The sequence below is a fragment of the Streptacidiphilus albus JL83 genome (assembly GCF_000744705.1).
GTDB classification, from domain to species: domain Bacteria; phylum Actinomycetota; class Actinomycetes; order Streptomycetales; family Streptomycetaceae; genus Streptacidiphilus; species Streptacidiphilus albus.
The window spans coordinates 3,667,993-3,898,678 of sequence record NZ_JQML01000001.1; the positions used below are offsets into that span (position 1 = coordinate 3,667,993).

A 230,686-nucleotide genomic window follows, 5' to 3' on the forward strand; every position below is an offset into this window, starting at 1 on the left:
GCGCATCGAACGCGACGGCACCGAACTCTGAGAGGGGGCACCGCAGTGAGATCAGCAACCGTGGACGCCGTGTCCACCGGCGTCATCAGCGTCGCCGTCATGGCCCATCCGAGGCGGCTCGCCCAGGCCAGGGCCCTGGCCGCGGCCTTCCCGCAGTGGCCCGGCACGGTGGCGGTCGACCCGTTCCCGGAGGGGCCGCCGACCACGCTGCGGGCCGCCCGTGCCGCCTGGGCCGCCATGCCCCCGGACGCCACCCACCACCTGGTGCTCCAGGACGACGTCCGGCCGTGCCGCGACTTCACCGCCCGGCTGGCGTCGGCCGTGTCCGCCCACCCGGACAGTCCGCTCGCCCTGTACGCCAACTGGAACTCGTGGAACGGCGCAGCCACGCGCGCCGCCGCGCTGGCGGGCGCCTCCTGGGCCGTCGCCGTCACCGGCGAGTGGGTACCGGCCCTGGCGCTGCTGCTCCCCCGCGCGGACGTGCGGGCGCTGCTGGCCGCGGTCCCCGAGGACAGCGCGGAGCTGACCCCGGACGACGTCGTCCTCGAACGCGAACTGGCTGCCCGCGGCCGGCGGGTGCTGATCTCCGTACCGCACCTGGTGGAACACGTCGGCGACGAGAGCCTGATCGGCAACGACAGCTACGGCCCCCGGCACTCGGCCTGCTTCGCCGACGACCTGGCGCCCGGCCGTGGTCCCGGCCCCGGCCCGGAGGCGACCGCGACCGGGCCCGCGCCGTACCGGGCGGACCCGCTGGTCCACGTCCTGCGCGGCCGGGGCCATGCGGTGCTCGCCCACCCGGACGGTCCGCGGCGCCTGTCCAGCCGCGGCTACCTGCGGGAGACCGGTCTGCTGGCGGACGCGGCGGCGGGCTGGGAGCACGCCCGGCGCGCTCCCGGCCTGCCCGGCGAGTCGCGCTGGCTGACCGAGGAACTCTGGTACGCGGCCTACCTGATGGGCGTGCACGCGGCCCCCTCGGTCCCGGCCGGATCCCAGCAGGCCGTGCGGGCCTGCCTGCGCAGCCTGGTGCTCGGCGGCTCCAACAGCCTCGGCCGGGAGTACCGGTGGGCGCTGGAACAGGTCGGCCCGCTGACGGAGCTGGCCGCGTCGGCGGTCGAGGCCGGTCGGACCCGACGGCGCCGGCACGGGCCCCCGGCGGCGATCGGCCGGGACCGGCTGGCCGCACTGCCGCCGGCCTCGGAGATCTGGCAGGGCGTCCCCACCGAGCTGGAGGAATCATGACCCGACGACTCGTCTTCTCCCCGCACGCCGACGACGCCGTGCTCTCCTGCCACGGCGCGCTGGGCCCCGGCACGGACGTCGTCACGGTCTTCGCCGGAGTGCCCGAGGACGCCGGTCTGCTGACCGACTGGGACCGGCGGCTCGGCGTCGGGAGCTCCCGGGAACTGGCGCTGGAGCGCCTCGACGAGGATGTCCGCTCCTTCGCCGGAACCGGGGTCGCGCTGGAGCAGTGGCCCTTCCTGGACGGCCAGTACCGCCCCGGAGTCGTGCCGCAGGAGCTGCTGCCGGCGATGCGGACCAGGATCCGCGCGGCCGCCGAGGTCTGGCTGCCGGCCGGGCTGCTGGTCCACCCCGACCACGTCCTGGTCCGCGACACCGGCCTCGCCGCGTGCGCGGAACTCGCCCGGGAGGGGGTGCGGCCGGGGCTGGTGCTCTACGCCGAATACCCCTACCAGCTCTTCCAGATGGGCAACGCCCGGCGCGCGGCCGGCACCCATGCGAGCTACGACTGGACCAACGCGGACCCGAGCGCCCTCACCGCCTGGTCCGAGGAGGTCTTCCCCCGGGCGGCCGCCCCGCAGCACGCACCGGTGGGGAGCCGACTGGGAGCGGAGGCGGTCGCCGCCAAGGAGGCGTCCGTCCGGGCGCACGCCACCCAGGTCGACGAGCTCGACCGGCAGGTGCACGGCCGGTTGCTGAAGCCGGACAACATCGGCCTGGAGTACTGGTGGCCGCTGCGGAGCGCCGAGGCGGCCGTCGCCGACCTGGACCAGGAGAGTCTGTGATGGCACCCGGGCCCGAGCTCTCCGGGGCCGCCCGCTGGCGGCTGCGGCTGGGCGTACCGGACCTGGCCGGGCACGGCCGCATCGTCTCGGCAACCCTGCTGGACTCCTTCGGCGTCGGGATGTTCGTCCCGCTCTCGTTCCTGTTCTTCGTGCTGACCACGCGTCTCGGCGTGGCCGAGATCGGCCTGGGCAGCAGTGTCGCCACGCTGCTGTCGCTCCCGGTCGCGCCGGTGGCCGGCAGCATCGTCGACCGCTGGGGTCCGCGGACCTCGCTGATCGCCAACAACCTGCTCGCCGCTGCGGGCTTCCTCTGCTACCTGCTGGTGGACTCGCTGCCCACGCTGGTGGGGAGCATGTTCCTGGTGCTCTGCGCCGAGCGCCTGTACTTCGCCTCCTGGCCGGCCCTGGTCGCCGACATCGCCGAGGGCGCCGAGCTGGACCGCTGGTACGCCTTCACCACCGCCGGGATGAATGCCAGCGTGGGCATCGGCGGAGCCGCCGGCGGACTGCTGCTGGGCAGCGGCTGGTCCGGCGCCGCCGTGTTCATCGTCGCGGTGAACGCAGCCACCAGCGTGGTCGCCGCCGTCCTGCTGCTCGCCCCGGCCTCGGCGAGGGCGGCGGGCGGACGTCGGCCGCCCGCCGCCGCCCCGCCGGACGGGACGCCGCCGGACGGGACGCAGGCCGCCCGGCCGGCCGGCTGGCGGACCCTGCTCCGGGACCGCGCGCTGCTGACCCTGATGGGCGCGCAGGCCGCGTTCGCCTTCGCCTGGCTGATACCGACGATCGTGCTGCCGGTCTACCTGGTCGAGGTGGACCACCTGCCGACCTGGCTGCCGTCGACGGCGCTCGCCGTCAACGCCGTGGTCATCGTCTCGACGCAGTCGGTGCTGACCGCACGGCTGGTCGCGTTCTCCCGGACCCGGGTGGTCTCCTGGGCCTCGCTGCTGATGCTCGGGTCCATCGCACTGCTGGGGCTGGGCGCGAGCGGGAGGGGCGCGGGCACCGTGGTCGCGGTCTTCGCGGCCGTGCTGTTCTTCACCGCCGGGCAGATGATGGCCGGCCCGGCCACCACCGCGATCTCCGCGACCGCGGCCCCGACCGAGGCGCGCGGCCGCTACCTGTCGCTCTTCAACCTCACCTGGGCGGTGTCGGCGACCCTCGGCCCGGTGCTGGTCGGCTCGCTGATCCAGCACCACGCCGCCGTCTTCTGGTCCCTCCTCGCGGCGCTGGTGGCCCTGGGCGGCTACGGCTACCGCCTGGCCGACCGCTGGGCCGCGGCGGCGACCCCGACCCCAGTCGCGGCTGCGGTCGAGGTCGAGGTCGAACTCACCGGGCGCTGAGCCGGGCGCCGAACCGGCCGCTCAGCCGCGCGCTCAGCGGGTGCGGCCGCGCGGCTTCAGCGGGACCGGGGGCAGGGCCGGGGCGAGCAGCCGGGCGCCGTCGTAGCCGTGGACCTCGCCGAAACGGTCCGCCGGGGCGTCGTTCCAGGCCGCGCGGGCCTCGGCGATCTCCTCGCCGCTGCGGGCGACGAAGTTCCACCACATGACGATCTTCTCCTCGAAGGGCTCGCCGCCGAGCAGCAGCAGGCTGCTGTCCGCGTCGGCGCGCAGCGGCAGCTCGGTCCGGCCGCAGCCGAGGTAGAGCAGCGCGCCGGGTTCGACCCGGACCCCGTCGACGTCGACCGATCCTGACATGGACAGCACCGCGTACTCGAAGTCGCGCTCCAGCGGCAGCCGGGCGGCGGCGCCCGCGGCGAGCGTCAGGTCGGCGCCGACCAGCGGCGAGTACACGGCGCCCGGCGAGCGGGCGCCGTCCAGCTCGCCCAGGATGACGGTGGCCCGGAGGCCGGGCGCGGCGACCTCGGGCAGCTGCGGGTGGTGCTCGAAGTGCGGCTCGGTGTGCCGGTGCCGGTCCGGGATCGCGACCCAGAGCTGCGCGCCGTGGAGCACCGGCCCGTGGCCGCGCGGCGACTCCTCGGAGTGCGCGATGGCGCGGCCCGCCGTCATGATCCCCAGCTCGCGCGGCCGGACGGTGGCCAGGCTGCCGACGCTGTCGCGGTGGGTCACCTCGCCGTCGTGCAGCCAGCTGACGGTCTGCAGCCCGGTGTGCGGGTGCGGGGCGACCTGCATCCCCGGCTCGTCCACGATGTCGTCCGGGCCGTAGTGGTCGACGAAGCACCAGGCCCCGACCATCCGCCGGCCCAGGTTCGGCAGCAGCCGCCGGACCACGGTGCTCTCGCCCAGCGGCACCTGCTTGCCCGTCAGCAGTTCGTGGACCGGCCGGGCCGACACGTCGTCACGTCCGCCGCAGACCCGCGCCTGCGGGGCGGTCTCAAGGTTGCTCATACCACCGCACCCTAGCTCCGGCGGCGGGCCAACCAGTACAGGCTCTCGACCTCGGGTGCGCCGATGACGAGAGCCGCCCCGGGCTGCTCCCGCAGTGCCTGCATGGCGTGCAGGACGTCGGCGAACGGCTGGACGCCGAGGGCGTCGGCCACCTGCTCCGCCTCCTCCTGCCCACCCTCGTCGAGCTGCCGGCGGATGTCCCGCAGCATGGACCGGCAGCGGACGAAGGCGGCGGCCCTACCGTCGACCAGCGCCTTCCGGCCGAGGCCGAAGACCTCGATGGTCGCCTGCCCCTTGGCGGTCCGTGCCCGGTACTCACCCGTGCGCAGCACCAGTTGGAGGTGGAGCACCGGGTCCTCCCGTGCGGGGTCGACCAGCAGGCAGTGGCCTGCCTCGTCGACCGGGAAGCGGTCCCGCTTGTGGTTGCTGTTGCAGTGCGTGCAGGCGAGCAGGTGGTTCACCCAGGCGAAGGCACCGAGCGGATTGCGGGCCAGCGGCTCGAAGTGGTCGATGGACGCCCCGTGGCTGTCGCCGCAGTACATGCACCGCTGCACGCCGGGAGCCATCCGGTCCAGGACCTCGCGCAGCTGCCGCCGTAAGGAGGACGAGTCCGACCAGGCTCGGCGGGCCCGGTCCAGGGTGGCCCCACGCCGGGCCAGCGTGTCGGTGCGCCGGGCGAGTTGTCGCTCCAGTCCGGGCTCCAGCGCGGGCCGGTCCAGCGGGATCACCGGTGAGGCGCCAGTCGGGCGGAGACCTCGATCACCCGCGCGCTGAGCGAGCTGTTGAGCCTGTTGCTCAACTCCTCGTACTCGGCGAGCTCCGACTCCGAGGCGTCGCCGCTCAGCACCCTGCCCTCCAGGTCGCCGACCCTCCGGCGGGCCTGCTCCGCCGCTGCGGAGTACGGGCTCTCCAGACCGAACAGGTCGGAGAGGATGGCGTCGTCGCCGCTGCCGTAGACGATCCGCTGGTACAGCTCCTGGTCCACCACGGCGGGCGGGGTGCTGTCGCCGGGCGCGCCGAGCCGGATCAGGCCGCCCGGGTCGGCGGCCTGGCAGATGTACGGGCTGTGGGTGGTGACCAGGAACTGGACGTCGGGGAAGTGCGCCTTCAGCCAGTAGCCGATCCGCTGCTGCCAGGTGACGTGGAGGTGGGCGTCCACCTCGTCGATCAGCACGATGCCGGGGGTCGCCACCAGCGGCCGTCCGCCCTCGGTCACCAGGTCGACGCCCGCGCCCGGCCCCTGGGTCGCCAGGGACCAGAGGACGTGGAGGACCAGGGCCACCGCCGAGCGGTAGCCGTCGCTCATCTCGTAGAGGGTGAACTCCTGCCCGTCCCTGGCGATCCGGAGTCCGTCGGCGTCGACCTTGCGCACCTCGTGCCCGTCCGGGAGCAGCCCGTCCTGGAGCAGCGCCAGTACGACGGTCAGCAGTGCACCCGCCGCCTCGTCGCCGGTGAGGCTGCGGTGGTGCATGTCGACCAGCCAGAACACGCCCTCACTGAGGCTCACCTCCTCGTCGAACAGGCTGGCGACCGCCGGCAGCCGGAATCCCGTGCCCCGCCCCACCTCCCGACCGAGTCGTCGGTAGGCGCCCACCGCGATCAGGCAGCCCAGATCGGTGTACTCCAGCACGTCGCTGTCGACCTCGTAGGAGAGCAGACCGTCCCCGCCGGTGATCCGGGTGCTGCGCAGGAGCCGACGGGGTCGGGACGGGGCCTCCCCCTCGCGCCCGCGCGTCCTCACCCAGGTACTGGTGACCTGTGCGGTCGCCGGTCCCGCCAGAAAGGCCGCGGATTCGTCGTCGGGAAGCGGGTCCTCGCTGTCGTCACCGTCCCTGAGCCAGAACAGCTCCTCCGGATTCTGCGCGCTCAGGGTGATCCTGATGAACGCGTCCTCCGTCACCGGCCACGCGGACAGGTCGTCCGGGTCGTGCAGTCCGAGCCCGACCACCACCGCTCGCAGCAGGCTGGTCTTGCCGGAGGCGTTGCGACCGGCGAGAACGGTCCAGCCGGCGTGGGAGCCGTCGGGGCGGACCAGGTCGAGGTCCACGCTGCGGCTGCCGGAGAAGCCCTTGACGCCGGAGATCTCAAGCCTGGAGATGTACACGGGGTGGCCCCTCCCTCAGCAGCGGACGGCTTCGACTCTATCCAACGATCCGCACCGGCAGCGGGCGCAGCGCCTCGCGCAGGGAGGCCGCCAGCCGGTGGTACTCGGGGGTGCGGGCGGAGCCGGGGCGGTGGGTGAGGCCGATCCGGCGGCCGGGGGCCGGGGCCGCGAAGCGGGTGGTGGCCAGCCGCTCGGAGCGGCCGGTCTCGACGTCCACCGCGGTGGCCGGGAGCAGCGTCACCCCGAGGCCGCCGGCCACCAGTTGGACCAGGGTGGACAGTCCGGCGGCGCGGGTCGCGCCGGGTTCGGCGCCGACCTCGCGGCAGAGGTCGAGCGCCTGGTCGCGGAGGCAGTGGCCCTCCTCCAGCAGCAGCACGTCGAGGTCGAGCAGGACGTCGCGGGGCACGTCGCGGCGCTGGGCCAGGGCGTGGTCGGGCGGGGTGACCAGGACGAAGTCCTCGTCGTAGAGCGGGATGTCGACCATGCCGGGGACGCTGGGGTGGGCGAGCAGCAGCAGGTCGAGCCGGCCGGAGCCGAGGCCGTCGAGCAGCTGCGGGGTGCGCTCCTCGTGGACGTGGAGGTCGAGCTCCGGGTAGTGGTCGCGGGCCAGGGTGAGCACGACCGGCAGCAGGTAGGGGGCGACGGTGGGGATCACGCCGAGGTGCAGCGGACCGGTGAAGGGCCGGCGGGAGGCCTCGACCTCGTCGCCGAGGGCGTGCAGCTCGGACAGCACCCCGCGCGCGTGGACGGCGACGCGCTCGCCCAGCGGGGTGATGATGACCTTCCGGGTGGTCCGCTCGACGAGCTGGGCGTCCAGATTCTCCTCCAGCGCGGCCACGGCCCCGGACAGGGCCGGCTGGCTCATGCCGATGGCGGCGGCGGCATCGCGGAAGTGCCGGTGCTCGACGACCGCGACGAACGCTCTGAGCTGGGAAATCGTGGGGGTGCGCAGCTTGCTGATAGGTGCCTCCGATCAATGGATCCAAGTGTAGCTATTTCACTGATCAGTATGCGATGTGTCACCGTGGGACGGTCCGCCGAGCCGGAGAACCCGCTGCAAGACGGACAAAAACCCTCACTCAGAGCCAAGGAGGAGCGAACGTGCTCACCATCGGTGACAAGTTCCCCGCGTACGACCTGAACGCCTGCGTCGACCTCGACGCGGACAAGGCCTTCGCCCGTGTCGACCACAAGTCCTACGAGGGCAAGTGGAAGATCGTCTTCTTCTGGCCGATGGACTTCACCTTCGTCTGTCCGACCGAGATCGCCGCCTTCGGCAAGCTCAACGAGGAGTTCGCGGACCGCGACGCGCAGGTCCTGGGCGTCTCCGGCGACTCCGAGTACGTGCACCACGCCTGGCGCAAGGACCACAAGGACCTCCGCGACCTGCCCTTCCCGATGCTCGCCGACGTCAAGCACGAGCTGATGCGGGACTGCGGCGTCGAGGGCGAGGACGGCACCGCCCAGCGCGCCGTCTTCATCGTGGACCCCAACAACGAGATCCAGTTCGTGATGGTGACCGCCGGTTCCGTCGGCCGCAACCCCAAGGAGGTCCTCCGGGTCCTCGACGCGCTGCAGACCGACGAGCTGTGCCCCTGCAACTGGACCAAGGGCGAGACCACGCTGGACCCGGTCGCCCTGCTCGCGGGCGAGTGACGCAATGGCTCTCGACGAACTGAAGGCCGCGCTCCCGGAGTACGCCAAGGACCTGAAGCTGAACCTGGGCTCGGTCATCGGCAACTCCGACCTGCCGGCCCAGCAGCTCTGGGGCACGGTGCTGGCCTGCGCGATAGCCTCGCGCAGCGAGCGGCTGCTGGCCGAGCTGGAGCCCCAGGCCAAGGCCGAACTGAGCGCGGAGGCCTACACCGCCGCCAAGTCCGCCGCCGCCATCATGGCGATGAACAACGTCTACTACCGCACCCTGCACCTGCTCTCCGACAAGGAGTACGGGACGCTGCGGGCCGGCCTGCGGATGAACGTCATCGGCAACCCGGGCGTGGACAAGGTCGACTACGAGCTCTGGTGCCTCGCGGTCTCGGCGATCAACGGCTGCGGCCAGTGCCTGGACTCGCACGAGCAGGTGCTGCGCAAGGCCGGCGTGGAGCGGGAGACCGTCCAGGCCGCGATCCGGATCGCCGCCGTGCTGCAGGCCGTGGGCGTGACGCTGGAGGCCGAGAGCCGGATCGGCTGACCCGCCGCCGCCTCGCCCCACCCGAAACACCCGCGCCCGGTACCACCGGAGGCCCCGCCCGCCGAGAGCTCAGCCCTCGGCGGGCGGGGCCTCCGCCGTACCCGGGGAGCCGGACGTCGTCTGCGCGGCGATCAGCGCGGCCCGCACGTTCTCGCCGGCCCGCTGCCTGGCCCTGAGGTAGCCGACGGTGGTGTTGGTCACCGCCACCAGCGGCACCGCCACGACCGCGCCGCCGATGCCGGCCACGATGGATCCGATGGTCACCGACAGCACCACCGCGATCGGGTGGACCCGGACCGCGCGGCCGAGGATCAGCGGCTGCAGCAGGTGGCCCTCGATCTGCTGCACCGCCAGCAGCACCACCAGCACCATCGCCGCCGTGAAGACGCTCTTGGTCACCAGCGCGATCAGCACCGCGATGGTCCCGGTGACCAGCGCGCCGACCAGCGGCACGAAGGCGCCGAGGAAGATCAGCACCGAGATCGGCGGCGCCAGCGGCACCCCGAGCAGGTAGATGCCGATGCCGATGGAGACCGAGTCGATGAAGGCCACCAGCACGGTGCCGCGCACGTAGGCGCTCAGCGTCGACCAGGCCCGGGGGCCGGCCCCGGCCATCGCCATCCGGGCGCCGGGCGGGAACAGCCGCAGGATCCAGCCCCAGATCCGCTCGCCGTCGTAGATCAGGAAGAAGGTGCAGAAGGCGGCCAGGAAGACCCCGGTGAGGATCTCGATCACCACGCCGACGGTGGAGAAGCCGAAGGAGGTGATCTGGTCGCTGTTGGTGCCGACCGCGTTCTGCAGCTGCTTGACGAACTCGTTGATCTGAGTGTCGGTCAGGTGCATCGGGCCGTGGGTGAGCCAGCCGTGGATCTGCGAGATGCCGGTCTGGACCTTGTCGGTCACCTCGCTGAGGTGGGTGTTGACCTGCCAGCCGACGAACCAGCCGACCAGGCCGATCCCGGCCAGGCCGCCGATGAACGTCAGCGCGGCGGCCAGCGCCCGGGGCAGCCCCAGGGCGGTGAGCCGGGACACCGTCGGCTGCAGCAGCGCGCTGATCAGCAGCGCGGCGATGAAGGCCAGCGCCACGATGTGAAGGGTCTGCACCACCAGGAAGAGGACGTAGAGGCCGACGCCAACGACCAGCAGCCGCCAGACCACCTCGGCGGCGACCTTCAGGCTCCAGGGCACGGCCTCGGTGGGGCTGGTCGGCAGGGCCGGATAGGACGGGCCGCCGTCGGCGGCGGCCGGGGCCGGCACGGGCAGCGGCGGCGGATCGTTGCGGTGCTCGGCGAGGTGGATCTCCTGCTCGGTCCGGCGCCGCCGTCGCTCCAGGCGCTCGGAGAGCTTCCGTGCGGCGGCCGCACCCCAGGCCACCATGCTCCCGCGCCCCTCGCTCGCGCGCTCCTCGCCGGACATCGCTACCCCGCCCCTTCGCCCCGCCGTGGATCTGCCTCCTGGAACGGTACCTGCTGGGAAGGAGCGGAACGGGACGGGTCACCCTCCGGGGCGCCGGAATATCGCCCGGATCGTCTGATTATCCGGTCTTTGTGACCGAAATGGGTTTAGCCCTCGCCGACCCGGGGGACGACACCGGGTGCGACCGCCCCGCACACAGCGGTCGTTCCGTGGGAGAAATAAGGAAGCCCCCGATCGGACAGGGATCGGGGGCTTCCACACGCTTCGGGGCTGCCGCTGCTGCGGTCGGGCCCTAGTAGGACCGGTTGACCTGCCAGTAGGCCCAGGCGCCGCACGGGCTGCCGTAGCGGTTGTCCATGTAGCTGACACCCCACCGTATCTGCGTGGCGGGGTTGGTCCGCCAGTCGGCGCCGGCCGAGGCCATCTTCGATCCGGGCAGTGCCTGGACCAGACCGTACGCCCCGGAGGAGGGGTTGGTCGCGGTGTAGTCCCAGCCGCTCTCGTGGGTGACGATGTTGCTGAAGCAGGAGAACTGGGTGGCGTTGCCTATGATCGACTCGGCCATGGCCTGGATCGAACCGGGCGCGTAGGTCTGCTGCAGGCTCGCCTCGGCGGCGGCGGCCTTCTGGGCGGCGGCCTGAGCCGCAGCGGCCTTGGCAGCCGCAGCCGCCTTCTCCGCGTCGGCCTTCGCCAGAGCGGTGTGGGCGGCGGCGAGACGCGCGGACTCGGCGGCTACCTTCTGCGCCGCGGCGGTGGCATCCGCCTGCTGCGCATCGGCCTGTCGCGCGATGTTGTCGCTGATCGTCTGCGCCTGGACACCCGAGGGGATGTCGGCAAGAAGAGTGCTGCCTGCGATGTCGGTGGTCTGAGCGGCCGGCTGCGTGCTGCCATGGGCAACACCGACCACGGCTCCGACGGCAGTGACGGCGGTGGCGGAGGCCACGGCCACACCCCGAACCGAGATCCGGTTCACACGGTTTCCTTCCAGCGTCGCCCGTGTGGTGACCGCACGGTCGAACCCTGCCCCTGACGCTGGCCTCCCCCTGCACTGGTCACGGGAGACGCGGGCCCGTACGCCCCGGTGGGAACGGGACGCTGGTCGATCTCGGGCGGCGTACGGCAGACAAGCCGTGTTCAGTTGTAGCAACTCGCACACACTGCCATCTCTCGATGACACGTCCACCCCTGGGGGTGCCCAATCACGCCGTACGCGGGGCCTGACAGAAACCACACCATGCCCGACCAAGACGCGTCGGCGCAATTCTCAGTTGCGTGGCGAAGCTCACATGCCGTACAGGCGCCAAAGATGTGCGATTGCCCTACTGAAACACCGCCAGAGTGGTTACGATCGGGCCAATTTGCCCGACTCCCACCGTCGCCGCTGCGACTTCTGAGGTGGTTTCAGCCGGATTGATCCGGACAAAAGCCTCCCGGCGCCGGGGACGACACTGCCGGTCCAGGCCGAACCAGGACCGGCAGTGCAGTGAACCCGGCGTCAGCCCGGAATGTCCTCCAGCATCTCGGTCACCAGGGCCGCGATCGCGGAACGCTCCGAGCGCGTCAGGGTGATGTGCGCGAACAGCGGATGCCCCTTCAGCTTCTCCACCACCGCGACCACCCCGTCGTAGCGCCCCACCCGCAGGTTGTCGCGCTGCGCCACGTCGTGGGTGAGCACGACCCGGGAGCCCTGGCCGATCCGGGACAGCACCGTCAGCAGGACGTTGCGTTCCAGCGACTGGGCCTCGTCCACGATCACGAAGGCGTCGTGCAGCGAGCGGCCGCGGATGTGGGTGAGCGGCAGGACCTCCAGCATCCCCCGGGCCAGGATCTCCTCGATCACGTCCGGGGTGGTCACCGACGAGAGGGTGTCGAAGACCGCCTGCGCCCAGGGCCCCATCTTGTCCGCCTCGGAGCCGGGCAGGTAGCCCAGCTCCTGGCCGCCGACCGCGTACAGCGGACGGAAGACCATCACCTTGCGGTGCTGCCGCCGCTCCAGCACGGACTCCAGGCCCGCACAGAGCGCCAGCGCGGACTTGCCGGTGCCGGCCCGGCCGCCCATCGAGATGATGCCGATGTCCGGGTCGAGCAGCAGATCCAGCGCGATCCGCTGCTCGGCGCTGCGCCCGCGGAGGCCGAAGACCTCCCGGTCGCCGCGGACCACCCGCACCCTGCCGTCCGGGGTCACCCGGCCCAGCGCCTTGCCGCGCTCGGAGGTCAGCACCAGGCCGGTGTGCACCGGCAGGTCCCGCGCCTCGGGGATGTCCACGCCGCCGGCCCCGTGCTCGGCCGCCGCCCCCCCGCCGAAGAGGGCGTCCACCTGCTCGCCGGAGACGGCGAGCTCCTGCATCCCGGTCCAGCCGGAGGTGATCGCGAGTTCGGCCCGGTACTCCTCGGCCAGCAGGCCGACCGAGCTGGCCTTCACCCTCATCGGCAGGTCCTTGGAGACGACGGTGACGTCGTACCCCTCGGCCTGGAGGTTGCGGGCCACCGCGAGGATGCGGCTGTCGCTGTCCCCGAGCCGGTAGCCGGCCGGGAGCACGGACGGGTCCGTGTGGTTCAGCTCGACCCTGATCGTGCCGCCCACCTCGCCCACCGGGATGGGGGCGTCGAGGCGGCCGTACCGCACCCGGTAGTCGTCGAGCAGGCGGAGCGCCTGCCGGGCGAAGTAGCCGAGTTCCGGATGGTGCCGCTTGGCTTCCAACTCGGTCACCACGACCACCGGGAGCACGACTTCGTGCTCCTCGAATCGGGTCATCGCGGCCGGGTCTGCCAGCAGCACGCTGGTGTCGAGGACGTACGTGCGCCGGTCGTGCAAACTCCGGCGGCTCTTGGAGCTGACCACAGGGCCTCCCGGGCGAATGACCTGCTGTCATCCGCGGCTCACCGATCCCTTGCGGCCCCGTTGGCCGAGGTCACGGTCTGCTCTGGGTATTCCCCTGCACCCCGGAACCCATGCCGGTCGAACCGAACTGACGCATCAGCGACACCAGGTGTTCAGCCGCCGAAGCGTCGCTGCCGGTTGGCGTAGTCGCGCAGCGCGCGGAGGAAGTCGACCTTGCGGAAGGCCGGCCAGTACGCCTCGCAGAAGTAGAACTCCGAGTGCGCGCTCTGCCAGAGCAGGAAGCCGGACAGCCGCTGCTCGCCGGAGGTCCGGATCACCAGGTCGGGGTCGGGCTGGCCACTGGTGTAGAGGTGTCGGGCGATGTGCTCGACGTCGATCATCTCGGCGAGCTCCTCCACCGAGGTGCCGAGGGCGGCCTGCTCCTGCAGCAGCTTGCGGACGGCTTCGGCGATCTCGTGCCGACCGCCGTAGCCGACGGCGACGTTGACGACTATGCCGGCCTTGTGCGCGGTCGCCTCGTCGGCCTCCTTGAGGACGGCGGCGGTGTGCGCGGGCAGCAGGTCGAGCGCCCCGACCGGGTGCACCCGCCAGCGGCCGTCGGCGACCAGGTCGCGGACCGCCTGCTCGATGATGCCGAGCAGCGGGACGACCTCCTCCTGCGGACGGCTGAGGTTGTCGGTGGAGAGCAGCCACAGGGTGACCACCTCGACGCCGACCTCCTCGCACCAGCCGAGGAAGTCTGGGATCTTGTCGGCGCCGGAGCGGTGGCCGTCGACGGTGGACATCCCGGCGGCCCGGGCCCAGCGGCGGTTGCCGTCGAGCATCACGCCGACGTGGCGGGGCACATTGGTACGGTCGAGGTGCGCTTCGACCCGGCGGCCGTAGAGGCCGTAGGTCAGCTGCCGGAGGACAGGTGTACGTCGGATAACCCTGCCGACATCCATGTGCGTGCGCCCCTCTGTTACTCCTCGCCCGGTGGGACACCCTACTCCGGCCTCATGAGGCGTACGGCCAAGGGATGGCCAGGCGTATTGTTCATCACACGTACAAATACATGGCCATCCACTGCCGTGCAGCGTGAGAGGTGTACCCCCGATGATCCCAGCTCCGTACCGGGCCGACGAGACCCGATACAACGGCTCGATGGCGTACCGGCGGACCGGTCGCAGTGGGCTGAAGCTGCCCGAGATCTCGCTCGGCCTGTGGCACAACTTCGGCGACGACAAGCCGCTGGAGACCCAGCGCGCCATCCTCCGCCGCGCCTTCGACCTGGGCGTCACCCACTTCGACCTGGCCAACAACTACGGACCGCCGTACGGCGCGGCCGAGGCCAACTTCGGCCGGCACCTGGCCGCCGACTTCCGTCCCTACCGGGACGAGCTGGTGATCTCCACCAAGGCCGGCTACGACATGTGGCCGGGCCCCTACGGCGAGTGGGGTTCGCGCAAGTACCTGACCGCGAGCCTGGACCAGTCGCTGCAGCGGATGGGCCTGGACTACGTCGACATCTTCTACTCGCACCGCTTCGACCCGGAGACCCCGCTGGAGGAGACGATGGGCGCGCTCGCGTCCGCCGTCCAGCAGGGCAAGGCGCTGTACGTCGGCATCTCCTCCTACAGTGCGGAGAACTCCCGGAAGGCCGCGGCGATCCTGCGCGAGCTGGGCGTCCCGCTGCTGATCCACCAGCCCTCCTACTCGATGCTGAACCGCTGGATCGAGGAGGACGGGCTGCTGGACGTACTGGAGCAGGAGGGCGCGGGCTGCATCGGCTTCGCACCGCTCGCCCAGGGCATGCTCACCGACCGCTACCTGCACGGCATCCCGGAGGGCTCGCGGGCCTCCCAGGGCAAGTCGCTGAACCCGGCGGAGCTCACCGAGCAGACCCTGTTCAAGCTGCGCGCGCTCAACGACATCGCGGCCGGGCGCGGCCAGACGCTGGCCCAGCTGGCGCTGACCTGGCTGCTGCGCGACCCGCGGATGACCTCGGCGCTGATCGGCGCCTCCTCGGTGGCGCAGCTGGAGGCCAATATCGCGGCCGTCCAGGGCGCCCCGCTGAGCGCGGAGGAACTGGTCGAGATCGACCGCTATGCGACGGACGCGGACATCAATATCTGGTCCACCTCCAGCGAGGCCTGAGAACTACTCCCCCAATACTCCGGTCTATACCTCTTACGGGCAGTTCAGTGGCGGATACACCGTCCTGAGCTGCCCGTTCTTTTGCACAACCCTGCCTTAACGGAGCCTTAAGTGGCTGCGCACACTCTTGACACCTTGATTGGTCTAGGCCAACTTGTGGGGCAAGCTTCATCCGCTGTCTTCCTCCCCTCCCCCCACATGAGGACAGATCCATGCCTTCTCCCCGCCGCACGACCGGTGTTGTCACCGCCTGTGCCACTGCCTTCGGCCTCGCCCTGACCGGGCTGGTCGCCTTCACCGGCGGCGCCGACGCCGCCACCACCAACCTGGTGGTCAACCCCAGTTTCGGCACCGGCACCCTCGCCAACTGGACCTGTGACGCCGGCACCGGCAGCGTCGTCAGCAGCCCCACCTACAACTCCAGCCCGTACGCCCTGGCCGCCGCCGCCACCAGCAGCGACGACGCCCAGTGTTCGCAGACCATCAGCGTCCAGCCCAACTCCTCGTACTCGCTGAGCTCCGAGGTCCAGGGCAGCTACGTCTACCTGGGCACCACCGGCGACGGCACCACCGACGTCTCCACCTGGTCCAGCAACAGCGCCTGGAACCAGCTGAGCACCTCCTTCACCACCGGCGCCTCCACCAAGAGCGTCACCATCTACCTGCACGGCTGGTACGGCCAGGGCACCTACTACGCGGACAACGTCACGCTCACCGGCCCGGCCGGCTCCAGCCCCAGCCCGTCCGCCTCGGTCTCCGCCAGCGCCTCGGCCTCCGCCTCCGCCTCCGCCTCCGCGTCCCCCAGCGCGTCGGCCTCGGCCTCGGCCAGCCCCAGCGCCTCCGCGAGTGCCTCCGCGAGTGCCTCCGCCTCGGCGTCGGCCAGCCCCTCGGCCTCGGCCAGCTCCACCCCGCCCAGCGGCGGCAACAAGCACTGGGTGACCGGCTACTGGCAGGACTTCGACAACGGCGCGACGGACCAGACCATCGCCGCCGTCAACCCGGCGTACAACATCATCGCCGTGGCCTTCGCCACCGCCGACTCGGCCGGCGACGGCGGGGTCACCTTCTCGCTCGACCCGACCCTGGTCAGCAAGCTCGGCGGCTACACCACCGCGCAGTTCGAGGCGGACATCGCCGCCAAGCACGCGGCCGGTGACAAGGTCGTGCTGTCGATCGGCGGCCAGGACGGCACCATCAGCATCGCCAGCTCCACCGCCGCGACCAACTTCGCCAACAGCGCCTACGCGCTGATGAAGCAGTACGGCTTCGACGGGGTCGACATCGACCTGGAGAACGGCCTCAACCCGACCTACATGACCCAGGCGCTGGACCAGCTGGCCGCCAAGGCGGGCTCCGGCTTCATCCTGACCATGGCCCCGCAGACCATCGACATGCTCAGCGCCGGCTCGGACTACCTGGCCACCGCGCTGGACGTGAAGTCCATCCTGACCATCGTCAACACCCAGTACTACAACTCGGGTTCGATGAACGGCTGTGACGGCGGCGTCTACTCCGAGGGCTCCGTCGACTTCATCACCTCGCTGGCCTGCACCGCGATCGAGGCCGGGCTGAGCCCGAGCCAGGTCGGCATCGGCGTCCCGGCCTCGGCCAGCGCCGCCGGCAGCGGCTACGTCGCCCCGAGCGTCGTCGAGAACGCCCTGAACTGCCTGGCCAAGGGCACCAACTGCGGCACCTTCAAGCCGACCACCCTGTGGCCGAGCATCGGTGGCGTGATGACCTGGTCGACCGCCTGGGACGCCAGCAACGGCAACCAGTTCGCGCTGAACGAGGGCGCCTTCGTCCACGCCATGCCGTAACACCCCTCCCCGCACGACCCGCCGCCCGCCGGGTGCCTTCCAGCACCCGGCGGGCGGCGGCGTTCCGGGCCCGGCTCAGGAACCGACGACCGCCAGCGCGTCGATCTCCACCAGCAGCCCGGCCGGCAGCCCGACGTAGATGGTGGTCCGGGCCGGGAAGTCGCCCTCCGGCAGGGCCTTGGCGAACCAGTCGTCGTAGGCCGCGTTCAGCTCGGCGAAGTGCGCGGTGTCGGTGAGGTAGACCCGGGTCATGATGACGTCGCCCCAGCCCGAACCGCCGGCCTCCAGCACCGCCTGGACGTTGCGCAGGGTCTGGTCGATCTGCTCGCGCAGGCCGGGGCCGACCGGGACGCCGGTCGCCGGGTCGAAGCCGACCTGCCCGGCGACCTGCAGCAGACCGCCCTTGGCGGAGCCCTGGGAGAAACTGGCGATCGGGGTCGGGGCCTGGTCGGTGCGGACGGTGGTCTTGCTCATGGGTCGACTCCTCGACGACGTGCCGGGACGATGTGCCGGGCTGTACGGACGAACTCCTGTGCGGCAGGATATGCAATCACTGTTGCACCACGCGCAATCCCGGGAGCGTCATGGACACCGCCGCCCTCCAGCAGCTCGGCAGCACCATCGTCGACTGGCACTTCAAGGGCCTGCCGGCGGCCCGGGAGGGACGCACCGTCGCCGAACTGACCGAGGCCCGGCTGAACCTCTTCGAGGACGGCTTCTCCACCCCGCTGCTGACTCTGGACGCCGACGCCGTCCGGCACAACCTCGCGCTGATGGCCCGCTGGACCGCCGAGCACGACCTGGCCTTCGCCCCGCACGGCAAGACCCCGCTGGCGCCCCAGCTCTACCGCCGCCAGCTCGACCTCGGCGCCTGGGGCATCACCGCCGCCGTCCCCTCCCACCTGCGGATGTACCGGGCCTTCGGGGTCGAGCGGGTGTTCTTCGCCAATGAGCTGGTCGACCCCGCCGCCCTGGCCTGGCTGGCCGCCGAGCTCGACGCCCACCCCGAGTTCCGCTTCGCCTGCTACGTCGACTCCGCGCGCGGGGTCGAGCTGATGGAGCAGGCCCTGACCGCGGCCGGCGGCCGGCGGCCGGTCGACGTGGTGGTCGAGCTCGGCGCGCAGGGCGCGCGCACCGGCGTGCGCGGCATCGAACAGGCCGTCGCCCTCGCCGGGGCGGTCCGGGCGAGCAGCAGGCTGCGGCTGGTCGGCGTGGCCGGCTACGAGGGCACGATCGCCCACCCCGAGGACGACCGCAGCGCGGTCGCCGGCTTCCTGGCCGACCTGGTCGCCCTGGCGCACCGGCTCGACGCCGACGGCGGCTTCGCCGACACCGACGAGATCATCGTCAGCGCCGGCGGGAGCGAGCACTTCGACCTGGTCGCCGCCGCGTTCACGGCCGACGCGCTGAAGCTCGGCAGCCCGGTGCTGCGGCTGCTGCGCAGCGGCGCCTACGTCACCCACGACCACCTCCACTACACCGAGATCACCCCGCTGCGGTCGGCCGACCCGGCCGAGCGGTTCCGGCCCGCGCTCCGGTTGTGGGCGCAGGTGGTCTCCCGGCCCGAGCCGGGCCTCGCCCTGCTCAACGCCGGCAAGCGCGACCTGCCCTACGACCTGGGGCTGCCGCTGCCGCTGCTGGTCCGCCCGGCCGACGGCGGCGCGCAGCGGGAGGCCGCCGGACTGACCGTCACCGCCCTCGCCGACCAGCACGCCTTCGTCCGGGTGGCCCCGGACGCCGAGCTCGCGGTCGGCGACCTGGTCGGGCTCGGCCTCTCCCACCCCTGCACCAGCTTCGAGAAGTGGCAGCTGATCCCGGAGGTCGAGGCCGACGGCACGGTCACCGACTACATCCGCACCTTCTTCTGATGGCGACCCCCTGATGGCGACCTTGCCCGACCTGGTCCTGCGCGGCGCGCTGGTCGTCGACGGCGGCGGCGGCGAGCCCTACCGGGCGGACGTCCGCACCTCAGCGGGCCGGATCGCCGCGATCCACCGCGAGGGCGACCCGGGCGTGCGCCCCGGCGCGGCCCGGGTGGTGGACGCCGACGGGCTGGCGCTCGCGCCGGGCTTCATCGACATGCACGCCCACTCCGACCTGGCGCTGCTCACCGACCCGGCGCACGAGGCCAAGGCCGCCCAGGGCGTCACCCTGGAGGTGCTCGGCCAGGACGGGCTCTCCTACGCCCCCGTCGACGACCGCACCCTGCCCGGGCTGCGCCGCCAGCTGGCGGGCTGGAACGGCGAACCCGAGGGGCTGGACTGGTCCTGGCGCACTGTCGGCGAGTACCTGGACCGACTGGACGCCGGTCCCGACGGCCACGACGGCATGGCCGTCAACGCCGCCTACCTGGTCCCGCACGGCACCCTCCGGGCGCTGGTGACCGGCTGGGAGGACCGTCCGGCCACCCCCGCCGAGCTGCTGCGGATGCGGGAGCTGCTGGCCCAGGGGCTGGCCGAGGGCGCGCTGGGGATGTCCGCCGGACTCACCTACTCCCCCGGCATGTACGCCGGGACCGAGGAGCTGGTGGAGCTGTGCCGGGTGGTGGCCGGGGCCGGGGGCTACTTCTGCCCGCACCACCGCTCCTACGGCGCCCGTGCGCTGGAGGCCTACGCCGAGATGGTCGAGGTGGCCCGGCGCTCCGGCTGCGCCCTGCACCTGGCCCACGCGACCATGAACTTCGCGGTGAACCGGGGCCGGGGCGGCGAGCTGACGGCGCTGCTGGACGCCGCCGCCGACGTCGACCTGAGCCTGGACAGCTACCCCTACCTGCCAGGCTCGACCACCCTGGCGGCGCTGCTGCCCGGCTGGGCGGCGGCCGGCGGCCCGCAGCAGACCCTGCGCCGACTGGCCGATCCGGCGGCACTGGCCACGATCCGGCAGGCGCTGGAGGTCCAGGGCTCGGACGGCTGCCACGGCGTGGTCGCCGACTGGACCACGGTGCAGATCAGCGGGGTGCGCACGGCCTCGCTGCGGTACGCCGTCGGTCTGACGGTGGCCCAGCTCGCCGAGCGCGACCGGCAGTCCGGCTTCGACGCCTTCGTCCGGCTGCTGACCGAGGACGCCCTGGGCACCACCATCCTCCAGCACGTCGGGCACGAGGAGAACGTCCGCACGATCATGCGCCACCCGGCGCACACCGGCGGCAGCGACGGGCTGCTCACCGGCGACCGGCCGCACCCCCGGGCTTACGGCACCTTTCCGCGCTACCTCGGCCACTACGTCCGGGAGGAGGGCGTGCTCGGGCTGGCCGAGTGCGTCGAGCACCTCAGCGCCCGGCCGGCCCGGCGGCTGCGGCTGCCGGACCGGGGTCTGGTCCGCCAGGGCTACCGGGCCGACCTGGTGCTCTTCGACCCGGCCGGCGTCGCCGCCGGGTCGACCTACGAGCAGCCCAGGACGCTCCCGCTGGGCATCCCCTACGTACTGGTGGGCGGCGTCCCGGTGATCGACGACCACCGCCGCACCGACGCCACCCCCGGACGGACGGTCCGGGGCGGCGCAGCGGCCCGGTAGCGGCGGCCGGGGATCAGGAATTCGGCGTGACGTCCAGGACGTGGGTGCCGCCCGGCAGCTTGGGCACGGTGATCGACAGGACGTCGGTGGCCGGGTCCCAGTGGCTGGTGTACGGGCCGTTGATGTTGATCTGCCCGCCGTCCGGGAAGTCCGAGGGCGGCAGGTAGAGGTCGGTCGAGCCGGTCACCCCGGGCAGGTCCGTCCACTGCACGTTCAGGTCGAGCGTCGACTTGTCGTAGCTGAAGGCCACCGGTTGCCCGGCGATGGCCCGCGGATAGGCGGTGGCGATGACGTCGTTCAGCGGCCCGGGCTTGCCGTCGGCGGTCCAGACCCCGCCGAGGTCGCCCGGGTCGTTCGACCAGTAGGCCTCGCCGATCATCAGCTGGTTCAGCAGTCCCTGGACGTAGTCGACGTAGAGGTGGGCGTAGCCGTCGTCGGCGTTGGCCGACCAGGAGCCCAGCAGGATCGGCGCGTCCAGCCGCTCGGCGGTGCGCTGGACCTGGATCGCCCAGGAGGCCAGCTCGCGCTGGGTCAGGAAGACATTGCTGTTGGAGTAGCTGCCGCCGCTGTCCAGCGGCTCCGGGTACAGCTGCGGGGCGTAGCCGATCATGGCCGGTCCGGTGCGCGGGTCGTTCAGCTTCGGCAGCGCGCTGGGCAGTCCCCGGTCGGTGGAGACCGCCTCGGGCTCGACGAACAGCCAGTGGCTGCTGTCGACGGTCCGGATCGCGTCGATGGCCTTCTGGTAGAAGGTCGCCAGCGGCCCCGTCTCGAACGCCGGGCCCTCGATCGAGCCGCCCCAGGGCTGGCTCATCAGGTCGTAGCCGATGACCGCCCGGTTCTTGGCGAAGTAGCCGGCCACCCTGGTCCAGGCCGCGATGTACTGCTGCTGGAGCTGCGGATCGTCCGAGCGGGTGCCCCAGAACTCGTCGTAGGCGTGGACCACCCCGGGCTGGACGTAGGTCAGCTCCCACGGACTCTGCACCTGGGCCGGGAGCCCTCCGCTGTCCGTCGCCCAGGCCGGCGCCCCGCTGCCGCCGAGGGCCGGGCCGTAGAGGTCCTGCTCCATGTCCAGCAGCACGTGGTAACCGGCCGCCTGGTACCAGGCGACGCGCTTGGCGACATTCGCGAGATAGGCCTCGTCGAAGACTCCGGGCTCGGGCTCGACCTGCTGCCACTGGATCAGATAGCGCACGAAGTCCGTGCCCAGTGTGCTGCTCTCATTCGCGACATCGGCCTGGGTCAGCTTGGGCATGCCGTCGGCCGAGGTCAGCGACGAGGCGGAGGTGTCCAACCCGTAGAGGATCAGTGCCCGGCCCTGTGCGTCGGTTATGAACCGCTCATGCCAGGGACCTTTCCCCGAAGGTGACGGTCCGACGGCCGCCAGCAGCGCTGCCGCACAGGCGATCACCACCAGTCCGACCAGCCAACGCCGTACCCGTTCCGCCATGCCACCCCGCCCAACGCGCCTACTGCACACAGTGCTTATTCGGCTGATAGTAGATCGTTCGGATCAAGCCGCCCACCCCGCCAATGTCCGGATTCTGTACCAGCGTCAGAACCGGTGCATAAACTCATGAGTCCGGTGTCCAGTCGCATCGATCGCCCATTAGAGTCCGCTCATGGCCATGATCGAGCAGCTTTCACCGCGCCTTCGCGCGGCCCTCACCCGCCGCGCCATACCCTACGCGGGCGGCGGAGCGACCCTGCTGGTGGTACTGCTGTTCGGATTCAGCCCACTCTGGCTCCATCTCACCACCACCTACGGATACCTGCTCATACCCGGCGCGATCGGGGTGCCGGCGCTGCTGCCGGGGCTGCGGCTGTCGCCGCTCGGCGGGGAGACCGGAACCATGCTGCTGTGCGAGGACTTCGCCGCGCTGCTGATGGTGCTGATCGTGGCCGCGGTCCTCGGGCGCCATGTCCGGACCTACCCCAACTCCGGCCGGGGGCACCGGCTGCTGGTCGGCTGGGGGGCGCTGGTCCTGGCCGGATCGGCCGCCGGCTTCTTCCGGGGCCTGGTCGTGGCCAGGATGGTGGCCGGCGGGCCGCTGAGCTACTTCGGCTACCCGGCGCTCGGCGCGTTCTGCGGCGCGGCCTGGTCGATGGCGCTCGGCTGGATCCCCGGCCTGGCCGCCCTCTTCGCCGTGGACGCCCGGCCGGCCCTGGCCCGGGCGGCGGACCGGACTCCGGCCCTGGTCGGCGCGGTGCACGGGCGGCTGCTGCAGCCGGCGCTGGTGGCGGTCCGGCGCCAGGTCCGGCGGGCGGTGGACGCGTTGGAGGAGCACCACCGCGAGGGCGACGCGGCCTGGCCCGGCCGTGCCGACAGCACCGCTCACACCGACAGCGCCTTCCACACCGACAGCGCCGTCCGCACCGACGGCATCGCACGCACCGACAGCCCCGTTCGCACTGGTGGCACCGCCCGCAGCACCCGCACCGCCCACCCCACCCGCCCCAGCAAGGGGCGGACGAAGGGCGACTGGCAGGACCGCGCCATCTGGGCCGCCGGGCTGGCCGCCGACTTCGGCCAGTCCCTGCTGAACCGCGTCCGGCCGTGGCTGGCGACGGCGGCGACGGCGGTCGCGGCGTTCACCCGCAAGGCCGCCTCCCGGGGAACCAAGGAGTGGACCCGTGCCGTCAAGGAGGGCAAGGGCCTGCGCGACCGCCTGCGGAAGCGCCGCTCGGGCGGCTCCGCCCAGCGGACGGCCCCGGTCGCACGTGACGCGCGTGGCGAAAAACACCAGGCGACTCGGATGACGACCCCGTAGAGTAACGGGGCATGCAGGTGACCCAGTCCAGCAAGCTCGCCAATGTCTGCTACGACATCCGCGGTCCGATCCTCGACGAAGCCATGCGGCTGGAGGAACAGGGCCACCGGATCCTCAAGTTGAACACCGGTAACCCGGCACCCTTCGGCTTCGAGGCACCGCCGGAGATCCTGCAGGACATCCTCCGCAACCTCGCCACCGCCCACGGCTACGGCGACTCCAAGGGTCTTCTCTCCGCCCGCCGCGCGGTGGTGATGCACTACGAGGAGCGCGGGCTGACGGAGCTCAGCGTGGACGACGTCTTCATCGGCAACGGCGTGTCCGAGCTGATCCAGATGGCGATGCAGGCGCTGCTGGACGACGGCGACGAGATCCTGGTCCCGGCCCCGGACTACCCGCTGTGGACCGCCTCGGTGAGCCTGGCCGGCGGCACCGCCGTGCACTACCGCTGCGACGAGCAGGCGGACTGGTTCCCCGACCTGGCCGACATCGAGGCCAAGGTCACCGACCGGACCCGCGGCATCGTGGTGATCAACCCCAACAACCCGACCGGGGCCGTCTACTCGGACGAGCTGCTCCAGGGGATCGCCGAGATCGCCCGCCGGCACAACCTGATCATCTACTCGGACGAGATCTACGACAAGATCCTCTACGACGACGCGACCCACACCTCCACCGCGCTGTTCGCCCCCGACCTGCTCTGCCTCACCTTCAACGGCCTGTCCAAGGCCTACCGGGTGGCCGGCTTCCGCTCCGGCTGGATGGTCATCTCCGGCCCCCGCGAGCATGCCCGCAGCTACCTGGAGGGCCTGGGCGTCCTCGCCAGCATGCGGCTGTGCGCCAATATGCCGGCCCAGCACGCCATCGCCGCCGCACTCGGCGGGCGTCAGTCGATCAAGGACCTGATCCTCCCCGGCGGACGCCTGGCCGAGCAGCGCGACGTCGCCTGGAAGCTGCTCAACGAGATCCCCGGCGTCTCCTGCGTGAAGCCGCGCGGCGCGCTCTACGCCTTCCCGAAGCTCGACCCCAAGGTCTACCGGATCAAGGACGACGCCCAGCTGGTGCTCGACCTGCTCAAGCAGGAGCACATCTACGTGGTCCAGGGCACCGGCTTCAACTGGCCCGATCCGGACCACTTCCGGCTGGTCACCCTGCCCCGCGCGGAGGACCTGACGGACGCGGTGACCCGCATCGGCACCTTCCTGGAGAGCTACTCGCAGCCGTAGCCGTCGTATTCGCCCCTGCCCGGGCAGGGAATTAGACAGAGTCCAAGTTAGGATGGAGTTCACAGTCCATCCCGGCTCTTGTCTCCCGGGTTCCTGCCAGTGCAGAGGGCGAGATGTACGAACAGCCCAAGATCGCAGTACCGGCGCAGCGTCGATCCAGTCCGCGCGTCCACAACAGCAGTGCGCACGACAGCAGCGTCCGCGAGGCCGCCGGCGCTCCACTGGCCGGCCACCTCGTGGCGCTGATGACAGCCACCGAGGCAGTGCGCGAGGCGACCGGGGAGCCGGCCGCCCGGGCCGAGCTCGACCGGGCCCTGGAGCAGCTCGCGCTGCGACTGGGCGAGCTGGAGCCGACCGGCGGCCCGGTCGTCCCCGCCGCGGGCGCGCCGGGCGGCCGGGCCACACCCGCGCCGTCCGCTCGGCCGGCTCGCTGGCCGGGGCGCACGAGCACGCCCACGCCCTCGCCGGGCGGGTGCTGCTGGTGGCGGCGGCCCGTCAGGACACCGCCACCGCCATGCTGGCGTGCCGCCGCATGGATGCCCATGCGGCGGCACGATCAGCGGCTGCCGGGCCGAGAACGCCCGGCACCTGAGGACTCAGCCGAGGCGCTCGACCAGGCTGCGGTACTCGTCCCACAGCTCCTTCGGCGCGTGCTCGCCGAACAGGTCCAGGTGGGCGGGGATCAGGGCGGCCTCCTGGCGCCAGATCTCCGGGTCCACGCTCAGCAGCAGCTCCAGGTCGGCGTCGCTGATGTCGAGCCCGTCCAGGTCCAGCGCCGCACGGGTGGGCAGCACGCCGATGGGCGTGGTGACGCCCTCGGCCCCGCCCTGCAGCCGCTCCACGATCCACTTCAGCACCCGGCTGTTCTCACCGAAGCCCGGCCAGACGAACTTGCCGTCGGCGTTCTTGCGGAACCAGTTGACGTAGTAGATCTTCGGCAGCTTGGCGGCGTCGGCCTGCTGGCCGAGCTTCACCCAGTGGGCGAAGTAGTCGCCCATGTTGTAGCCGCAGAACGGCAGCATCGCGAACGGGTCGCGGCGCAGCTCGCCCACGGTGCCCTCGGCCGCCGCGGTCTTCTCGCTGGCGACGTTGGCGCCGAGGAAGACGCCGTGCTGCCAGTCGAAGGACTCGGTGACCAGCGGGACCGCGCTGGCGCGGCGGCCGCCGAAGAGGATGGCCGAGATCGGCACCCCGGCCGGGTCCTCCCACTCGGGGGCGATGGTCGGGCACTGCGAGGCGGGCACGGTGAAGCGGGCGTTCGGGTGCGCCGCGGGCGTCCCGGACGCGGGCGTCCAGTCGTTGCCGCGCCAGTCGGTCAGGTGGGCCGGGGGCTCCTCGGTGAGGCCCTCCCACCAGACGTCGCCGTCGTCGGTCAGGGCCACGTTGGTGAAGACCGTGTTGCCCCACATCGACGCGATGGCGTTGGCGTTGGTGTCGGCGCCGGTGCCGGGGGCGACCCCGAAGAAGCCGAACTCCGGGTTGATGGCGTAGAGCCGGCCGTCCGCGCCGAAGCGCATCCAGGCGATGTCGTCGCCGATCGTCTCGACCTTCCAGCCCGGGATCGTGGGCTGGAGCATCGCCAGGTTGGTCTTGCCGCAGGCGCTGGGGAAGGCCGCGGTGACGTACACCGGCTCCGCCCGGCCGGCCCCGCCCTGCGGCGGGGTCAGCTTGAGGATCAGCATGTGCTCGGCGAGCCAGCCCTCGTCACGGGCCATGGTGGAGGCGATGCGCAGGGCGTAGCACTTCTTGCCGAGCAGCGCGTTGCCGCCGTAGCCGGAGCCGTAGGACCAGATCTCCCGGGTCTCCGGGAAGTGGGAGATGTACTTGGTGTCGTTGCACGGCCAGGGGACGTCCGCCTCGCCCTCGGCCAGCGGCGCGCCCAGGGTGTGCACGGCCTTGACGAAGTCGCCGTCCTCACCGAGGAAGTCCAGCACCGCCTGGCCCATTCGGGTCATGGTGCGCATGGAGACGGCCACGTACGCGGAGTCGGTGATCTCGACGCCGCACGCGGCGAGAGGCGACCCGACCGGGCCCATGCTGAACGGGACGACGTACATGGTGCGACCGCGCATCGAGCCGGCGAGGAGTCCGGCGCCTTCGCCGCCCGCGCCGCCGCCGACGAAGATCTCCCGCATCTCGGCGGGAGCCTTCCAGTGGTTGGTCGGTCCCGCGTCCTGCTCCCGCTCGGAGCAGATGAACGTACGGTCCTCGACGCGGGCGACATCGCTCGGGTCGGAGGCCGCGTAGTAGGAGTTGGGACGCTTCTCGGGGTTCAGCTTGCGGAACGTTCCCTTGTCGACCAGGAGTTCACACAGGCGCTGGTACTCGGCTTCCGAGCCGTCGCACCACTCGATCCGATCCGGCTGGGTGAGCTCTGCGATCTCCTGGACCCAGGTCAGCAGCCGCTTGTGCGGCGTGGGCGCAGGAGTGGTCAGGGCAGAGTTCTCGTACGGCACGATCGCTCCGTTTCACGCCGAATCGTCCTTGATCCGGCGGCGGGGTTGAGGGTCCTCGCAGCCTAACGCCGATATCTGTAAACCGACATACTGCCCCTCTGCATGTGGTAGTGACCCAGAGCACACATTCCGGTGACAGCGGCCTGACTTGTCCGGAAATACCTGGTCGGAGCAGGTTCGATTCAGGGGGGCGCACGTGACTATTCACACGCGGGACACACCATCTACTGACAGGTAACCTACGGTTCCGTAGGTACGATGGCGGCAACGACCGCCGAGGAGGCCGCCTTGCCCGTCCCCGACACCGGCTCCAGCGCGAGCAGCGCCGACGCCGCCAGTGCTGCTGCGGTCGGCTCCGCCACCGCCCTCCCGCCCGCCAAGCCCAAGCTGCGCGGCTGGCTGCATGCCGGCATGTTCCCGGCCTCCGTCGCCGCCGGGATCGTCCTCATCTGCCTGGCCAACTCGACCGAGGCGCGGATCGCCTGCGCGGTCTACTCGGCCTCGGCCTGGATGCTGTTCGGCATCAGCGCGGTCTACCACCGCTTCACCTGGGGTCCGCGCGGCGAGGCGATCCTGCGGCGGCTGGACCACAGCAACATCTTCCTGATCATCGCCGGCAGCTACACACCGTTCACCATCCTGCTGCTGCACGGCAGCGGACAGCGGCTGCTGCTGTGGCTGGTCTGGGCCGGCGCACTGGCCGGCATCGCCTTCCGGGTCTTCTGGGTCGGCGCGCCGCGCTGGCTCTACACCCCCTGCTACCTCGCCCTGGGCTGGGCGGCGGTGTTCTTCCTGCCGGACTTCCTGCGGACCGGCGGCGTCGCCGTGGTCGTGCTGCTGGTGGTCGGCGGCCTGCTCTACAGCGCCGGCGGCGTGATCTACGGCCTGAAGCGGCCGAACCCCTCGCCGCGCTGGTTCGGCTTCCACGAGGTCTTCCACCTGTGCACCCTGGCGGCGTTCATCGTCCAGTACGTCGGCGTCTCGATCATCGCGTACACCGCCATCGCCTGAGCCCGGCCCGCCGAGCCCGCCCTCCACGCGCGCCCCCTCCCGATTCCGGGAGGGGGCGCTTTTTGTTGTTGACAGTCACAGCCAAATGGTAGTTACTGTCATTAGACAGAAACTACCGAACCGGGGGGCATCATGAACTCGCCGAACGCACCCGCCGCAGCCACGGCCTCCACCGCGGCCGGCCAGGCCGTCGACCCCGCACCGCCGCCGTCCGCCCGCCGCTGGTGGGCGCTGGGGGCACTCGGGCTCAGCGTCCTGGTGCTCGGCTTCGACGGCACCATCCTGAATGTCGCGCTGCCCGACATGTCCGTCGAACTGCACGCCGGCACCAGCCAGTTGCAGTGGATAGTGGACGCCTACCTGGTCGTCTTCGCGGCCGCCATGCTCCCGGCCGGACTGCTCGGCGACCGCTTCGGCCGACGGCGGCTGCTCATCGCCGGACTGACCCTCTTCGGCGCGGCCTCGCTGGTCGGCACCCTCACCGACTCCGCCAACACCCTGATCGCCGTCCGCACGGTGATGGGCCTCGGCGGGGCGTTCATCATGCCGCTCGGGATGTCGATCATCCCCAGCCTCTTCCCGGCCGGCGAGCGAGCCAGGGCCGTCGCCGTGATGACCGCCGGGATGGCCGTCGGCATGCCGCTCGGACCGATACTGGGCGGCCTGCTGCTCAGCCACTTCTGGTGGGGCTCGATCTTCCTGATCAATGTCCCGCTGATCGTCATCAGCATCATCGCCTGCCTGGTCCTGGTCCCCGAGTCGCGCAATCCGGCCGTCCCCCGGGTGGACCTGCTCAGCGCCGTGCTCGGGGTCGGCGGCCTCGCCGCGCTCACCTTCGGCATCATCCAGGGGCCCACGGACGGCTGGGGCAGCCCGCTGGTCGTGGGCGTCCTGGTGGCCTCGGTGCTGCTGCTGGCCGGCCTGGTGCTGCGCGAACGCACCCAGTCGGACCCGATGCTGGACTTCCGACTGCTGCGCGACCCGGTCTACCGGTGGAACACCCTCGCCACCGTGCTGGTCTCGTTCGTGCTGATGGGCGCCCTGTTCGTGCTCCCGCAGTACCTCCAGTCGGTGCTGGGGAACAGCGCCCTGGGCACCGGGGTGCGGCTGATGCCGCTGATGGCCGGGCTGCTGGTGGCCGCCAGGCTGGCCGAGCGGCTGGTCGCCAGGATCGCCGTGCGCGGGGTGGTCAGCGCCGGACTGCTGCTGGTCTCCGTCGCCATGTTCCTGGGCAGCCGCACCACCGTCGGCGACGGCTACGGCTGGACCGCGCTGTGGCTGAGCGTGCTCGGCCTCGGCATGGGCTTCGCCATGGTCCCGGCGATGGGTGCGGCCATGGCCGTGCTGCCGGAGGACCGGGCCGGCGTGGGCTCCGGACTGCTGCAGACCCTCCGCCAGTGCGCCGGCGCCATCGGTGTCGCCCTGCTCGGCAGCATGCTGCTGGGGATCTACACCGGACGGCTCGACACCACCGGGCTGCCGTCCGCCGCCGCCCACACCGCACGGGGCTCGGTCTCCGCCGCCCAGGCCGTGTCCGTCCGGCTGCACGACGGCGCGCTGGCGGTCTCCGCCCACGGCGCCTTCGTCCACGGGATGAACGCCGTGCTGCTGGTCTGCGGCATCGCCGCCGCGCTGTCGGCGCTGCTGATAGCCCTCCGGATGCCCGGGGCCCTCGCGTCCGACACCGACCGTCCGTGACAATCAGTGCCATGACCTCCGCACCACTGCACGACTCCGCAGGCATCGAAGAACTGCTCGGCGCCTCCCTCGGACTGCGTGAACGCAAGAAGCTGAAGACCCGCCGCGCGATCCGCGCGGCGGCCTTCCGCCGTTTCGCCGAGCAGGGGTACGAGGCCACCACCATCGACCAGATCGCGGGCGACGCCGACATCTCCCCCAGCACGTTCTTCAGGTACTTCCCCACCAAGGAGGACCTGGTCATCCGCGACGACTACGACCCGCTGCTGGAGTCCGCGCTGCGCGCCCGCCCGGCGAACGAGTCGCTGGTGGAGTCGATCCGCCACGCCATGATGGAGCCGCTGCGCGAGATCATCGCCGTCGACCACGACGACATGCTGACGCGGATGCGGATACTGATCGACAACCCGGTCGTCAACGCCCGCAACCAGGCCGAGATGCACCGCACCCGGGACATGCTGCTGAACGTCTTCTGCGAGCGCAACGGGCGCTCTCCGGAGGACCTGGAGCTCCGGGTCCAGATCGCGGCCTTCCTGGCCGCCACTTTCGAGACCATCCTCTACTGGGCCCAGCGCGACGGCCAGGACGACATCGTCACCCTGCTCGAACAGGCCCTGGATGCGGTCGCCAAGGGCTTCAACCACTGACCTCGGCCGCCTGCCGTTCCGTCAGGGCTGGAGCAGCCCCACCAGGACCCGGCGGATGATCCGGTCGAACTGCGACTCCGCCGCAGCCACGTCCGAGCCGGTCCCGACGGCCTGAGTCTGGGTCCGGGCTTGTGCCCGTGCCTGGGCCTGGGACTGGGCCTGGGCCTGGGCTTGTGCCCGTGCCTGGGACTGGGCCTGGGCCTGGGCTTGTGCCCGTGCCTGGGACTGGGCCTGGGCCTGGGCTTGTGCCTGCGCCTGCGCCTGCGCGGCCATCGCCGCCGCCAGCTGCGGGTGCCCGCCCCCCAGCGCGACCTGGGCCAGGTACTCCGCCTGGGTCTGCTGCCACTGCGGCACGCTCCGCCCGACGGAGCGCTGCGCCACCTCCATCCGCGCCAACTGCTGGACCAAGCCGCCGAGCACGCCGATCGCCTCGAACTTGACCCGGTTGTCCAGGTCGAGACCGGCCAGCGCGGCCAGCGCCCGCTCCAGGTAGTCGACGGCCCGGGGGCCGATCGGCTGGTGCGAGGCGACCGCCTCCAGCAGCCACGGGTGCCGCAGGTAGACGCCGTGACTTTCCCGGGCCAGCACCAGCAGGTCGCCCAGCCAGTCCCCGCCCGCGTCCCCGTCCCCTTCTCCGCCCCCGCCGCCGCCCCCGAGTCCGACGTAGCTGATCTCGCCGTTGACCTCGTCGGCCATCAGCTCGATCAGTTCGTCCCGGGTCTGGACGTACCGGTAGAGCGAGGCCGGCCCTGTCCCCAGGGTCACCGCGACCGCGCGCATGGTGACCGCCGCCAGCCCCTCCGCATCGGCCAGTGCGACTGCGGCCGCCGCGATCCGGCTGCGGCTGTACTCGGGAGCCGGGCCGCGTCCGGCGCGTTGCGGGCGCAGCCAGATGCTGCCGCCGGCCGGCCCCGTCGAAGTGACCTCACCCATCCGGCCCACACCTCTCTCCGCTCTCCCCTTGAATCTGCGAACGCCGTATGCAGTATAGTCAACAGCAGCTACTGCGAACATGAATCGCAGTTAGGCCCGCCATGGGCCCGTGGGAGAGGAAGCGTGGTCGACATGCGCGACGTCCGGTCAGTCCCGCAACCCCGGCAGCGTTGCTGGGCCCCCACCCGCCATGCCCGGCACGACGACGTGGAGATCGCCTACGACCGGCTGGAGGGCTCGCGCGGCGAGCCCCTGCTACTGGTGATGGGCCTGGCCACGTCCAGGTTCTGGTGGCCCGACGGCCTGTGCGCGGCCTTCGCCGAGGCCGGCTTCGAGGTCGCCCGCTACGACCAGCGCGACGCCGGCCAGTCCACCCGGATGCCCGACACCAGTACCGGCAACCCCTTCAAGGCGCTGTTCGGAAAGCGCGGCGAGGCCTACACCTCCGAGGACATGACCGACGACGCGATCGCCGTCCTGGACGCCCTCGGCTGGCAGCGGGCCCACGTCTTCGGCCACTCCCTGGGCGGGCTGATCGCCCAGCGGCTCGCGCTGCGACACCCCGACCGGATCCTCAGCATCACCTCCTCGGGCGCGCTGCCCAGCGACGTCGCCGGGCTCCGGGTCCTGCGGCACCTGCGCTTCGGGCTGCTGGCCAAGCTCGCCCGGACCAAGTTCCCCCAGGGTAGGGAGGGCGACATCGCGGCCGGGATGGCCGTCCGGCGCGGCATCGCCTCCCCCGGCTACCCCTTCGACGAGGCGGCGGCCCTGGCCTGGATCGAGGCCGAGGCCGACACCGGCCCGCGCGACGCCAAGGCGCAGAGCCGACAGGTCGGCGCCCAGTGGCACGGCCCCGCGCTCGCGGAGCTGCGCCGGCCGACGCTCGTCCTGCACGGCGAGCAGGACCCGATCCTGCGGGTCAGCGCCGGGCGCGCCACCGCCCGGAGCGTCCCCGGCGCCCGGCTGGTCACCTTCCCCGGCGTCGGCCACGACCTCCCCGAGCCACTGTGGCCGAGGATCGCCCGCGAGGTCCGGGACAACGCGACCGCCGGCGAGCTCAGCTGAGCTCAGGTCAGCAGAGCCCGGATCGGCTCAGCCTCGCCGTCAGCTCAACCGCGCCGTCAGCTCAGCCTCGCCGTCAGCTCAACCTCGCCGACAACTCAGCCGGATCCGTGACCGGCGCGTCGCAGCTGAAGTGGCGGCAGACATAGGCCGCCGGCCGCCCGCCGACCAGCGGACGGTCGGCCAGCAGCGGCACGGAGCCGTCCGGGCCCACGCCTCCGGGCTCGCCCACCGCGACCACCGCGCCCGGCGCGGTGGCGTGCAGCGCGGCCCGGCGCAGCGCGGCGGTCGCCGGGTCGCCGTCGGGACCGACGATCGCGATCTCGCGCGGACCGTCCACCCAGGCCTCGGCCACGGCCAGGCCCCAGCCGATGAAGCGCGGTACCCGCCCACCCAGCGCGGTGACGACGCCCAACGCCCGCTCCGCCGCCGTGCGGTGCCGGGCCGACCCGGTCAGCGCGGCATAGCCGAGCAGTGCACCGGCGGCAGCCGTCCACCCGGAGGGCGCGGCGTTGTCGGTGGGATCCTGCGGCCGTCGGATCAGCTGCTCGGCGTCGTCGGCAGTGTCGTGGAAGGACCCTGACTCGGGCTCGGCGAAGTGGTCGAGCACAGTGTCCAGCAGCCTCCCGGCCGCGGTGAGCCACCGCGCGTCGCCGGTGCACGAGTAGAGCGCGAGCAGGCCCTCGGCGGTGTCGGCGTAGTCCTCCAGCACCCCGGCGTTGGACCCCGCCCGTCCGTCCCGCGAAGTGCGCAGCAGCCGTCCCCCCTCCGTCAGGTGAACGGTCGTCAGCAGTTCGGCGGCGGCTACGGCCGCCTCGACGTACTCGGGCCGGTCGAGCAGCGCGCCGGTCTCGGCCAGCGCCGCGACCGCGAGCCCGTTCCAGGCCGCGACCACCTTGTCGTCCCTGGCCGGACGCGGCCGCAGCTCGCGGGCGGCGCGCAGACGGGCCCGAACGCTCTCGTACCAGTCCGGATCCTCGGCGTCCTCGGGCAGTTGCAGCACCGACATGCCGTCCTCGAAGCTGCCCAGCGCCGTCACCGCGAACAGCGATGCCGCCCGCGCCCCGTCCTCGGGCCCGAGCACCCCCGCGAGCTGGGCGGGCGTCCAGGCATAGAAGACGCCCTCGTGGTTGTGCCCGTCCGGGCCGGGGCTGTCGGCGTCCAGCGCGGAGGCGAATCCGCCCTCCGGCGTGCGGAGTTCGGCGAGCAGGAAGTCGGCGGTCTCCACCGCGACCCGACGGGCGAGCGAGGAGCCGGTCGCCCGCCAGAGGTGCAGATACACCCGCAGCAGCAGCGCGTTGTCGTAGAGCATCTTCTCGAAGTGCGGAACGACCCAGTCGGCGTCGACGGAGTAGCGGGCGAAGCCCCCGGCCAACTGGTCGTAGATCCCACCGCGCGCCATCGCCGCACAGGTGTCCCCCGCCATCCGCAGAGCGGCCTCCGAGCCGGTCGCGGCGTGGTGCCGCAGCAGGAACTCCAGCACCATCGACGGCGGGAACTTGGGCGCCCCACCGAAGCCGCCGCGCTCCGCGTCGTACTCACGCGCCAGCACGACCACCGCCTCGTGCAGGTCCGCCTCCGTCGGTGGCCGCTTGCCCGCCGCGCCGTAGACATCGCCCCGCGACGCCAGATCAGCCGTGATCCGCCCGGCCACCTCGGCGACCTCACCCCGCCGCTCCCGCCAAGCGGCGTCCACCCCCTCCAGCACCTGCCGGAACGAGGCCAGCCCGTGCCGGGGCTCGGGCGGAAAGTAGGTGCCGAAGTAGAACGGCTCGCCCGCGGGCGTGAGGAACACGGTCATCGGCCACCCGCCCTGCCCGGTAGCCGCCTGCACCGCCTCCATGTAGACGGCGTCGACGTCCGGCCGCTCCTCCCGGTCCACCTTGACCGGCAGGAAGCGCTCGTTCAGGTAGGCCGCCAACTCCGGATCCTCGAACGATTCATGAGCCATCACATGGCACCAGTAAATTAGTAGAAGCATAAGTGACAGGACGCATAGCCCACACTCAAGAGGATGGGCACGTCCCGTCGCTTCGCTTCATTCATCGCCTCCTCTCCCCATGGCCACCAATCCACTGGGTTGGAGGCGTGCTGGAGTAGGTACGGCGACGTCGCGTCTGCGAGTCGGTTCATACCCGCATCCTCCCACGGTCCCAAGCGTCCAGCCCAGCTTCCGGAAGACTGATGGCGGACCCGTCACCCCCACCTGCCAAAGGCGCTCGCCACGGCCCGGCTTCAAGGCTTTGGCCAACACCATTGCCCAGCATCTGGCCGGGGCCGAGCAGACGGCCGTAGCACCTCCGCTGATGTCACAGCTTGGCGAGCCGAGTGAGCGGTGGCCGAGACGGCGCTGGTCGGTGGAGGAGCCTCCGTGGCGTCAACGCCTGATGTCCAGGCAGGTGAGGTACTCAATGCGGAGCGCATTGACCTCATGGCAGTACATCTTCAGAAAATCGTGAAGGGGCACAAAGTCCCCTCTATAGGTGTTGAGCTGCAAGGCCATGAGAAACTCCGGATCGTTGGACGAGTAGCGGCTCGCCCGCCCATCCTCGACCAGCCAGAGGCCGCGCTCATCCCCTGGGGCTGGGCCCCCCGAGTGGTCACTGGTGATTTCGAGGAACGTGTAGGTCAGCCCGAGCCGGCGGACCAAGTCCAGGTCGCTCACCCAGGTGGCGCCTCCGTACCGGGTCACCATCCAGCTGACAGGATCGCTGTAGACCTCGTGCGCGAAGTGATGGAAGCCAGGTGCACCACCCATGCTGTTTGTGCACAGCCTGCCCTCGACGACGGAGCTACTGCCGTCGGAGAAGCTCGCGACAGCCGTGATGCGTGGTTCCCACCGGGCGAGCTCGTCCGGCCATCCGTAGACGACGGTCTGGATGAGGTCACAGGGGTTGTAGATCCACAGGAAGACGTCGATGTCCCCTGGCTGCTGGGCTACTCGCTCCAGCCAAGCTCGGACGAGCACTTCCCAAACGGGGTTACCCCCGAGGCTGGTCATGGCCTGCTCCACGAAGGAGCGCCATCGGCTCGCGATCCGGCGATTCACGGCCCCGATGAACTTGACGTGCCCGTCCCCCCGGTCATGACCGGCGAGCATCAGCAGCCAGTCGCGTTCCTCGAACGCGCCGTTGTTCACGGCGAACGCCCCCGCGCCCCGATATCCGGTGATGTCCCAATTGGGATTATCGAGCAGAGTGTCCAGCACTCCCGGGTGAGCCGACTCGACACTCACGCAGCGGACGCGAGCGTTGATTTCACAGAGTGCCTCATACTCGGCCGGGTGCTCCGCGGCGTAGCCTTCCGCCTCCGAGGCGTCCGACAGCACACTCCCCCACTCGACAGTGCCGATGCCCAGGTAGAGGCCATAATGCGCGACGACAGTGTCCATGTCGTTGACGCGATCGAAGTCGGCGGCGAGTAGGTGGGGTGCACCGATCTCGGTAGCGACCCGCTGGATGTGCCTCCACCCGCGGTCGCGGTCCTGAGGAGTCGCGTAGAGGTATATGCAGTGCACCGGCGTGACGTACTGTTCCACCGGCGTGGGAAGCAGGCTGACTCGCTCGACGCTGAGTGTTCGGTCCTCATGAACCTGGAGCTCGTAGCCCCGAAGGTCATGGCTCCAGTCACGGGCCATGTTGCTCACTGGCACGAGCAGTTCGCGCCAGTCTGTCGACACGATGAGCGCACGGATGCGGTCCGGGGCGACCTGCTTGTCGCGCTGCAGCAACTCTGCATACTTCGCCACTTCGTGCAACGCCTCACGCGAGGTGGACGTCGAACGCTTCAACTCGATGATCACCCATAGGCCGTGCCGGTCGCGGGCGAGGATGTCGATCTTTCCCCTCGTGTGGAGCGGCCGGTCGCTCAGCGGAAACTCGCGTCGAACGAGAGTCAGTCCTGGTTCGAGGACGTCAAGCTGCTCCGCCAAGAGGTCACGGATCTCATGTTCGGGTAACGCCGTCATGAGCGAAGACAGTAGCGGCATGCACTGACAGGAGATCGGCGGCCGTGGATCAATGGTCGTGCGCGGCGCAGACGGCCCGCGCCTGCGATCGTCGGTGGCGCGGCCCGCGGGGCCCGGTTCCTGACCCCGGCCCCGCCTGCGGCTGAGTGGTGCAACGCCACCAGCGTTACGGGACAACGATTAGCCGCCAGCCTGAACCGCCAACCGAAGTAACGCACGCGTTCTTCGGCGAAGGCCACCGCAACATGAACCCGTGAGGAAACCGGAACACGGGAACTCCGGGAGAACAGCAGTCAGGCTGGGTCTTCAACTGGTCCCGCGCAGGGGGAAGCCGTGCCCGCTGCTGACGGCTGGCCTGAGCAGTCAAACGCGCTCGATCACGCCGACTGTTGTCGCGGCTCCGCCGCCCCGATCGGTGACTCCTCCGTAAGAACTCGGCTACTCCTCCAGTCGAGTCGGGGGGCCGGGCAACAGGAGCAACAGGGCTCGACAGGATTCTGGAACCGGAGGGTGGCCTTGAGGGCGGACTCGACGTCGTGGCCCATGGCGTCGGTGATGGACAGGTGCAGGGTGTGGTGCACGCCATCCGCTCCGGCACTTCCCGGTGCCAGCTGGCGGCTCACCAACCGGGTCGCCGTAGGATCGGTGCGCCAGCACGAGGCAGGCAAGAGAGCAGGAGCACGCTGTGCATTTCATGGTCTTGGACGGGCCGGGGCACGTTCCCGCGAGAGGTCCACGCCCCTGGGTGCTCCTGCGCAAGGAAGCATGGGACGACTTCGGATACCGCACCCTGTTCGGGCTGTCGATCGCCGACTCCGACGGCACCGTGCACCAGATCGGCCAGGTCAAAATCGGCCGGCTCGGCATGGACGGTCACGAGAACGGCGACCCGGACGTGCCACGGAACTTCAACTCGCTCGACGACACGCTCTTCTCCGTTGGACAGGACGACACGTACTACGAGCGGCTGCGCCAGCTCGGTGACGACATACGTCGGGGCGTCCTGATCGGCCTGCGTGACATGGCCTTCGACAACAGCATCTTCGAAACCGCCCGCGACCAAGAGGTGACACGGACCTCGCTGTGGCGGTTCGTGAAGCCGTTCATGATCGAAGAGCAGTTCCGGCGCATCGCACGCGACGGCGACCGCGTCACGCCCTTTCACGTCTCCTACGAGGGCCCCGCGCCGGCCGCCGCAGACACAGGCGGCCTTGAGCTGTCCTTCCGGGTGACACCACACAGCCAGCCCTCCAGCAACATCCACGTGCTTACTGGCCGGAATGGGGCCGGCAAGTCCGTCCTGCTCAACCGCCTGGCCCGAGCGGTCGCCGACCCAGAAGCCGACCCCTCCGAGGTCGGCCGCGTCATCGAGGACAGTCGAGGCCAGCGCCGGTCTTTCGGCAACCTCGTCAGCGTCTCCTTCAGCGCCTTCGACGACCTGCCCCTCCTCCCGCACGACGAGTCGTTCCCCACCACCCACGTCGGCCTGCGCATGCCTTCAGGCGGCACGCGGGCTCCACGCGTCAAGTCCCAGTGGCAGCTGAAACGGGACTTTGCCGAGAGCGTCGAGGCATGTCTGACCGGCGAGCAAGCGCACCGCTGGATCAGCGCGTTGCGGACACTGACATACGCTGGCAGCGGTCTGCTTGCCGAGGACTGGCTGGAAGACTTCCAGGCGACACGCAGCCCCAATAGCCGGCGGGCCAAGGCCCGCAAGCTGTTCGCCTCCCTCAGCTCCGGCCACAAGGTCGTACTGCTGACTGTGACCCGGCTGGTCGAGCACGTCGGCGAGCGCACCCTCGTCATCATCGACGAGCCGGAGACCCACCTCCACCCGCCCCTGCTGTCGGCCTTTGTCCGGGTACTGTCCAGCTTGATCTCGGACCGCAACGGGCTGGCACTCATCGCCACCCACTCCCCCGTGGTCTTGCAGGAAGTCCCCGCCCACTGCGTCTGGAAGCTGCGCCGCTACGGTGACCACGTCGTTGCCGACCGCCCCGAAACCGAGACGTTCGGGGAGAACGTCGGTGTCCTCACCCGCGAGGTCTTCGGCCTGGAGGTCACCGCCTCCGGCTTCCACGGGGAACTGAACCGCCTCGTCGACGACGGGGAATCCTTCGGCAGCATCCTGCAACGGTTCGGCGGCCGGCTCGGCGGCGAGGCACGCATGATCGTCCGGTCCCTGATCGCTCTACGCGACCTCGGCGATGACGCCTGGGCACCGGAGGAACCGTCCTGATGTGGCCGATCCCGCAACCCGACCTCGACGCCCGAAGCGTCTACGCCACCTGCGTCTCCAAGACCCGCCCCGCAAAGGTCAAAGCCCGTCTGGAACTGTTGGAAGACGCCGTCGCTGCCGCAGCCGACGAGTACGAGAAGGCTGCCGCCACCGGGTCACTTCACGCCCTGAAGCACTTGAAGGACCAGCCCGACGGCAACGACCCTGCCAAGGGCGACAACAAGAAGCTCACCAGTTGCTACACGAGCCGCATGGCCCGCAAAGGCAGCGCAGGCCGGGAGATCTACAACCAGCTGATCAAGAGCGCCCGCCGGGGACGCTGCCCGCTGTGCGGGCACGGGTTCGCCGACACCATCGACCACCAGCTCCCCAAGATCGCCTACCCGCTGCTCGCGGTCACCCCGGCCAACCTCGTCCCCGCGTGCCTGCCCTGCAACAAGGCCAAAGGCGAAGCGATACCGGCCCTGGCCGAGGAGCAGACACTCCACCCCTATTTCGACGATGTCAGCGGCCAGGTGTGGCTGGCAGCCCGCCTCACCCCGCCACCGGAGCCGGGCGTCATCTTCTTCGTCGCCCCGCCCGCCGACTGGTCGGCGACCTTGAGCGCTCGCGTCCAGCGGCACTTCACCACCTACAAGCTCGCCAGACTCTACGCGGCACAGGTGGGTACCGAACTGGCCGCACTCAGCGACTATCTGCGCGGCAAGCCGTACCGGGCCGCCATCGACGAAATCCATGACCGGGCCGCAAGCTACGGAAACCGAAACTCCTGGCAAGCTGCCCTCTATCGAGCCTTGGCCGCCAATCCCTGGTTCATCAAGACCGGGTGCCTCAGTGCATGGGAGGAATAACCGCCCACAGGGCCCTGGTTTGCCGGCTGCTAGTACTACAGCCGGTGGTTTTACGGTGAGTGAGCGCGGGCGGTTCGGGTGCGGTAGTGGCTGTGGCGGGCCCGGGTTTGGTGGCGGGTGCGCCAGCGGTGCCAGTGCATGGTCAGCCAGGTGCGGGCGGTGCGCACTGGTGCCTGGACGATGCGGTCGTACAGGCGGCGGATCTCGTTCACGGTCGGGGGTCGACTGTCGGTGGACGGTGCGGTATTAGCCGGCTCCGGACGTCGGCCAGGAAGGCCATGGCGAGCATGCATACGGTGGTGTGCCGGTACCACGAGCACCATTTGCGTACCTCGTGCTCATCGAGTCCGACCTGGCCCTTGGCCACCTGGAAGGACTCCTCGACCATCCAGCGCTGCCCGGCGGCGGTCACCAGTGCGGACAGGGTGGTGCCGGTGTCGGCGTGGCACAGGAAGTAGGCGACCTCGCGGACCAGTTCGCCGGTCTTCTTGTTCACCTTGTTCGGAACGGTGGAACGCCGGATCAACAGGTGGCGCTCCAACTCCAGATCAGTGTGGGCGAGTTGGACGATGGCCCAGTCGTAGTCGCGCGGGCCCTTGGCGCCGTCGGCGCACGAACGGCGCTCGAAGACGTCCTCGGGCACGGCCGCGTACAGTTCGCGGGCCTGGCGGGTGCGCCCGTCGGGCAGTGGCAGCGCCTCGTCCTTGGGGATGGCCAGCACGTAGCGGATGCGTTGTTCCTCCAGCCAGGCACGCAGGGCGCGGGCCTGGCCGTAGACCTCGTCAGCCAGGAAGTAGGAGAACGGGACCCCTGCCCGCACGGCGCGTTCCACCATCCGCCGGGCCAGTTCCGGCTTGGTGGCCACTTGCGTGGCGCGCTCGGGCGGGATGCCCTGCTCGGCACTGCGCCGTTCATGTTCGGCGGTGGTTCCAGCCCATGTCCTCCCGAGGTAGAGCTCGCGGTCGATCAGTGTCCGACCCCGGCTGGATCCGTAGGACAGGTGGACGCTGACCTGGGCGTTCTCGATCCGGCCTGCGGTTCCGGTGTACTGCCGCTGCACCCCGGCGCTCTTGGTGCCCTTCTTGATGTCACCAGTCTCGTCCGCGATGAGTACCGCATCCGGGGCGGTCAGGGCGGCGACGGCATAGTCCCGGACCCGGTCGCGCAGTTCGTCCGCGTCCCACGCCGCCTTGGCCAGGAAGCCCTGCAGCCGGTCGGGGTTGGGGTGACCGGCGAACTCGGCCAGCTGCCACAGGTTCTTGCGCGGCACCTCAGCCAGCAGCCCGCGCATCATCGCCCGCAGGTTCTCCCGCGAGGCCGGGCGGGCGAACACATCGTCCACCGAGGCACACAGCGCCTCCAACTCACCCTCCATGGAACGGACATCAGCCTCGCTCAACTCGCCCGTCGGCACCGCACCTGGCGGCAGCATCACTCCCACGAATGGAGTAACGAGCCAGCCGCCATCACGTCACGTGAACAACCGGCTGTAGTACTAGAAACAATAAGGATGCGGCCGAAGGCGCCTTCCGGGACGCTCTTGCGATGTTGGGCGCATCACTGCTGGAGCCGGTATACCTCGGCGCAAACGAACCGCACCGGGTTCGTTGCCCCAGGGGGCATGAATGCCGCCCCAGGCCGGCGTTAGTGAGAAAGGGCTCCGCCATCTGCCAAATCTGCACCGGGCGGGACCCAAAGATCGTCGAAGCGAAGTTCAGGGCCCGGGTCGCGGAGTTGGGGGGCGTTGTCCTTGAGCCGCAGTGGCTTGGAGCGACCACGCCGCATCGAGTTCGATGCGCCCAGGGCCACCTCAGTGCTCCATGGCCGTCCGGCGTCCAGCAGGGGCAAGGGATCTGCCGTGTCTGCGCGGGAAAGGACCCAAAGACCGCCGAGGTCGTGTCCCTTGGAGTGGTGTAACGGTCGCATGCCAACGGTTAGGCGGTGGGCGGTAGTTCGTCGGGGGTGTGCGAGTCGGGGTAGATCTTGTCCATGCTGCCTTCGGGCAGGTAGCGGCGCGGGAAGGCAATCCATTCATCGTGCATCTCGAAGAGCACGGCGGTGACCAGTCGTAGGAGCGCGTCGTCGTTGGGGAAGACCTGGACGACGTCGGTCCGGCGCTTGATCTCGCGGTTGATCCGCTCCAGGGGGTTGGTCGACTGGATCTTCTTCCAATGTCGCTCCGGGAACGCCGCGAAGGCGGTCAGGTCGTCCTTGGCCTCGATGAGCATCTGCCTGACCTTGGGGAACTGCTTGCCGAGCATGTCGGCGACGGTGTCGAGCTGAGCGCGGACGGCGTCCTGGTTCGGCTGGGCGAAGACCGTGCGGATGGTCGCGGCGACCATCTCCGCCGCCTCCTTCGGGATCACGGCGAAGACATTTCTCAGGAAATGGACGCGGCATCTCTGCCAGGCCGCGCCGAGCATGACCTTGCGGATCGCCTTGACCAGGCCGGAGTGGCTGTCGGAGAGGACCAGGCGGACCCCGGCCAGGCCGCGTTCGCGCAGGGAGCGCAGGAACTCGGCCCAGAACGCCTCGGTCTCGCTGTCTCCGATCATCACGCCCAGGACCTCGCGGCCGCCGTCCTCGGTGATGCCGGTGGCCACGACCACGGCCCGGGAGACGATCTGGTGGTTCACCCGCGCCTTGCAGTACGTGGCGTCGAGGTAGACGTAGGGGAAGCGGGTGTGGTCCAGCGGCCGGGTGCGGAACGCGACGAGCTGTTCGTCCAGGCCGGCGCAGATGCGGGAGACCTCGCTCTTGGAGATGCCGCTGTCCGCGCCGAGGGCTTTGGCCAGGTCGTCGACCGAGCGGGTGGACACACCCAGGACGTAGGCCTCCATGATGACCGCGTAGAGCGCCTGGTCGATCCGCCGGCGCCGTTCCAGCAGTACGGGGAAGAAGCTGCCGGTGCGGACCTTGGGGATGGCCAGGTCCAGGTCGCCGGCCTGCGTGGTCAGCACCCGCTCGCGGTGGCCGTTGCGCCAGGTGGTGCGGGCATCGGTGTGCTCGCCGGGCTCGGCACCGATCCGTGCGGTGGCCTCCGCCTCGATCAGCTCCTGCAGGATCCGCTGGGCCAGGACCCTGATCAACTCAACTCCGTCGGCCGTACGCAGTGACTCCGAGAGCCGCAACAGGTCAGACTGGGACAAGGCCATCGCACACCTCTCATCAACGAGCTTCGCCACTCGGAGAGTTGCGCGATGGCTGCCCCATGACCAGGGGTCATTCCAAGATCCCTGCTACACCACTCGGCGGGACGCCATCCATCGTCAGAGAAGCACGCGCCAACCGCCACCAAGACGGTCAGGCCGCATAAGGAAGGCCTCTACGATTCCACAGGGCTGAGTCATGGTCCTTGACCTACAGGCGTGTGTTCGTCGGGAGTGCGGTGGCAGCTGGGGCAGCGCCAGAGGGTTGCGATGAGTTCGGTCTGTGGGAGGGACACGACCTGGTAGAGGTTCAGGTCGTGTCCCGGCCTTTTGGGTTGAGGTGCTGCTCCAGACAGAACAGGTGAGCGGCGGATACCAGGGCGGCGTGGTGGTGCAGTCCGCAGTAGGTCCGTCCTTCGTAGTCGCCCAGGCCCAGGGTCTGTTCCATCTCGCGATAGTCGGTCTCGATGTTCCAGCGGCTGGTGGCATGCTTCACCAGAACCGACAGCGGGGTGTCGGGGGGCAGGTCGGTGATCCAGGAGCGGAACACCCCTCCGCCGTGCTTGTGCCGCCACTAGATCAGCAGGGTGCGTCGGGGCAGGACCCGGTCCCCGCTCTCGGCGACGTGCCCGCGTTCGATGATCCCGGCGATATGGACGGGGATCGCGACGAACCAGCCAGCGTGGGCCCGGTGGTCCGCGCTCTTGGGGCGGTACACATAGCGGGCGGCGCGGTATCGGTTGTCCCTGGCCAGGTCGTCGACCGCGATCGAAGGGCGTCGCTTGGCCCAGGCCGTGACCGGTGCACCGGTGGCGGGCAGGACGACGGTGTCGCCTTGAACGGCGACGAGCCAGGGGATCTTCCGCTGGGTGAGCCCGGCGCGGAAGGCGGTGTTGGTGCCGTAGTCGCTGTCTGCGATGACCAGCGGCGGCACGAGTCCCCACTGACCGAGCTCGTCGATCAGGTCCAGGGCGATCCGCTGCTTGGTCCGGTGCCCGGTGCCGGCGGGAACCCCTGCTTTCGCGCACCGGGCAGGGTCCGCCGCCCAGCTCTCCGGGAGGAACAGGCGCCAGTGCAGTGGCGTCGATCCCAGCCGGGACGTGGCGTGGACGGACACCGCGACCTGACACAGGTGCTGCTTGCGTTCGCCGCAGTGCTGCACCATGGCTCCGGCGGTGCCGTGGCCGTAGCGCACGAAGGGATGGTCGTCGATCAGCCAGGCCGACGGATCGAGCAGGGCTACCGCCCGTGCCGCGACTCGGCGCATGACCTCCGTGTAGTCCCAGGTGGACTGGGCGACGAAGTGGCCCAGGTTCTGGGCAGGGATGCCCAGACGGGTCGCCATCGGTTCCACCGACTTACGCCTGCCGTCGAGCATCAGACCGCGTAAATACTGCTGCCCGTAGGCACGTTGACCCCGGTAAGCCAGGTACTTGAAGACATCCGTGGTGAACTCGGCGAGGTCCGCGTCCAGCGCGGACATGGTCTGCACGTCCATCTCCCCACCATCGCGCCGTCAACCCTTATCCGTCAGCCGTGCCGACAGATCCAGGACCATGACTCAGCCCTGTTCCAGGGGATTGACACCCGGGCGATCCGCGCCAACGTCCACCACTGGTCCTCCCAGCCGAACGCCTGCGCCCCTCTCTTCAGCTCAGCCAGCACGGCCTCCTCCTGCTCCAGCGTCAGATACGCGGCCGCCCCGCCGACATGCCCCACCAGTGCGTCCGCACCACCTGCCACCCAGGCGGCATGCCACTGCCCGACCGCCTGCCGGGACACCCCCAGCAACCGACCGATCTCCGCCTGCTTCACACCCTGTTCGAACAGCTCGGCAGCCAGCATCCGCCGCCGCTCAAGATCAACCGGCCCCATCCGGGCCGACCTCGAAGTACCCATACCTGACTTATGCCAGCCCTGACAGATCGTCAAGCACCTCACTAAAGATCAGTACTGCCGTCAGACACCTCTGCGGCCCCACCGAAAGCTATCTCGGTGGGGCCGCAGACTTTTCCCAGCTATATTCTTCCGCTGTCTGACAGAAGAACTATGCGTTACCTGAAGCCCAACTGGAAAATGGCTGACCCTGGGCAATTGGAGAACCGATTACGGCAAGGGAGACTGCAAAGTCCATGGCCAGCTTGGAGAGCATTTTTTCCAGCTCTTTTCTGCTCACGCTCTCAATACTAGGCTTCGGCACCCAATCCGTCCTCGACAGACAGCGGATCTCCACCAAGTCTCCCTTGGGGGTGAATTCCAAGGTTCGCTCAATGCCCTGAGAATACATGTCAAGCTCCGCATGACTTTGCATTCTGATCCGCGCGATGAGATCAGGCAACTGCTCAATGAAGGCCGAGAGGTCATATGCAACATCCACGGGCCATTCGAGACTGCCAAACCCCTGGATGTGAAATCGGCAGTCAGTGTCCCCGAGCATGCCGCAGGCCGCCATGACCAGGCTCTCAAAGTCATCCTCAACCTCTAGGGTGATCGGCGCCCCAGAGGTCAGCGATGACGAAGATGGCCGCTCCAGAGTGCAGCAAAATCCCATCGAAAACTCCTTCTATCCGGGCCCGAGGATCGGAAAGGCCGTCTTATACAGGCCACCTGGGCCCGGCACCAGGGTAGCGGCCCCGGCCGGAACAATGCTGCCATCCGGCATAATCACCTGTCCCAAGCCTTCGGGAATTTGAACCGACCTAGGGCCAGCGCCCTCAACGTGCACACCCTGCAAGAATTCAGCAGCCGCATCATTATCCAGCCACTGGCCCTGCTGATTCCCAGTACTACGAGCACGGTCAATCAGACTCTGAGTGTTCTTTGTGCCAGCGCCATGAGTTTTGAATGTGTGGCCGAATGTCTTAGTTCTCTTGGATGACCAGTTCACGCAGTCCGTATTATGAACAAGTACGGGTGTGGTACCGGCCAGTACATAGTACGTGTGGCACGGCGGCCTGCTCTACCTGCTTCTTCGCAGGTCAGCGGCGCTTTGATGGTCCATCGGGGTCCGTGATTGTGCGCCCGTGTCCGTGGTTGTTGCCGTCACTACTGCCGTCAGAGGTATAGACCACTTGCTCTCGACGGCACCCCGTGCCGACCTCGGTGAGGTGTGGGCGCTCGGGGGCCTCACTTCCACTCTCCGGGCTCGGCACGGAGGGTGGCGCGGATGGTCCGCTCGTAGGTCGCGTGTCCGGTCTGCGCGCAGTGCGCGGCGATCCAGCGGGTCAGTTTCTCGGGGGTGTGCATCGGGCCGGAGGCGGCTCCGCAGTCCTGCTCCTCTCCGGTGACGCAGACGGCCTCGAAGGTCGGCAGCGCCATCGGGTCCAGGACGGTGGTGACGGTGTACTCGCGGAACCGGTAGCGAGTGGTCGTGCCCATCAGCGCGCTCCCTGCTCGTCAGAGCCGTCGGCCTCGGCCGTGTCCGACGGGAGGGGGATGCGCTGGCCTCGCGAGTCCGCGACCCTGAGCGCGTCCGACAGGGCCTCGGTCAGCCGACAGGCCAGCCACCGGGACTCGACGTCCGTCAGTGCCCGCGCTCCGGAGGCCAGAACACCCCGGGCGTGGTCCAGCAGTTCCTGGCCCATGGTGAGCTGGACCTCCTCGATGCCGTCAGCGAGTGCCGCCAGGTAACCCCCGCCGTCGGTGCTCAGGTAGCAGGGGTGTCCGTCCGGGTTGGCCCAGGGCAGCAGACGCAGTTCCTCCGCTTCGGGCTCCACCGTGCTCGTGTCGAACAGGTGTGTTGCCTCCTCGGGCATGCTGCTGTCCCTTCCTCAGTTCGGCTCTGTCGGTTCAGGGTCTCGTTGGCTGGAAGCTTTCGGAGTAGCCAGCGTGTCTGCCTGGCTGTCTGCCAAGCTGGCCGAGTGGTGCGGGAATCGGTCGGTGAACTGGTGCGGCGGCTGCGCCTGGCGCGGGGGTGGAGTCAGCAGCGGCTGGCCGACGCGCTGGCCCAGGCCGCTCCCGGGCGTATCCCGCCGACGCGCAACGACGTGTCCCGCTGGGAGATCGGCACACGGTCCCCGCGCGAGTGGCTGCCCTTCCTCGCGCTGGTGCTGGAGGTGCCGCGCGAGCTGCTGGAGGCGGCCAAAGCCGTCCCACCGCCCGCGCCCACGCCGCGCGTGCCGACCGTGGCCGACTTCCTGCCCGAGGGCGACCCGCTGGCCCCGCTCAGCGCAAGTAACGGTCGGCGGATCGGAGCGGGGCAGGTCGCCGACCTGGCCCGGCGGGTGCACGGCCTGCGGCTGGCCGACGACGTCGTCTACGGCAAGGACCTGATCGCACCGGCCCTGCGTGAACTGCGGGCAGCGGTGACGCTCTACCGCGAGGGCACCCACACCGAACGGGTGGGCCGTGAACTGCTACAGGCGATTGGCGAATTGGCGCAGATCGCCGGTTGGGTCGCCTCGGACGCGGGCGAGCGCGCCGAGGCGGAGCGGATCTACCGGCTCGGGATCAGCGCTGCCCGTGCCGCCGGGGATGGCGTCCTGTCGGGCAATGTGGCGGGCTCGCTGGCCTACCACTGGAGCAACACCGGACGTGCTCGCGACGCCGTTGACCTGGCTACCGCCGCCGTCGAGGAGGCCGGTCCCGGTGCTCCGGCGAAGGCCCGCGCGCTGTACCTGGACCGGGTGGCCTGGGCGCACACCCGTGCCGGCCAGGACCGCCCAGCGATGACCGCCCTCGGCCGAGCCGAGGAAGCCCTGGCCCAGGACTCCGCTGGCACCGAATCGCCGTCGTACCTGTACTGGATGGACGCCGGGGAACTCCGGGTCATGGAGGCCCGCGTCTACACCGAGCTGCATCGGCCCCTGCGCGCCGTCCCACTGCTGACTGACGTCCTGGAGAAGTACGACGCCAGTCACGCGAGGGAGTTGGCCCTGTACCTGTCCTGGCTGGCCGTGGCCTACGCTGATGCGAACGAGCCTGAGGCGGCGGCGGGGACGGCTGGCCGGATGCTCGCCCTGGGGCAGAGCGGCAGCGAACGCACCACCGAGCGCACACGGATCGTGCTGGACCGGTTGCGAGCGTTCCGCGACGTCCCCGGGGTCGCCGAGCTGCTGGCGTCCTGATCGTTCCGATCGCGCTGGGGGCGAGTTCGGACTGCTGCTTGCGAGGTCTCTGCACTCGGCGGGATTGCACACGGTCTGATCGCTCGGCACAGGAGCGGTCGGCGGGTCGGGGGAGCCCCGGCGCGGCCCGGGTGGCGTCGGATACCGCCCACGGCGGGCCCGGCGGTGGCAGCGGAGGGTCGGACCCCTGGCCGACCCTGTGCCCGCGATCCGACCGTAGGACGGTCGCGGGCGACAACTTGCTCCGCCAGGAGCAAGGAGTCCCTACCGCACAACTTGCTGCGCCCGGCCCTGGTCGGCTGGGGTAAGCATCGCTTGCCCCACAACTAGCTCCTATCGGGAATCAGTCGAGCCCCGCTCGCATCCTCGGCTGACCACTCCCCGCCGACGCCAGTGGGGGCCTTGGTTGCTGCCATCGCCCTGGCTCGGTCGGCGACGTCGGGCCACCTCCAGCGGGCCGGGCCCGCCTTGAACCTCGTAGAGAAAATCTGGACGCACACCCACGGCCCCTGGCCCTCCAGAGGCCGACGGGTCAGTGGTCTCGCTCGGTGACGCCCTTCTCCAGTGCTTCGACGCGGCCCTGCAGGCTGGTGAGCTGTTCGAGCGTCCGGGCCAGTGCCAGCTCCAGCGCCTCGACCCGAGCCGCCGTCCCGCCCACCGACCCGTTCCCCGCCTCTCCGTCACCTGAGTCACCGTCGGCGTCGGAGTAGGCGACGAAGGCCCCCTTGCCGGGACGGGAGATCGCGTAGCCGTCCTGCTTCAGCAGGGCCATGGCCTTCTGCACGGACAGGCTGGAGGTCCCATACTCCGCCATCAACACAGCCTGCGTCGGCAGCGCGTCCCCCGGCTTCAGCCCGCCGGACCGGATCCGCTCCCGCAGTGCCTCGGCGATGACCTCGAACGTCAGCAGCACCGTGCCGCCCACCGGCCTGCGTCCCCGCCGCCTGACTGTCACCGCAGGCCACCCGCCCTCTCCGCGCCACTACCACCGAAATCCGGCCCGTCCAAAACGGGAAACCGGGGCCACAGTACTCGTGTCCCCACCGCCCACCGAAACAGATGAGGAGGGATGCACTTGAATGCGCGCTTGAAGCGATGCTACCTTCACGCACCGCTGGCGAACACCACCGCTGACCAGGACAGACGTCCCCGGCCCACCGCCCGCGCCCGCCGTCACGCGCACCGTTCCCCCGCGCGCTGACCACTCGGGTCGCCTCTCCTCTTCTCCCGACTCCTGCCGGAGGTCTGTCCCCATGCCCGCACAGCTCCAACTCCCCTCCCCCACAACCACCTCCGCTCCCGCTAACCGGGCGTTCGCCCCACCGGCGCTCGCCAGGAGCGCCGACACGTCCGGGAACAGGGACCCGGCTCTGGAACGCCGGGCGCGCCTGACGGCCCGGCTGGCCAAGCTCGCCGCCGCCGGTCACCTCGCACCCCTGGCCCGGCAGATCGGCTCGCTGGGCGGCTGCACCCGCCCGATCCGCATGACCGGACACCGCACCCGCCTGGACACCGCCACCGGTCAGATCCTTGACCACCTCGACACCCGCCACCTGCCCGCCGGCGAACTCCTGCTGCGCTGCGGCAACCGCCGCGCCACCCGCTGCCCCTCCTGCTCCACCCTCTACCGCTACGACACCTACCAGCTCATCGCCGCCGGACTACGCGGCGGCAAGACGGTTCCGACCAGCGTCGCCAGCCACCCGCGCGTCTTCGCGACCCTTACCGCCCCCGGCTTCGGCCCCGTCCACAACCAACCCGGCGCATCTTCGTGCGCGTGCGGAGCCCGGCACGGTGACGGCGACCCGCTGCTCGGGACGCCGCTGAACCCGGCACGGTACGACTACACCGGGGCGGTCCTTTGGAACGCCCACGCCCCCGCCCTGTGGGCCCGATTCACCACCCACCTGCGCCGCGAGATCGCCAACGCCGCCGGACTCACCCAACGCACCCTGCGCCACCACGCGACCCTCTCGTACGCCAAGGTCGCCGAATACCAGAAGCGCGGACAGATCCACTTCCACACCGTCATCCGCCTCGACGGACCCACCGGCCCCAGCAGCGCCCCGCCCGCCTGGGCCACCACCGGGCTCCTCGACCACGCCGTCCGCGCCGCTGCGAAGCGGACCCGTGTTCAACCTCAACGTCTCCCCCGCGCCGGGGAGACTGACGGGGTGCAGCCGTCGGAGTCCACGGTGTTCCGGTTCGGGCGGCAGATCGACGTCCGCGCGATCCGCAGCACCGACTTCACCGACGGTGCCCCTGTCACCGACCGGCACGTCGCCGCCTACATTGCCAAGTACGCCACCAAGGGAGCCGAGACCACCACCGGCACCCTCGACCGCCGACTGCGCTTCCTGGCCGAACTCGCCCGGCACGACCTCACCGACCACGCCCGCCGCATGATCCACACCGCCTGGCACCTCGGTGTTCGCCCCGAGCACGCCCACCTCCGCCTGCGGCAGTGGGCCCACATGCTCGGCTTCCGAGGCCACTTCTCCACCCGCACCCGCCACTACTCCACCACCCTCACCCACCTCCGAGCCGAACGCACCGCCTGGCGCACCCGCCAAGACGACGCCCAAGAGCGGGCCGGCGAGGGCCAGCCAGTCACTGACCGGCACAGTGACCGCACTGACCGCGCTGACCTGCCCGCCGGTCACATCGACCCCAACGCCGGTCACCGCAACGGTCGACGCACAGAGAGCGGGCGACGCGTCGGCACGGACACGACCCTGGTGATCTCCCACTGGCAGTACGCCGGAACCGGCCTCCTGCCCGAACTCGCCCACCTTGCCGATCTCCTGACCGCCGCACGGAACTCCCGGCCCGAGCGACCGACCCGCTCCCGGAAAGCACGACCCTCCGGTGACCGGGCCGGTCACTCCACCGACCCGCTGACCGCCCCTGTCCACAGTGAGGTGACCGCGTGACCGCCGACACCGAACTGCTCACCGTCCCCGAGGTCATGGCCCGCCTCAAGATCAGCCGCTCAACCGTCTACGACCTCATCCGCACCCGGCAGCTCGCCTCCATCACCATCGGCCGCGCCCGCCGCATCCCCGCACATGCCCTGTACGCCCTTGTCCACCACCAACTCGAAGAGGCAGCCTGATGACCACCCCCGACACCAACCCCACCACCACTCCCAGTACTGGCTCGCGCAGGGTCCGCGCCAACGGCGACGGCACCGTCTACCAGCGCAAAGACGGCCGCTGGGAAGCCGCCGGATACGTCCTCGCAGCAGGCGACACCCGCAAGCGCATCCACGTCTACGGCACCACGCGGAAGGAGGCACTGGCGCTGCTGACCGAGAAGGTCGCCACCAGCAACCGCGGCATCCCCGCCCCCACCGCGCAGGGCAGCGTCGCCGCGTTCCTCACCTACTGGCTGGAGACCGTCGCCGTCCACCGGCTCCGCGAGAACACCCACACCCGCTACACCGCCTGCGTGCGCCTGTACGTCATCCCCGGCCTGGGCAGGAAGAAGCTCGCCAAGCTCACCGCCAAGGACGTCCGCACCTGGCTCGACCAACTCCGCACCACCTGCCAGTGCTGCACACGTGGCTACGACACCGCCCGCGACCAGCCCCAGTGCTGCGCCGTCGGCGAGTGCTGCCGCAAGCGGCTGTCCCCGCTGACGCTCGCCTACGTGCACTCCGTGCTCAAGTCCGCCCTGGAGCACGCCGTCCGCGAAGAGGAGATCCCCCGCAATGTCGCCCGCAATGTCCGCATGGGCACACCCCGACCCCGCCGCTTCGAACCCCTCACCGCCGAAGAAGCACGCGCGCTCCTGACCGCCACGAGCGGTCACCGGCTGAGCGCGCTGTTCGAACTCGCCCTGCGCACCGGACTGCGCAAGGGCGAACTCCTCGGCCTGCGCTGGGAAGACCTCGACCTGGCCGGCGGAACCGCCAGCATCCGCCGCACCCTCCAACGCACCAACAGCGGTGGCCTTGTCGCCCTGCCCACCAAGACCCAGAGCTCGGAACGGCGCATCGCCCTGCCCACCGAATGCCTGCACTCCCTCGAACAGCACCGCGAGCGGCAGGCCCGGGAACGCGAGGCGGCGGGGGCCAACTGGAGGGCGAGCGGCTACGTCTTCACCCGGCCCGACGGCTCACCGATCGAGGGAGCCACGCTCACCCGGCACTTCAACGCCCTCCTCCGCCGGGCCGCCCTGCGGCGCATCAGGTTTCATGATCTCAGGCACTCGGCGGCCACTCTCCTCCTGGAGCAGGGCGTGGAGCTTGTCGTGATCAAGGAGCTGTTGGGCCATGCCCACATCGGCGTGACCGCGACGGTGTACGCCCACGTCCGGCTCCGCCTCCAACGCGACGCCATCGACGTCCTCGGCCGCGCCCTCCGCGAGCCGGACCAGCCCGCCACCCGACCCGACGACGGCCATGAACCACCGCTTTGTGCAGCACCCGTCCGCTGACGTTGCCGTCAACTACTGCCGTCAGGCACCCGTGCACGACGCAAAGGCCCCGCTGGAATTCGATTCCAGTGGGGCCTTCTGATGCATTTTTAGGGAGTTCCAGTCATGTGGCCAAACCAAGACGGATCGTTCAATCCACCTTCATCCTCATGCCACTGCGGGGGCGCCGATACCACGAAGCTCTTCAGATCTCCCCCAAGAGCGAATAGGCGACCCGGACGCACCTCGAACCCATAGTCGAGGCTAATCTTCTGGCACTCTTCATCGCTTGCCCGACGGATAATCAGCCCATCGTAACTGGGACGGAGAAGCATGATACTCACAGCCCCGAAATGAAGGTCGATCCGCGTAGCGGGAGGCATGTCCCTGGTGCTACGAAGCAGCAGCCTCCGATGGCTGACCGTATATTGCCAGACTTTGAAGTACCTATCCGAGCGGTAGATCTCGCCCGCTACCTCATCGAGCATTGACCTGCTCCTACCAGTTGGGTTCAGGGACGTTCACGACGCTTCCGCCGCCGTCATAGAAGGTGATGTTACCCCAGTCGAGATTCCCCATCTGGACCTGAACGCCCACCTGCCCCATTTCCCACTGAGTCGCCTTCCAGTCACTTCCGCGCCCAGCCTTGTAGGCACTCATGAACTGCTCCTCTGGGGTCGCACCGTCGAACCCCTTGAGAGAAATAGCAACCTTGCCATTGCTACGAAGTACGTTCGAGACCTCTGCCTGCCACTGGGCAAACGGCTTTCCATTAACCTGGCCGACCACCTGAGCATAGTCATCACCATTAAAGGTGTAGCCACCCTCAAGCTGCTTCGCCAAGGCATCCGAGTGCTCACCAATTCCCAGCACCATTGTTCCGTCGCAGCCACTGGAATTGTGGACCAAGATCGGCGTGGTACCGGCCAGTACATAGTACGTGTGGGGCTTTTACGGTGGTGGACGACCTCTGCGACCGAGGTACATGCGTTCTACCTGGGGTTTCTTATGGGGTTGGTGGTGATGGTGGGTCAGGTGGTTGCGTGTGACGGCAACGGTGACGGCAACGCGGGCTGACGGCAGCGGCTTACTGGGCGGTGGGGGTCTCGCCGAGGGCGGTGCGGAGCCAGTCGAGGGAGTCGGTGGCGAGGAGGGCGTCGGCGAGGGCGATGCCGGTTTTGGTGGTGAGGCGGGCGCGGCTGTTGTCGATCCAGCGTTGGGCGTTGGTGTGGCCCTGGGCGCGGTACTCGACGCCCTGGAGGAGGCATTCGAGCTTGTCGGCGTCGCGGGCACACAGTGCTTCAGCCTCGGATATTCAGCAGAGAATGCGAGCTGACGCACCGACAGCAGAAGGGTGCCTCCCACCTGCGATGATCTGATTGCTGAGATCAAGAACGCCGCAGAGAAGAGACACCCAACAGGTGCAGAGTACCCAATGGGATCACCGGCTCGCCGTGCGGGCCGACGTGAAGAACCTGGTCGGGCAGGCGGGCATCGTGCTGCTGCGCAAGGTCGCCGACCGGCTCGGCCTGGCCCGCGCGCTGGCCGCTGTACTCCCAGCAGGCAGCGGGCCGGGCTGGCGGGACCGCGGCCTGGCACTGGTCCAGCTGGCCTGCGCAATCGCCCTGGGAGCCACGAACCTCCTGGAGGCCGAGCACCTCCAGTTCCACTGGCGCCCGTTGTTCCCGAGCCCAGTCTCCGACAGCACTCTGCGCCGCACCCTGGAGGCGATCGACGCCCCGGTCGCCGCGCGCATCGAACGGGTGCGGGCCGCCATCCGGCGCGTGGTGTGGACCTGGCTGACGCTGCGGCCCGGCGGCTTCCCCTGGATACAGGTCGCCGGCCGGGTGCTGACCGGCTGGTACGTCCTTGACCTGGACGCCACCATCGTGCCCTGCACCAGCAAGAAGGAAGGCGCGGCCGGCACCTACAAAGGATCGTTCGGACACATGCCGCTGGGAGCCTGGGTCGCCAACACCCGCGAGTGCGTCGCCATGCTGCTGCGGCCGGGCAACGCCGCCCCCAACGACATCGCCGACCACAAGACGGTCCTGGCCGCCTCCCTGCGGCAGATCCCGCTGCCCCTGTGGTCGAAACTGCTGGTCCGCATCGACGGCGCGGCGTTCTCCCACGGCCTGCTCGACCACCTCCAGGCCCTGACCACCACACGACGCCGGGTCCGCTTCGTCACCGGCTGGGCCATCAACCAAGCCGACGAGCAGGCCATCGCCCTGCTGCCCCGACACGTGTGGACTGCGGCACTACGCCAGGACGGCAGCATCCACGAGATCAAGGCCGAGGACGGCGGCACCGTCACCTACCAGGTCGCCGAGATTACCGGCCTGCGCGACCTGTCGGGCTGGCCCACTGGGTTGCGGCTGATCGTGCGCCGAGTCAAGCCCTCGCGACGCGACTCCAAGAAGCTCACCGCCTTCGAGAAGCACACCGGCTGGCGCTACCAGATCGTGGCCACCAACATCCCCGCCCACCAGGGCCTCTGCGCCGTCCCCGGCTCCGGCCAGGCCTGGTTCCTCGACGCTTTGTACCGCGATCACGCCGAGGTGGAGGACCGGGTGAAGGCGATCAAACGGGTCGGACTCGGGCTGTTGCCCTCCAAGTCCTGGCAGGTCAACACGGCCTGGGTGGTGGCCTCCACCCTCGCCGCCGACCTAGACGCCTGGACCCGCCTCCTACTGCTGCATGACGAGCCAGAACTGGCAGGCGCCGAACCGGCAACGATCCGCAGGAAGCTCTACCACCTCCCTGCCCGCCTCACCGCCCATGCCAGACGCCGCACCCTGCACCTGGACCGGCAATGGCCCTGGGCAGCGGCCTTCACCACCGCCTGGCAGCGCGCCACCGAGCTTCCGGCCCCCGCCTGACGGCCGGCCACTACCCCGACAAGGACCAGCAAGGAGAGAGGGCAAGCCACCGGGCCGTGGAACCCGGCGCACCCCGCAGCGTCACGCGACGGACCAACCTCGAACGGCCGAGGACAAACCGGTCATGCAGCCGAGCCAACTACCGACGTCAGGCCGCTGAGCAATCGAGGTCAGGTGATTCCTTGTCCTCGTACTCGGCGACGACGGCGCGGATGGCTTCGGCCAGGGGTTCGGGCATGCCGTGGGTCTGGTCGGCGGTGACGGCGCGGGGGTCGGCTTGGCCGGAGTACTTGCGGCCGAGGTAGTTAACGTCTCCGGTGCGTGATTCCTGGGAGTCGTGCCAGACGGCGAGGAGGGCGGCTTTGGCCGGGTCGGCCCCTTCGAGCTGGGCGATGACGGAGGCGATCAGGGAGGTCCGCCAGGAGTGTTCGGCAACGCTTTCGGGGTCGCGGACTCCAGCCATCCACCAGCCGGTGCGCCGGGCCTGCTTGAGGGTGCCGGCCTCGAAGAGGAAGTGGGCCACCGCGGTCAGATCGTCGTCGGCCATGTACTGCCTTCCCTGGGGCGGTCAGCCGGTTGCCAGGCGGACCGCGTAGCGGATCGCATCGAGTTCCCGGCGGGATCGTGCCGAGACCTGTGCTCCATCCAACAGGATCTCCAGCCGCTCGCGCAGCAGCCCGGTACTGCTGGCCGGGTCGCCGAGCAGGCCGGGGCGGACAGCGATCAGCGCCCACAGAGTGTGGATGTACAGGTCGAGATAGCCGTAACCGGGAGTGAGCCGTTCCAGGAGATGACTCAGGAGCTGGTGTCCGGCCCAGGTGCCGGGAACGGGATCGGCGATGAAGTCGTCGGTGAGCTGAAGGGTGCGGGTCTCGCCGACCCAGTAGGCCCAGTAGTTGAGGTTCGCAGCCTCGCCGGTGCCGTCATCGACCAGGGTGCGTTCGATGAAGTGCCCCATCCGGTCGAGGTCGCCGTGCCGGGCCGCGACGGAGGCCAGGGAGCGGGCGGTGAGCCAGCCCTGCAGCCACCCTTCCGAGGAGTGGTGCTGCTGCTGGTCGAGCCAGGCAGAGGCGTCCGGGGCGGGGTCGTAGCCGCACAGGTAGAGGGCCTGTCGGCGGAGCAGGAACTGCTTGGGTGCCTGGGCGTGTTCGGCAGTGCGGCGCATCTGGCTGAAGAAGTACCCGCGTTCGTCGTGGGTCAGCTCTGGGCCGGAGGGTACGGGTCCGCGTCGGGGACGCTGGACCACAGCAGCAGCCTGGAATGGCTGTGGGGCGCGGCCGGTCAGGGGCCAGGCGAGGAGGTCCATGAGGTCGCGCTGCATGACCCAGGCCCCCAGCGGGCTGCTGGCCGGATCGGGGTCGAGGTCCAGGACGCTGGCGAGGAGGACGTCGGCTTCCAGTGCCCGGTCCAGAGCAGCGAGCAGTGGGGGTGCTGCGCCGAGGTGCAGGAGGCGGTGGCGGTGCAGCAGCATCTGGCCGACGGGGATGGCGGTGAGCGGGCGGCGTCCGGTCTCCCAGCCGGCGAGGGTGTCCGAGGAGACGTGGAAGTGCTCGGCGAGGGTGTCGCGGTTCAGCGCCAGGTGTTCGCGGATCAGGCGCAGGACGTAGCCGGAGACCAGCCCGCCACGATGCGGCGAGGAGGAACGCTGACCGGGGGTCAGGGTTTCGCGCGGGTCTGCTGCCATCACGGCATCCCCTGGGGGTTCGGGAACTGCTGCTACTGGTACGGGCGGTCACTGCCTGCGGCTTCACCGGGTCCGTACGGTCGAACCGAGTGATTTCAGCCAGCAACCCAGCGTAGTTGAGGGGTGGGCCGTGCGGACCCGAAGTGTTGAAGCCCAGCCGGACGAGTGGATGCCGGAGCCTGCGGATGCCCGCGTGGTGTCGGGCAGTTGCTGGCTGCCGTGCACCAGGAGGTCGCCGGGTCGGGCTCGTCGGGCATTGCGGGAGCTCCTCTCCGGCGCTGGCGACGAGCGGTTCGCCCCGGCGGGCGAGCTGGTGGTCAGCGAGTTGGTCACCAACGCGGTGGCGCACGCGCGCCTGCCGGGGCGACTGATCTGGGTGCGCTTTGAGCTGGGCGCCGAGGAGCTGCGGATCGAGGTGCACGACCCGGGAAAGGGTCGACCCGTCGTGCAGCAGGCAGCCGAGGGCGATGAGGGAGGGCGGGGCTTGTGGCTGGTCGAGTGCCTGGCCGCGCGGTGGGGGTGCTGCCCGCGCACGGGTGGCATCGGGAAGATCGTGTGGGCGGTCGTCGTACCGCCGGTTGGTGAGGAACAGGACTGAGCCCCACCGATGCCAGGGGGCGGCGGTGGGGCTCAGTCCGGTCAGTCAGACCAGGGCCGGAATCGGCAGGTCGTCGTCGCCGTCTTCATCGTCGTTCTCGTCGTTGCCGTTGAGGGCGTTGCCCATGGCCTCGATCGCGTCCCGCTGGAGGCGGGGGCGGACGTGGGCGTATACGTCGGCGGTGATGTGGATCTGGGAGTGTCCGAGCAAATCCTTGATCGTGACCAGGTCGACGCCCTGCTCCAGCAGTAGGGTCGCGCAGGTGTGTCTGAGGTCGTGGAAGCGGACTCTGCGGATTCCGGCCTGGTCGCACAGCCGGTGGAAGGCGCGGCTGATGCTGGGGCCGTCCAGGGGGTTGCCGCAGGTGTTGGTGAACACCAGGTCGAGCCGAGGCCGCTCATCCCCGAGCGCGGCGTGTTCCGCCTGCTGGCGGACGTGGTGAGCCCGCAGAGAGGTGATGCACTCGCCCGGCAGGGCGATGCGGCGCTTGGAGGACTCGGTCTTGGGCAGGTAGAACGCGAACTCCCCGGTGGGGCTGCGTTGCAGGGTCTGGCGGATGCTCATGGCCCGCTGCTCCAGGTCGAGGTCTGACCAGCGCAGGCCGAGGGCTTCGCCCTTGCGTAGTCCGGTGCGTAGGGCGAGTTCGACCAGCACGCCCAGTTGGGTGCCCCGGCCAGCATTCAGGAGCCGTCGGGCTTCGGAGCCGGTGAGGGGTTCGAAGGGTTTGGATCGGGTGTCGCCGAGGCGGACGGAGGTGGCGACGTTGCGGGGCAGTTCGTCCTCGCGGACCGCGTGGGCCAGGGCGGAGGACAGGATGCCGCGCAGGTACTGCAGGGTGGCAGGAGCGACTCGCTTTTCGCAGCAGTGGCCGATCGCGCAGCAGCGTGGCCGGGCCCGGCCGCGCGGGGCGTTCGGGTCGCGGGCGGCGTCCCAGCCCTGGGTGCAGCACTGGCAGGCGGTGCGGACCCGGTGCAGCCAGATGCGCACGTCCTTGGGGGTCAGTGCGGCGATTCTCTTGCCGCCGATGCCGGGGATGATGAAGGACTTCAGGTAGTGGGAGTAGGTGGCGTAGGTGGTGGGTCGCAGTTTGTGGGCGGCGACGGTCTCCATCCATCCGGTCAGGTAGTCCGCGACGGTGGTGGTGGCGTCGGCGGCGACGGGCATGCCCTTGTTCGAGTCGGCGATCTTCTCGATGAGCTTGTCCATCGCCTCTTTGCGGGTGGCGCCGTAGACCCGGGTGCGCCGGGAGGTGCCGTCGGCGACCAGGACGTAGCCGGCGGCCTCCCAGCGTCCGTCCTTGCGCTGGTAGACGGTGCCCTCGCCGTTGGATCTCTGCTTGGCCATCAGGCGCCCCCGCCGATGAGCGCGGAGAGGTAGGCGGCGAGCGCGGAGGCGGGGATGCGCCGGGAGCGGCCGATGGTCACCGAGGTGAGCTGACGGGAGCGGATCAGCTGGTAGACGGTGTGCCGGGACACCTGCATGCGCTCCATCACATCCGGGACAGTGAGCAGGTCAGGGGTGATGGTCATCGCCCACCCCCGGCCGATGCGGCCGCTGGCTCCTGGGAGACTTGGCCCGGTGGCGCTGGGGTGGGGGTGTCGGGTAGCGGGCCGCGTCCGGCGTAGTGCCAGTCGTTGACCACCACGAGGTCTGCGCTTGAAGGGAGTCCGAGGGCCTGGTCGCGCTGGGCGGCCGTGTAGGCGGCGCGCTCGTCGCGCAGGGCGCCGAAGGTGGTGGAATAGGAGCGTGACTTGGTGGCGAAGTGGCCGCGGAATCCGAAGGTGTGTGCCCATCGCCGCAAGCGCAGGCCCGCCAGCTCCTCGCGCCCGCCGAGCTTCCAGCAGGTCCGCACCAGCGTCAGCGCATGGTTACTGAGCCCGAGTGCGGCCCAGGTGGTGGATCGTCCGAGGCCGTGGCAGTCGGGGCAGGGCCGCTGCAGTTTCCCCGGTTCGGTGGGCTTGACCTGCAAGCCCTGTCCGTCGCAGGTCCGGCAGGGCAGTGGGCGAAGGTCCGCGATGCCGGAGGCTTCGGTGCCCTTGGTGGCGTACTTGGCCACGTAGCGGGCAACCACCGCATCCGACAAGGCGGAGTCGTCGTCATCGGAGGAGCCGATCGTGCGGATGTCGAGCTGCCGCCCCCAGCGCAGGGTCCGGAAGGACATCGCACCAGGGGAAGGTGTCGTAACTGTCGTTCGCTTGGCGGCAGTTCGCACCGATCGGGTGAGGAGTGCGGTCGTCATCCGAGCGGGTGCCGTGGACCCCGGGCCGTTGGCGCCGTCCAGGCGGATCACCGCGTGGAAGTGGACGACGCCGCGCGTCTGGTATTCGGCGACCTTCGCGAAGGCAACCGTGGTGACGGTGCGCAGGTCGCGCCGTTCGATGCCCGCCAGGTCGGCAAGCGTGCGGCGGGTCTCGGTAGTGAAGCGCGACCACAGCGCCCCGGCGTACGCGTTGAACAGGACGTGCCCGGTGTAGTCGTAGGTGCCCGGATCCAGCGGGGTGCCGATCAGCGGATCGCCGACCGGATGCCAGGTGTGGCAGTCGGGTCCGGTGCGGCGCGGGCCGCAGGGGCGGGGGTTGCCGTTCTTGGCCGGGCCCAGGTGAACCGGGCCGAAGGAGGGTGCGGTCAGGGTGACGAAGATCCTGGGGTGGGCGGCGACGGTCGGGGTGGTGTTCTTGCCGCCGCGCAGGCCGGCGGCGATCAGGTGGTAGGCGTCGTACTTGTAGAGCGTCGAGCAGGACGGGCACACGGTGTGGCGGCGGTTGCCGCACGGCACGGTGATCATCGAGTTCGGCTGGTGGGCGGAGTGGAAATCGTGCACGATCTCGCCGGTCGCCCGGTGGACCAGGGTGCGCGAGCCGACCAGCCGGATCGGGCGGGTACACGTGGAGCGGGTCAGCTCGTGGCCCGCGAGCACGCGGGCGAGATCGGTCGCGGCGGCGGGTATGGGGGTGATCCGGGGATCGGTGGGGCTGGGGAATGTCATCCTGGTGGTGTCTCTCTCGTTGCATGTGAGGCGGAGGGACAGGCCCGGCAGACGGCGGCGGCTCAAGTTCTTGGCGGAATAGGCCGCCGCCGCTGCCGGGCGCGTCATCTCGGTGGTGTGGTCGATCCTGTGCCGTCCTCGGTGATCTGCCGCCCCAGGTACAGGGCAGCGTCCGACAGGCGGCGCAGGAACCTTTCTGCGTCGGCGGGTCCGAACGGCAGGGTGATGTCGATCTGGTTGGTGCCGTCTCCGATCCGCAGGCGCGGACCGAGCAGACTGGTGGCGACCGGTTCGATCGCGGATTCGGCATCGACCATCAGGCCGACATGGAGCAGGCTCTTCATCGGGCGGTCCTCTCCTTCGAGCAGGTTGTGGGCATGGGCGGGGTAGGGACCTGGCGCGGGAGGGTCCGCGCCGACCGGGAAACAGGCGACGGTCTCAGGCCGCCGTGGGGTGACCGGCCAGCAGTGCCAACGGGTCGGTGACCAGATGGGCGGTGGCAGCGGCGATGCGTTCGGCGTCCTGGTCGGCCACGTAGGGGGTGCGGACCAGGGTGAAGCCGGGGCGGCCCTCGGCGACCATCGAGGCCACCCCGATGTAAGCGGCGTCCTGCAGCCGGCGCGGATGCGCGTGCGGGTGCTCGGAAATGTCCGAGCCCAGCGCGGCCGTGGCCGCCTCCGAGGTGCGCTGGGCGAACGAGATCGCGACCTGGCAGTTGTCACGGATCTTGGTGGGGATCGCATCCCCGGTCGCCTTCTGCGTGGCCAGGACGACCTGGATGCCCACGTTGCGGCCCTTGCGGACCAACTCCTCCACCAGGCGCACGATCTCCCGCGCCAAAGCGTCGCGGCGCTTGGACTGCGCGTCGCCGCCCTTGGACTCGTTGAAGAAGGTGTGCGCCTCATCGACCACCACCACGACGAGCGGCCAGGTGGCGGACGGGCCCAGGTGCCACATGTTCTTCACCCCCAGCGCCGAGCGGATCGCCTTCTGGCGCTGCGTCATCAACCGGTGGATGGTGGCCAGGATGTCGGAGACCTGTTCCAGGTCGTCCTTGGCGTGCAGCCAGGCGCGGGCGAACAGTTCGTCGTAGTCCGGGCCGCCCTTGCCGTCGATCAGCACGAACTGCACCGCCGGCGACGGCGCGAGAGCGCAGAACCGGGCGTTGAGCAGCGAGGTCTTGCCGTACCCGGCAAGGCCCGCCACCACGACCCCCGAGACGCCCGAGGAGCGGAGCGTCACCGGCTGCCCGTCCGCGTCGATCCCCGGCACCCACAGCAACGGATCACCCTCCCCCGCAGCCTGCTCGGTGAAGGTGGTGGGCTGGGTGAGCGGGTCCCGCAGCAAGGCCCTGATCCGGACCACGCCGGGCCGGTGCTGCTCGACCCGCACCAGCGGGACGCGCCAGGCATTGGCCAGATGGTCGGCGGCAGCCTCGAACTCCTCCACCCCCAGGCGGCCGACGGTGTAGGCGTCGATCCGCACACCCCAGGTCTCGCGATGGACACGGATCGCCGGGACCAGCGTCCGCCTGCCCGAGCCCGGCGTTCCCACCGGAGCATGCGGTTTGATCGGCTCGGTATGGGCCAGACCCACCCGCATCGCGGTACGCCGCCAGGTGCGGCGGATACGCCATGCCGCGCGGATCACCGGGCGCTGGTCAGAGGCTGCGAGCAGGTAGCGCATGCCGCGCGTGGTGCTCAGCGTGATCACCGAGCAGACGGGGACGGCGGCGAGGGTCAGGGCGGTGCTGGTGAAGTCTGCTGTCATCCCTTCACCGCCGTCAGGGCCTGGGCGCGGAATATCTGCCAGGTGCGGCCGTTCTTCTCCCCCGTCAGGAACAGCAGGCCGGTGGCCTTGACCAGCGCGCCCATCGTGAGCCCGGCCGGAACACCGGGCTGCGGCAGCGAGACCCGCATCAACTGCGGAGCACCGCCCTCCACGGGCAGGGCCAGCGACACCTCGGCGAGCGGGGCGCCGGTGTCGCGGTCGGTGGCGACGACACCGTTGGCCCGGTCCTTGAACTGCGGCGCGGGCTCGCCCAGCACCAGCAGTGGACGGGCGGTGTCGATCGGAAGTACAAGCATGGTGATCTCCAGTGGATGATCTAGGGAGTATGTGGATGACAGCCTACACGTGCAGGTTGGGGTGTCAATCATGATTGTGCTGCCCGATCCGCCTAGCTTCGCTACCCTGGACCCCATGACCTACGGAGCCGATGAGAACCGCCCCCTGTACCAACAGGTGGTCGACGACATCCAGGACCAGATCGCCGGCGGCCAGCTCGGCCCCGACGACAAGGTCCCCTCCGCCAAGGTCATCTCCGAGACCTACGGCATCGCCAACATGACCGCCCAGCGCGCTCTGCGCGAACTGCAGAACCTCGGCATCACCTACGGCCAGGCCGGACGCGGCAGCTTCGTCCGACCTGAAGCCGCCCTCCGCCTGGCCACCAACGCCCGCGCCATCACCAACGACGCCGACTACCGCGCCACGATGGCCGAGTTCAGACAGGGTGCCGACAAGGCCAACGCCAACCTGGACGAAGCCCTCGCCACTGGCGATGTCACGCGGATCATCGACGCCAGGACAGCCGTCGAGCACTACTGGAACATCAGCGCCCCACAAGTGCGCGAGCTCGCGCGCTACACGCAGCGCGTCAAGCAGGCCGGCCGCAACGTCGAAGACATCTACACCAGCGACAGCTGACCGAACGCACGAGCACAGCGTGGCAGCGAGCTGAAACTTTCCCTACAAGGATTCAAGGCACTGCCCTGCGGGCAGCGCAGCCCACCCAACGGGCCGACGCCATCCTCCTGCCTCCGGCCCGGACGGCACCGGCCCGGAAGCAAGCCAAGCCCAACAGCCGCTTCCCGATCGGGCCACGCACTCCAGCCAGGCTCATACCGCAAGTCCAGCCATCGGGCGCTGCAGGAGTCCCACAAGTCCCTCGACCCTCTGACGGCAACGCCGACGGCAACGCGCCCGGACACGCAGGCACAGTTGCGACCAACTGAGCATGACAACGGAAAAGATCAATTTGCAATGACCTCAATATGAAATTCTTGCATAATATCCAGAATCGAATTAACGAAAGCATGACCCAGGGCATCGTTAGATGCATCGAAGCTACGCCACTCGATCCTAAGGGGAAGCTCTTGACCGCCCTCCGACGAGAGGCAATCTGCCAACGCGTCGAGATTTGACCCAAAGTATCCACCCGGGCCGTTCATCGCCTCCCCCAAGGCACAATAGAATCCTGGCTTTGCAACCATCTTCAGACCGTCTAGATAGACTACCTCGCCAGTCAGATAGCGAGCCGCACGGCGACGGGAAGCGAACCAGGAATTCTGGACAACGTGCAGCCAGGATTCAAGATCTCCCGTCGGCCGATCAAACCACTCACCCTGTAGAAGATCGACTCCCGACGCCCATCTCTGCCACACTCCAGCAGCTATTGGATATTCGCACAGGCCGCCAAAGAAACGATATGTGGAGCTCGACGACCCGTCACCCATTAGTTCAATCCGTGACTCCCTGCGCTCGACTCGGCCAATGAAATATTCACCGATCTTCTCCTGCTGGCGGTTCAAGACCTCCAGGACTGCCGCCTCAGCCCTACGCCCTGCAGTACCTGCGTGATGCACTCCCAAGAAGTTGACTTCTGCAGGGCCCTCTTCGAATTCAACGAAGAAACCGCCTACGTCCTCCGCCTCGACGAGCACGTCCTGAGAGTCCTCGTCGACCAGCCTGTACATCGGAAAGCGTTCCTCAAGTTCCACTGGCCAGCCGCCAATCAGCTATATTTATCCATATTGATGAACTGGCGCGGCAATATAACACATTGCCGCGCCAGTTCATTCGGAATATTTAATTCTACCATCCAGAGTCGGGGAATTGTGGCGCACTAAACTTTTGGATCTTTTGATAATGCGTGCTCGTCCACCCAAATACCTGGTCACCATTGGGCAGCGTCTTCACTAGAATCCTGTCACTGTCCGGCCTGCCGGGGACACGATATTCTTCCGAGCCTGCCCACCAAGGATATTCGCGCCCCGAATAGATATCGTGCGACGTAAGCTGTCCCGATTTAACAAGATCGTACGCTGCGGCAATCTTGTTATTCATTCCCCTGGGCAAGGGATCGGACAGACGCCCGGTCGGGCAGGAGGAACTGTTGTGAACTAGAACTGGCGTCGTACCGGCGAGTACATAGTACGTGTGGAGTTGCTGGATGGTCAGGTTGTAGCGGTCGGCGGCGCCGAAGGTCGGCGTGACGCTCTCGACGGTGGCAGTGGGGTGGGTGCCGACAGTGGCCAGAGCATGGCCAAGGGTGAGGGCTGCGGCGTTGATCCAGGCGTGGAGGGTGTTATCCCAGAAGGGGTGTTCGGTGGTGGTGTGCAGGACTGCAGTGTGGCCGTGGCCGGTGTCAATTGTGATGTCGACAAGGTTGTGGTCGTAGTTGACCATCGTGGCGGTGACAGGCTCGGGGCCGACGGGCTTGCCGGTGGCGGGGTCGGCTGCTTCTACCTTGTCGCCATCCTTGAGGTTCTTGATGGACTTTGTTTTGCCGTCGGCAAGGAGTACCTGGGTACTGGGTGCAAAGCTGTTGGTACCGCAGCCCGGGTTTTCGTCGCTTTCGGTGAAATCTACCCAATTAGCAACTTGTGGGTCCTGGCCGCCGAGCTGCTTCACCAGGCTGTTGATCTGGTCCTCGCCGATCCTGCCGGCGTGCCCGTCTGGGCCGACCAGTGCTGTCAAGGAGGCGATTGACATCATGGCCTTGTAAGCGAGGCCCACGGCACTGGAGCAGCGTTCGTCCGCGCAGGCGCTCAGCAGCGCCGTATTGAGCATGCCGTTGGCGGTGTCGGTTCCAGCACCGGGATAGTCCGACGTGGGGTCGAGGCACTCGATGCTCTTGGGCTCGCAGTCCTGTGCCACAAGTTTGTAGAAATCCTGGCGGACTGCGGCAAAGTGCGTGGTGTTGTTCGGGAGCATGACACCGGGGAAGATCTCGGTGGCGCCAGGGGTGCTTGGGGAAGGGTTGGGGGTGAGCTGGTCCAGGACAGACAGTGACACGGGTTCGTCCCCGTCAGACATGGACTGGAGCATCAGGCCCGTGGGGTCACTGCCAGTGGTGGGGTTGTCAGCGGCGTAGGTGTAGCCGTTGAGCTGCTGAGGACTGGTGGTCTCCAGGGCGGGGTCGAGGCTGATGAAGCGGCCGAGGGCGGTGTCGTACTCGCGGGCGCCGATTGTGGTGAGGGAGTCGCTGGGGTCCTGGGGTTTGTCGAGGTAACCGTTGGGGTCGAGCCAGCTGCTGCCAGCTGCGGCGCCGCGCGGGGCACCGTAGGGGGTCTCCTGCTGCCACGAAGGGTTCGCCGTAGTGCTGTCGAGGCTGACGGTCCCGGTGTCGTGGGTGTCGGCGAACTCGAAGCCGTAGGCGGTGGGAGTGATCACGACCTGTCCGCCGCCTGGCAGTGGGTAGGCACGGGTGTTACCGAGAACGTTGCCGGTAGTGGCCAGGGTGATCTGCTGGTCGGGCAGGAACAGAGTGGTGCCGTTGGGGTCGACGCGCTCGACGACGTTGCCGCTGGCGTCGTAGTAGTAGTCGGTGGTGTTGGAGCCGGTACTGGCGGTGTAGAGCTGGCCCTCGTCATTCCACTGGAGGGTCTGTTGGCCGGCAGTGGTGGTGCGTGAGGTGGTGTCGCCAAGCTGGTCGTAGCAGTAGCTGCTCACCGCGCTGGTGGTACCGGTCGTGGTGGTGGCAGTGGTCAGGGTATGGGCACCCGTACTGGCGGCGCAGCCGGTGGCGCTACCGCCGTACTTGTAGCCGATAGAGGTGTCGTTGCCACCGGTCAGGGAGTGCTGGGTCTGGGTCTGCGGTTGGCCGAGAGGGTCATAGGTCCAGCTGGTCCAGTAGGCGCTGCCCGTGATGCCGTCGCCGACCGTGGTGGCCACATTCGCCGGGGTCGGCGCAGTCGGGCAACTGCTGGCTGTGCTGGCGGTGGTCCAGGCAGAACTCAGGCGGTCCAGGGGGTCATAGGTATAGCACTGGGTCTCGGTTGCGGTGCCGCCGCGGACGTCGGTCTGGGAGGTGAGGTTGCCCGAGGGGTCGTATCCGTAGCTGGTGTCGTCCATCGGGGTGCTCGACACGGCGGTGTTGACGATGTTCTCGTCGGTCAGCGCGCCAGTGAGCGGGTCGAAGGTGTTCGAGACACTGGCCTGGTTGGTCGCGGACCCGACGACCTCCTGCGCGACCTGGCCGAGATCGGTGTAGGCGACATTCTGGGTGTAGCCGTTGGTGCCACCCAGCGTGCAAGGTTCGTCCAGGCCGCTGTAGGCGCAGTAGCCTATTGTCACTGCCTCTGCGGCCATTCCGCCGGCCGCCGGGATCAGGGTCGCCCTCGGTAGTCCCGTGGTGGGGGTGTACGTGTGCTGGTAGGCGTAGGTGCCGGCCAGAGAGCTGGTGCCGGGGACGGTGTAGGTCTCGCCGAGGGACTCGCCGAAGACGTTGAAGCCCTTGGCCTGGACTTTGAACGTTCCAGCAGGAGTGTAGGAGTACTGGGTGGTGAGCTGGCCGATCGGGTCGGTCATCCCGGACACGAGGTTGTTGCTGTTGTCGTAGGCCCAGGACGCGACCATGTTCGACGCCGACTGGCCGGCGACTGTGGCGTCGTACTCGGCAGTCTTGCGGTTCAGCTTGTCGTAGGTGAACGACTGGGTGATGCCAGCCGAGTCGGTGGACTGCAGGACATTCCCGTTGCCGTCGTACAGGGTCGGCGAGGCGGCCGGGGTGCTCCCGGCGTCGGGGTCGACCTTGCTGACGGACTGGCCGAGGAAGTTGTAGCCGGTCGCCCAGGTCTCGTCCTGGCTGTCGATGGTCTGGTAGGCGCGACCCTGGGCGTTGAAGGTGTACTTCGTGGCCTGGGTCGTGCCACCGGTCACGGTCGCGGTAGTGAACCCACCAGTGGTGGAAGTGGTCACGGTCGGCGCGGTGGTGTACTGGTCGAGCTCGGTGGTGCGGCCCAGCGCGTCGCTGACGGTCGCAGTCGCGGTGCCGCCCGTCGGCGGTACCGTCACGGTGCTGTCGCCCAGGTACTGGGTGTAAGAGGTCTGCTTGACCTGCGAGTCGTCCAGTGAGGTGACCACTGTGGGTCGCCCAAGGCCGTCATGGCTGGTCAGAGTCTGCTGCTGGGACAGGTTGTCGGCGACCTGGACGAGGGTGCCGTTGGGGCTGGAGGTGTTGTCCCAGTAGTTCGCGTTGCTCTTGTAGGTCCAGCCGTGGCTGTCATAGAAGGTATCGGTGATGATCCGTCCGGCCGCGGAGCTGACCGCCTGCGTCTGGGTCTGGCGCACCCGCATGAGCGCGTCGTACAACGTGGTGGACGTTGAGTAGCCCGACTCGTCGTTCAGCGTCTGCGTCGTCACCACCACCGGTGTCACGGTCGAACCGGCGGGGTAGGCGTAGGAGATGAGCTCGTTGGCGGCCGACTTCGTGGCCCGCGAGTCCTTCCAGACCGCGATCGTCCGCCCCAGCGCGTCCACGTGCAGCGTCGTTACTACGTTGTTCGCATCAGTCACCAGCACCGGGAGCGCTCGCTCGGGGTCGAACACGGTGGTCGTGGCCTGGCTGAGTGGGTTGGTTACCTGGATCTGCGTGTTGGTCAGGTATGAGGTGTCGCTGTAGACGAAGGTCGTCTGGTTGCCGTTCCCGTCCCAGCTGGATGTGGGTCGGCCGTAAGTGTCAAAGGTGCTGGCGGACTTCGTCTGGTAGGTGAAGGCGCTGCCGTTGTAGCCGTTGGCAACCTGGACGACCGATGAGTCGCCGACGGTCGGCGCGCTCTGCGGCCAGGTCGGCGCGCTGGGCTGAGGCCAGGTCTCAGCCATCGTCGGGTTGTCGTAGAACGTACGGGTGTCCGAGATGACGTCGGTGGCCCGGTTCAGCGTCGTGGGCGCGGTGAGCGCGTTGGTCTGCGCTGCCGTGGGGGCGCTGGCTCCGGCAGGTGAGGTTCCACCGCAAGGCTTGTCGTCGACCTCGGTCTCCGCTGCAAGGCCGGTCAGGTTGAGGGCGGTGTTCGCGGGTGCGTACGTGGTCTGGGTGCACGTCTCCTGCGAGGCAGCGGTCCCAGCGAGCGACAGGTCTCCGTGCTTGTAGGTGTACAGCACCATCCCGAACGTCGGCGAGGAGGTGTTGGTGTCATAGCTGTTGTCGGTCTCCGTCGTCTGCCATGACGCCGGAGAGGCGCCAGTGATCGCCTGGCGGCTCCACGTCTCCACCTGCTGAACCGCGTTGGCCGTCAGTGCGGGCAGGCCAGTGCGGGTGCGAGTGGCGGTGGGCGCAGACACCCAGTACGAGTTGATGATGGAGTGGTCGACCGGGCCACCGTCGTAGGTGTAGGTGGCGGACTCCAGGACGTCACCGGCCAGCTGGTTGCTGTCGGTATGCGCAACGTGCTGAGAGTCGGTCAGGGAGACCGAGCGTGTGCTGGTGGAGGACAGCCAGTCCCCGTCCATCCCACGGTAGTACCAGACCTCGGACTCGGTCAGCGGGTCGGTGCCCTGTCCGGTGAACGTCTGCACGTCACCGAATCCCCGCCACTGCCCGTAGGTGCGGTACTTGGCCTGCACGACCTCGTTGTCGTCGTAATGCCACGCCCCAGCCCCACCCGGGTACTTGTAGGCGGTGAACAACCCCGCCGAACCACCCGACGGGTCCGACTGCGATACCGACTCCACCGAGTACTTGTTGAACCAGTCCGTGTACACGCTCGGTGAGGCTGCAGCGCTCGGGGGTGTCCACTCCACCGGGAAACAGGATGCCGTGTTCGTCGATGGCGTGAGCGTGGCGATACTGGTGGCGGTGCAAGGGGTGACCAGCTCGTAGACGACGCTGATCACACTGCCGGAATCGGTCGTTACCGAGGTGAGCCGGTAGCGGTTCATCGGCCCCAGTCCCGAACCGGTCCCGCTGGTGTAGTTGACCCGGTTCGCCATCATCTCGTACCCGAACGTCTCCGCCGGGAGTGCAACGTTGGTGGAAGAGCCGCCGGTGGTGTCCTCGCCGGTACGGGTAACCGAGTCCAGTTGCAGCGTGCTGGTGTTGTAGGTCCCGGTCGTCGGGATCGTCTGGCCAAGCGCATAGTTGTCGACCGTGACATACGTCGTGCCGTTGTACTGCTCGGCCGCGATGTTCGTCAGCCGGACCGTGGAGAAGAAGGCCGGCCCGTAGCTGCTGCAGGTGGCGCCCGACGCACAGATCAGGTCGGTGGGGACATCGGGCCAGTTGCCCTGATTGGAGGCGATCGGGTCGCAGGTGCCGGTCAGGCACCGCTCGCCCGGGGTGTAGGCGACCCGGTCGGCAGGGGTGCCGTAGGCATTGCCGTCGGTGAAGCCGTAGTCGATGTGGCTCAGGTAGCTGTCACGGACATAGGAGACCTCGTGGGCGCCTTTGTCCTCGCCGTAGTAGTTCGTGGCCTGGGTGTAGTAGTAGGCCATCGCGTTGCCGTGCAGGTCCTTGACGTAGTCCAAGTGCCAGCGGTACGCCATCGTGCACACCGATGCGCTGAACCCCGACGACGAGTAGCACGGATCTCCCTTGTTCGCCGAGTACACCGGCTCCGAGTCGACCGAGTTGGTCGTCGCCTTCCCCGAGGACCAGCCCGGCAGCTCGTTGCGGCCGAACTCGTAGACCGTGCCCGAGCGGTCGGTCACCGTCCAGTAGTCCGTGTTGTACGTCCCGGAGCCGTTCCCACTGCCCGTGACATGCTTGACGACGTCGCCGTTGTCGTCGGTGGTGTGCCAGTTGCCGCTGCTGTCCTGGATCAGCGACGCGGAACTCCCTCCGAGCGACAGCGTCAGGACCGGACCGTCGTAGCAGGAGTCATCGGTCTGCTCGGCACTGGGAAGCGTCACACCCTCGGGCGCGTCCGAGCAGTTGACATACGACTGCTCGACGTAGGAGTCGGCGGTGCTCCAGCCGTCACCGACCCACGAGGACTGCGCCTGGGTAGCCGCTGTCTCCCCGTCGACGCTGCCCGAGTCGTAGGACAGGTCGACTGTAGGTGCAAGGCTGGAGATCGCGGGCGGCAGCTGGATCGGGTATGTGTAGTCGAACGCCCCCGACGAACTACCTGCTGTCCACGAGCCCGAAGCCTTCAGCGAGGTGGCGCCGTACTGCCCACCGGCCCCACCACCGTCGGCCGGCGACGTGGAGGAAGTCAGGGCGATCACCATCGCCCCGGATCCAACAGCGGAACGCGTGGCGGCCGCAGCACCGACCTGGCCGGAAGCTTTCGCTGCTGCGGGGGCCTGCCCCAGGGTCACGGTGGTCGACATCGCCTGTGACGCGGTGTCGTTGGTGCTGGGCAGTTGGGTCCGGGTGCGGCAGGCGGCGAGCTGGGGGGTCGTCAGCGCGCAGGCGGGAAGCTCGACCAGTTGCAGGCGAGAGGGGTAGTCACCGCCATAGGCCTGGGCGAAGGCCGCATAGTCGACACCGACGCGCACCGTGCCACGGCCGCCGCCGGAGGGAGTGACCTCGGCGAGGACGCCACTGACGCCGACCGCAGCGGCGGCAGCGTGGCTCAGCACCTTCACGCCCAGAGACGTCGGGCCGCTGTAGCCACCCTTCGTGGGCGTCACGGCCTGACCCCAGACCGCGCCGGCTGCGGACTGCTGCTTGCTCGCGACGGCGCTCGACCGGGCCCGGCCTGCAGCCACCAGTGGCAGCGCGGATGTCGCTGCGGTCGGCCAGTGCGTGGCGGTGGGAACGTAGTTGGCTGGCGGCTTCTGCCGTTGAAGGCTCTTCATCGGCACGGGCGTCACAGCGACAGGGTGGCCCAGGTTCGCCTTCGGGGCGACAGCCACGGTCTTCGCCTGGGCCTGCACCGCACCCGCCACGCTCGTCTGCACGAGCATGGCGCCGACCACTGCGAAGGCGATCCGCCCCCAGGTCCCACGCCGACCGTCCCACAACGACTTCGCCCGCACCAACAGCCCCCTGCTCAAGGCGGCACATTGCCGCGCATCGGTCACCAACGCCCCGTCGGCACACAACCCGACCCAAGGTATTGATCATGCGAACCCTAGTCAGTCCACAGCCTAAGTGCGATAACGAATGAATAACATATTCCCCATTTACCGCGAATTGCTCACCTTAAATCATTCTATGTCCGACTTATCTGCATCATCAATTCCCGGAATCTCCTCGCCCCTCCGGGGCTGCAATCGATCCACTAGCACAGACTGGATTCCTGCACAAAGTCAGATTCGCGCCATTGATTGCGCCCCCGAAGGCATCGACCGCACCAGGGCAGCCAGGAACTGGCATGTCGACGCCGAAGCAGAGCCGAGCGCCCCATTTACCCATTTCATGCCGATATCGGCTCAGATAACAGCAAAGGGATAGTAAAGTTTCACAGGCAAAGCGCCCATAGGGGACTAATGAAGCACACAGGAACCGTTGCCGCAGGCATGTCGCCGCCCGGCTCGGCAATACTCGCGCCGGGGTGTCGACAGGAAACGATCGCCCCCGATCCAGACGGCGACCGAGGGAGAGAAAAGGGAATATGGGCAAAATACGACGTGCGCATACGTCGAGCGGAGGACTGGCAGTGCTGCTCGCAGGCGCACTGGCGGCGACGGCGCTCACGGCGGCGCCGAGCGCATTCGCCACGCCTCAGCCGACCGTCCGACAGGGAATTGCCGGCAGTGGCGCAGAAGTATCTGCACCAAGGCTTTTGACGGCCGATCAGGCTGTGGCGCAGGCTCGGGCTACCCACCGTTCAGTAGTGGCATCGGCGTTGACGACTGCGACCGAGCTGACCACCGCCAGTCCGAGCGGAATGCTGACTCTCGCTCAGAGCGCCGTACCCAGCCGCGTGTTCCAGCACGGAGCGTGGGCCGACCTGGATCCGACCCTGCGGGCCAATGCCGACGGCACGGTGTCGCCGGTGGCGACGACCGACGCGGTCGTCCTGTCCGGTGGCGGTCGCGGACCGGTCGCCGAGATGTACACCGGCGGCCAGGGCTTCACCCTCACCCTGCCGGTCGCCCTGCCGCGCCCGAGCCTCTCCGGCGCCAGCGCCCACTACGCCAACGTTTTGCCCGGCGTGGACCTGACCGTCACCGTCCTGTCCGACGGCGCCGTCAGCGACGTCTTCACCGTCCGCAATCGCGCCGCGTCCCATGACCCGGGCCTGGCCGGCCTGCTGGACGCCACGGCCACCACCACCCGTGGCCTGCACCTGGCCACCGACAAGACCGGCGACCTGGCCGTCACCGACACACACGGCCGTCCCCTCTACACCGCACCCGCTCCCCAGGCCTGGGACTCCACCGCCACTGCCTTGCCCACCGGCACCGCCGCCCGTGCCCGCAGCGCCGCCCTGGCCCTGCCCGCGCCCAGTACCAGCGCGCCCGCCCACGGCGCCCACACCGCCACCCTCACCGCCGCCATCCGCACCAATGCCATCGACCTCACCGCCCCGACCGCTCTGCTCGACGCACCCGGCACCGCCTACCCCGTCTACCTCGACCCCACCTATACCCCCGAATGGGGCAACACGGGCTGGTCCAGCCCCGGCGCCGGCGTCGCCTCCGAGAACTACTGGAACAGCACCGTCGACTCCGTCGACACCCCGCTGCGCTCCGAGGTCGGCAACAGTAGTTCCGTCCAGGACGAGGCCATGAGCCTGTTCAACTACCCCATCCCCTACTCGGCCCTGCACGGCGCGAAGATCTACGGCGCCTACTTCGGGATTACCGAGACCTACTCCTGGGCCTGCCCCACCTCCGGCCACGACCAGACGGTGGACCTCTACGCCCCTTCCCAGGTCCTGAACTCCTCCAACGCCAACTGGAATGCCTGGTCCGGCAGCTTGGGCAACACGGTCGCCTCCAACTCCTTCGCCCTGGGCTACAACTCCAGTTGTCCCGCCGGTGCCGCGCCCGCCTTCACCAGCGGTGCTCTGACCACCGACATCACCAACGACATCGCCAACAACGTCCATACCCAGACCCTGGCCCTGCGTGCCGACGACCACAGCGACAACTACGCCTTCAAGAAGTTCGACCCCCGCAGTGCGATCCTCACCATCACCTACGACAAGTACCCCAACGCCCCTACCGGTCTGAAGACCGTCCCGGCCACCAACTGCGCAGGCAGTGCCCTGGGCGACACCGGGGTCACCATCTACGCCACCCAGTCCACCCCCACCAACAGCTCACTGACCAGCACCTTCAACCTCTACAAGACCTCCGACGGCACCAAGACCAATCTGCTGACCAGCGCCAACGGCGTCGCCTCCGACACCTGGACTGGAGGGTCCGGACAACAGGCCGTACTCACTCTGCCTGAGTCCTTCTTCTCCAAACTGGCCGGCGGCGTAGAGACCAACTTCTCCTTCGTCGCTGAGAGCACCGACGGCACCCTAAGCTCCAGTTGGGCCCCTTCTGCCTGCACCTTCGGTTGGGACCCGACCCGGCCCGGCACTCCCGGCGTGGTGACAAACCCCTCCCCGCCGACCGGCGCCCAGACCTGCCTCACCCTCGGCGGCTCCGCTGGCACCATCGAGCCGATCGGCAGCACCTGCGCCTTCAACCTCACCCCGCCCACCACCAACCCGACCGCGGGCGGCACCCCCAAGCAGACCCCGATCTCGGGCTATTCCTACCAGGTCAATCAGGCGCCCCCGGTCACCGTCGCCGCAACGGGCTCTGCCAGCATTACCGTGCCACTGCCCCGTCTGGTCAACACCCTGACCGTCAGCGCGCTGTCTCCCGGCGGGAATATCGGCTCCGCCATCACCGTGTGGTTCGACGGCACCAAACTGAGCCCGCCGGCCAATGACGGCGACCTCACGCTCGACGGTACGCCGGACCTGATCATCCCTGGCGGCACGACCGGTGCGTTCGCGCCCGGCCTGTGGCTGGCCAGTGGCAGTAGCAACGGCAGCGTCAGCAGCAGCCCGATCAACATCGGCGTCACCGGATTGGGCGTCAACTCCAACGGCTCCCCGGCCGACTGGAACGGCACGCAGGCCGTCAGCAGCAGCTTCTGTGGCAACGGCGCCCAGGATGTCCTCGCCTACTTCCCCACCGGCGTCAACGCCGGCGGCGGCGACGTCGCCTGCAACGACGGCAGCAGTGACCCGCTGCACGGAACCAACCTCAACACCGACAGCGCCCCGTACGTCCTCCCGGCCGGCTCGCTGACCGACAACAACGGCAGCAATGTCACCGACGTCGCCGCCGCCGGAAACACCAGCGGCAAGAGCACTGGCCTGCCCGACCTGCTGGCCACTGGCGCCGACGGAAACCTCTACCTCTACTACTCCGGCACTCCGAACGGCTACGGCAACCTCTTCGACGAATGCGCCGGCACCTGCTATGAGCTCACCGGCCTGGCCAGCCCCGACGGCACGGGCTGGAACAACTGGACGATCACGACGGCGCAGTTGGCCGGCGGAACGGCCATGTACCTGTGGAACCGTGGCACCGGAGCCCTGGACCTGTGGACAGGTCTGGCGCTCAGCAGCAACGGCACCAGCCTGACCACCACCGGCCAGTACACCATCACTGACGGCGTCACCACCTTCTGGAACAAACTGGCCTCCGACCCCATCGTGCTCCGCGCGGCGGACATGACCGGCTCCGGCATCCCCGACCTCTGGGCCACCGACACCACCACCGGCACGACCACCAGCTACCTGCCCCCTGCCCTGAGTACCAGCATGCCGTCACCCACCTCCTCCGGCGGCCAGTCCAGTTCGGCCGCCGACGACGCGCACACCTGGCCCCTGGACGACATCGGCTCGGCCACGTCGGGTAGTACCGTCACCACCACCGCCGACACCGCGGGCAACCCCGCGCTGCCCCTCACCAGCGCAGGCAGCGGCGTGACCTGGGACAGCAGCAACCCCAACCTCCCTGCCGACATCGACCTGGACGGTTCCAGCACCAGCACCCTGACATCCACGCAGGCAGTCAACGTCGGCAGCAGCTTCAGTGCCTCGTTGTGGGTGAACACCGCGGCAGCAAGCGGCGTTGCCCTGGCTCAGGGGGGCAGCTTCGCTTCCGGATTCGTCCTCTACCCCGGCCCCAGCGGCTGGGAGTTCTGCATGGCGAACAAGGACAGCACCGGCTACGCGTACAACTGCGCCTACGGCGGCACCGTCGCCCTCAGTGCCTGGACGCATGTGACCATCACCTACAACGCGACCACCCAGGCCATGGCCCTGTACATCGACGGGCAGCCGCTGGGCACTGCCACCCACGCCCCCGCCAGCGGGTTCACCGGCAAGTTCATGGTCGGAGAGGAGCTCTACCAGGGTGCCTACTATCCCGGTTTCAGCGGCTCGCTGTCCGACATCGAGCTCTGGAACCAGGCACTGACCCCGGCCCAGGTTGCCACTCAGGGCGGCATCGCCGGGTACGTCCCGCCCGCCTCCGGACAGTGGGAGCTCAACAACAGCACCGGCACCGTCGCCGCCGACAGCTCCGCCGGCAACCACCCGGCCACCATCGGCGGCGGAGCCACCTGGGCCTCGGACCCGACCTACCCGGGCCAGTCCCTGTCCCTGAACGGCTCCACCGGCTACGCCGCCACGGCCGGACCCGTCGTGGACAGCAGCAAGAGCATCACTGCCTCCGTCTGGGTCAAGCTCAACGCCAACTCGGCCAATTCGGTGTTCCTATCCCAGTCCGACACCACCGGCGCCACGTTCGGCTACGAGCTCTACTACTCGGTCGGTGCCAATGCCTGGGCATTCGGCAAGTGCAACACCGATGTCGCAAACACCGGCATCTCGGCGCTCTACGGCCCGAGCAGCGGAGTCGACAGCGCGTCACTGGGCACCTGGACCATGGTGACCGGGGTCTTCAACGCCGGCACCAACCTGATGCAGCTCTACGTGGACGGCACGCTGGTCTCCTCCGGCACGTACGCCGGAACCGCGTGGAACGCGGCCGGGAACTTCCAGATCGGCCGTCTCATCAACAGCGGCGGATACGGCCAGTACGCCGCGGCGAACCTGAGTCAGGTCAACGTGTGGAACAGCGCACTGACCCCTGACCAGGTCAACTCGCTCTACCAGCAGGGCAGCTAGCTGAAGCAGCCGGTGGCCCCGGCCCGCACCACGCGGGTCGGGGCCACCGGTTTGTCGTCTCGCACCTCCGTCCCACCCGGTCGGCGGGGCCATTCGGGCGCTACCCGCGCAGGCGGCGGGCTCGGGAGTCCAGGTAGCGCCGTTCGGCGAGGCTGGCGGTGGCCCTCGCGGCGCGGCGGTAGTGGTCGTGGGCGGCGCCCGTGTCGCCGGTGCGTTCCAGCAGGTGCGCCCGTACCGAGAGCAGTCGGTGGTGGCCGGCCATCCGCTCGTCGGCGTCCAGGGTGGCGAGCAGGGCCAGGCCGGCCTGCGGGCCCGCGGTCTCGGCGAGGGCGATCGCCCGGTTGAGGGTGACCATCGGGTTGGGCGCGATCCGCTCCAGGATCAGGTAGAGGGTGTGCACCTGCGGCCAGTCGGTCTCCTCGGCCGTGGCAGCGGTCGAATGGGTGGCGGCGATCGCCGCCTGCAGCTGGTAGGGCCCCAGTACCGGGTCGGCCAGCGACGCCTTGGCCAGCTCGGTCCCCTCGTCGATCAATGCGCGGTCCCACCGGGTCCGGTCCTGCTCGTCCAGGGGCACCAGGTCGCCGGAGGCCGTCGTCCGGGCCTCGCGGCGGGCGTGGGTGAGCAGCATCAGCGCGAGCAGCCCGGTCACCTCGCCGTCCTCGGGCAGCTGCGCGTGCACCGTCCGGGTCAGCCGGATCGCCTCGCGGGCGAGGTCGGCGCGGTGCAGCCGGCTGCCCGAGGAGGCGGTGTAGCCCTCGTTGAAGATCAGGTAGAGCACGTGCAGGACAACCCGCAGCCGCTCCTCGCGCTCCGCGCCCTCCGGCAGGCCGAATGAGCTGCCGGCCGCCTTGATCCGCTGCTTGGCCCGGCTGATCCGGGCCGCCATCGTGGCCTCCGGCACCAGGAACGCGCGGGCGATCTCGGCCGTGGTCAGGCCACCGACGGCGCGCAGGGTCAGTGCCGTCCGGGAGGCCGCGGTGAGCGCCGGATGGCAGCACAGGAACAGCAGCAGCAGCGTGTCGTCGGTGTCCGGGACGTCCTCGGGCTCGGGCACCACCTCGGCGGCGGTCGCCCACTCCCGGTCGCGGCGCGCGTGGTCGCTGCGCATCTGGTCGATCAGCCGCCGGCCGGCGACGGTCGTCAGCCAGCCGCGCGGGTTGTCCGGTACGCCCTCGGTCGGCCACTGCAGGCTGGCGGCGAGCACGGCCTCCTGGACCGCGTCCTCGCAGCCCTCGAACCGGCCGTACCGGCGGACCAGTGTGCCGAGGACCTGCGGCGTCAGTTCACGCAGCAGGTCCTCGATCACCGGTGCCGCCCTGCCTCCAGCTGTCATGCCTCCAATTGTCCGTCGGCGAACATCACCTGGCGCACCTCGACACCCAGACCGGGGATCGCGGAGTCCGGGATCTGCGCCGCCAGCTCGATCGCCCGCTCCAGGTGCTCGCAGTCGACCAGGTAGAAGCCGCCCAGGAACTCCTTGGACTCCAGGAAGGGTCCGTCGGTCACCACCGGCTGACCGTTGCGGACCGTCACCACGGCGGCCTGCGAGGGATCGACCAGCGCCTGGGTGGTGAGCAGCTCACCGGACTTCTTGAGCTCCTCGATGAACGCGCCGTGGCCGGCGCCGATCGCCGCCTTCTCCTCGTCGGTCAGCGCGTCCAGTACGGCCGGGTTGATGTACAGACTGATCAGGAACTGCATCACGCACTCCTCGTGGTTCACGAGCCTTCACGAGCCCGGACGGGCCCTTCGACCGGTTGGTCGGAGCCGCCGCCGCGTTCTTGACATCCCCCGCCAGAACTTTCGCACGAGCGGTGTCAGGAAGCTCCCGGCCACTCCGGCCGACCGGCGAGACGTCGGTGGAGCCGAGACCGGCGGGGCGCCGGCAGCAGCAGCCCTCGGGGCCGCTCGGGACCGCTCGGCACCGCCGGGGACCGGTGGCAGGCCCGGTGTGTAGGGTCCTTGATCATGACCGTGTCGAACAATGGCGTTCGCATGTCCCGTCCGCTGCCCCACCCCGACGCGCCCTCCGGCGGTGCGCACCTCGGCGGTGTCCGGCCCCGATGAGACTGATATCCGCATTCATACCGATCTGGTGTCTCGCAGCCGCGGGATACGGAGCAAGACGGCAGCGCCTGCTGGGCGACGACGCGGCGTCGGTACTGGGACGATTCGTCTTCCACCTCGCCATGCCGGCCGCGCTGTTCACCACCATGGCCGCGACACCGGTGTCGCGGTTCTCGCTGCCGCCGCTGCTGGCCTTCGCCGGCAGCGCCGTGGCGGTGATCGCACTGAGCTGGCTGCTGATCAGCCGGTGGTTCGGCCGCCGCCCCGGCGAACGTCCGATCTGGGCCATGGCGGCCGGCTATGTGAACTCGGCCAACCTCGGCATCCCGGTGGCCCAGCAGATCCTCGGCAGCGTCTCGTTCCTCGCCGAAGTGGTCCTGGTGCAGACCCTGCTGATCACCCCCGTCATCCTGATCGCGCTGGACCGCCACCACGCCGAGGACGGCCGGATCCACCTGCGCCGGATCGCCACCCTGCCGCTGCGCAATCCGGTGATCCTCGCCTCGCTGCTGGGCGTGGTCTGGTCCGCGACCAAGCTGCCGGTCCCGGGGACGGCACGGACCACCCTCGGGCTGCTGGCGGCGGCGGCCGTACCGGCCGGGCTGGTCGCCCTGGGCGCGTCGCTCCACGTCACGCGGCCGGAGGTCGCGCAGCCGCCAGAGGACGCACCGCCCGAGAGCGCGCAGCCCGAGGGCGCGCAGCCCGAGGGCGCGCAGCCGGAGGGCCGGGGCGACCGTGCCGCCGGCACCGCGCGCGGCGAGCTGGCGGCCGTCACCGCGCTCAAGCTGCTGGGGCAGCCGCTGCTCGCGCTGGGCGCCGGCTGGGCGCTGGGGCTGTCCCGTCCGGAGCTGCTCGCCGTGGTCGTCTGCGCCGGACTGCCCACGGCCCAGAACACCTTCATCTTCGCCCAGGAGTACGACACCGGCGAGGCCCTGGCCAGCCGTAGCGTCGCGCTCACCACCGCGCTGTCGCTGGCGACCCTGGCCGCAGCCGCAGCGCTGCTGGGACGCTGACCGACCGTCCGGCAAACGCCGTTCGGCCGGGCTCCCCTGCGGGAACCCGGCCGAACGGAGACGGAAGCAGTACCGGCCGACTAGCCGATCTTCTTCCAGCCCCCGTTCACCGTGTCCGGGGTCTGGTCGCGGGTGTACCACTTGGCCTGGTACGTGCCGCCCTGGTAGGTGACCTGGTCGCCGGAGTTGTAGACGGTGGTCGGGGTCCACGGCGCGATGCCGTTCGGACCGGGGGCCGCCTGCTGCTGCCACGGGCCGGTGACCGAGCCGGGGGTGTCGTTCTGGGTGTACCAGCCGGCCTTGAAGGTCAGGCCGTTGTGGACGACCACGTCACCGGCGTTGAAGACCCGCGAGGCCGTCCAGACCGCCGTGCCGTTCTCGGTCATGACGATCTCCTGCCAGGGGCCGTTCGGGGCTCCGGGCAGCTGGTTCTGGGTGTACCAGGAGGCCGTGTACAGGTTGCCCTGGTATCCGACCTGGTCACCGGTGTGGTAGATCGCCGTGGCGCTCCACGCGGCCGGCAGGCCGACCGTGACGGTCAACGTCTGCAGCGCCGGGGTGAGCAGCGGGCTGCCCGAGTAGGACGCCAGGATCACATGGCTGCCGGCGGCCAGGCCGACCGGCAGGGTGAACGTCGCCGTGCCGTCGGCCAGGGTGGCCGTGCCGCGCGCGGTGGCGCCCTCGGTCAGGGTGACCGTGCCGGCGGCCGGCAGGCCGGGGGAGGCGACCGTCACCGTCACCGTGGCCGCCGTCCCGTACCGGGCGGCCGGGGCGGTGGTGGTGACCGCCGGAACGACCGGGCTGATCGCCGGAACCACCAGTTGGTGGGCGGTCTCCACGTTCCCGGCCCGGTCGGTCGAGCGGTAGGAGATCGTCTGCGCGGTGAGCTGCGGGGTCACCGGGAAGGGCCCGGTGTACGTGGTCCAGGCGCCGCTGCCCAGCTGGTACTGGGTCAGCGCCACGCCCGAGCCGGCGTCGGTGGCGGTGAGGGTCACCGTCACCGGGGCGATGATGGTCGCGCCCGCAGCGGCGGTCGCGGTGGTGCTCGGCGCGGTCGCGTCGTACTGGACCGGCGCCGAGACCGGGGCGGAGGCCACGCCCGCGCCGTCGGTCGCCCGGAACTGGTAGGTCCAGTTGCCCTCGGGCACCGACATCGCCCCGGCGTAGGCCGTCCAACTGCCGTTGCCGATGCGGAACTCGATGCTCGGCGTGGCTCCGGTGTCACCCGTCGCGGCGGCCGAGACGCTCGGGGCCGAGACGTACCAGCCGTTCTGGCCGTCCGGCGTGCCCGGGGTCACCGACGTGGTGACCACCGGCGGCGCGTCGGGCGAGGTGATCACGACCGTGCCCCGGGCCGTGGCGGCGAACCCGTAGTCGTCGGTGCCGGTGACCGTGACCGGGTAGCTGCCGGCCACGGAGGCGTCGACCTGGGAGAGGTCGGCGTTGACCACGCCGTCGACGTTGAGCGAACCGCCGAGGCCGTCGAGGACCGCCGCCTGGTTCAGGCCGGGACCGGCCAGCGAGACCGAGCTGTTGGCCAGCTTGACCGAGACGACCGGCACCACCTGCACGGTCACCGCGACCGGGTCGGAGGCGTAGCCGTTCTCGGTCGCGGTCACCAGCACGGTGTAGTAGCCCGGCGTGGTGTAGTCGACCTTGCTCGCGTCGACGTTGACGCTCGCGTCGGCGGGACTCGCGGTCGCGCCGACGGCGCTGCTCAGGGCGGCGGAGCCGGGCCCGTTGCCGACCTGGTAGACCAGCGCGTTCCTGGCCACGGTCACGGTCGGGGCCGAGGCCGACGGCTGCGGCACGCCGAGGGTGAAGGTGGTCACCACGGCGGCGTGGTTGCTGGTCCAGGCGTTGGAGTTGACGTTGCTGGACGAGGGCCAGCCCGCGACCAGGGTGTTGGAGCCGACCAGCTGCAGCTGGCTGCCGGCGTAGTCGACGTAGTCGATCCGGTCCTGCGGCTCGGCCGCACCGGTGGTCGGGTTGGTCGGCTCGATGGGCGACCAGGTGTTCCCCGGGTCGGCCACCGGATCGGGGTTGGCCGCACGGAAGGAGTCCGTGAGACCGGCGCCGGTGATGGCGTCCGGCACCGGCCAGTCGACCGCGCCGATGTTGCAGTGCGCGGCGGCGTCGGCCGTGGTCCAGTCGGCGGCTGACGGGGAGGCGAGGTCGCCGAGGAAGACCACCGGCGTGCTGCTGGCTGCGGCCGCATCGGGCTTGACCTCGGCGGCTATGGCCTGGGCCTGGGCGTAGCGGTTGCTCGCCAGCTCGGAGGCGACGATCGCCGCCGGGGTGGTCCCGGTGGTGGCGCAGGCCGTCTCGGGGCCGTAGCCGGTCTGGTCGAGCGCGGCGTCCCAGACCCGGAGGTTCTGGCCGTCCACGTTGACCGTCACGCCGACGGCGGGGGCGGTGCCGGTCGCGGCGACCACTCCGGTCGAGGAGATCGGGTAGGCCGAGACGATGCCGAGGCCGCCCGAGCCCTCGTAGGAGTACCAGCCGAGCGCCTGGGCGAGCTGCTGGGCGACGGTGCCGCCGTCCTGCTGGACGCCGATGACGTCGAGGCCGTTCTGGCCGATGACGGTGAGGTCCTTCAGCAGCGGGTTGTCCACATGGGTGCCCGCGTCCCAGAGGTTCCAGGTCGCGGTGGCGATCTGCGGGGCGTCACCGGCGGCGATCACCGGGACCTCGACCGTGATCGAGGAGGTGGTGGTCCCGTCGGTGGCCTGGACGGTGATGGTGCCCGGGTGCTGCGGCGCGCTGCCCGGCGCGGTGCCGGTCACCAGGCCGCTGCTGTTGACGCTGAGCCAGGAGTCGCCGCCGGTCTTGGTGTACGAGGTGACGGTGCCGCCGTTCCACAGGCCGGCCACCGACTGCGAGACCGCGCCGTTCACCCGGACCTGCGGACCGTGGAAGGTGTCGGTGACGAAGCCCGGGGCCACGGTGTTGATCGGGTTCGGGACGTCGACCGTCGCCTCGCTGGGCAGCGTGGCGGAGGCCGGCTTGGTGGCGTTGTAGTCGTTGGCGACCTGGGCCGCCGAGATCGGCTGGTTGTAGAAGTCGAAGTCCTCGACCAGGGCGTCGACGGAGGCGCTGTAGACGCTGGTGCCGTCCTGGCCGATGTTGAACGGCAGACCGGAGTCGAGGTTGCTGGCCGAGGTCAGCTGACCGGTGCTGGACCTGGTGAACAGGGCGCCGTCGACGTAGTAGCTCACCGTCTGCGCCTTGCGGTCCACCACGACCGTCAGGTAGTGCCAGTTGCCCTGCAGCGAGGTCGGGTTGACCGTGGAGTACTGGCGGCCGCTGCCGGTCGGCTGGCCCCAGCAGGCGTCGGTGGTGGTCGTGCCGGAGACGTTGTAGAACGTCATGCCGGGGTTGTAGCAGGCCGCGAAGTTCTGGTTGCTCACGATCGGGCCGTCGGCGGTCTCGCCGTACTCGCCCCACCAGGTGGAGAAGGAGAAGCTGCCCGAGCCGTCGGTCTCGCCGGCCACCTTCGGCAGCTGGATGAAGTTGCTGCCCGCGCTGACGTGCGCCGCGAGCCCGCCGTCGAGGCCGTGGGAGTAGGTGGCGGTGCCCTTCCAGAGGGCGTTGTTGCCCTGGCCGGAGCCGTCGGTGACCACACCGTTCTTGTCGCCGGTGAAGTTGTACGAGGCCACCGGCACCACCGTGTCGCCGACGGCGCGGTAGTGGCCCCAGAGCGCGTACAGGTTGACCGTGCCGCCGGCGGTGGCGGTGAGGTTGCTGACGCTCTGGGCGTCGGTGTAGGCGACCGCGCCGGTCGGGCTGGTCGCCCAGCCGAGGAAGCCGTAGCCGCCGCTGCGGGTGAAGCCGTTGGCGGTCAGCGCGGCGGGCCGGCCGTAGGTCAGCGCCTCCGTGGCGGTGGCCCCGCCGTCCGCGCCGTTGCCGTTGAAGACGACGCCGTACGGGTTGCCCGAGGAGACCGCCTTGAGGACGACGTTCTGCGAGGGCATGGTGAAGCTGCCGTTGGCCGCGATGGTCAGGTTGGCCGGGGAGACCACCTGCCAGACCGAGGAGTAGCCGGTCGCCGGGGTGGCGGTCAGGGTGACCGTCGCCCCGGGGGTGGTCCAGCCGAGCATGGTGTCGGAGGAGGAGCCCACCGTGACATGGCTGTCGCCGCTCTCGGTCACCTGGAAGGTACCGGCCGGCGCCCACTGGGCGTAGAGGGTGACGCTGCCGCCGACGGCCAGGTTCTTGACGCTCGCCTGGTCGGCGTAGACCGGCGCACCGGTCGGCGTGGTGCTCCAGCCGATGAACTGCTTGCCCGTCTCGGTGAAGCCGTTCGCGGTCAGCGCGGTGGCCTGGTCGTAGGTCAGCGTCTGCGGGGCGGTCGCCCCGCCGTCCGCGCCGTTGCCGTTGTAGTCGACCGTGTAGGTGTTCGGGGAGAACGTGGCCTGGACGGTGACCGCGCTGCCGGGCGCGGTGAAGCTGCCGCCGGTGCTGACCGCCAGCGTGGACGGCGTCACCGGGACCCACCCGTTGAAGGTGTAGCCGGTGCTGGGCGTCGCCGTCAGGGTGTCGGCCGCGCCCGCGGCCGGGGCGAGCACGGAGGCCGTGCCGGTGCCGTGGCCGTCGTTGGTGACGGTCACCGGGAAGTGGGTGGCCGGGTTGGTCGCCGTGTAGTCGGCCGCGATCTGGGTCGCGCTGATGGCCTGGTCGTAGAAGTTGAAGTCGTCGACCAGCGCGTCGTCGGTGCCGCTGTAGACGCCGGTCCCGTCCTGGCCGATCCGGATCGGGCTGCCCGAGTTGAAGTTGGCGGCTGCGGTACCGGAGATCGTCGAGGTGGACGAGAAGAGCGTGCCGTCGACGTAGTAGTTGTAGGTGTGCGCCGAGCTGTCCTCCACCACCGCGAGGTAGTGCCACCCGTTCTGGATCGAGGTGGTGCGGGTGGTGGTGTAGGTCTTCGTCCCGTTGACGGCGAAGCAGGAGCGCTGCTGGTAGGTGCCGCTGAGGTGGTAGAAGGTGAAGCCGAGGTTGGTGCAGGCGGCGAAGTTCTGGTTGGCGACCAGCGGAGCGTCGATCGTCTCCGAGTTGTCGTACCACCAGGTCTCGAAGGAGAAGCTGCCCGAGCCGTCGGTCTGGCCGGTCACCTTCGGCAGCGAGATGAAGCTGGTTCCGGCGCTGATGTGGGCCGCCTTGCCGGAGACCCCGGCCGCGTAGGACGGCGTGCCGGTCCAGCCGGCGTTGTTGCCCTTGCCCGAACTGTCGACGACGGTCGTGCCCGAGTCGTTGTCGAAGTTGTACGCGGCCACCGGGGTGACCGTGTCGCCGGGGCTGAAGGTCGGGTCGGCCGCCGCCGGGGTGGCGGCGAACACGGCCAGGCCGCCGAGCATCACGGCGGCGGAGACGCCGGAGGCGATGAGGCGGCGCAGTGCTCGGTGCGGTGGATGGAGCAGCGGAACGGGTGGCCGTGCGGCCATGGGGCCCTCCAAGGGGACGAAAGGGACAATCAGGCGGTGATCTGGGCGACCCGGCCGGCGTAGCGGTGCTTCCAGCCGGTGCCGGTGTCGGCGGTCATCACCACGTCGTAGTAGCCCTCGGCCGTGGGCCAGCTGACGGTCTTCGACTTGCCCGGCGCGACCCAGTAGTCCTGGAGGCCGCCGACGTGGTCGTTGGCGGTCAGGGTGTAGTGGACCTGCTGGAGGCCGTCGTTGTGCAGGGTGATGGTCAGCGTCGGGTTCGCGCCGGACAGCAGGTCGACGTCGACCCGCGGCACCCCGGCGTTGTTCTGCCCGGCGGGCAGCACCGTGCCGGCGTGCGAGCGGACGAAGCCGTCGGGGCCGTAGATCGAGAACGCGTAGCGGCCCTGGTACTGGGAGGCGTCCCAGTTGTAGGCGCCCGGCGCGGCGGCGGTCACCGTGAACGGCGTGCTGCTGAACGCCTTGTACTGGTCCGGGAAGACCTGCAGGCTGACGCCCTTGCCGGTCGGCCCGCCGACCAGGCTCATGTTCGCGGTGACCGTCCCGGTGCCCCGGTTCTCCGAGAACGTGCTCTGCGCGTGGAAGGAGAGCGGACGGGGGCGCAGCGGCGGGTAGTCGGTCCACTGGTCCTCGGAGGGGACCTGGGTCGCGATGGTGCCGCCGGCGTTGGCGATGGCGATCAGGGCGGCGGTGTCCGGCAGCGAGGGCGTGCCCAGGACCGGGCGGGAGAAGTCGATCGCGCTGGTCAGGTCGCCGCTGACGGTGCGGCGCCAGGGGGTGATGGTGGTGCTCAGCGCCGGGGTGCCCATCGAGGTGGTCCACACCTCCAGGAAGCGGGTGACCGAGGTGTGATCGAAGACCTCGGAGTTGACCCAGCCGCCCCGGGTCCACGGCGAGACCAGGGTCATCGGGACCCGGGCGCCATAGCCGATCGGGGTGGAGCCGGAGTACTCGCCGGCCGTGCCCGGCTCCGGGAACGGCGGCAGGACGTGGTCGAAGTAGCCGTCGTTCTCGTCGAAGTTCAGGATCAGCAGCGTGTGGTTCCAGATGTCCGGATTGCTCTGCAGGGTCTCGATCACGCGGTTGGTGTAGTGCGCGCCGTGCTCCGGGTCGGCGGAGGGGTGCTCGGACCACTCGTACGGCGAGACCAGGTAGGAGACCTGCGGCAGCGGGAACTCCGCGCCGGGGGCGCAGGCGGCGATGAAGTCGGCCAGGATCCCGTTGAGGTTGGTGTCGCTGTCGTCGTTGGGCAGGCCGTCCGCCGCGTACGGGAAGGAGTTGGCGCGCCACACCAGGCCGGTGCCGGGCGCGGTCTTGGTGGTGTCGGCGAGGTTGGCCGCGCTCGGGGTGAACGTGGCGAAGCCCCGGATCGGGCTGTCCTCGTAGTCGCCGCGCCAGCCGTCGCCGTCGTTGTTGTCGACGTAGATCCGCCAGGAGACGCCGGCCGCCTGCAGCGCCTCGGGGTAGGTCTGCCAGGCCCGGTTGCCGGAGGTCTCGCCGCCGTTGGAGGTGACGCCGTCCGAGGTCCCGGTCCACAGGTACAGCCGGTTGGGCGTGGTCGGCCCCATGACCGAGCAGTGGTAGTTGTCGCAGATGGTGTAGTTGCTGGCCAGCGACCACTGCCAGGGGATCTCGTTGCCGGTGAGGTAGTTCATGGTCGTGGCGCCCTTGGCGGCGATCCAGTTGTTGTACTTGCCGCCGTTCCAGGCCATGGTGCCGGTGCCGTAGCTGTGGTCCAGGCCGTTGGTCGACTGGGCGACGGTGGTGACGTGGTTCGGCGTGACCGCGCTGGAGCCCGAGGGCTGCGAGAAGACGTTGGCGCCGTTCTGGAACCGCAGCGCCTGCTTGTCGTTGAAGCCACGGACGCCGGGCATCGCCCCGTAGTAGTGGTCGAAGGCGCGGTTCTCCTGCATCAGGATCACCACGTGCTTCAGGTCGGCCATGGTGCCGGTGAAGCCCTCGGGCAGGACGTAGGAGGCCGAGCTCCCGGCCGCACCGGTCCCGGCCGGGCCGGCGCCGTCGGCGGACGCCCAGGCGGCAGCGCCGCCGCCGGCCAGCGCGGTGGCGCCACCGAGCAGGCCCATGGCCCTGAGCATGCCGCGCCGGGAGAGGCCCGACCGCAGGATCGACTGCGGAACCAGCCCTTCCTGCCGTGCGTCGTCGGGGAGAGAAGGCTCTGCGTCGTGGGCCATCGGAACGCTCCTGATGCGGGTGAACTGTCGGGAGAAGGCAGTTCAGATCAGAAGCGCTGCGAGTGAATGTTCTGTGAACGCGGCCCGACGACCCGTCGATTCGGAGCCCGGGGCCCCGGATTCGATCGCCGACTGCGCGCAGTGGGCCGTATTCGGCCGCCCCCGACGCTCAGTCGGTCATTCGCGCGGTGGCAGCAGCGTCCGCGCGACGTCCCCGGCCCGGACGTCGAAGGCCGCCACGTCGGACACGTAGCGGTCGACCGCCACCTCGACCATCCGCCCGCCCCGGGTCGCCGTGGTGCGGCTGATCTGCAGCAGCGGGCTGGAGCGCCGGAGGCCCAGCAGCCGGGCGTCGTCACTGGAGGCGGCGACCGCCTCGATCCGGTGGTCCCCGAGGACGGCCCGCACCCCGGCCGCCTCCAGCGCGCCGAAGACCGACGGCGCGTCGTCCGGCAGCGCCTCGATGACCGGGATCACCCACGGCGCCCAGGTCGACCGCTCGACCATCACCGCCCGCCGGTCCAGCAGCCGCACCCGGGTGAAGCGCAGCACCTGCTCCCCCAGGCCGATGCCGAGCAGCCGGGCCTCCCGCGCGGACGCGCCGCCGAGCTCGCGGCGCACGATCCGGCCGCTGGACTCGCGCCCCTGCTCGGCGGCCCAGCGCGAGAACGCGCGCAGCTCCCCCACCGTCTGCGCCCGGTGCCCGACCTGGACCAGCCAGCCCGAGTTGGGCCGCGACACCAGCACACCCCGCCGCGCCAGCGCCGCCAGCGCGGTGCGGACCCGGGCCCGGGTCGTGGCGTACTCCTCCGCGAGCGCCTGCTCGCTGGGCAGCTTCTGCTCGGGGCGGTACACCCCGTCGGCGATCCGCCGCTCGATGTCGGCCGCGATCGCTGCCGGGTCATGACCCGGGGCGGGACCGGTGGGTATCACGGAGGCACATCCTGCTCGAAGGTAAGAGATTGGTGTTCGGCAGGCCGGAGGCTACCAGGCCAGGATGGACCAAAGGGGACATTCCAGCGTCGGATCCTGCGGAGCGGTGCGTGGTCATTGCGATCGTGGACGGGGCGGTCCCCGCGCGAACCGGTGCGTCCGACGCGTGGTCGAAATCAACCTCGTCGGTCCCCGATTCGAGCTCGAACCAGACTGTTCTGCCGATTCCGCAGGCGCGGGGGTGCGCGCCCCGGGCCCGGGCGGGAGCCGCGACCAGCGCGCCTCCGCGACCCGACCCGCCGTCGAGCGAGGAAGCCTCGCAGGGCTGCGCCGGCGGCAGGCTGCCGGACCCGCGTCGGCCATCACCCCCGATGCCCGGGCGGCGTTCGTCGCGTACGCAGCCGAGCAGCCGAGCTCCTGGGCCGCACTTGTCCCGGAAATCGGGACAAGTCCGCAGGCTGCCTCCACCAACCAACTCCCCGGCTGATCCCCTCAGCCCATGAGTGTTCATGGACATATCCGGGAACAGGGCGAGCAAGCCGCAGGACAAAGTGCGGCCGATCTGCTCAAAAGCTGTCGACCGGACATCGGGGGATCCGTGCACGCCTCAGGCCAGGACGCCGAAGGAGCGCCGCAAGGCACCCATACCCGCAACCACATCAGCGGGCCGGTCGAGGGGGTGAGCGTCCAGGCCGGGACGGTGCACGGCGGCATCCACATCACCGAGGCGGCTCGGGACACGCCGCCGGTCCCCTGGGAGCTCCCGCCACCGGTCCGGCTGACCAGCCGACTGGCCGAGCTCGACGTCCTGGAAGCGGCCCGGAGCCGGGCCGAGCAGCTCGGCGCGCCGACCCTGGTGACGCTCAGCGGCCTCGGCGGCGTGGGGAAGACCGTGCTGGCCGTGTCCTGGCTGCACCGCGTCCGCGACGACTGCCCGGACGGCCAGCTGTACGCCGACCTCGGTGCCCACGGCCAGGAGAGCCCGCTGCGGCCGGGCGAGGTGCTGGGACGGTTCCTGCGGGCGCTGGGGGTCGCCCCGGAGCGCATTCCCACGGCGGTGGACGAACGGGTGGCCACCTACCGCTCGTTGACCGCCGGTCGGCGGCTGGTGGTGCTGCTGGACGACGCCGCCACGGCGGCCCAGGTCAGACCGCTGCTGCCGAGCGCTCCCGGGATCGCGGTGGTCACCAGCCGGACGCAGCTGACCGGTCTGACGGTCGACGGGTTCACCGCACTCCAGCTGGAGCCCCTGGCCCGGGAGGACGCCGTCACCCTGCTGGCGTCCACCCTGAACGACCACCGGGTGCTCCAGGAGCCGACTGCCGCCATGGAGTTGGTGGATCTCTGCGACGGGCTGCCGCTGGCGGTCCGGGTCGCCGGCGCCCTGCTGGCGGCGCGGCCCAAGCGGCTGATCACCTCCATGGTGCAGGCGCTGACCCGGGAGCAGGACCGCCTGGACGTCCTCGCCATCCGGGGCGACCACGCGGTGCGGTCCGCCCTGGACATCTCCTACCGGGCCCTGCCCGAACCCGCCGCCCTGCTCTACCGCCGGCTCGGCCTGCACCCCGGACCGGAGTTCGGCAGCGGCCTCGCGGCGGCGGCGCTGGCGGACCCGGTCACCGGTCCGACCGATGCCGCCGGGCTGCTCGACACCCTGGTCGAGGCCAGCCTGCTCTCCGAGGTCGGAGTCGAGCGGTACCGGTTCCACGACCTGGTCCGGCTGCACGCCTCGGCGGAAGCCGAACGTGACTCCCCCGACGTCCGCTCGGCCGCCTGCCGCCGCATCCTCGACTTCCACCTGGTCGGCGCCACCCTGGCCGAGGAGGTGCTCGACCCGCACCACCGGTCCCTGCCGAGGGAGCTGGGGCCCCAGCCGGTACCGGCGCCGGACCTGGGCGGCGACGTCGGACGGGCAATGGCCTGGCTGGAGGCGGAGCGCGGCAACCTGATGGCGGCGGTGCGCACCGCCCGCCGGATCGGACTGCCGGCGCTCGCCTGGCAGCTGGTGGACGCGATGTGGCCGCTGTTCATCCGCCGCAAGTACTACGAGGACTGGCGCGAGGCCCACGCCGAGGGCCTCGCCGCCGCCAGGAGCTGCGGCGACCGCGCCGCCGAGGCCAGGATGCTCAGCTCGGGCGGCTTCGGCGAGCTCGGCGTCGCGGAGCACACCCGCGCGCTGGCCATGTTCGAGGAGGCCGCCGCCATCCTCCAGCAGAGCGGCGACGGCCTGGGCCACGCCCGCACCTTCAACTACCGGGGGCTGGCCTACCAGCGGCTCGGTCGGCTGCCGGAGGCCGCCGACGCCTTCGAGCAGGCCGCCGTCCTGTGCCGGCGCCACGGCGACCCGAGGGCGGGAGCTCTGGCCCAGCTGAACCGGTCGAGCATCTCGCTCACCCTCGCCGACTTCGGCCGGGCCGCCGAACTGGCTGAATCAGCCCGGCAGTTACTGCTGGAGGAGCTCGACCCCTACAACGCGGCCCGGGCCGAGGTACTGCTCGGACGCGCCCGTCTGGGTCTCGGCACCCCCGACCTGGCCGAGGAGACCCTGCTCGGAGCGCGCGCCGAGCTGCACCGGACGGGCGCGGGCCGCGAGGAGGCGCTGGCCCTGGAGGCGCTGGGCGAGGCGGCGGAGCTGCGCGGGCAGCCCCCGCTCGCCCGCGAGCGCTACGCCGAGGCCGTCCGGCTGTGGCAGGCGCTCTCCCTCCAGCCCCCGGACTCGCTCCGGCAGCGGCTCGACCGGCTCGACCCGCCCGGCTGAGGCGGCGGGGCCACGGCCCGGATCCGCACCGTCGAGCCCGCGCCACCGGACGCCGGCACCCAGCGCACCTCGGTCGGCGTGCTCAGCAGCCCCGCCACCGACCAGGCGTGGAGCAACGAGGCCAGCGCCGGCCAGGGCCCCGGGGCACGCCGGTCACGCACCTGGGCGAGGAGCAGGGCCCCGGCGCCGAGCCGGAACGCACAGTGCCGTGCGCCCCAGGGCACGGCCGTCACCAGCGCCCCCGGGCAGTCGCGCCGACTCCGGTCGAGCGCCCGGACGGCGTCCCGCACCGAGCCGTACGGCAGCCGCTCGCCGACCAGTACGTCGGCCAACTGCGGCCAGGGCGCGGGGTCTCCGGCGACGGCCGCCAGGTGCCGGTCGAGCAGCACCCCGGCCGGGGGCTCCGCCCCGAACGCCGCCTCGGCGAACCCGCTCCCCCGGGCCCCGCCCGCAGCGAACAGCACGGACACGACCTCCGCCGTACCCCGCCGTCCGGGCCTGACCCGCGTGGCCACCGCCACCGTCACGGCGGTCACGACCGCGACCCCAGGGTCGGCTGCGCCTGGACGAGCACCGGCAGCCCGGCCGGTTCGCCGGGTGGGCACGCTCCCACCGGGCGCAGCCGCATCCGGCGGTACATCAGCACCCGCATGTTGCGGGCGAACCGGCCCGGCTCCGAGGAGATCCTCGCGGCGACCCGCTCCAGGTCCTCGCGCCGGCAGGCGCGGACGCTGCGTTCGAGCTGCTTCAGCAGCGGGCGGTCGGGGTCGAGGCGCGGCGCGACCGTGCCCAGCTCGCCCATCACCGAAGCCGGGTCGGTGTCGCTCGCCGAGTATCCGGCCAGCAGGATGGACGCGCCGGTGGCGGCCCCGTAGAGCGTGGTCGAGCCGTGGTCGCCGATGATGTGGTCGGCGGCCACCAGTACCCCGCGCCAGTCCGCGTGCTGGCTCACCACCGCGAGCCCGGCCCGGCGCAGCGCGGAGAGCCAGGAGTTGACCTGCCACTCGCCGTGCGCGCTCCACGCGTTGGGGTGCAGCAGCAGCGCCACCCGGTACTCCCGGACCGGGAGTTCGGCCAGCAGCCGGCCCAGCAGCGCCGAGGACTGAGCCAGCAGCGAGTGCGGTCCCCAGGTGGACGACACCACCACCACGCGCTGGTTCGACTGCGCCCCCAGCGCCGCGCGGTAGAGCGCGCGCTCCGGCAGGCTCTGCCGGATGCGGTCGTAGCAGGGGTCGCCGACGACCGCCGCCACCGGCACCGCCTCCGGGCAGTCCCGGCCGAGGCGGACCAGGTCCTCCCGGTGCGAGAGCACGAGCGCGGCGGGGACCAGCGCACCGTCGCGTACCAGCCACTGCCGCCCCAGGCCGTAGGTGCCGCGCCGGTGCGCGGCCCCGGAGGGGCGTCCCTCGCTGACGAACTTGTTGTAGCCGGCCCCGTGCGGCAGCACCACCACCGGCGCGTGCAGTTGGTGGATCCCCCCGTAGGAGGCGGCGAGGGCCAGGTCGAAGCGGGTCTCCACGGCCTGCTCCCAGGGCAGCACCACGGCCCTGAGCCCGGCCAGGAAGGCCGGGACCCCGTTGCTGAACACGTCCGGGGCCATCGTGAAGATCACCTGCACCCGCAGGTCGTCCGCGAGCAGGTCCACCACGTCGAGCAGCCGCTGACCCGTGGTCACCGTGTGCACCACGACCAGGACCGTGCGCTTCCCCTGCCAGGTCGCCCAGCGCTGAGCGTCCAGCCGAACCGGAACCTGCCGCCAACTCACATCAAGCATGCGACTCCCTCGCCCCCGTTGCCCTGCCGAGCCGCGACCGGTACGCGGCCGTCGTCGAGGGCTTGCCCGGCCCCTTGGACGTTCGGCTTGCAAGCCGCTTGCAAAAGACTTGTCGAAGCCGTAAAGCCACGTGCCCTGTTGCTTACGATCGGAACATGTCAATATCGACCCGCAATGCTCGAATGCGAATCAGAGTGATCAAAAGCTCGTGATCAAAACACCATAGAGTCGACCGGCGCGGAGGGAAGTCGCTGGTGGAATTCCGGTTACTCGGGTCCATGGAGCTGATTGTCGAAGGTCGGCAGGTCAAGCTCGGTTCGCCCAAGGAGCGCACCCTGCTCGCCATCCTGCTGTGCGCCGCGCGCGCCCCCGTTCCGATGGACACCCTGCTCGACCGGCTCTGGGACGGCGATCCCCCGCCGAGCGGGTCGGTGACGGTCCAGAGCTACCTCTCGCGGCTGCGCCACCGGCTCCGCGCCGAGGTCGGCGACCTGGTCCGGCTCAACTCCTCCACCCGCGCCTACCGGCTGGAGGTCGACGCGGACACCGTGGACCTACTGAGATTCCGCCACCTGCACAGCCAGGCGCGGGAGCTGGCCCGCTCCGGCGAGGCCGAGCGGGCGGTGGACCGGCTCCGCGAGGCCGAGTCACTGTGGCGGGGCGAGGCCCTGTCGGACTTCGGCAACGCCTGGGCGGCGACCCTGCGCCACCGACTGGCGGAGGAGCGCCGCGCGGCCCAGGAACAGCGCGTGCACCTGGAGCTGGGGCTCGGCCGGCACAGTGAGCTCGTGGGCGAACTGGTCGAGCTGGTGGCACGTCAGCCGATAGCCGAGCCGGTGGTGCTGGACCTGATGCTGGCCCTGTTCCGCAGCGGCCGGCAGGGCGACTCGCTGGCCGTCTACCGACAGGCCCGCACCCGGCTCCGCGACGAACTCGGCCTCGCCCCCGGCCCCGCCCTCGACCAACTGCACCAACGCGTCCTGCAGAGCGACCCGACCCTCCACGCCCCGACCCCGACCCCGGAACCGGCCGCGGCCCTGGATCCGACTGCGCAGCCGGCCGTTCCCCGCCATGGCCCGGACAACCTCCCCCGCGACATCCCGGACTTCACCGGCCGCAAGGGTGAGTTGGCGATCCTGCTCTCCGCCGCTGCGCCCAGCTCCGCACTGCCACTGATCGTCATACACGGCATGCCCGGCTGCGGGAAGACAGCCCTCGCTGTCCACGCCGCCCACCAGCTCCGGGCCAGCTACCCGGACGGCGTCCTCTACGTCGACCTCCATCGCCACGGGCGAGAAGCAGCAGCCGAACCGGCTGACACCCTGACCACACTGCTGACCCTGGTCGGCACTCCGGCGGGCTCCATGCCCGGGGACCAGGACGGCCGCTCGTCACTCTGGCGCGAACAGATGTCGCACCGCCGCGCCCTGCTGGTGCTCGACGACGTCCAGGATGCCGCGCAGGTGCGCCCGTTGCTGCCCGGGAACTCCGGCTGCTGTGTCATCGTCACCAGCCGCCACTGGCTGGCCGAGTTGGAGGGCTCCCGGCTGATCCCCCTCGACGTCCTGTCGGAGACCGAGGCGGTGGAACTGTTCACCCGCATCGTCGGGCGCTCCCGCTCCAAAGACGTCACAGGGGTCCGCCACGTGGTACACCTCTGCGGCAGGCTGGCTCTCGCCATCCAGTTGACCGCCAACCGCTTCCGGCATCGGACTGCCTGGGACGTGAGCGATCTCGCCGACCAGCTCCGCCAGCTGTCCGCTCAACCGGGAGGGCACGGGACCCTCAAGACGATCAACAGCTCATTCGACCTCTGCTACAAGGAGTTGGGGGCGGCGGAACGCCGACTGCTGCGTCTCCTGACCCTCCACCCCGGTCCTGATCTCACCCTGCGGACGGCCACCGCGCTGGATGGAAGGGGCTTCGCAAGCGTTCGCCGCAGCCTCGACGAGCTACTTGACGGACATATGCTCGAAGAGTCGATGAAGGACCGGTACTTCTTCCACGACCTGGTGCGGAGTTTCATGCACCAGGCAGCCCTGCGCGAGGAGACCGCAGTCGCCCTGCGCTCATCTCTGTCCAGGCTGCTCGACTACTATCTCGGCGTCGCAGACGCAGCTGACCGACTGGCCCATCCAGGCCGCCGACGTCTGAAGATCCCAGTGTCGGGGCAGAGCGAGTTGTTCGCCAGGTTCTCCGGGGCAGACGAGGCAGAGGCATGGCTGGACGTCGAGAGGTCAAATCTCCTGGCTGTCGCCCAGGCTGCCGTAGACAATTCCCACGAGCACGCCCGCTTCTTTCCCCATGTCCTCGCGAAGTCCCTGTACAACTGGGGAACCTGGCAGATTGCCGACAGTCTCCACGAAGCGGCGTACGACGCCTGGGGCGATCGGGGGGACCCAGTCGCGCGAGCCCAGATACTGGTGGACCGGGCTTCCGCACTGTGGTCGCTGGGCTCCCATGCCGAAGCGCTTCACCATGGAACGAAGGCCCTCGACCTCAGCCGCTCCCAGGCGGACCAGGCGGGGCAGGCCCAAGCCCTGTTCCAGGTTGCCCGGGTGAAGCTGATTTCCGACCATCCTCAGGAGGCGCTCCGCGACCTCGACGAGGCATTGGCCCTGCACAGGCAGTTGGGCAACGCTCGGGGTGAGGCCGAGGTCAGCAATCTCATGGGAATCGCCCTGGGGCAATCCGGGAGATTCCACGAATCCCTTGCCCGCTTCCAGTCGATGTACCGACTGGAGCAAAGCATTGGAGATAAGCACGGGCAGGCCTGGGCTCTCAATAACATCGGAAGGACGTACACCCAGCTCGAGCGCCACGAGGCGGCCCTGAAATGTTATGAGGAATCTCTTTCATTGGTGCGGCGAATAGGCGGGAGACAGGAGCTCGGGAATCTCTACGAGAATCTGGGAAACTCTCTCCGGGAAACAGGCGACCATACTCAGGCATTGGCGTACCTCAACCGGGCGGTCGAGACGTTTCGAGACCTCCGGGACCCTCGCTCGGAAAGCGACTCGCTCATCAGCATGGGTCTCACCTTCCAAGGCCTGCAAAGGTACGAAGACGCTCGTACGACGTTCGCGTTGGCCGAGCAGATATCTACACGGACCAATAATCATCACAGCCGACAGAAGGCACTGCTCGGCATCGCTTCGACCCACCGCGCCGCCGGAGACCACTTGGCCGCACTGGCCGCAGACCGCGCGGCCCTGGAGTTGGCCCGGCAACTGGGCACCGCACTTGAGGGGGCACAGGCCATCGAGGGACTTGCCGACACGGTCCTGAAGCTGCACGACATCGACACAGCCACCACTTTCTACACGAGAGCCCTCGGCCTGTTCGACAGGATGGGCGTGCCACATGCCGGCCTCTTGCGGAGCCGCCTCGAACAGCTGCGCGCCACTGGCTAGTGCTGTGGTGACACGGATTCACCGGGAGATCCGGGAGCTGAGGACAGTCACCGGGAACCCCTTCATATGGACTACCAGATCGGGACGGCGACCGAAAACAGTGCCGCCCCGACTCGGCTATGCGGTCAGAGCAACAGAGAACACAGGGAGGATCCCCACATGTAGCCGCAGGTCAAGAGAATGGAGGCTATCTGATGCACTGGCCGTACTCCCTATTGTTTCGGGCACCGAAATCGGCGCCAGCACCTATGCGCTACAAACAGTCTATCCTCTCGGTGATCGAATGCAGAAACGGCTGCGGAGAACGGCCGCGACGCTCTAGAATGACGGTGGCGACCTTCGGCAGTATCTCACGCAACAGAAAAAGGCGAACTCGGGGATTACCGAGTTCGCCGAGGTCTGAAACTGGCTATAGAGGCTTCACTTTCTCCCCCAGGTATTCAGTGACTGGAATAGTTCAGCGTCAAGATTGCCACAACCGGGTGCGGATCCCCCTCATTGGACGTCCGGTAGTCATGGCAGTACTGGTAGTCGGCGCGAGCCGCACCGGTCAACTCATAGTGGTGCGTTCTTGACCAGCCGTCAGCCAGGGGCTTGCCCGCCTTACCGCGGAGGATCGTGATGCTCGCCACGGGACTAGGCTTTCCTGGCGTCTGGGAAATATGGTCCCAAAATTGCTGTGCCTGCTGGATCCCCACCCTCGATGCCAGTTCAGCATAATGGTGCTTGAACTGCCGATGAATGAGGATGCGAAAGGCAGGGATCTCTTCGGGGCGCCCACCGGGCCGCCTGGCCGGCTCATAGGGCTGGTATGCGCTGTGCGGCGTCAAGGTCACACCTCTGGCGAGACCGAAGGCGGGTCGATCTCAACCAGGTCAAGTGCAATACCCCTGGTCAGAAGTACGCTCCGACGCAGCGGATCCTCAAGCTGGCGGGCCGTGGCCTTCCAGGCATGCAGGCACTGCTCGAGGACCGCGAGGTCATTATCACTGTCCGCAGCGATAATGGCGTCGTTCAGCTCGTCTGCAAATTCACGCAGATCTTCACAGTCGAAGACTCGCAGCCAGGCCAGATCACCGAGACTCTGAACGGTCGGCTTGAAGTCAGGCCGTGACAGGTAGCGTTCCAGCCGGGTGCTCACCGAGGACCATTTACGCAGCTCGAGAAGCAGTTGCAAGTGGCTCTCGGGAACCATGACCAGGCTGGTTCCATCCTTGTCCCGCAGACGTGCCATACCGCTACGCGCCGCCTCAAGAAACTCGGTGCGACGTTGGGCCAGATCAGTCGACTGGAAGATCACATCGCCGCTGCTCACGTCGCCTCCTCTCTCGTTGTATGATCAGGATCCTATGCAGGATCCTGATTGTCAAGTGGCGAGCAGAGGGCTCGCCATGGTCCGATTGGGGCCGACGAGCCGTGTCCGGAAGGGGTCACCTTGGAAGAAGACGCTGGTAGACCGTTTGATGCCGGGGTGATCCTCATGCGGGAGGCCCCCGGGTCGTCCCCGACGACCTGGAGCACGGTCAGCCTTGTGCGCTACGCGCGGGTGTCGCTTCTGACGCCGCCGTCCGAGCGGGCGGAGCCGGCAGGCACTCGCGCGCGCTTAGTGGAGTGTGTAGCCACGCTTTCGGAGCGAGGACTGGACGGCCATGGATTTCTCCGCTACGGCCTCGGCGTTCGGCTGTCCGAGTTCATTGCCGCGTTGACGACTCTCCCCCGCCTGCTCGAGATTATTGCGACCCTGGCCGGCACGGAGGCCATTGCCGCACCGCACGAGGCGTCCTTGGTCGAAGCCAAGGATCTGCCGCGCGAAATTCATGAGTGGTCCGAGCTGTGTCCGATAGGAAGGTTCGAGGGCCACGGGAAGGACTTCCTTGAGAAGATGATGGAAGCAACGCATGAATGGGCAGCTCGGGTCGGTTCCTGGATCCGTCTGGCATCGATCGATGACCTGATCGACTGGCGGTGTCCGAGCCAGTCCGAGTTCGACGAGGTCGATGAATCGACCCACGGCCTTGACGGTGACATCGAGAAGCAGTACCGGTGGATATCAGATCGTCTTGCTGAGACCTATCTTGCCGATTGGGAACTGGAATCACTCCTGTGCGAGTACAGGTGGCTGCACGGCGATGCCCCGTACTCGTTCCGGGATGAAATCACCTCGCTGCGCCGGATCCCACCGGACGCCGTCAACGCGGAGATCGCCGGCCGCGTTGCACTCAATAAGGCTGATTCCGGCGACAGGGAGACGGCCGAACTGCTGGCAATCCAGGCGCTGCAGCTGCTGAAGGCAGGCCACCGGCGTTCCGCCACGGCAACTTTTCGAATCATCGTGAAGCTCTCCCCGGAAGATGCCTCTGCGCGCAACAACCTCGGGTTCTCGCTCATCCCGGATGATCCGCGAGCAGCGATGCGCTACCTCTCGGTGGCAGCCAGGATGTCCTACGACCAGCCAGCCATCAACGCGTGCAACAAAATGCTGTGCAGTCTGCTTCTGCGCTCGCCCAAGGAGGCGCTGGCCATTGCGGAGGCGGTGTGGGAGGGGATCGAGCTGTCGGGGCCCGTTCCGGGTTACCTCTGGCGGAACGAGAACGAGTCCTGGACGATCAGGATGTTCCCTGACACCCGGGTCCAGATCGCACGGATGGCGATCGAAGCAGCACGCGCCTCCGGCGACGACATTGAATCCTGGCATTCCAGGCTCAAACAGCTTGAAGCTGACAGCTCAGCCGACGGGCAGGCGTCGTGAGTCATGTCGCTGGGCACCACGCCTTACGCGATGCAGTGGGAAAGGGCTGACCCGAAGCTGGCGCCCCGAACGAAGGCCTGCGGCGCCCGTCACATCCGATCGAGCGGCTGGGGCAACGGCGGGCCGACGCGCGCCGGTGCCCCGGCCCGACTGGGGGCCGGGGCACCGGGGTAGCGGTGGGGGGCGCTCAGGCGGTGCCGGAGGTGCCGTCCCAGTCGCGGGCGGTCGTGCCGGGCTTGGTCCCCGACCAGTCACTGGCGGTGGTGCCGGGCTTCATGGTGCCGGTCCGCATCTCCGTGGCCGTCCGCATCTCCGCGCCCTTGGCGGTGGCGGACTCGGGGTCCTCGTTCTCGAAGTCGATGTGCTCGACCCGGACCTGGTCGCTCACGGTCACGTTCTCGGTGACCTCCTCGACCCGCATCCGGACCCGCTCCACCGGGACGGTCTCCTTGCTGACCACGGTGCGGTCCGCGTGCAGCACCACGTCCTGGTCGGCCTCGGCGAAGTCCGCGGTGATCCGGGCCGCCTCCGGCGAGCCGGCCACGATCTGCTCGCGCTCGACCCGGACCTCCTCGTGGGTCACCGGCACGGTCTGGTTGACCTGCTCGGTCGTCACATACTTGTGCAGCCGGGCATGGCCAGTCTCGACCCGCTCGGTGGCGACGCGCATCCGCTCCTCGGACCGGGTCAGGTAGCCGTTCTCCGTGCCGCGCATCTCGCGCGCGCGGGTCGGGGCCGAGGCGGTGGCCGTGGCGGTGGTCGACGCCATGGTCGAGCCCGCGACCGTGGCCGCGCCGAGGCCGCTGGAGCCGTTGCCCGCGGTGCCGCCGAGACCGTAGTGCTGGTAGAGGGCCAGCTCCTCCTCGGCCGACAGCTGCCGGTTGCCGTCCATCTCGGGAGCGCTGTCGATCATCGCCTTGTCGTAGGCGAGGCGAACGTCGTCCGCGACCATGCTCGCGCCGGAGAGCGGGGCGAAGTGGGTCCGGCCGCCCAGCAGACCGCCCTTGACCATGACCCAGTCCTGATGGCTGCTGGTGTGGTCGTGGTACACCATGCCGGCCGAGCCGATCTTGTTTCCACCTACGTCGAGGACCTTGTGGCCGACGACCTTGGTGGAGTCGAGCGTGATACCCATGACGACCTCCTACCAGGTGAGAGACGTGACGCGCTGGACCGAACAGGCCGAGCGAGGGTATTTCGCCACGAATCCACCCTGGGACGATCCCACCGGACGCGCAACCCGGCAGGGCGCGGGCCGCCTGGGCGCGGGCTCAGGCCGTCTCGGCCTCGCTCAGGTGCCGGGTCCACTTCTCCTCGACCCGGCCGTAGCGCCAGACCAGCAGCGCGACGGCCCAGGTGGCGACGAACAGGCCGACGATGACGAAGCCGACGTTGTTCAGGTCGATGCCCGCGATCCAGCCCAACACCCCGCTGGTGACGTTCAGTTGTTGGGCCAGCAGGCCGAGCAGCTCGATGCCGCCGATGAGGACCGCGACCACCACGCCGAGCGCGGTGATGGTGATGTTGTAGTAGACCTTGCGGACCGGACGGGAGAAGGCCCAGTCGTAGGCGAAGTTCATGAAGGTGCCGTCGATGGTGTCCAGCAGCGACATCCCGGCCGCGAACAGCACCGGCAGGCAGAGGATGGCGTACCAGGGCAGGGCGAAGGCGGAGGCGCCACCGGCCAGGACCAGCAGCGAGACCTCGGTGGCGGTGTCGAAGCCGAGCCCGAAGAGCAGTCCGACCAGGTACATCTGCCAGGGCTTGGTGATCGTCTTCATCACCGGCCGGAGGATCCGGTTGACCAGGCCCCGGTTCTCCAGGTGGGCTTCGAGCTGCTTCTCGTCGTAGTCGCCGGTGCGCATCTGCCGGAACACCTTGACGATGCCGACCAGCACCACCAGGTTGATCACCGCGATCAGCATCAGGAAGACGCCGGAGACGCTGGTGCCGATGATGCCGGTGTAGTGCTGGAGCGTGGAGGAGCCGTTCTCGACCTGTCCGGCGAGGGCACGGACGCCGAGCGAGAGCAGCACGCACAGCCCGAAGACCACGGACGAGTGGCCGAGCGAGAACCAGAACCCGACCGACAGCGGCCGCTGCCGGTCCGCCATCAGCTTGCGGGTGGTGTTGTCGATGGCCGCGATGTGATCGGCGTCGAACGCGTGCCGCATGCCCAGGGTGTAGGCGGTGACGCCCATGCCGAGCCCGAAGACCTGGTTGCCGACGTGGTAGTGGGCCGGGCCGACGATGGCGATCAGGGTGTAGAAGCCGGCGACGTGCAGGGCGAGGATGAACCCGGCCATGCCCCCCATCCGCGCCCACTCGCGTCGGCTCAGCGCGCCGCGTATCCGTGCGATGGTCCCAGCCATGACGTACCCCTCCAGAGCCTGATCGACTTGGAAAAGGTAATAGCTGGGTATATGTAGTTGCAAGTCATACGCAATAGCGACTACTTGGCTGCGGGGTCCTCGGGCTCCTCGACGAAGTTGACCCGGCCCAGCGAACGGTTCATGGCCTTCAGGATCCACCAGGTCCCGATGCCGAGCACGGCGAAGACGATGAACCCCAGGACACCGGGGGTGACCTTGTTGTCGTCCAGGGCGAGCATGGTGAGGGCGGGGTGCAGAGATGCGGTCATGCCCCTATGGTCCCCCCACCGCCGGGCGGCGGGGGGACCGGGGTCGGTGTGTCCGGCGTTCCTTCAGCGAACCCGCAGCAAGGGCGCGCGGTCAGGAGCCGGTCAGGAGCCGGCCGGGACCACGTCCGCGGTCACGCCGGCGAACAGGTCCTCCTCGGGCAGCGAGGTGTCCACCAGCGAACGGGCCAGCTCGTAGTCCTCCGTCGGCCAGACCTCGCGCTGGACCTCCAGCGGGATCCGGAACCACGGCCCGTCCGGGTCGATCTGCGTCGCGTGCGCCAGCAGCGCCCGGTCCCGCAGCTCGAAGTACTCGCCGCAGGGCACCCGGGTGGTGATCGCCCGGGGCTTGCGGTCGCTCTCGTCCCAGCGCGCGATCCACTCCGTGTACGGGGACTCCAGGCCGCGCGCCTTCATCGCCGCGTCCAGCGCCTTGATCCGCTCCAGCGAGATGCCCTGGTTGTAGTAGAGCTTCAGCGGCTGCCAGGGCTCACCGGCCTCGGGGTAGGCGTCCGGGTCGCCGGCCGCCTCGAAGGCGGCCATGGAAATGGTGTGAGTCATGATGTGGTCGGGGTGCGGGTAGCCGCCGTTCTCGTCGTACGTGGTGATCACGTGCGGACGGAACTCGCGGATCAGCCGGACCAGCGGTTCGGTCGCCGTCTCCACCGGCTGGAGTGCGAAGCAGCCCTCCGGCAGCGGCGGCAGTGGGTCGCCCTCGGGCAGGCCCGAGTCGACGAAGCCCAGCCAGGCCTGCTTCACGCCCAGGATCTCGCGGGCCGCGTCCATCTCCTTGGCCCGGACCTCGTGGATGTTCTCCTCGATCCAGGGGTCACCCTGGAGCTTCGGGTTGAGGATCGAGCCGCGTTCCCCACCCGTGCATGTCGCCACCAGTACGTCGACGCCCCGCGCGACGTACGAGGCCATGGTGGCCGCGCCCTTGCTGGACTCGTCGTCCGGGTGCGCGTGTACCGCCATCAGTCGCAGCTGCTCAGTCAACGCCCCAAAGCCCTTCGTCGGTAATGCCTCCTTCTATAGTGACGGATTGGGCGGCGCGCTCATTCCGCGTGGCCCCCAGAGGAGGCGAAGGACCCATGACCGGTACGACTGGAGTCGGAGCAGCGGCAGGACCCGCGACCGATGCCGCGGAGGCCGCCGCACAGGCCGCCGCGGACGCCGGGCCGACGGCCGCCCCCGCGGTCGAGCCGGCGGCGCCGCGGGCGCTGCCGACCGGGCGCTACGGCATGGACCTGGCGGAGAAGGACCGGCGGATCCACCGGGTGTACCTGGCGGTGGTCGTCCTCGCGGTGCTGCTGATGGGCGCGCTGACCGCGGTCTACGTCATGGGCTCCCCGGTGAACGGCGAGGTCGAGACCTTCCAGGTGGTCTCCGCGTCCGAGGTGCAGATCCACCTCCAGGTCACCAAGAACGCCGACCAGGACGGCAGCTGCACGGTGCGCTCGCGCGACGCCAACGGCAACGTCGTCGGCCAGACCACGGTGAACGTCCCCAAGGCCCTCAGTACCTGGGACACCATCGTCAACCTGCGGACCACCTCCCTCGGCACCACCGGCGAACTGGTCAGCTGCTCCTCGTAGGGCGGGTCCCCGGGACGGGCCGCGCGTGGCGCGAGACTCCCCCGATCGCCGCGACATTGATAAACTCATGGTTTCGCCCCTTCCGGGTACAGGTCCCCGGGAGCGGGCGTTGCTTTGTATCCCACCCTCTCTTTCCATGTACCTACGAGGAGCACCTGTGACCCAGACCAGCGAAAACGTCACCTGGCTCACCCAGGAGGCGTACGATCAGCTCCGCGCCGAGCTGGAGCACCTGTCGGGTCCTGCACGCGCCGAGATCACGCAGAAGATCGAGGCGGCCCGCGAGGAGGGCGATCTCAAGGAGAACGCCGGCTACCACGCGGCCCGTGAGGAGCAGGGCAAGATGGAGCTGCGCATCCGGCAGCTGAACCAGCTCCTGGAGCGCGCCCAGGTCGGCGCGGCCCCCGCCGACAACGGCGTGGTGGGCCCCGGCATGGTCGTCACGGTCGCCTGGGACGGCGACGAGGACGACACCACCACCTTCCTGCTCGGCTCCCGCGAGGCGGCCTCCAGCGAGCTGGAGACCTACTCGCCGCAGTCGCCGCTGGGGCGTGCCATCGACTCCTGCAGGATCGGCGAGAGCGCCACCTACGAGCTGCCGAACGGCCGCAAGGCGACCGTCAAGATCCTCTCCGCCAAGCCGTACCAGGGCTGAGCGCGGCAGGACCCGGGCCGCCCCGGCCGGCCGACGCACTGCGTCGGCCGGCCGGGGCGGCCCTTCGGCTGTCGGGCTTCCGGCTGTCCGGCTCAGCCCACGGCGCTGCGGTACTTGCGTACCGAGAGCCAGGAGAACAGCACGATGATCAGCAGCGACCAGCCGACCGACACGCCGACCGCGTGCTCCATCGTCCAGTGGGTCTCGTGCTGCCCCGGCGGCAGGTTGCCGAACAGCTGGCGGACCCCCTGCACGGTGGCGCTGAACGGGTTCCAGTAGGCGATCGCCTGCAGCCAGCCGGGCATGGTGCTGACCGGCACGAAGGCGTTCGACAGGAAGGTCAGCGGGAACAGCCAGACCAGGCCGGCCGAGGTGGCCGCCTCGGGGCTGCGCACCGAGAGGCCGATCAGCGCGCCGATCCAGGAGAAGGCGTAGCCGAGCAGGAGCAGCAGCAGGAACCCGCCGAGGGCGTCCAGCAGGCCCTTGTGCACCCGCCAGCCGATCAGGAACGCCACCAGCGCCAGCACCACCAGCGTCAGCGCGGTCTGCACCAGGTCGGCCATGGTCCGGCCGACCAGGACCGCGGAGCGGGCCATCGGCAGCGAGCGGAAGCGGTCGACGAGGCCCTTGGTCATGTCCTCGGCGATACCGGCCGAGGCGCCCGCCGTGGCGAAGGTGACGGTCTGCGCGAAAATGCCGGCCATCAGGTACTGCTTGTAGGCGTTGGGGTCGTTCGAGGTGCCGGGGACGGCGATGGCACCGCCCATCACATAGGTGAAGAGCAGCACGAACATCACCGGCTGGAGCATCCCGAAGACGACGATCTCGGGGAAGCCTGTTCCCGTATGTGGTTGTGGTTGCAGTCCGCTTCTAGCTCTGACACGAGGGCCGTGAACTTCGGGTCAATAGAGCCCGTGACGACCATGGGCGGTAGAACCATCAGGGCCGGCACCTGCGCGCCCTCATAGACCCCCAGCGCGTCTAGAGCGGCCTCCCATGCCCCCGATGAGTACCAAGCCTTGGCACGCCGATAGACGGCGCTCCACGTTCCCGTAGAGACCAGTACCTCAGTCCAGCGCTCCGCCGTCCTGAGCTTGTGCAAGATCGCTTCGAACACTTCCCGGGTGTTGCTCATCTGACGGGACGCGGGCAGCAGCGCCGACACACGCGCCCACTCCTCATCCGTGATGCCCACGGGAACGGGCCGTCGGGTGCGTCGGTGCCACTCGGTCAACGGGTCGGCAAGACCCTTCCGCATTGGCACACCCTTGCCAGTAACCGTCACACGCACGTCAAGCAGGTCAATGAGATCAGACTTCTGATCCGTGGTGAACGTGGCAAGACGGGGCGCAGCCTCACGGGTTGCCGTCAGAATTTCCCTGGCACGCTCTGTCTGGTCATTGGCTTCCTTGAGCCACTGGGTAACTCTTTCCCTTTCCTCCCTGAGCGCTTTAACGTCCTCTCGATTCTTGTCCTTAAGATCGGCCTTGAGGCTCGCAATCGTTTCCAAGTCAAAATCATCATCGTCCGCTGCCGCCAACTGAGAAAGCAACGAGAGAAGTTGATCCTTCTTGCTATCCGCCGCCTTGGCGAGTTCCCTATCAATATGCGCAATCCGGCGTTCGTAAGAGGCAATACGCTCCGGCGTTCCACCCATCCAATCCTCAATAAGAGATTCAAACTTGCTGCCATCACTCAGCAAAGTTTCAACTTCCGCCCAAACAGCACTTTCAACCGCCGTGGTAGGAAGTTCGGAGCAGGTGCAAGCCTTACCATTTCGGCTACCCATGCAACGGTAATATGCGGATGCTGCGTCACCCGCCTTGCCGCCCGTATAGTAGCTTTCACAAAATGAGTCCATGCGCCCAGACAGCATGTAGACGTTATTCCGGTTGACTTTCTTGAACGATCGGGTATTCAGCGCGGCGCGCAACTGTACAACGCGTTCGGCCGGCAGTGGCATCGGAACAGGAATTCGGAAGACCTCAACAGCGTCTTCTTCATCGTCGTTTTCGGCAGTACGGGTCAGCTTGAATTCGGCATACCCATCAAGGGCCGTACTCTTTAGCCGCTGCCCAAGGTTGTCACCCGTCCAATCCTTGCCCGTAGGCGTCTTGTAGAGAAGAACGTTCAGCTTTGCCGCCGCGTCATCACGGGTCAGTTTCTCGTCAACAAGAAGATTGGCAGCCTCTTGCAAAACCTCGGTTTCATACTCCGAAAGGACGGGAACAGCATTCTTTCCCTTCCCTTCAAGTTGGATTCCATATGGCGGCGCACCAAATGGCCATCCACCCGCCAAGAGCTTTTGCTCACGCCCAGCGGACGTGCGCTCCAAAATCAACGTGTGCTCAAGTTCGGCCATGTATGCCAAAAGAGAAAGCGTGATTCCGAACATCTCATCGGTACTATCAATACGACCGTCCGCCGTTGCAATGCGGACACCAATTTCGGTGGTGTCATACACCCAACGATGAATGTCCATCATCGTTCGACCGATTCGGTCCAGCTTTCCGAATACAACAATGTCCGCGCCACCAGTGCGGACCAAATCGTTCATCAGATCAAAATCGGGCCGCGAGGCGAGCTTTCCGGAGACACCATCGTCATGAAAAACCTTGACTATGGAGTAGTTGCCTTTGCCGATTTTGTAATTCAGCCACGCCCGGCATTGCTTGTCCTGGACCTTAAGACCATATCCCTTTGCCTGCTGTTCGGTCGAGACACGCAGGTAGATAACCACCCGCAGCAGGCCCCCGCGCTTGACGCGTCCGGGCGCAGCACTACGCTTGTTCATGTCAGTCCCTCCAGACTGGCCAGACCCCGGAGCGCTACCAACGCTGCCGGGGTCACTCATGCACACGCATAAGCTATCCAGGCGCGCAAGTTTGCGCCAGCCGTGTATCATCACCTATGTCCGCTATGCCTGGAAAGTCACCAAACAGGATTTGAGCAAATCGCCGCTCCTCGCTCTTTTCCCAGTGACAGGCAGACCATCGCGCGATTACTCGACTTTCGGAAACCTCGGCTTCTTCTCTGCTGATCTCACCACTAACGGCATGCTCCCGTCCTTCGCTGCTGGTGCTACCCTGCCTGTCAGGCCATCCTTGGTAATGCCTTTCCGGGATGGCAGTGCGCCCCATGGTCTTCCCACCCTGTTCCTTCGAGCAGGTTGACCATGGGGCGTCTTTGCGTTCTCGCGCCATGCTCGCCGGCCAGCAGCATCACCGAATGCCTGTGGCGCGACAGCGCGTTGTCGCCTTACTCGGCGTCAAGGTCGAGCTTGGCGTATGCGGCGAGCGTGGCAGCAGTCACCTGAGGGAACACCTTCTCGATGGTCTTGAACGTCTCGCCCTCGGCACGGAGTGCCTGAACGATGCGAATCTCATCGTCGGACAGCTTGCGCGGCTTGCCGGCGCGCGGAGCGACCGACTCACGGGCGGCGGCAATGCTGGCACGGATTTCCTCGGGGATCACGAAAGTCATGGGTGTACTCCTTTGGTTGGTGTGGTCTACCAGAGCCCTTCGGGCTCCATGTGTTCGTTCTGTGCTGCGGATTCCCGATCGATGCCCATGATGGCTCCACGGAACCGCGTCCCCTGTCTCACAATGAAGTGATTGGAGTCAGGTTGTGGCAGGAAATCGGCATGCGCGAGTTCCTTGCCTGGTGTCTTTGTCTTCGCAAACCGGGCCAACAGGTCCGGGGCAAACATGAACGGTTCCGCATCCTCGAACCGCTCTAGTAGTTCGTCGCAGAGCCCAAACAGGGCCTCGGGTGTGTAGAGCCCGATTGGTCCGCCGGCCGCACTGTAGCGGCCCGTGTAGTCCCGTGCGGAAACGGGATTGCCGCCAAGCTGGGGAGTAAAGACCAGTGCGTCAGCAGGATGATAGGTCCATCCGCCTCGGCCGCGGCCGTCTGGTGCGTCAATAGGTGCGCGTGACCGAGGTACCGAATCCTTACGCGCCGAAGACTCAATTTCACGGGCCGAAGCATTGCTGAGCCAGACTTCCGTACGTTGATCCGGGCCGGCGTCTAGGTCGGACCAATCCTGCCCGATCGTATAGCCATCCGACGCCGTGAAAACTACACAGTTCGACTCGAAAACGCATCGGACAACGTCAGGCTTGGTACGCAATGGCAAGTGCGCCAAAACACTCGACAGGGCACGGGCAATGTCGTCACTGTAGCCAGCAGCGGTAAAGCCGCTCAAACAGGATTCAGCCTTGCCGTGTACTGGTCTTCAAGGGTCTGTGCTGCCCGATCAAACAAGTCAGTCACTTCCTCGGCCGTGCGCTCCGGCCGATCGCTCCACTCATGCAGTTCGTCATCTCCACCAACGCGAGAATCCGGGCTGATGTGCGACTCGGCAAAATAGATGTACTCCGAGAATGCCATCCGCGAGTAACTGCCGTCTGGTACGTCATCGCTGCCTGTCTGCCAGGGAACGCCGATGGCATCACCAATGGCACCGATGGCGCAGTAACAGCCCTGGTCGTCTAGATAGGCCCCCTTCCCCAATCCGTGTTCCTGAATGGTCTTTGCAGCCTTGCGGTAAACACTCGGTTCAAGTCGCAGCAACTAACGCCCCCTATTCTTGACTTTCATTACGTCATCCCCACGCTTCCTCCGTTTTGCCGCCCACTCGTAACCCTGCGATGATTCCTCCATTGAGAACCATACTGCGGCACGGAATGCAGCCGTAGCAACGTCACCGCCATTGTGGGCAATCCTCAAGATACTGCGCATTGCCGTCTTGTGCTCCGGCATTTTGCGGTACGGAGCCAAAGCGGTTTTCGCCTTGATGAGTTCTACCTCTTGCGTGATATCCACGTGCACCACCCCTTTGCCGTGCCATCAGTACAGTCCCCACTCCCCCGATGTCGTGTGGGTTCGTCGTGGCGACAGGAACGAACGTACCACACGCCTGAACGGGCACCACACGATTAAAACGGGGGTGGTCCTGGTGGTCCTCAAGCACGCCTCGGGGACTCGGCGGCGCCGCCCTGGTCGTGCTTGCCGTCCTGGTCAGTGACGTCCTGGTGCCGGCCGCGGCCTGGTCGTCGTCGTGGTCCTGCTTGGCCTGGTCGAGCGTGTTGCCCAGCTAGGCAACACAGAGAGGCCCCCGCCAGTAGCGGGGGCCTCTCCTGTCTTCCTGGTACGTCGACTAGTACGCGTTGACGTACTCGGCAGAGACGAGACCATCAGGGCGCACGTACCGGAAGTGCGGCACACGCAGCAGCGCTCCATAGTCGGTCAAGTCGTAACGAGCCCACCCCCGGACCATCTTGCCTATGCGGTACGCGGCTGGCGTGAACGTGCAGGCACAATGCCGATGCTGCCGATACGTCTTGGAACCGTCGTCAGCAACCACGGCGTACGTGACGACTATGTAGCCGGCCACGGTCACACGCTGGCACACGTCCTTACAGCTCTTGAGCATGCGTTTGCCTTTCCTTGTGGACCGTCCCACACGGCCCGACTCAAGGACGGTACCACACGATCGAACGGGCACCATACGATGCAGGCAAAGGAATGACCCGCCGTAGCGGGGCCAACGTCGAGCATTGATCCCGGGGCTAGACCCGCTGTAGCGGGTCCATCAAGGGCATTGGCCTGGGGCCGGAAACTCTGCCCTAAGCATGTGACGCACGTCACACGGAGGATGCGTTGAGCATCCTCCCAGAAACAGGACTTCTATCTATGAAGGAACAAATAGAGCGCCACTAAGGCGCTCCAATCAATCCTTGCGGCACGCCGAGTGCCGCATACATGAGCCTCAAGGCAAGACGCCGGCCAACCGGCGTCAAGACTGTCACGGGCCTTACGAAAGGCCCGACATCATGCCAAAGGCAATGTGCAGACAATGCCATAAGCTCATGAACATCAACAGCGGCACACGATGTGCCGCATGCATCAAGGAATACAAGCGGACGCGCCCGAAGCGCGTCTATAAGAGCAAGAACGCCGACAGGCGTGGTTACGACACTCAATGGCGCAAGACCGTGAAAGCTGCAATCGCATTGCAGCCATACTGTCTGTGGTGTTTCACCACCGGTTCACCGGTCAATCCATTGACAGGCGATCACATCGTGCCACTGTCCAAGGGTGGCACCAATGCACCGACCAATGTTCGTGTGCTCTGTCGAACCTGCAACAGCACTCGCGGCAATCAATAGTTATGCATTGATCCGGATGAGTATCGAACCATCCATACATTCATGCATAACCATGCATCGCATAAATGCAGCATACTTATACAGTCGCAATGTCCGCATTTGCCCTAAGGTACTACCAAAAGTCTAATACGGCCCTTCCGACCCCCCCCTTTAGTTCCCCCCCGTGTGTGCGCGCGAAAAATGGAGAAAAGTGCACAGATAGGGCAAAAGAACCAAAACGGACACATAAATATGCGAAAGCCGCTCTCTTTGTTTTAGTGTCGCATCTTTATGCACCGACTATGCATGCATGTTTATGCATGCCATTCACTCGAAAGGTGGTGGGACCTTTGGCCGGCAATGCTAACTCTGGTAGGCCAAAGACTCCGGCCGCCATCAAGGAACTGATGGGGAATCCTGGTAAGCGGGAAATCCCTGTCGAGCCCAAGGCACCGGACGGTATCCCGTCCGCACCACATTGGTTGAACGATGGCGCATTGAAACAATGGAACCGGATAACACCCATCCTTTCCGGGATGGGCATCCTTACATTGGCGGACAGGGATTGCCTTACCGCATATTGCGTTTCGTATGACCAGTTCGTCACTGCAACCCGCTCAATCAATGAAACGGGTATTGTCGTTGATTCCTATAGGGGCGGTGTAGCTAAGAACCCGGCCCTCATGGTTCAGAGTCAGGCATTGGCAGAGATGAATCGCTGGGGAGCCGCTTTGGGTCTTTCACCCGTAGCACGCGCCCGTTTGGCTGTCGCGCCGGAATTGGAGGCGGACGCACAGGCCGACGTACTGCGGTTGCTGACCGGAGGCTAACAAGCCATTGCCGGCCAGCACAAGACCAGAGAGGCCCCCACACGGGGGCCTCTCTGGCACACACAGAAGGGAGAGGGATTGTCATACGCCATAGCTCCACATGCCCCCGACGATCCCGCTTCTGACTGGTGGCGCTTTGATCCCGCCCGTTCAGAACGGGCCATCAACTTTGTTGAGAAGCTTCTCGTCCACACCAAGGGACGAACGGCCAGGAAGCCGTTCCTGCTGTCCCCGTGGCAGAAGGAAGGTATCTTTCGCCCCCTGTTCGGCACGCTCCGCTTTGACGACCAGTTCAACGAGTGGACACGTCAGTACCGGATGGGCTGGATTGAGCTAGGCCGCAAGAATGGCAAATCAGAGATAGCGTCCGCTATCGCGTTGCTCGGCCTGGTCGGAGACGATGAAGAATCCGCCGAGGTTTACTCTGTTGCGGCTGACCGCGATCAGGCGGCCCTAGTCTTCAATACCGCGAAACGAATGGTCGAGTTGTCTCCCATTCTTTCCAAGCGGCTTGAGATCATCGACTCAAAGAAGCGCATCGTTGACCGCAAGACCAACAGTGCCTATGCGGTGCTTCCTGGTGACGCAGCCGGCGCACTCGGCGTAAATGCCTCGATGGTCATCATGGATGAGGTGTTGACGCAGCGCGACAGGCATTTGTTTGACGCCATGCGGCAATCATTCGGCACCAGGAAACAGCCAATGATTTTGTGCATCACTACAGCCGCCTACACGTCGGCAAGGTTCGCGCTTGAGGAACACGAATACTCGGAACGGGTCGAGAAAGACATCAACCTCGACCCCTCGCGCTTTGTCTACCTCCGCAACCTTCCCAAAGATGCGGACTGGACACAGGAAGGGCAACCGGGCGACATATCCCGGGGCATTCAGCCAACAGGCTGGTACTGGGCCAATCCTGCCCTCGGCGACTTCCTCAACATCAACACGTTGCGGGATGAGTTCCGGGATGCCAAAGAGAAGCCGGGGGCAGAGAACGCGTTCCGCGTCTTCCGACTCAATCAGTGGGTTGCTCAGGCAACCCGATGGATCAATCTTGACTTGTGGCGCGAGAACGGCACTGACGCATTCAGCCGTGAGGCCATGGCGGGAAGGGCCTGTTACGCCGGCCTAGACCTAGCCTCAACGGCCGACTTCACCGCCCTGGTGCTGTTGTTCCCTGGTAGTCCTACCGACCCCCTAGACCCCGGTTTTACGGTTCTTCCCCGCTTTTGGATTCCGCGCGCAAACATTGAGCGGCGGCCAGAGATGCGGGAAGAACTGGAATCCTGGGAACGCCGAGGGTTCCTCACGGTCACTGATGGCGAAACGACCGACTATGAAACCGTCTTTGCCGACATCAGCAAGGATGCGGAGTCCTTCCGCATCAAGCACATGGGCTATGACCCGTGGAATGCCTTGCAGATTGTGCAACGTCTTGAGGACCACGGCATGAGCGTGGTCAAGGTCCCGCAATCGGCTACACGCCTCAATGAACCCTGCAAGATCCTTGAGGGTCAGTTGGCGGAACGCACGTTGCGCCACGGTGGCAATCCAATCCTCGAATGGATGGCCAACAACGTTGAGCTTGAGTTCAAGGCTGACGGGTTGATGAAGCCGAAGCGCACCCACACCGGAGACAAGATCGACGGCATTGCCGCGATGCTCAACGCCTTTGCCATGACCCTGGTCCCCGAGGACGACACACCGGCCGAGGCAACGGCCATTCCATTCGATGACGACGACCAGGACGACGACGTAGGGGGGTTGCTGTCCAGTTGGTTCGATGATGAGGAGGAAGACTGATGAGTCGTACAACCCGTGTGCGGGACGCTGCCGCTCGATCTGCCCCCGGCCTTACTCAGACGCTCGGGGGCATTCTTCTGTCCTCTGGCGCTGCCTTGCTGGCCCCGTGGGCCGGCTTGATGCTCGGGGGCCTGGTCGTCCTGGTCGTTGGCGTGGTGCAGGAAGGCCGGCGGGGGGTGATCAATGGGGATTCTCGACCTGATCAGTAGGCGGTCGACGCCAACAGGAAGCACGTCAGGTACGGGAACGTTCGCCAATGCTTGGGTTTCCGACCGACACATGTGGGACATTGCCCCGCCAACGTATTCGGGCAAGAAAGTCAACCGCTACGAATCGTTGCAGCTTCCCGCCGTCCACTACTGCGTGTCATTGATTGCCGACAGTGTGGCGACGCTGCCAACTGACGTGTTCAAAGGCCATGGCGCACAGAAGAAGTATGTCAACAAGCCATCATGGCTGGTCCAGCCGAATCCTTACACGACGTCCTTCGACTTCTGGCATCGAATCCTCATGTCGATGCTCATGGACGGCAACGCTTTCGTCTACATCGACCGCGATTTCAGCGGCTCGATCAAGGGCCTGTACGTCATTGATCCAGCCATGGTGCAGATCGAATGGTCGGAAGACTACAAGTCGGTTCGGTTCATCACGGCCGGCGACGTTCTGACACAGGCAGAGATCATGTGGATTCCGGCATTCACAATGCCCGGTTACATTCGCGGCCTGTCGCCGCTCGACCTAGCCCGACAGGCTGTTGGCCTCGGCCTCACGGCCGAAGAGTTCGGGGCACGATTCTTTGGCCAGGGAACGGCAATGTCCGGTGTCATTCAACACCCGTCAATGCCGACCAAAGATCAGGTGCAAATGATCAAGCAGACATTCAAGCGCACCAACTCCGGTCTGCGCAACAGTCATGCCGTCGGCATTCTGACGGGCGGCGCCACATGGCAATCAATCAGCCTTACACCGGATCAAGCGCAGTTCCTAGAGACGCGCAAATTTCAGCGCACAGAGATTGCCATGATGTACCGCGTACCTGCCTTCCTGGTCGACTCAACGGCCGTCAGCTCATGGGGCAAGGGTGTCGAGGAACAGAACAAGTGGTTCGTTGACCAGACATTGACGCCATGGATGGTTCGCATTGAACAGGCCGTGACGAACTACCTCCTGGTCGGGAACAGCTACTTCAAGTTCAACCTTGACGCGCGTCTCCGCGCAAAGACGCAGGAACGTTTCGCCGGGTACGCCATCGGCGTGCAGAACGGTTTCATGAGCGCCAATCAGATTGCTGAGCTTGAGGACTGGACTGCCCTTCCCGGGGACATGGGCGACCGCTATTACCGTCCCGGCAATCTTGTGCCGGTCACGGAAGACCCTGATCCGAAGCCCAGTTCAGTGCCGGATGCCCTGTTGCAGCAATTCATCATGAACAAGTCCGAGCAATCCCCCTTGTTCCCTCCTGCCGATCCCCCGGCTACCGATCCGGAGCCACCCGACCCAAACAAGGAGGGAAGTTAAGACAATGGTAGACACCGTGAGGCGTGAAGTCCGAACGGCTGACAGTGACTTTGATGTCCGCTCCGCCGAAGACGGTGGCAACGTCCTGGTCGGCTATGCCGCAAAGTTCAACACACGCTCGCAGAACCTCGGCGGCTTCATCGAGACGATTGCTCCGAGCGCATTCACCAATTCCCTGTCACGGGGATTGGACGTCCGAGCGCTGTTCAATCATGACCCGAACCTAGTCCTCGGCCGCTCAACGGCCGGCACGCTCACCCTTTCGCAAGATCAGATTGGTCTTCGGTACAGGGTTCCTCTGCCGAACACCACGGCCGGCCGCGACTTGGCCGAGTCACTGCGGCGAGGGGACATCACACAGTCGTCCTTTTCTTTCGAGGTTGATCCCGATGGCGACGATTGGGACGACGACAACGATATGCCCATCCGGACGCTGCGAAGCGTCAGCCTCTTTGACGTGTCGCCGGTTACCTACCCGGCCTATCTCGACACCAACTCAGGCATTGCCCAACGTTCCCTTGCGAATGCGCGCGCCATGAAGCGACCGCCCATTCCCGTTCGGGATTTCACGGCAGAGATTGAAAGCGACTACGCGACCCGCGTAGCGCTCATTCGCCTTATGGAGGGGAACTAAACTTTGACGACTTTCTATGAGCTGGCCAAGCGGTCCCTTGAGGCGCGTGCCCGACTGTTCGAGGAATACAAGAGCGTCAACACCGACGCCAATCTCACAGACGCCGACAAGCGCGCGCGTCTTGAGGTACTGGACAAGGACATTACCGCCAAGGGTGAGGAACTTCGGGACTTCACCGCAAAGGCCGAGGCCGAGGCAGAGAACCGGAGCGTGGACACCAAGCTTGCGGCCCTCATGGGCAAGCCTGGTGGCAATCCCACTGCTTCCCCCGAGGAAGACCCGGAAGAGTTCCGGAAGATCCTCATTGACATGGCGGAGCGTCGTGGCGGACCCGTGAACGTCTACGCAAACAAGCAGCAGCTCACCCGCGCCAACGGTGCGAACGTGCAGGCACAGGCCGGCACCGTGGCAAACCCGACGTGGGCCGGTAACACCACATCGGTCATTTTCGTCAATCAGGTTCTCGAATCGATCCGTGAGCGGTCCCCGTTCATCAACCTTGCGACCGTGTTCAATACCGAGAATGGCGAGATTCTTCGGTACCCGGTCAAGAACACCCGAATCGGCCCGACCAACGTTGGCGGACCGATGACGGAAGGTCAGCAGATCACCTTTGCGAACGGTTCCTTCGGCACCACTCAGCTTGGTGCGAAGAAGTACGCCGTTGGCACTCAGCTTTCCTATGAGCTGATGACCGACTCTGAGGTTGACATTGTTTCCATCGTCGCCCAGGACGCCGGAGAGGCCATCGGGGATTTCCTTTCCCTTGACATGTTGTCCAACATGCAGGCTGCTGTACCGACCACCAAGAAGGTTGTGAAGGCCGATGGGCCGGCGGCAACCACGCCGGTGAGCTACAGCAACATGATTGACACCTATCACACGCTGCGCACCGCGTACCGTAATTCCGCAACGTGGTACATGGGTGATCTCCAGATGGCCGCAATTCGGAAGCTCACCGATACTCAGGGGCACCCCCTTTGGGTGCCGGCGCTGAACCTTGGCGCGGCTGACATGCTGCTTGGTCGGCCCGTTGTTTCCGATGCGACGCTTACCAGCATTGCCAATGCCACCAACACCGACGTGCTTTGGTTCGGAAACTTCTCTTGGTTCAAGGTTCGCCAGGTGCGTGGCATTACCGTGAGCCGATCCGATGAGTACGCATGGGACTCCGACATGTCTTCGTGGAAGGTCACGTGGAGGGGCGACGGCAACCTGATGGATCTCCAGGCAGTTGCCTGCCTTCGTACCGCTGCTGCGTGATGCAGCCTTCAAGTCGGGATGCCCGCGCAATGCGGGCATCCCGCACCACTCCCAGGAAGGGGCACGTTTGCGCATTCTCATGATTGGTCAGATCGTCGGAGTCTTCAATGGCATTCTCAACCCGGGCCACGGGGACATCATCGACATTCCCGCTGAACTGGCAATGACACACATCGGGCTGGGCAACGCCGTTCCTGCTGACGCTCCGTCGGCCGCGGCTGCACCGGAGCCCGTACCGGACGTGCCCGTGCGTCGTGGTCCTGGTCGTCCGCCCAAGGCAACCTGAGGGGGCCTAGATGCGTCTACGCCTCGGCCGACCGACGGTCCTTAGCTTTGACCCCAACGACGATGAAACCGACTTCATCGTCACCAATGTTGCCGTCACCATCTTCACTGGTCGACTTGCCAGTGCCACGGACACCGTGAATCAAGTCATCACCATTTCGGCCACCGGAACAGGCCCGTACACCGCCACGTGGACGCCAACAGCCCTCGGCCAGTACACCGCGTATTGGACATTCGACGGTGGTTGGCGTCGCCTCTACTTTGAGGTGACCGAGGCACCCATCGTGTCCGTGACCGATGTCCGTGGCTTTGATCCTCTCCTCAATGCCACGGCCTTTCCAACCGGCCTGGTGACGGCCGCAAGAGACAGTGTTGAAGAGGAATTCGAGAACATCACTGGCCGGTCCTTTGTCATCCGGTCCCGGACCGTCGAGTTTAAGACGTGGGATTGGGAGTACTCAGAGGTTTTCCCGGACACTGACATTCAGCGCGTCACCACGTTCACGGTCAACGGCGGCGACGCCACATCAATGATTGTCGACGTCGGCCCCGAGTGGATTGACGTCTCTCTAGACGCAGGTGTCGGCTGGACAGATGCGGACCTGCTGACCCTCGGGTTTCCCATCTCTGCCGTCAATGACTGCATCTGCACCTATGAGTACGGTGTCTATCCTCCCCCTGGTGACGTTCGACGCGCGGCACTGCTTCGCATTCGTGACGTACTGCTGAACGTCAACAGCGCCATCCCGGACCGAGCGACATCGTTTCAGGTGACCGAATTCGGTACCTACAGTCTGGCGACCGCCGGCCGAGGCGGCTTTGACACCGGAATGCCGGAAGTCGACGCCATCCTAGGACGACACAAGGCATCGGGCCGGTGGGCTCAATGACAACATCCCTCACGGTCAAGCAGAGCATCATCTCGACTGTGTCAGCCTTGCCAGCCGTCGCCGGCTATCAGGTGACGTGGTCGCTACAGCAGAACCAACCAAAGCAATGGATCATGGTCGGGAAAATCGACTACTCGTCCGGCGTTTGGAAGACCAATCGCCAGTATGAGGAAAACTACTCGATCGATGTCGTGATCAATTGCATCCTGCCTGGTGGCACGGCACTGGCCGTCGAGTCGGAAGTCTTGCGCGTCCACGCTGCCATTGCTGCGGCGCTGACTCCCGATCCGACGTTCGCCGGAGTGGCCGTGACATCCCTTCCTGCCATTCAGCGCGTGGTGTCTTGGCCTACCCCGGACGGTTTTGAGGGTCAGTGCGACAGCACCGTGAGCGTGACGGCTCGACAGGCCCGGTAGGCCCCCTGAGTGCCCCGGTAGCGGGCTCCGAGAGAAGGAAGGTAGAAGCGTTGCGCGTTCAGTACCACGGCCCGTTCGGGGCCGTTCACATCCCCTCACTCGGCCTAGAAGTGCAGGCCGGCGACCCCATCGACGTCGACGACGACCAGGCCGCCGAGCTGCTTGCACGTGGTGACTGGTCACCGGCCGCGGCGCCGCCCGTTGAACCTGTTCCGCTGGCTCCGGCGCCGCCCGTTGAACCTGTTCTGCCTGCTGCGGCGCCGCCCGTGAACTATGCCTTCACACCCCCTAGCCCAGTCAGTGAGGTGTTTTAATGTCAGTATTTGACGCCTATATTGGCGCTGCCGATGAAGCGTTGTACGGCACTGCTGTGCCGGCTGCACGATTCTTTGAACTGAACAAGGAATCCATTGCAGGCAAGTGGGAGCGCATTGAGTCCAAGGCAATGCAGAACGGTGAACGTGTCCTCAGTGTGGGTCGCTTTGCGCCGAACCCCAAGGGTGCCGACGGCACGTTGAATCTCGAATGGCTTGACAAGGGGTTCGCCTACTGGCTCAAGTACATGTTCGGCAGTGTCGCCACCGGAACGAAGGACTCATTCAGCTATACCACGTTCACGGCAACCATTGCCGACCTCTCCGGCAAGTCTTTCACGCTTGAGGTTGCTCGCCCGGATGCCAATGGTGACCTTTACCTGTATCAGTACCCGGGCGGGAAGGTCAAGACGTGGGAAATCACGAACGCCATTGATGGCGTGCTTGAGCTTGCGCTTGAGATGGTCTTTCAGAAGGAAGTCATCCGCACGGGTGCACCGGCCACGGTCACCTATCCCGCTGCTGCGAAGCTGTTCACGTGGCAGGGTGGAACGGCGACCCTCGGCGGAGTCCAGTTCCCCATCAATGAGATTTCCGTCAAGGGCGACAACGGATTGAAGTCCGACCGGTTCAGCATCGGCTACGGCATGCGCGAACCGAAGGAAGAGAAGCTCAGGGACATCACGTTCAGCTTCAAGGGCGATTTCGAGAATCAGAACAGCTACACCATGGTAAGCAACGCTGTTGCTGCCAACGCCATTGGTCCCGTTGTTCTCACGTGGGCCGGCGTTACGTCCGGTGGTGCCACGCCAATGATTACCGTGTCGCTGCCCGCCGCACGGTTCGATGCCTCGGCCGCTCAGGCAGAGAATGCCAAGTTCCCTGAGCTGACGATGAGTGGCAAGGCACTCGACCCCGGTACGGGCGCAATCGTCGTGACGTACTACTCGACCGACACGGCCCCCTGATTGAGGGCACAAGGCTCACGGCCCGGATTCAATATTTCGTTCAAGGGCAACGGGCTGCAAAAGTTCCTTGACGAGTTGAAGGCATTCGAGGACGACGCGCCAAAGATTCTCCAGTACACGCAGCAGGAGATTGGCAAGAGCATCCGGACCAATGCCATCGGTCGAGCCGGCCGCTTGGGGCACGTTGCCCCCAAGGCTGCAAAGTCTCTGAGAGTCGGTCTGGGCAAGACGACCATTGTCCGCTATGGCGGACCGTCGTATCCCTATGCCATGGGTGCTGAGTTCGGCTCCACCCGCTACAAGCGGTTCCGACCCTTCTTGAAGCAAGGCTATTTTGTGCTGCGTGCATTCAATGAGGTGTCGCACCGCGACGGCCCGGAGGCGGTTTACAAGGCTTTTCAGAACGCCATTGACAAGCACTTTAAGTAAGGGGTGTCCCATTGAAGATCACGTTTGATTCGTCCGCCCTCACGCTCGGCGATATGGTCGATTTCAAGGCCAAGGCTGGTGCCACCGTTGCTGACGCCTTTGCCCCCAGGAACAAGATTGATCCTTTTACCGGGGAAGTCGTCAAGGACGGTCGCGGCCGGCCCGTCCGGGATCGTCAGGTTGATCCTCTGCATCTTGTTACGCTGGTTTGGCTTCTCGCTCGCAAGGATAATCCGGCATTCACCTTTGAAGACGCAATGAATGTTCCCGTGGCAGAGCTTGACGTCACCGGGGAGGACGAGACGGACCCAAAAGGCAAGACGAACTAAAAGCCATGGCTGCGTTCAGCCACTTCTACTCGATGACGTATGAGGAAATGCTACGTCTGCCCCTTGACGTCTATGTGGCCTATGAGGACTACAGGCGCGAATCAATGCGAAGGGGGGTTGCCTAGTTGCCGAACACTGAGGCAAAGCTAGAAATCATTGTCGGCGGCAACGCCGAATCAGCAATGCTCGCCCTGTATGACCTGGGTTACAAAGCCGAGTCGGCCGGCGAGCGCATGACCGAGGCATTGCGTGCGGTGGCCTCTCCGATCACCAGCCTGATTGATCGGGTCAAAGAGTTCGGAGACAACGTCTCCGAGCGTGCACAGCAGATTGGTGAGGACTTCCTAGGTATCCGCATCAAGGCCGAGGAAGTGGGAGAGGGCATTGCCGAGGGGGCCGACGTTGCGGCCGAGGGCCTGGGCAAGCTTGCCGAACGGGCCGGCGCTGTAGGGCCCGAACTGGACGCCAGCACCGCGAAGGGCCTTGAGGGTCTGGACGCTCTTGCCGCTCGATCGGCAGAGATCGGCCCTGAGATGGACGTAGCCGCGGCCGAGGGTGCCGAGGGCCTTGAAGTCCTCGGGCTCAAGGCCAGGGAGACAGGCGTCCGTGTGGCCGAGGCTGGTGCCGAAGCCGGCGAAGCCGAAGGCATTTTCTCCAAGCTTGGCGAGCTGGGCGCAATGGCTGGCGGATGGATCGGCCTAGCGTTCGGCGTCGAGGAAACTGGCAAAGAGTTCGTGAAGCTGGGTGGCGAGTATGAGCAGAACCTCAACCTGATTTCGGCATTGACCAAGGGTAACCACGACACGTCGTTGTCGATGGACCAAATCAAGTCGGGGCTTGACAGGCTGACGCCACAGTTCACGCAGTACGGGTACAGCACCGCCGAGGCGTCCGAAGGATTGGCCACGCTCATCAAGGCCGGCCACAGTGCCAAAGACTCCATGCAGGAACTTGTTCCCTCCCTCCAACTGGCCCGTGCCACACAGATCGATGCCGGTGAAGCCTCGGAAATGATGTCCGAGACGCTGAACACCTTCAACCTCAAAGCCTCGGATGCACAGTCCATTGCCGACGCAATGTCACAGGCATTCCACCAAGGGACGATGTCCATTGGTGACCTGACGTACAGCCTGAAATACGTTGGCACTCAGGCGCACGCGTCGGGCCTGTCGCTCCAGCAGACGAACGCGCTCCTGGTCGAACTGTCCAAGCATTCCATCAAGGGTTCCTCGGCCGGCACGGGCCTCAAGGATGTGCTGTTGAACCTTGAGGCTCCGACCACGGCCGCAGCCACTGAGCTGACAAAGCTCGGCGTCAATGTCTATGACTCGTCCGGCAAGATGCAGGGCATGGGAAGCATCATTTCCCAGCTACAGGACAAGATGTCGGGCCTGACGCAGCAGCAGCAGATTGCCGCCGAAAAGATCATTTTCGGCAAGGTCGCCATTCAGGCAGCATCGACCATCATCGGTGACGGTGCGGGCAAGTTCGACATGTATACGGCGGCAATGTCCAAGTCGGGCAGCGCCGCCGAGGCGGCAAAGGCCAAGACTGCCGGCTTCTCCGGTGCGGTCAACCGCATGACCGCAATGATTGAGTCCGGCATGGAGAACCTTTACATCAAGGTTGCTCCGGCACTGGCCAAGGGACTGACCACCATCATTGATGGCGTCCAATGGGTAGCAACTGCCGTGGGAACAATGGTCGACAAGTTTCACCTTGTCGCAGGTGCACGTCTAGAGATAGCCCTGATCTCCAAAGCCGTCCAAGTGTTTTGGAAGTCTTTTGTCAACAGTGGCGGAGTGAAAGCCATCGAGGGTGCCTTTGGCGACATCCAAAAGGCCATAGGCAAATTGGGTGGGGTCATCAATGGGCAACTACTGCCTTGGTTCCGGAAACTGCTACCGACGATACAGCCAATCGTTGTCGAGCTGGGCAAACTCTGGGCGAAAGCCTTTGAATTCATCAAGGTTGTCATGGACACGGCCATCGCGGTCATTTCATTCACTTGGGCGCATTTTGGCAAATACATCCTCGATGTGATCACCATTGCCTGGAATCTTGTGGCCGGCGTCGTCATGGGTGCCTTCAAAATTCTAGAGGGCGTCTTTGATTTTTTCGACGGTCTTTTCACCGGCAATTGGTCGAAAATGTGGCGCGGACTGGGCGAAATCCTGCAAGGTGCCTGGAAAATCATTGTGTCGGTCTTTAAATCGCTGCTCCAACTTTTGATCAAAACCGTGACCGTCTTCATTCCCGAACTGTTCAGTGCGGGCATCAATTTGATCGAGGGCCTGTTCAACGGGATTTCCTCAATGGGCGGATGGCTGGCCGGCAAGATCGGCTCATTCATCAAAAGCAGCGTCACCGGTCCCGTGAAAAGCCTACTCGGCATCTTCTCGCCCTCACGCGTCTTCGCCGGATTCGGCATGAATACCGCCCTCGGCTTTGCCCAGGGCGTAGACGACCACGCGCACAAGGCTGTTGCGGCAGTAGTCCGCATGACCAACAAGGTAACCACGGCTGTTCAGAATTCCAATGTGCTCAAGCACAGGAAGGAAGCGCACCACAAGCACCACCGCAAGACCCATCACAAGCACGAAGAGGATTCGTCGGGCAGTTACAAGAGCACCGACACCTATGCGCAGTACCCGTTGCACGTGACCGTCAATGTGGCGGGAAACGTGTGGACAGAAAAGCAGTTGGCTAAGGCATTGGTCACTGACATGCGAGACGAATTGCTCGTTCTCGCTCGCCGGAACGGCGGTCGCACCGGCTTGTAAACATTCACAGACAGGGGGTGGACATTGTCCCGACTGACTTTTGATGCTGCCATTGGATTCGACAACCAACTCCGCGACAATCCCAAATGGCAGGATGTCACCAGAAGGGTTCAGGGGTTCACCACCAACCGGGGTCGTACCTTTCAGATGGACAACATTGAGGCGGGTACCGCCTCGATCACATTGAACAACTTTGACGGGAACCTCACCCCGGGGTCGGCAACGCTTCCCGTGAACGCCAATCAAGCCGGCCTCTACCCGACCCACTTCATGGAAGGGGCCGTTCTGCCAGCAGACTTGGTCAACTGTTCCGGCGGAACCTACTCGACCATTGCGGCACCCAACCTCGTGAACACACTGGGCATTCAGGTCACGGTGTCTGCCAGCAATCCTCTCGACCAGTTCATCATCAGTTTTCCCAAAGTACCGGTGGTTGAGGGCACCCGGCTTGTCCAGACGACAACCGCCACTTTGACAACCTCAACGAACAACCCGCTGTCGGTCGCCTACTGCTGGTTTCTGTACGGCCCCGACGGAACCTATCTGAACTATGTTTCCGACACATACACGTACCCCATCACCACGACTACCCCCGGAACTACCTTCATTGGCGAACTCATTGTTCCGCCGAATGTCGGCTACGTGCTTCCGGCACTCATCGACCGCACCGGTTCCACGGCAACGACACTGAGTCTGACCAGTGTTCAACTGCTCGGCTTCGTTGACTACGCCGATTACATTCCAAGTCCTTCCCTGGTCAGCAGTCAGCCGGGATCATGGTGGGCCGGCATCATTTCCACCGTGACCAATACAATGGTTTCGCAGGTCACTCCGAACAAGCGCGTCCGGATCACGTCCATTGTCGGCGGCAATCTTTGGCCGGCTTGGATTGCTTCACCCCAGGGCGGCCGAGAAGCAAACTACGCATGGGACACCAGCAGTTTCTATCCTGGCATCAATGGGTTGTGGCAATACAACTTCAACGCCAGTCCCATCAATCTGCCACCCGGCTCGAACTACGGAGTCACCCCGACGTCCTTCCGTATCTCCACTGTCACGGGAAAATCCGGAACGCTCGGCAGCGCTGCCATCAAAACGAACTACGGAATCTACTGCGGCCGGCAGTACAGGATGTCTTTCCTGATTCGAAACGACTCGACCGGACCGAACCCGGTAGCGGGCAATGTTCAGCTCTCCATCTATGACCCGAACAGTCCTCAGGTTCCATGGTCCTACTCGACCATCCCGATTGCTTGGACTGCCACCAGCACCGTGCCAGGATGGCAGACCGTTACACAGACAATCATGGTGCCTACGGGCTACGTCAATCCGCAGGTCCAATTGAACTTCAACTTCGGCCCCACCACCCAGCTAGCAACCACATCGGCATCAATGGCGTTCGAAATCATGGGACTGCAACTCCAGGAGATCGGCACTCCATGGGACAGTGACCCGACATACATGTACGGGGACGGGGCGGAGCCCATTTTCACGGGCTACACGGACAAGTGGTCGGCCATGAATGATTCACCCTTCGGGAACGCCAACACGACAACGCTCGACTGCTCCGACGATCTTCGGGTGTGTGGGGATACCCAGCTGTACACCCCGTACCAGGCAACGACGTTGCGCAATCAAGGCACGGTTGTCTATCTGCCCCTGAACGATGGGTCTGCCAATGACACCACGTCCGAAGTGGCCGGCGGAATGACCGGTGGACAACCGGCATTCATTCGGGGCCAGACAGCTACCGTCTGGGACTGCTTTCAGGCGGCCGGTAGCATTGTGGGCAACGGTGCCATTGAGGGCAACAATCTTGCTTTCAGTGCCCCTACGGGTGCCGAGACAGGCACGTGCATCTCTGTCACTTGTCCCGCATTGAACGGCAACATTGCCAACGGGTCGTGCACTCAGCTGACGACACAGGGGTTCAGTGCCGATTTCTGGTTTGAGGTGACGGCAGCACAGCGGCCGGCGAACGGGGCCTACTACGACGTCATTTCACAGGCTAATGCGTCGGGCCGTGCCGGCTTGCGTGTGACGCTCTACGGCGACGCCAACGGCGACTATGTCATGTGCTCATGGGGTGGAAACCCGCTACAGGGGAACATCAGCTTCGCCCGTGGAGCATTGTTCAACGGCAAGCCACATTACGTGTCCGTGGCTGCGGCCCCGATCAACAGCAACGGCACCAGGACGATTACTATCGTTGTCGACGCGGGATCGGGCAACGGCGTGTACTTCTCCTGGAATGCCTCGGCCCCTACCGCCAGCGGCTTTCCGGCGACAAACACGTACATCGGCGGCTACAGGAATCCTTCTAACAACGGTGTCGAGACACAGTTCGTCGGGGTCCTCGCACATGTGGCGTTCTACAGCAATTCCATTCAGGACAGCACGACCACGGACGTGGCCGGCCGTTGGACGTTCGGCGGCAACTGGCAGACCGCCATTCAGGGCACAGCGTTGATGCAGTACGCCTGTGGTTGGGTCAATACCGAGTATCAGGCATTCATCAACGCCGCCAGCGGCTACACCATGTACTCCCCGGATTTCAGCAACACCAACGCGCTGACTTTCCTACAGGACACGGCGGCCGACCTTGAGGCTTCCTTCTACTTCACCAAGTGGGGACTTCCGGCGTTCGTGCCGAAGAGTGTGATGGATCAACTGTGGCTCGGCAATGCCAACAACGACGACATTCAATACACGTCTTGGGCATGGGGAATGGGCTCCGAACCGGGGTACGCCTTTGAGTCGGACATTGCCGACATCTACACGGTGGCGCGCGGGACGCAGAACAGTTCCCTGAGTCCCGGCAATGCCTACGCGGCCTTTGCTCCGCAGACGCGGCAACAGTACGGGTATCGAGAGACAACCTTTGACACGGCTCTGAACGTGCCCAATGACATTCAGACCCGCTGCCAGACACTCATCAGCCGGTATTCGGCACCACGCACGCGCATCACCGATCCCACATGGGCTCTCACCGCGAATGACTACCTGGTCGAGTCGATTCTACGGCTCGACCTGTTGTCTCTGCTGCAAGTGCAGTCATGGCCGGCGGATGCACCGTGGTCCACGGCAACGTTCATTGTCCAACGCATTCAACACGACGTCCAAGTTGCGGGGAATCAATGCGAATGGAACACGACCACCTCACTGCAAAGGGTTTCTTAAATGACATATCTAGGCTGGGCAGTCGGACTGATCGGCTCCATCGTCGGTATTTGGGTGACCGTGTCCCGTTACAATCTTGAGCACGCTTCCGACTCGTCCCGCATTTGGCGGGATGAGGCCGAGGCAGAAAAGGCGCGTGCCGATCGCCTCGAATCGTCCCTTGAGAGCCTGACGGCCCGTGTCGGCCGGCTTGAGAGCGAGAACAACTTTCTGCGGTCGATGGTCACCGGCGAGCGTGCTCTAGCCGATCTCGCGGCCCTGGTCGCCACGCAGCACGCAGAGACCATGACCGCCCTTGAGGCCCTACGCGCCGCGTAGGCGCGTGCACGGAGCCAACTGCTACACCCGTCGCCCCGAGGCGAGTTGACCCCGGGGAGGCCCCGTGGAGCTTCGGCAAAAATCCGTATGGTTCCCGTTCGATCGTGTGTTAGCGTCTCGTCCTGTCACCACGTCGTGACTCCCCCCTGTTGTCCATCAAAGGAGACATCTATGTCCGGAATGAACGCCATGATTGCCGAATGCAAGAAGTACGTTGATGAGGGCTACCGCGCCGGCCCGACCGATCACACCATCTTTGGTGCCTGGTACGGTCTGGACTACAACCCGTACTGCGATGAATTCGTTTCCTACTGTGGTGCCGCATCCGGCAACACAGCCGCCATCGGCCATTTCGCGTATTGCCCGTCGCACGTCGATTGGTTCAGGTCCCGCAATCAGTGGTCCGAGTACCCAAAGATCGGTGCCATTGTCTTCTATGACTGGGACGACGATGGCATTGCCGATCACACGGGCATTGTCGTGAGCTTCGATGACGACACGATCACCTGCTATGAGGGCGACACCGTAGGCCCGAACGATGGCCCGTACGGCGTGTGGGAGCGCACCAGGGCGAGGAAGGTCCCGAACGTCCTGGGCTACGGCTACCCGTCCTACCCGGCCGACCAGGCCCCGCCGGCCGCCGTTCCGCCGGCCAAGCCTCACGTCCCGGCCTACCCCGGACCGACGTTCCTGCCTGGTTGCTACAGCACCAGCACCACACTGCTTGACCACCAGCTCATTCACCTGGGCTACGCGTACGCCTACCACTACGGCCCGGGGCCGTACTACGGATCGGGTACCGAGGCGGCCGTGTACGCGTTCCTGGCCAAGCATCCCGATCTCTGGGTGAACGGCAAGCCGGATGACATCTGTGGTCCCCGTACCTGGGACGCGATTTTCAGCGCCGGCTGACATCAACGCTCGCCCCCTCAGACCTCAACCCCCTTTGATTGGAGTCCCTTTGGCATCCTTCCTCGCTCGCAACGGCGTCCGCATCTACACCGTGGTTGCTGCCGCATGCGCCATCGGCGCGCACTACCTTCCCGCCCTACCCACTGCACTCATCCTCACTGGTGTGGCAGCGATGCTCGGCGTCGTGGTCGACGCGTCCACCGTGTCTCTGCCTGAGCATCAGGAAGCCGTCGCCGAGGCGGCGCGCGGCGCCGCCGCGCTACCCGTGGTCGCTCCCGTGGCTCCGGTACCTCCGGCGCCGCCCGCTTCCTTCTAGCAGCTCTGACAAGCAGAGAGGCCCCCGCCGATGGCGGGGGCCTCTCTTGCGTTTCCGGACCGACTAGGCGAGTCCGTGTGCCTTGTTGTATTCCTCGTTCAGAGCCTCGGCCAGACGACCACGGTCGTTGACCTCATGTCCCTGTGCCCGGAGCCACTTTCGGCGAGCATCCGGGGAGTGCGGGTCATCGGCACTGACGCGGACTCGCGGCGTGCCACGTGTGGCGGACGGCCGGCGCGCACCCCGTACGACAGTGGCGGTCATCGTTGGGGCCCCGGCCGCGGCTCGACGCAGCGTTGCCGATCCAGCAGCGAAATACGGGGCCAGCAGTTCACGAAGTTCGTTCGCGCCGTCCACGTGCAGATCGAGATCGATCGTCATGCCGTCGAGCGTGAGCGTGATGGAGTCTGCTTTGCCCTCGGGGACGTCCTCCCCTGTCATGTCGTCCGTGACATCGACAATCTGACGGATCTTCTTAGCCATGGTGAGTATGCCTCTTCACTGGTGCCGGGCCAGGATGCCCGATTGGACTAGTTGCTTGACACTGCAAGGCAGTTGAACGCGCGAACCTACTCTTCGACACCCAAGGCAGCGTTGATGGCCTTAGCCTTGCTAGCCCAGAACGCCCGTGCGTGACTGTTCTCCGGCTGCGCGTCCCGCAACTTCTCCCATGCCGCACTCGCGTCATAGGCGTCGGGAACGTCGAACTCTTCCGAGACCTTGTCGACGAGTGCGTTCATGGCGGCCTGTCGCTCCTCATCGGTCAGTCCGTCGTCGTCCTGGTCGTCGTCGGCCTGGTCGTCGTCGGCCTGGTCGTCGTCCTGGTCCTGGTCGGCCTGGTCGTCGGCCTGGTCCTGGTCGTCAACCTCGATCGTCTCGTCCTGGTCCACGATGGGCTTCTTGGCCATGGTCTCTGCGTCTTCCTGGAGTCGTTGCATTTCCGCCTCAACGGCGCTCTTGCAGTTGGTGCACACGGACCTAATGACCTGGGCATCCTCAAGCGTCAGCTCCGGGTAGCCCTTGAAGTCCTTGTTCGCCGCGCGGGTCATGGTCGGGCACGTCTCCGTGCCGGCCGCATGAACGTTCTTTCGATCGGCCGTTGTCCGCAACGATGAGCCCATTGCCGTCCTTCCCACCAAAGTGCTTCCGGGAAGACTATCGACGCTCGGAGCCTTTGGCAACACGCCGTTGATTGCCTGCAAATCGGCAATGGCTTCGCAGACATCGTCATAACAACTCCGACAGACAACTGTCGCCGGAAACCGGAACTGCGGAACAAACGGAATGAGTGCAGTGTCGCGCACTGTTTCGCAAGTCATGGAACTGCTGCAATGAAGCAGACCAGTGGCTTTGTCGATGAGAATCGCATCCGCATGGATACGATTGTCAAGCTTTGGCACCTTTGCCCCCTTCTCGCTCGGCGTTGACGAAACCATACCATACGATTGAACGGGTGCAACACGTTGACGCATTGCATCAATGCCACTCCCGAGGATGGGGGTTCCGTCGCAGGTCAAAGCCCATGTGGCACCGTCAGTGGCCGGCCATGGCCGGTATGTCAATGCACGTGTCTGGCCATTGATGGGCTCGGCACGTGACCCTACCGGGCCTACGGGCCGACCGTGGCCGGCACCAAGGGTTGACCACAACAGCAAAGGCCCCCGCCATCGGCGGGGGCCTTTCTCTGTTTCACGTGCTGGGTGGTGGCGTCGGATCATTGACCACGGTGACCGTGTCCGGATTGTATGTGACGGTCGGCTCGACTGCTTGGTGCATTGCGTCGGCTGCATTGAGACAGATTCCGATGTTGGTCGAGTAGTTCATCAGGCAAATGTCGCACTGCCACACGACCAGTGTGCTTGAGACGATCACTCGTCCTCCCATCCGTCGTCGTCCTCATGGACGATCAGCGCCAGCACGCACGCCGTTTCGATGAGAACGCAGATGACCAGCAGCGTGCCGAAGTTCATGCTGGTGAAGAGACTCGCCACGATGGCGAGCGTCAGTCCCGTGGTGAAGATGGACAGTGCTGCCAGTAGGCCGATGAAGCAGGACAGTGCCTTGGATGGTGGCTTCGCCATTCAGGCCGCCATCAGATGCGAGTCGGCATTGGACAGTGCCTTGCGGGAACCGGGTCCGTCGTGGTCCTGGGTACGGGTCAGCCGGCTGGTGTTCATGAGGTCCCGTAGCTTGCGGATGGCTCGGCCGTGCCGCATGGACCACGCTGCCAGGGTCACGGACGATCGAGCCGCGGCCGCGCTCGGTCCGTGTGCCCAGTTGTCCCGGATGACTTGCCGGCTTGCCTCGGGGAGACGTGGCCATGCCTGCCGTGCGTCGACCACCGCCGTCACGTGGTCCATGCCGTCCCGTGCCTTGGTGTCGTTTTCCAGACAGGCCCCCGCGCGTCCGGCCTGCCCCCAATCGTCCGGGGGCAGGAAGACACGTGACACGATTTCGTCTACTTCCTCGGTGCTGTACAGGTAGTCAGCCGTGCCGTACAGGGCACGGCCACGTTCCTTGCCGCAATACTCCGTGGCAACCTTCCGCAGCAGCGCGGACGTTGCGGCATTGATGTTCTCTGCCTTCCCGAGGATCGTCCGCTTCTCGACCAGCATCAAAGACAGATGCCCGAACAGGTCATCCGCGTCAATGCCGGGCCAGTTACGGGCGAACCGCGCCGCGGTCGCCTTTGCCATGGGTAGTGCCTCAACAGGATCAAACGTCACTCAGTTGCCGCCCTTTCAATCTTTCCGCCCTTGAACTTCATTCCGTCGAACGTGAATGAACCGTCGTTGCCGATCAGCACTAGCTGAGGCTGCACGCTGTTGCCGTTGACGTGCAGCACACCGAACGCCATTTGCCAGTTCGCGTATCCGCTGCCCAGGTACGAGACTTTGCGCATGTCACAGATATGGCCGATCTCAAGGCCGATCCTCGGCCGCATCCTGCCGTTGTAGCCGTGCGATGTCTGGACCATGCCGGCCCGATGCGTGTGGCCACACGCGACATTGACGCCGTAGCGCTCCGCTGCCGCATAGGCTGTTGCGCCGGCCGTTGGCCGGAGAGGGATTTCCCGGTTGTCGCCGTGCGTCGACACCCATCCGGGGGCCAGTTCGGCAATGCTCGGTCGCAGCTCCATCCCGAACTGTTCAAACGACAGAAGTCGGTCGAACTGCCATTCCGGCATGTCGGCGACGGCCGGCGCGTACTTGTGCAGGTAGTCGCTGATGCGTCGGTCGTGGTTGCCGAGGTGCATACCGAAGTAGCCGTCATAGCGGCTACGCCAGTAGTCGAGAATGCGTTTGCCCTGTTCGCGTTCCTGGTGAACGCCACCGGCAAACTCATTGATACTTCCCTTGGACCATCGGCTAGTGTCTCGTGATCCTGTAGCCGTAACTTGATTCGATGGGTCTCGTTGGTTCTGGCATGGAGCTCTCGATAGAACAGGCCGCTGAATTGCGGGAGTTGGCGAACAGCCAGGATGTGGCCGCCGTGCTGGCGACGCGGGCGCGGATCGTGCTGTGGTCGCACGAGGGGCGGCGGCGTATGGACGTTGCCGAACTCGCCGGGGTTTCCCTGCCGACGGTGGACCGCTGGAAGGCGCGCTATGCGGAACGCGGTCTGGCTGGGCTGGAGGGTGATCAGCGAGGTGCCGGCCGTGAACAGGTAACGCCGCAGACGCGGTCGCGGGTGATTGCGCTGACCCGCATGTCGCCGCCGGCCGACAGTGGCCTGTCGCACTGGTCGACGCGCACGCTGGCCCGGTATCTGAAGCGCGCCGAAGGCGTTGTCGTGTCCTGGCACTACATCGCGCGCATCTGGCGCGAGGAGAAACTCCAGCCGCATCGTTCGGGCACCTTCAAGATTTCGAAGGATCCCGCGTTCGCGGACAAGGTCGCCGACGTGGTCGGGCTCTACCTCGCCCCGCCCGGCGGGGCGGTGGTGCTGTCGGTCGACGAAAAGACGCAGATCCAGGCGCTGGACCGGACCCAGCCGTTGCTTCCGGTGGCCTTTGCGGCCACCGAGAAGCGCACCCACGATTACGTCCGCCACGGCACCACGAATCTGTTCGCCGCCCTCAATGTCGGCACCGGCGAAGTGATCGGCGAGTGCAGGCCGACCCGGGACAGCAAGAACTTCCTGGCCTTCATGAAGAAGGCCGTGAAGCCGCACAAGGGGAAGGAGATCCACGTCGTCCTGGACAACCTCTCCACGCACACCACGCCGGAAGTGAAGGCGTGGCTGGCCGACAATCCGAACATTCACTTCCATTTCACCCCTGTCGGGTCGTCGTGGATTAACCAGATCGAGACTTGGTTCGGAATCCTCACCCGTCAGTCGATCCGACGCGGCACCTTCGCCAGCGTCAACGTCCTGATCACCCAGATCCGGAACTACATCAACTCCTGGAACGCCGACGCCGAGCCCTTCACCTGGGCCGCCACTGCTGGAGAGATCCTCGCCAAGGTCCGCCTCGTCCAGACCAACATCAAGAAGCTCGTCGACAACAACGCAAAGTGACACAAACAGGATCACGAGACACTAGGCGCGTCCAAGTTGAGGAAGTCGCCCGTGTGAACGACGGCCCGTGGTGCTGCCTCGGCCAGCAGGTTGCCAAGGTTCGTCACGGCCTGTTGGTGGTGCTCGGGTACGTGCGTGTCAGGAATCAGGATGATTCGGTATGGATGACTTGCGTCATGCTTCACAAGAAATGACCTCCTTTAGAATGGCCTCCCCCATTGCGGGCGGTACGCTGTTCGCCACTTGAACGATTTTTGTCTTTGTGGCTCCGGCGAACGGGAAGCCAGCTGGGTAGGATTGAATCCTGGCCAACTCATCGGGCGTGACCAACCGTCCTACCGGGTCGCCCTGGTCGCGTATGTGCCATGCGTTGGCAAAGCGCGTGAGGCAGAGCGAGGGAATGTCCGTGGAACGGAAGTCCGCCGTGAGGTGGCGTGGTGACGGCTTCTTTCGGTTCATTCCGATGGAGCCACCCGGACTCAAGTCCAGTGCTTCGGCGACGGAAATCCAGTCTTTGACGCCTAGGTCCCGTTGGCTGGGCGACCGGTTGTAGAACTGACTGTGAGTCGCCTCGGGTAGCTTTGCCTGCCGATCGAGTCGAGCAATGAGGATGGCGCGCTTTCGAGCGGTTGCGGCACCGTACTGTTCTGCCCGCAGCAGACCGACCGCCGTTTTGTAGCCGGCTTCCTCAAGCTCTCTCGCGCACTCATGCCAAATGGGCAGTACGGGCGGGACCTGTTCAAACACCACCCATCGGGGCCGGATGATGTGGACCCAACGCATCGGCTCACGAACGAGCCTGCCTGTGCGTCCCGCGATACCGGCTCTCAGGCCGGCATCACTGAAATCCTGGCACGGTGGTGAACCAATGACGCCATCAACGCCGATGAAGTGAGCCGGATTGATTTCTGTGACGTCACCTTGAACGGTGGCGAAGCCGGCCGCGGCTCGACTCGCGCACGCAAACGGATTGATCTCGACGCCGATTTCATTGATACCTAGACGCTCTGCCGCTACTGCCCAACCGGTACCCGCGAAAAGGTCAACGGCTGTTTGAGCCTCGGTCAATAGTCAATCTCCCTCCTTGAAGAAGTCATAGAGGCTTGCGGCCTCATAGCTGGTCACGTTGTCTTCCGCAATCTCGACGTCATTCGGTGCGATGATTTCCACCATCATTCGTCGCGTGGTGGGATTGCGTCGGAAGCAGATTTGATATGCCTCGACGGTCAGCACTTCTGTGTCATCCAAAGCTGAACACTCCCCCGCGTCGCTTCTTTGACTTCCTCTTGCCCTCATCGATGAGCCGGCCGCCCATCTCGATTGCCTGTTCCGGGGTGAGGAAGAATCCGATGTGATGAGTCATGACGCCGGCCTCATTCGACTCCGCAGCCGTGAGGTAGATCATTTCATCGTCGTAGACTTCTGCCGCAATGGTCACGGTGTCGTCCGGATTCACGTCACAGCCGAACACCATCTTTTCGCTGTTCAATCCACCCCCAATAGTTGTCGCAGCGCGTCATAGCCGTTCTCGACCACGAAGCTGTTCACGTCGTGACCCTTCGGCAGAAGAATCACGCGACTTCCTCTCAGCTTGTCCGCCAAAGGATTGGCGAACTTTTCGAGGCCAACGCCATCGTCGTCATTGTCTGCATAGATGTAGACGACTTCATATCCTCGGATCATGCGCGTGAACGCATCTTTCCAACTGCCGGCCCCCGGTGCCCCCACCGTTGGAATGCCTGCCAAGTGGGACGTCTGTGCGTCAATCTCGCCCTCGGCAACGGCAATGTAGTCCTCGGTACGGAACAGGTCCGTCGTGTTGTAGAGCCGTTGACCCTGCCCGGGAGGGTTCATGTACCGCGTCTTGTGGACCGACTTGCAGTCGTGGTCCAGAAGACAACGGAACTTGATGCCGACAATTCCGTACGGGGCACAGTAGGGAATCGACAGCATTCCTTTGTACTGCTCATGTCCCGGAAGCGGGTCGGCGACGACGCCTAGTTGAAACAATCGTGCGCTGTCCTGCCACCGGTCCCCGAACCTCTTCGCCAAATAGCTCTCGGCGTACGCGTTTCCCTTGAGAGCCTTTTCGTACCGTCCCGAAGCTTCCGCCAAAAACTCTTTCTGCGTATTCGATGGCACGGGCAAACTCTGTGATCCCCTCCCTGTCCATGATGATCGAGAAGGAATCCCCTCCCAAATCGCAGGTGTGGCACCGGAACATCTGTTCCGCCGTCTTCACACTGGCACTGGCCGAATGGTCCTCATGGAAAGGGCATTTCATGGCGTGCCATCGGTCGCCCTCGGGTACGTGGTCGGCCCCGTAACCCTCTAGAACCTCTTTGATGGAAGGCTTGTCGGCTGCGTCCACGCGCGTTCCCTCCGCCGGCCAGAGAGGCCCCTTACGGGGCCTCAACCGGCGTCGAGTGCCATTCCTGCGGCTGCGCGTCGTACGCGCCGGCCACTACCGCGCGCGTGTATGCCTCCCATTCCTCATAGGCCGAGGACTGAGTTTCGGTGCCGTTCCTGCTGCGGTCGAAAGCGTCGCGCCGCTTGGTTCGCCGGTTGGTGTTGCCGTTGTATCGGGGAATGTCAGTCCCGCCTTTCGCAAGTGCACTCATCGAGTCGCTTCATAATGGCTACGGCTTGCGCGTTCGACATGACGAACACACTGTCACGCATATGCTTGCCCTTGAGTTTGAGCATGACCCCGGCATAACGGGCACCTAGCCTGTCGGCTTGGGTACGGGCATCCTTGACGAATGCCCCGAGCGACGCTGTAGCCACGTTCTTGACTTGAACGGCCCATCCGGGAACACCTTTGATGTCTCCCAGGTCATTGCTGCCGTTGACGTTCCCGTACCGCTCGGCGTCCGGGAATACCGGGGTGAGGACTTCAACAGCCTCTACCTCTCCCCGGTATCCCTTCGATTTGCTGGCCCGACCGTTCACGGCCGGCGCGTGAGAACGTCAAGCGTGGCCTTGAGTGTGACGACGATGGCCCGATTGATGGCCTCGGCCTCACTCCTGGTCAGGTTCCAAGTCTGCGAGCCGTCCGGATGAAGAATGCGGGCCGGCAGTTCCTTGCCGTTGATGAGGACGTTCGGCATCCTCGGCTCACTCTGAATACTCATTGGGTGTCTCCTTTGCGAGGATGCGCAGAAGCCGGAGCGCTTCTGCATTGGTTTCGTAGTCGGTTTCCGCCCGATGGCGGTCATGCTCGCTCTGCCTGTTCTGGGAGAGCTGTAGCAGTGGTGCGGAGTACGCGGCCTGAATGGAGAAAAGCAGGTTCAGAAGAATCCACGGGAACTGGTCCCACTTTGCCCAGACCATCCATGCGACGATGAACAGGGATTGGATTCCCAGGAAGGTCCATGAGCCCATGCGGGCGGCAACGACGTCTGCGGCCCTGTCTCCGAGTGTGCGATTGTCGTGCAGTTCGATGTTTGCGGGATGTCGATGTCTAACCAATGCGCATCCTTTCTAGGTCGGCCGGCAACTCGATTGACCAGTTTCCCGAGGGGTCGGCCCGTCCGCCACGGTTCTTGACGGGCGAGACGTTCAGGATCATGTTTCCGAAGTCGCTCGACCCGGTTTTGTGAAGGGTGAGGATCATTTCCGGAACCTTGGAAATCTTGCCCAGTAGCGCGGACATGGGCGCCGCTCGAATACCGTCGTCGTATTCACCGGTCAGATGGTGAAGTGCGATGATTGCCGCGCCTGTGGTCCTGCCCAGTTCATGCAGGAAGTCGATGATCTCGCCGAGGCGGTTGAATTCCCCGTCCGAATCGGACCACACGTTCTTGAGATTGTCGATGACAATCAGTTGCGGCCAACAGCCGTACGCGTAGCCGAATGCCTGAACATCAAGGTCCAATGTGTCGAGCGTCGGCGACGGATCAAAGTTCCACCTGAGGTAGTCGAGCCGGTTGATTTGCATGTCATAGTGCACCGACCTACCTTCCTCAAGGTCTTTCTCTACCTTCCAAACCTCCGTTTCCGTGACCATGGCACCCAAACGCGTGTACTGAGTGAATGCGTCACTGTCCGCCGAGAAGTACAGTGTTGGCACTTCTGCCATGACCGCAATGGTTGCGACCAATGCCGATTTTCCTACGCCCGGTCCTGCTGCAATCAGCGTGAGCTGACCACGGCGGACGTGCACCCCTGCCCTTTCCAGGGCAGGGAATGCCGCCGGAATAGGTTCACCTGCTTTGCCGCCCATGCGTCTTGCCCGCACAAGCGTCAGCAATGCCTATCCTTTCCGCATGAAGGCAAAAAAAATAGGCCCTGCTAGACCTTTGCGAACCGCGCGCACTCGTCAGTCTTGTAGTTCTGCGGGCAGTCGAATCCCTGCCACGGCTTCTGTGTGCGGGCGGAAATGCCGGAGACGAAAATCTTCTCGCCGTGGCGGCAGTGCGTCGCCATTCCATGGTTCGCGGGTGGCCCTGCGGGGGCCTGTGCGCCCCCTCCGCCGCCCTGCTGGTATCCGCCGCTCTGGCGACTCTGCTGCGGCCCTACAGGGCCGTTCGGCCGGCCGCCCTGGTCCTCGGGCCGGTGCAGCTCGGCCCCGTAGAACTCGTTGCCGTACGCGGCAACGTCCTTGATCAGGCTGACGGCTCGGGCCTCATTGATGAGTGCGGCGACATGATCAGGGTCGGCACCGTGGAACACGATCCATGGATCACTCGACCGAGGGCCGGCCTTGACGGTTACGGTAACTCCGGACGGGATTTCGGTTGTCAATGATTCTCCTTACTTTGCGGAACAGTACTTCCAAACCGGGCAGATGCGGCAATGATCACCCACGTTCGGAAGGAATGACTTGGCTTCAATGCCGCGATTGAGTCCGTCAAACCATTTCGTCACCCGCTCCATGGTGAAGAATGACAGGTCGGTCGGATTCGTGTAGTCGTCGTTCTTGAGCATGTAGAAACGGCCCGTACCGATTTCTACGCCGTACGTCTCCTGCATGGCAAGGGAATAAATGCCAAGCTGAAAGTCCCAGGCCGGCACCTTTGTGCCGGACTTTAGGTCAACGATTTCAAGCAGACCACTCGGCCATTCCCTGACTTGGTCGATGTAGCCGATCACTTCAATGCCGTTCAGGTCGAGCCGAAAGAACAGCTCAATCGCCGGCTCAAGGTCGGGTGTCTCCCAAATGACCCATGGTTCGGAGAGGGCACGTGCCGTGTACGCGTGAACCTGTTCAATGCCACGTGCGTGCCGGCGCTCGACGTCGACCCCACCCCGTGTACGGGGTGTGCCAGTGAGCCACTTGTCTAGGTCGGGCTCATCCCGGGTAAGTCGGCTCATGTGTGAGGCCCACGACTGGTCATAGATTGCGACCAATTCGCGGGCCTCTAGGGTCCGATGCGAGCGTTCCCACGCCTCACAGGCTTCATGCACTGCTAGACCCTGCAATGTCCAGCCAGCGGGGGTCTGTGGCACTTTGTCAATGCGTTCGAGGCGATACCGTTCCGAGCATTGTGTGTAGCCCGTGAACTGAGAAACGCTCCTGTGTATGCTAGCTTGTCCTGTTGCGGTTGTGATGCATCCTCCAGCCGATGGAATTGTTGCCCAATGCTGCACTGTTCACCGTGTTCATCATTCTCCTTTGGTCGGTTCGGACGGTCAATCGGATTTCAGGCTCGGCCAAGCCATTCAATGTGAATGCGACCGTCCGGGAGGATGTCCTCAAGGGTCGGTTCACCGTGCAAAGCCGTCAAGCGGTTAATGCGCGGGTGAGCGTCGGACCAATCCGCGCCATTGTCAATCGTGACGTACGCGCCCCCCATCTCGGTCGTCCCCTCCTCAACGCAAGTGTCGTTGTTGAGGTAGACGGCCCTTCGGCCGTCGTGCGCAATGTGCACTGTCGTCCCTTGTCCCCGTGTGGCCGGTACTCCTGTTGAAGCGAGTATCTAGGTTCCAATTGTATGTGTAGCGTGAACGTTCGATCAAGGACTGATGAGGAACCGAGGCGAGCAAAGCCGGACATATGTTCCACCTCTTGTCAAAGCTTTACCAATGCATTCCGGGCACGTTAAAGGGGTCGTCCGCCCAATGGCGTCCGACCCCTCAAGGACAATGGCATGGCAATCATGCACCAGCCTACTGACCATCATTCGTACTGCTTGCGCTCTGATCACTCAGTCCCGAGCAAGCCAACCATCCTCGCCCTGTTCCCGCTTCCGCCAGTAGAAGCCAAGTTCAACGTCAAAGACACAGATCAATCCGACGGATCGACGCTTGAACCGCTCCATCTGACGTATCTTCTGCACCCCTAGCTCTCGGCCGGCTGCGGCTTCGGCCAAAGCACGCAAGGCGACGTACTCAGAATCGTAATGGTATTCCTGAGGAACATACTCGGGAAGGTAGGCACTGTAGTCAATACCCGACTTGGCTTCCTTCCCCGCAAGCCGCAAACGGGAAACAAAGCCACTCTTGGTCAATCCAAGAAAGTCCGCAGCCTCTTGATACGATCGCTTCTGCCTACCGTCCGAATCGTAGAGCGCTTCCAATGCCTCTTGAACCAAAGGATTCGGGTGATTCGTGAATGCAGACATAGAAGTATCCTCGGATATGGGGCGGAAATAGTCACGGTGTATCCCCCTAGAGTGCGCAACCACAACGACCGTACCACACGATTGAACGTGTGGTTCGTGTTTTCCTGCTGCGGAGCGCGACAGAGTCGCCCGTGTGGAGCACGACGCTAGCGTGTGCACACGATCGCAGACACCACCACACGGGGGGACGGCATCCCCCGCATGACTACCCCATGTCCTCCCTGCCTCAAGCCAACCTGAAAGGAACCTGAACGGCACCTTAGCCGATGCCCCGGACATTCGCACGCATGTTCTAGCCATGTGTCTCACGTATCTGCCCTGTAGGGACGTCCGGTCTGAACTGCCAGTTCCCCGAGTCGACCTGACGCCGGATAGTCGTGGCAAGCAGTGCGGTTCAAGCCACCAGGGGAACGCTGCCAAGGCTCCGTGAGGAAGGTCCTGGTGCCGGCCGCGGCCTGGTCGTCGTCGTGGTCCTGGTCGGCCTGGTCGCCGACGCAGAAGAGGCCCCCGCCTGTGGCGAGGGGCCTCTTTGGTCGTCCTGGTCATCGAGCTGGGCGGCGCCGCCCGCTGGTCACACGGTGATGCCCGACATGGGGCACCTGCTTCCCGATGCCGTCACGTGCATGGGAGTGCTGTTGTCCTCGAACAGTTCCAGGATCTTGCTGCAATCGAGTCGAGGGCACGATATTCGTACCTGCCCGTTGTCCGACGGCCGAAGCTCAGACTTGTTGACCATCCTCCTTCGCAGGTCCCTGTACTGTTCCCCGGAGAACAGGGCAAGGAAGGACACGGCGACGCCGGCCGACCGTAGTCGATGCAAAGCCACGGTTTGATCGTCCCACGACATTCCTTTGTACTTGCGGCCGATGGTCACCAACAAGGAACGGAAGACGTCCGCATCCTCAGCAAGATTCTCGGGAAGAACGGGAGGACGTGACGGATGCGGTTTGCGTGGTTGCAGAGCCGTCGGAGTCCGTCCCGCCGGCCGCATGGTGATTTGGGACTCAACGAGAAGCCGTTTGATTTGGCTTTCGTCAACTTCGGCTTCCTCGGCAAGTTGGCTTGGCGACCAACCTTCCTGGTATTCCTTGACAATCCAAGCCATCATGCGTTCCCTGTTGCTGCCCCGGTACACGGGCAGCGGACCCATCACACGCGGACGCCTGTCATCCGGCATGGCTTTCCAATCTTGTTGAGGTGCATTGGCACATGCACGTCGTCAAGTTCGAGGATTTGAAGGCAATCGGTCCTCGGGCACTTGGCTTGAGGCAGACCAGCCGACGACGGCCCCAGCTTGTTCCGGGCAATCAATCGCTTCTTGAGTTCCTTGGCCGGATCACCCGTGAATGACACAAGAAAGTCAAGGCTCATTCCCGCGTCCCGCAACCGATGCAGGGAAACGGTCGCGTCGTCCCATGTCTGACGCGGATACGTGGTACAGATTTCTTTGAGCAATGAGCGGAACCTATCCGCTTGCTCATGGAGCGTCTTCATGGTCACCGGCGGAGGAACCATTGTTGTTCCAGCCTTCAAGCGTCGAATGTGCGGCGGCAATGGTCCTGGCTCACGCATTGGCGTCTTGGATGCCTTGAGAAGCCCTACAACGAACAAAGGAACGAAGCCACTGGCATTGCTCAGCTCCGCCACGGACCGACCCTTGTTGTACTCGGCCGCAGCCCAACCAATGGCTTTCCGTCGGTTCTCGTCCGACAGTAAAGGGACTGTCATAGCTAGCTGTCCCTTTCGATGGAGTCACCCTGTCGCGCGTCAATGTCGTGCCTACTGCGCAACGTATTGATGACCTGTTCGACGTGCCCGACCACCAGGTGTACGTTCGTCCCGCTGATCAGCCGGCGAAACGCCTCGGCCTGCCAATGCTGAGGATGCTTATTCAGCCGGGCCAACAATGCCTCGGCCTGTTCGAGTTCCTGTTGCCACTGGCCATTGAGCACAACGTGCCCGTTGTGGAAGTACAGGGCATTCACGTTGTCCACGGCCTCAAGGACAAGTGTGATGCGCGTGGCAGCACGCTGCTTGTCGTGCTCCAACTCCGGTTCTCGGCCGATGTAGTCGCTTCCCTCGCCAGTGATCCATTCCACGGTGCCACGCACCCCAGGATGGACACTGTCCCATGCCTCAAGCTCGACCAGGCGCGCGCGCATGGCGGGGCCGGCTTCGGCCAAGGCACCACACACGCGCTGCCATTCCACGGCCTCCCAATCGCCAAGCACCCCAGCGATTCGACGGAGGGTTGTCGCTTTCTCGGTTGTATTCATGCCGATGGTCATTGCCGCTTCGCTTCCGCTAGAAGTTGCGTACGGGATGGCAAATGAAAGGCTCCGGTCACCCGACGGGGGGGCAGGCGACCGGAGCCGCTTGAGGGGGCGCGTCCGTGCCCTATCTATCGCGTCCACGTGGGCGCACATAGCGTTCTATGAGCCCAGGGCGACGATGAGCCCGCCGAACGGCTTCTACAGCCTCTACGGGCTCTGCGGGACGTTCCTTGACGGGAGCGTCACCCAACAGGAGTGTTTCCCACACTCGGTCATAGAGGATTTGAATGCACGCCGCACACGCGAACAACGGTGCCTGCACCGTGGCAATCGTGGCCGGACCGATCCACAGAACGCGTTTATAAGCGAAACCGCAGAACAGGAAACAGCGTCCGTCCATCCATCGGTTGCCATCGTCCTGACGTGCCGGCTCCGGCCGGCCGGCGCGCGCAATGACAGCAATGCCAGGAATCACAAGATCAGTCATGACCCGTCCACCAGGCTTGTAGTCCAATGCTTGTCCATGGTCGTCTGAGTGAATGCCCGATGGCCCGGATTCAAGCCGGAATGCCTAATGGCCCAATCCTGGCAGTCTTCAAGGCTGATCAATGTCTCGGACTGCTTGCCGCATTCCTCGGCGAGACACGCGAACACGTGCAGCTCTTGAGCGGCAACAGGAGAATCGTCACGTGCAATGAGCCACATGGCACGGCGGATCACGCTTCTCATCGGCCGGCCCCCTGATGCTCGGGGTCCATGGGGTGTTCACATGTTCCCGCAAGAGTCGGCGACCACACCGGCGCGACATGAAAGACCAGGGCCGCACCCTGGCAGGCAATGAATTCCGTCTTGGTCGCCGCACCACACCAAAGGTCATTCTTGGCTTTGGTGAAACCCGCAACAGTCTGCCAGGGATTCAAGTCCATCTCATGCCTGGTCATACTGAATGCTGTTGCCGTCTGGCGCATGGCACGATTGGCTGTGATCAGCGCGTTCCCCGACGTCCGACAGAGAATGCCAACAGCGTCAATGCCGTCAACGCCATGCAGTTGTGCGAGTATGCTCGGTTTCGACGTCTCGCAGGTCAATAAGTACCGGCGCTCAAACAATATGCCAGTGCGCGCCATTTCTAAGCCGCTCCCGTATCGATTCGGACCTTTACCCATACGCGCTTTGTGAACGTGAGCAGTTCGCAACCACATTCATCGGCATAGCTTGCCACCAGGAGTATGCCCCTACCGTCCTCGGCCATCAGATCAAACCGAGGCTCATCCGGCCAATGGTCCCGATCCGGATCGGACACACCAATGATGACGTGCGTCCCGTCATTGACAATGTCGACCTTGAACAGCGCTTCCGAGACAGTGCAATGTAAAACAGCGTTCGTCGCAAGTTCGGAGACGAGAAGCATGGCCGGATCAATGAGGCCATCAAGGCCCCACAGAACAAGCGTTTCGCGCACCAGCAGTCGAGCGGAGCGGATCGACTCTCGCCGGCCATCAAAGAAGTGCTCAACAGGCCGTGGTGCCGGCTGAACAGTGCTTTTAGACATAGGTGTCCCCTACCCGCGCACTGCACAGTCACGAAACGTCAGGTCCGCTGACTCGGTGCGACGGATTCAGGCTAGCCCTGCAAGTCCGACCCTCGCAAGCAGTTCAAGCGCAAGTTTGCGCGTCCACTCGATCGTGTGACTCCTGGCCGTATGCTTCCCCCAGGCGACAGACTGTTCACGAGAGTTGAGGGGAGGTCACATGCCCGCAGGTAGGAAGCCGACGTACCGCAGCAAGCGGCTGGGGGCGCTGCTCAAGCAGTACCGCATTGCTGCTGAGCTTGACCAGGACGATGCCGCAGCGGCGATCAAGGGCAGTACCACCAAGATCAGTCGACTGGAGTCGGGCCATGTATCTGCCCGCCCCCTTGAGGTCGATGTGCTCTTGACGCGGTATGGCATCAAGGATGACCTTGAACGTGCACGCCTGGAAAAGCTAGCCATGGAGAGCACGAAGCGCGGATGGTGGCTGGACTTTAGGTCCGTCAAGGACGGATACGCCGAGGTGATTGCCCTAGAGAGGGATGCTCGGCGACTTTGCTCCTGGTACCCCAATGGCTTTCCTGGGGCATTCCAATCTGATGGCTACATGGAACGGATCATTACTTCAGGCCCCAAGAAGCTTCCCGCCGAAGAGATTGCCGAGTTGATTGAAGTGCGCCGTCAGCGGCGGACGCGCATTGTCGACTCGGGCGTTCAGCTCTCTGTTGTGGTGTGGGCACCTGCTATCACGGGCCTGTTCGACGACAACGCTACTGACGATGCGCACCCGGACGTTCACCAAACGCACCAGGAGCAACTTGAGCATGTCCTCACAATGTGTGAGGCCGAGAACGTGTCGCTACAGGTACTTCCGGAGCACGCCGTTGTTCTCGCTGGCATGTCAGCCCAGTTCACGGCATACACCTTTGACGCGGCCGCTGACTTTGAGGCCGTCACCATCGAAGGCTTGACCACTTGTCAAGTGATCGAAGAGGCCGAGGATCTATCCAGTTACATGAATCTCTTCGACGCGCTACGCTCGGCAGCATTGCCGCCGGATGCATCCGTGCGATTCATCCGTGAGACCCTAGAAGGTACAGGAAGTCATGGACACCCCTGAGGTTGTTGGTACGTTCGTCAAGTCGTCTTACTCCGCTGGCCAGCAGAACTGTGTGTCTGTTGCGCCGACCGCTGATGGTGGCCGCGCCGTTCGGCACACGAAGGACGTGGAGCAGGCTACGCAGGTCTACACACGCGACGAGTGGGCTGCGTTCATCGCGGGCGTCAAGGCCGGCGAGTTCGACGTGTAACGCTCTAGCAAGTCAGAGAGGCCCCCGCCAGTGGCGGGGGCCTCTCTGCGTCTCCTCAGGCCCCTCAGGGCCTCTCCTAGTCGCTGATGCGCCGATACTTGCGTACCGCCAGCGTCCGGAACACCAGAAGAATCAACAGTGACCATCCAATCGATGCCAACACGGCATGCTGCATGGGCCATGCGTTGGGTACCGGGTACCCGGGGGGCAGATTGCCGAACAGGTCACGGCATGCCTGCACGGTGGAGCTGAACGGGTTCCAGTTCGCAACAGGCTGCAACCACCCTGGCATGTTGTTGACTGGCACGAACGCATTTGAGATGAACGTCAGCGGGAACAGCCAAATGAGGCCAGCCGAGGTAGCTGCCTCGGGGCTACGCACCGACAGCCCGATCAGTGCGCCGATCCAGGAGAAGGCGTAGCCAAGCAGGAGCAGCAGCAGGAAGCCGCAGAATGCCTCAAGCAAGCTCTTGTGGGTGCGCCACCCAACCAGCAGTGCAACGACTCCCAGAACGATCAGAGTTAGCGTTGTCTGCACAAGATCAGCTACGGTGCGGCCAGTGAGGACGGCACCACGTGCCATCGGGAGCGAACGGAACCGATCGATTAGGCCCTTGGTCATGTCCTCGGCGATCCCGGCTGACGCTCCGGCAACAGCGAACGTCACTGTCTGCGCGAAGATGCCGGCCATAAGGAATTGCTTGTAGACGTTGAGACTTGCACCCGAGCCAGGGACGCTGATTGATCCGCCCATGACGTACGTGAACAGCAGTACGAACATGACTGGCTGGATGAGTCCGAAGATCAGGATCTCAGGAATCCGCGCCATGCGGAGGATGTTTCGGCGGGCGATCACCAGGGAGTCACGCGCTGCCTGCACAACTCCGGTTCGCTGCCCTGGGGGTGCCGCGCCGATCGCGCCCGTTGTGTTGGAAGCCATCAGAGCGCACCCCCTTCAAGTGCCCAGGCCAACCCGCTGACCTGGGTACTTGGCGAAGTGAAACCTACCCAACATGGGCCAACAGGATTCGGGATCCGGGTCATCCGCCGGAGGTTGCGCTTGGCCACCACCCGCGAGTCGCGCAGGGTCTGCAGGACGCCGCCGCGCTGCTGCGGGACCGCGCTCCCGATCGCACCGGTGGTCGCTGACATCAGGAGTCCTTCCGGCCGGCGCGGGTCGCGTCGGCGCTCTGGTCGGCGTTCTCGTCGTCGTCGCCGAGGGTCGCGTGGCCGGTGAGGGAGAGGAACACGTCGTCGAGGGTGGGGCGGCGCAGCCCGATGTCGTGCAGCACGATGCCGCGCCCGTCCAGCTCCCTGATCACGTCGGCCAGCACCCGGGCCCCGCCGCTGATCGGCACGGTGATCCGGCGGGTGTGCGGCTCGACCGTGGGCTCGCCCTTGGCGTACGGGGTGAGGGCGGCGAGGGCCGGCTCCAGGTCGGTCGGGAGCTGCACCACGACCTCGATCCGCTCGCCGCCGATCTGGGCCTTGAGCTGGTCGGCGGTGCCCCGGGCGATGACCCTGCCGTGGTCGACCACGGCGATGTCGTGGGCCAGCCGGTCGGCCTCCTCCAGGTACTGGGTGGTCAGCAGCAGCGTCGTGCCCTGCTCCACCAGGGTCTCGATGACCTCCCACAGCGCCATCCGGTTGCGTGGGTCGAGTCCGGTGGTGGGCTCGTCCAGGAACATCACCGGCGGCCGGACCACCAGCGCAGCGGCCAGGTCGAGCCGGCGGCGCATACCGCCGGAGTAGGTCTTCGCGGTGCGGTTGGCGGCCTCGGAGAGGTTGAACCACTCCAGCAGCTCCAGCGCCCTGGCCTTCGCGTCGCGGGCGCTCATCTGGTAGAGCTCGCCGACCATCTGCAGGTTCTCACGGCCGGTCAGGTACTCGTCCACGGCGGCGTACTGCCCCGACAGGCCGATCAGGCTGCGCACCTGGTTGGGGTTCTTGAGGACGTCGACGCCGGCCACGACGGCGCGGCCCGCGTCCGGCTTGAGCAGGGTGGTGAGCACGCGGACGGTGGTGGTCTTGCCCGCTCCGTTGGGGCCGAGCAGGCCGAGGACGGTGCCCTCGGGGACGTCGAGATCGACGCCGTCGAGGGCTCGTACGTCGCCGAAGGACTTCACCAGTCCTTCGGCGGAAATGGCGACCGCTGCCATCGGCGGTTCTCCTGGGGTCGGGTCCGGTTGGGACGCGCCCGGGCCTCAGCTCTGCTGCAGGATCGTGTAACCCGACGCGCGCAGTTCCGACACTACGGCCGCACAGTGTTCGGGGCCCTTCGTTTCCAGATGGAGGTCGACCTCGGCCTCCCCGAGATCCAGTTTCGGGTCGGTCCGGACATGGGCGATGTCGACGACATTGGCGTCCGCCCGGGTCAGTGCGCCGAGGAGGGTCGCCAGCGCGCCCGGCCGGTCGGTGATCCGCAGCCGCAGCGAGAGGTAGCGGCCGGCCGCGACCATGCCGTGCCGGAGCACCCGCTGCAGCAGCAGCGGGTCGACGTTGCCGCCGGACAGCACGGCCACCACCGGGCCCTCCAGCCGGTCGCCGTGTTCGAGCAGCGCGGCCACCGGGCTGGCCCCGGCCGGCTCGACCACCAGCTTGGCCCGCTCCAGGCAGATCAGCAGCGCCCGGGCCAGCGAGGTCTCACTGACCGTCAGCACCCCGTCGGCGAGCTCCCGCACGATCTCGAACGGGATCTCACCCGGACGGCCGACCTGGATGCCGTCCGCCATGGTGGAGAAGCCGTCCAGGGTGACCGGGTGCCCGGCCGCCAGCGAGGGCGGGTAGGCCGCCGCGCCCGCCGCCTGCACGCCGATCACCCTCACGTCCGGGCGCAGCGCCTTGACCGCGGTGGCGACGCCGGCCAGCAGGCCCCCGCCGCCGACGCCGACCAGGATCGTCCGGACCTCGGGGCACTGCTCCAGGATCTCCAGGCCGACCGTGCCCTGCCCGGCCACGACGTCCTCGTGGTCGAAGGGGTGGATGACGACGGCGCCGGTCTCCTCGGCGTGGGCGAGGGCGGCGGCCAGGGTCTCGTCGAAGTTCTCGCCCTCCAACCGGACCTCGGCGCCGTAGTCGCGGGTCGCGGCGACCTTCGGCAGCGGCGCGCCCACCGGCATGAACACGGTGGAGTGCACTCCCAGCGTGGTCGCGGCGAAGGCCACGCCCTGGGCGTGGTTGCCGGCGCTCGCGGCGACCACCCCGGCCGCCCGCTCGACCTGGTTGAGCCCGGCGATCCGGACATAGGCGCCGCGCAGCTTGAAGGAGCCGGTGCGCTGCAGGTTCTCGCACTTCAGCTGGACCGGCGCGCCGATCATCGCCGACAGGTGGCGGCTGCCCTCCATCGGGGTGACCCGGGCCACCCCTGCCAGCATCTTGTGGGCGCCACGGACGTCATCCAGGGTGATCGGCCAGGAGTTCATGGACTTCAGCCTAGGGCTTTCCCCCGATACCCTCGGATATGGCTAAGCCGAACGAAAGAACGCGACGACCATGACCACGGATGACCTCGGCGCCGCAGCCGACCAGGTGTACGACCGGCTCCAGTACCAGGTCGCGCTGTTCGCGCGCCGTGCGGAGCGGGTGCGCATGGGCGGCGTGGGCGAGCAGCGCAACTCCATGGACCGCGCCGCCTACCTGCTGCTCAACCGTTTGGAGCAGGAGGGCCCGGTGGGTGTGAAGGCCCTGGCGCAGGCCATGGGCATCGACTCGTCCACGGTGACCCGGCAGGTCGCGCCGCTGGTCGACTGCGGGCTGGTGGACCGGGTGGCCAACCCGAACGACGGCCGGGCCGTGCTGCTGGAGCTCTCGGCCCAGGGGCGGCAGCGGCTGCAGGAGGTCCGGCTCTCCCGGCAGGAGCTGATGCGGGTCCTGGTCTCGGACTGGCCGGAGGAGGAGCGTACCCGGTTCTGCGCCCTGCTGACGCAGTTCAACCGGGCGCTGCACGACTACAACCCGCAGCCCGGCCTCGACGACTGACGCCGCCGGGGCCGGACCGCTACGACTGCACCGGTACGGCGGCTGCTACCGGAGCGCCTCGGACAGGTCGGCCAGCAGGTCGTCGGCCGACTCGATGCCGACCGAGAGCCGGACCAGGTCCGCCGGGACCTCCAACGGCGAGCCGGCGGCGGAGGCGTGGGTCATCCGGCCCGGGTGCTCGATCAGCGACTCCACGCCGCCCAGCGACTCGCCCAGGGTGAACAGCTTGGCGCGGTTGCAGACCTGCACCGCCGCCTCCTCGCCGTCCTTGTGGCGGAAGGACACCATGCCGCCGAACGCCTTCATCTGCTTGACCGCGATGTCGTGGCCGACGTGGGTGGGCAGCCCGGGGTAGAGCACCTCGGCCACCTTCGGGTGGCCCACCAGGAACTCGGCGACCCGGGTGGCGTTCTCGCTGTGCCGGTCCATCCGCACGCCCAGCGTCTTGATGCCGCGCATCACCAGCCAGGCGTCGAACGGCCCGGCCACCGCGCCCATCGCGTTCTGGTGGTACGCCAGATCCTCGCCCAGCTCGGCGTCGCCGGTGACCAGGGCGCCGCCGACGACGTCCGAGTGGCCGCCCATGTACTTGGTGGTCGAGTAGACGACGATGTCCGCGCCCAGCGCCAGCGGCTGCTGGAGGTAGGGGCTGGCGAAGGTGTTGTCGACGACCAGCTTCGCGCCCGCGTCCCGGGCGATCTGGGCCAGCGCGGCGACGTCGGTGATCCCGAGCAGCGGGTTGCTCGGCGTCTCCACCCAGACGACCTTGGTGTTGGGCCGGACCGCTGCGCGCACCGACTCCGGGTTGTGGGTGTTGGCCACCGACCACTCCACGCCCCAGCGCGACAGCACCTTGGCGAACAGCCGGAAGGTGCCGCCGTAGGCGTCGTTGGGGATGACGATGTGGTCGCCCGGCTTGGTCACCGTCCGCAGCAGGCAGTCCTCGGCGGCCAGGCCGGAGGCGAAGGCCAGCCCGCGCCGACCGCCGTCCAGCGCCGCCAGGTTCTGCTCCAGCGCGGTCCGGGTCGGGTTGGCGGACCGGCTGTACTCGTAGCCGCCGCGCAGCCCGCCGACGCCGTCCTGCTTGTAGGTGGACACCTGGTAGATCGGGGTCACCACGGCCCCGGTCTGCGGGTCCGCCTCCTGTCCCGCGTGGATGGCCAGGGTCTCGAACGCATACTGCTGCTCACTGCTGCTCATGAGCCACGAGGGTAGTCGGCAAAGCGGGAGAAGTGCGACGAAGCGCGGCGCTCAGACGCTGCGGTAGGTCCCGCGGTCCAGGTCCACCACGTCCACCGCGAGGTGCAGCCGGTCGCCGGGGGCAGCGGTGGCGTGCGAACGGACCAGCGCCAGGACGGCCTCGGAGAGTTCGGTCTTCAGCTCGGTGCTGCGCCCGGCCAGGATGCCGATCTCCAGGTGGAGCATGACCTGGGCCGGGTCGCCGTCCCCGATGAACGACTCCTCGATCCGGCTGAAGCGGGTCTTGCACGCGTCCACGGTGGTGTCGATGGTCTTGGCGACCAGCGGGTGCAGCTCGGCGGCGAAGGCCCGCCGGTCGAGCACCAGGCGGTCGGAGTGGTCGACGGTGATCTGCGGCATCTGAGGCTCCCCGAGTGCGTGAGTGACCGGCGGTCAGAGCCTACCGGTCACGCGCGTCCTGCTGCTGCGCCCTACTCCTGCGCCTCGGCGAAGGCGTGCAGTTGCTCGGTCGACCAGGTGAGCCGGCCGGCCCGGAGGTCGTCCACCACGCCGTCGAGCCAGTCGGCCTCGGCGGCGGTCACCGCGCGCAGGTACTCGCCCTCCAGCATGGTGATCCGCGGCAGTCCGCGCCCGGCCTCGGCCGCGGCCGCCTCGTCCATCGCCCGCAGGGCGGTGGCCAGCAGGGCGCGCCGGCGCTCCAGCGCCGCCAGCATCTCCGGGGCGTCCAGCAGCAGCAGTTGCGAGAGCGCGGCCGGGAACTCGGGGAACTCCTGCTTGGGCGTGCCGAGCATCTCCAGCAGCCAGCTCCGGGCGGTGGCCCGCCCCTCGTCGGTGACCTCGTAGACGGTGCGCTCCGGGTACTGCTGGTCCCGGCCGGTCTCCCGGACCGCGATCAGCCCGGCGCCGAGCAGCCGCTCGATGGTGCGGTACAGGCCGGCCCGCTGGCCGACGTTGACGACCTGGTCCTTGCCCCACTGCTTGATCAGCCGCTGGATCCCGTAGGGGTGCAGCGGCTGGTAGTGCAGCAGGGCGAGCACGGTGAGGGCGAGCGGGGAGCTGCGCATCGGGGTGGCCATGGAGCAGATACTACCCCCAAGCGAACTAGTTGACTTGAGACTAGTTTCAGTGCAACTATCAATCAGCATCGACACGGCATCGGCAGCGCACCGCTCGAACAGAAGGCAGGAAGCAGTCATGAGCACCCGCATCCGCACGGCCCTGGTCATCGGCGGCGGCATCGCCGGCCCGATCGCGGCGATGGCCCTCCAGCAGGCCGGCATCGAAGCCACCGTGTACGAGGCCTACGCCCACACGGCGGACAGCCTCGGCGGCGGCATGACCATCGCCCCCAACGGCCAGGACGCCCTCGACGCCGTCGGCCTCGGCGAACTGCTCCGGCCGCTCGGCGTCCCGATGACCGGGATCGTCATGCAGGACTGGGCGGGCCGGCGGCTCGCCGAGTTCGGCAACCCGCCCGGCGTCCCGCCGATGCAGCTGGTCTGGCGCGCGGACCTCTACAGCTCGCTCCACGGCGAGGCCGAGCGGCGCGGCATCCGGATCGAGCGCGGCCGGCGGCTGGTCGACGCGACCGAGACGGCGGACGGTGTCACCGCGCACTTCGCCGACGGCTCGGAGGCCACCGCAGACGTGCTGATCGGCGCGGACGGCATCCGCTCCACCGTCCGCACCCTGATCGACCCGGACGCGCCCGGACCCCAGTACGCCGGGCTGATCAGCTTCGGCGCCCGGGTGGAGCACGTGGCCACGCCCTCGACCCGGTCCAAGATGAACATGAGCTTCGGCAAGCAGGCCTTCCTCGGCTACCAGGTGCTCGACGACGCCACCGGCGTCTGGTTCGTCAACCTGCCGCACCCCGAGCCGATGTCCGCCGCCGAGGCGCGGCGGACCCCGGCCGCCCAGTGGCTGGCGCTGCTGAGCGCCAAGTTCGCCGACGACCGGACCCCGGCCCGGGAGCTGATCGACCGGACCCCGCCGGAGGAGCTGATCGTGGTCGGCTCGATGGAGAACATGCCGCAGGTCCCGGTCTGGAGCCGGGGCCGGATGGTGCTGGTCGGCGACTCGGCCCACGCGCCCTCGTCCAGCTCCGGGCAGGGGGCGTCGCTCTCCATCGAGAGCGCGATCGAACTGGCCCGCTGCCTCCGCGACCTGCCGTACCCGGACGCCTTCGCCGCCTACGAGCGGCTGCGCCGGCCCCGGGTCGAGCGGATCATCAAGGAGACCACCCACAAGAACAGCGCCAAGGCCGCGGGACCGGTCGGCCGGGTGGTCTTCGCGATGCTGATGCGGGTCTTCGGCAGGCTGGCCAAGCCCGAGAAGGCGGCCTGGATGTTCGACCACCGCATCGACTGGGCGGCCGAGGTCGCCGGTTGAGCACCGACGGCAGGTCAGGTCGCCGGCGACCAGGCGTCGGCGGCGGCGCGGGCCACGCCGTGCCGCCAGAACGCCTCCGCCGCCGGCGGCAGCGGTCGCCGGGCCGACCAGGCGAGGCCCACCTCGCGGCTGGCCAGCGGATCGGCGAGGCGCAGGAAGCGGAGGTCGCCGCGGCCGGTCTCCGCCACCGCGCCGCGCGGCGCCGGGACCACGGCAACCCCCAGACCGGCCGCGACGAAGCCGTGCATGGTCAGCAGGTCCTCGCCCTCGAAGGCGATCCGCGGCCGGAACCCGGCCTGCTCGCAGAGGGCCTCGACCGCCGCGCGCAGCGAGTAGCGCCTGGTGAGGGTGACCAGCGGGTCGTCGCCCACCTCGGCCAGCCGGACCCGCCTCCGCCCCGCGAGCCGGTGCCCCGGCGGCACCGCCAGGCAGAGCGGCTCGGCCAGCAGCCGGTGCCATTCGATGTCCGGCTCCGGCGGGCGGGGACTGGTGATCACCAGGTCGACCCGGCCCTCGTCCAGCAGCGCGGCTATGACGTCGTCCTGGAGCTGCTTCAGCTCGAAGCGGACCTGCGGGTTCTGCGTCAGGAAGCTGCCGACCAGGTCGGGCACCAGCCAGGTGCCGAAGGAGAGGTGGAAGGCCAGCGCCACCGTGCCCTGTTCCGGGTCGGTGAGCCGGCGCACGGCCGAGGCCGCGCCGTCCAGCTCCGCCAGCGCCCGGTCGACGCCCGCCTTGAACAGCTCCCCGGCCCTGGTCGGCCGGAGCAGTCGGCCGTGCGGCTCCAGCAGCGGCGCGCCCACCTCGCGTCCGAGCCGGTCGAGCGCGCGGGACACGCCCGACTGGGTCATGTGGGCGAGCCGACTGGTCTCGGTGACGGTCGCCCCCTCGGCGACGGACTGGAACCAGCGCAGTGACTCGACGTCCATGGAGCCGACTATATCCATGACTCGTAGGCATGCATCGATCACCAACCAGTCATTGGACACATGAACCTCCCCGGGAGGAGGGTGGTCCCAGCGCTCACCCGGCCGACAAGGAATCCCATGCGTGTCGCCCTCTTCGCCACCTGCGTCAACGACGCCCTGTACCCGGACACCGCGCGCGCGGTGGTCACCCTGCTGCGAAGACTCGGGGTCGAGGTCGACTTCCCCGCCGCCCAGACCTGCTGCGGGCAGCCGCAGTTCAACACCGGCTACCGGCGCGAGACCGAACCGCTGGTCCGCCGGACGGCCGCGGCGTTCGCGGGCTACGACTACGTGGTGACCCCGAGCGGCTCCTGCGTCGCGATGGTCCGCGACAACTACCCCAGGATCGGCCGCAAGGCCCTGGCCGAGGGCCGCGGCGCCGAACTCGCGGACGCCGCCGAGGCGCTGGTCCCCCGGATGTACGAGCTCACCGAGTTCCTGGTCGACGTCCTCGGCCGCACCGACGTCGGCGCCTACTACCCGCACACCGTCACCTACCACCCGTCCTGCCACGGACTGCGGATGCTGGGCCTCGGCGACCGCCCGCAGCGGCTGCTGCGCGCCGTCCGCGGGCTCACCCTGCTGGAGCTGCCGGGGGCCGAGGAGTGCTGCGGCTTCGGCGGCACCTTCTCGGTGAAGAACCCGGACGTCTCCGCCGCCATGGGCGCCGACAAGGTCCGCAACGCCCTCTCCACCGGCGCCGAGCGGCTGTGCGGGGCGGACAACTCCTGTCTGATGCACCTCTCCGGGATGCTCCGCCGCCAGGACGCGCCGCTCCGAACCCTCCACCTCGCGGAGATCCTGGCCAGTACCGAAGCGGAGGCACTGGTATGAACGCCACCTACCTCGGCATGCCGGCCTTCCCCGAGGCCGCCGCCGCCTCCACCAAGGACGCGCAACTGCGCGCCAACCTCACCCGGGCCACCCACACCATCCGTGACAAGCGGGCCAGGGCCGTCGCCGAGCTCGACGACTGGGCGCAGCTGCGCCGGGCCGGGAAGGCGATCAAGGACCGGACGCTGCGCCACCTCGACCACTACCTGGTCCAGGCGGAGGCGGCGGTCACCGCGGCCGGCGGCACCGTGCACTGGGCGGCCGACGCCGACGAGGCCAACCGGATCGTCGCCGACCTGGTCAAGGCCAAGGGAGAGACGGAGGTCGTCAAGGTCAAGTCGATGGCGACCCAGGAGATCGGGCTGAACGAGGCGCTGGCCGCCGAGGGCATCGCCGCCTACGAGACCGACCTGGCCGAGCTGATCGTCCAGCTCGGCGACGACCTGCCCTCGCACATCCTGGTCCCGGCGATCCACCGGAACCGCACCGAGATCCGTGACATCTTCCGCGAGCAGATGGCCCGTTGGGGCCGCCCGGCGCCCGAGGGGCTGTCCGACTCCCCCGCCGAGCTGGCCGAGGCGGCCCGGCTGCACCTGCGGGAGAAGTTCCTGCGGGCGAAGGTCGGCGTCTCCGGCGCCAACTTCCTGGTCGCCGAGACCGGGACGCTGGTGGTGGTCGAGTCCGAGGGCAACGGCCGGATGTGCCTGACCCTGCCGGAGACGCTGATCTCCGTGGTCGGCATCGAGAAGGTGATCCCGACCTGGCGCGACCTGGAGGTGTTCCTCCAGCTCCTGCCGCGCTCCTCGACCGCCGAACGGATGAACCCGTACACCTCGACCTGGACCGGCACCACCGGGGCGGACGGCCCCGGCGAGTTCCACCTGGTGCTGCTCGACAACGGCCGGACCGACACCCTCGCCGACGAGGTCGGCCGCCAGGCGCTGCGCTGCATCCGCTGCTCGGCCTGCCTCAACGTCTGCCCGGTCTACGAGCGGGCCGGCGGGCACGCCTACGGCTCGCCCTACCCCGGTCCGATCGGCGCCATCCTCACCCCGCAACTGCGGGGCGTGCAGAGCGAGCTGGACGCCTCGCTGCCGTACGCCTCCTCGCTCTGCGGGGCCTGCTACGAGGTCTGCCCGGTCGCCATCGACATCCCCGAGGTCCTGGTCCACCTGCGTGAGCAGGTGGTCGAGCAGGCCCCCGGGCACCGCACCGAGCGTGCGGTGGTCAAGGGCGCCACCTGGCTGCTGGACCACCCCGCCGCCTACTCGGCCGCGACCCGCGCGGCCTCGCTGACCCGTCGGCTGCACCCGCGCCGGCTGCCGCTGCCCGGCCCGGCCAAGGCCTGGAGCGACAGCCGCGACCTGCCGCAGCTGCCCGCGCAGTCCTTCCGCGACTGGTGGAAGCAGCACCACGACGGCCCGGAGAACGACAGCCCGGAGGAGACTCCCCGATGAGCGGCTCCCGTGAACGCGTGCTCGGCAGGGTCCGCGCCGCCCTCGCCGACGTCCCCCGGCAGGAGCAGCCGGACGACCACGCCGTGCCGCGCGACTACCGCGCCGAGCACACCGCGGCCGACCCGGCGGCCGTGCTCGACCTGCTGGCGGAGAACCTCGCCGACTACCGGGCCCTGGTCCACCGCACCACCCCGGACCGGCTGGCCGCACTGGTCGCCGAACTGCTGCGCGCCCACGGGTCGCGGTCGCTGGCCGTCCCGGCCGACCTGCCCGAGGAGTGGCTCCCCGGCCCGGACGCGCTCGAACTGCTGCCGGACGGGCCCGGATTGACCGCGGCCCGGTTGGACCTGGTCGACAGCGTGCTCACCGGCTGCGCGCTGGCCGTGGCCGAGACCGGGACCATCGTGCTCGACGCGGGACCGGGACAGGGCCGACGGATCCTGACCCTGGTCCCGGACCACCACCTGTGCGTGGTCCGCGCGGAACAGGTCGTCACCTCCGTGCCGCGGGCGCTGCCGCGGCTTGACCCGCGCCGACCGCAGACCTGGATCTCCGGTCCCTCGGCCACCAGCGACATCGAACTCGACCGGGTGGAGGGCGTCCACGGACCGCGGACGCTGGAGGTGATCCTGGTGGCGGCTACGCCTTCGGCGTCTGGTTGATCCGCACCATGTTGCCGGAGGGGTCGCGGAAGGCGCAGTCGCGCGGGCCCCAGGCCTGGTCCATGGGCTCCTGCAGCACCTCGGCCCCGGAGGCCCGGACCTTCTCGAACAGTGCGTCGACGTCGTCCGTGCCGAAGACCACCATCGACAGGACGCCCTTGGTGAGCAGCTCCTGCAGGGCGTCGGCGTCGGCCTGGGAGCGGCCGGCCGAGGGTGCGGACAGGACGATCTCCAGCTCGGGCTGGTCGGGGCTGCCGAGGGTGACCCAGCGCATTCCGCCGGAGCCGACGTCGTTGCGCAGCTCCAGGCCGAGCGCGTCCCGGTAGAACGCGAGCGACTCGTCGGGGTCGTTGACGGTGATGTGGCAGTACCTGAGGGAAACAGTCATGCCCCCGACTCTAGGCACCGGCCCCCGGGCGCGCTTCTCGGATCCTGCTCGCCTGCCCGTCCCGGCGCGGCCTGGTCCGCACCTTGGCGATGCAGGCGGGCATCGCCTCGACCGCGCTGTGCTCGCGGCTCCGGTAGGCGCTGGGCGTCTCGCCGGTGATCTCGGTGAACCGGGAGCTGAAGGAGCCCAGCGAGGTACAGCCGACCTCCATGCAGGCGTCGGTCACGCTCGCACCCGCGCGCAGCAGCGCCATGGCGCGCTCGATCCGCCGGGTCATGAGGTAGCTGTAGGGCGTCTCGCCGTAGGCGGCCCGGAACTGCCGGGAGAAGTGCGCGGGCGACATCAGCGCCCGCTGCGCCATCGTCGGCACGTCGAGCGGACGCGCGTACTCCCGGTCGATCAGGTCCCGGGCCCTTCGCAGATGCGCGAGGTTGGTCAGCTCCTGCGGGTTCACGTCACCGAGCCTACGCGCCGCCACCGACAGCCGGAGCTGCCGTCGGACCGCACTGCCGTCGGACCGCACTGCCGTCAGACCGCGCTGCCGGCCTTCCAGCTGGCCCAGTCCATGTTCCAGCCGTTCAGCCCGTTGGACGAAGCGACGGTCTGGTCGCCCGAGTTGACCACCTCGACGACGTCGCCGGTGATCGAGCTGTTGTAGAAGGCCGCGGCCGGGGTGCTGGGGCTGCCCGCGCCCTGGACGTCGTGCATGCCGACGCAGCCGTGGCTGGTGTTGGCGCTGCCGAAGACCGAGGTGCCGGCCCAGTAGTTGCCGTGGATGAAGGTGCCGGAGGTGGTGAGCCGCATGGCGTGCGGGACGTCGGCGATGTTGTACTCGCCGCCGAGGTTGACGGTCTGCGAGTCCATCCGGGTCTGCAGCAGCTTCTCGGAGATCACCATCTTCCCGGCCCAGGTGGTGTGCTGGGGGCTGCCGCCGGAGATCGGCCAGGTCTGGGTGACCCTGCCGTCGCGGGTGACGGTCAGCTGCTTGGCGGCGAGGTCGGCGACGCTGGTCTGGCTGCGGCCGATGGTGAAGGCCACGTCCTTGGCCTGGGTGCCGTAGACGCCGGGGGCGCCCTCGACGTCCTTCAGCCGCAGGCTGAGGGTGACCCTGGTGCCGGGCGTCCAGTACTCCTCGGGGCGGAAGTCGAGCCGGGTGGAGCTGAACCAGTGACCGACCACCGGGACCGGCGGCACGGCCGTGACGGTGACCGCCTTCTGCACGGCGGCCTGGTCGGCGACCGGCTTGTTGAAGACGATGGAGACCGGCATGCCGACGCCCACGGTGGTGCCGTCCTCGGGGGTGAAGACCCCGACGAAGGTCTTGGCCGGGGCGCCCGTGGTGAAGCTGGTCTGCTGCTTCAGCTGCACCTTGGCGTGGTCGGTGGCGACGGTCGCGACCTGGTAGCCGGTGCCGGAACTGAGCTTGCCGGTACTGGTCCAACTGGTGCCGTCGGCCGCGAGCTGCCCGGCGACCAGGACGCCGCCGGGACCGGTGACGGTGACCGAGCTGAGGGTGCCGCCGGCCACGGTGACCTTGACCGGCTGGGTGAAGTCCGCCTTCTGGCTGCCGCCCGCGGGGGTGACGGTCACCACCGCCGCCGAGGTCTTCGCCGCCCCGGCGCCGCCCGCGCCGGACGCTCCGGAGCCGTCGGAGCGGCCGCCGCTGCAGGCGGCGACCAGGGCCACCGGGGTGGCTGCCAGCCCGGCCACCACCGCGCGCCGGCCCCAGCTGCGGCGTCCGCCGGGCGCGGGCGCGGCGCCCGCCGCGGCATCGGTCGGCAGGGAGGCGCCGTCCCGCTGATCGGCTGCTGTCACTTCGCTGGCTCCCTCGCGTCGGCGCTTCCGCGCTGCTGATCACATGAACATAGTCCAGTTACCCGGGTATGCCCGAATCTGATCCCATCTGCATGCTAATCAACGGTTCTGGCAACGGCTCAGCTGTCACGGCCTCCGAACGCCGACGGGCGGCCCCGTTCGGGGCCGCCCGTCGCCTGTCGGACACCTGGTCCGCCGGATACCTAGTCCTCGTCCTCAGTCCTCGTCCTCGGCCGCGCCCTCGGCGTCGGAGTCGTAGACGTCCCAGTCCTCGTTCTCGGGGTCGTAGTCGACCGGCTGGGACTCCCAGGTCGCCTCGGCGAGCTCGATGCCTGGGATGCCCGAGAGCATCGCCACCGGGTCGACGAAGTGGGCGATCGACCCGGCCGGGTCGATCTCGATGGCGGCGACGGCCTCCGCGCGCTCCTCGTCCTCAAGGAAGGCGTCGTCCCGGACCTGCTCCAGGGCAGCCGACGCCAGGGCCTTCTCATCGACGATCTCCGCGATGAGCTCGATCTGCAGCCGGATGTAGCGCGGCTCGCTGGTCTCACTAGTCATGGCGTGACCCTATCCAACACAACCCTGGCTGATTAGCATCGTGCGAACCACGCAGCAGTGCGGGTTGCAGCAATGCAGCGATTTGCAGGGAGCACCATTGAGTCCGCGCCGTCCGCGCCGCCCGCTGACCACCACCGCCGTCGCCGCCGGGATCGGTACCCTCGCCGTGCTGGCCCTGGGCCCGATGGCCTCCGCCGCGACCAATGCGGCGGCCCGGCACGACGTCAGCGCGGTGGCCTCCAGCACCGGCTCGACCGTGCAGAGCGGCGGCCGGTCGCTGGCCTCGTCGACCTCCGGCGCGAGCCCCGCCGAGTACACCGCCGGCGGCATCGGCCTGGCGGTCGCCGGCATCGGCCTGGCCTGCGCCGTCCGCCGCCTCGCGCACTGAGGCCGGGCGGCCCCGGGCACACCAGCGGGGCCGGCCCTCGAAGAGGACCGGCCCCGGTGTCTCCGCCCTGTTCCCCCACCCGGGAACGCGGAGCCCTTGGTGCCACGGGACCCACCGCACCCCGAGCCACGAGGGCTCAGGGGCGGGACGACGGTGGTTCCCGCGGGCGGACGCGGCCGACCGGGTCAGGGCCGTCCGACGCGTCCAGTTGGCGACTGCGGGGTCCGGGAGCCGCTCCGGTCCCCCGCCGCCACCAAGCTCGGCTTCTTGCCGTGGTGACAACAATGCCGGGCGCTTGTTAAAACCGTGCTGCCGGTACGTGTCGTAGGCGTACCAGTTGGGGGAGCTTCTGTGAACGGGGCGGGTCCGCCTCAGTGCACGCCGTGCTCCGCCATGAAGGACAGCAGGTCCTGCCGGGTGACGATGCCCTGCGGCTTGCCCTCGACCAGGACCACGGCGGCGTCGGCCCGCTCCAGCACCGCCATCAGCCGGGTGATGGACTCGCCGGAGCCCACCACCGGCAGCGGCGCCGACATGTGACCCTCGATCGGGTCGGCGAGCTCGAAGCGCTTGGCGAAGAGACCGTCCAGCAGGTCCCGCTCCACGATCGAGCCGATGACCTCGCCGGCCATCACGTCCGGGTGGCCAGCGCCGGGCGAGACCACCGGGAGCTGGGAGACGCCGTACTCGCGGAGGATCTGCACGGCCTCGCCGACCGACTCCTGCGGGTGCATGTGGACGAACTGCGGAATGCCGCCGTGCTCCAGCGCGTCCTTGCGGGCCAGTACATCGCCGACGACCGACTCGGGACCGCCCTCGTCCAGGAAGCCGTAGTCCTGCATCCAGTCGTCGTTGAAGATCTTCGAGAGGTAGCCGCGCCCGGAGTCCGGGAGCAGCACCACGACCACGTCGTCCGGGCCGAGCCGCTCGGCCACCCGCAGCGCCGCGACCACGGCCATCCCGCAGGAGCCGCCGACCAGCAGGCCCTCCTCCTTGGCGAGGCGGCGGGTCATCTGGAACGAGTCCTTGTCGGAGACCGGCACGATCTCGTCGGCCACCGTGCGGTCGTAGGCGGTCGGCCAGAAGTCCTCGCCGACGCCCTCGACCAGGTAGGGGCGGCCGGAGCCGCCGGAGTAGACGGAGCCCTCCGGGTCCGCGCCGACGACCTGGACCGCGCCCTTGGAGACGTCCTTGAGGTAGCGGCCGGTACCGGAGATGGTGCCGCCGGTGCCGACGCCGGCCACGAAGTGCGTGATCCGGCCATCCGTCTGCTCCCACAGCTCGGGGCCGGTGGAGTCGTAGTGGCTGGCGGGGTTGTTGGGGTTCGAGTACTGGTCCGGCTTCCACGCCCCGGGGGTCTCCCGGACCAGGCGGTCGCTGACGTTGTAGTACGAGTCGGGGTGCTCGGGGGCGACCGCGGTCGGGCAGACCACGACCTCGGCGCCGTAGGCCCGGAGCACGTTGATCTTGTCCGTGGAAACCTTGTCCGGGCAGACGAAGATGCAGCGGTAGCCCTTCTGCTGGGCGACGATCGCCAGCCCGACACCGGTGTTGCCCGAGGTGGGCTCGACGATGGTCCCGCCGGGCTTCAGCTCGCCCGACGCCTCTGCCGCCTCGATCATCCGCATGGCGATGCGGTCCTTCACCGAGCCGCCCGGGTTGAAGTACTCAACCTTGGCCAGAACGGTGGCACTGATTCCCTCGGCGACCTTGTTGAGCCTCACCAGAGGGGTGTTGCCGACCAGCTCGATGATCGAATCGTGGTACCGCACGGGGTCTCCTCCGCGGTTAGCCGGAAATCTACGGGACGCACGGTTTGTCGTCTCCGTGGGGATCAGCGTAGTGGGGCACACTCCCTGGGTAGGTACGGCGTGGAGCTGGACGGGAGATGGGGTCGCTCAATGTCGCGTGAACGGGTGGCACGACGCATTGCCGCTGCGGCGGCTTACGGAGGCGGCGGAATCGGTCTGCTCGGTGTGGGGTTCGCCGGGCTGCTGCTGACCGAGGCGAAACTGGCGGAGATCCAGTTGAACACCCTGAAGGGTGAGCCACCGCGCGCCGACGGCGTCTACGGGGAGGCGTTCGCCAGCGGGGAGGAGCCGCCGCTGCTGATGGGCGTCCTGGGCGACTCGACCGCCGCCGGTTTCGGCGTCGACCGGGGCCGGGACACCCCGGGGGCACTGCTGGCCGGCGGGATCGCCTCGGTCGCGGAGCGCCCGGTCCGGCTGATGGTCGCCGCGGTCAACGGCGCCGCCTCGGACGACCTGGAGCGGCAGCTGGGAGTGCTGCTGGCGGCGGAGCCCGCGCTGGACATCGCACTGGTGATGATCGGGGCCAATGACGTCACCCAGCGGATCAAGCTGGCCGACTCGGTGCGGCTGCTCGGCGAAACGGTTCGCCGGCTGCGCGCGGCCGGGGCCGAGGTCGTCGTCGGGACCTGTCCCGACCTGGGCACCATCGCGCCGGTCCGGCCGCCGCTGCGGACCCTGGCGCGCCGCGCCAGCCGCCAGCTCGCCGCCGCGCAGACCATCGCCGTGGTCGACTCGGGCGGGCGCAGCGTCTCGCTGGGCGCGCTGCTCGGCCCGGAGTTCGAGCACCGGCCGGAGATGTTCGCCTCCGACCGCTACCACCCCTCCGCCCAAGGCTACCAGACGGCCGCGATGGCACTGCTGCCGTCGATGTGCGCGGCGCTGGAGATCTGGCCCGAGGAGGAGCGCGCGGACGCGCTGCGGGGCGAGGGCGTGCTGCCGGTCGCCCGGGCCGCCGCGCAGGCCGCGGGGCTGGGCGGGACGGAGGTGGCCGGTGCGGCGGTGGCCGGCGCGGAGGCCGGACCCCGGGGCCGCTGGGCGCTGCTGAAGCACCGGCGCCGCCGGATCCTGCCGGAGGTCGCCGAGCCGGAACCGGCCGCGGCGGACGGAGCAGCCGAGGGGGATTCCGCAACGTCGGGGAATTCACACGCCGTCGGCGCTGACGCCCCGGCTACCTGACGGTAATTTGGCGGACAGTGCGCCCACAGGCGGTGCCTCCACAGCCCGCCCGCTCAATGGAACCCTCTGGAGTCGTGATGCCCGAAGCCGTCATCGTCAGCACCGCCCGCTCGCCGATCGGCCGGGCGTTCAAGGGCTCGCTCAAGGACGTCCGCCCGGACGACCTGACCACGCAGATCATCCAGGCCGCGCTCGCCAAGGTGCCCGAGCTCGACCCGCGCGACATCGACGACCTGATGCTCGGCTGCGGCCTGCCCGGCGGCGAGCAGGGCTTCAACATGGGCCGCGTGGTCGCCGTCCAGCTCGGGATGGACCACCTGCCCGGCTGTACGATCACCCGCTACTGCTCCTCCTCGCTGCAGACGACCCGGATGGCGCTGCACGCGATCCGGGCCGGCGAGGGCGACGTCTTCATCTCGGCCGGCGTGGAGACCGTGTCCCGCAGCGTCAAGGGCAACTCCGACAGCTGGCCGGACACCACCAACCCGGTCTTCGCCGAGGCCGGCGCGCGCACCGCGGCGACCGCCGCCATGACCGGCGCGCCGGTCTGGAGCGACCCGCGGGAGAACGGCCTGGCGCCCGACGTCTACATCGCCATGGGCCAGACCGCCGAGAACCTGGCCAAGCTCAAGGGCATCAGCCGCCAGGAGCAGGACGAGTTCGGCGTGCGCTCGCAGAACCTCGCCGAGAAGGCCATCGCCGACGGCTTCTGGGCCCGCGAGATCACCCCGGTGACCACCCCGGACGGCACCGTGGTCAGCAAGGACGACGGCCCCCGGGCCGGCGTCACGCTGGAGGCGGTCTCCGGCCTCAAGCCGGTCTTCCGCCCCGACGGCACCGTCAACGCCGGCAACTGCTGCCCGCTGAACGACGGCGCGGCGGCCGTGGTGATCATGTCCGACACCAAGGCCCGCGAGCTGGGCCTCACCCCGCTGGCCCGGATCGTCTCCACCGGCGTCACCGGCCTCTCCCCCGAGATCATGGGGCTGGGCCCGGTCGAGGCCAGCAAGCAGGCGCTGCGCCGGGCCGGGATGTCGATCGGCGACATCGACCTGGTCGAGATCAACGAGGCCTTCGCGGCCCAGGTGATCCCCTCCTACCAGGACCTCGGCATCGACCTGGACCGGCTCAACGTCAACGGCGGCGGCATCGCCGTCGGCCACCCCTTCGGCATGACCGGCGCCCGGATCACCGGCACGCTGATCAACTCGCTGCAGTGGCACGACAAGCAGTTCGGCCTGGAGACGATGTGCGTCGGCGGCGGCCAGGGCATGGCGATGGTCATCGAGCGGCTGAGCTGACACCTCCGCCGTTACCCGTTTGGCCCACGCCGACGGGGGTAAAGTCCGGGTCGCGGTTCTCATGCGATCCGGACTCTTTCTTTATGTGCAGATCACAACTTGTCGACGCAAAGTTATCGCGCGATCACCTTGCGTATGCTTTTCACGGAATTTTCATGTCCGAAATGTCGTATGTCACAGGAATGATTCATATTTCGCTCTCCCGGGAATAGCCGGACTGGGGCAGGCTGGGGATTGACCGCCAGTTCGACCCTCCCTTAGGGGTGCCCCGTGACCGTAGTTCTCGTCGTGCTCGTCTCCCTGCTGACCGTCGTGACCGCCGCCGCCGCGATCGGCTCTCTCCGCAATGCCCGCCGCCTCGACGCCCTGGACCGGCGCCTCGACGGCGCCGTCCGCGAGGCCGTCACCGCGGCCCTCGCCGAGGACCGGCAGCGCGAGCTGGAGGAGGCCCGGGCGTTCTGGGCCGAGCAGGAGACCAGGGCCGCCGAGGACGACGTCTACGCTGGCGGCCTGTTCCCGGACGAGAACCTGGTGCTGCTGCCCGCCCCGCGCGGCTACGTCGACGACGAGGGCACCATGGACCCGGAGTTCGCCGACGCGCTGCGCACCGCGCTGGAGGACCTGATCTCCGAGACCGACGGCAAGCGTCCCGCGCCGCACCACCCCGCGCCGCACCACCCGTCGCTGCCCGGCTTCGTCCCCCAGCCCACGCCCACCCCCGAGTGGACCGACCTGCGGCTGATGGAGCTGGTCGACGTCGGCACCGAGCTGCGCGACGTCCGCCCCGGCCCGATGGGCACGCTCGACGTCTACGTCTTCGAGGACGAGACCACCCTCTGCGTGGCCCCCGGCGACCCGGCCACCGGCGCCCGGATCCGGGAGGCCGTGACCGGCGGCACCGGGGTCCGGCTGCTGGGCTCCTCGCGACTGCCGGGCGGGCACGCGCTGACCTTCGCCCTGGGCGGCGAGGAGACCGCCTACGTCCTCGCCGACCGGGTGGTCGCCAGCCTCTGAGCGACCTCCGCCACCAGCACCCCGGCCTCGGCCAGGACCTGCTCGACCTCCGTGTCGGCCGCGTCCTCGCCGAGGCCCTCGTCGTCCGCCCCCGGAGCCGACGGCGCGCCGGCGGCGGTGCGGCGCTCGGCCGCCGCGGCGGCCAGTTCGTGGGCGGCGAGGGCGATCTGGTCGCCCACCGCGAAGATCCCGACCTCCGGCAGCTCCCGCACCGCCAGACCCTCCAACTGCTGGGCCCAGCCGGCCAGTCGGCGCGCCAGGGCCAGTCCCTCGGGGGCCAGCGCGGTGAGCCTGCTCTGCGGCATCGAACGGAAACGATCCGCCAGGCGCTCGGCCGCGGCAAGGAAGGGCATGGGTTCAGGCATGGACCGAGCGTATCCGGACGGAAGGGATGAAGCCGTCGCGGACCGGGTACGGAAGTGCCGACGCCGACTGTTGCCAAGCGGTGACTGCTGCGCCACAGTCGATTGAACGGCCGACCACTCCTGGAGGCGCCCTGTGTCCCTCATGTACTCCGCCGAGACCCACCAGAATCTCCTCTCCCGGATCCCTGCCGTGACGGGCCGCGAGATCGGCGACTGGCTCAAGGCCGTCGACGACGGCCCGAGCCTGCACCGCTGCGAGGAGAAGATCGACTGGCTGCGTAGCACGTACGAGATCTCGTACGGCTACGCCAAGGCCATCGTGCACGAGCACGATCTGCGTCGTGCCGCCGCGCGCATGTCAAAGTAGCACGAACACAAGTGCCCGGAGCCGGATTTGAACCGGCACGGCCTGGCGGCCAGCGAGGTTTAAGCTCGCCGTGTCTGCGAATTCCACCATCCGGGCCCTTCCGCATCCCTGAGCCTAGCCGCCCGGCACCCCGCCCACTGCCTTACTGGCAGGGAAGTTGTCTCATTTCACTGCACTCTGACGCATCGTCGGCTCAGTTTGATTACTTCGCGTCATATTCTGACGGGCAGTAACCGCGGTCGTGCCACGCACCCCATTCGACTGCGACCGACCGATTGCGACGGGCCCTCTGCGAGGGGTCGACGACAGGTCGACCGCGGGTCGGCTGCGGGTCGGCTGCGGACATGCCAGTGCCCCGGTCCAGATCACTCTGGCCGGGGCACTTACGGCAGCGGTGCCGGTATGAGCACCACGTGTGTGGTCCGGCGACGCTGCCGGGCGTGTGACGTGCTGGGGGTCTCCCCGCGCTACTTAGGCGGAGACCTTCTCTGCGGCCTTCTCGCCGGTCTTCTCGGCGACCGGGACCGGCTTCGGGGCGGGGGCCGCCGCCTCGACGAAGGTCTCACGGGGACGCTCCATCTCCACCAGGGAGACGGTCTCGCGCTTGAGGAACATCGCGAGCGTCCAGTCCGCGAAGACCCGGACCTTGCGGTTCATGGTCGGCACGCGGCTGCCGTGGTACAGGCGGTGGAACCACCAGGCCGGACGGCCCTTGAGCTTGTACTTGTTGAACAGGATCGCCACACCCTTGTGGAGACCCAGCCCGGCGACGGCGCCGAGGTTCTTGTGGGTGTACTCCTTCTGCGGGAAGCCCCGCATGCCGGAGATCACGTTGTCGCCGAGGACGACGGCCTGGCGGACCGCGTGCTGGGCGTTGGGGGCGCACCAGGCGCCCTCGCCGACCGCGAGGTCCGGGACCTGGGCGTTGTCGCCGGCGGCCCAGACGTTGTCGAAGCCCTGGACCTGGAGGGTCGCGGCGGTGTCGACGTGGCCGCGCGGGCCGAGCGGCAGGCCGAAGTTGACCAGCGCCGGGTTCGGCTTGACGCCGGCGGTCCAGATGATGGTGGAGGCGTCGACCTCGATGCCGTTCTTCAGCACCACGTGCTTGTCGACGCAGGAGTCCATCGAGGTCTCGATGTAGATCTCGATGCCGCGCTCTTCGAGCTTCTCCTTGGTCCACAGACCGAGGTCGGGGCCCATCTCGGGGAGGATGCGGTTGGCCGCCTCCACCACGATGAAGCGCATGTCCTCGCGCTTCACGTTGTGGTAGATCTTCGCGGCGTCGCGGGCCATGTCCTCCAGCTCCGCGATGGTCTCGATGCCCGCGAACCCGCCGCCGATGCAGACGAAGGTGAGCGCCTGCTTGCGCACCTTCTCGTCGGTGGTGGACTCGGCCTTGTCGAGCTGGGCGATCACGTGGTTGCGGAGGCTGATGGCCTCCTCCACCGACTTGATGCCGATGCCGTGCTCGGCGAGGCCGGGGATCGGGAAGGTGCGGGAGACCGAGCCGAGCGCGACGACGAGGTAGTCGAAGGGCAGCTCGTACGAGTCGCCGGCGGCCGGGGTGATGGTCGCGACCTTGCGCTCCTGGTCCACGGAGGTGACGTGGCCCGTCAACACCTCCGCGTTCTTCAGGGTGCTGCGCAGGGGTGCGACGAGGTTGCGAGGCGCGACACTGCCGGCCGCCGCCTCGGGAAGGAAGGGCAGGTACGTCATGTAGGACCGCGGGTCGACGACCGTGACGGTCGCCTCCCCGTAGCGCATCTTCTTGAGGATGCGCATCGCGGCATACATGCCGACGTATCCACCGCCGACGATGAGAATGCGAGGACGCTCCGTGGTGCTCATATCCGAAAGTATCCAGCACCCCTCGCGGCGCTCATTGTGGGCCTGGTCACATACCCCTGGACACCACCTGCTACACTTCGCGCCCCACGAACCACCCCGGACCCCAACTACGGGGCCGCGGCCGGGGTCCGGCGGAGAAACCGCAGCTCGCCGCAGGTATTGCGATTGTGTGTGCGAGTGCGGCCCTCCGCCTTCGAACGCGCTTCCCGGGCCCGCCGGGCGCCTTCGGTCCCACAATTCGGACGTACCGCCCGGTTGGGTCACAGCCGGAGGACCAATCCCATGTGAAGAAATTCACGAAGTTTTTTCAGGCGCGACTCACAACGACGCTCCAGGCGATCCCGTCGAGGATGTCGTGCTCGCTGACGACCAGCTCAGCGGCCCCGGTGCGCTCCATCACGGCGAGCAGCACCAGCGCCCCCGCGCCGATCACGTCGACCCGTCCGGGGTGCATCACCGGGATCGCCGCGCGCTCCTCGTGCGAGGCCGCCAGCAGCATCGTGGTGACCTCCCTGACCCGCTCCAGCGGGATCCGGGAGTGGTGGATCGCCGCCCAGTCGTAGGTCGGCAGCTCCAGCGCGATGGCGGCCACCGTGGTCACCGTCCCGGCCAGGCCGACCAGGGTGGCGGCGCCGGTCAGCGGCACCGTCTCGGCGGCCAGGTCCAGCGCCCGCTTGATGTCGGCGCGCATGGCGAGGGTGTCCTCGCCGTGGCGCTCGGTCATCCGCACGCAGCCGATGTCGACCGAGCGCGCCGCCTCCACCCGGTCCGTCCCCAGGACGAACTCGGTGGAGCCGCCGCCGAGGTCGAAGACCAGGTAAGGGGGCCTGAGCTCGGTGGAGCCCAGCAGCTCCCTGGTGGCACCGGTGAAGGAGAGCTCCGCCTCCTCGTCGCCGCTGACCACCTCGGGCTCGACCCCCAGGATCGCGCGCACGCCGGCGGTGAACTCCTCCCGGTTCTCGGCGTCCCGGGAGGCGCTGGTGGCCACGAAGCGGAGCCGGGTGGCCCCGTGCGCCGCGATCACCGAGGCGTACTCGCGGCAGGCGGCGAAGGTGCGCTCCAGCGCCTCCGGGGCGAGCCGCCCGGTGCGGTCCACGCCCTGGCCCAGCCGGACGATGGTCATCCGGCGGTCCAGCTCGTGCAGCTCGCCGGCGTCGGGGTCCAGGTCGGCGACGAGCAGCCGGATGGAGTTGGTGCCGCAGTCGATCGCGGCGACCCGGGAGAGGCTCACGAGGCGTCCTTCCCGGCCGGGTCGGCGGCAGTGCCGGCGGCAGTGTCGGTGCCGGTGTCGGCGCCTTCGCCCGGGTCCTCGCCCGCGCAGACGCAGGGGCCCTTGCGCCACCACTCGGGCAGCCGCTCCAGCGCCTCGTCGCCCAGCGGGTTCACCCCGGGCCCGGCCGCCAGCGAGTGGCCCACCAGGACGTGCAGGCACTTCACCCGGTCCGGCATCCCGCCGGCACTGGGGAAGCCCTCCAGCACCTCGATGGCGTCGCGCTTGGCGATGTAGTCCTCGTGGGCGCGGAGGTAGCCGGCGGCCAGCTCGGGATCCTCGGCCAGCCGGGCCGTCTGCTCCTTCATCAGGCCGTCGGCCTCCAGCGTGCCGATGGCCGAGGCCGCGCGCGGGCAGGTCAGGTAGTACAGGGTGGGGAACGGCGTGCCGTCCTCCAGGCGCGGGGCGGTCTCCACGACGTCCGGCAGCCCGCAGGGGCAGCGGTGGGCGACGGCGCGCAGGCCGCGGGGCACCCGGCCGAGCTGGGCGGCGATGGCGGCGACGTCCTCGTCGGACACACCGGGGGCGGAGGGGTTGGGCGTCATGGCTGTGTTGCTTTCCTTAGGGCGCTTCAGTGCTGCGCGTTGTCGACCGTGTTCAGCGACTCGAACAGATTGTCGTACCAGGGCTGTTGCAGCGAGGCCGGGACCGGGGGCTGGCCACTCGCTCCGGCGCTCGCGCTCGGATCGGGGTCGACGGCGGAGAAGGGCGTCTCGCCGGGGAAGCCGTAGTGCAGCCGCTCGCGCGCCTGGGCCTCGACGAAGGCCGGGTCCTGCCAGCGGTCCTTCTCCCGGCGCAGCTCGTCCACCTGCTGCTGCGCCTGCCGGGCCGCCACCTGCTGCTGGGCGATCTGCGCCCGCTGGGCGATGAACTGACGGGTCGGATAGGCGAGCACCGCGATCAGTGAACAGAACACCAGGGCGAGCACCGCGGCCCGCCCGGTGAGGCGCGACCTCCGGCTGCCCGTGGACCTGCCGGCGCCTTCCCTAGCGCTCACCCTGTCACCCTCCCGTTCGACGCCCGTGCCCCGCCGTCCACCCTAGAGGGTGCGGACGGCGGGGCACGGGATCCGGGCCGGGCCGGTCAGCCGGTCAGGCCGAGGCGGTGAAGCGCGGGAAGGCGCCGCGACCGGCGTACTCGGCGGCGTCGTCGAGGATCTCCTCGATGCGCAGCAGCTGGTTGTACTTGGCGACGCGCTCGGAGCGGGCCGGGGCGCCGGTCTTGATCTGGCCGCAGTTGGTGGCGACGGCGAGGTCGGCGATGGTGACGTCCTCGGTCTCGCCGGAGCGGTGCGACATCATGCAGCGGAAGCCGTTGCGCTGCGCCAGCTCCACCGCGTCCAGGGTCTCGGTCAGCGAGCCGATCTGGTTGACCTTGACCAGGAGGGAGTTGGCCGCGCCCTCCTTGATGCCGCGGGCGAGGCGGGTCGGGTTGGTGACGAACAGGTCGTCGCCGACGATCTGCACCTTGTCGCCGAGGCGGCCGGTGAGGACCTTCCAGCCGGACCAGTCGTCCTCGAACAGCGGGTCCTCGATGGAGACCAGCGGGTAGGAGGCGACGAGCTCCTCGTAGTACTCGGTCATCTCGGCGGCCGAGCGGGACTTGCCCTCGAACTCGTACTTGCCGTCCTTGTAGAACTCGGACGCGGCGACGTCCAGCGCGAGCGCGATGTCGCGGCCGGGGACGTAGCCGGCCTCGGTGATGGCCTCGACGATGAGGTCCAGCGCGGCGCGGTTGGAGTCCAGGTTCGGCGCGAAGCCGCCCTCGTCGCCCAGGCCGGTGGACAGGCCGCGCTGCTTGAGCACCGCCTTGAGCTGGTGGTAGACCTCGACGCCCCAGCGCAGTGCCTCGGAGAAGGACTCCGCGCCGATCGGAGCGATCATGAACTCCTGGATGTCGACATTGGAGTCCGCGTGCGAGCCGCCGTTGAGGATGTTCATCATCGGGACCGGCAGCACGTGGGCGTTGGGGCCGCCCAGGTAGCGGAACAGCGGCAGGTCGCTGGCCTCGGCGGCGGCGTGCGCCACGGCGAGGGAGACGCCCAGGATCGCGTTGGCGCCCAGCGAGGACTTGTCGGGGGTGGCGTCCAGGTCCAGCATGGCCTGGTCGATCAGCCGCTGCTCGGTGGCGTCGTAGCCGATGAGCTCCGGGCCGATCTGCTCGATGACCGCGAGGACGGCCTTCTCGACGCCCTTGCCGCCGTAGCGGGCAGAGTCACCGTCACGCAGTTCCAGGGCCTCGAAGGCGCCGGTCGAGGCGCCGGACGGGACGGCGGCACGCCCGGTGCTGCCGTCGTCGAGGCCGACCTCGACCTCTACCGTGGGGTTGCCTCGCGAGTCGAGGATCTCCCGGGCTACGACGACGTCGATGGACGGCACAGGCATCTCCTTGGTGGGGATTACTGGGGAAGGCTTCCCCCTGAGCCTAGCCGCCCTCGGGTCCCGGGCCACCCGGACCTCTCCGGCGTCTCACCAGGCGGAGCCCCTACTCACCGGTAGTTCACCTCGGCGGGTGTACCCGAGGTGTCATCCGGTGAGCAGGGGACCGTCAACGGTTCGTCAGCCGACGTTCAGCCGCTCGCCCGGGAAGATCAGGTTCGGGTTGCCGCCGACGGTCGAGCGGTTCTCCTGGTAGAGCTCCGCCCAGCCGCCGCCGAGGTGGTGCGAGGCGGCGATGCCGGAGAGGGTGTCGCCGGCGGCGACGGTGTAGTTGCCGGAACCGGCGGCGTGGCGCGCCCGCGAGGCGGTGCTGCTGTCGCTGCTCGCGGTGGTGTGGGTGGTGGTGCTGTGGTGGGTGGTGGAGCTGCTGCTCGACGACTGCAGCGCGGCCGAGCCGGAGACCGCGCCGGCGTGGCGGCCGCTGCTGTGGCTGCTGCTGCCGGTGCTCTTGTGGCTGGACGAGCTGTGGCTGGACGAGCTGTGGCTGGACGAGCCGCTGCCGGAACCGGTGCTGACGTCGGCGGGGGCGCCGCCCTGGGTCAGCCCGGCCTGGGGGCCGCAGACCGGCCAGGCGCCGGGGCCCTGCGAGGCGAGCACCTTCTCCGCGACGGCGATCTGCTGGCCCTGGGTGGCCTGGTTGGCGGTGGACGCGTACTGCTGGCCGCCGTAGGCGCTCCAGGTGGAGGCGGAGAACTGGAGCCCGCCGTAGTAGCCGTTGCCGGTGTTGATGGACCAGTTGCCGCTGCTCTCGCACTGGGCGACGGCGTCCCAGGTGGAGACGGAGGCGGCCGAGGCGGCGGTGGCGCCGATCAGCGGGAGCACCACGCCGGACCCGGCTATGACGCCGGTGGCGACGAGGCGCTTGCTGGTGCTGGGACGGGGCTTGCGGTGCAGGCCGGTACCGGAAAAGAGCATGGCAGGTTCCCTCTCCGACGCCTGCGAGGTGAGCTGTCGGGTTCGGGCCGTGAGGTAGCCCGGGCGCTGACGCGCCTTCACCCCTAGCCGCAGCACGTGGGCTGCTGCGGCGACTTACCTGGGTCCCCCGCTCCTGCCCGATCTGGAAGTTCGTGGTCCGCCTCGCGGCTGGACAGGACTCGGCGTCCCGCTCGGCGGTGTCCGTGTGGCCGGACATGTGCCGGGAGGGTAGGCAGAAGTCCCCGGAAACCACAACCCGCCCAGGGGCGCCGCACAGCCTCCCGAGTAGCGGAACCCCCTGGTGGCGCCCGAATGGCGATCTTCGAAACGAGGGAAGGATCACACCTGGAGCGAGGTCGGGTCCGGCGGGGTCGGGTCCTTCGGGGTGGCGGTCTCCGGGGTGAAAGTGACCGGGAGTTGGCGCAGGCCGCGCATGATCAGGCCGCCGCGCCAGCGGAGGTCGGCCGGGTCGGCGGCGAGGCCGAGGTCGGGCAGCCGGCGGAGCAGCGCGGCCAGGGCGTACTGGGCCTCCAGCCGGGCCAGCGGGGCGCCGATGCAGTAGTGGATGCCGAGGCCGAAGCCCAGGTGCGGGTTGTCCCGGCGGGCGAGGTCCAGCAGGTCCGGCTGGTCGAAGCGGTCCGGGTCGCGGTCGGCGGCGGCGAGAACCACCAGGACCGGGTCGCCGACGGCGATCCGCTGCCCGCCGAGGGTGATCGGGCTGGTGGCGAAGCGCCAGGTCGCCAGCTCCACCGGGCCGTCGTAGCGCAGCAGTTCCTCGACGGCGGTGGCCAGCAGCGCGGTCTCGCCCCGGTCGAGGGAGGCCTGCAGCAGGGCCCGCTGCTCGGGATGGGTGAGCAGTGCGTAGAGGCCGTTGCCGATCAGGTTGATCGTGGTTTCAAAGCCAGCGAATAGTAGGATGAAAGCCATGGCGGCGGCCTCGTTCTCGGTGAGGTGCTCACCGTGGTCGCTCGCCCGGATCAGGTCCGAGATCAGGTCGTCGCCGAGATCGGCCCGCTTACGGTGGATCAGTTCGGCGAGATAGCCGCGCATCTTCTTCACCGCCCGGCCCACGCCCCCGCGCGGGCCGCCTCCGTGTCGGATCATCATCCCGGCCCAGTCGCGGAAGTCGTCCTGGTCCTCGGCCGGGACGCCGAGCAGGTCGCAGATGGCGTAGATGGGGAGCGGGAAGGCGAAGTCGTGGATCAGGTCGGCTGCGCCCTGCTCCGCGAAGCCGTCGATCAGCCGGTCGGTGAGCTCGCGCACCCGGGGCTCGAACACCGCGACGCGGCGCGGGGTGAACGCCTTGGACACCAGCCGGCGCAGCCGGGTGTGGTCGGGCGGGTCGATGTTGAGCAGATGCGTCATCAGGTCGGCCTTGCGCTCCCCCGGGATGCCGACCCGGCCGGAGCGGTGGCCCTCGCCGCTGTGGTGCACCGGGTTCTTGCTCAGCCTGGCGTCGGCCAGTGCCAGCCGGGCGTCGCCGTAGCGGGTGACCAGCCACGCCTCGACCCCGCTGGGAAGCGTCGCCCGGTGCACCGGGGCGTGCTCGCGCAGCCAGGCGTACGCCGGGTAGGGGTCGGTGGCGAACTCCCAGGTGAAGAGCTCCGGCGCGGGAGCGGCGGGGGTGACGGGGTTCACATCGGGACTCGGTGACGGTTTGTGCACTCCTTGACGTTAACCGGAGGTTGGTTTGCATCTCGGCCGGGCACTGTTGCGGTGGCGGCCGGATGCCTACGATCACCGGCAGTGCACGGGCCTGTGCGGTGGCCCGTCGGGAGGAGTGGACATGCAGATTCACGGCTCGGTCGTGGTCATCACCGGCGCGGCAGGCGGCATCGGGGCTGCGCTGGCGCGGCGGTTCGCCGCCGATGGCGCGCGCGGGCTGCTGCTGGCGGACCTCGACGCGGGGCGGGTCGAGGACCTGGCGCTCGAACTGGACCGTGAGGGTTGTCACACCGTCGGTGTGGGCAGCGACGTGACGCGCGAGACCGACGTCCGCGCGCTGGTCGAGACCGCCGAGAAGCACCTCGGCCCGGTGGACCTGTTCTGCAGCAACGCCGGCATAGGTTCGGGCGCCGGCATCGAGGCGCCCAACGAGGTCTGGCAGTCCTGCTGGGACGTCAATGTGATGGCGCACGTGTACGCGGCGCGTGCGGTGCTGCCGGGGATGCTGAAGCGCGGCCGGGGCTACCTGCTGCACACCGCCTCCGCCGCCGGCCTGCTGCAGATGCCCGGTGACGCGGCCTACACGGCGACCAAGCATGCGGCCGTGGCCTTCGCCGAGTGGCTGGCGGTGACCTACGGCAACCAGGGCATCAAGGTCAGCGCCCTCTGCCCGCAGGGCGTGAGCACCGCGCTGACCGAGAACGAGTCCGTCCGCGCCGTGCTCAGCGCGTTCGGCGAGATCCTGACGCCCGAGCAGGTCGCCGAGTCGGTGGTGCAGGGGCTGGCCGACGAGCGGTTCCTGATCCTGCCGCACCCGGAGGTCGCCGCGTACGAGCAGGGCCGGGCGGCCGACCGCGACGGCTGGCTGTCCGGGGTGCGCCACGCGGTCGACCAGCTGGAGTCCAAGCTCCAGCGCCCGCTGAACCTGAGCTGAGGCCGGGTCGGCGGTCGGGTCGGCGGTCGGGTCGGGGACCGACCGCCGGGAGCCCTCAGTCGCCCGGACTGACCGCCAGCACCGCCGCCGCGACCGCCTGGCGGCGCTCGCGGGCGTCCGCCGTGGTGTCCAGCATCTGCGGGGTCGGCAGGATGGCCGGCACCGGCACGGTGACCCCGTTGGCGGCGTAGCGGCGGATCCGCTCATGGACCTGCTCCGGGGCGCCGTGGACGATCAGCGCGTCCACCACCTCGTCCGGCACGGACGCCGCCGCGCCCTTGCGGTCCCCCGCCGCCCAGGCGTCCCACATCGGCTTCAGCGACTCCTCGCGGCCCAGCCAGCGGTGGAAGGCCGCGTAGGCGGGGACGGTGAGGTATCCGGCGATCAGCCGCCGGCCCAGCGCCCGGGCGTGGGCGGCGTCGGTGGTGGGGCAGACGAAGATCCGGGCGGCGACCTCCTTGCCGGTCCCGCCGGCCGCGCGGAACTCGTCCACGGCGGTGGTCACGTCCTCGGCGGAGAGCCAGTTGAGGATCGTCCCGTCGGCCTCGCGCGCGGCCAGCCGCAGCATCCCCGGACGCAGCGCCGCCAGCAGCACCGGCGGGGTGGGCGCGGGGACGCGCTCCAGCCGGAACCGGCGCACCGCGAAGGTCTCGTACTGCTCGTCCACGACCTGGCCGGTGAAGGCCGCCTTGAGGAAGCGCACCACGTCGCGGCTGCGCTGGAACGGCTGCTCGTGCGGGACCGCGTTCCAGTCCTTGACGATGACCGGCGAGGACGCGCCGACGCCGAGGGTGAAGCGCCCCGGCGCGGCCTCGGCGAGCGCGGCGGCCTGCATCGCGAGCAGCGCCGGGCCCCGGGTGTGGACCGGCACGATGGCCGTCCCGAGCTGCAGTTGGGGCGCCCAGACGGAGGCCAGGGCGAGCGGCGTGAAGGCGTCGGCGCCCGCCGTCTCCATCGACCAGAGGTCGGTGAACCCCAGGTCGGGCAGCGCCTCGACCAGCCGGCGCTGGTCCGCGAGCGGGATCCCGTCGAGCGGGAAGGTGAGGCCCCAGCGGGGAGGGGTGTCTGCGGTGGCGGTCATCCCCCGATCGCATCACGCGCCCGACCGGTGGGGCAAGAGCGGCGCGGGGCGCCGCCTCGGTCCGCCGCCGCCAGGACGTCGCGGCAGAGCCGGTCGGCGAGGCGGGTGGTCTCCGGGAGGCGGTAGCGGGGCGCCGCCCGCAGGGTCAGCTCGCAGGCGTCGTCCAGGGTGACCAGGTGGCCGGTGGAGACGGTCACCGGCTTGACGCCGGCCTGGGTCCGCAGCACCCGGGCGACCAGTTCCCCCTCGTGCCGGACGTCGGCGCAGTCGCCCCTGGCCGGTCCCGGCTCGTCCCAGCTGCCGAGCAGCGGGGTCTTGGCGACGCCCAGGGTCGGCAGGCCGGTGAGCAGGCCGAGATGGCAGGCCAGGCCGAAGCGGCGCGGATGGGCCAGGCCCTGGCCGTCGCAGAGCAGGACGTCCGGGACGGTGCCGATCCTGGCCAGCGCCTCGGCCAGGATCGGCAGCTCACGGAAGGCGAACAGGCCCGGAACGTACGGGAATCCGGCGGTACCGACGGCCGTGGCCCGGTCGACCACCGCCAGCGTGTCGGCGTCCAGGACCACCACGGCGGCGGCCACCCGGTCGGCGGCGGCGCCGTGGCTGCCGCCGTACGCGACGTCGAGGCCGGCCAGGGTGCGGACCGGGCCGAGGGCCGGTCCGCCGGGGCGGACCAGCGGGCGGAGCCGCTGCTGCAGCGCCAGCGCCTCCGCCTCGGTGCCGGGCCAGGGATGGTCGAGCTGCAGTTCCATCAGCCCGCCCGGCCGCTCGCCTCAGCCTGCCGGACCGCGTCGCGGTAGCGGCGGGCGGCGGCGCGGAGCTCCGCCTCCGGGTCGAGGCCGCGCTGCTGCGCCCGGAAGACCAGCTCCAGCAGCTGCCCGCCGAGGTCGTCCGGACCGGCCTCGGGCAGGACCGGGGCGACGCCCGCCCTGGTCGCCCGGGAGTGCAGCTTGGCCGCCAGCGCCAGCGCCGGCTGGGCCAGCGGGACGCCGTCCACGGCGGAGTCGCGCTGCTTCTCCACCGCCTTCAACTGCTCCCAGTTGGCCTCGACATGCTCGGCCGTGGGAGCGCCGGCGCCGCCGAAGACATGGGGGTGGCGGTAGGTCAGCTTCTCGACGATGCCGCCCGCGACATCGTCGATGTCGAACGGCGCGACCGGGTCCTCCTCGGCGATCCGGGCATGGAAGAAGACCTGGAGCAGAACGTCCCCCAGCTCTTCGAGAACCGCCTCGCGGTCGCCCTCCTCGATCGCCTCGACCAGCTCGAACGCCTCCTCGACCAGGTACTTGACCAGTGACTGGGGCGTCTGTGCGGCGTCCCAGGGGCAGCCGCCGGGCGAGCGCAGCCGGTCCATCACCGCGACCAGGTCGAGCAGCCGCGCGCCGGGCAGGTCGTAGGAGCCGGGCAGGGTCTCGATCTCCGGCATCGGGTGGTCCAGCGGGTCGGGTCCGCCCTCGACCGCGAGCCGGGCGAGCGAGTCGGTCAGCCCCGGGTCGCCGTCCGCCCCGGTGATCCAGACCACGTGGGTGCCGGGGACGGCGGCCTGGACCAGGGTCCGGCCCAGGACGTAGGGCTCCACGTCCACGATCCCGACCTCGACGCCCGCCTGCCGCACATACGGCAGTTGCGGGTGGGTCGGGTCGCCGGCCAGGACCTGGGAGGCCCCGCGCAGGGCCTCCCAGGCCGGCCAGGACAGCAGTCCGGCCGCGACGCGGTGGGTGCTGTGGAGGAGGACGAGACGTCCCGGGGCCAGGTTGCTGTCGTTGTCTGCCACGACACGAACCTACTAGTCGCTGCTCTTCGGCTGCGTCAGGTCGTAGAGCGTGACGCCGTCCACGGTCTTGGCGGTGTAGTGCGCGGTGACCCAGCTGGAGATCTGCTCGGAGTCGCCGCTGCCGCTGCTGCCGTTCGCCCCGGTGCCGCCGCCAATGAAGTAGTGGATGCGTCCGGCACGGACATAGGCCTCGAACTGGGCCAGGCTGGGCGCCGGGTCAGTGCCGTTGAAGCCGCCGACGGCCATCACCGGATCGCCGGTGGCGAGTTGGTAACCGGCGGCGTTCTGCGAACCGATCCCGGCGGCGACCCAGGTGTAGGCCGAGGCGTCCGCCTTGAGCAGCGCGGTGACAGCGGCGCCGGGGTCGGAGCCGTTGAGCAGGGTGCCGATGCCGGCGCCGCCGCCCATGCCCGCGCCGCCGCCCGCCCCGCCCCGGGGCCCGCCCGCAGCGGCTCCCGTCCCGGTGCCCGTGCCCGCGCCGGTACCCGCGCCGGTGCCGCCCGGGAAGCCGCCGCCGGGGAAGCCGCCGGTGCCGCCGCCGCCCTGCTGCGGCGTCCGGCCACCCGCCTGACCGCCGCCCTGACCGCCTGCGCTGCCCGCGCTGCCCGCGCCGCCCGCGCCGCCGGTGGGCGGCGTGCCCTGCCGGGCCCCGGCCGTCCCCGGCCCCCGCCGCCACCCGGGAAGCCACCGCCGCCGCCGAAGCCGCCGGGGCCGCCGGACGTCACCGTCGGGCCCGCGCTCGGCAGCGAGCCGCTGTGCGCGGTCCCGACCGTCTGCAAGGTGTACGCCGCCGGCCCGGCCAGCCCGGCCGCCAGCCCGGCCAGGGCCAGCACCGCCGCGATCCGGCCCGGCAGGTGCCCGGCGAAGGCCAGGCCCAGCGCCGCCAGCAGCCCGACGATCAGCACCGCGTAGCGCAGCCACGGCAGCCAGTCCGGGCTGCGCTGCAGCAGCACGTACGCCGTCACCGCCGTCGCGCCGACGGCCAGCGCCAGCGTCCCGGACGCGAACCAGCTGCGGCGCTGCGCCCGGAGCAGGGCGGAGCCCATGCCGACCAGGGCAGCGAGGTAGGGCGCCAGGGCGACGTTGTAGTAGGGGTGGAAGATGCCCTTCATCAGACTGAAGGTGAGGAAGGTGGTGACCAGCGCCAGCCCCCAGAGCAGGAACGCGGCGCGGACCGGGTCGGTCCGGCGGGCCCGGCGGGTCAGCCAGAGCCCGGCCAGCAGCATCACGAACGCGGCCGGCAGCAGCCAGGCGATCTGGCCGCCCATGTCGGAGCCGAAGAGCCGGGTGAGCCCGGTCGCACCCCACATCCCGGTGGAGCCGGCTGCTCCGCCGCCGCCCCCGCCCACGCTGCCGGTCTCGGAGCCGTCGAGCCGCCCGAAGCCGTTGTAGCCGAAGGTGAGTTCGAGGAAGCTGTTGTCCTGGCTGCCGCCGACGTACGGCCGGTACTGGGCCGGGGTCAGTTCGACGATCGCGACCCACCAGCCGCCGCTGACGACCATCACGATCAGCGCCAGTCCCAGCTGCCGGACCCGGCGCCAGACGCCGGTCGGCGCGAGCGCGGCGTAGGTCAGGCCGAGCGCCGGGACGATCAGGAACGCCTGCAGGGTCTTGGTCAGGAAGGCGGTCCCGATGCAGGCGCCCGCCAGCAGCAGCCAGCCGGTCCTGGCCTGCTCCTGGGCCCGGAGCACGGCATAGCCGGCCAGTGTGAGCAGCAGCGCGAGCAGGGCGTCGGGGTTGTTGAAGCGGAACATCAGCGCCGCGACCGGGGTCAGCGCCAGCGCCGCCCCGGCGACCAGTCCGGCCCCGGCCGAGAAGCGCCGCCGGACGGCGGCGTACACCACCGCGACGGTGGCCACCCCCTCCAGCGCCTGCGGGGCCAGGATGGCCCAGGAGTTGACGCCGAAGATCCGGGTCGAGAGCTCCATCGCCCACAGCGCCGCCGGGGGCTTGTCCACGGTGATGAAGTTGGCGGCGTCGGAGGAGCCGAAGAACAGCGCCTCCCAACTCCTGGTGCCGGCCTGGACGGCGGCGGAGTAGAACTGGTTGGCCCAGCCGGAGGCGCTGAGGTCCCAGAGGTACAGCACGGCGGTGACCAGCAGCAGGCCGAGGAAGGCGGGCCTGGCCCAGCGCGGGTCCGGCGGGCGGACGGGTCCGGCGGGGCCGTCCTCGGCGATGGTCGGTTCGGGCAGGGTCGCGGTCATCTCTCGGCGCCTTCTCGATCGTCGGCGAGCATCGTCAGCGAGCTCTGGGCTGGCTTCCAATGTCACGGACGGCGCTGTCGCCGGGGTGTGCCGAACCTGTGAACGATCTGTCAGCCCGTCAGGGCGACGGCGGCCTCCGGCAGCCGGACGGTGAAGACGGTGCTGCCGGGTCGGCTGGCGACGCCGACCTCGCCCCGGTGCGAGGCGACCACGGCGGAGACGATGGCCAGGCCGAGCCCGGTGCTTCCGGCCGCGCGGGAGCGCGAGTGGTCGCCCCGGGCGAAGCGCTCGAAGACCGTGGACAGCAGTTCGGGCGGGATGCCGGGGCCGTCGTCCTCGATGGTGAGCTCGCAGACCCCGCCGGAGGAGGTCACCGAGGTGGTCACCACCGTCCCGACCGGGGTGTGCTTGCCGGCGTTGGCGAGCAGGTTGACCAGGACCTGGTGCAGCCGGTGCGGGTCGCCGTCGACGACCACCGGATCGTCCGGGAGCCGGATCTGCCACCGGTGGTCGGGGTTGGCGGCGTGGGCGTCCCGGACGGCGTCCACGACCAGCGGCGAGAGGTCGACCGGCTCGCGTTCCAGCGGGCGGCCGGCGTCCAGCCGGGCGAGCAGCAGCAGGTCCTCGACCAGTCGGGTCATCCGGGCGGCCTCGGACTCGATCCGGCTGAGCGCGTAGGCGGTGTCCGGCGGTACGGGTTCGCGACCGCGCCGGGTCAGTTCGGCGTAGCCGGCGATGGAGGCGAGCGGGGTGCGCAGCTCGTGGCTGGCGTCGGCGACGAACTGCCGGACCCGGGTCTCGCTGGCCTGACGGGCGGCCAGGGCGCCGGAGACGTGGTCGATCATCCGGTTGACCGACTCGCCGACCTGTCCGGCCTCGGTGCGCGGGTCGGTGTCGGCGTCGGGCACCCGGACCAACTCGCCGACCTCGCCCCGGTGCAGCGAGAGCCGGGAGATCCGGGCGGCGGTGGCGGCGACCCGGTCCAGCGGCCGCAGCGAGAGCCGGATCACGGCGGCGGTGAGGAAGACCGCGCCGATGACGCCGAGCGCGGTGATCACCACCTCGATGGTCACCAGCTCGTTGACGGTGCTCTCGACCTGGGCCAGCGGCATGCCGATGAAGATCTCGGTGCCGGCCGGCGCCTGCTGGCCGAGCACCATGTAGTCGCCGTACCCCGGGAGCGCGACCTGGTGGTAGCGGCCGTCGGCGGGTACCGCGGTCAGCGCGGACTGCTGGGCGGTGGTGAGCGCGGTCAGCTGTCCCTGGGTGTCGCTCAGCTTGTTCATGCCGGACGAGATCACGCTCCCGCCCTGGAGCACGGCTGCCACAGTGTCGGGCTGCTGGCCGGGGAAGTTCAGGAACTGGACGCTGTCCATCGGCCGGCCGCCGCCCACACCACTGGCACCGGCACCGCCGGTGCCCGGCTGCCCGCCCCCGCCGTGCGGCTGACCGCTGACCTGAACGGCGGTCTGCGCGGTGTTGTTGAGCTGGGTCTCCAGGTTCGCCGTCAGGTGCGCCTTCAGCAGCACCGTGGTCGACAGCGCGATGACCCCGCCGAGCAGGGCCATCAGCACCGTGGTCGTCACCAGCAGCCTGGTCCGCAGGGACCAGGTCGACCAGCGACGGAACCAGCCCCTCCTCACCGGACCGGAGCGGTCGCGTCGGCGGGCTTCAGTACGTAGCCGGCGCCGCGCATGGTGTGGATCATCGGCACCCGGCCGGCGTCGATCTTGCGCCGCAGGTACGAGATGTAGAGCTCGACCACATTGCCCTGGCCGCCGAAGTCGTAGGACCAGACCCGGTCCAGGATCTGCGGCTTGCTGAGCACCCGGCGCGGGTTGCGCATCAGGAAGCGCAGCAGCTCGAACTCGGTGGCGGTGAGCCGGATCGGGTCGCCGCCGCGGAAGACCTCGTGGCTGTCCTCGTCCAGGACCAGGTCGCCGACCGACAGCACCGACTCGGCCCGCGCGGCGGCGGCGCCGGAGCGGCGCAGCAGGCCGCGCAGCCGGGCGACGACCTCCTCCAGGCTGAACGGCTTGGTCACGTAGTCGTCACCGCCGGCGGTGAGGCCGGCGATGCGGTCCTCGACGGCGTCCTTGGCGGTGAGGAACAGGACGGGCACGTCGTGCTGGTCGGCCCGCATCCGGCGCATCACTTCGAGGCCGCTGAGGTCGGGCAGCATGACGTCGAGGATGACGGCGTCGGGTCGGAACTCCCGGGCCGCGCGCAGGGCCGTGGCACCGTCACCGGCGGTGGCGGTCTTCCAGCCCTCGTAGCGGAGGGCCATCGAGAGCAGATCGGCGAGCGGGGCCTCGTCGTCGACGACCAGCACGCGCACCGGTGAGCCGTCGGGACGGCGCAGGTCGGTGGTGGCCGCGTCGGAAGCAGGGGGCGTCGAAGTCATGGTCGTACGGTGCCCAGAGAACATGAAAAAGCACTGAGGCTGTTCTGTGGTGTCCCTGTGGATTCAGTATCGAACCGGTAAGGCCGCCCTACCTCATCTTGACAAGGACCATGCCGACAACCCGGAAAGGTGACAGACCTCATAGCGCTCCTCAGAGCAGACCGAGGTCTCCCAGCTCCTTGTGGAGGTCCTGCCGTTCGCCGCCGGCCGGGCCCGGCAGGGCGACCGTCCCGGTGCTCGGGCCACCCGCCGGGTCGACGGCGGCGGGGGCCGGTCCGGGGATCCCGGCCGGGGTCCGGCGGTCCCGCAGCAGCCAGGCTCCGGCGATTCCGCCGACCAGTCCGCCCAGGTGCGCCAGCCAGCTCACGCCCGGCGTGCCGGGCAGCGCGATGGTCACCAGATAGGCGAAGGAGGCCGCCATCACCAACCCGATCAGGGTGTCGATCAGGTGCCGGTCGAAGATCCCGCGCAGTACGACGTAGCCGAAGTAGCCAAAGATGAGGCCGCTGGCCCCGACGCCCAGGGTGTTCGGGTCCTGGAAGAACCAGACCGCGAGCCCGCTGGTGACCGCGACCAGCAGGGTGAGCCAGAGGAACCGGACCACGCCCCGGTAGGCGGCCAGGAAGCCGAAGACGAACAGCGGTCCGGAGTTGCCCTCGATGTGCTGCCAGCTGAAGTGGAGGAACGGCGCGGAGAAGACGTCGGGCAGCCGGTCGACCCGTTCCGGGATCAGTCCGTAGTCCGTGTCGAGCCGGTAGTGCCCGGCCCAGTTGACGATCTGGACGGCCCAGATCAGCACCATGAACCCGAACATCACGAAGAACGCCTTGCGTGCTTCGGCGATCATCTCCTCGGCCGACTGCGGTCCGGTGCCCCGCCATGCCTGACTCATCTTCTTGCACCCCCTCACACCAAACCCTAGAGCGTGCCGGGGCGTGGCGGCACCCGCAATCCCGGACGGGACTACAGCGCCTTGATCCCCCAGCGGTGCACGACCCGCTGCCCGGGCTCCAGCCGGAGCACGTCCTCACCCGTGGCGAAGGCGTTCGGCGGGCAGCTCATCGGCTCCACCGCCACCCCCGCGCGCCGGTAGCCGCCGGGCAGGCCGTCGGCCGAGTAGAGCTGCAGCCAGCCGATCTCCTCGCCGACCCACAGCTCCACCCCGCGGGTGCCGTCGGCGCTGCTCAGCCGGACCCGGGCGCGGCCGTCGCCGTCCCGGGCCAGGTCGGTGTAGGCGGTGTCCAGCCGGGTGTCGCCGACCTGCCGGGGCTTGCGGAAGTCGTAGCCGGTGCCCTCGACCGACTCCCGGCCGGTCGGGATCAGCCGCTCGTCCACCGGGATCCAGGTGTCGGCGGGCAGTTCCAGCACCGTCTCGTCCAGGCTGCCGGCGCCCATGCCGAGCGTCAGATAGGGGTGGGCGCCGATGCCGTACGGGGCGGCGGTCGGTCCCACGTTGCGGGCGGTGACCTCGGCGGTCAGCCCGGACTCGTCCAGCCGGTAACCGGCCGTCAGGTCCAGGATGTGCGGGTAGCCGTGCATCGGGTAGAGCCGCAGTCCGAAGCGGACCGACGCGGCGTCCTCGGCCACGACCCGCCAGGGCAGCCAGCGGACGAAGCCGTGGCTGGCGTTGTGGGTGGGCGGCTCACTGATGTCGAGCTGCTGGTCCTGGCCGTCGAAGTGGTAGCGGCCGTCGCGGACCCGGTTCGGCCAGGGGATCAGCAACTGCCCGGCCGCGCCGGGGGGCGGCTGCTCCCCCGGGTACTTGACGACCAGTGGGCGCCCGCGGTGGCTGAGCGCGCGCAGACCCGCGCCGACCCCGGTGAGCACCGCCCGGTAGTCGCCGAACTCGATCACCTGCTGCGGCCCGGTCGGGGCGGGGAACTCCTCCGGCGGAGCGCCGCGGCGCCGGGCGGCGACGGCCTTGGGCGCGGCGTCCGCCGGGGTGTTCGCCGGAGCGCTCGCAGGGGTGTTGATCGAGGGCGTGGGGTTCGCGTCGGCCATGGAACCATCGTCGCACGAACGCCCGACGGACAGGCGTCCCACTGGCCGTCGTCCGCCCCTCCACTGCTAGCCTTTCCTCCTATTTGACATCTGTTCGAACGACGTCGGCAGCAGCGGGGGCCGGGGCCGTTCGCGCCCGGGCGCGACCACGGGCGGCACGCACACTCACCAGGCATTTCCGGAAGCCCGGGAACTGGCGGGGGGAGGGGTTCCCCCGGCCGACCGGCTCACGAAGCAGGGGCAGGGGCACCACGTTGGCAGCACGACATGGGCGCAGGAGATCGAGGATCTGGGCGGGGGCGGCGGCGACGCTGGTGGTCGGCGCGCTGGTGGTCGGCGCCGTGGCGGAGGCCGCCCCGGGTACCGAGACCCGGACCGAGCCCGTCGCGGACAGCAGCGCCACGCCTTTCGGCCTGCAGAGTGACTTCGCCTCTGCCGCAGCCGAGTTCCACGTGCCGGTGAGCGTGCTGCTCGCCGTCTCCTACCAGGAGACCCTCTGGGAGTCGCACGACGGACAGCCCAGCAGCACCGGCAACTACAACGTCATGGGCCTGACCGAGGTCGACTCCTCGAACGTGGCCCGGCTCAGCGCCGCCGACAAGCTGGGCGACCTGAACGCGGCCGGCGACGGCAGGCAGCACCCGGCTCCCTCGGCCGCGGAGTTGGCGACCATCGACACGGTCGACATGAACGCACCCGCGCTGCACACCCTGGACGCGGCGGCGGCGCTCATCAAGGAGCCCGACGTCCAGCTCCGGATCAGCATGAAGCAGAGCGTGCGCGGCGGTGCGGCGCTGCTCGCCTCCTACGAGCGGAAGCTGGACGGCTCGCTGCCCGCCGACGCCGGCGCCTGGTACCCGGCCGTCGCCGAGTACGACCAGGCCGCGGACCGGACCACGGCGGCGCAGTTCGCCGACCGGGTCTACGCCACGATCAGCTCCGGGGCCTCGCTCACCACGACCGACGGCCAGGTCGTCACGCTGCCCGCGAGCCCGTCCATACAGCCGCAGACCGACCGGCTGCCCGCGCTGGACCTCCGCTCGGCGGCGGTCCCGACCGGCTCGGGCCCGGCCCCCGAGTGCCCCGCCGGTCTCTCCTGCACCTTCACCGCCGCGGCCGGCGACAAGTACGACGTCGCCGACCGCCCCGCGGACGGCGACACCATCCGGCAGATCGTGATCGACGACACCGAGGGCGCCTCGACGGACTCGGCGGTCGACGGGTTCGCGTCCCCGGCCGGCATGGCCGCCAGCGCGCACTACGTCATCGGTTCCGACGGCTCGGTCACCCAGCTGGTCCCGACCGGGGACATCGCCTTCGACGCCGCCAACAAGACCGTCAACATGCACTCGGTGGGCATCGACAACGTCGGCTTCGCGCGCGGCAGCTGGTACACCGAGCAGGAGTACGAGACCACCGCCGCCCTGGTGCAGTACCTGGCCGGCCGCTTCAGCATCCCGCTGGACCGGGACCACGTCATCGGCCACGACGACGCGCCGTACGCGCTGGACGCCTTCGTCGGCTCGCAGCAGTACGACCCGGGCGTCTACTGGAACTGGGGCCACCTGCTGGCCCTGGTCGGCGCCCCGCTGAGCGGCAACGGCCAGGCCGTGGTGGGCGGCACCGTGACCATCGCCCCCTCCTACGGCAGCGGCAACGAGCCGACGGTGACCGACTGCGTCGACCCGGCCGGGAAGGCGACCGCCTGTGTGCCGCAGCCGACGAACTTCGTCTACCTGCACACCCAGCCCGCGGCCGGCTCGCCGCTGCTGTCGGACCCGGAGCTGTCCGGCGCCGGGATGACCCCGGCCACCACCGACAGCGCCGACGTCAGCGACAAGGCGGTGTACGGGCAGACCTTCGTCGTCGCCCAGCTCTCCGGGAACTGGACCGGGATCTACTACGGCGGGTCGATCGGCTGGTTCTACAACCCCGGCGGCATCAACGCCTATGCCAACAACGCCCCTTCGGACACCCTGGTGGTCACCCCGGCGGTCGGCCGGACCGGCATCCCGGTGTACGGCCGGGCCTACCCCGAGCTCAGCGCCTACCCGGCGGCCCTGCAGACCCCGGCCGTGCAGGCCGCCGACTCGCTGGCGATCGCTCCGCTCAGCCAGTACTCGATCAAGGCGGGCCAGGCCTACACGGCCACGCCCGAGGTCGCGGGCGACTACTACAGCAACTCGGACGTCGATCCGAAGGACACCGACTGCGCCACCCCGAGCGACTGCTTCATGGTCATCGGCGACACCATGTACTACCCGATCCGCTACAACCACCGGCTGGCCTTCGTGAAGGCCTCGGACGTGCAGGTGATAACGGCGGCCACGCCGCCGGTCGGCACCTTCACGCCGGTCGCGCCGACACCGGTCCTGGACACCACCACCGGCCTGGGCGCGCCGCAGGCCAAGGTGGCGGCGGGCCACAGCATCGCCCTGCAGGTCCAGGGCGCGCCCGGGCTCCCGGCCTTCGGGGTGACCGCGGTCGTCCTCACCGTCACCGTGACCGACCCGACCGGCACCGGCTACGTCTCGGTGTACCCGGACGGCCAGCCCAGGTCCGCCCTGTCCAACGTGAACTTCGGCGTGGGCGAGTCGATATCGAACCAGGTGATCGCCCAGGTCGCGAACGGCAAGGTCGACCTGTACGACAACGCCGGCACCGTCGACCTGGCCGCCGACGTCACCGGCTACTACACCAACGACCCCAGCGGTTCGCGGCTGGTGGGCGTCGGACCGACGCGGATCCTGGACACCACCACCGGCCTGGGCGCGGCCAAGGCCCCGGTCGGAGCGGGCAGCAGCATCGCCCTGAAGGTCGCCGGCGCGCCCGGCTCCGGGGTCCCGGCCGCCGGGGTGACCGCGGTGGTGCTGAACGTCACCGCGACCGACGCCACGGCGGCGGGCCACCTCACCGCCTACCCGAGCGGCCTGGCCGGCGTCCCCGCGGTGTCGAGCCTGAGCTACGCCAAGTCCTCCACCGTCTCCGGCCTGGTGACCGTGCCGGTGGGCGGCGACGGCGCGGTGGACCTCCGCAGCAGCGCCGGCACGGTCGACCTGACCGCCGACGTCACCGGCTACTTCACCGCGAGCGGGGGCGGGTCGGCCTTCCACAGCGCCGACCCGCTGCGGCTGATGGACACCCGCTACGGAACCGGCGTGCGCAAGGGCCCGGTCGGCCCCGGCGCGAGCGTGGTGCTCCCGGTGGCCGGGGTGCCCGGCGACGGGGTGCCGCTGAAGGCGACCTCGGTACTGCTGAACGTCACCGTCACCACCCCGACGGCCGCCGCCGAGCTGACGGTCGGCCCGGCCGGCAGCACCCAGCCGACCATGCCGACGCTCCACTACGCGGCGGGCGAGACCATCTCCAACCTGGTCGTGGTCCCGGTGGTGAACGGGCAGGTGCAGTTCACCAACTCCGGTGGCAGCGCGCAGGTGGTCGCCGACCTGGAGGGCTTCTACACCCAGTGACCACCGGGTGAGCACCCCCGGCCCGAGGCCGCCGCGTCCCTGGACGCGGCGGCCTCGTCGCGTCGCGGCAGGCCGCGACGGCCGGGCGACCGGTCGCGGGCGGGCGCGCGGCAGGGCATCGTCGGATGTCACAGCCGGGTGGCCTGGACAAGAAGGCTACTGACGATTAACTTAACGTTCGTTCGGCAGGTCAGCCACGAAAGGAGCGCCATCGTGCGCCGCACCGTATACACCGAGGACCACGAGGCGTTCCGGGAGACCATCCGCGACTTCATCGCCAAGGAGGTCGTGCCGGTCTACCCCGAGTGGGAGCAGGACGGCCACGCCCCCAAGGACTTCTACCTGAAGCTCGGCGAGCTCGGCGTCTTCGGCATCGAGGTGCCGGAGGAGTTCGGCGGCGCCGGGATGCACGGCTTCAAGTACCAGGCGATCGTCACCGAGGAGTGCGCCCGCGCGGGCGTCAGCTTCGGCGGTTCCGGGGTGCACACCGGTCTCTGCCTGCCGTACATCATGGAGTACGCCAACGAGGAGCAGAAGCAGCGCTGGCTGCCCAAGTTCGTCTCCGGCGAGATGATGACCGCCATCGCCATGACCGAGCCGGGCACCGGATCCGACCTGGCCGGCATGACCACCAACGCCAAGCTCTCCGAGGACGGCACCCACTACGTCCTCAACGGCGCCAAGACCTTCATCACCGGCGGCGTCCAGGCCGACCTGATGCTGGTGGTCTGCCGCACCTCTCCGGCGACCCCGGAGAACCGCCGGGCCGGCCTGTCCATCCTCTGCGTGGACACCGGCTCCGAGGGCTACACGGTCGGCCGCAAGCTGGAGAAGATCGGCCTGCGCACCTCCGACACCGCCGAGCTGTCCTTCGTGGACGTCAAGGTGCCGGTCGGCGACCTCCTCGGCGAGGAGGGCAAGGGCTTCTTCTACCTGGCCCACAACCTGGTGCAGGAGCGGCTGGCCATCGCCGTCGGCGCCTACGCCGCCGCCCGCGCCGCCGTGGACCTGGCCGTCGCCTACACCAAGGACCGCAAGGTCTTCGGCCAGTCGGTCGCCTCGTTCCAGAACACCAAGTTCGAACTGGCCGCCTGCGAGGCCGAGGTGGACGCCGCCGAGGCCGTGGTCGACCGGGCGCTGGAGGCCTTCGAGACCGGTGACCTGAACGCGGCCGACGTGGCCAAGGCCAAGCTGTTCACCACCGAGGTCTGCTCCCGGGTCGTGGACAAGTGCCTCCAGCTGCACGGCGGTTACGGCTACATCCTGGAGTACCCGATCGCCCGCCTCTACACCGACAACCGGGTCTTCCGGATCTACGGCGGCACCAGCGAGGTCATGAAGACCGTCATCGCGAAGTCGCTCGGCCTGTAGGCCCCTCGCCCGCAGGTCCGCCCCGGACCGCGCCCGCGCCCACCCCACGAGGGCGCGGGCGCTTCGTCATGCGCCCACCCGCTGCCCGGGCCCGACCTCTTCCGACTCGGCCGCCGGGTCGCTCTCGGAGCGGCCCCGGCGCCAGTAGCCCATGAACTCCACGTCCTCGCGCGCCATTCCGCGCTCCCCCACCAGGTGCCTGCGCAGCGCGCGGACCTGGGCGGCCTCGCCGGCGATCCAGGCGTAGCCGCGACCGGCCGGGAGCGCCGCCGCGGCAACCGACTCCACCAGCTCCGGACCGCCCCGGTGCAGCCAGTGGACGGTGGCGTCGGCGGCCGTCGGCAGCGACTGCCGGTCCGCCGGGTCGGCCACCCGCAGATGGACCTGGACCGGGAGCCCGGCCGGCAGTGACTCCAGGATGCAGCCGACCGCGGGCAGCGCGGTCTCGTCCCCGGCCAGCAGCAGGTGGCCGGCCCCGTCCGGGAGCCGGAACTCCACACCGCCGGCGTTCGGCACGGCCGGTCCGACGACGCCGATCCGGTCGCCCGGACGCGCTCCCCGGGCCCAGCGAGAGGCCGGCCCCTCCCTGAGTGCCCCGCCGCCGGGAGCGAGGTGCAGCGCCACGTCCACGTCGATCTCCCGGGCCTCGCGCCGCTGCGCGCGCAGGGTGTAGGTGCGCATGACGGGCCGCCAGCGGTCGGGCAGCCGCTGCCAGGCGGCGTACCAGCCCCCGTCGTCCACCCCGGACTCCGGGAGCACCGGCTCCTCCTGTCCCGGGAGCGGGAGCAGCAGCTTGATCCGCTGGTCGCAGCCGCCGTTGACGAAGCCGTCCAGCGCCTCGCCGGCGAGGGTGACCCGCAGCATGCCCGGGGTGAGCAGTTCGGTCCTGGCGACGTGGACGGCGAAGAGTCGGAAGTTTCCGGCGACCGGCACGGGGGCCTCCAAAGTCATTATTGCTTAGGTTAGGCTGCCCTTACTATGACACAGTCACTGGCGGCGGCCCCTCCGGCTGAGGAGCCGTCAACCTCCCTGCTCCGTCCCCGGCCGCTGCTCCGGCCACGCCCGGGACCGCTGCTGCTCGCGGTCGGCGTCCTGCTGCTGCTCTGCCTGGCCAGCCTGGCCATCGGGGCCAAGGCGATCCCGCCGAACCAGGTCTGGCACGGGCTGTTCCACCCCACCGGCACCGAGAACGACGTCATCGTCCGCGGCCTCCGGGTACCGCGCACCCTCACCGCCCTCGCCGTCGGCGCCGCCCTCGGCCTGGCCGGGACGCTGATGCAGTCGATGACCCGCAACCCGCTGGCCGACCCGGGGCTGCTCGGCGTCAATGCCGGGGCCTCGGCCGCCGTGGTCACCGCCATCGCCTTCCTGGGCGTCGGCACGACCACCGGCTACGTCTGGTTCGCGCTGGCCGGTGCGGGCGTCGCCACCGTCCTGGTGTGCGCCCTCGGCGGGCTCGGCGCGGTCTCGCCGGTGCGGCTGGCACTGGCCGGGACGGCGGTCAACGCCGCCCTGGTCGGCTACATCGGCGGGGTGGAGCTGCTGGACCAGCAGGCCCTGGACCAGCTGCGGATGTGGTCGGTCGGCTCGCTGGCCGGCAGCACCACCGGCAACCTGCTCGCCTGCCTGCCGCTGCTGCTGGCCGGGGTCCTGCTCTGCGTGCTGGCGGCCCGTCCGCTGAACGCGCTGGCGCTGGGCGAGGACGCCGCGCGGGCGGTCGGCGTCGGGGTGGTCCGGGCCCGGGTGGCCGGCGTGCTGGCGATCACCCTGCTCTGCGGGGCGGCGACCGCGCTCTGCGGACCGATCGCCTTCGTCGGGCTGATGGTCCCGCACCTGGTCCGCTCCCGGACCGGCCCCGACCTGCGCCGGATGCTGCCCCGTGCACTGCTGCTGGCCCCGGCGCTGCTGCTGGCGGCGGACATCGCCGGCCGGGTGCTGGCCGAGCCCGGCGAGGTCCCGGCCGGGGTGATGACCGCGATCGTCGGCGCCCCGGTGTTCGTGGCCCTGGTCCGCGGTCGCCGGGGACGGGTGGCCGGACTGTGAGCGCCGGAACCCCGGACCGCGCGACCGCACGGGGCGCGACCGCACAGCGCGCGCGGGGCGCGGTCGTACGGGGCGCCGTCGTACGGGGCGGCGGCCTCAGCGTCCGCTTCTCGCCGCGCGCCTGCTGGGCCGTGGCCGGCCTGCTGCTGGCCGCGGCCGCCATGGGCGTGGTCGCCCTCGGCACCGGCCCCTACCCGCTCTCCCCGCTCGCCGTGCTGCGCACCCTGGCCGGGCACGGACCGGCCGGCGCGGACTTCATCGTCAACGGACTGCGGCTGCCCCGGGCCGCCGACGGGCTGGCGGCGGGCGCCGCGCTCGGCCTCAGCGGCGCGGTGTTCCAGGCGCTGACCCGCAACCCGCTCGGCAGCCCGGACGTGATCGGCCTCGGCGACGGCGCGGCGACCGGCGCGCTGGTGGTGATCCTGCTGCTCGGCGGCGGCACCGGCGCGACCGCGGTGGGCGCGGTCCTCGGCGGCCTCGGCACCGCACTGGCGGTCTACCTGCTGGCCTGGCGCCAGGGGGTGTCCGGGCTGCGGCTGGTGCTGGTCGGCATCGGGGTGTCGGCGGCGCTGGCCGCCGTCAACACCTGGCTGCTCAGCCGCTCCGGCGTGAACCAGGCGACGGACGCGCTCAGTTGGCTGGTCGGCAATCTGTCGGGACGGGGCTGGAGCGACGCGGCCGTGGCCGGGGCCGGCCTGCTGCTGCTCGGACCGGTGGTGCTGGGCCACGGTCGGCGGCTGGCCGCGCTGGAACTGGGTGACGACGACGCCGCCGCGCTCGGCGTCCCGGTCCCCGCCACCCGGCTGGTGCTGCTGCTGGCCGGCACGGGGCTGACCGCGCTGGCGGTGGCCGCGGCCGGGCCCGTCCCCTTCGTGGCCCTGGCCGCCCCGCACCTGGCCCGGCGACTGACCCGCCGCCCCGGGGCCAACCTCTGCGCGGCGGCCGGGGCCGGGGCGCTGCTCACCGTCTCCGCCGACTGGCTGGCACAGCGGGTGGTGCCGAACGCCGCGCTGCCGGTCGGCGTGGTGGCCTCGGTGCTCGGCGGGCTCTACCTGGCGGTCTCGCTGCTCGCCCGCCGTCACCGCTGACCCCTGCCCGGATCCCCGCACCCGCACCCGCACCTACATCGAGGAGACCCATGCCCTCCGTCCCGCTCCCGCGGCCCGCGACCCGGCTGGCCGCGCACGACGTCACCCTCGGCTACCGGGGGCGCCAGGTCGCCGAGGGCCTGAGCGTCACCGTCCCGGACAACTCCTTCACCGTGATCATCGGCCCCAACGCCTGCGGCAAGTCCACCCTGCTGCGCGCCCTGGCGCGGATGCTGAAGCCGACTCAGGGATCGGTCCGGCTGGACGGCCGGGCGATCACCGAGCTGCCGGCCCGCCAGGTCGCCCGGGAGCTGGGCCTGCTGGCGCAGAGCTCGACCGCGCCGGACGGGATCACCGTCGCCGAGCTGGTCGCCCGGGGCCGCTACCCGCACCAGGGCCTGTTCCGGCAGTGGTCGCCGCGCGACGAGGAGGTGGTCGCCGAGTCCATGGCGGCGACCGGCGTCCAGGAGCTGGCCGGCCGGCCGGTGGACGAGCTGTCGGGCGGTCAGCGGCAGCGGGTCCGGCTGGCGATGTGCCTGGCCCAGGAGACCCCGCTGCTGCTGCTCGACGAGCCGACCACCTATCTGGACCTGGCCCACCAGGTCGAACTGCTGGACCTCTGCGCCCGGTTGCACGAGACCGGCGGGCGCACCCTGGTCGCCGTGCTGCACGACCTCAACCAGGCGGCCCGGTACGCGACCCATCTGATCGCCATGCGCGACGGCCGGGTGGTGGCGGCCGGCGAACCGGCCCGGATCGTGACGGCGGACCTGGTCGAGCAGGTCTTCGGGCTGCGCTGCCGGGTGATCGAGGACCCGGAGAGCGGCACCCCGCTGGTGGTCCCGGCCGCACGGCAGCGCAGGTCAGTACCGGTGTGACTGGAGCTGCGCAAGGTAGTTAGGATAGCCTTACCTAAGTACCCTGCCAGGTAAGAGCGCCGCGTCGGAGCGCTCCCTGGCAGTCCGCCAGTTCCCGCCGGAGGTCCCCATGTTCGTCCCCTCGCGCCGTTCCCTGCTGCTCGGCGGGGCCGGCCTCGCCGCCGCCGCCGGACTCACCGCCTGCGGCAGCGGCGGCACCGGCAGCACCGGCAACGGCACGGCCGGCGGCGGGAGTCCGTCCGGCGCCGCCCCGGCGGCCGGGGCCCTCCCGGCCACCGTCGCCCACAAGTACGGCTCCACCACGGTCACCAGGGCGCCCGGCCGGATCGTCTCGGACGGCTACAACGACCACGACGCCGTCCTCGCCCTCGGCGTGGTCCCGCTGGGGCTGCGGCAGTGGATCCCCGAGTGGAAGCAGGGCGTGGGTCCGTGGGCCCTGTCGGCGCTCCAGGGTCAGCACCCGGAGATCTGGGCCGACGACTCCGTCCCCTTCGAGAAGATCGCCGCACTGGCGCCCGACCTGGTCCTGGAGACCGACAGCGGGATCACCCAGAGCGACTTCGGCAAGCTCAGCCGGATCGCGCCGACCGTGGCCCAGGGCAAGGGCTACGTCGACTACGGCACCCCCTGGGACGTCGCCTCGCTGATGATCGCCGAGGCGATGGGCCGCAAGCCGCAGATGCAGAAGCTCGTCGACGGGGTGAACGCCTCCTTCGCCGCCGCCCGCAGGGCCCACCCCGGCTTCGCGGGCAAGACCGTCACCGCGATGACCTACATGGGCCCGGGGAACCACAACGCCTATGCGAGCGAGGACACCCGGGGCCGGTTCCTCTCCTCCCTCGGGCTGCGCGTCTCCCCCGCCGTGGACAAGGCGGCGGGCAGTCAGTTCTACGCCGAGGTCAGCCCGGAGAACGCCGCACTGCTGGAGGCGGACGTGATGCTGGTGGGCGGCTACGGCACGGCCGGGTCGAAGGCCGCCTTCGCCAAGGACAAGGTGCTGCAGAGCCTCGACGTGGTGAAGCAGGGGCGCTACGTCTTCGTCGAGGACGTCGACGCCTTCATGGCGATCTCGGCGTCCACCGTGCTCAGCCTGCCCTACGGCATCGCCCGGATCGTCCCGCTGCTCGCCGCCGTCGTCTGACAGCCCTTCCGCGGCCGCTCGGAACCCTGATGTTCGACTGTTGTCCCTGGGGCGTATGCGGGACATGCTAGGGCAGACCCATAGTGGGCCAGCCGTTCGAACAGGGGTCAGGGGGACCGCCGGTGTCCGGAATTCGTCCACGCGTGGCGGTGGCCGCCGCTCTGCTCCTGGTGACCACCGCCTGCAGCAGCCTGACCACCGGCACCGACGTCGCCCCCGGCTTCCCGAGCGGCACGCCGACACCCGCGGCCAAGCCCGCCGTCTCCTCCTCCGCGCCGCCGAGCGCCGCCCCCTCCCCCACCCCGCTGTCCCCCGCCGTGCTGCGCCAGGGCCCGACCACGGCCGGGCCCTGGCACCAGGTCTTCGCCGACGACTTCGCCGGCGACCAGCTGAACCAGGACTCCTGGGTGACCTGTTACGACTGGAACGACGACGGCTGCACCAACGCCGGCCAGCACGAACTGGAGTGGTACCAGCCGCAGCAGGTGTCGGAGTCCGGCGGCGCGCTGCTGCTGTCCGCCCGGAAGACCCCCACCTGGGGCAGCGACCAGGAGCTGCACTCGTGGACCTCCGGCATGGTCTCCACCGGCCGCAGCTACTGGGACGGGCAGCCGCGCTTCACCCTCACCTACGGCTACATCGCCGCCGCCATCCAACTGCCGTCCCAGTCGGGCATGTTCCCCGGCTTCTGGCTGATGCCGTCCGGCAGCCGGAGCACGCCGCCGGAGCTGGACATCATGGAGGGCATCGGCTCCGCCGACACCATCCAGATGACCCTGCACTGGGCCGGCGCCGGCGGCGCGGACGTCCACTCCGCCGGACGCTACGGACCGGTGGACTACACCACCGGCTACCACGTCTTCGCGGTGGACTGGGAGCCGCACTCGGTCACCTGGTACATCGACGGGGTCGAGCGCTACCAGGTGACGGACACCGCCCGCATCCCGAAGGTGCCCATGGAGATCCTGCTCAACCTGGCCGTCGGCTACCCCCGCACCCCGCCCGCCGGGGTGACCTCGGCGACGATGAAGGTCGACTGGATCCGGGCCTGGCAGCACTGACCCGCCCCGGCCTACCGCTGACCGGCGGGGACGCATGCGCACAATGGGTCCATGAATCTTGGACTCGATGAGCGGGTGTACATCGTCACCGCCGCCAGCCGCGGCCTGGGCTTCGCCACCGCACAGCAGTTGACCGCCGAGGGCGCCAGGGTCGTGGTCAGCGCCCGCACCCAGGAGGCGGTCGACCGGGCAGTGGGCGAGCTGGGCGGTCCCCGGTCCGCCCACGGAGTCGCCGCCGACAACGCCGACCCCGACACCGCCCAGCGGCTGGTCGACGCGGCCCGGCAGCACTTCGGCCGGCTCGACGGCATCCTGATCAGCGTCGGCGGACCGCCGGCCGGAACGGTCGGCACCGTCACCGACGACCAGTGGCGCGACGCCTTCGAGAGCGTCTTCCTCGGCGCGCTGCGGCTCGCCCGGACCACCGCCGCCGCCCTCGGCGAGGGCGGGGCCATCGGCTTCGTGCTCTCCGGCACCGTCCGCCAGCCGATCGCCGCCCTGGGCATCTCCAACGGACTGCGCCCCGGACTCGCCATGGCCGCCAAGGCCCTCGCCGACGAGCTCGGCCCCCGGGGCATCCGCGTGATCGGCCTGCTGCCCGCGCAGATCGACACCGAACGGGTCCAGGAGCTGGACGCGCTGGGCAGCGACGGCGGGGCGGCCCGCGCCCGCAACGAGCAGGCGATCCCGCTGCGCCGCTACGGCCGCCCGGAGGAGTTCGGCCGGGTCGCCGCCTTCCTGCTCTCCCCGGCCGCCTCCTACCTCACCGGCGTGATGGTCCCGGTGGACGGCGGCGCCCTGCGCGGACTGTGACCACGGGCGCGGGTCCTCGGGCGCGGGCCACGGGCGCGGGCCTCGGTCGCGGGCCACGGGCGCGGGTCCTCGGGCGCGGGTCCTCGGGCCGGTCGCCGAGGGCCGCGGCAGGCGCCTGCACAAGTCCCTTCCGCCCGAGGGCTGCTGGTACCTGTGTGACTCACGGGACCAGTGTTGCGCCGATGTCGCCCGAATGCGCTACGCCGGTGGCGCTGCCGGGCGCGGCTCGCAGGCTGGTGAGTGGAGGCCGGGCAGAACGGCCTCCTCACTTGCCGAAGGCATATGCCGAAACAGGAGGCACCCGATGGCCCGCGCCATTTCCTCAGCCGAAGTCCCCCCGCCCGCCGCCGACCGCGACGTCCGGACCGTCCGGAACGTCCAGAGCGCCCCGGGGGCCCAGGGGGCGGAGGGCGCTCCGCAGCCGGGGGCCGGTCCGCTGCTCCGCGCCATCGCCCTCCAGCGCCCGATCGACGACCTGCTGGAGCTGCTGACCTTCCTGACCGAGGAGGAGCAGTCCGCCCACGTCCAGCAGTTGCTGATGACCGCCGCGACCCTGCGCCCGGTCGGCGACGTCGCCGCGCTCGTCCCCAGGCTGTGCGCCCCGCAGGCCGCGACCACCCTCCACGCCGCCGCCGCGTACCGGCCGGTGGAGGAACTGGCCCAGCTGGTCCGACATCTGCACAATCCCCCGGATCCGTCCGCCGCCGATCAGACCGAGTCCCAACAGGCGCGCTGGAAGCTGCTCCGCTGACCGACGGTCCCGGGCCGGGCCCGGACCGGCGGGAACGGCCGAGCCCCCGGCGCCTGCTGGCGCCGGGGGCTCGGTGCGGTCCCTGCCGCGACGGGAAGCGTCAGGTGTTCAGCGCCGTGTCGTCGATGACGAAGCTGGTCTGCGCACCGCTGACCTCGACGCCGGAGAAGGTCAGGGTGACCTTCTGACCGGCGAAGGAGCTCAGGTTGAAGCTCTCCTGGACGTAGCCGTTGCCGGCGTTGAGGTTGGAGTAGGTCGCGAGGGTGGTCGAGTTCGCCTTGACGGTGAGCTTGTCCTGCGCGGTGGTGGAGGTCTTGTCGGTGTCGACGTGCAGCCAGAAGGTGAACGTCGCGGGGCAGCCGGCCGGCACGGTGACCGCCTGGGTCAGGGTGTCGGTGTGGGCGGCGCCGTAGCCGTCGAGCCAGGCGTCCCAGCTGCCCGAGTGGGCCGGCTCGTCGCTGGTGTCGTTGTTGACGACACCCGAGGTGGCGGTCCAGGGGGAGGCGGTGCCGGTCTCGAAGCCCGGGTTGCCGAGCAGCTGGGCGGCGGTGCAGGAGCTGGCCGCGGCCACGGTCCAGGTGAAGGACGCGGTGCCGGTGGCGCCGGTGGTGTCGGTCGCGGTGACGGTCACCGAGAAGGTGCCGGCCGTGGTCGGGGTACCGGTGATGGCGCCGGTGGCGGAGTTGACGGCCAGGCCGGCGGGCAGGCCGGTGGCGCTGTAGCTGAGGGTCTGGCCGGAGGCCGAGTCGCTCGCCGCTATCTGCAGGGAGGCCGCGGTGCCGACCGTGCCGGACTTGCTGCCCGGGTTGGTGACGGTGACCGTGTCGGTGCTGCCGGTCGAGCCGCCGGTGCCCAGCAGGGCCGTCATCAGGCCGTCGGCGATGGGGCTGCCCCAGCCGGTGACCTCGTCGTAGCCGACCCCGGCGTTGTAGTCCTGGTTGCTGCCGGTGGTGACGTCGTGCAGGGCCGCGCCGTAGCCGCTGCCCTCGCCGATGCCGTAGATCGCCGGGTTGGCGAAGCCGAGGTTGGCCTTGCTGGCGGCGGCGGCCTTCTGGTTGTACAGGGTGGTGAAGCCGGCCCACAGCGGGGCGGCGGCGCTGGTGCCGCCGATCTGCTGCCAGGACCCGCCGGTGTAGATGGCGTAGCCGCTGTTCGGGTCGGCGTTGGAGGCGACGTCCGGCACGGTGCGCATGGTGCCGGTGCCGGGCTGCCAGCTGGGACGGCTGTACAGCGTGGACACGCCGCCGCCGCTGGTGTCCCAGGCGCTCTCGGAGGAGTAGGCGCCGCCGCTGCCCATGGTCAGCGTGGTGCCGCCGACGCTGGTGCCGTAGACGCTGGTGCCGGGGAAGTCGACGGCCAGGACGCCGGAGCCGCTGGTGCTGCCGGTGCAGTCGCGCGAGCCGTCGTCGCCGGCCGCGCTGTAGATGCTGATGCCCTCGGCCACGGCCTGCTCGAAGGTGTTGTTGACCGCGGTCATCACCGAGGGGGTGGTGTCCTGCTCGCAGGAGCCCCAGGAGATGGAGATGGCCGAGACCTTGTCGGCGGAGACGATCGCGTTGGCGATGTCGATCTCGCCCTGGTCCGAGTTGGGGGCCTCGTAGACCAGCTGGGTCGCCTGGGGCGCCACGGCGCGGACGACCTCGCTGTCGAGCTCGACCTCGCCCTCGCCCTGGCCCGGGTTGGAGTTGTAGTTGGCGCTGTCCACCGAGACGGTGGTCGCCGCCGGACCCGACAGGCCGTAGGTCGAGTTGTAGGTGCTCAGGTCCGAGGCGTTGTAGCCGTCGAACTCCCACAGCGCCACGGTCTCGCCGCTGCCGTTCTCACCGGTCTTGTTGATCCGGTAGGCGGTGTCGATCTGGCTGGGCGTCACGCCGGACGGGGTGGCGTGCGGGGTGACGTTCGCCTTGCGGACGAGGTCGGGGGTGCGCACCGTGTGGTCGTCCAGGCCGGCCACCGCGGAGACCAGGCCGGCGATGTTCGCCGGCAGCACGGCCGCGTGGTCGTTGGCGTAGAACTCGCGGTGCGCGTAGGGGTCCTGGTAGGTGCTCTCGGTGGTGCCGAAGGCGGCCTTGACCGTCGCGGCGGTACCGGTCGCGTCGAGCGACTCGCGGTTGCCGCTGACCCGGGTGACCTGGAGGCCCTTGCTCCTGAGGTACGCCGCGACCGTGTCGGCCTGCGCCTGGGTCGGCGCGTAGGCGGCGTTGAACTGGGCTGCGGTCAGATAGTGGCCGTAGGCCGCGGTCCCGGGGGTGCTGGCCGCCGCCACGAAGCGGCTGAGCCCGGCGGCGTCGCGCAGTCTGAGCGAGACCGCGATCGAGAGGTGCTGGGTGGCCGGCAGCGCGGCGACCCGGTGGGAGTAGGCAAGGGCCGGCGAGCTGCTGCCGACCAGCGGGACCACGGCCGCTGCGGGGGTGGCAGCCTGGGCGACGGGTGTGCCCAGAATGGCGATGGCCGGGCTGAGCAGCGCGAACGCCGCCGCCGCCGCGAGGTAACGGTGCTTCAAGGAATCCTCCTCGTCCTGGCCGCACACCAGGAAAGGGCCTCGCACTCCAGATCGTGGAGCGTCGAACGCAACCTGACAGAACCGGGCGGCGGCATTGGCAAGGCAGAGCCCATAACTTGTCCATGAACTTTCAAATGTTAAGAAACAGTTCATAAACAGAATCAATTCGGCCACTCAGTGAAATTGACTGATCACGGGCGGTGGAATTCCGGTGTGCTATGCGCACCGACAACGTGGCGTGACTCACAGACTCCGGCAGGCAACTCACAGATGACATTCAGCTTTCCGGCGTGCAGCATGGTGGCGTTCAGCGCGATGCGGTACGTCGGCAAGACGGGGCAGCTCCATGAAGCAAGACCGGGACGACCTGCGAACCCGCGCCGAGGTGCCGGAACAGCGGCCCCCGGAGGAGGCCAGGGCCTCCGCCCCGGCAACGGAGGGCGGCCACCCGGCCGCCGCCGGAGGCGCGTTCGCCCACGGGCTGCACGTCGCCATCGAGGCCAGCGGCCTGAGCCTCTACACCCTCCAGCAGCAGCTCTCCGCCCGCGGCGCCACCGTCAGCGTCACCACCCTGAGCTACTGGCGGCGGGGGCGCAGCCAGCCCGAGCGGATGGTCTCGCTGCGGGCGGTCGCGCTGCTGGAGGAGATCCTCGGCCTGCCCGAGCAGGCCCTCAGCGGACTGCTCGGATCACCCCGGCTCCGGGGCCGCTGGGCAGCGCAGCGCCAGAAGCACGATGCCCGACGCATCGACGAGCTCTGGCCGGACGACCCCTGGCTGCTGCAGGTGCTGGAGGAGCTGGACGCCCCGCCCCCGGAGTCGCTGGAGCGGCTGAGCATCCACGACTCGTACCACGTCGACGCCCGGCAGGGCCGGCGCCTGCTGCGGGTCCGCCAGGTCGTCCGGGCGACCACCGACCGGGTCTCCCGGTGCGTGGTCGGCTTCCAGGCCGACGAGGACCCGCGGAACCCGGCCGCCTTCGGCCCGGTGCGCAACGCCAGGATCGGCCGGATCCGGCAGCGGCCCGACTCCGGCTTCCTGCTCGGCGAACTCGTCCTGGACACCCCGCTGAACACCGGCGACACGACGGTGTTCGACTACGAGCTGCTGCTCCCCGACGGAGCGGGCGCCACCGACGGACGACGGCATTTCGCGACCCCGGTGCGGGAGTACGTCCTCCAGGTGCACTTCGACCCGCTCTCGGTGCCGGCGCACTGCTACCACTTCGAGCGCGACTGCGGGGAGGACGAGGACCGGCTGCGAAGACCGCTGTGGATCGGCCCCTCGGGTACCGCCCACGTGGTCAGCCTGGACCAGCCGCCGGGGGTGGTCGGCATCCGCTGGGAGTGGACCTGATCCGGGCGGACGCCCACTGCGACTGCCACTGCGACTCCTACGGCAGCTCCTGCTGCGGGACCGCTGCGCACAGCGCGGCGGCGAGGGCCACCTCGGTTCCGGCGAGGCCGGTCGAGCAGTAGAGGGTGATCTGGTCGGGTCCGGTCCGGCCGGTGGCCGCCCCGGCGAGTACCGCGCCCAGTTCCGTCATCCGTTCGGGCCCGACCAGGTGAGGTTCGGGGTAACCCGCGACCTGGGCCAGGGAGTCGGTGAGGATCACCTGGGCCCGTTCGGCCAGCGCGGCGGGGATCTCGTGCCGGGAGGCGCTCTTGGGACCGAGTGTCGTCACGTGGGTGCCGGGACCGATCCAGCCCGCGTCCAGTACGGGTTCGGTGCTGTTGGTGGCCACGATCACCACGTTCCGCTCGCGTACCGCCTCCTCGACGGTGGAGACGGCCCGCACCGGGAGACCCAGTTCCTCGGCGGCGCGCCGCGCGAAGGCCTCCGCCCGGTCCGGGCGGCGGGCGACCACCACGGCTTCCTCGATCTTCCGGACCCCGTGCAGGGCCCACAGCTGCGTCCACGCCTGCACGCCCGCTCCCACCAGGGCCAGGCGCAGCGGCCCTGGGCGGGCCGCCGCCTCCACGGCGACGGCGCCCAGCGCCCCCGTACGTCGCGCGCCGAGTTCGCGCCCGTGCACCAGGGCCCGCAGCGCGCCGCCGGCGGCGTCCCAGACCACGACCAACTGCTCGGCGTCGACGATGGTGTCGTACACGCGGAAGCCGAACACCCCCTGCTCGCGCAGGTGCCCGGCGGTGAAGACCAGGTGCCCGTCACCGATGTCGGCCCGAACCCGGGGCGGCGCCTGCAACGTGCCCTCGTGGTGTGCCAGCACGGCCGCTCGCACGGCCCGGACGGCGGTCGCCGGATCGAGGTGGGTGCGCACGTCGTCGTCGTTGAAGAGGCGCGGGGCCGATGCCCGTGGCTGCGTCGCGGAGAGATCCATGACCACATCCTGTCGGACCGGTTCCGCCGGGGCATCCGGCCCTGGTACGGCTCCGACTCCGTCCTGCGACCGAGAGCCGGCCTGCTCACACGTCTGTTCACACCTCAGCTCGCTCGCCCGCCCGCCCGCCTGCTCGCCTGCTCGCCCGCCGGAGAGGCGCACACACCCACGACGGGCCCGCTCACGGCCGGGTGCCCTGGACGGCCCAACCAGGCGTGCCGACGGCCGGGGATGATGGTGAATTGGCTGGGCGTGCGTATTGGACGTGCGTATTGACGGCGCCCGGCGCGCCCACCGGTTCCGGGCCGACGCCGCCCTCGCCCGGGCCGCCTGCCGCCACCAGTCCAGGGAGTTGCAGCCATGTACTACAGCAGCGGCAACTACGAGGCCTTCGCCCGGCCCCGCAAGCCCGAACGGGCCGACCGGGTACGCGCCTGGTTCGTCGGCGCCGGGCTGGCCTCGCTGGCAGGCGCGGCGTTCCTGGTACGGGATGCGCAGGTCCCCGGGGAGCGGATCACCGTCCTGGAGCGGCTCAAGCTGCCCGGCGGGGCGCTGGACGGAATCAAGGAGCCCAGGAAGGGCTTCGTGATCCGGGGCGGGCGCGAGCTGGAGGACCACATGGAGTGCCTGTGGGACCTCTTCCGCTCCGTGCCCTCGCTGGAGGTCGACGGGTCGGTGCTGGACGAGTTCTACTGGCTGGACAAGGACGACCCCAACCGCTCGCTGCAGCGCGTCACCGAGCGCCAGGGCCAGGACGCCGGGACCGACGGCCGGTTCGCGCTGAACGACCGCGCCCAGAAGGACCTGGTCAAGATCTTCCTGGCCACCCGCGAGGAGATGGAGGGCCGGCGGATCGACGAGGTGTTCGGCCGCGACTTCCTGGACAGCAACTTCTGGCTGTACTGGCGCACCATGTTCGCCTTCGAGGAGTGGCACAGCGCCCTGGAGATGAAGCTCTACCTGCACCGCTTCATCCACCACGTCGGCGGCCTGCCGGACCTCTCGGCGCTGAAGTTCACCAAGTACAACCAGTACGAGTCGATGGTGCTGCCGCTGACCCGCTGGCTGATGGACCAGGGCGTGACGTTCCGCTTCGAGACCGAGGTCACCGACATCGACTTCGACCTCACCGCGCAGCGCAAGCAGGCGACCCGGATCCACTGGGTGGAGGCCGAACAGCCGGGCGGGGTGGACCTGGGCGAGGACGACCTGGTGTTCACCACCATCGGCTCGCTCACCGAGAACTCCGACAACGGGTCCCAGGACACCCCGGCCCGGCTGAACGAGGGTCCCGCACCCGCGTGGGACCTGTGGCGCCGCATCGCCGCCAAGGACCCCTCGTTCGGGCACCCGGAGGTGTTCTGCGGCCACATCCCCCGGAGCAAGTGGGAGTCCGCCACCGTCACCACCCTGGACGAGCGGATCCCCCGCTACATCCAGAAGATCGCCAAGCGCGACCCGTTCAGCGGCGGCGTGGTCACCGGGGGCATCGTCACCGCCCGCGACTCCAACTGGCTGCTGAGCTGGACCGTCAACCGCCAGCCGCACTTCAAGCAGCAGCCCGCGGACCAGATCGTGGTCTGGCTGTACGGACTCTTCGTGGACCGCCCCGGCGACTACGTGAGGAAGCCGATGCAGGAGTGCACCGGCGAGGAGATCACCCAGGAGTGGCTCCACCACCTGGGCGTGCCGGTCGCGGACATCCCCCTCCTGGCGGCCGAGGCCGCCCGCTGCGTGCCGGTGATGATGCCCTACATCACCGCCTTCTTCCTGCCCCGCCGGGCCGGCGACCGCCCCGCCGTCGTTCCGGACGGCGCGGTGAACTTCGCGTTCATCGGCCAGTTCGCCGAGACCGGCCGGGACTGCATCTTCACCACCGAGTACTCGGTGCGCACCGGCATGGAGGCCGCCTACCAGCTACTGGGCGTGGAGCGCGGCGTGCCGGAGGTCTTCAACTCCACCTACGACATCCGCAAACTGCTGGCCGCCGCGAGCTGCCTGCGCGACGGCGCCGAACTCGACCTTCCCGGGCCCGCGTTCGTCCGCACCCGGCTCCTGCACCGACTGGAGGCCACCGAAGTCGGCCGACTCCTGGAGGAATTCGACCTCCTCAAGGAGGAGGAGCAGCCGTAGCAATGCTGAACTCCCCGGCTCCCATAGTGGACAAGGGGGTAGCCATGCCGGGGAGAACAGATGAAGATGGCGGCATGGAATCAGCGCGTCGCGCTCTCGAAACCCTGATGACCTGGCCGGGCCTGTCCACAGCCCCGGCCACGTGCGGCACCGGAACCGCGGTGCTGGCCGACGGTGTACAGATCGTCCACTTCCACACCGCCCACCAGGCGGACCTCTACCTGGGGCGGCCCGCGGTCGAGCGCCTGAGCGAGGAGCTGGGGCACTCCACCGCAGTGCGCCTGGTGGCCGGCTCGGGCTGGGTGACCGTGCTCCTGGACGGCGACAGCGATGCGGACCTGGTGGTCACCCTGGCCAGTGTCGCCCGCCAGGCCGGTGCCCCGCGCCCGGGCAGGACCGGCGACGGGGCGTGCAACCAGGGCCACGTCTCGATCATCACCCTGGAACAGGCGGCCTGAGCCCCGGCCGAGAGGGCCGGGCTGGACGCGCTCTCCCCGCGCCTGGGCGAGGCCCTGGCCGTCGAGGGAGCCGAACGCCGGCCCTTCGACCTGGCACGGATCCAGCTCTACTGCGGCGAGCGGCTGCGGCACCACGGGGAGCGGGCCCGCGCCCGCCAGCACCTGGAGGCCGCGCTCCGGGCATCTCCCGTCTCGGAGCCGCCCCCGCGACGCCCTCCAGCAACTAGCCCCTGCGGGCGAGCCCTCGACACCCAGCGCGAACTGAGCTCCGCGCCGGAGGACTCAAACACCACTCTCCTGATCGCCGGACTCCCCCGGCCGGTCATTCGCACCTTGCAGGAGATCGACGATGTCGAGATCCCCTTCGGTGCTGACGGCCACGATCCATGACCGATCCGCAGCAAGGAAGTAGTGGTGCTCCGGAATTTCGAGCAGTCCAGCGACCACCGAAGCACAGGAAGCGCCGGTGAAACGCACCCCAAAGGGCGAGAGCCCGTCACCGACATGTTCGACCGTCGAACCCGGGAGTGCGCGCAGACATACCTCGTCGGCCGCGGCCGCCGCCAGCCGCACTTCGTCGGAACTCCTCAAATGCGCGTGCCTGCCTGGCACGCGGGGCCAGTCAATCTTCGAGCCGGCGGTCGGAAATCGGAGACTCATCCAGTCGAAGGCAGCCGAAGCATCAAAACGCTCCAGTCCGTTGAGCGGCGGGGTGCCGTACACGGCGTCCGCCCAGTAGTTCTCAGCCATCGCTCAGCATCCAAACTGGCCCTGGATTTTTGTCACGGTCGACTCGGAGGCATTGAAGTTGAAGTGCGGCCCTTTCTCCTTGCCGCTCCAGACATTGATATGAGCACCGTTGCGCCCATCGAATTCGATCCTGAATCCCGTCTTCCCGTCGGCGGTCTGCATGCCGATCGGACTGCCCTGAATCGTGCCGAACTTGCCGATCGTGGGCCTTTCGGCGTTGAAACCGCGCTGTACGAGCCAGGCCAGCGCCTTGTTCATTGCCTGGTTGTAGTCATCGTCAGCGTCGCCGTCGTTGTGCACAAGCACCGGCGTTTCGCCGGCCAGCACATAATACGTGTGAACGTCGTCGATGGTGAGGTTGTAGGTGCGATCGGCAGCGGTGTACGTCTGCACCGTGCGGACGGTTGCGACCGTGCTGCCAGTGGTCTGGAGACGGTCGCCCGGCTTGAGCGCCGCAGCAGTGCTCCAGGTGGCCGTCGTGGCGTCATAGAACAGGTGATGCACGGTTGAACGGATCTCTCCGATGCCGCCCGGGGTGGCGATCGTCAGTACGACGAAATCCCGGTCGGTATCGGTGATGTGCGTGGCGACGACGGTGTGCCGGGCGACGGATCCGCTACCCGGGACGGCGTTCTCGATCGTGTCGCCGACCTTCACGTCCTGGATCGGTTCGGTCGTGCCGTTCGCCATCAGGACCCTGGTTCCAGCCACGAAGCTGTTCTGGGTGCAGCTGGCTCCGTCGGCTGCGTCCTGGTCTGCGGCCCTCTGTGCGGCCTCTTCGGAACTGACGTCCTGGTCGACCTTGGCCTGGACGTCGGCCATGGCTTCGATCTGGACGTCGGCCTCAAAGGCGAGGGTGTAAGGGATGTCCACGTCCTGCCCCGTGGCCTCGGCCTGCTCGTCGGCCTGGGCCTGCTTCTCCGCCTTGATCTGCTGGATGACCGGGGCGACTTCCGGGTCGGGGCAGCTCATGGTCCCGCTACCGTTGACCGACAGGGTCTGGGTCTGGGTGCAGCCTCCGGCCGCTTGCCCGTCGACGGTCACGGTCGCGGTCATCACGGCGGTAGCGGTGCCGGACAACGTGGCGCTGCTGGTACTCGTCGTCGAGGTGACGACGTTCTCGGTGACGGTGCAACTGTCGTCCGAGCAGTCCAGGTTGCCCGTCTGGTTGAAGTCGAAGCTGATGCCGAGGTCGATGGCGCTGGTCAGCGTCTTCGTCTGGGCGATGAGATCGCCGTAGGTCTGGTCGACCTCAGCGGACGACACCGGCGGGAAGTCGGTCTCCGGGAGGGCCTCCGAACCGGCCGAAGCGTTGTCGCCGGAGACTGTCTGCCGCACCCAGGCAGCCGCGACAGCCGGCCCCTGATGACGGGCCGTGAGCGAAGCGCCGGTCGCCCGGGTCCCGGTACCTGTGGGATTCTTCGGCACCCAACGCAGCACCCGGTAGGGGGCAGTAGCCGACACGTACAGCGCCCCGTCCGCCGTGGTGACCTCCAGGGCGGGATCGGATCCGATCGGGATCGTCCTGGCGCCGGTCTTGGGGAAATCGGTTGCCGTGCCCAGTTCCTTCCACAGTGCAGTACCGAGGACGGACGGAGAGGCAAGTGCCTGCGGCAGCAGGTTGGACAGACTGTCGTCACCGGTGACCCACTTGCCCTGTACCGACGAGGCCGACACGCCGGCCGGAAGTCCTGCGAGCATCTGCGGTGTCGGCTTGACGTAGGTCTTGCCTCCCACCGTCATCACACTGATCTGCTGACCGGCGACGGTAACGGTGCCGAGGGTCTCTCCACCGTTGGTCGCCTCCAAATCCCAGCGCGCAGCCCCACCCTCCGCCGAGCCGGAGTAGTGCGCCACCGGCTCCGTCAACAGGCTGGTCACCGCCAGGTAGAACGGAAGCCGGTTCGGCTGCGGTCCGTTCTGCGACGTCGTTCGCCACACTCCCACCCCGGCGATGACGGCGATCACCAGGCCGAGAGCCGCGACCAGTTGAACCCGGTGCCGCTTCATCCACGGTGCGCGCGGTGGCCCCGGAGCAGCGGGGGTCCAGGCCTGCTGCGCCTGCTGGTGCCCCGCCCACGGCGACGGGCTCTGCCGGGGCGGCGGGGGCGGTGCGCCCCAGGTCCCGCCGCCGGCCGGGCCCGACGCGGCCGGCCCGGGGGGCGTGGGCGCGGAAGGAGTTCGACCGGGAGCCGAGCCCTGCGTCGGCGGCGAGGGCCGACCCAGGGGCGGCGGCACGGCTCGTGGCGTCTGCTGCCACGTTGGATATGACTGACCGTCAGTTTCATTCCGCCAGTAGTGCTCTTCCGGCACGGCAATACCTCCGGGTGGAGTCGGCTGTTGATTGATCGCTGGAGACGGCTCGGTGGCGGGCGCGACGGCCGGTCAGCGTCGCCGTACGGTGGCGAAGTCGCAGCCCGGGGCGCAGAGGGTGACGATGCCGCGCCAGGTGGTGCGGACGCGGCCGCGGGTCTCGCTGTGGCTCATCGGCTTCTCGCGCAGGTTCGGCTGGTGGCAGCGCGGGCAGAGCTCCGACCGGTCCGTGCCCCACGGTTTCGCCGGGTCGAGGGAGCGCAGCGCCGGGGCGAAGGCGAGCACGGCGATCACGATGGCGATGATCCCGGCGACGAGGGCGGCGGGATGGCTGGCCTGTTGCTGCTGGAGCATGTCCTGGTAGCTGTACGTGTTCGTCAGCGCACCGTTGACGTACTGCTCGCAGGTGTCACCCGGAGACATCGTCGCGCCGTTGCACTGGGGCGCCGAGGTGTCGCCGGGGTGGCCGGGGTAGACGGCGAAGACCAGCACTAGGCCGAGGACCGCGAGGCCGAGCAGCAGGAGGACCGCGGTGGTCCGGGACCTGCCCGACCGACGTGACTCCCGTTCCCTGACGGCTTGCCTGATCAACTTTTCCGTGGCGCCGATGGTCTGCGTGGGCACGCCGAATCTCCTTCGGGGGTCAGTGGTGGGACATGACGGTGAACAGGAGCAGCAGGATCGCGACGGCGATGAAGGCGAGGCAGCCGTTGCCGCCGCGCGGGTTCTTGTTGTTGGCCTCGACGCGCCCGCCGGGGACGATCGTCGGGTGGCGTTCGGCGTAGTGGTCGATCTGCTGCTCCGCGCCCTGGGACTCGGTGCCCCAGGACGTCTTGAAGCCGCATTCGCCGCACCGGTAGCGGTAAGCCATGTCGATTCCTCAACTGTCGTGGTCGGAACGTGGGATGTCCGTACTGGCCCGGCCGGGGCCCGCCGCCGGGGCCCAGCACCGGGGCCGGCCGCCGGGGCCGCCTACCGCGAGGTGCACACATAGACGATCCAGTGGCCGCCGCCCGCTTGGGCGATGGCGTTGTTCTCGGCCCCCACCGCGGAGGAGCCGGTTCCGCCCCAGTACATGTTGGTCTGCGGGTTGTACGCGACCGCGCCGCAGCCGTTGACGAAGGTCGTGAGGACCTTGCAGTTGGAGCGGGGGCATTTGTCCAGCGCCAACTGATCGGCGGTGGCCGCAGAACCGGCGTTCCAGGATCTGCCGTCGCTGCCGTCCGAGGAGACGGCTATCGCCCCGTAGTAGTACGTCGGAGGAGGAGGCGGGGGCGGTGGGGGCGGCGGAGGAGGCGGAGGCGGTGCCACTACGGGCGGGGCAGCGGTCGTCGGATCGGGGAGCGGCGCGTCCGTGGTGGGATCCGGAGCGGGCGGGACCGTCGTCGGATCAGGGAGCGGCGCATCGGTCGTGGGGTCAGGAGCCGGCGTCCAGGTGTCGGGCGGGACGACCACGGGGGCGACCGTCGCCTGACCGGCGTCGACGGTTCCGCCGGGGCCGGTCGATGCGGAGTGCCGGCTGTTGACGATCACCAGCAGCAGGACCAGGGCCGCCGCGAGCGTGCCGAGGACCTTGCCGGCCCTGGCCGCGGCCGTGCTGCGCCGCTTCGGCGGCCCGGTGACAGCGGGTGGCCGACCGGGGGGCGGCCCGGTGTGCCGGGGGGCCTTGGGTGCGGTGCCGGTGGACGCGACGATCTCGGCCGAGGCGAGTTGCTCGGCCCACGCGGCGGCGGTCGGGCGTCGGCCCGGGTCGGGGTCGAGGGAGGCGCGGGCCAGGTTGCCGAGCGCGGGGCTGATCGTGGCGAGGGCGGTGGGGTCGGTGGCGGTCTGGTCGCGGGCGAAGATGCGCACGGCGAGCAGGGCGAGCTTGTGGACGTCGCTCGCCCGGGTGGCCAGTTCCTCGCCCGGGGGGACCTGCCAGTCCGGGGTCTCGGCCTGCGGCAGTACGGTCGCGCCGTGCAGGCGCATGGCGTCGCAGTCGATGAGGAAGCACGCGGGCTCGGGCGCGAGGCTGAAGAGCAGGTTCTTCGGCGAGACGTCGCCGACGGTGACGCCGAACCGGTGCAGTCGGTCGAGGGCTGCGGCCAGGTCGGCGAGCAGGAGCAGCCGGTGCCGGTCGCTGACGGCCAGTCCGATGCCGGCGACGTAGGCATCGTCGTTGAGGAGGTACTCCATGGTGGCCAGTCGCCGCGACCCCGCGTTCGTGCCGGTGAGGGTCTGGAGCGTGAAGTGGAAGCGGTCGGGGACGGCGCGCATCAGGAAGCCGCAGGGCTGTCCCTGACGCTGGACCACCGCGGCCGGCCAGGCGGTCTTCTCGCACAGCCACCGCCCTTCCGCGCCGGTGAGCCGACCGAGCAGGCCTGCCACCGCACCGAGCGCGGCGGCGTCGAGCTGCGGCAGGACGGAGGGGCTGTACTCCTTGTAGACGACCTCCCAACCGCCGTCGGCCGCCGACTCGTTGATCCGCTTGTTGAGCACCTGGTGGACGGAGCCCTGTCCGCCCTGCCCGAGTCGGCGCCCCAGGGTCAGGGCGGCGAGGTCGACCGGTGCTGCGGGGCCGACCGGGGTCGCGGGGTCTGTGGTCACCGGGACTCGGCCCCCGTCCGGGGCCAGATCGCCAGCAGGGTGCGGTCGTCGTCGAAGGTCTCCCGAGTGAAGTCCAGCACGTGCCCGAGCCACAGCGGCGGCGGTGGCGTGGCCAGGTGCTGGGCGAAGAGCGCGCCGACCTGGCCGTCACCCTCGCCGAGCGGATCGCCGAAGCCGTCCGTGCCGACCAGCAGCGTCCAGGGCTCCTCCAGCCGTCCGGTGGCCGCTTCGATCCGGGCAGGGATCCGGGGCAGCGCGGAGACCTCGTTGCTGACCAGCTGGGTGTCCGATCCGGTTTTCGAGCTGAACAGCGGGCGGTAGCCGCCGCCGGCCCGGTTCAGCAGCCAGGCTCCGGAGTCACCGACCCGGAAGAGCTCGACGACCAGTCCCCCGGCCGTCGGCCGGACCGCGCCGGCCACCAGGGTGGTCGCATACAGCCGGGCCACCTCGGCGGTCCCGGGCTGCGTGGCGCCGAGCCGCCACTCCGCCAGCTGCCGCAGCCGTTCGGCGGCGTGCGCGGCGACATCGACGGGGTCGAGCGGGCCGGGCGTGTGGTCGAGCAGGTGCAGGATCCGCTCGACGGAGGCCCGGCACGCCTCGATGGCGCCCTGATGCGATTCGGCTGCGCTGGAGACGCCGTCGGCGACCGCGAACACGATGCTGTCGGTGGCCTCGTGCACGGCCGCTCGGGCCGTGTCCTGGCGCGGCTGACGGTAGTAGCGGTGCTTGGCGCCGCGCACCGAGGCGAACCGCACGGTGAGGGCGTCCGTGGACCAGCCCTCGCACTCGCTGTCGGGGAAGTCGAAGGCGTACTGGCTGGGCGGCCTGGCCTCGAACTCCAGGCCGGGAACGTCCACCGCGATCCGCTGCCACGGCGCCGGACCCGACCAGGACGCCGCAGCGGGCCGGTCCGGGGGAAGGGGAGGCGGTGGCGGAATGGACAGATCGGGCGCGGGTGTCGGGAGGGCAGGACCCTGCCGGTGGTCCGAGCTCTGCCGGTGGTCCGGACCCTGCCGGTGGTCCGGACCCTGCCGGTGGTCCGATGTCACCGGCCGACCTCGTCGATGGCCATGGTGAACTGGTCCGGGCGGTTCACGACCAGCTGCGGATTGGACGAGTTCAGCGCCTCGCCGGAGGCCACCAGGCTCGCGGTGAGCGAGTGGAAGAACTCCGAGATCGCCCTTCCGACGTCCGCGCCGGACTTGGCGACGAAGGCGAACTCGGGACGGGTCGCGACATCGACCATGGTCTGCGCCCTGGCGTCACCGATGCCGCAGGCGATGATGTTCGGGGCGACCGGGGTCCGGTTCCGGTCGGTCAGGACGGCGTGCGGCCCGCGCCACGCCGTTCCGTCGGTGGGCTGGCCGTCGCTCAGGAAGAAGACCACCGGACGGTGCACCTTGTAGCCCTCGCCGCGCAACCACTGGACATCGGAGGGGATCCGCTGCAGCAGGTCCTCGAAGACGGCCCGGTAGTTGGTCACCCCCCGGATCGCCACCTCCGGCACGGTGGTCTCGGTGCGCATGTCGGCCACCGCGAGCCGGACCTGCACGTCGTTGGAGAAGCCCAGCACGGCCAGCCGCAGCTTGGCCGCGATCATCGGCTCCGCACGCAGCCCCTCGCACAGGGAGGCCACACCGCCCCCCAGTTCACTCCGGTAGGGCCCCATCGAGCCCGACTCGTCGGCCACCACGTAAGCCGGCAGCAGGACGCCCTTCGTCTCCGCCATCGGAGAATCGCCTCCTTCACTTTCCACGCACGGATGTTGCGGCCAGGTCGGCCAGGGCCGCAGGAAGCGGCGGCCCACAGCAGCGATGCTGGCGTTCCCGATGGAGAGTGCACAGGTCAAAGCACCGGCCATATATGACCAGTCGTGACGGTAGGCTCACGACCGTTCCGGATCAGGGGGAGAAGGGCGACGGGGTGGCGGAATCACTCGGGGCGATGGTGCGCCGGCTGCGGAGGCAGGCTGGCTTGACGCAGGCTCAGCTGGCGGAGCGCGCCGGGTTGGGCGAACGCACCATCGGCAGGATCGAGAACGACCGGCCCTTCGACCACCGGCGCGGAACCGTCACCCGACTCGCGGACGCGCTGGGAGCCGGCCCCCAGGACCGTCAGCGGCTGGCGACGGCGTTCGGCGGCGACGGCAGCGGCAGCGGCGGCAGCAGCGACGAAGAGGTGCCGCCGCCCGGGCCGAACGGTCCACCGTCCGAACCGGCTCGGGCACACGGCCCGCTCTCCGACGAGGCCGACACCTTAGCCAGGGAAATCAAGCGACGCTGGCGGCGCGAGGAGGCCCAACGGCGGGTGCACCATCCCTTCGCACTGCCGGTGCGGTGGCAGCAGGTGTCCGTGGGGCTGGCCGACCGACCGGAGAACACCCAGCGCCTCGCCCCCGGCGACACCTCGCCCGACGTGGACCTGAGCGGCGACCTGCGCCGGGTGGCAGAGGTCTACCGGCGGATCCCTTCAGGGCGGCTGGCGGTCCTCGGCCGGGCCGGCTCCGGCAAGTCGATTCTGGCGATCAGGTTCGCCCTGGACCTGCTGGAGGCCCGGGCATGGTCCGACCGAATACCGGTGATCTTCAGTCTCGGCTCCTGGGACCCGAACACCATCGACCTGCGCGACTGGCTCATCGACCGGCTGCTGCGTGACTTCCCGCACCTGGCCCGGCTGCTCCCGAGCGGGAAGTCGCTCGCTGCGGACCTGCTCGACGCCGACCTCATCCTGCCGGTGCTGGACGGATTCGACGAGATCGCGGAAGGCCTGCGACGCGAGGCGCTGGAGGCGCTCAACCGCACCGAGCTGCGGCTCGTCCTGACCAGCCGCCAGGGCGAGTTCGCCGAGGCGGTCCGGGAGGCGCACGCGCCGCTCGCCTCTGCCGTCGTCGTCGAACTGTGCGACCTGGCCCTGGACGACCTGCGGAACTACCTGCCCCGAACCGCTCCGACACTCCGAGGCCCGGCCGACCTCGACGAGCCCGGCTCGACCTGGGACACCGTCCTGGACGAGGCGCAGGCGACGAGGAGCGCCGGGGGCGCGAACCTCGCCTTCGCCCTCAGCACCCCGCTGATGATCGCCCTTGCGCGGACGATGTACAGCGACACTCCCGGTAGCAGTCCGGGTGAACTGCTGGACACGACGCGGTTTCCCGACGCACAGGCCATCGAGGAGCACCTGCTCGCGGGCTTCGTCCCCACGGTCTACCGGCGGCGCGCCCCCGAACGGCGTGACGACGGCCGTCCCCGCAGCAGGGAGTGGGACCCGGAGCGTGCCCAGCGCTGGCTCGGCTACCTCGCCCATCACCTGGTCCGGCTCGACCGCGAGCGGCAGGACCTCGCCTGGTGGGAACTGGGCACCAGCATGAGCCGTTCCTCGCGCACCCTCATCATCGGCTTCCTGGCCGGACTGGCCTTCGGCGTCACGACCGCGATCGGGAACCTGCCGGTGGACCTGGTGGCGACCTCGCACGGGCTCGGGTTCGCCCTGGTGCGCGGCCTGGTGGTCGGACTCCTGCACGGAATCGCGGCCGGACTGCTCTTCGGGCTCGTGTACTGGTACGGGTCCGAGCGCGAAGCCTTCAAACCGTCGCCCGTACGCATCACGCTCTCCGGCGGGACTCGGCGGACGCGCGGCAATGTCGCCGCCAGGTTCGTGGGCGGTACGGTCGGCGGGCTGGCGGTCATGCTCATCCTGGTGCTCATCGACCAGTACGTGGTCGGACCGCTCGGGCTCGGGGACGGCGAGAGCGGCGGTGGGCTGATGGCCGCGATCGTGTTCCTGCCCGGGATCGGCCTCGCGACCGGTTTGGTGCTGGGCCTGCTGGCCCTGCTCGAAGCCCCCGTCAGGACCGAATCCGCCGTCAGCCCCGCCGACCTGCTGCGCATGGACCGCCAGAACGTGGTCTTCAATCTCCTCACCTGGGCGCTCGTGATCGGATTCGGAGTCGGGCTCTTCGACGCGATCACGTCCGGGCCCCTGCGCGGGCTCGAAGTCGGCACCGTGTTCGGACTCGAAGCCGCCTTCGGCGCCGGGCTCGGGTACGGGCTCAGCCTGACCGCGTGGGGCCAGTGGGTGGCCCTGTCCCGCATCTGGCTGCCGCTGACCGGGCGGCTGCCCTGGGCGCTGATCGCCTTCCTGGACGACGCCCACCAGCGAGGCGTGCTGCGCCAGGCCGGCGCGGTGTACCAGTTCCGCCACGCCCGGATCCAGAGCCACCTGAGCCAGACCTTCCAGGAACGCCACGAGCCCCACGAGCCCGATGGGCCCGATCGACACGCACCACCGGCCGGCCCGGACCCGACACCGGCCACCTGACCGGAATGCGGCGCCGATCCTCGCGATCCGCCGCGATCGTTCAATCACCGATGCAGACGCGCAATCGACGCAATGGAGGGGTGGACCATGAGTGCCAGGTCCAGGTACGGCGCGGGAAGGCCCAGCAGGAGGTTCATCCTCGCGGCCGCAGCAGTTCTGGGGGGCGCGAGCGGGATCGTGGGCACCCTCGGAGCCGGATCGGCAGCAGCGCAACCGGCCTCGCCCACGCTGCAGTACAGCTGCTCGTTCCCGGTGATCGGTGACGAGCCCATCACCGCGACGATATCCATGGACGTCCCGCCCTCACTGGCGGTCGGCGCGTCCAGTCCGCCGTTCGCCATCACCGCAACGGCGGCGGTGAACGGCACCTTCGCCTTCGGACTCCGCTACATCCTCGGCGTGAGGACCATCGAGGGCAGTCTGGACGCCGAGACCAGCGTCAACGCGCCCCAGGGCGAGACCGGCGTGCCCGTGCACCTCACCATCACCCCGACCGGCATCCCGGCATCCGGTTCCTTCGCCATCCCGGCGACCGGTACCGCGCCCACGCTCACCTTCAGCGAACCGGGCAGCGCCGACGTCACCGCCGGAGACTTCACCCTGCACCTCGTCCCGTTGGACGCCAACGGCAACATCACCAACCCGGGCCGGATCAACGTTCCCTGCACCCTCAACTCCGGGCAGGACAACGTCGTCACGTCGTTCGACATCACCGGGACCAGGACGACGACCGGCCCAGCTGCCCCCGGCAGGCCCGGCACCCCTGGCACCCCCGGCTCCCCCGGCTCCCCCGGCTCCCCCGGCTCCCCCGGCTCCGGGAAGCGGACAGACCCGGCGACCGCCGAACCGACCACCCACAGCACGACCGGCTCACCCACCCCCGACGGTTCCGGCAGCGCCACCGCCGGGCCTGCAACCGCCGTGCCCGCCGGCGCCGTTGCGCCGGACCCGACGGGGTCCCCGACCAGAGCGGCGGCGACGGCCAAAACCGCCGGTGGGCTGGGCACCGTGGGCCTGATCCTCCTGGCCGTGGGCATCCTGGTCGTGGCCGCGGCCGTACTCCGCTTCGCCCCGCGGCTCAACCGGCGACGCCGCCCCGACCTGTGACGAGAGGTCAGTCGGCGAGCACCTGTTCGCGCAGGATGTCGGCGTGTCCGCAGTGCTGGGCCAGCTCCCGCAGAACTTGCAGGTACACCCAGCGAAGCGTGCGCGGCCCGGTCCGGTGGCCGGTCACGACGGCGTCCAGCGGCAGGTCCGCGATCGCCGTCCGGGCCGTGGCGCAGGCCTCTCGATGGGCCGCCGTGACCGAGGCGACGGTGTCGTCGTCGGAGAGCCGGAAGGAGTCGTCCGGACTCTGCACCAGGCCGAGCTCCCGGCGGGACGTGCCCCCGACGCACTCCTCGAACCACACGCGCTGCATCCACGTGACGTGCTTGAGCAGCCCGAGCAGCGTCGTCGCCGACGGGACCAGCCGCCGACTGGCCTGTTCCTCGGTGAGAGAGTCGAGAGTCGCCTCGATGGCACTGCGACAGTCCTCGATGAACGCATCGAGCTGGGTGCGTTCATTCTCCAACGGCACATCGGACGAACCCATCGGAGCCTCCTGTCACGCCGCAGGCCGAGGGCCACAGCAGCTCGTACGAGCGGCGGCCCACGGCGGCGCCGACAGTCATGGTCCCACGACCCCTGCTGCACGAGTCGGCGTAAGTCACCAGCGCCCGGTCCAGCCGCGCCGTTCCCGCCAGTACCCGTAGTTGAGACAGCACGGGTACGTAGGAACAGGTGGAGCCAGCTCCGCCTCAAGGTCCGAAGCGGAGGACCGGGGCCAAGGCCGGCAACCACTGCCCTCCCGTCCCTTCCGTCCGGAGACGCTCCGGTGGCTGGTAGGCGAAGCGCGAGGCGGGCATCCTGGCAGTGTCCTTCCCCGCGTCCCTGGTGCTGGAGCTGAAGCGTCGGTCCCGACAGCAGGCACCTTCGTCGGAAGAGTTTCCACAGCATGTGGACAACTTCGCCGGCAAAGGAGGGGCAAGGGGGTCCACTTCCATGACCTCCGGCACTCGGGCAACAGCCTGGCGGCGACCGGCGGAACGGCCACGCCCGAGCCGATGAACCGCATGGGGCACCCGACCGTGCGCGCGGCCATGATCCGGGAGCGACGGTGGCAACGAGGGCACCGGTACCGGCGCGAGCGGAGCGAACGAGATCAGGTGAGCCGGCACGGATCGACCACGACGCGCGAGCGAAGCGATCGCCTTGATCATCACAGTGTCCCCGGGCACGGCCGGAAATGCGCGCAACGCCAAAGACCCACGCCAACGGGCGCCTTGGGACCTACGACACTTGGAAGAGCGCATGAGTACCCGCGGTGCGCCACGCGGCCCCTGATGCCTCCAGTGTGGCCAGGGTGCCTGGCTCCAGCCCGACCACGACGTCCGACTTCAGCGTGCGGAGAGCCGCAACAGGGCCCGGGAAGTAGCTGGTCACCTGACCGAAGGGAACCGTGGGGTCCCACCAGCGGTCACCGACAAGCCGACGGTAGTTGAGGTCGCCCTTGAGGATCGTCGCGGATGCCGACGCGAATTGCGTTCGCAGGGTGTCCGGCATGGCAGTGAAGTCGAACGGTGCGCAGAAGAACGGGTCTGTGCGCACGCAGAGTTGCCCCGCGGCCGCCGCACCCCGCAGCCGCTCCCCCACCTCTCGGGCCGCGCCGTCGACAGCCACCAGCTTGCGCAAGCAATCGGCGACGTCCGCGATCGTCGCGTCGGAGACGTAGTAGGGCGTCGGCTTCACGTAAAGGACCACTTCGCCAACCGTGCCGGAGGCGAGAAGGTGGTCAGTCAGGACCAGATCGGCGATCAGCTCGCTGCCGGCGTTGTCCGCGACGATCGCCAGGCTGCCACCACGGGTGGCATCAAGCAGCTTCCACAAGTCGTCACTGTCGTCGGCTACCAAGCCTGAGATCTCCGAGGCGCGACCGGCCTGGATCTGAAAGCTGAGGTCCGCGCGGTTGCCCCAGAGACTCGATAGCAGGAGCGCCTGCCCTCGGTCGTCGTCGGCGAGGTTCGCGAGGTGGCCCAGCGCTCGAACCTCAGCTGCGACTACCTCGCCCGCCAGTTCCGCCTGCTTGAACGGCGCGAAGAGGTCGACTCCCTTCCAGATCCCCTCGCCGAAGTAGCCCACGGCGTTCAGCAGCCGCCGGTAGAAGAAGGATTCCGCCCACAGGAACGGCGCCTCCGTCCACGGCTTGCCGTAGTAGTCGCGCCCCCATGCCTGCCACTGATCTGCAGCGGGCGCGCCGGCGGGCAGACGCTCCATGACCCCGCTGACGTTCTCGTCCGACAGGTTCCTCAGGGCCTGCTGTTGCTCCGGGCCGAGCGGCCAGGCCCCGAGGATCCGTTCGACGAGAGCGGGATGGCGCTTGACGAACACGTCCGTGGCGAATGGCGACTCACTCGAAATGATCACCGGGGCCTGCTCGGTCATACTGCTATCCCTCTCGGGTCGGGGGCAGGTCGAGGGCGACGACGCCGGCGGCGCTGCCAACGGGGATGCGGCCCTGGACAGGATCGTAGGCGGCACAGTTGAGGCTGCCGTCGACGCGAACCTCCGCAAGCTGCTGCCCAGGCATCAGGGGCCGCCGCGCAAGTCCTCGGCCGTACCGACCACCACCGCTTCGACAACCCGGGCCACTGCCTCATCGTCGACCACGGCTGGACCGACCTGGCCGACTGCTCCCTGACCTGGCGAGGCCGGTACCCGAGCCGACCCTGGTCCGCCTCGCCCAGGCGTGGGCGCAATAGCGCCCGGGTTCCCGCCCGGGCGACGACCGTGCTCGTACCCCGTCGCCGTTCGACGTCGGTTACCTCACTGTCGAACACGCGGAAATCTATGTTGGCTGGAGTAGACATCGGGCGGTGAGGTAGCTAGGGTTTCTCTCGTAGCCCAGAAGGACAGCAGGGCCCGGCAGAAACGAACTGCCAGGCAGCAGTACCCGCAAGTGCAGTACGCAGGACGGTTCGGCGGTGGAGCTCCGAAGCCAGGGCTGGTGCAGGACGGCGACGGAACTGACCTCCGGACCGGGTGGCCCGCAGTGATCAGGGGCTGCCACCAGCAGTGACGCAGTGGCACTACCCGCAAGTGCAGTCCGCAGGACCCAGCAGCGAAGCAAGTGAGTGGTACCTCGGTGAAGGCGTCGGCTGCGGGCGCGCGCACCGGGAGGTTCGGCGGTGGGGTTCCAAGCCAGAGCAGGTGCAGGACGGGCGACGGGGCTGGCTGCCGAAGAGTGGCGCTGTCACAGGCCGCTGAGCAGTACGTATCACCAGCAGTACGCATTCCCCCGTTTGGTAAGTGATTGACCCCAGAGGAAGAACGGAGGAGCGAGGCGCCATCAGGATCGCCCGGGCGGAAGTCTTGAGCCCGGGTACCGCAGGACATCGATAGTGAGGTGGTCTGAGGTCAAGCAACCGCGATCCCCGCAGTGCCGACAGAAGCCAGGTCGGATACGCGGAAACAGAGGGCCGGCGCAGTACCGGGGCCGGCAGATGGTGTAGCAGTTCCTTCGGGGCCCGGGTGCCAGATGGCACCCGGGCCCCTCCACGCGTTCAAAAAGAGAGGCAACATGACAGCAGACGACTCGTTCGGCCGTCTCGACGACGACGACTACCCCGCCTACACCATGGGCCGGGCCGCCGAGATGCTCGGCACCACCCAGGGCTTCCTCCGCGCCATCGGCGAAGCCCGCCTGATCACCCCCCTGCGCTCCACCGGCGGCCACCGCCGCTACTCCCGCTACCAGCTGCGCATCGCCGCCCGCGCCCGCGAACTCGTCGACCACGGCACCCCCATCGAGGCCGCCTGCCGCATCGTCATCCTCGAAGACCAGCTCGAAGAAGCCATGCGCATCAACGCCGAATACCGCCGCGCCGCCGAATCAGCCGACCCAACGGCCGCAACCTGAGGCAGCCCGGACCGGATACCCCTGCCCCCGCCATCACCTTCAAGCAGACGGATGCCCCGGACAGCCGTGCCGCCCGAGCTGAGGCGGTGGTCCATGACTCAGTTCGATCGAAGGTGGACCCTCACGCTGGAAGCCCGACGGGGCCAAGGACACTGCAGAGACCGGCCTGGGACCGGACCGGCCCCTCGCAGTTCACGCCTTCCGACAGGCAACACGCCCCCGGCTGAATCGATGCGGCACTCCGCTCGGGGGACGCCGGCCTGGGATCGTCGACAGACCCGGAGAGGAACAGTGCGATCACGTCGTCGGCACTGGACTGTCGCTCCCGTGCGAGCTGCGGTCATACTGGAGGCAATGACAAATATGCGCATGCCCAAGCGTCACCTGCCCTCCAGTCCCTTCAAGACCGTGGCAGCGCCCCCGGACCGGTTCTTCGCAGTGGGCAGCAGGGTCACCCACGACGTCTACGGCCTGGGTCGGGTCACCGCGGTCGAGGACGGTGTCGCGGTCGTGGTCGACTTCGGTGCGCTCCTGAAGCGCGTCGCCAGCCCGTACGCCAAGATGACCGGTCTGTAGCAGCCGTCCGAACCCCGGCCGGGGCGCTGCCGTGCCTTCCCCTCGTAAGGTTCGGGTCGCCCCGGCTCGCCGTCCGTGCCCGGGCGATCACGGCGTCATGCGTGGCAGGTACGATTTCGGTCCATGTCTTCGAGTCCTGGGGCCGGGGTACTGCGACGCCACGACGGCCACCCCTTCGCACAATTGGGCGTACTGGTGTGGGACGACCTGCACCAGCTCGGGATGCTGGTCTTCGACGCGGAGGCCCCGCACGAGGGACGCGGGCGCGGCGTCTCCCTGCTGCTGTCGGAGTCGGGCGTCATGCTGGGCTGGATCCTGGCCGACGAGTCGCAGATCGACCAGGACACCCCCGGGGGCCGGCAGGGGCGCACCTCGGTGACGATCCTGACCGGTGCGCTGTCGAGTGTGCTGCTGGCACTCGGGTACCGGGTAAGGGTGGAGTACATGGACGGCGCCATCCCCGCCCCGTACCTGTACGTGGACGGCTTCACCGCGCGCCCCAACTGACAGAGCCCCGACGACTACCGACTGCCCCCGCACGGTGTTCGTTGCCCTCGACACCAGCGGCCGGGCTGTTTTACCCAGGACGGCCTGCGGACTGCCTTTGCCTGCTACAGTCGTTCTTGTTGCAGTTGTGGTCCCATGAACTTATGTGTGCGCCTGCTGGTTGTAGCCGACAGGCGCATTTTTGTTTTCCCGGACAGGTTCCGGGCTGGTCATCATCACGGCGGCGCGAAACGCGCGGCATGCGGGTTTCGGTACAGGCCCCATCAAGGAGTTACATATATGGCTACTGGCACTGTGAAGTGGTTCAACGCGGAAAAGGGCTTTGGCTTCATCGAGCAGGACGGTGGCGGCGCCGACGTGTTCGCCCACTACTCGAACATCAACGCCCAGGGCTTCCGCGAGCTGCTTGAGGGCCAGAAGGTCGAGTTCGACACCACGCAGGGCCAGAAGGGCCCGCAGGCCGAGAACATTCGTCCGCTCTGACGCTTGGCCGCAGCACTTGTCGCTGCGAAGCACCTGCCCGCACCACTCGAAAAGTGGTGCGGGCGGGTGGCACCACCCTTTCTGAACTTCTTTCCGGCCCGCTTTTCGGGCCCTCTGGCCCCGCCACCGGCGATCAATCCTCGCGAGACGCTCCGCGCCGCGTTCGGATATCGCCCCTGCCGTGACTCTCTGGTTTTTTCTTCTTGCGAGTACGGTTCGAGGTTTCTGCCGCCCCATTTCCTTCGGGTGTGCGCCGACCGTAGGTGACGTGCCGCACGGTTCCACCGTCCACGCCCCGCATTCTTTTCTTCTGGCTCGTTCGTGTGATCTCCCCGCACCTGCTCAGGCGCGGCCTGGAGCCTTCCTCGACACGCGCCCCCTTGAGGAAGGTCCTCCTGTGACTCCCGTGATCCGCTCCAACCGCTCCTCCGGCCGTAGTTCCAGCCCCCACGCCCGCACCGCCTCGCGCAGCGAAAGCGCCGGTTCCTCCTACGGGCGCCGCCCCAGCGGCGGCCAGCGTCCGTCGTCCCCGAGTGGCCGTCAGAACTACTCCGCACAGGGCGAGTTCGCGCTTCCGGTCAGCACTACTCCGGCGCTCGCGGCCGTTGAGGCGTTCAGCGACCTGGACATGCCCCGCGCCCTGCTGGACACGCTGACCGGACAGGGCGTCACCGCGCCGTTCCCGATCCAGGCGGCGACGCTGCCCAACTCGCTGGCCGGCCGCGACGTCCTCGGGCGCGGCCGTACCGGCTCCGGCAAGACCATCGCCTTCGGCCTGGCCGTGCTGGCCCGCACCGCCGGGCGCCGGGCCGAGCCCCGCCAGCCGCTGGCCCTGGTGCTGGTCCCCACCCGGGAACTCGCCCAGCAGGTCACCGAGGCGCTGACGCCCTACGCCCACGCGGTCCGGCTGCGGCTGGCGACCGTGGTCGGCGGGATGTCGATCAGCCGGCAGGCCCAGGCCCTCCAGCGCGGGGCCGAGCTGGTCGTCGCCACCCCCGGCCGGCTCAAGGACCTCATCGAGCGCGGCGACTGCCGGCTGGACCAGGTCACCGTCACCGTGCTGGACGAGGCCGACCAGATGGCCGACATGGGCTTCCTGCCCCAGGTCACCGAGCTCCTGGAGCAGGTCGCCCCCGGCGGGCAGACCATGCTCTTCTCGGCCACGCTGGACCGCAATGTCGACCGGCTGGTCCGCCGCTTCCTGAACGACCCGGTCACCCACTCGGTCGACCCCTCCTCGGCGACCGTCAGCACCATGGAGCACCACCTGCTCCACGTGCAGAACAGCGACAAGAACGCGGCCGTCGCCCACATCGCCTCCCGCGCCGGGGGCGTGATCATGTTCACCGACACCCGCCACGGCGCCGACCGCCTGGTCCTGGAGCTGCTGGCCAACGGCGTCAAGGCGGCGGCGCTGCACGGCGGCAAGTCCCAGCCCCAGCGCACCCGCACCCTGGACCAGTTCCGCAACGGCCAGGTCACCGCACTGATCGCCACCAACGTCGCCGCCCGCGGCATCCACGTCGACGGCCTGGACCTGGTCGTCAACATCGACCCGCCGACCGACCACAAGGACTACCTGCACCGCGGCGGCCGCACCGCCCGCGCCGGGGAGTCGGGCACCGTGGTCACCCTGGTCCTGCCCAACCAGCGCCGCGAGATGACCCGGATGATGCACACCGCCGGCATCACCCCCCACACCACCCAGGTCCACTCCAGCGACGCCGAGCTCGCCCGGATCACCGGAGCCTGCGTGCCGACCGGCGTGCCCGTGGTGATCAGCAACCCGGTGGTCGAGCGCCCCCGCCGCGCCAGCTCCTCCGGCCGCAACCCGCGCAACCGGTCCGCAGCCCCCACCGCACGCAGTGCGCAGGGCGCACCCGGCGTTCGCAGCCGCTCACCCCGGCGTGCCACCGTCGCGGCATAGGTCCCGACGGGCGAGTACCCGTCGGTTGACGGCGGGCCCCGCACAGAGCCCTGACGATGAGATCGTCACGTTCTTCAGGTCGGGTAGCCCGGGGGGCTCGGGTGGTGGGCCGGGAAGTCCGGCCCGCCATGGCGGCGACAGGATCACTCGTCACTCAATGGCGGTGGGGCAGATGATCGTGGCGCGGGCGATGGTGTGGCTGTCGATCTCGAAGTTGAACAGGGCGCCGCTGGTGTTCGCGCCGAGGCCGGTGCTGGGCTCGTCCAGGGCGGTGACGGTGATGTAGTAGTCGTGAACGCCGGAGCCGGCGGGCGGGGCGCCACCGATGTAGCGGGCCGTGCCCGCGTCCCCGTCGAGCTGGATCGCTCCGGCCGGCAGGGTGGTCGAGTTCAGTGCGCCCGCGTTCTGCGGCAGGGTGACAGCGGTGGCCGGGATGTCCTCCACGATCCAGTGCCAGAAGCCGCTTCCGGTCGGCGCCTCCGGGTCGTACATCGAGACCACGAAGCTCTTGGTCGCCTTGGGGAAGCCGGACCAGGACAGTTCCGGGGAGATGTCCTTGCCGCCAGGCACTCCGAAGACCCCCGAAAGCTGCGCGACCGGGAGCGGATGCCCGTTGCGCACGGTGGTGCTGACCACCCTGAAGGCAGGCACCTTCGGCAGGAACTCGTAGGGGTTCGGGAGACTGTGGTGGTGCCAGTGGTCCCGAGCCTGGGCCGAGGCTTGAGCGGAGGCGCTGCTGGCCGCAGCGCTGCCCACACTGGCGCAGTAGGCGGTGCCCACACCGATCCCGAGTGCCGCGGTGACCAGGGCCGCCCTGAACTTGCTGACCTTCATTGGCGCGTTCCTTCCCAAGGATGCCCCAGGCACGTCAGCTGACGGCCCAGCGTCATCGACTTGGTCGACTTTGCCCGCGTCTGCGGCTTGAGAAGGATCGTTCCTGACCCCACGTCATATGTCCAACAAGTGGATTGAATCCTCTCCATAACCTGAATGCATGGACCAGTTGGCGTCCCCTCGGATGGAGCCGCGTGGGACGTGGGCGTATCCGAAGCCTGACACTGGCCGCGGACACGTCGAGGACCGGGATGGAGCGGACCGAAGCTCGCGGCCGTGACGCGTCCGAGCCGGGTGCGACCGGTCCGCCGGCGCAGGACCCGCTACGTCTGCAGCGCTCCGAGTCGATCGGTGATGTGGGTCGGGGTGACCAGGGTCTCGACGGAGATCGCGGAGACGAACGCCGCGGTGATCGGGTCCGGGCGTACCCGGGTGTAGACCGCGAGCGGGCGCAGTACGGGTGGGTCGGGACGCAGGAGGATGCCGTCGAAGTGCGGGGGGACGATGTTGCCGGGCAGCAGGGCGAGGCCGATTCCGGCGCGGGCCAGGCTGAGTGCGGACGGGCTCTGTTCGGTGCGTACGGAGAGCCTGGGGGTGAAGCCGGCCTGTTCGCAGGTCCGGTTGAGGATGTCGGCCAGTCCGCTGCGCGCGGTGTAGTGCACCCATTCCTGTTCGGCGAGGTCGGTGACCGGGACGCGCGCGCCGTCGGGGTAGGGCAGTTGGTCGGGGGCGGCGGCGATGACGAACTCCTCGTCGCCGATTGTCCGGCAGGGGCCTTCCCAGGCGGGCGGGGTGGGGCCGACCGCGACATCGGCCCCGCCCGCTTCCATGGCCGCGACCAGTTCGTCGGTGTGGGGGAACTCGACGAGGTGGACCTGGAGTTCGGGGTAGCTGCGGCGCCAGGTGCGCAGTGCTCCGGGCAGGACTCCGGTGCTGATCGAGTAGAGGGTGCCCACGTGCAGTTCGCCGGTCTCCACTCCGGAGGCCCGGCGCGCGGCGCTGGAGGCGCGCTGCGCGTGCGCCAGGCTGGCCCGGGCGTGCGGCAGGGCGGTGCGGCCGGCCGGGGTGAGGCGGACTTTGCGCGGCAGGCGTTCGAGCAGCGGACCGCCGAGTTCACGCTCCAGGGCTTGGATCTGGTGGGAGAGGCCCGGCTGGCTCACATCGAGCCGTTCGGCCGCGCGAGTGAAGGAGCCCTCGTCGACGACGGTGATGAAGTACTCAAGTTGGCGCAAGGAAACTCCCATGCACAAAATCTATCACCAGGAGAGATTCTATTTGTTGGACATATGGATTGGGGTCGCAGGAGGATAAAGGCCACGTCACCAGAGCGGTGGCGGTCGAGCCGGAGGTGCAGCCATGTCCGACGTACGCGTCCTGTGCTTGCACGGTTACCACGGCAGTGGAGCGATCCTGCGCGACCAGATGGAATCGCTCAGCCACTCCCTGCCCGCAGGCATCGAGTTCGTCCACGTGGACGCACCCTCCCTGGCCACCGGCGACTTCGGCTGGTGGCATGAGGGCTTCGACGGCTGGGAGCGCACCCGCGACTGGGCGGTCGATCTGGTGCGCGCCGGACCTCGGTTCGACGGGATCTTCGGCTTCAGCCAAGGCGCGGCCCTGGCCGGACTGCTCACCACGCTCCAGGAGAGCGAGGGCGCCCCGCCCGAATTCCGCTTCGACTTCGCCGTCATGGTCGGCGGATTCACCAGCGACCTGCCGCAACACACGGACCTGCTGCGGCACAGGCTCACCACCCCCTCCGTCCATGTGATCGGCCGCAGTGACGTGATCGTGCCCCGCAAGGACTCGTTGCGTCTGGCCGACCGGTTCGCCGATCCGCTGATCATCGAACACCCCGGCGGCCACATCGTCCCCGGCCACCGCGCGGTTGCCGGACCCATCGCCGACTTCGTCGCTGCCCAGAAGGAGGCAGCGCCATGAGGAATCCAGCGAACCACCGGGCCGCAACCGGCCCCGCGATGGACCTCGTGCCCACCCCCATCGGCACCGCGGGAATCGCCTGGCATCGCGCCCGGGCCCGGCGCGCGCCGTGGTGCTGCTCGGCCACGGCACGGCCACCGGGGTGGAGGCAGCGGACCTGAGGGCACTCGCCACCGCCCTGCCCGACCACGGGATCAGCGTCGCCCTGATCACCCAGCCGTACCGCATGAACCGCTCCCGCACGGGCTCCGACGAGGCCTCGCTCGACGCCGCCTGGAAGGCCGTGTGGCCGCTGGCGGCTGACCTGCTCCCCAGTGAACACAGCCCCGCGCCGGCCAATGCCCACCCACTGAACGGCAGCGCGACCAACCAGTGCGTCCAGGTCGGCAAGGACTGCACGCAACCGGGCGCCACCCCGGCCATGGAGTTCGCCAAACACCCGAACGTACCCAACTCGGCCCCCTGAGAAGCCGGCCCGGGGCACCGGCCCCCTCCTGAACGCTCAGGCGCGGTGGGTGCGGCCCCCTACCGGTACCGACGCTGACCTCCTCCCGGACGAAGTGGTCATGGAGATCCACCGGCAGGACGAACTGCGCTCCATCATGCTGGCCAACGGATTCCGGATGACAACACCGGGCAGGCCTGGCGAAGCATGACGCCGTGGCATCCGTGTGCCGCGAGGTGCGCGGCGGGGAGTCCGGCCTCGGTACGTCGGTGAGCGAGGGCGCGGTAGTCGCGGACGATTTCCTTGCGTGGCCCGTCGGCACGGGCGTTGGTCAGGACCAGCGGGCTCCGCCGGCTCTCCTCGGGAGCTGTGTCTGATGTGAAGTCAGATCACTTTTGCTGGAACGAAGTTGCCCGGGTTCGGCGCCCGGGACGGGGTGGTCGCCCCGGTCGCCCCGGGCTCCTCCGGGCCTGTACGGACATGGCAGTTGATGCCTGCGGCAGTGCCGATCGCCTTCACGTGTGCTGCGCTTTGAGCATTTCGGGTAAGGATGCCGGGATCACGGTAAAAGACCGAGAGGCCCGTCCGATATCGGGCGGAACTAGTGATTCCGGCCCTGCAGACCGCTGCTGACGATGAGCCAGACTCCCGCAGGGCCTGGTCAGGGGCCGGACGACACATAGGTGTCACTGCACATCTGTGCCAGCCGGGAGCCGGGACATCGAGGTTGCCGGGCGTACAGAATTGAAGTGCGCCGAAAGGGAAAGCCAAGAACGAAAATCCCTTCGGCCGAGTCCCCCCAACCACCTGACCCGGGCATTCCTATGCCCAGAGGAGGCCGTCATGATTGCCGCGAAGCTTCGGACCGTTGTTCTGAGCCTGGCCGTTGGAACCGTCCTCCTGGGTGCGGGGGCCTGCCTGACCAGCACGCCTCACTCGGACGTCCAGCAGTCGCAGGCAGCCGCCGTGGCGACCGCGACCGCGACCGCGCAGCCGACCGACGGCGGCACGGTCGCGCCGGGGGACATGGGCTGGCAGTAGCCACCAGCTCCGGCCTGGCCCTGCCGAGCCGGCTGCTGCGGTCCTCAAGACCTTTCCCTTCTCCGTTCTCTTCTCCGGTCCTCTCTTCCGGTCTGGGCTCATATCGGGCGCTCTGCCGGCAATCGCCCTGGTTCGGTGCAATCAATTCAGCGGGGTCTGATGATGTCGTCACACAGTCTTCCCTTCACAACCATGGCACTCCGCCATCCGGACCGGCCCGCGGTCCGCTGCTCAGGCCGGATCGTCAGCCATCGCGAACTCGACGAAATGGTGGGGGCGCTCGACTCCGCACTGCCGCGGGGACAGACCGTCGCCGTGAGGAGCGGCGACCGCCTTGACTACATCGTCGGGATGCTCGCCGCCTTCCGGTCCGGCGGGACCTATCTGCCGCTGGACGCCGGGGCCCCGGCCGAGCGCGAGGCCTTCATGCTCAAGGACGCCGGAGCCACGGTGCTGCTGCGGGACGGGGTGCTCACCCTGCTGGCGGAGGAGCGGAGCCAGACCGACACGCCGTCCTATGCGATCTACACCTCGGGGACGACCGGGCTGCCCAAGGGCGTCTGGGTCCCGGTGGACGCGCTGTCGGAGCACATCGCGGCGACGGTCGACCGGATGGGTGTCACCGCGCAGGACGTGGTGCTCCAGTTCGCCCGGCCGACCGTGGACGTCTCGATCGAGCAGACACTGGTGGCGCTGACCGCCGGCGCCTGCCTGGTCCTCCCCGATCGCCAGCTGCTCTCCCCACGCGAACTGCTGGCACTGCTGGACGCGGAGGGCGTGACCATCGCCAACCTGCCCGCCGGGTACTTCCACGACCTGGTGGCCGAACTGCGCGAGCGCGGCGGCTCGCCGCGGGCGCTGCGGCTCATGGTCTCCGGCAGCGACCGCCTGGAGCCCGCCGCCGCTGCGGCCTGGCGCGAACTGACCGGGGTGCCGCTGCTCAACGCCTACGGGCCCACCGAGACGGTGATCACCGCCACGGTCCACGGGGTCGGGCCGCAGGCGGCCGGGGAGCCGGTCGGCATCGGCGCCGCCGTCGGCGAACGGACGCTGCACATCCTGGACGAACAGCTACGGCCCTGCCCTGCCGGCACCGCCGGGGAGTTGTTCATCGGCGGCCCACTGCTCGCCTGGGGCTACCGGAGGCGTCCGGGGCTGAGCGCCGAACGCTTCGTCGCGGATCCCTTCTCCACGCTCCCGGGCGCACGGATGTACCGCACCGGGGACCTGGTCCGGCGGCAGTCCGAGGGCGGCCCGCTGGAGTACCTCGGCCGGACCGACCACCAGCTGAAGATCCGCGGGTTCCGGGTCGAACCGGGAGAGGTCGAACAGGCGGTGGCCGGCTACCCGGGGATCACCGGGTGCGTGGTGGTCGAGCGGGAGGGCCGACTGGTGGCCTATGCCACCGGGGCCGTACCCGAGTACGGACAGATCCGGGAGTACCTGCGCGAGCGGCTTCCTGAGCAACTGCTCCCGAGCGCCGTGGTCGCGCTGGAGGCCTTCCCGCTGACGGTGAACGGCAAGACCGACCGGGCGGCCCTGCCCGAGCCGACGGCCGTGCCGGTGGCGCAGGCGGGCTTCGTCGCGCCGAGGACCGCGGCGGAACGGCTGATCGCCCAGGTCTGGGCGGAGGTGCTGGGCGTCGACCTGGTGGGGGCCGAGGACAACTTCTTCCATCTCGGCGGCGACTCGCTGACCGCGGTCCGGATGATCGGCCGGGTCTTCGACGACTTCGGCATGGTGTCGCCCTACGCGATCTTCGACGCGCCCACTCTCGCCGCGTTCGCCGCAGCCGTCAGCGCCACCGGGGAGCCCGCCGGGGCTCCGCCGTCGCTCGACGCGAAGCCGAACCCGCTGGGCACGGCGTCGCTGGGCACGGCGTCGCTGGGCACGGCGCCGCTGTCGAAGTTCCAGCGCGGCCTGTTCTTCCTGGACCACTGGAACGCCGGGGCGGCCACCTACAACGTGCCCTGGGTGTTCCGCTTCCAGGGCACGTTGGACCCCGAGCTGCTGCGCGGCGCCCTCGACGTCGTCGTCTCCCGGCACGCTCCGCTGCGGACCGTCTTCGTCCTGGAGGAGTCCGGGCCGCAGCAGCGGATCAGCGACCGGATCACGCTGCCCTTCACACTGGTGGACGCCGCCGCCGACCAGGTGGACGGGCTGATCGCCGAGGCGGCCCGGCAGCCGTTCGAGCTGGAGACCGGCCCGCTGTTCCGGGTCGACGCGGTGCGCACCCCCGACGACCGGCTGACCGTGGTGTTCACCTTCCACCACCTGGTCTGGGACGAAGGATCGCTGCCGGTCCTGGAACAGGAGCTGCAGGAGGCGTACCAGGCGCTGGCCGAAGGCCGCCCGCACCGGCTCCCGGAACTGCGGGTCGGCTACCCGGAGTACAGCGCCGGACAGTACAGCGACGGGGCCGCCGAGGCACAGCTCGGCTACTGGCAGGAGGCGTTGCGCGGGGTTGCCGCGGACAGTGTGCTGCCCACCGACCACCCCCGCCCCGACCTGCAGGCGTTCCGGGGCGCGCAGCACCGCTACGCGCTCCCCCCGGAGGCCGCGCTGGCTGTGCGGGAACTGGCCCGTGGCGAGGACGCCACCCCGTACATGGTGCTGCTGGCGGCGCTGGCGCTGACGCTGCACCGTCGTTCGGGCCGGACCGATCTGGTGGTCGGCGCGCCGGTGAGCCTGCGCGGTCGCGCCGAACTGACCGGTCTGATCGGCTACTTCGTCAACCTGCTGCCGCTGCGGGTGCAGGTCGACCCCGGGGCGTCGTTCCGGGAGCTGGTGCGGCAGGTGCGCAAGGTCTGTGTCGGCGGCTACCGGAACCAGGACGCGCCCTTCGACGACATCGCCGGGCTGGTGCTGGACGACCGCCCGGGGGACCGCATCCCGCTGTGCCAGATCGTTTTCGAGTTGCATCCCACGGACACCCGCGAGCTGTCCGTGGGCGGGGTGCCGGTGTCCCGGGAGCTCCATCTCAACGACGTCTCCCGGTTCGACCTGACCATCTCCGTCGACGACCGGGGCACCGACTTCACCGGCCGCTTCGAGTACGACAGCGACCTGTTCGAGGCCGCGACCATCGCCGCCCTGCGGGACGACTGGCTGGCGACCCTGGCGGAGCTGGTGCCCGCGCCGGCCACCCCCGCGCCGGCGATCCCAGCGCCGACCGCCCCGTCCCCGACCGCCCCGCCGCAGATCGTGGTGGAGACCGTGCAGGCACGGATGGAGCGGCTGGTCGCCGACACCATGCGCGAGGTGCTCGACCGGCCGCGGGTGGACCGCGAGGACAACTTCTTCCGGATCGGCGGCACCTCGCTCGCGGCCCTGCGGGTCGCCATGCGGCTCTCCCGGGAGACCGGGACGCGGGTTCCGCCGCACCTGGTGTTCCGGGCCAAGACAGTGCGGGCCATCGCCGAGCAGTTGGCGGCGCAGCAGCAGACCGGAGCGGCCCCGGCGCCGCAGGCGGCAGGGAAGGGAGCACGGCAGTGACCTCGTACGGAGAGTTCACAGGAGCGGTTCGGCGAGCGCCGCTGTCGGGGTTGCAGCGCGGGTTGTGGTTCCTGGACCAGTGGAACCCGGGGGCGGCGACCTACAACATCCCCTGGGTCTTCGAGTTCGACGGTCCGCTCGATCTGGGGCTGCTGGAGGCGGCGCTGGCGACGGTGGTGCAGCGGCACGACTCGCTGCGGACGACCTTCGGCCTGCACGACGGCGCGCCGGTGCAGCTGGTCCATGAGCGCGGAGCGCCCAGGATCGCGCTGTCGGACCTCGCCGCCCTGCCCCCGGCCGAGCAGGCCGGGCAGGCGGAGGCGCTGATCGCGGCCCAGGCGGCGACACCCTTCGAGTTGGAGCAGGGACCGCTGATCAGGGTGACCGCGATCCGGCGGTCCGCCGACCGGCTCACCCTGGCCATCGTGGTGCACCACATCGTCTGGGACGGCTGGTCGTCCGACGTGTTCGAACGGGAGCTGTCCGAGTGCTACAGCGCCCTGCTCGAAGGACGCGGCGCCCGGCTGCCGGAGCTGACCACGCAGTACCCGGACTACGCCGAGGCCGCGACCGAGGAGTCGTTCGAGGAGCATCTGACCTACTGGAAGCGGCAGTTGAGCGGGGCGCCGGCGCTCCTTGAGCTGCCGGCCGACCGGCCCAGGCCACCGGCCCAGAGCTACCGCGGCCACACCGAGCCGTTCGGCCTGGCACCCGGCACCGCCGCCCGGGTCAGGGAGCTCGCCGAGGCCGAGGGGGTGACCCCGTTCATCGTGATGCTGTCCTCGTTCGCCTTGCTGCTGAACCGGTTCACCGCGGCCACGGACCTGGTCATCGGCACTCCGGTGACCACCAGGAACCGGCCGGAGCTGGAGAACCTGGTCGGCTACTTCGTCAACCTGCTGCCGCTGCGGATCCGGCTGGACCCGCGGATGACCTTCCGCGAGCTGCTGGAGCAGGTCCAGGAGACCGCCTTCGACGGATACGCCTATCTGGACACACCGTTCGACGCGATCGTCGACCAGCTGTCACTGGACCGGGCCACCCAGCACCACCCGCTGGTCCAGGTCGTCTTCGGCGCGCACGCAGAGGACCGCGAACCGGTGCGGTTCGGCCCGGCCGCCGCCACCCGCAGCGTCCGCCCCAACGGCACCACCAAGTTCGACCTGACCTGGTCGGTCTACGACGACGGCGAGTTGCGCGGCGAGGTGGAGTTCAGCTCCGACCTGTTCGACGCGGACTCGGTGCTGCGGATGACCGGGGAGTGGCAGAACCTGCTCGAATCCGTGCTCGACGACTGCTCCCAGCCGGTGCTGCGGACGACCGCGCCGACCGCGGCGGAGCGGGCGGCGGCCGCGACCGAGCTGCCGCCTGGCCGCTGCCTGCACCAGCTGTTCGAGGAGGCGGTGGACCGCCACGGCGAGCGCACCGCGGTCAGCCACGGCGCGGAGCAGCTGAGCTACACCGAGCTGGACCAGCGGGCCAACCAGCTCGCCCATGCCCTGATCGCGGCCGGAGTGGGCCGCGGCGACCGGGTCGGTCTGCTGCTGGAGCGGACGCCGGAGATCCTGGTCTCGGTGCTCGCCGTGCTCAAGACCGGGGCGGCCTACGTTCCGGTGGACCCGGCCGGACCGGCCGGGCGGGCGTCGGTGGTGTTCGGCGACACCGGTGTCGCGCTGGTGGTCACCGACCAGCCGGAGCGCGTGCCCGAGGGCCCCTGGCGGGTGTTCTCGCCCGCCGACCGGCAGCCGGAGCTGGCGGCCCTGCCGCGGAGCAGGCCACCGGCCCAGGGGGAGCCCGGCGACATCGCCTATGTCATCTTCACCTCGGGTTCCACCGGCCGTCCCAAGGGGGTGGCCGTCGCCCACGAGCATGTCAGCCGGCTGCTGGCCTCCGGCGCCCGGAGGTTCGCCTTCGGCCCCGAGCAGGTGTGGACGCTCTTCCACAGCTATGCCTTCGACTGGACGGTCTGGGAGATCTGGGGCGCTCTGCACCACGGCTCCCGGCTGGTGGTGGTGCCGTATCTGACCAGCCGCTCGCCGCAGGAGTTCGCCGAACTGCTGGAGCGCGAACGGGTGTCCTTCCTCTGCCTGACCCCCTCGGCGCTGCGGCAGCTGGAGGCGGTGCTGCGCGAGCGGCCCCGGGCGCTGCCCGCGTTGCGGCAGATCATGCTGGGCGGGGAGGCGCTGGACCCGGCCGTGGTCCGCCGCTGGTTCCAGCTGGACCCGCTGCCCCCGGCCGCGCTGTGCAACCTCTACGGCATCACCGAGACCACGGTCCATGTCACCACCTTCGAGGTGCCCGGCACCGCCGACGGCTTCGAGCGGAGCCTGATCGGCTCGGCCATGGACCACCTCCAAC

General features: G+C 68.6%; 200 protein-coding genes, 1 tRNA gene, 6 pseudogenes and 1 riboswitch (2 of these 208 running past the window's edge). Of the genes and pseudogenes, 87 read left to right on the forward strand and 120 right to left on the reverse strand.

Annotation, left to right across the window (positions count from 1 at the left end; all coding sequences use genetic code 11):
* The 4 genes in view from BS75_RS15815 to BS75_RS15830 are tightly spaced (at most 14 nt apart) and all read left to right on the forward strand, a layout consistent with a single transcriptional unit that may run on beyond the window.
* Positions 1-31: the final stretch of a GNAT family N-acetyltransferase gene (locus BS75_RS15815; protein WP_052069448.1), read on the forward strand. 557 nt of this gene lie to the left of the window's left edge; only the last 31 of its 588 coding nucleotides appear in the window; its start codon lies beyond the left edge, outside the window; it ends in the stop codon at positions 29-31.
* 14 nt (positions 32-45) lie between these two features.
* The gene (locus BS75_RS15820; RefSeq protein WP_034088693.1) at positions 46-1,242 is read left to right on the forward strand and encodes a hypothetical protein; all 1,197 of its coding nucleotides are present in this window, start codon (positions 46-48) and stop codon (positions 1,240-1,242) included.
* Positions 1,239-2,027, forward strand: coding sequence for a PIG-L deacetylase family protein (locus BS75_RS15825; protein ID WP_042438433.1), 789 nt, complete (start codon positions 1,239-1,241; stop codon positions 2,025-2,027). The genes BS75_RS15820 and BS75_RS15825 overlap by 4 nt, the downstream gene beginning before the upstream one ends.
* Positions 2,027-3,367, forward strand: coding sequence for an MFS transporter (locus tag BS75_RS15830; protein WP_034088694.1), 1,341 nt, complete (start codon positions 2,027-2,029; stop codon positions 3,365-3,367). Before BS75_RS15825 ends, BS75_RS15830 begins: the two co-directional genes overlap by 1 nt.
* A 33-nt stretch (positions 3,368-3,400) precedes the next feature.
* Here BS75_RS15830 and BS75_RS15835 read toward each other — a convergent pair whose 3' ends face one another.
* The 4 genes from BS75_RS15835 to BS75_RS15850 are packed head-to-tail and all read right to left on the reverse strand — an operon-like array spanning position 3,401 to position 7,437.
* The gene (locus BS75_RS15835; protein ID WP_034088695.1) at positions 3,401-4,372 is read right to left on the reverse strand and encodes a pirin family protein; all 972 of its coding nucleotides are present in this window, start codon (positions 4,370-4,372) and stop codon (positions 3,401-3,403) included.
* Positions 4,373-4,383: 11 nt separating this feature from the next.
* Complete coding sequence (locus BS75_RS15840; protein WP_042438436.1) at positions 4,384-5,100, reverse strand: HNH endonuclease family protein; 717 nt, start codon at positions 5,098-5,100, stop codon at positions 4,384-4,386.
* Positions 5,097-6,476 carry an AAA family ATPase gene (locus BS75_RS15845; protein WP_034088696.1) on the reverse strand — a complete coding sequence of 460 codons (1,380 nt, stop codon included), beginning with the start codon at positions 6,474-6,476 and terminating at the stop codon, positions 5,097-5,099. Before BS75_RS15845 ends, BS75_RS15840 begins: the two co-directional genes overlap by 4 nt.
* 37 nt (positions 6,477-6,513) lie before the next feature.
* The gene (locus BS75_RS15850) at positions 6,514-7,437 is read right to left on the reverse strand and encodes a LysR substrate-binding domain-containing protein (protein ID WP_081982354.1); all 924 of its coding nucleotides are present in this window, start codon (positions 7,435-7,437) and stop codon (positions 6,514-6,516) included.
* A gap of 140 nt (positions 7,438-7,577) precedes the next feature.
* On the opposite strand from BS75_RS15850, the gene BS75_RS15855 reads away from it, so the two are divergent.
* Together BS75_RS15855 and BS75_RS15860 are read left to right on the forward strand one after the other, a co-directional pair.
* Complete coding sequence (locus BS75_RS15855; RefSeq protein WP_034088698.1) at positions 7,578-8,132, forward strand: peroxiredoxin; 555 nt, start codon at positions 7,578-7,580, stop codon at positions 8,130-8,132.
* Between the two features lie 4 nt (positions 8,133-8,136).
* Entirely contained in the window at positions 8,137-8,667 is a 531-nt protein-coding gene (locus tag BS75_RS15860) for an alkyl hydroperoxide reductase (RefSeq protein WP_034088699.1), read from the forward strand.
* A 69-nt stretch (positions 8,668-8,736) separates the two neighbouring features.
* Here BS75_RS15860 and BS75_RS15865 read toward each other — a convergent pair whose 3' ends face one another.
* From BS75_RS15865 to BS75_RS15880, 4 genes are all read right to left on the reverse strand, one after another.
* A complete protein-coding gene (locus BS75_RS15865; RefSeq protein ID WP_231607785.1) occupies positions 8,737-10,083 on the reverse strand; it encodes an AI-2E family transporter in 1,347 nt (448 codons plus the stop codon).
* A gap of 292 nt (positions 10,084-10,375) precedes the next feature.
* The gene (locus tag BS75_RS15870) at positions 10,376-11,056 is read right to left on the reverse strand and encodes an aggregation-promoting factor C-terminal-like domain-containing protein (protein ID WP_034088700.1); all 681 of its coding nucleotides are present in this window, start codon (positions 11,054-11,056) and stop codon (positions 10,376-10,378) included.
* A gap of 522 nt (positions 11,057-11,578) precedes the next feature.
* A complete protein-coding gene (locus BS75_RS15875) occupies positions 11,579-12,925 on the reverse strand; it encodes a PhoH family protein (protein ID WP_034088701.1) in 1,347 nt (448 codons plus the stop codon).
* Between the two features lie 152 nt (positions 12,926-13,077).
* Positions 13,078-13,869 carry an isoprenyl transferase gene (locus BS75_RS15880; RefSeq protein ID WP_042438440.1) on the reverse strand — a complete coding sequence of 264 codons (792 nt, stop codon included), beginning with the start codon at positions 13,867-13,869 and terminating at the stop codon, positions 13,078-13,080.
* 151 nt (positions 13,870-14,020) lie between these two features.
* Here BS75_RS15880 and mgrA point away from each other — a divergent pair, with 151 nt between their 5' ends.
* Positions 14,021-15,061, forward strand: a complete 1,041-nt coding sequence (gene mgrA / locus BS75_RS15885) for an L-glyceraldehyde 3-phosphate reductase (protein WP_034088702.1) — start codon at positions 14,021-14,023, stop codon at positions 15,059-15,061.
* A 212-nt stretch (positions 15,062-15,273) separates the two neighbouring features.
* Positions 15,274-16,878: a chitinase gene (locus BS75_RS15890; protein WP_034088703.1), complete on the forward strand. Its 1,605-nt coding sequence runs from the start codon at positions 15,274-15,276 to the stop codon at positions 16,876-16,878.
* Between the two features lie 75 nt (positions 16,879-16,953).
* On the opposite strand, the gene BS75_RS15895 is transcribed toward BS75_RS15890, so the two are convergent.
* Entirely contained in the window at positions 16,954-17,352 is a 399-nt protein-coding gene (locus tag BS75_RS15895; RefSeq protein ID WP_034088704.1) for a RidA family protein, read from the reverse strand.
* A gap of 110 nt (positions 17,353-17,462) precedes the next feature.
* Here BS75_RS15895 and BS75_RS15900 point away from each other — a divergent pair, with 110 nt between their 5' ends.
* Both BS75_RS15900 and BS75_RS15905 read left to right on the forward strand, forming a co-directional pair.
* Positions 17,463-18,746 carry an alanine racemase gene (locus BS75_RS15900; RefSeq protein WP_034088705.1) on the forward strand — a complete coding sequence of 428 codons (1,284 nt, stop codon included), beginning with the start codon at positions 17,463-17,465 and terminating at the stop codon, positions 18,744-18,746.
* Between the two features lie 13 nt (positions 18,747-18,759).
* On the forward strand, positions 18,760-20,391 hold the full coding sequence (locus BS75_RS15905) for an N-acyl-D-amino-acid deacylase family protein (RefSeq protein ID WP_034088706.1): 1,632 nt from the start codon (positions 18,760-18,762) through the stop codon (positions 20,389-20,391).
* A gap of 13 nt (positions 20,392-20,404) precedes the next feature.
* On the opposite strand, the gene BS75_RS15910 is transcribed toward BS75_RS15905, so the two are convergent.
* Positions 20,405-21,838: a cellulase family glycosylhydrolase gene (locus BS75_RS15910; protein ID WP_034088707.1), complete on the reverse strand. Its 1,434-nt coding sequence runs from the start codon at positions 21,836-21,838 to the stop codon at positions 20,405-20,407.
* Positions 21,839-22,010: 172 nt separating this feature from the next.
* Between BS75_RS15910 and BS75_RS51480 the strand changes: the two genes are divergently transcribed.
* Positions 22,011-23,159: a hypothetical protein gene (locus BS75_RS51480; RefSeq protein ID WP_052069450.1), complete on the forward strand. Its 1,149-nt coding sequence runs from the start codon at positions 22,011-22,013 to the stop codon at positions 23,157-23,159.
* A gap of 11 nt (positions 23,160-23,170) precedes the next feature.
* Complete coding sequence (locus BS75_RS15920) at positions 23,171-24,385, forward strand: pyridoxal phosphate-dependent aminotransferase (RefSeq protein ID WP_034088708.1); 1,215 nt, start codon at positions 23,171-23,173, stop codon at positions 24,383-24,385.
* Positions 24,386-24,981: 596 nt separating this feature from the next.
* On the opposite strand, the gene BS75_RS15925 is transcribed toward BS75_RS15920, so the two are convergent.
* Positions 24,982-26,841 carry a phosphoenolpyruvate carboxykinase (GTP) gene (locus tag BS75_RS15925; RefSeq protein WP_042438444.1) on the reverse strand — a complete coding sequence of 620 codons (1,860 nt, stop codon included), beginning with the start codon at positions 26,839-26,841 and terminating at the stop codon, positions 24,982-24,984.
* A gap of 258 nt (positions 26,842-27,099) precedes the next feature.
* Here BS75_RS15925 and trhA point away from each other — a divergent pair, with 258 nt between their 5' ends.
* The 3 genes from trhA to BS75_RS15940 all read left to right on the forward strand — a co-directional run bounded on the left by trhA (position 27,100) and on the right by BS75_RS15940 (position 30,197).
* A complete protein-coding gene (trhA, locus tag BS75_RS15930; RefSeq protein WP_081982355.1) occupies positions 27,100-27,852 on the forward strand; it encodes a PAQR family membrane homeostasis protein TrhA in 753 nt (250 codons plus the stop codon).
* A gap of 132 nt (positions 27,853-27,984) precedes the next feature.
* Positions 27,985-29,550 carry an MFS transporter gene (locus BS75_RS15935; protein ID WP_081982356.1) on the forward strand — a complete coding sequence of 522 codons (1,566 nt, stop codon included), beginning with the start codon at positions 27,985-27,987 and terminating at the stop codon, positions 29,548-29,550.
* An 11-nt stretch (positions 29,551-29,561) separates the two neighbouring features.
* Positions 29,562-30,197 carry an acyl-CoA-like ligand-binding transcription factor gene (locus BS75_RS15940; RefSeq protein WP_042438447.1) on the forward strand — a complete coding sequence of 212 codons (636 nt, stop codon included), beginning with the start codon at positions 29,562-29,564 and terminating at the stop codon, positions 30,195-30,197.
* 21 nt (positions 30,198-30,218) lie between these two features.
* Here the strand turns inward: BS75_RS15940 and BS75_RS15945 are convergent, their stop codons facing one another.
* On the reverse strand, positions 30,219-31,130 hold the full coding sequence (locus BS75_RS15945) for a TetR/AcrR family transcriptional regulator (protein WP_081983294.1): 912 nt from the start codon (positions 31,128-31,130) through the stop codon (positions 30,219-30,221).
* Positions 31,131-31,262: 132 nt separating this feature from the next.
* Here BS75_RS15945 and BS75_RS15950 point away from each other — a divergent pair, with 132 nt between their 5' ends.
* Positions 31,263-32,195: an alpha/beta fold hydrolase gene (locus BS75_RS15950; protein ID WP_042438449.1), complete on the forward strand. Its 933-nt coding sequence runs from the start codon at positions 31,263-31,265 to the stop codon at positions 32,193-32,195.
* Positions 32,196-32,268: 73 nt separating this feature from the next.
* Here BS75_RS15950 and BS75_RS43380 read toward each other — a convergent pair.
* Together BS75_RS43380 and BS75_RS44320 are read right to left on the reverse strand one after the other, a co-directional pair.
* Positions 32,269-34,325: pseudogene (locus BS75_RS43380) on the reverse strand (thioredoxin domain-containing protein).
* A gap of 244 nt (positions 34,326-34,569) precedes the next feature.
* Positions 34,570-36,159, reverse strand: coding sequence for an endonuclease NucS domain-containing protein (locus BS75_RS44320; RefSeq protein WP_160312271.1), 1,590 nt, complete (start codon positions 36,157-36,159; stop codon positions 34,570-34,572).
* A gap of 745 nt (positions 36,160-36,904) precedes the next feature.
* On the opposite strand from BS75_RS44320, the gene BS75_RS15970 reads away from it, so the two are divergent.
* Together BS75_RS15970 and BS75_RS15975 are read left to right on the forward strand one after the other, a co-directional pair.
* Complete coding sequence (locus tag BS75_RS15970) at positions 36,905-38,398, forward strand: AAA family ATPase (protein WP_231607786.1); 1,494 nt, start codon at positions 36,905-36,907, stop codon at positions 38,396-38,398.
* Complete coding sequence (locus BS75_RS15975; RefSeq protein ID WP_034088710.1) at positions 38,398-39,249, forward strand: HNH endonuclease; 852 nt, start codon at positions 38,398-38,400, stop codon at positions 39,247-39,249. Before BS75_RS15970 ends, BS75_RS15975 begins: the two co-directional genes overlap by 1 nt.
* Before the next feature lie 208 nt (positions 39,250-39,457).
* Here BS75_RS15975 and BS75_RS15980 read toward each other — a convergent pair whose 3' ends face one another.
* From BS75_RS15980 to BS75_RS16010, 8 genes are all read right to left on the reverse strand, one after another.
* Positions 39,458-40,681, reverse strand: a complete 1,224-nt coding sequence (locus BS75_RS15980) for an IS701 family transposase (protein WP_081982015.1) — start codon at positions 40,679-40,681, stop codon at positions 39,458-39,460.
* 502 nt (positions 40,682-41,183) lie between these two features.
* Positions 41,184-42,404 carry an IS256 family transposase gene (locus tag BS75_RS15985; protein ID WP_034087159.1) on the reverse strand — a complete coding sequence of 407 codons (1,221 nt, stop codon included), beginning with the start codon at positions 42,402-42,404 and terminating at the stop codon, positions 41,184-41,186.
* Between the two features lie 304 nt (positions 42,405-42,708).
* A complete protein-coding gene (locus BS75_RS46470) occupies positions 42,709-42,948 on the reverse strand; it encodes a hypothetical protein (protein ID WP_052069453.1) in 240 nt (79 codons plus the stop codon).
* 24 nt (positions 42,949-42,972) lie between these two features.
* On the reverse strand, positions 42,973-43,896 hold the full coding sequence (locus BS75_RS43385) for an IS701 family transposase (protein WP_052069454.1): 924 nt from the start codon (positions 43,894-43,896) through the stop codon (positions 42,973-42,975).
* 32 nt (positions 43,897-43,928) lie between these two features.
* Positions 43,929-44,273 carry a helix-turn-helix domain-containing protein gene (locus BS75_RS15995; protein WP_052440134.1) on the reverse strand — a complete coding sequence of 115 codons (345 nt, stop codon included), beginning with the start codon at positions 44,271-44,273 and terminating at the stop codon, positions 43,929-43,931.
* Between the two features lie 172 nt (positions 44,274-44,445).
* Positions 44,446-44,949, reverse strand: a complete 504-nt coding sequence (locus BS75_RS44330; RefSeq protein ID WP_052069456.1) for a hypothetical protein — start codon at positions 44,947-44,949, stop codon at positions 44,446-44,448.
* 575 nt (positions 44,950-45,524) lie between these two features.
* Complete coding sequence (locus BS75_RS16005) at positions 45,525-45,776, reverse strand: DUF7848 domain-containing protein (RefSeq protein WP_034088711.1); 252 nt, start codon at positions 45,774-45,776, stop codon at positions 45,525-45,527.
* The gene (locus BS75_RS16010) at positions 45,776-46,153 is read right to left on the reverse strand and encodes a hypothetical protein (RefSeq protein ID WP_063771636.1); all 378 of its coding nucleotides are present in this window, start codon (positions 46,151-46,153) and stop codon (positions 45,776-45,778) included. The genes BS75_RS16005 and BS75_RS16010 overlap by 1 nt, the downstream gene beginning before the upstream one ends.
* A gap of 105 nt (positions 46,154-46,258) precedes the next feature.
* Here BS75_RS16010 and BS75_RS16015 point away from each other — a divergent pair, with 105 nt between their 5' ends.
* The gene (locus BS75_RS16015) at positions 46,259-47,464 is read left to right on the forward strand and encodes a helix-turn-helix domain-containing protein (RefSeq protein WP_331281425.1); all 1,206 of its coding nucleotides are present in this window, start codon (positions 46,259-46,261) and stop codon (positions 47,462-47,464) included.
* A gap of 532 nt (positions 47,465-47,996) precedes the next feature.
* Here the strand turns inward: BS75_RS16015 and BS75_RS16020 are convergent.
* On the reverse strand, positions 47,997-48,389 hold the full coding sequence (locus BS75_RS16020; RefSeq protein ID WP_231607787.1) for a winged helix-turn-helix domain-containing protein: 393 nt from the start codon (positions 48,387-48,389) through the stop codon (positions 47,997-47,999).
* A gap of 328 nt (positions 48,390-48,717) precedes the next feature.
* Here BS75_RS16020 and BS75_RS16025 point away from each other — a divergent pair, with 328 nt between their 5' ends.
* From BS75_RS16025 to BS75_RS16035, 3 genes are read left to right on the forward strand one after another with little or no spacing between them, the layout of a single operon-like run.
* A complete protein-coding gene (locus tag BS75_RS16025) occupies positions 48,718-50,397 on the forward strand; it encodes a replication initiator (RefSeq protein WP_034088714.1) in 1,680 nt (559 codons plus the stop codon).
* Complete coding sequence (locus BS75_RS16030; RefSeq protein ID WP_034088715.1) at positions 50,394-50,579, forward strand: helix-turn-helix domain-containing protein; 186 nt, start codon at positions 50,394-50,396, stop codon at positions 50,577-50,579. The genes BS75_RS16025 and BS75_RS16030 overlap by 4 nt, the downstream gene beginning before the upstream one ends.
* Positions 50,579-51,904 carry a tyrosine-type recombinase/integrase gene (locus BS75_RS16035; protein WP_034088716.1) on the forward strand — a complete coding sequence of 442 codons (1,326 nt, stop codon included), beginning with the start codon at positions 50,579-50,581 and terminating at the stop codon, positions 51,902-51,904. Before BS75_RS16030 ends, BS75_RS16035 begins: the two co-directional genes overlap by 1 nt.
* A gap of 477 nt (positions 51,905-52,381) precedes the next feature.
* On the opposite strand, the gene BS75_RS16045 is transcribed toward BS75_RS16035, so the two are convergent.
* The gene (locus BS75_RS16045; RefSeq protein WP_231607788.1) at positions 52,382-52,792 is read right to left on the reverse strand and encodes a polymorphic toxin type 27 domain-containing protein; all 411 of its coding nucleotides are present in this window, start codon (positions 52,790-52,792) and stop codon (positions 52,382-52,384) included.
* A gap of 178 nt (positions 52,793-52,970) precedes the next feature.
* A pseudogene (locus tag BS75_RS50310) lies at positions 52,971-53,186 on the reverse strand (HD domain-containing protein); the annotation flags it as partial.
* Between the two features lie 118 nt (positions 53,187-53,304).
* Between BS75_RS50310 and BS75_RS16055 the strand changes: the two are divergent.
* Positions 53,305-54,765 carry an IS1380 family transposase gene (locus tag BS75_RS16055; RefSeq protein ID WP_081982220.1) on the forward strand — a complete coding sequence of 487 codons (1,461 nt, stop codon included), beginning with the start codon at positions 53,305-53,307 and terminating at the stop codon, positions 54,763-54,765.
* A gap of 157 nt (positions 54,766-54,922) precedes the next feature.
* Here BS75_RS16055 and BS75_RS16060 read toward each other — a convergent pair.
* Both BS75_RS16060 and BS75_RS16065 read right to left on the reverse strand, forming a co-directional pair.
* Positions 54,923-55,312: pseudogene (locus tag BS75_RS16060) on the reverse strand (HD domain-containing protein); the annotation flags it as partial.
* A 21-nt stretch (positions 55,313-55,333) separates the two neighbouring features.
* Positions 55,334-56,449, reverse strand: coding sequence for a helix-turn-helix domain-containing protein (locus BS75_RS16065; protein WP_034088720.1), 1,116 nt, complete (start codon positions 56,447-56,449; stop codon positions 55,334-55,336).
* Between the two features lie 169 nt (positions 56,450-56,618).
* Between BS75_RS16065 and BS75_RS16070 the strand changes: the two genes are divergently transcribed.
* Complete coding sequence (locus BS75_RS16070) at positions 56,619-57,047, forward strand: ATP-binding protein (protein WP_081983295.1); 429 nt, start codon at positions 56,619-56,621, stop codon at positions 57,045-57,047.
* A 45-nt stretch (positions 57,048-57,092) separates the two neighbouring features.
* Here BS75_RS16070 and BS75_RS16075 read toward each other — a convergent pair whose 3' ends face one another.
* From BS75_RS16075 to BS75_RS16100, 6 genes are all read right to left on the reverse strand, one after another.
* Positions 57,093-58,391, reverse strand: a complete 1,299-nt coding sequence (locus BS75_RS16075) for a tyrosine-type recombinase/integrase (protein WP_034088721.1) — start codon at positions 58,389-58,391, stop codon at positions 57,093-57,095.
* Positions 58,391-58,576, reverse strand: coding sequence for a helix-turn-helix domain-containing protein (locus tag BS75_RS16080; protein ID WP_034088722.1), 186 nt, complete (start codon positions 58,574-58,576; stop codon positions 58,391-58,393). Before BS75_RS16080 ends, BS75_RS16075 begins: the two co-directional genes overlap by 1 nt.
* Positions 58,573-60,033: a replication initiator gene (locus tag BS75_RS49325; RefSeq protein WP_063771523.1), complete on the reverse strand. Its 1,461-nt coding sequence runs from the start codon at positions 60,031-60,033 to the stop codon at positions 58,573-58,575. The genes BS75_RS16080 and BS75_RS49325 overlap by 4 nt, the downstream gene beginning before the upstream one ends.
* A 104-nt stretch (positions 60,034-60,137) precedes the next feature.
* A complete protein-coding gene (locus tag BS75_RS16090) occupies positions 60,138-60,377 on the reverse strand; it encodes a hypothetical protein (protein WP_034088723.1) in 240 nt (79 codons plus the stop codon).
* A gap of 94 nt (positions 60,378-60,471) precedes the next feature.
* Positions 60,472-61,803 carry an FtsK/SpoIIIE domain-containing protein gene (locus BS75_RS16095; RefSeq protein ID WP_034088724.1) on the reverse strand — a complete coding sequence of 444 codons (1,332 nt, stop codon included), beginning with the start codon at positions 61,801-61,803 and terminating at the stop codon, positions 60,472-60,474.
* The gene (locus BS75_RS16100; protein WP_034088725.1) at positions 61,800-62,120 is read right to left on the reverse strand and encodes a hypothetical protein; all 321 of its coding nucleotides are present in this window, start codon (positions 62,118-62,120) and stop codon (positions 61,800-61,802) included. Before BS75_RS16100 ends, BS75_RS16095 begins: the two co-directional genes overlap by 4 nt.
* A 115-nt stretch (positions 62,121-62,235) precedes the next feature.
* Here BS75_RS16100 and BS75_RS44335 point away from each other — a divergent pair, with 115 nt between their 5' ends.
* Positions 62,236-62,742 carry a GntR family transcriptional regulator gene (locus BS75_RS44335; protein WP_052069457.1) on the forward strand — a complete coding sequence of 169 codons (507 nt, stop codon included), beginning with the start codon at positions 62,236-62,238 and terminating at the stop codon, positions 62,740-62,742.
* 326 nt (positions 62,743-63,068) lie between these two features.
* On the opposite strand, the gene BS75_RS46480 is transcribed toward BS75_RS44335, so the two are convergent.
* Both BS75_RS46480 and BS75_RS16110 read right to left on the reverse strand, forming a co-directional pair.
* Positions 63,069-63,791, reverse strand: a complete 723-nt coding sequence (locus tag BS75_RS46480) for a barstar family protein (RefSeq protein ID WP_081982360.1) — start codon at positions 63,789-63,791, stop codon at positions 63,069-63,071.
* A gap of 118 nt (positions 63,792-63,909) precedes the next feature.
* On the reverse strand, positions 63,910-71,064 hold the full coding sequence (locus BS75_RS16110; RefSeq protein ID WP_156164256.1) for a polymorphic toxin-type HINT domain-containing protein: 7,155 nt from the start codon (positions 71,062-71,064) through the stop codon (positions 63,910-63,912).
* Positions 71,065-71,873: 809 nt separating this feature from the next.
* Here BS75_RS16110 and BS75_RS16115 point away from each other — a divergent pair.
* Positions 71,874-76,136 carry a LamG domain-containing protein gene (locus BS75_RS16115; protein WP_152645989.1) on the forward strand — a complete coding sequence of 1,421 codons (4,263 nt, stop codon included), beginning with the start codon at positions 71,874-71,876 and terminating at the stop codon, positions 76,134-76,136.
* 100 nt (positions 76,137-76,236) lie between these two features.
* Here BS75_RS16115 and BS75_RS16120 read toward each other — a convergent pair whose 3' ends face one another.
* Positions 76,237-77,469, reverse strand: a complete 1,233-nt coding sequence (locus BS75_RS16120) for an RNA polymerase sigma factor (protein ID WP_034088727.1) — start codon at positions 77,467-77,469, stop codon at positions 76,237-76,239.
* On the reverse strand, positions 77,466-77,837 hold the full coding sequence (locus BS75_RS16125) for a YciI family protein (RefSeq protein WP_034088728.1): 372 nt from the start codon (positions 77,835-77,837) through the stop codon (positions 77,466-77,468). Before BS75_RS16125 ends, BS75_RS16120 begins: the two co-directional genes overlap by 4 nt.
* 362 nt (positions 77,838-78,199) lie before the next feature.
* Here BS75_RS16125 and BS75_RS16130 point away from each other — a divergent pair, with 362 nt between their 5' ends.
* A complete protein-coding gene (locus BS75_RS16130) occupies positions 78,200-79,216 on the forward strand; it encodes an AEC family transporter (protein WP_034088729.1) in 1,017 nt (338 codons plus the stop codon).
* 80 nt (positions 79,217-79,296) lie between these two features.
* On the opposite strand, the gene BS75_RS44340 is transcribed toward BS75_RS16130, so the two are convergent.
* The 3 genes from BS75_RS44340 to BS75_RS16145 form a co-directional block, all read right to left on the reverse strand.
* Entirely contained in the window at positions 79,297-84,657 is a 5,361-nt protein-coding gene (locus tag BS75_RS44340) for an OmpL47-type beta-barrel domain-containing protein (RefSeq protein WP_052069459.1), read from the reverse strand.
* A 29-nt stretch (positions 84,658-84,686) separates the two neighbouring features.
* Positions 84,687-86,849: an alkaline phosphatase family protein gene (locus tag BS75_RS16140; RefSeq protein WP_042438868.1), complete on the reverse strand. Its 2,163-nt coding sequence runs from the start codon at positions 86,847-86,849 to the stop codon at positions 84,687-84,689.
* Between the two features lie 177 nt (positions 86,850-87,026).
* On the reverse strand, positions 87,027-87,782 hold the full coding sequence (locus BS75_RS16145; protein WP_052069460.1) for a GntR family transcriptional regulator: 756 nt from the start codon (positions 87,780-87,782) through the stop codon (positions 87,027-87,029).
* 598 nt (positions 87,783-88,380) lie between these two features.
* Between BS75_RS16145 and BS75_RS16150 the strand changes: the two genes are divergently transcribed.
* The gene (locus BS75_RS16150) at positions 88,381-90,540 is read left to right on the forward strand and encodes an ATP-binding protein (RefSeq protein WP_231607790.1); all 2,160 of its coding nucleotides are present in this window, start codon (positions 88,381-88,383) and stop codon (positions 90,538-90,540) included.
* On the opposite strand, the gene BS75_RS48175 is transcribed toward BS75_RS16150, so the two are convergent.
* Both BS75_RS48175 and BS75_RS16155 read right to left on the reverse strand, forming a co-directional pair.
* The gene (locus BS75_RS48175) at positions 90,447-91,010 is read right to left on the reverse strand and encodes a hypothetical protein (protein WP_156164257.1); all 564 of its coding nucleotides are present in this window, start codon (positions 91,008-91,010) and stop codon (positions 90,447-90,449) included. The genes BS75_RS16150 and BS75_RS48175 overlap by 94 nt on opposite strands.
* Before the next feature lie 62 nt (positions 91,011-91,072).
* Positions 91,073-92,314, reverse strand: a complete 1,242-nt coding sequence (locus tag BS75_RS16155) for a hypothetical protein (protein WP_034088731.1) — start codon at positions 92,312-92,314, stop codon at positions 91,073-91,075.
* A gap of 278 nt (positions 92,315-92,592) precedes the next feature.
* Here BS75_RS16155 and BS75_RS16160 point away from each other — a divergent pair, with 278 nt between their 5' ends.
* Positions 92,593-95,727: an AfsR/SARP family transcriptional regulator gene (locus tag BS75_RS16160; RefSeq protein ID WP_034093158.1), complete on the forward strand. Its 3,135-nt coding sequence runs from the start codon at positions 92,593-92,595 to the stop codon at positions 95,725-95,727.
* A 440-nt stretch (positions 95,728-96,167) separates the two neighbouring features.
* On the opposite strand, the gene BS75_RS48180 is transcribed toward BS75_RS16160, so the two are convergent.
* Positions 96,168-96,557, reverse strand: coding sequence for a hypothetical protein (locus tag BS75_RS48180; RefSeq protein ID WP_152645991.1), 390 nt, complete (start codon positions 96,555-96,557; stop codon positions 96,168-96,170).
* A 2-nt stretch (positions 96,558-96,559) separates the two neighbouring features.
* The gene (locus BS75_RS16165; protein WP_034088732.1) at positions 96,560-97,042 is read right to left on the reverse strand and encodes a hypothetical protein; all 483 of its coding nucleotides are present in this window, start codon (positions 97,040-97,042) and stop codon (positions 96,560-96,562) included.
* A gap of 120 nt (positions 97,043-97,162) precedes the next feature.
* On the opposite strand from BS75_RS16165, the gene BS75_RS16170 reads away from it, so the two are divergent.
* Entirely contained in the window at positions 97,163-98,476 is a 1,314-nt protein-coding gene (locus BS75_RS16170) for a hypothetical protein (RefSeq protein WP_152645992.1), read from the forward strand.
* Positions 98,477-98,663: 187 nt separating this feature from the next.
* On the opposite strand, the gene BS75_RS16175 is transcribed toward BS75_RS16170, so the two are convergent.
* The 4 genes from BS75_RS16175 to mca form a co-directional block, all read right to left on the reverse strand.
* On the reverse strand, positions 98,664-99,611 hold the full coding sequence (locus tag BS75_RS16175) for a YsnF/AvaK domain-containing protein (RefSeq protein ID WP_052069462.1): 948 nt from the start codon (positions 99,609-99,611) through the stop codon (positions 98,664-98,666).
* A 136-nt stretch (positions 99,612-99,747) separates the two neighbouring features.
* Positions 99,748-100,848, reverse strand: a complete 1,101-nt coding sequence (gene nicT / locus BS75_RS16180; protein ID WP_152645993.1) for a Nickel transporter NicT — start codon at positions 100,846-100,848, stop codon at positions 99,748-99,750.
* An 80-nt stretch (positions 100,849-100,928) separates the two neighbouring features.
* Positions 100,929-101,117: a hypothetical protein gene (locus BS75_RS16185; RefSeq protein WP_034088734.1), complete on the reverse strand. Its 189-nt coding sequence runs from the start codon at positions 101,115-101,117 to the stop codon at positions 100,929-100,931.
* 102 nt (positions 101,118-101,219) lie between these two features.
* Positions 101,220-102,110: a mycothiol conjugate amidase Mca gene (gene mca, locus BS75_RS16190; RefSeq protein ID WP_034088735.1), complete on the reverse strand. Its 891-nt coding sequence runs from the start codon at positions 102,108-102,110 to the stop codon at positions 101,220-101,222.
* 95 nt (positions 102,111-102,205) lie between these two features.
* Here mca and BS75_RS46490 point away from each other — a divergent pair, with 95 nt between their 5' ends.
* Together BS75_RS46490 and greA are read left to right on the forward strand one after the other, a co-directional pair.
* The gene (locus BS75_RS46490) at positions 102,206-102,709 is read left to right on the forward strand and encodes a DUF4307 domain-containing protein (protein ID WP_052069463.1); all 504 of its coding nucleotides are present in this window, start codon (positions 102,206-102,208) and stop codon (positions 102,707-102,709) included.
* Positions 102,710-102,866: 157 nt separating this feature from the next.
* Complete coding sequence (gene greA, locus BS75_RS16200) at positions 102,867-103,364, forward strand: transcription elongation factor GreA (protein ID WP_034088736.1); 498 nt, start codon at positions 102,867-102,869, stop codon at positions 103,362-103,364.
* Between the two features lie 92 nt (positions 103,365-103,456).
* Here the strand turns inward: greA and BS75_RS16205 are convergent.
* From BS75_RS16205 to BS75_RS48190, 5 genes and pseudogenes are all read right to left on the reverse strand, one after another.
* Positions 103,457-104,203, reverse strand: a pseudogene (locus tag BS75_RS16205) (ABC transporter permease); the annotation flags it as partial.
* Positions 104,158-106,269, reverse strand: coding sequence for a recombinase family protein (locus BS75_RS46495; protein WP_081982365.1), 2,112 nt, complete (start codon positions 106,267-106,269; stop codon positions 104,158-104,160). The pseudogene BS75_RS16205 and the gene BS75_RS46495, both read right to left, overlap by 46 nt.
* Positions 106,270-106,622: 353 nt before the next feature.
* On the reverse strand, positions 106,623-106,847 hold the full coding sequence (locus BS75_RS16215) for a hypothetical protein (protein WP_034088738.1): 225 nt from the start codon (positions 106,845-106,847) through the stop codon (positions 106,623-106,625).
* Positions 106,848-106,873: 26 nt separating this feature from the next.
* A complete protein-coding gene (locus BS75_RS48185) occupies positions 106,874-107,572 on the reverse strand; it encodes a hypothetical protein (RefSeq protein ID WP_152645995.1) in 699 nt (232 codons plus the stop codon).
* Entirely contained in the window at positions 107,569-107,940 is a 372-nt protein-coding gene (locus BS75_RS48190; protein WP_152645996.1) for a DUF6197 family protein, read from the reverse strand. The genes BS75_RS48185 and BS75_RS48190 overlap by 4 nt, the downstream gene beginning before the upstream one ends.
* A 1,298-nt stretch (positions 107,941-109,238) precedes the next feature.
* On the opposite strand from BS75_RS48190, the gene BS75_RS46500 reads away from it, so the two are divergent.
* The 17 genes from BS75_RS46500 to BS75_RS48210 all read left to right on the forward strand — a co-directional run bounded on the left by BS75_RS46500 (position 109,239) and on the right by BS75_RS48210 (position 126,705).
* A complete protein-coding gene (locus BS75_RS46500; RefSeq protein WP_160312278.1) occupies positions 109,239-109,538 on the forward strand; it encodes an HNH endonuclease in 300 nt (99 codons plus the stop codon).
* 329 nt (positions 109,539-109,867) lie between these two features.
* A complete protein-coding gene (locus BS75_RS49330; RefSeq protein WP_160312279.1) occupies positions 109,868-110,347 on the forward strand; it encodes a phage terminase small subunit P27 family in 480 nt (159 codons plus the stop codon).
* Positions 110,348-110,425: 78 nt separating this feature from the next.
* Entirely contained in the window at positions 110,426-112,150 is a 1,725-nt protein-coding gene (locus tag BS75_RS16230) for a terminase large subunit (RefSeq protein WP_197091942.1), read from the forward strand.
* 183 nt (positions 112,151-112,333) lie between these two features.
* Positions 112,334-113,668, forward strand: coding sequence for a phage portal protein (locus BS75_RS16235; protein WP_081982368.1), 1,335 nt, complete (start codon positions 112,334-112,336; stop codon positions 113,666-113,668).
* A 16-nt stretch (positions 113,669-113,684) separates the two neighbouring features.
* Positions 113,685-114,302: an HK97 family phage prohead protease gene (locus BS75_RS16240; RefSeq protein WP_063771525.1), complete on the forward strand. Its 618-nt coding sequence runs from the start codon at positions 113,685-113,687 to the stop codon at positions 114,300-114,302.
* 3 nt (positions 114,303-114,305) lie between these two features.
* Positions 114,306-115,565, forward strand: a complete 1,260-nt coding sequence (locus tag BS75_RS16245; protein ID WP_034088741.1) for a phage major capsid protein — start codon at positions 114,306-114,308, stop codon at positions 115,563-115,565.
* Entirely contained in the window at positions 115,537-115,851 is a 315-nt protein-coding gene (locus BS75_RS48195) for a hypothetical protein (RefSeq protein ID WP_152645998.1), read from the forward strand. The genes BS75_RS16245 and BS75_RS48195 overlap by 29 nt, the downstream gene beginning before the upstream one ends.
* 10 nt (positions 115,852-115,861) lie before the next feature.
* A complete protein-coding gene (locus BS75_RS16250; RefSeq protein WP_034088742.1) occupies positions 115,862-116,740 on the forward strand; it encodes a hypothetical protein in 879 nt (292 codons plus the stop codon).
* Entirely contained in the window at positions 116,737-117,156 is a 420-nt protein-coding gene (locus tag BS75_RS16255; protein WP_034088743.1) for a hypothetical protein, read from the forward strand. Before BS75_RS16250 ends, BS75_RS16255 begins: the two co-directional genes overlap by 4 nt.
* A 313-nt stretch (positions 117,157-117,469) precedes the next feature.
* The gene (locus tag BS75_RS16260; RefSeq protein ID WP_152645999.1) at positions 117,470-118,438 is read left to right on the forward strand and encodes a phage tail tube protein; all 969 of its coding nucleotides are present in this window, start codon (positions 117,470-117,472) and stop codon (positions 118,436-118,438) included.
* The gene (locus BS75_RS16265) at positions 118,439-118,867 is read left to right on the forward strand and encodes a hypothetical protein (RefSeq protein WP_152646000.1); all 429 of its coding nucleotides are present in this window, start codon (positions 118,439-118,441) and stop codon (positions 118,865-118,867) included.
* A gap of 11 nt (positions 118,868-118,878) precedes the next feature.
* The gene (locus tag BS75_RS48200) at positions 118,879-119,196 is read left to right on the forward strand and encodes a hypothetical protein (RefSeq protein WP_152646001.1); all 318 of its coding nucleotides are present in this window, start codon (positions 118,879-118,881) and stop codon (positions 119,194-119,196) included.
* A gap of 125 nt (positions 119,197-119,321) precedes the next feature.
* Complete coding sequence (locus BS75_RS16270; RefSeq protein WP_152646002.1) at positions 119,322-121,979, forward strand: phage tail tape measure protein; 2,658 nt, start codon at positions 119,322-119,324, stop codon at positions 121,977-121,979.
* A 24-nt stretch (positions 121,980-122,003) separates the two neighbouring features.
* Positions 122,004-125,159: a hypothetical protein gene (locus tag BS75_RS48205; protein ID WP_152646003.1), complete on the forward strand. Its 3,156-nt coding sequence runs from the start codon at positions 122,004-122,006 to the stop codon at positions 125,157-125,159.
* Complete coding sequence (locus BS75_RS16280) at positions 125,160-125,477, forward strand: hypothetical protein (RefSeq protein WP_034088748.1); 318 nt, start codon at positions 125,160-125,162, stop codon at positions 125,475-125,477.
* Positions 125,478-125,648: 171 nt separating this feature from the next.
* Positions 125,649-126,389 carry a CHAP domain-containing protein gene (locus BS75_RS44345; RefSeq protein WP_052440069.1) on the forward strand — a complete coding sequence of 247 codons (741 nt, stop codon included), beginning with the start codon at positions 125,649-125,651 and terminating at the stop codon, positions 126,387-126,389.
* A gap of 49 nt (positions 126,390-126,438) precedes the next feature.
* Positions 126,439-126,705 (forward strand): hypothetical protein, encoded by a 267-nt coding sequence (locus tag BS75_RS48210; protein WP_152646004.1) that lies wholly within the window; start codon positions 126,439-126,441, stop codon positions 126,703-126,705.
* A gap of 63 nt (positions 126,706-126,768) precedes the next feature.
* On the opposite strand, the gene BS75_RS46510 is transcribed toward BS75_RS48210, so the two are convergent.
* The 6 genes from BS75_RS46510 to BS75_RS16310 all read right to left on the reverse strand — a co-directional run bounded on the left by BS75_RS46510 (position 126,769) and on the right by BS75_RS16310 (position 129,961).
* Positions 126,769-127,188, reverse strand: a complete 420-nt coding sequence (locus BS75_RS46510; protein WP_081982370.1) for an Lsr2 dimerization domain-containing protein — start codon at positions 127,186-127,188, stop codon at positions 126,769-126,771.
* Positions 127,189-127,274: 86 nt separating this feature from the next.
* Positions 127,275-128,105: a hypothetical protein gene (locus BS75_RS48215; RefSeq protein WP_156164258.1), complete on the reverse strand. Its 831-nt coding sequence runs from the start codon at positions 128,103-128,105 to the stop codon at positions 127,275-127,277.
* Positions 128,106-128,394: 289 nt separating this feature from the next.
* Positions 128,395-128,529: a hypothetical protein gene (locus BS75_RS51485; protein ID WP_267970498.1), complete on the reverse strand. Its 135-nt coding sequence runs from the start codon at positions 128,527-128,529 to the stop codon at positions 128,395-128,397.
* Positions 128,530-128,573: 44 nt separating this feature from the next.
* Positions 128,574-128,786 (reverse strand): hypothetical protein, encoded by a 213-nt coding sequence (locus BS75_RS16300; RefSeq protein WP_034088751.1) that lies wholly within the window; start codon positions 128,784-128,786, stop codon positions 128,574-128,576.
* Positions 128,787-129,401: a hypothetical protein gene (locus BS75_RS16305; RefSeq protein WP_034088752.1), complete on the reverse strand. Its 615-nt coding sequence runs from the start codon at positions 129,399-129,401 to the stop codon at positions 128,787-128,789. It lies immediately after the preceding gene.
* Positions 129,402-129,427: 26 nt separating this feature from the next.
* Entirely contained in the window at positions 129,428-129,961 is a 534-nt protein-coding gene (locus BS75_RS16310; RefSeq protein ID WP_052069465.1) for a hypothetical protein, read from the reverse strand.
* 170 nt (positions 129,962-130,131) lie between these two features.
* Between BS75_RS16310 and BS75_RS16315 the strand changes: the two genes are divergently transcribed.
* Positions 130,132-131,226 (forward strand): IS630 family transposase, encoded by a 1,095-nt coding sequence (locus BS75_RS16315; protein ID WP_034088753.1) that lies wholly within the window; start codon positions 130,132-130,134, stop codon positions 131,224-131,226.
* A gap of 174 nt (positions 131,227-131,400) precedes the next feature.
* Here the strand turns inward: BS75_RS16315 and BS75_RS46515 are convergent, their stop codons facing one another.
* The 18 genes and pseudogenes from BS75_RS46515 to BS75_RS48260 all read right to left on the reverse strand — a co-directional run bounded on the left by BS75_RS46515 (position 131,401) and on the right by BS75_RS48260 (position 141,617).
* Positions 131,401-132,294, reverse strand: a complete 894-nt coding sequence (locus BS75_RS46515) for a DNA cytosine methyltransferase (RefSeq protein ID WP_081982371.1) — start codon at positions 132,292-132,294, stop codon at positions 131,401-131,403.
* A 3-nt stretch (positions 132,295-132,297) separates the two neighbouring features.
* Positions 132,298-132,459 (reverse strand): hypothetical protein, encoded by a 162-nt coding sequence (locus BS75_RS48220; RefSeq protein WP_197091943.1) that lies wholly within the window; start codon positions 132,457-132,459, stop codon positions 132,298-132,300.
* A gap of 7 nt (positions 132,460-132,466) precedes the next feature.
* The gene (locus tag BS75_RS16325; RefSeq protein ID WP_152646005.1) at positions 132,467-132,715 is read right to left on the reverse strand and encodes a hypothetical protein; all 249 of its coding nucleotides are present in this window, start codon (positions 132,713-132,715) and stop codon (positions 132,467-132,469) included.
* Positions 132,712-133,368, reverse strand: coding sequence for a toprim domain-containing protein (locus tag BS75_RS50315; RefSeq protein WP_231607791.1), 657 nt, complete (start codon positions 133,366-133,368; stop codon positions 132,712-132,714). Before BS75_RS50315 ends, BS75_RS16325 begins: the two co-directional genes overlap by 4 nt.
* Positions 133,369-133,411: 43 nt before the next feature.
* Positions 133,412-133,597 (reverse strand): annotated as a pseudogene (locus BS75_RS52205) (CHC2 zinc finger domain-containing protein); the annotation flags it as partial.
* Between the two features lie 221 nt (positions 133,598-133,818).
* Entirely contained in the window at positions 133,819-134,178 is a 360-nt protein-coding gene (locus tag BS75_RS48225; RefSeq protein ID WP_152646006.1) for a hypothetical protein, read from the reverse strand.
* The gene (locus tag BS75_RS48230) at positions 134,175-134,360 is read right to left on the reverse strand and encodes a hypothetical protein (RefSeq protein WP_152646007.1); all 186 of its coding nucleotides are present in this window, start codon (positions 134,358-134,360) and stop codon (positions 134,175-134,177) included. The genes BS75_RS48225 and BS75_RS48230 overlap by 4 nt, the downstream gene beginning before the upstream one ends.
* Positions 134,344-134,697: a DUF1003 domain-containing protein gene (locus BS75_RS16340; protein ID WP_042438882.1), complete on the reverse strand. Its 354-nt coding sequence runs from the start codon at positions 134,695-134,697 to the stop codon at positions 134,344-134,346. Before BS75_RS16340 ends, BS75_RS48230 begins: the two co-directional genes overlap by 17 nt.
* Positions 134,690-135,478 carry a DnaB-like helicase C-terminal domain-containing protein gene (locus BS75_RS16345; RefSeq protein ID WP_034088756.1) on the reverse strand — a complete coding sequence of 263 codons (789 nt, stop codon included), beginning with the start codon at positions 135,476-135,478 and terminating at the stop codon, positions 134,690-134,692. The genes BS75_RS16340 and BS75_RS16345 overlap by 8 nt, the downstream gene beginning before the upstream one ends.
* A gap of 41 nt (positions 135,479-135,519) precedes the next feature.
* Complete coding sequence (locus BS75_RS44350; protein ID WP_152646008.1) at positions 135,520-135,972, reverse strand: hypothetical protein; 453 nt, start codon at positions 135,970-135,972, stop codon at positions 135,520-135,522.
* 9 nt (positions 135,973-135,981) lie between these two features.
* Positions 135,982-136,818, reverse strand: coding sequence for a RecB family exonuclease (locus BS75_RS16355; RefSeq protein ID WP_081982374.1), 837 nt, complete (start codon positions 136,816-136,818; stop codon positions 135,982-135,984).
* A 557-nt stretch (positions 136,819-137,375) separates the two neighbouring features.
* On the reverse strand, positions 137,376-137,792 hold the full coding sequence (locus BS75_RS48235; protein WP_152646009.1) for a hypothetical protein: 417 nt from the start codon (positions 137,790-137,792) through the stop codon (positions 137,376-137,378).
* Between the two features lie 571 nt (positions 137,793-138,363).
* Positions 138,364-138,969 carry a helix-turn-helix domain-containing protein gene (locus tag BS75_RS48240; protein WP_408022540.1) on the reverse strand — a complete coding sequence of 202 codons (606 nt, stop codon included), beginning with the start codon at positions 138,967-138,969 and terminating at the stop codon, positions 138,364-138,366.
* Positions 138,942-139,439 (reverse strand): hypothetical protein, encoded by a 498-nt coding sequence (locus BS75_RS48245; RefSeq protein WP_152646011.1) that lies wholly within the window; start codon positions 139,437-139,439, stop codon positions 138,942-138,944. The genes BS75_RS48240 and BS75_RS48245 overlap by 28 nt, the downstream gene beginning before the upstream one ends.
* Positions 139,440-139,522: 83 nt before the next feature.
* Positions 139,523-140,080 (reverse strand): hypothetical protein, encoded by a 558-nt coding sequence (locus tag BS75_RS16370; protein ID WP_034088759.1) that lies wholly within the window; start codon positions 140,078-140,080, stop codon positions 139,523-139,525.
* A gap of 468 nt (positions 140,081-140,548) precedes the next feature.
* Positions 140,549-140,794, reverse strand: a complete 246-nt coding sequence (locus BS75_RS48250; RefSeq protein WP_152646012.1) for a DUF7848 domain-containing protein — start codon at positions 140,792-140,794, stop codon at positions 140,549-140,551.
* Entirely contained in the window at positions 140,791-141,192 is a 402-nt protein-coding gene (locus BS75_RS48255; RefSeq protein WP_152646013.1) for a hypothetical protein, read from the reverse strand. Before BS75_RS48255 ends, BS75_RS48250 begins: the two co-directional genes overlap by 4 nt.
* Before the next feature lie 2 nt (positions 141,193-141,194).
* On the reverse strand, positions 141,195-141,617 hold the full coding sequence (locus BS75_RS48260) for an ATP-binding protein (RefSeq protein ID WP_152646014.1): 423 nt from the start codon (positions 141,615-141,617) through the stop codon (positions 141,195-141,197).
* 199 nt (positions 141,618-141,816) lie between these two features.
* On the opposite strand from BS75_RS48260, the gene BS75_RS16375 reads away from it, so the two are divergent.
* Positions 141,817-142,716, forward strand: a complete 900-nt coding sequence (locus tag BS75_RS16375; protein WP_034088760.1) for a helix-turn-helix domain-containing protein — start codon at positions 141,817-141,819, stop codon at positions 142,714-142,716.
* A complete protein-coding gene (locus tag BS75_RS16380; protein ID WP_034088761.1) occupies positions 142,703-142,906 on the forward strand; it encodes a DUF397 domain-containing protein in 204 nt (67 codons plus the stop codon). The genes BS75_RS16375 and BS75_RS16380 overlap by 14 nt, the downstream gene beginning before the upstream one ends.
* Before the next feature lie 76 nt (positions 142,907-142,982).
* Here the strand turns inward: BS75_RS16380 and BS75_RS16385 are convergent, their stop codons facing one another.
* From BS75_RS16385 to ilvA, 3 genes are all read right to left on the reverse strand, one after another.
* Positions 142,983-143,846 carry an ABC transporter permease gene (locus tag BS75_RS16385; protein WP_034088762.1) on the reverse strand — a complete coding sequence of 288 codons (864 nt, stop codon included), beginning with the start codon at positions 143,844-143,846 and terminating at the stop codon, positions 142,983-142,985.
* Positions 143,847-144,057: 211 nt separating this feature from the next.
* Positions 144,058-145,065: a daunorubicin resistance protein DrrA family ABC transporter ATP-binding protein gene (locus BS75_RS16390; RefSeq protein WP_034088763.1), complete on the reverse strand. Its 1,008-nt coding sequence runs from the start codon at positions 145,063-145,065 to the stop codon at positions 144,058-144,060.
* A gap of 45 nt (positions 145,066-145,110) precedes the next feature.
* Positions 145,111-146,328: a threonine ammonia-lyase gene (ilvA, locus tag BS75_RS16395; protein WP_034088764.1), complete on the reverse strand. Its 1,218-nt coding sequence runs from the start codon at positions 146,326-146,328 to the stop codon at positions 145,111-145,113.
* A 70-nt stretch (positions 146,329-146,398) separates the two neighbouring features.
* On the opposite strand from ilvA, the gene BS75_RS16400 reads away from it, so the two are divergent.
* Positions 146,399-146,884, forward strand: coding sequence for a MarR family winged helix-turn-helix transcriptional regulator (locus BS75_RS16400; protein ID WP_034088765.1), 486 nt, complete (start codon positions 146,399-146,401; stop codon positions 146,882-146,884).
* 45 nt (positions 146,885-146,929) lie between these two features.
* On the opposite strand, the gene BS75_RS16405 is transcribed toward BS75_RS16400, so the two are convergent.
* The 3 genes from BS75_RS16405 to BS75_RS16415 all read right to left on the reverse strand — a co-directional run bounded on the left by BS75_RS16405 (position 146,930) and on the right by BS75_RS16415 (position 149,160).
* Complete coding sequence (locus BS75_RS16405) at positions 146,930-148,084, reverse strand: cystathionine gamma-synthase (RefSeq protein ID WP_034088766.1); 1,155 nt, start codon at positions 148,082-148,084, stop codon at positions 146,930-146,932.
* Between the two features lie 51 nt (positions 148,085-148,135).
* Complete coding sequence (locus BS75_RS16410; protein ID WP_034088767.1) at positions 148,136-148,483, reverse strand: 5-carboxymethyl-2-hydroxymuconate Delta-isomerase; 348 nt, start codon at positions 148,481-148,483, stop codon at positions 148,136-148,138.
* 71 nt (positions 148,484-148,554) lie between these two features.
* On the reverse strand, positions 148,555-149,160 hold the full coding sequence (locus tag BS75_RS16415; RefSeq protein ID WP_034088768.1) for a PadR family transcriptional regulator: 606 nt from the start codon (positions 149,158-149,160) through the stop codon (positions 148,555-148,557).
* Between the two features lie 118 nt (positions 149,161-149,278).
* Here BS75_RS16415 and BS75_RS16420 point away from each other — a divergent pair, with 118 nt between their 5' ends.
* Positions 149,279-150,475 (forward strand): FAD-dependent oxidoreductase, encoded by a 1,197-nt coding sequence (locus tag BS75_RS16420; protein ID WP_034088769.1) that lies wholly within the window; start codon positions 149,279-149,281, stop codon positions 150,473-150,475.
* A 14-nt stretch (positions 150,476-150,489) separates the two neighbouring features.
* Here BS75_RS16420 and BS75_RS16425 read toward each other — a convergent pair whose 3' ends face one another.
* Positions 150,490-151,401: a LysR family transcriptional regulator gene (locus tag BS75_RS16425; protein ID WP_034088770.1), complete on the reverse strand. Its 912-nt coding sequence runs from the start codon at positions 151,399-151,401 to the stop codon at positions 150,490-150,492.
* 117 nt (positions 151,402-151,518) lie between these two features.
* On the opposite strand from BS75_RS16425, the gene BS75_RS16430 reads away from it, so the two are divergent.
* Genes BS75_RS16430 through BS75_RS16440 form a run of 3 tightly spaced genes read left to right on the forward strand, consistent with a single transcriptional unit; the run spans position 151,519 to position 154,393 of the window.
* Positions 151,519-152,274, forward strand: a complete 756-nt coding sequence (locus BS75_RS16430) for a (Fe-S)-binding protein (RefSeq protein WP_034088771.1) — start codon at positions 151,519-151,521, stop codon at positions 152,272-152,274.
* The gene (locus tag BS75_RS16435; protein WP_034088772.1) at positions 152,271-153,731 is read left to right on the forward strand and encodes a LutB/LldF family L-lactate oxidation iron-sulfur protein; all 1,461 of its coding nucleotides are present in this window, start codon (positions 152,271-152,273) and stop codon (positions 153,729-153,731) included. The genes BS75_RS16430 and BS75_RS16435 overlap by 4 nt, the downstream gene beginning before the upstream one ends.
* A complete protein-coding gene (locus BS75_RS16440) occupies positions 153,728-154,393 on the forward strand; it encodes a LutC/YkgG family protein (RefSeq protein ID WP_034088773.1) in 666 nt (221 codons plus the stop codon). The genes BS75_RS16435 and BS75_RS16440 overlap by 4 nt, the downstream gene beginning before the upstream one ends.
* Here the strand turns inward: BS75_RS16440 and BS75_RS16445 are convergent.
* The 4 genes from BS75_RS16445 to BS75_RS16460 form a co-directional block, all read right to left on the reverse strand.
* The gene (locus BS75_RS16445; protein WP_034088774.1) at positions 154,371-154,781 is read right to left on the reverse strand and encodes a VOC family protein; all 411 of its coding nucleotides are present in this window, start codon (positions 154,779-154,781) and stop codon (positions 154,371-154,373) included. The genes BS75_RS16440 and BS75_RS16445 overlap by 23 nt on opposite strands.
* A 10-nt stretch (positions 154,782-154,791) precedes the next feature.
* On the reverse strand, positions 154,792-155,235 hold the full coding sequence (locus tag BS75_RS16450; protein WP_034093173.1) for a helix-turn-helix transcriptional regulator: 444 nt from the start codon (positions 155,233-155,235) through the stop codon (positions 154,792-154,794).
* Positions 155,236-155,309: 74 nt separating this feature from the next.
* Complete coding sequence (locus BS75_RS16455) at positions 155,310-156,563, reverse strand: L,D-transpeptidase (protein WP_042438911.1); 1,254 nt, start codon at positions 156,561-156,563, stop codon at positions 155,310-155,312.
* 249 nt (positions 156,564-156,812) lie between these two features.
* Positions 156,813-157,154, reverse strand: a complete 342-nt coding sequence (locus BS75_RS16460; RefSeq protein WP_034088775.1) for a hypothetical protein — start codon at positions 157,152-157,154, stop codon at positions 156,813-156,815.
* A gap of 97 nt (positions 157,155-157,251) precedes the next feature.
* Between BS75_RS16460 and BS75_RS16465 the strand changes: the two genes are divergently transcribed.
* Positions 157,252-157,542: a hypothetical protein gene (locus tag BS75_RS16465; RefSeq protein WP_034088776.1), complete on the forward strand. Its 291-nt coding sequence runs from the start codon at positions 157,252-157,254 to the stop codon at positions 157,540-157,542.
* A gap of 371 nt (positions 157,543-157,913) precedes the next feature.
* On the opposite strand, the gene BS75_RS16470 is transcribed toward BS75_RS16465, so the two are convergent.
* Positions 157,914-159,314 carry a cystathionine beta-synthase gene (locus BS75_RS16470; RefSeq protein WP_034088777.1) on the reverse strand — a complete coding sequence of 467 codons (1,401 nt, stop codon included), beginning with the start codon at positions 159,312-159,314 and terminating at the stop codon, positions 157,914-157,916.
* 144 nt (positions 159,315-159,458) lie between these two features.
* On the opposite strand from BS75_RS16470, the gene BS75_RS16475 reads away from it, so the two are divergent.
* The 3 genes from BS75_RS16475 (at position 159,459) to BS75_RS16485 (ending at position 162,844) form a co-directional block, all read left to right on the forward strand.
* On the forward strand, positions 159,459-160,529 hold the full coding sequence (locus BS75_RS16475; protein ID WP_042438913.1) for an SGNH/GDSL hydrolase family protein: 1,071 nt from the start codon (positions 159,459-159,461) through the stop codon (positions 160,527-160,529).
* A gap of 77 nt (positions 160,530-160,606) precedes the next feature.
* Positions 160,607-161,830: an acetyl-CoA C-acetyltransferase gene (locus BS75_RS16480; RefSeq protein ID WP_034088778.1), complete on the forward strand. Its 1,224-nt coding sequence runs from the start codon at positions 160,607-160,609 to the stop codon at positions 161,828-161,830.
* 270 nt (positions 161,831-162,100) lie between these two features.
* Positions 162,101-162,844: a hypothetical protein gene (locus tag BS75_RS16485; RefSeq protein WP_081982375.1), complete on the forward strand. Its 744-nt coding sequence runs from the start codon at positions 162,101-162,103 to the stop codon at positions 162,842-162,844.
* On the opposite strand, the gene BS75_RS16490 is transcribed toward BS75_RS16485, so the two are convergent.
* Positions 162,808-163,209, reverse strand: coding sequence for a hypothetical protein (locus BS75_RS16490; protein ID WP_034088780.1), 402 nt, complete (start codon positions 163,207-163,209; stop codon positions 162,808-162,810). The two genes, BS75_RS16485 and BS75_RS16490, sit on opposite strands and share 37 nt — an antisense overlap.
* Positions 163,210-163,342: 133 nt before the next feature.
* Between BS75_RS16490 and BS75_RS16495 the strand changes: the two genes are divergently transcribed.
* Positions 163,343-163,576, forward strand: coding sequence for a DUF4287 domain-containing protein (locus BS75_RS16495; RefSeq protein WP_034088781.1), 234 nt, complete (start codon positions 163,343-163,345; stop codon positions 163,574-163,576).
* A gap of 12 nt (positions 163,577-163,588) precedes the next feature.
* Here BS75_RS16495 and BS75_RS16500 read toward each other — a convergent pair.
* From BS75_RS16500 to BS75_RS16535, 8 genes are all read right to left on the reverse strand, one after another.
* Positions 163,589-163,672, reverse strand: a tRNA-Leu gene (locus tag BS75_RS16500).
* 375 nt (positions 163,673-164,047) lie between these two features.
* A complete protein-coding gene (locus BS75_RS16505) occupies positions 164,048-165,424 on the reverse strand; it encodes an NAD(P)/FAD-dependent oxidoreductase (protein ID WP_034088782.1) in 1,377 nt (458 codons plus the stop codon).
* A 307-nt stretch (positions 165,425-165,731) separates the two neighbouring features.
* Positions 165,732-166,655 carry a Ppx/GppA phosphatase family protein gene (locus tag BS75_RS16510; protein WP_034088783.1) on the reverse strand — a complete coding sequence of 308 codons (924 nt, stop codon included), beginning with the start codon at positions 166,653-166,655 and terminating at the stop codon, positions 165,732-165,734.
* Positions 166,652-167,239, reverse strand: a complete 588-nt coding sequence (locus BS75_RS16515) for a DUF501 domain-containing protein (RefSeq protein WP_042438888.1) — start codon at positions 167,237-167,239, stop codon at positions 166,652-166,654. Before BS75_RS16515 ends, BS75_RS16510 begins: the two co-directional genes overlap by 4 nt.
* Positions 167,240-167,265: 26 nt before the next feature.
* Positions 167,266-167,691, reverse strand: coding sequence for an FtsB family cell division protein (locus tag BS75_RS16520; RefSeq protein ID WP_042438890.1), 426 nt, complete (start codon positions 167,689-167,691; stop codon positions 167,266-167,268).
* A gap of 94 nt (positions 167,692-167,785) precedes the next feature.
* Positions 167,786-169,072, reverse strand: a complete 1,287-nt coding sequence (eno, locus tag BS75_RS16525) for a phosphopyruvate hydratase (protein ID WP_034088784.1) — start codon at positions 169,070-169,072, stop codon at positions 167,786-167,788.
* A gap of 180 nt (positions 169,073-169,252) precedes the next feature.
* Positions 169,253-170,047 (reverse strand): LysM peptidoglycan-binding domain-containing protein, encoded by a 795-nt coding sequence (locus BS75_RS16530; RefSeq protein WP_034088785.1) that lies wholly within the window; start codon positions 170,045-170,047, stop codon positions 169,253-169,255.
* 3 nt (positions 170,048-170,050) lie between these two features.
* A riboswitch (cyclic di-AMP (ydaO/yuaA leader) is annotated at positions 170,051-170,205 on the reverse strand.
* Positions 170,206-170,386: 181 nt separating this feature from the next.
* Positions 170,387-171,685 (reverse strand): cytochrome P450 family protein, encoded by a 1,299-nt coding sequence (locus tag BS75_RS16535; protein WP_152646015.1) that lies wholly within the window; start codon positions 171,683-171,685, stop codon positions 170,387-170,389.
* Positions 171,686-171,833: 148 nt separating this feature from the next.
* Here BS75_RS16535 and BS75_RS16540 point away from each other — a divergent pair, with 148 nt between their 5' ends.
* Entirely contained in the window at positions 171,834-172,646 is an 813-nt protein-coding gene (locus BS75_RS16540; RefSeq protein ID WP_034088786.1) for an SDR family oxidoreductase, read from the forward strand.
* 55 nt (positions 172,647-172,701) lie between these two features.
* Here the strand turns inward: BS75_RS16540 and BS75_RS16545 are convergent, their stop codons facing one another.
* From BS75_RS16545 to BS75_RS16585, 8 genes and pseudogenes are all read right to left on the reverse strand, one after another.
* On the reverse strand, positions 172,702-173,727 hold the full coding sequence (locus BS75_RS16545) for an LLM class F420-dependent oxidoreductase (protein ID WP_081982376.1): 1,026 nt from the start codon (positions 173,725-173,727) through the stop codon (positions 172,702-172,704).
* A complete protein-coding gene (locus BS75_RS16550) occupies positions 173,724-174,476 on the reverse strand; it encodes an endonuclease V (protein ID WP_042438895.1) in 753 nt (250 codons plus the stop codon). Before BS75_RS16550 ends, BS75_RS16545 begins: the two co-directional genes overlap by 4 nt.
* A complete protein-coding gene (locus tag BS75_RS16555; protein ID WP_034088787.1) occupies positions 174,476-175,498 on the reverse strand; it encodes a MazG family protein in 1,023 nt (340 codons plus the stop codon). The genes BS75_RS16550 and BS75_RS16555 overlap by 1 nt, the downstream gene beginning before the upstream one ends.
* A 12-nt stretch (positions 175,499-175,510) precedes the next feature.
* Positions 175,511-177,702: pseudogene (locus tag BS75_RS16565) on the reverse strand (ArnT family glycosyltransferase).
* A 110-nt stretch (positions 177,703-177,812) separates the two neighbouring features.
* Positions 177,813-179,270 (reverse strand): sensor histidine kinase, encoded by a 1,458-nt coding sequence (locus BS75_RS16570; protein ID WP_052070632.1) that lies wholly within the window; start codon positions 179,268-179,270, stop codon positions 177,813-177,815.
* Positions 179,271-179,341: 71 nt separating this feature from the next.
* Positions 179,342-180,106 (reverse strand): response regulator transcription factor, encoded by a 765-nt coding sequence (locus BS75_RS16575; RefSeq protein ID WP_034088790.1) that lies wholly within the window; start codon positions 180,104-180,106, stop codon positions 179,342-179,344.
* Positions 180,107-180,257: 151 nt separating this feature from the next.
* Positions 180,258-180,998: a rhomboid family intramembrane serine protease gene (locus tag BS75_RS16580; RefSeq protein ID WP_042439475.1), complete on the reverse strand. Its 741-nt coding sequence runs from the start codon at positions 180,996-180,998 to the stop codon at positions 180,258-180,260.
* Between the two features lie 71 nt (positions 180,999-181,069).
* Positions 181,070-182,107, reverse strand: coding sequence for an aldose 1-epimerase family protein (locus BS75_RS16585; protein WP_081982377.1), 1,038 nt, complete (start codon positions 182,105-182,107; stop codon positions 181,070-181,072).
* A 254-nt stretch (positions 182,108-182,361) separates the two neighbouring features.
* Here BS75_RS16585 and BS75_RS44355 point away from each other — a divergent pair, with 254 nt between their 5' ends.
* Both BS75_RS44355 and BS75_RS16595 read left to right on the forward strand, forming a co-directional pair.
* Positions 182,362-185,577: an N-acetylmuramoyl-L-alanine amidase gene (locus tag BS75_RS44355; protein WP_152646068.1), complete on the forward strand. Its 3,216-nt coding sequence runs from the start codon at positions 182,362-182,364 to the stop codon at positions 185,575-185,577.
* A 213-nt stretch (positions 185,578-185,790) separates the two neighbouring features.
* A complete protein-coding gene (locus tag BS75_RS16595) occupies positions 185,791-186,948 on the forward strand; it encodes an acyl-CoA dehydrogenase family protein (protein ID WP_034088791.1) in 1,158 nt (385 codons plus the stop codon).
* Between the two features lie 66 nt (positions 186,949-187,014).
* On the opposite strand, the gene BS75_RS16600 is transcribed toward BS75_RS16595, so the two are convergent.
* On the reverse strand, positions 187,015-187,881 hold the full coding sequence (locus BS75_RS16600; RefSeq protein WP_331281426.1) for a siderophore-interacting protein: 867 nt from the start codon (positions 187,879-187,881) through the stop codon (positions 187,015-187,017).
* 45 nt (positions 187,882-187,926) lie between these two features.
* Between BS75_RS16600 and BS75_RS16605 the strand changes: the two genes are divergently transcribed.
* The 7 genes from BS75_RS16605 to BS75_RS16635 all read left to right on the forward strand — a co-directional run bounded on the left by BS75_RS16605 (position 187,927) and on the right by BS75_RS16635 (position 194,723).
* Positions 187,927-188,991: a FecCD family ABC transporter permease gene (locus BS75_RS16605; protein WP_081982378.1), complete on the forward strand. Its 1,065-nt coding sequence runs from the start codon at positions 187,927-187,929 to the stop codon at positions 188,989-188,991.
* Entirely contained in the window at positions 188,988-190,079 is a 1,092-nt protein-coding gene (locus tag BS75_RS16610) for a FecCD family ABC transporter permease (protein ID WP_042439478.1), read from the forward strand. Before BS75_RS16605 ends, BS75_RS16610 begins: the two co-directional genes overlap by 4 nt.
* A 50-nt stretch (positions 190,080-190,129) precedes the next feature.
* Positions 190,130-190,957, forward strand: coding sequence for an ABC transporter ATP-binding protein (locus BS75_RS16615; RefSeq protein WP_034088793.1), 828 nt, complete (start codon positions 190,130-190,132; stop codon positions 190,955-190,957).
* Positions 190,958-191,066: 109 nt separating this feature from the next.
* A complete protein-coding gene (locus tag BS75_RS16620) occupies positions 191,067-192,098 on the forward strand; it encodes an iron-siderophore ABC transporter substrate-binding protein (RefSeq protein ID WP_034088794.1) in 1,032 nt (343 codons plus the stop codon).
* A gap of 122 nt (positions 192,099-192,220) precedes the next feature.
* Positions 192,221-193,159, forward strand: a complete 939-nt coding sequence (locus BS75_RS16625; protein WP_152646069.1) for a glycoside hydrolase family 16 protein — start codon at positions 192,221-192,223, stop codon at positions 193,157-193,159.
* 51 nt (positions 193,160-193,210) lie between these two features.
* Positions 193,211-193,972, forward strand: coding sequence for an SDR family oxidoreductase (locus tag BS75_RS16630; RefSeq protein WP_034088796.1), 762 nt, complete (start codon positions 193,211-193,213; stop codon positions 193,970-193,972).
* A gap of 304 nt (positions 193,973-194,276) precedes the next feature.
* Complete coding sequence (locus tag BS75_RS16635; RefSeq protein WP_034088797.1) at positions 194,277-194,723, forward strand: hypothetical protein; 447 nt, start codon at positions 194,277-194,279, stop codon at positions 194,721-194,723.
* 100 nt (positions 194,724-194,823) lie between these two features.
* Here BS75_RS16635 and BS75_RS16640 read toward each other — a convergent pair whose 3' ends face one another.
* Positions 194,824-197,226: a protease pro-enzyme activation domain-containing protein gene (locus BS75_RS16640; protein ID WP_052069473.1), complete on the reverse strand. Its 2,403-nt coding sequence runs from the start codon at positions 197,224-197,226 to the stop codon at positions 194,824-194,826.
* A gap of 346 nt (positions 197,227-197,572) precedes the next feature.
* Between BS75_RS16640 and BS75_RS16645 the strand changes: the two genes are divergently transcribed.
* Positions 197,573-198,580, forward strand: coding sequence for a hypothetical protein (locus BS75_RS16645; protein WP_052069474.1), 1,008 nt, complete (start codon positions 197,573-197,575; stop codon positions 198,578-198,580).
* Between the two features lie 37 nt (positions 198,581-198,617).
* Here BS75_RS16645 and BS75_RS16650 read toward each other — a convergent pair whose 3' ends face one another.
* A complete protein-coding gene (locus BS75_RS16650) occupies positions 198,618-199,565 on the reverse strand; it encodes an ornithine cyclodeaminase family protein (protein ID WP_042439481.1) in 948 nt (315 codons plus the stop codon).
* A 360-nt stretch (positions 199,566-199,925) separates the two neighbouring features.
* Here BS75_RS16650 and BS75_RS16655 point away from each other — a divergent pair, with 360 nt between their 5' ends.
* Together BS75_RS16655 and BS75_RS16660 are read left to right on the forward strand one after the other, a co-directional pair.
* Entirely contained in the window at positions 199,926-201,698 is a 1,773-nt protein-coding gene (locus BS75_RS16655; protein ID WP_034088798.1) for an oleate hydratase, read from the forward strand.
* A 74-nt stretch (positions 201,699-201,772) separates the two neighbouring features.
* Complete coding sequence (locus BS75_RS16660; RefSeq protein ID WP_034088799.1) at positions 201,773-202,156, forward strand: luciferase domain-containing protein; 384 nt, start codon at positions 201,773-201,775, stop codon at positions 202,154-202,156.
* 282 nt (positions 202,157-202,438) lie between these two features.
* Here BS75_RS16660 and BS75_RS16665 read toward each other — a convergent pair whose 3' ends face one another.
* From BS75_RS16665 to BS75_RS16695, 7 genes are all read right to left on the reverse strand, one after another.
* Entirely contained in the window at positions 202,439-202,906 is a 468-nt protein-coding gene (locus BS75_RS16665) for a hypothetical protein (protein ID WP_034088800.1), read from the reverse strand.
* Between the two features lie 3 nt (positions 202,907-202,909).
* Positions 202,910-204,916 carry a polymorphic toxin-type HINT domain-containing protein gene (locus BS75_RS16670; RefSeq protein ID WP_034088801.1) on the reverse strand — a complete coding sequence of 669 codons (2,007 nt, stop codon included), beginning with the start codon at positions 204,914-204,916 and terminating at the stop codon, positions 202,910-202,912.
* 375 nt (positions 204,917-205,291) lie between these two features.
* Positions 205,292-205,843 (reverse strand): hypothetical protein, encoded by a 552-nt coding sequence (locus BS75_RS16675; RefSeq protein WP_034088802.1) that lies wholly within the window; start codon positions 205,841-205,843, stop codon positions 205,292-205,294.
* A gap of 19 nt (positions 205,844-205,862) precedes the next feature.
* Entirely contained in the window at positions 205,863-206,090 is a 228-nt protein-coding gene (locus BS75_RS16680; protein WP_034088803.1) for a hypothetical protein, read from the reverse strand.
* A gap of 101 nt (positions 206,091-206,191) precedes the next feature.
* Complete coding sequence (locus tag BS75_RS49335) at positions 206,192-207,805, reverse strand: DUF4189 domain-containing protein (RefSeq protein WP_052069475.1); 1,614 nt, start codon at positions 207,803-207,805, stop codon at positions 206,192-206,194.
* Entirely contained in the window at positions 207,802-208,662 is an 861-nt protein-coding gene (locus tag BS75_RS16690; protein ID WP_034088804.1) for a protein phosphatase 2C domain-containing protein, read from the reverse strand. The genes BS75_RS49335 and BS75_RS16690 overlap by 4 nt, the downstream gene beginning before the upstream one ends.
* 188 nt (positions 208,663-208,850) lie before the next feature.
* On the reverse strand, positions 208,851-209,534 hold the full coding sequence (locus tag BS75_RS16695) for a vWA domain-containing protein (RefSeq protein ID WP_034088805.1): 684 nt from the start codon (positions 209,532-209,534) through the stop codon (positions 208,851-208,853).
* A gap of 215 nt (positions 209,535-209,749) precedes the next feature.
* Between BS75_RS16695 and BS75_RS16700 the strand changes: the two genes are divergently transcribed.
* The gene (locus BS75_RS16700; protein ID WP_267970528.1) at positions 209,750-212,122 is read left to right on the forward strand and encodes a helix-turn-helix domain-containing protein; all 2,373 of its coding nucleotides are present in this window, start codon (positions 209,750-209,752) and stop codon (positions 212,120-212,122) included.
* Positions 212,123-212,209: 87 nt separating this feature from the next.
* Complete coding sequence (locus BS75_RS44370; RefSeq protein WP_156164260.1) at positions 212,210-213,229, forward strand: DUF6801 domain-containing protein; 1,020 nt, start codon at positions 212,210-212,212, stop codon at positions 213,227-213,229.
* 7 nt (positions 213,230-213,236) lie between these two features.
* Here BS75_RS44370 and BS75_RS16710 read toward each other — a convergent pair whose 3' ends face one another.
* Both BS75_RS16710 and BS75_RS16715 read right to left on the reverse strand, forming a co-directional pair.
* A complete protein-coding gene (locus BS75_RS16710) occupies positions 213,237-213,716 on the reverse strand; it encodes a DinB family protein (protein ID WP_034088806.1) in 480 nt (159 codons plus the stop codon).
* 737 nt (positions 213,717-214,453) lie between these two features.
* Positions 214,454-215,605, reverse strand: a complete 1,152-nt coding sequence (locus BS75_RS16715) for a damage-control phosphatase ARMT1 family protein (protein ID WP_034088807.1) — start codon at positions 215,603-215,605, stop codon at positions 214,454-214,456.
* A gap of 1,135 nt (positions 215,606-216,740) precedes the next feature.
* Here BS75_RS16715 and BS75_RS16720 point away from each other — a divergent pair.
* From BS75_RS16720 to BS75_RS16740, 5 genes are all read left to right on the forward strand, one after another.
* On the forward strand, positions 216,741-217,079 hold the full coding sequence (locus BS75_RS16720) for a MerR family transcriptional regulator (RefSeq protein WP_034088808.1): 339 nt from the start codon (positions 216,741-216,743) through the stop codon (positions 217,077-217,079).
* A 354-nt stretch (positions 217,080-217,433) separates the two neighbouring features.
* A complete protein-coding gene (locus tag BS75_RS16725; RefSeq protein WP_034088809.1) occupies positions 217,434-217,655 on the forward strand; it encodes a hypothetical protein in 222 nt (73 codons plus the stop codon).
* A 123-nt stretch (positions 217,656-217,778) separates the two neighbouring features.
* The gene (locus BS75_RS16730; RefSeq protein WP_152646073.1) at positions 217,779-218,162 is read left to right on the forward strand and encodes a hypothetical protein; all 384 of its coding nucleotides are present in this window, start codon (positions 217,779-217,781) and stop codon (positions 218,160-218,162) included.
* 279 nt (positions 218,163-218,441) lie between these two features.
* Positions 218,442-218,645, forward strand: a complete 204-nt coding sequence (locus BS75_RS16735; RefSeq protein WP_034088811.1) for a cold-shock protein — start codon at positions 218,442-218,444, stop codon at positions 218,643-218,645.
* Between the two features lie 397 nt (positions 218,646-219,042).
* Positions 219,043-220,572: a DEAD/DEAH box helicase gene (locus BS75_RS16740; RefSeq protein WP_231607796.1), complete on the forward strand. Its 1,530-nt coding sequence runs from the start codon at positions 219,043-219,045 to the stop codon at positions 220,570-220,572.
* A gap of 150 nt (positions 220,573-220,722) precedes the next feature.
* On the opposite strand, the gene BS75_RS16745 is transcribed toward BS75_RS16740, so the two are convergent.
* Positions 220,723-221,406, reverse strand: coding sequence for a YbhB/YbcL family Raf kinase inhibitor-like protein (locus BS75_RS16745; protein ID WP_081982383.1), 684 nt, complete (start codon positions 221,404-221,406; stop codon positions 220,723-220,725).
* A 323-nt stretch (positions 221,407-221,729) separates the two neighbouring features.
* Positions 221,730-222,650, reverse strand: a complete 921-nt coding sequence (locus tag BS75_RS16750) for a LysR family transcriptional regulator (RefSeq protein WP_034088812.1) — start codon at positions 222,648-222,650, stop codon at positions 221,730-221,732.
* A gap of 112 nt (positions 222,651-222,762) precedes the next feature.
* On the opposite strand from BS75_RS16750, the gene BS75_RS16755 reads away from it, so the two are divergent.
* From BS75_RS16755 to BS75_RS16775, 5 genes are all read left to right on the forward strand, one after another.
* Complete coding sequence (locus BS75_RS16755; RefSeq protein ID WP_034088813.1) at positions 222,763-223,347, forward strand: alpha/beta hydrolase family protein; 585 nt, start codon at positions 222,763-222,765, stop codon at positions 223,345-223,347.
* 109 nt (positions 223,348-223,456) lie between these two features.
* On the forward strand, positions 223,457-223,813 hold the full coding sequence (locus BS75_RS44375) for a hypothetical protein (RefSeq protein ID WP_052069478.1): 357 nt from the start codon (positions 223,457-223,459) through the stop codon (positions 223,811-223,813).
* A gap of 822 nt (positions 223,814-224,635) precedes the next feature.
* Entirely contained in the window at positions 224,636-224,833 is a 198-nt protein-coding gene (locus tag BS75_RS16765) for a hypothetical protein (protein WP_034088814.1), read from the forward strand.
* Positions 224,834-225,025: 192 nt separating this feature from the next.
* The gene (locus tag BS75_RS16770; protein WP_052069479.1) at positions 225,026-228,328 is read left to right on the forward strand and encodes a condensation domain-containing protein; all 3,303 of its coding nucleotides are present in this window, start codon (positions 225,026-225,028) and stop codon (positions 228,326-228,328) included.
* Positions 228,325-230,686, forward strand: the 5' portion of a protein-coding gene (locus BS75_RS16775; protein WP_042439485.1) for a non-ribosomal peptide synthetase. 2,144 nt of this gene lie beyond the right edge of the window; 2,362 of the gene's 4,506 nt are visible here — the first part of the coding sequence; its start codon is at positions 228,325-228,327; its stop codon lies beyond the right edge, outside the window. The genes BS75_RS16770 and BS75_RS16775 overlap by 4 nt, the downstream gene beginning before the upstream one ends.

What these genes read in the sequence shown, in the direction of transcription:
- BS75_RS48240 (WP_408022540.1), bottom strand. Translation starts at nt 138,969, where the DNA reads ATGCCGGATGACAGGCGTCCGCGTGTGATGGGTCCGCTGCCCGTGTAC.
- BS75_RS16130 (WP_034088729.1), top strand. Translation starts at nt 78,200, where the DNA reads ATGAGACTGATATCCGCATTCATACCGATCTGGTGTCTCGCAGCCGCG.
- BS75_RS16065 (WP_034088720.1), bottom strand. Translation starts at nt 56,449, where the DNA reads ATGGCAGCAGACCCGCGCGAAACCCTGACCCCCGGTCAGCGTTCCTCC.
- BS75_RS16405 (WP_034088766.1), bottom strand. Translation starts at nt 148,084, where the DNA reads ATGAGCAGCAGTGAGCAGCAGTATGCGTTCGAGACCCTGGCCATCCAC.
- BS75_RS16630 (WP_034088796.1), top strand. Translation starts at nt 193,211, where the DNA reads ATGAATCTTGGACTCGATGAGCGGGTGTACATCGTCACCGCCGCCAGC.
- BS75_RS44320 (WP_160312271.1), bottom strand. Translation starts at nt 36,159, where the DNA reads ATGACGGCGTTACCCGAACATGAGATCCGTGACCTCTTGGCGGAGCAG.
- BS75_RS16710 (WP_034088806.1), bottom strand. Translation starts at nt 213,716, where the DNA reads ATGGGTTCGTCCGATGTGCCGTTGGAGAATGAACGCACCCAGCTCGAT.
- BS75_RS16425 (WP_034088770.1), bottom strand. Translation starts at nt 151,401, where the DNA reads ATGGACGTCGAGTCACTGCGCTGGTTCCAGTCCGTCGCCGAGGGGGCG.
- BS75_RS16140 (WP_042438868.1), bottom strand. Translation starts at nt 86,849, where the DNA reads ATGGCCCACGACGCAGAGCCTTCTCTCCCCGACGACGCACGGCAGGAA.
- BS75_RS16380 (WP_034088761.1), top strand. Translation starts at nt 142,703, where the DNA reads ATGGACACCCCTGAGGTTGTTGGTACGTTCGTCAAGTCGTCTTACTCC.
- BS75_RS15905 (WP_034088706.1), top strand. Translation starts at nt 18,760, where the DNA reads ATGGCGACCTTGCCCGACCTGGTCCTGCGCGGCGCGCTGGTCGTCGAC.
- BS75_RS16700 (WP_267970528.1), top strand. Translation starts at nt 209,750, where the DNA reads ATGGTGCGCCGGCTGCGGAGGCAGGCTGGCTTGACGCAGGCTCAGCTG.
- BS75_RS16715 (WP_034088807.1), bottom strand. Translation starts at nt 215,605, where the DNA reads ATGACCGAGCAGGCCCCGGTGATCATTTCGAGTGAGTCGCCATTCGCC.
- BS75_RS16035 (WP_034088716.1), top strand. Translation starts at nt 50,579, where the DNA reads ATGACCACCCCCGACACCAACCCCACCACCACTCCCAGTACTGGCTCG.
- BS75_RS46495 (WP_081982365.1), bottom strand. Translation starts at nt 106,269, where the DNA reads ATGATACACGGCTGGCGCAAACTTGCGCGCCTGGATAGCTTATGCGTG.
- BS75_RS16385 (WP_034088762.1), bottom strand. Translation starts at nt 143,846, where the DNA reads ATGGCTTCCAACACAACGGGCGCGATCGGCGCGGCACCCCCAGGGCAG.
- nicT (WP_152645993.1), bottom strand. Translation starts at nt 100,848, where the DNA reads ATGGCTGGGACCATCGCACGGATACGCGGCGCGCTGAGCCGACGCGAG.
- BS75_RS16505 (WP_034088782.1), bottom strand. Translation starts at nt 165,424, where the DNA reads ATGAGCACCACGGAGCGTCCTCGCATTCTCATCGTCGGCGGTGGATAC.
- BS75_RS16300 (WP_034088751.1), bottom strand. Translation starts at nt 128,786, where the DNA reads ATGGCGAAGCCACCATCCAAGGCACTGTCCTGCTTCATCGGCCTACTG.
- BS75_RS16645 (WP_052069474.1), top strand. Translation starts at nt 197,573, where the DNA reads ATGAAGCAAGACCGGGACGACCTGCGAACCCGCGCCGAGGTGCCGGAA.
- BS75_RS16480 (WP_034088778.1), top strand. Translation starts at nt 160,607, where the DNA reads ATGCCCGAAGCCGTCATCGTCAGCACCGCCCGCTCGCCGATCGGCCGG.
- BS75_RS48250 (WP_152646012.1), bottom strand. Translation starts at nt 140,794, where the DNA reads ATGAGAAGCGTGATCCGCCGTGCCATGTGGCTCATTGCACGTGACGAT.
- BS75_RS16315 (WP_034088753.1), top strand. Translation starts at nt 130,132, where the DNA reads ATGGAGCTCTCGATAGAACAGGCCGCTGAATTGCGGGAGTTGGCGAAC.
- BS75_RS16420 (WP_034088769.1), top strand. Translation starts at nt 149,279, where the DNA reads ATGAGCACCCGCATCCGCACGGCCCTGGTCATCGGCGGCGGCATCGCC.
- BS75_RS16185 (WP_034088734.1), bottom strand. Translation starts at nt 101,117, where the DNA reads ATGACCGCATCTCTGCACCCCGCCCTCACCATGCTCGCCCTGGACGAC.
- BS75_RS16680 (WP_034088803.1), bottom strand. Translation starts at nt 206,090, where the DNA reads ATGGCTTACCGCTACCGGTGCGGCGAATGCGGCTTCAAGACGTCCTGG.
- BS75_RS15945 (WP_081983294.1), bottom strand. Translation starts at nt 31,130, where the DNA reads ATGGGTGAGGTCACTTCGACGGGGCCGGCCGGCGGCAGCATCTGGCTG.
- BS75_RS15995 (WP_052440134.1), bottom strand. Translation starts at nt 44,273, where the DNA reads ATGGGGCCGGTTGATCTTGAGCGGCGGCGGATGCTGGCTGCCGAGCTG.
- BS75_RS16100 (WP_034088725.1), bottom strand. Translation starts at nt 62,120, where the DNA reads ATGCTTGTACTTCCGATCGACACCGCCCGTCCACTGCTGGTGCTGGGC.
- BS75_RS49325 (WP_063771523.1), bottom strand. Translation starts at nt 60,033, where the DNA reads ATGACATTCCCCAGCCCCACCGATCCCCGGATCACCCCCATACCCGCC.
- BS75_RS16440 (WP_034088773.1), top strand. Translation starts at nt 153,728, where the DNA reads ATGAGCGGCTCCCGTGAACGCGTGCTCGGCAGGGTCCGCGCCGCCCTC.
- BS75_RS16250 (WP_034088742.1), top strand. Translation starts at nt 115,862, where the DNA reads ATGCGTCTACGCCTCGGCCGACCGACGGTCCTTAGCTTTGACCCCAAC.
- BS75_RS15975 (WP_034088710.1), top strand. Translation starts at nt 38,398, where the DNA reads ATGTGGCCGATCCCGCAACCCGACCTCGACGCCCGAAGCGTCTACGCC.
- BS75_RS15940 (WP_042438447.1), top strand. Translation starts at nt 29,562, where the DNA reads ATGACCTCCGCACCACTGCACGACTCCGCAGGCATCGAAGAACTGCTC.
- BS75_RS46510 (WP_081982370.1), bottom strand. Translation starts at nt 127,188, where the DNA reads ATGGCTAAGAAGATCCGTCAGATTGTCGATGTCACGGACGACATGACA.
- BS75_RS15980 (WP_081982015.1), bottom strand. Translation starts at nt 40,681, where the DNA reads ATGCTGCCGCCAGGTGCGGTGCCGACGGGCGAGTTGAGCGAGGCTGAT.
- BS75_RS16080 (WP_034088722.1), bottom strand. Translation starts at nt 58,576, where the DNA reads ATGACCATCACCCCTGACCTGCTCACTGTCCCGGATGTGATGGAGCGC.
- BS75_RS16025 (WP_034088714.1), top strand. Translation starts at nt 48,718, where the DNA reads ATGCCCGCACAGCTCCAACTCCCCTCCCCCACAACCACCTCCGCTCCC.
- BS75_RS16115 (WP_152645989.1), top strand. Translation starts at nt 71,874, where the DNA reads ATGCTGACTCTCGCTCAGAGCGCCGTACCCAGCCGCGTGTTCCAGCAC.
- BS75_RS16620 (WP_034088794.1), top strand. Translation starts at nt 191,067, where the DNA reads ATGTTCGTCCCCTCGCGCCGTTCCCTGCTGCTCGGCGGGGCCGGCCTC.
- BS75_RS16400 (WP_034088765.1), top strand. Translation starts at nt 146,399, where the DNA reads ATGACCACGGATGACCTCGGCGCCGCAGCCGACCAGGTGTACGACCGG.
- BS75_RS48260 (WP_152646014.1), bottom strand. Translation starts at nt 141,617, where the DNA reads ATGTCTAAAAGCACTGTTCAGCCGGCACCACGGCCTGTTGAGCACTTC.
- BS75_RS16095 (WP_034088724.1), bottom strand. Translation starts at nt 61,803, where the DNA reads ATGACAGCAGACTTCACCAGCACCGCCCTGACCCTCGCCGCCGTCCCC.
- mgrA (WP_034088702.1), top strand. Translation starts at nt 14,021, where the DNA reads ATGATCCCAGCTCCGTACCGGGCCGACGAGACCCGATACAACGGCTCG.
- BS75_RS15910 (WP_034088707.1), bottom strand. Translation starts at nt 21,838, where the DNA reads ATGGCGGAACGGGTACGGCGTTGGCTGGTCGGACTGGTGGTGATCGCC.
- BS75_RS16460 (WP_034088775.1), bottom strand. Translation starts at nt 157,154, where the DNA reads ATGACTAGTGAGACCAGCGAGCCGCGCTACATCCGGCTGCAGATCGAG.
- BS75_RS16745 (WP_081982383.1), bottom strand. Translation starts at nt 221,406, where the DNA reads ATGAAGGTCAGCAAGTTCAGGGCGGCCCTGGTCACCGCGGCACTCGGG.
- BS75_RS16160 (WP_034093158.1), top strand. Translation starts at nt 92,593, where the DNA reads ATGGAGCTGATTGTCGAAGGTCGGCAGGTCAAGCTCGGTTCGCCCAAG.
- BS75_RS16010 (WP_063771636.1), bottom strand. Translation starts at nt 46,153, where the DNA reads ATGCCCGAGGAGGCAACACACCTGTTCGACACGAGCACGGTGGAGCCC.
- BS75_RS16415 (WP_034088768.1), bottom strand. Translation starts at nt 149,160, where the DNA reads ATGGCCACCCCGATGCGCAGCTCCCCGCTCGCCCTCACCGTGCTCGCC.
- BS75_RS16665 (WP_034088800.1), bottom strand. Translation starts at nt 202,906, where the DNA reads ATGGCTGAGAACTACTGGGCGGACGCCGTGTACGGCACCCCGCCGCTC.
- BS75_RS16575 (WP_034088790.1), bottom strand. Translation starts at nt 180,106, where the DNA reads ATGACTTCGACGCCCCCTGCTTCCGACGCGGCCACCACCGACCTGCGC.
- BS75_RS44370 (WP_156164260.1), top strand. Translation starts at nt 212,210, where the DNA reads ATGAGTGCCAGGTCCAGGTACGGCGCGGGAAGGCCCAGCAGGAGGTTC.
- BS75_RS15985 (WP_034087159.1), bottom strand. Translation starts at nt 42,404, where the DNA reads ATGGCCTTGTCCCAGTCTGACCTGTTGCGGCTCTCGGAGTCACTGCGT.
- BS75_RS16430 (WP_034088771.1), top strand. Translation starts at nt 151,519, where the DNA reads ATGCGTGTCGCCCTCTTCGCCACCTGCGTCAACGACGCCCTGTACCCG.
- BS75_RS15830 (WP_034088694.1), top strand. Translation starts at nt 2,027, where the DNA reads ATGGCACCCGGGCCCGAGCTCTCCGGGGCCGCCCGCTGGCGGCTGCGG.
- BS75_RS16755 (WP_034088813.1), top strand. Translation starts at nt 222,763, where the DNA reads ATGTCCGACGTACGCGTCCTGTGCTTGCACGGTTACCACGGCAGTGGA.
- BS75_RS16490 (WP_034088780.1), bottom strand. Translation starts at nt 163,209, where the DNA reads ATGCCTGAACCCATGCCCTTCCTTGCCGCGGCCGAGCGCCTGGCGGAT.
- BS75_RS16585 (WP_081982377.1), bottom strand. Translation starts at nt 182,107, where the DNA reads ATGGCCGACGCGAACCCCACGCCCTCGATCAACACCCCTGCGAGCGCT.
- BS75_RS44330 (WP_052069456.1), bottom strand. Translation starts at nt 44,949, where the DNA reads ATGGGATTTTGCTGCACTCTGGAGCGGCCATCTTCGTCATCGCTGACC.
- trhA (WP_081982355.1), top strand. Translation starts at nt 27,100, where the DNA reads ATGGCGGCAACGACCGCCGAGGAGGCCGCCTTGCCCGTCCCCGACACC.
- BS75_RS15825 (WP_042438433.1), top strand. Translation starts at nt 1,239, where the DNA reads ATGACCCGACGACTCGTCTTCTCCCCGCACGCCGACGACGCCGTGCTC.
- BS75_RS46490 (WP_052069463.1), top strand. Translation starts at nt 102,206, where the DNA reads ATGACCGGTACGACTGGAGTCGGAGCAGCGGCAGGACCCGCGACCGAT.
- BS75_RS16305 (WP_034088752.1), bottom strand. Translation starts at nt 129,401, where the DNA reads ATGGCAAAGGCGACCGCGGCGCGGTTCGCCCGTAACTGGCCCGGCATT.
- BS75_RS16580 (WP_042439475.1), bottom strand. Translation starts at nt 180,998, where the DNA reads ATGAGTCAGGCATGGCGGGGCACCGGACCGCAGTCGGCCGAGGAGATG.
- BS75_RS16545 (WP_081982376.1), bottom strand. Translation starts at nt 173,727, where the DNA reads ATGACCGCCACCGCAGACACCCCTCCCCGCTGGGGCCTCACCTTCCCG.
- BS75_RS16310 (WP_052069465.1), bottom strand. Translation starts at nt 129,961, where the DNA reads ATGCACCTCGGCAACCACGACCGACGCATCAGCGACTACCTGCACAAG.
- BS75_RS16435 (WP_034088772.1), top strand. Translation starts at nt 152,271, where the DNA reads ATGAACGCCACCTACCTCGGCATGCCGGCCTTCCCCGAGGCCGCCGCC.
- BS75_RS16530 (WP_034088785.1), bottom strand. Translation starts at nt 170,047, where the DNA reads ATGCTCTTTTCCGGTACCGGCCTGCACCGCAAGCCCCGTCCCAGCACC.
- BS75_RS48255 (WP_152646013.1), bottom strand. Translation starts at nt 141,192, where the DNA reads ATGGCGCGCACTGGCATATTGTTTGAGCGCCGGTACTTATTGACCTGC.
- BS75_RS16750 (WP_034088812.1), bottom strand. Translation starts at nt 222,650, where the DNA reads ATGGGAGTTTCCTTGCGCCAACTTGAGTACTTCATCACCGTCGTCGAC.
- BS75_RS16605 (WP_081982378.1), top strand. Translation starts at nt 187,927, where the DNA reads ATGACACAGTCACTGGCGGCGGCCCCTCCGGCTGAGGAGCCGTCAACC.
- BS75_RS16155 (WP_034088731.1), bottom strand. Translation starts at nt 92,314, where the DNA reads ATGCTTGATGTGAGTTGGCGGCAGGTTCCGGTTCGGCTGGACGCTCAG.
- BS75_RS16550 (WP_042438895.1), bottom strand. Translation starts at nt 174,476, where the DNA reads ATGGAACTGCAGCTCGACCATCCCTGGCCCGGCACCGAGGCGGAGGCG.
- BS75_RS15860 (WP_034088699.1), top strand. Translation starts at nt 8,137, where the DNA reads ATGGCTCTCGACGAACTGAAGGCCGCGCTCCCGGAGTACGCCAAGGAC.
- BS75_RS16725 (WP_034088809.1), top strand. Translation starts at nt 217,434, where the DNA reads ATGACAAATATGCGCATGCCCAAGCGTCACCTGCCCTCCAGTCCCTTC.
- BS75_RS16215 (WP_034088738.1), bottom strand. Translation starts at nt 106,847, where the DNA reads ATGACTTTCGTGATCCCCGAGGAAATCCGTGCCAGCATTGCCGCCGCC.
- BS75_RS16375 (WP_034088760.1), top strand. Translation starts at nt 141,817, where the DNA reads ATGCCCGCAGGTAGGAAGCCGACGTACCGCAGCAAGCGGCTGGGGGCG.
- BS75_RS16070 (WP_081983295.1), top strand. Translation starts at nt 56,619, where the DNA reads ATGCCGGAGCCTGCGGATGCCCGCGTGGTGTCGGGCAGTTGCTGGCTG.
- BS75_RS16235 (WP_081982368.1), top strand. Translation starts at nt 112,334, where the DNA reads ATGGGGATTCTCGACCTGATCAGTAGGCGGTCGACGCCAACAGGAAGC.
- BS75_RS16175 (WP_052069462.1), bottom strand. Translation starts at nt 99,611, where the DNA reads ATGGGTATCACGCTCGACTCCACCAAGGTCGTCGGCCACAAGGTCCTC.
- BS75_RS16670 (WP_034088801.1), bottom strand. Translation starts at nt 204,916, where the DNA reads ATGAAGCGGCACCGGGTTCAACTGGTCGCGGCTCTCGGCCTGGTGATC.
- BS75_RS16260 (WP_152645999.1), top strand. Translation starts at nt 117,470, where the DNA reads ATGTCAGTATTTGACGCCTATATTGGCGCTGCCGATGAAGCGTTGTAC.
- BS75_RS46500 (WP_160312278.1), top strand. Translation starts at nt 109,239, where the DNA reads ATGAACATCAACAGCGGCACACGATGTGCCGCATGCATCAAGGAATAC.
- BS75_RS16125 (WP_034088728.1), bottom strand. Translation starts at nt 77,837, where the DNA reads ATGCAGTTCCTGATCAGTCTGTACATCAACCCGGCCGTACTGGACGCG.
- BS75_RS44345 (WP_052440069.1), top strand. Translation starts at nt 125,649, where the DNA reads ATGTCCGGAATGAACGCCATGATTGCCGAATGCAAGAAGTACGTTGAT.
- BS75_RS16280 (WP_034088748.1), top strand. Translation starts at nt 125,160, where the DNA reads ATGACATATCTAGGCTGGGCAGTCGGACTGATCGGCTCCATCGTCGGT.
- BS75_RS16570 (WP_052070632.1), bottom strand. Translation starts at nt 179,270, where the DNA reads ATGGCCCTGCTCGGCGGGGTCATCGCGCTGTCGACCACGGTGCTGCTG.
- BS75_RS16730 (WP_152646073.1), top strand. Translation starts at nt 217,779, where the DNA reads ATGTCTTCGAGTCCTGGGGCCGGGGTACTGCGACGCCACGACGGCCAC.
- BS75_RS16540 (WP_034088786.1), top strand. Translation starts at nt 171,834, where the DNA reads ATGCAGATTCACGGCTCGGTCGTGGTCATCACCGGCGCGGCAGGCGGC.
- BS75_RS16650 (WP_042439481.1), bottom strand. Translation starts at nt 199,565, where the DNA reads ATGGATCTCTCCGCGACGCAGCCACGGGCATCGGCCCCGCGCCTCTTC.
- BS75_RS16735 (WP_034088811.1), top strand. Translation starts at nt 218,442, where the DNA reads ATGGCTACTGGCACTGTGAAGTGGTTCAACGCGGAAAAGGGCTTTGGC.
- BS75_RS48235 (WP_152646009.1), bottom strand. Translation starts at nt 137,792, where the DNA reads ATGTCTGCATTCACGAATCACCCGAATCCTTTGGTTCAAGAGGCATTG.
- BS75_RS16655 (WP_034088798.1), top strand. Translation starts at nt 199,926, where the DNA reads ATGTACTACAGCAGCGGCAACTACGAGGCCTTCGCCCGGCCCCGCAAG.
- BS75_RS16635 (WP_034088797.1), top strand. Translation starts at nt 194,277, where the DNA reads ATGGCCCGCGCCATTTCCTCAGCCGAAGTCCCCCCGCCCGCCGCCGAC.
- BS75_RS44340 (WP_052069459.1), bottom strand. Translation starts at nt 84,657, where the DNA reads ATGGCCGCACGGCCACCCGTTCCGCTGCTCCATCCACCGCACCGAGCA.
- BS75_RS44335 (WP_052069457.1), top strand. Translation starts at nt 62,236, where the DNA reads ATGACCTACGGAGCCGATGAGAACCGCCCCCTGTACCAACAGGTGGTC.
- BS75_RS16410 (WP_034088767.1), bottom strand. Translation starts at nt 148,483, where the DNA reads ATGCCGCAGATCACCGTCGACCACTCCGACCGCCTGGTGCTCGACCGG.
- BS75_RS16615 (WP_034088793.1), top strand. Translation starts at nt 190,130, where the DNA reads ATGCCCTCCGTCCCGCTCCCGCGGCCCGCGACCCGGCTGGCCGCGCAC.
- BS75_RS16695 (WP_034088805.1), bottom strand. Translation starts at nt 209,534, where the DNA reads ATGGCGGAGACGAAGGGCGTCCTGCTGCCGGCTTACGTGGTGGCCGAC.
- BS75_RS51485 (WP_267970498.1), bottom strand. Translation starts at nt 128,529, where the DNA reads ATGAACTACTCGACCAACATCGGAATCTGTCTCAATGCAGCCGACGCA.
- BS75_RS15920 (WP_034088708.1), top strand. Translation starts at nt 23,171, where the DNA reads ATGCAGGTGACCCAGTCCAGCAAGCTCGCCAATGTCTGCTACGACATC.
- BS75_RS16120 (WP_034088727.1), bottom strand. Translation starts at nt 77,469, where the DNA reads ATGACAGCTGGAGGCAGGGCGGCACCGGTGATCGAGGACCTGCTGCGT.
- BS75_RS15880 (WP_042438440.1), bottom strand. Translation starts at nt 13,869, where the DNA reads ATGGATGTCGGCAGGGTTATCCGACGTACACCTGTCCTCCGGCAGCTG.
- BS75_RS16370 (WP_034088759.1), bottom strand. Translation starts at nt 140,080, where the DNA reads ATGACCATCGGCATGAATACAACCGAGAAAGCGACAACCCTCCGTCGA.
- BS75_RS16075 (WP_034088721.1), bottom strand. Translation starts at nt 58,391, where the DNA reads ATGGCCAAGCAGAGATCCAACGGCGAGGGCACCGTCTACCAGCGCAAG.
- BS75_RS16255 (WP_034088743.1), top strand. Translation starts at nt 116,737, where the DNA reads ATGACAACATCCCTCACGGTCAAGCAGAGCATCATCTCGACTGTGTCA.
- BS75_RS16090 (WP_034088723.1), bottom strand. Translation starts at nt 60,377, where the DNA reads ATGAAGAGCCTGCTCCATGTCGGCCTGATGGTCGATGCCGAATCCGCG.
- BS75_RS48230 (WP_152646007.1), bottom strand. Translation starts at nt 134,360, where the DNA reads ATGAGTATTCAGAGTGAGCCGAGGATGCCGAACGTCCTCATCAACGGC.
- BS75_RS15835 (WP_034088695.1), bottom strand. Translation starts at nt 4,372, where the DNA reads ATGAGCAACCTTGAGACCGCCCCGCAGGCGCGGGTCTGCGGCGGACGT.
- BS75_RS16660 (WP_034088799.1), top strand. Translation starts at nt 201,773, where the DNA reads ATGGAATCAGCGCGTCGCGCTCTCGAAACCCTGATGACCTGGCCGGGC.
- BS75_RS51480 (WP_052069450.1), top strand. Translation starts at nt 22,011, where the DNA reads ATGGCCATGATCGAGCAGCTTTCACCGCGCCTTCGCGCGGCCCTCACC.
- ilvA (WP_034088764.1), bottom strand. Translation starts at nt 146,328, where the DNA reads ATGAACTCCTGGCCGATCACCCTGGATGACGTCCGTGGCGCCCACAAG.
- BS75_RS15935 (WP_081982356.1), top strand. Translation starts at nt 27,985, where the DNA reads ATGAACTCGCCGAACGCACCCGCCGCAGCCACGGCCTCCACCGCGGCC.
- BS75_RS15900 (WP_034088705.1), top strand. Translation starts at nt 17,463, where the DNA reads ATGGACACCGCCGCCCTCCAGCAGCTCGGCAGCACCATCGTCGACTGG.
- BS75_RS43385 (WP_052069454.1), bottom strand. Translation starts at nt 43,896, where the DNA reads ATGGACGTGCAGACCATGTCCGCGCTGGACGCGGACCTCGCCGAGTTC.
- BS75_RS15865 (WP_231607785.1), bottom strand. Translation starts at nt 10,083, where the DNA reads ATGTCCGGCGAGGAGCGCGCGAGCGAGGGGCGCGGGAGCATGGTGGCC.
- BS75_RS15890 (WP_034088703.1), top strand. Translation starts at nt 15,274, where the DNA reads ATGCCTTCTCCCCGCCGCACGACCGGTGTTGTCACCGCCTGTGCCACT.
- BS75_RS16765 (WP_034088814.1), top strand. Translation starts at nt 224,636, where the DNA reads ATGATTGCCGCGAAGCTTCGGACCGTTGTTCTGAGCCTGGCCGTTGGA.
- BS75_RS15895 (WP_034088704.1), bottom strand. Translation starts at nt 17,352, where the DNA reads ATGAGCAAGACCACCGTCCGCACCGACCAGGCCCCGACCCCGATCGCC.
- BS75_RS46480 (WP_081982360.1), bottom strand. Translation starts at nt 63,791, where the DNA reads ATGTACAGGCTGGTCGACGAGGACTCTCAGGACGTGCTCGTCGAGGCG.
- BS75_RS16770 (WP_052069479.1), top strand. Translation starts at nt 225,026, where the DNA reads ATGGCACTCCGCCATCCGGACCGGCCCGCGGTCCGCTGCTCAGGCCGG.
- BS75_RS16005 (WP_034088711.1), bottom strand. Translation starts at nt 45,776, where the DNA reads ATGGGCACGACCACTCGCTACCGGTTCCGCGAGTACACCGTCACCACC.
- BS75_RS16390 (WP_034088763.1), bottom strand. Translation starts at nt 145,065, where the DNA reads ATGGCAGCGGTCGCCATTTCCGCCGAAGGACTGGTGAAGTCCTTCGGC.
- BS75_RS15950 (WP_042438449.1), top strand. Translation starts at nt 31,263, where the DNA reads ATGCGCGACGTCCGGTCAGTCCCGCAACCCCGGCAGCGTTGCTGGGCC.
- BS75_RS16515 (WP_042438888.1), bottom strand. Translation starts at nt 167,239, where the DNA reads ATGACGCCCAACCCCTCCGCCCCCGGTGTGTCCGACGAGGACGTCGCC.
- BS75_RS16720 (WP_034088808.1), top strand. Translation starts at nt 216,741, where the DNA reads ATGACAGCAGACGACTCGTTCGGCCGTCTCGACGACGACGACTACCCC.
- BS75_RS16445 (WP_034088774.1), bottom strand. Translation starts at nt 154,781, where the DNA reads ATGACTGTTTCCCTCAGGTACTGCCACATCACCGTCAACGACCCCGAC.